Source organism: Pseudomonas sp. FME51, from assembly GCF_014897305.1.
In genome coordinates, this window is record NZ_JABUYN010000002.1 from 287,542 (window position 1) to 464,520 (window position 176,979).

Genomic DNA, 176,979 nt, shown 5'->3' on the forward strand with positions numbered 1-176,979 from the left:
GCTTGATGAACAAGGGCGTGCCGCCAACGCTGCGAAATGCGCGAACTGGGGAGTTCACACCACCGGGGATATGTTTCTGGGCACTGGCAAAAAGGGTTTCCGAGCGGGACATGGGCAGTTCTCTCAAGGTGTCAAAGCGGTGAAATCAAGTGCGCGACGGCGAACGGCGGCGGCGGATTCGACGCCAAACAGTCCGTGCACGACGGCAAGCAGGTCGGCGCCTGCATCATAGAGTGGTTGTGCGTTATCCAGCGTGATACCGCCGATGGCAACCACGGGTACAGCAAAGCGCGAGCGGGCTTCCTGGAGCAGGCTGGTGCTCGCTGTTGGTGTACCGGGCTTGGTGGCGGACTGGAAGAAACGACCAAAGGCAATATAGCTGGCCCCGGCGACAACTGCCTGTTCGGCATATTCCAGGCTGGCGTGGCAGGTAGCGCCAACCAGTGCATGCGGGCCGAGTTGCTGGCGCGCCTCACGCAGGCTGCCGTCATCGCGACCCAGATGTACGCCAACCTTCAAGCGGCTGGCCAACTCCAGATCGTCATTGATCAGCAGCTGGGCGGCATACTGCTCGCACAGGGTTTTCAGCTGGCTGGCTTCTTCCAGGCGGCGCTCGGGATCGGCGCTCTTGTCACGATACTGCACCAGGCGCGCACCACCCGCCAGAGCGGCCTCGACATAGGGCAGCAACTTGCCATCGGCCAGCAGCGTGCTGTCGGTAATGGCGTACAGGCCGCGCAAATTCACTGGCAGAAATCCAGCGGCAGGCGGCGCGGCACATACTGGCCGTGGCCGGGCTGCTCCGCATCACGCAGAGTGCGCCAGGTGTAATCCAGAGCAGTCTTGACGGCGCTGACCAGCTCTTCGCCGAGGGCCAATCGTCCGGCCAGGGTGCTGGCCAGCGTGCAACCGGAGCCGTGATAGCTGCCGGGCAAGCGTGCACAGGTGAAAGTGTGCTGGCTGCCGTCACGGCAATAGAGGCGGTTGTGGATGTCCTGTTCATCACCATGGCCGCCGGTGATCAGCAGGTTCTGGCAGCGTTCAAGCAGCTTGTCCGCGCATTCGTCAGCGCTGCCGTTGGGCAATTCAGCGAGGATGCGTGCTTCGGGCAGATTCGGCGTGACGATGCGGGCGATCGGAAGCAGCTTCTCGCGCATGGCGTAGCCCACCTCATCCTTGCCGAGGGAGCCACCGCCACCCGCGCGCAATACCGGGTCGCAGACCAGCGGTAGATGCGGATGGGCTTGCATGATCTCCACCACGGTATCGACCATGTCGAGATTACCCAGCATGCCGAGCTTGACTGCCGACACCGGCATATCATTGAGTACGGCATTGGCTTGGGCCAGCACCCACTCGCGGTCGAGCACACGGAAGTCGAGAACATCAACGGTGTTCTGCACCGTCAGCGCAGTGATGGCCGGTGCAGCATGGCAGCCCTGGGCGATCAGTGCTTCGATATCAGCCTGCAGGCCGGCGCCGCCACTGGGGTCATGGCCGGACAGGCAAAGTACTACGGGGCGAAAGGACGTTGGCATATTCATGGGCTAAGCTTACCATCAGCAGGCAGGTATCGGTATGGCGGCGACTTTGCTCCAAGCGCTTTTCGGGCATAAGGAGTCGCCTTTCAAGAACTGCAAACTATAACAATAACTGGCGAGGGACGCTGCCGATGAAGACGGTCGATCAATGGTTCGATGAGTACGGTGAAAGCCACCGCAACCGGACCAATAAATTGTTGCACTGGATCTGTGTGCCGCTGATCACATTCAGTGTGCTCGGCATTCTGTGGGCGCTGCATCCGCTGGTCGCCGTTGGGCTGGCCGGCTTGGCGTTGATGTTCTATCTATTGTTGTCATGGCAACTGGCGGCGGTGATGCTGGTTCAGAGTGTGCTCATGCTGTGGATACTCAGTATGATGCCGCAGGTGTTCTGGCCCAGCGTGATCATTTTCGTGCTGGCCTGGATCGGCCAGTTCATCGGTCACCAGATAGAAGGCAAGAAGCCGTCCTTTTTCAAAGATGTGCAATTTCTGCTGATCGGGCCGGCGTGGCTGATGGGCTTCGTGTTCCGGCGGCTGGGCTGGCGGTACTGAGGCCGGCTTGGACGTACCGACACCGTTACTCCGATTCGCGCAGCATATAGATGAAACCGAAGAACAGATCGATCAACCAGCGGCGGCTGACTTTCCAGCCCGGCATCATCTGACCAAGGAAACGCACCAATGCCCACTCCACGGCATCTTTTCCGCAACACCATCCTCGCTCTGTTGGGCGCACTCGCACTGGCGCTGGCCGGCTGCCAGCAGGACCAGAGCGACTCCGCGCAGAACCAACCGCCACCTCAAGCCCCGGTTCAGGTTATCGAGCCGGCGGCGCACATGCTGACCGGCGACCTGCCGGGCCGCATCGAGCCGGCGCGCACTGCCGAGGTGCGTGCGCGGGTACCGGGGATTGTGCTGGAGCGGCTGTTCGAAGAAGGGGCTGATGTGAAGGCGGGCGATATCCTGTTCCGAATCGATCCGGCGCCACTGGAGGCCGCGGTGGCGCAGGCGCGCGGTGCGCTGGCTCGTGCCGAAGCGAGCATCTATCAGGCAGACAGCCTGGTGCGGCGTTACAAGCCGCTGGCCGAGGCGCGCGCGATCAGTCAGCAGGAATACGACAATGCCATCGCTGCGCAGAAAAGCGCCCAGGCCGAGAAGCTGTCGGCCCAGGCAGTGCTGGAAACGGCTCGGCTGAATCTGGAATATGCCACCGTGCGGGCGCCGATCGATGGACGTATCGGTCGGGCACTGGTCACTGAGGGAGCCCTGGTTGGCCAGGGTGAGGCCACACCCATGGCGCATATTCAGCAGCTGGACCCCATCTACGCCGACTTCAATCAATCGGTAGATGACCTGCTGCGCCTGCGCGCGGCGGCAGCTGAGGGGCGCATCGAAGTGCAGGAAGATGGCGCGGCCCGGGTGCGTATCACCCTGGGACAAGATGGTTTCAGTCAGGAAGGGCGGCTGCTGTTCTCCGATGTTTCGGTGGACCCCAGTACCGGTCAGGTAACCCTGCGAGCCGAGCTGCCCAACCCGGATGCGGTACTGCTGCCGGGCATGTATGTGCGGGTGGAGACCGAGCTGGGTATGGAGCCGTCTGCAGTATTTGTGCCCCAACGCGCGGTACGGCGGGGTACCGACAGCATTCCACGGGTCCTGGCTGTGGACGAGGAAAACAAGGTGCAGGAGCGTACGGTGACACTGGGCATCATGCGCGGCAGTGAGTGGCAAGTGGTGTCGGGCCTGGAGCAGGGCGAGCGGGTCATCGTCGATGGTGTGGCCAAGTTCCAGCCCGGTAGCATTGTCGAGCCGGTGACCGCCAACCAGCCCGCGGGCGAGGCGAGCGAGTGAGCGTACGCCGGGGCCTTGAGCTCCGGCCGCCATTCAACTGATTGCCAAACAGAGGAAAGAGCATGCCGCAGTTCTTCATCGATCGCCCCAACTTCGCCTTTGTGGTGGCGATTTTCATCTGCCTGGCCGGTCTGCTGGCGATTCCATCGTTGCCGGTGGCCCAGTATCCCAATGTGGCGCCGCCACAGATCATGATCTACGCGACCTATCCCGGCGCGTCGGCGACCATCCTCAATGAAACGGTGACCAGTCTCATCGAGGAAGAGCTCAACGGAGCCAAGGGCCTGCTCTACTACGAGTCCTCCAGCAGCTCCAACGGCATGGCCGAGATCAACGTCACCTTCGAGCCGGGTACCGATCCGGATCTGGCGCAGGTGGACGTGCAGAACCGCATCAAGCGCGCCGAGCCCCGCCTGCCGCAACCGGTGCTGCAGCAGGGCCTGCAGGTGGAACAGGCCAGCAGCAACTTCCTGATGATCTACGCGCTGAGCTACAAGGAGGGGGATAAAGACCCCGTCGGGCTGGCCGACTATGCCGCGCGCAACATCAACAACGAGATTCGCCGGATTCCCGGCGTCGGTCGGGTGCAGATGTTCGCTTCCGAACGGGCTCTGCGCGTCTGGGTCGATCCGTCGCGGCTGGTCGGCTACGACCTGTCGATCGAGGATGTGAATCGGGCCATCGCTGCGCAGAACGTGCAGGTGCCGGCGGGTAGCTTCGGTGAGCAACCGAGCACCAGTGAGCAGGAACTGACCGCAACCCTGATGGTGCAGGGCACCCTGGAAACCGCCGAAGAGTTCAGCGACATCGTGCTGCGCGCCAATCCGAACGGCTCCGTGGTGCGGCTGGGTGACGTCGCCCGGGTGGAAATGGGCCGTGAGGAATATCGCTTCAGCTCCCGTCTCAATGGCCAGCCGGCGGCTGCGGCGGCTGTACAGCTGACCTCCGATGCCAACGCCATCGCCACCGCTACCGCGGTCAAGCAGCGGCTTGAGGAGCTGTCGGCGTTGTTCCCCCAGGACATGGAGTACTCCACCCCCTACGACACCTCGATCTTCGTCGACGTGGCGATCAAGAAAGTGGTGATGACCCTGGCCGAAGCCGTGGTGCTGGTATTTCTGGTGATGTTCCTGTTCCTGCAGAACTTCCGCTACACCCTGATTCCGACCATTGTGGTGCCGATCTGTCTGCTGGGTACCTTTGCGGTGATGTCGGTGATCGGCTTCTCGGTCAACATGATGACCATGTTCGGCATGGTGCTGGCTATCGGGATTCTGGTGGACGATGCCATCGTGGTGGTGGAGAACGTCGAGCGGATCATGGCTGAAGAGGGGCTTTCGCCCAAGGAAGCCACGCGCAAGGCAATGAAGCAGATCACTGGTGCCATCGTCGGTATCACCATGGTCCTGTCAGCGGTATTCTTCCCGCTGGCGTTCATGGGGGGCTCGGTCGGGGTGATCTATCAACAGTTCTCCCTGTCGCTGGCGGTGTCTATCCTGTTCTCCGGCTTCCTGGCCCTGAGCCTGACGCCGGCATTGTGTGTCACCCTGCTCAAGCCGATCCCCAAGGGGCAGCATGCGGAAAAGAAAGGATTCTTCGGTTGGTTCAACCGCCGCTTCAATGGCCTGACTCGCGGCTATCAGCGCACCACCGGCGGGCTGGTCAGGCGCTCCGGTATCTTCATGCTGGTGTACCTGCTCATCGTCGCAGCACTGATCTTCTCCTTCCTGCGTCTTCCCGAAGCCTTTCTGCCGGCTGAGGATCAGGGTTATCTGATCGTCGATGTACAACTGCCGCCGGGCGCCACCACGCCCCGGACGGAGCAGACCGTCGCGGCGATGGAGGAGCACTTCCTGTCCCGCCCCAGCGTGGCCGGTATCGTCTCGGTGATGGGCTTCAGCTTCTCCGGCATGGGGCAGAACGCGGCGCTGGCATTCCCGACCCTGGTCGACTGGTCCGAACGGGGCGCGGAAGAATCCGTGCAGGCCGAAAGCCGGCGGGCCAACCAGAGCCTGGCCAGCGTTGCCGACGGCACCATCTTTGCCGTGCAGCCACCCTCCATTGAGGGACTGGGCACCTCCGGCGGCTTCGCCCTGCGTCTGCAGGACCGTGGCGGCCTGGGTCGTGAGGCGCTGCTGGCGGCGCGCAACGAGCTGCTGCAGAAAGCCAACAGTTCGCCGGTCATCGCCTATGCCATGGTGGAAGGACTGGAAGATGCGCCGCAGTTGCGCCTGCATATCGACCGGCAAAAAGCCGAGACCCTCGGTGTCAGCTTCAGTGCCATCAGCACCACCCTGTCCACCGCCTTCGGCTCGGCGCTGATCAACGAGTTCACCAACTTCGGGCGGATGCAGAAGGTGGTGGTCCAGGCCGATGTGAACAGCCGCATGACACCGGAAGACGTCAGCAAGCTGTACGTACCCAACCATCAGGGCGAACAGGTGCCGTTATCCGCCTTCGTCGAGATGGAATGGGAAAACGGCCCGGTGCAGTTCGTGCGGTATAACGGCTATCCCGCCTTCAAGGTCTCCGGCGATGCCGCGCCAGGCTACAGCAGCGGCGCCGCCATGGCGGAAATCGAGCGGATCGTCAGTGAGTTGCCGAGCGGGGTGGGTTACGAGTGGACTGGCCTGTCCTTCCAGGAGAAGGTCGCGGGGGCGCAGGCGCCGGTATTGCTGGGGCTGGCGCTGGCGGTGGTATTCCTGCTGCTGGTGGCGTTGTACGAGAGTTGGGCGATTCCGTTGTCGGTCATTCTGATCGTTCCCATTGGTGCGCTTGGTGCGGTGCTGGCGGTAACCCTGGTGGGCTTGCCTAATGACGTCTACTTCAAGGTCGGTCTGGTGACCATCATCGGCCTGGCAGCGAAAAACGCCATCCTGATCGTCGAATTCGCCAAGGATCTGTACGGCGAAGGGCGGACCTTGAAGGACGCGGCGGTCGAAGCGGCGCGGCTGCGCTTCCGCCCGATCATCATGACCTCCCTGGCCTTTATGCTCGGGGTGTTGCCGCTGGCGATCGCTACCGGTGCCGGTGCCGCCAGTCAGCGTGCCATCGGTACCGGCGTGATCGGCGGTATGGTCACGGCGACAGCGCTGGGCGTGTTGTTCGTGCCGGTCTTCTTCGTCTGGGTACTGTCGCGGCGGAAGCAGGAACGGCAGGCGGGTGCGGCGCAGATCAGTGATGGCTGAGTAAAAACTCTAATTCTACTTGGTAGCAGGAGGGTTATGGGCTAGACTCCGTTTCCAGAGAGACAAATTCCTTTTATTCAAAGCCTTCTCCAGCATTGGTCATCGATGCTGAAAATAACAAGAGCCATTGTTGAGCCATGATAAAAAGAAGTCTGTGGCTGCTGGTAACTATTATTGCGTCTGGCGCTGCGTGGCAATCGCTGGCAGGTGATGAGCCGCCGCCGTCTGCCGCATCCTCGTCCACCATGGACTGGGTGGATGAAACCAGCTGCCAGGGTTGCCATGCCGAGCAATATGCCGATTGGCTGGGCTCCCATCATCAACTGGCCATGCAACCGGCCACCGACAGCACAGTGCTGGGCAACTTCGACCAGCAATCCCTGACCACCGATACCGAAACCAGCCGCTTCTTTCACCGTGATGAAGGCTTCTGGATCAACACCCCCAACGCCGAAGGCAAACCCACCGACTATAAAGTCGCCTACACCTTTGGTGTCGAACCGCTGCAGCAATACTTCCTGCAACTGAACGATGGCCGCCTGCAATCCCACGGAGCCGCCTGGGATGTGCCCGAGCAGCGCTGGTTTCATCTGTACGATGGTGAGGGCGTGGATCATCACCATCGCTTGCACTGGAGCGGGGCGCAGCAGAATGCCGATTATATGTGCATCGAATGTCACACCACCGGTTTTCAGCGCGATTACGACCCGGTAGCCGATACCTACGCCAGCCGCTGGGAAGCCTTGGGTGTGGGTTGTCAGAGCTGTCATGGCCCGGCAGCAGGACACGTGCAATGGGCGGAAAAGGGAGCTGATAACGAGGTCGGTGACAGCAAAGGCTTTGAGCACAATCCGGTAGCCTCGGCCAGCGGCAATCAGCCAGAAAGCTGCGCCCGCTGCCACAGCCGCCGCATGCCGTTGGGCAATGGTCATACCCACGGTAATCAGCTACTGGATGATTACCTGCCAGTGCTGCTCACTGCCGATCTCTATGAAGTGGACGGCAAGATCAAGGATGAAGTCTTCGAATACGGCTCCTTCCAGCAAAGCCGCATGCACGCCGCCGGCGTGGTCTGCTCCGATTGTCACAATCCCCATAGCGCGCAACTGCGGGCACCGGCCAACGCGGTCTGCACCCAGTGCCATAACCCGAGCGGCAAGGCGACTAGACCGGGTATCGATGCCAGCGGCTTGCAGGCAAAGAATTACGACCACCCGTCCCACCATCACCACCCCGCAGGCTCGGCGGGCAGCCAGTGCGTCAGTTGCCACATGCCGGGCAAGCTGTACATGGTCAATGACCTGCGCCACGACCACAGCTTCACCTCACCCAACCCCATGCAGGCGCGCCAGCTGGAGCATTCCGACGCCTGCCTGGGTTGTCATCAGCAGACGGAAGACCAGGTCGTGAGTCTGTTTCAGCAGTGGTACCCCGATGCCCAGCCGCGTGACGGTGGTTATGCCCGGGATCTGCATGCGGCGCGGCAAGGCCTGCCGGGTGCGGCTGACGCGTTGGCAAGACAACTCGCGCGTACCGACCTGGCGGATATCCGCCGGGCGACATTGCTGAGCGAGTTGCCCAGTTATCCCTCCATCGCAGCCCAGAGGGCGGTGGTTGAGGCGTTGGACTCTTCCTCTGCGCAGGTTCGCCATACCGCCGCTGGGCTGCTGGGTGCATTGGTCGCGCCGCAGCAGCAGGTCCAGTTATTGACCCGCCTGTTGGAGGACTCGGTGCGAGCGGTCCGGCTGGAGGCGGCCTGGCAATTATTGCAATTAGCGGCTGACGCCAATGTACAGCCGCAGGTTCTGCGGCAATTGATCGCCGAGTATGAACAAAGCCAGAACAGCATGCTGGAGCGAGCCGAGTCTCAGCTCAACCTGGCCGGTATCTACCAGCTGACCGGGCGTGAGGCTGAGGTCGAACCGGCCCTGCGCAAGGCGTTGCAACAGGATCCGACATTCCACCCCGCACGGATCATGCTGGCGCAGCTGCGTGAACAGGCGGCGAGTGACCCCGAGGCAGCATTGAGCCTGCTGCGAGAAGGCATCGAACAATACCCCCAAGACCCCTCCCTGCAACATGCCCTGGGCCTGGCGCTGGTGCGCCAGCGTCAATATACCGAGGCACTGACCGCGCTACGCCAGGCCCACGAACTGGCGCCGGAGCAGCCCGATTACGCCTATGTACTGGCGGTAGCGCTGCACGGCAATGGGCAAGTACAAACTGCGCTTGAGCTATTGCGCAGCCAGCTGGAGGCGCACCCGACCGACCGCAGGACTCGACAGGCTTTGATTAGCTATCTGCGCTCCGCAGATGGCCAGGTGGAGGCAGACTCCCTGTTAGTGGAGCTGGCTGCACAAAACCCCGATGACCCGCTGCTACGACAGCTGGGCCACTGATAAAAAAAGCAAGAGAGGGCTATGCCATGCAGTTCAGACTCTTACGTCAAGGTGCGTTGCTGGTTGTTTCAATGTCGCTGGCATCCTGTTGGCTCGATAGCGGCAGCAGTTCTTCATCATCCAATGACCCACCGGCAGGCGACCAGCCGCCGAACATTCTGTTCGTCATCATGGACGACGTCGGTATCGATCAGATGGAATCCTTCGGTTACGGCGGCACCGATATAGCCGGGCCGCCCGCGGTACCCTCCATCGATGCCCTCGCCGATAGCGGTATCCGTTTTCGCAATACCTGGGCCATGCCCGAGTGCTCGCCGAGCCGGGCAACCTTCATGACCGGACTCTATCCGATGCGGACCAACGTTCTGCAGGCGATCGGGCCAGACGACCTGGCTAACTCCCACGTGTCGCCCTATGCGATGACCATTCCCAAAGTGCTGGCCACCGCCGGTTATGAGAACGGCATGTTTGGTAAGTTCCACCTCGGCGGGCCGGAGAATAGCCCAGCCGGTTTCGCTGCGCCCGCTTCCCTGGGCTGGGAGTATTTCTATGGGTGGGGTGGCTTGCCGGCATCGATTGATACCACTGCGGGTGGGGTTGGCGACATAGGCCAGTATTCCTGTGGCTTTGTGCCTGGCGTAGGTCATCCTGACGGGGTGCATGCCGGAGCCTGTTATATTCCTCAAGCGGACGGCACCGCCAGCTGTACCGAGATAGCTGGGGAACAGCATGGCGATCCGGCAGGCTTGCAGTGCCTGACTCAGGGCGGTGTATTGGTGCCTGGACAGGCTTGTGAGGAGACGCCTCCGAGCTACGTGGACTTCGACATAGAGAATGCTCACTATGTTTCCAAGCTACTCGTCAACTGGGATGGTGAGGTAGAGGATGTCAGTCTGGCTGACCCTCGTTCGCGCGGCTACCGAGCGACGATCGAGGTGGATTCCGCCATTGACTGGATCAATACCCGCAGTGATGACACGCCGTGGATGGCTACCGTCAGCTTCAGCTCGGCCCATACGCCATTACAACATCCGCCAAGGGATCTGGTGCCTTCCGGTGCGGCCAACACTCTTGTGCCCAACTGTACCGTTGATGCGCCGCTCAATCAGAGAAGCATTACCGATGCGCTGATCGAGTCCCTGGACACCGAGCTGGGACGGCTGCTGGTGGAAACCGGCGTCGCCAGCCGGGCTGACGATGGCGGTCTGAGCTACGATCCGCAAGCCAGCAATACTGTAGTGGTCGTGATCGGTGATAACGGCTCCTTTGCCCCCACGGTCAAGGCTGGCTTTGATCTAAGCCGTTCCAAGGGGTCGGCCTATCAGACCGGCGTCTGGGTACCGCTGGTGGTGTCGGGCCCGCTGGTCGAGCAACCCGACCGCAATGTCGAGCATATGATCAATGCGGTTGACCTCTACCAGTTCTTCGCCGATGTCGCCGGTATTGATCTGGACGAGGTGGTGCCGCGCGGTACTGACGCCGAGGAAATGCTGTCCTATCTGACCAACCCCGAGCGCGACAGTGTTCGTGACGTCAACTTCACCCACGGCGCGCTGAATATCCTGGCCAACGACGGCGTGAATGGACCTTGCGTGTTCGCTGGCACCGATGGCTACTTCTGCTCCCATACGCCCATGTCCGCCAAGATCTGCGCAGACAACAACGGTGTTTGGTGGGGGCCAGGGGCTGTGCTCGGTACCGAAGAGGGAGACCCTATCAAGGCGGTAGATCATTGCTGGCAAGTCAATCAGGCTATCTATGAAGATGACCCCGGTGCCTATGCCCAGAACAAGGTCACCATGGGCGCCCTGGACTACATGGCCATACGTGACGATGACTACAAACTGGTGCGTAACGAAGCACTGCATTACGACCCGGCAACCGACAGCGGCATCCTGATCAAGACTGAAGAGTTCTACCGTGTCGATCAGGCCGTACCCGAACCTGACCTGGATCGTGAGGGAGACGAATTGCCATTGGATGGGCTCAGTGCCGTTGAACAGGAGCATTTCGACGAGCTGGAGTCTCAACTTGGCTTGCTGTTGAGCTCGCACCAGGTCTGCCCCGGTGACGGCAATGATGATGGTGTTGTCGATCAGGAAGATATCGACAATTACACCCAGCTCAGTGCGGAATGGGGAGAGTCCAGCCACTATGACTTCAACCATGACGGCCTGACTGATGGGCAGGACCTGGCGATTATTCAGGCCAACCTGGGCGCCTGTCCGCAGTAGCAATGCAGTAATGCAGCGTCCCGGCATGGAATGGCCGGGACGCTGGCTGGTTTCCGCATTTCCCGAAAAAGGGGCAGTTCAATCCGACCCCATCGATCCACGCTCGACGACAGCCGCACTCTCCAACCCTCGCCATTTCGGACCTGCTCAGGCATCCTCTGAGCTATCCATCACCCCTTCTGGAGATCCGTAAATGGCCAACATCGTTATTACCGGTGCCAACCGCGGCATCGGCTTCGCTCTGGTAAAAAGCTACATAGCCGCCGGAGAACGCGTCTACGCATTCTGCCGCTCCCCTGAACAGGCCACCGAACTCGCAGAGCTCGCTGCTAATTCCGCAGGCAACCTCACCCTGCACAGCATCGACATGGCCGACGGCAAATCCATAGCCGAAGCAGCCAGCATTCTGGGCGACACCCCGGTTGACGTACTGCTGAACGTTGCTGGCATTGTCGGCGGCAAGACCAAAAGCCTGCTGGACAGCCCTTTTACCGAAGAAGATTTCGCAGCGTGGCGCACCGCCTTCGAAGTCCTGACCATAGGCCCCTTCCGCCTGGCTCAAGCTTTATTGCCCAACCTGATCGCAGCCAAGGGCAAGGTCATGACCGTCAGCAGTCAGATTGCCTCGTCAGCCTGGCCCTATGGCGGCATGTACGCCTACGGCGCAACCAAGGCCGGGAGCAACCGAGTGATGCTGAGCCTGGCGATCGACCTGAAGGAAAAGGGCGTCAGCGTCGCCTCCATCCACCCAGGCTACGTCCAGACCGACATGGGCGGCCCCAATGCCGAAATCACCCCACAAGAAAGCGCCGCCGGTATCAAGTCGGTGATTGACAGTATGACACTCGAAAATAGTGGCAGCTTCTTCAAATGGAACGGGGAACTGCATGCCTGGTGAGGGTTGCGCTGAACTGGCCCCTGCTTGCACTCAGAGCAGGACCAGACCCAACAACACCAGTCCGGCTAGGTAGAATGCCAACTGCAAGCCGACAAGACTGATAGCACAGACCTTCCAGAAGTGGGGCGAGGCTCATACACCAGTCGTATCTCTACGCGCTGCACAAAGTACATACGCCATCCGGTACCGAAATGCTCACGCATTTCACTGACACCTTTTTCCCGACCCTTTTTCGATCTCAGGTTCGCTTTCGGAGAGATGAGTAAACCTTGCCCTTTTCTCGTTTGCCAACGGCAAGCACATAAACAAACAGCTCGTCATCCACGACCTCGTACGCTAGCCGGTATCCTGCAGAGCGAAGTTTAATTTTGTACACCGAGTCGTAACCGCTTAACTTATCCGCAGGCACTCTGGGATTTTCCAATCGTTCTGCCAGCTTTTTTTTGAATTGGCTCCTGATTGGAGCGCCAAGCTTTTCCCATTCCTTCAGGGCGGCAGGAAGAAACCGCAGCTTATAAGTCATCCAACGACACCGTTACTGCTCGATCTTTGTCACCACGACGTTCCTCGACAAGCTGTGCAAGCTCATAGTCATCGATCATGTCCATCAGGGCTTCATAGGTCTCTGCTGGAATCAGGTAAGCCGCTGGCTTGTTATGATTCAGCACGGCTATAGGTGAACCCTTAGCCTGAGAAAGCAAGGCAGAGGGGTTTTTCTTTAACTCTGAAATACTTACAGAAAAATCTGCTAACACCTGGTGCATAACGACCTCTATTTAGAGCTGTATTTGGGTCATAGATTAGCTCATATACAGGGAGGGCGCTACGCGTATGTAGGCATAACATCTAAGCATTTGAACGGTGTGCGCAGTATGCCGATCAAAAGTCTGTTGGACTAAGGGGGAAATGTACCTGACCCCTTTCCCGTTCTTTCTGCTTGTGTGTATGGTGTGTATAGTTGACTCAAGCAAGCAAGGAGACGCTGATGCGCAGTAGACAGGTGATTAGTCTGCTGATTGAACATGGATGGTATGAGGTAGCCGTGAAGGGCAGCCATCATCAGTTTAAACACCCAGAGCGACCGGGGAGGGTGACGGTTCCCCACCCAAAGTCAGACCTGCCAAAGGGTACGGTCAATAGTATTTTGAAGCAGGCTGGTATCAAGTGATGCTGGTGATGCAGGAGGGGTTTGCAATGAAATATCCTGTAGTGCTACACAAAGACGCTGATAGCGAGTACGGCGTGACCGTGCCTGATGTGCCCGGCTGCTTTTCTGCAGGCGAGACCATGGCCGAAGCGCTGGATAATGTGCGTGAAGCGTTGGCACTGCATTTCGAAGGCTTGGTGGCAGATGGTGATCCATTGCCGCAGGCGAGCGAAGTGGATGTACATGTGGTTAACCCGGAGTACGCTGGTGGCGTCTGGGCGCTGGTGGACTTTGATGTTACCCCTTACCTGGGCAAAGCGGTGCGCTTCAATGCAACCTTGCCGGAACATCTGTTGGCACGGATTGATGAATATGTGAAAAACCATCCGGAACATAGAAGCCGCTCGGGCTTTCTCGCAGATGCGTCACTTCGGGTATTACAGTCGGTTTAGCGCTGAACGGACGGAAAAGGGGTCAGGTTGAACTGGCCCCTTTTTCCCTCTCGTTTGTATTTGTTCTCCGGTTGTAGCAATCTGCATCAATTGGTGCGGAGTGCATCTTTTCTGAGGAAGTGGTTATGAGCACAACCAGCGTACGCCTTGATGATGAGCTTATCGAAAAAGCGACGATCATTGGCCGGGCATTAAGCCGAAGCACCCCCAAACAGATAGAGCACTGGGCTAAAATTGGCGAGATGATGGAAGACAATCCCGATCTGCCCTATGAATTGGTGCGGCAAGCTATTATCGCCAAGGCCGAGCGGGAAGCAGGCAAGTTGGAGAGCTATTCGTTTGGCTGAAATAACGGAGGTCATCCAAACGCGGATATTTGGTAAAGCTGTCAAACGTCTTCATGCTAACCAGAAACGGGATCTGGATGCCGCCATTCGCGAACTGCTATCCGATCCCAATCTAGGCGAGCAGAAGAAAGGCGATCTTGCCTTTTTGCGTGTTTATAAATTCAAGATGGTCAAACAATTGACTTTACTTGGCTATAGCTATGAAGAGGGCGCAGTGGTTCTGTATCTTCTTGCTCTTGGCTCGCTGAAAACTTCTACCGCGATGTAAAGAGAGATAGCTAGCTGCAGTCAGTGCGGAAAATGTACCTGACCCCTTTTTCTCTTTTTCCGTGACCCTTTTTTCCCTCGGTCATCTTGTAGGGCAGCAGCAGCTTGCTCAGTACGGCTTCTTTACGCTTCGAGGAATAACGAGCCACGATGGTTTCCTTGCCGCCTATCTGGTTGAAGTCAGAGAGTGACAACTGTCCTGCCAGAGGGGGAGAACCAGCCAGCAATGACCTGGTAGAGCCCACCATCACCTATTCAGCTTGCGCGCCAGCCGCGCCAACCAGACAGAGCTGCGACTGCACATCGACACCACCAACGGCTTATGACCACACCACTTGCACTCCAGCTTGAACTCATTCAGGAATATCGCGTCGCTCTTCGGCGCAAAAACATCACTTCTGCCGCAAGCCGTACAGGTCAGCTTCATTGGCGCAGGAGGAATAGGCATGCTGCCTCCTTTATTAGTATCAGGTAACTGAACTCATTGACCAGCAGACTCATCAGGCCTCGCGCTCCGCTCTTGTCTCGCGGCGCTGCTGCTCACGCTTGAGTACGCTGTACTCCTGATACCAGACAAAAACCTTCTTACCGACCACATAAACACCAACAACCGCCAGGATATTTTTCAGCATGCTGCTACTCCTTGATGCCAATACAATGAGGGGTTATAGAGCGCCAGCAAACCGCTTTACCCAGAGCCCTGAAAGCATTTTGCATGCCCCATACGACCATCCGTGTCGCATGGCTTTTTATTGCTGAAGATTGCCAACAGGCCTGATAGCGTAGCCCACAGCCACTATCAGGAAAGAACCGTGCAATACAACAAACTCAAGCAACGCCACCGCCAAGAACGTAACAACCAACATGTGAATTTACGCCTACATCGTTCCCTGAGCTGGCTGGACCGTGCCGAACAAGCTGAAGATGATGACGGTCGTTTTATCTTCCTGTGGATCGCCTTCAACGCTGCCTATGCCGGCGACATTGATGAGCGTTACCGCCTATCCGAACAGGAAACCTTCAATAACTTCCTGCAGAAACTGGCCGAGCTGGATGAGAGAAAACGCATTGACGCGCTGATCTGGCAGGAGTTTTCCGGCAGTATTCGCGTATTACTGGACAACCCGTACGTATTTCAGAGTTTCTGGGATCACCAGAGCGGCAAGATCAGCGAAGGAACCTGGAGAAAACGCTTCACCGGCGGCAAAACAGCAGCGCAGCAGGCCCTTGCCAGCAGTAACACTCCGGCGTCGCTCGGGGTGCTGTTCAATCGTCTCTACACCCTGCGCAACCAACTGATCCACGGCAGCGCCACTTGGGAAACCGCGAGGAGATGCGCGACTGCACCAAGCTGCTGGGCAAGTTGGTGCCATTGATTCTGGAACTGATGATGGATAGCCCGAATACGCTTTGGGCGATGCCTGTTATCCGGTGGTGGAGTGATTACTTTGCCACCTCTATCGACTAGAAGATGTACGTCACCTGTACTAGCATGACATCTCTCGTACAAACACCAGAGGCCGTCATGTCCACTACTTCTAACCCTCTGCGGTCCGCCCGGCTCGGTCTGCGTGCCACGCCCGAACAGGAAGCGTTACTGCGCCGCGCCGCCGAAGTAACACACAAGTCTCTGACGGATTTCATTCTTGACTGACCACTCGGGTAAGCCACTGACCCACAACGTGGGTAGCCTCGTGGCGTCGACGTTGCAACTCATCCCGAATAGTCAGCAGCGTCGTACGCATTTGCTTCTTGGCCGCCAGTCGCAGTATTTGAAAACCACCGCTCCTGTTGGTACTACAAAAGTGCGTAAATGTAATGGCCCAGTGAAACCCAGGGCAGGATTATGAAATGCATACCCAAAAATGGGTTTGCATTTTTCTACTGTAGCCCATTCATGAGTCATCATGATTGGGCTACTTTCTACAGAACGCTATATTCTGCTTCAATAACTCGACCTTCTTGTCTCCACTGATCGAACGCCTGCTTTCGACTGGATGTTTGCTCCTTGGCAGCCAGGATCTGCTCAAATTTCACGCATAACTCCCCATAGGATGGGAAGTGCTGCGCAACAAAGCCATCACCACTCAAATACTCCAGTAAACCTTTTCTCTGGTCCTCAAGTGTCGAGATAGTTTTTATTTTCATCTCCTGAAATCTTTTTTCCTCTTCAGCTTTTTTGTAACTGTCCCACATCTCCAGCAGTATACCTGCGGCTGCCAATGCAACATTAGCTTTAGCCGCCGCGTTCACCGCTCCCCAAGGCTTAAACTTCAGGTATTTTGCAAGGTCAAGCCCGACCATTTTACCAGTGGCAACCAAGCCATCCCGGGCTGCAAGAACCTGAGTATTATTAATTTTTGTTTTGGATATCATACCCAGACCTTTATTAAACAAATCTGAGCCAACTGAAGATTCAAAACGGATCATTTCATTATCAAAGTCACAGTTGATACGCTGCAGCGAACTTGACACGGACTGGCTTTGACGAAAAAATTCCTGTTCTATTTTGGAGCTGAGAATATCACCGTCTTCGCCAATTTCATTTTCATAAACATCAGAGAATGTGGTCAAATCTGAGCCTTTTACCTGTCGCAAAACCAAAGAAAAATGTTCCCTTACAAACTCAATAAGCCCAACACGCACATTGGCAATCCGCGTTTCCAGCGGAGCGATATCATCATTCAAGTACTCTGTTGTATCCGCCAGTTTTATCAGCTCATTATCAAGGGTTTCCTGAGCTTCCCGCACAACAGGAATCTGCTTTATCAGGACATCCTGGATCATGCTCTTTTGAGCCTGTAATACAATCGGGTTCAAACCACCATTTTTGTCAATCGTTTCACGGGTCGCCTGTTGCAAAGTACCGATCCGGGAAACAGCCTTGAACTCTTCCAGGTTTTTGAGCCAGTAGTCTGTGCCTTCACCAAACGGATTTGCCGCAACGCCAACGATATTGATTTGTGCCGCTTCATCGTCCGTCAAAGAAATCATGTCCCGCAAGCGCCCTATCACGTTTTCCTGCTTTATCTTGAGGGCTTCGCGATAACTCCAATCATCCTCGACATCTGCAACCTCATCAAAGCGGCTCAAAACAAAAACGGTTCGCGGTAGCAGGTCGAGCTCGCGGAAAAGCCACTTCAAGTCATCTGCATGACTATCCTTAATAGGGTTAGTAGAGTTCATCACATACAGCACCAGGTGTGCCTCACTGACGTATCTCCTGGTGCTCTCCTTATACTTCTCTATTTCTCCAGTGCTGGTTTCTTGCTCTTTAAATCCAAAAAGACCAGGGGTATCGATCAACTCGATATCGTCCCCCAGCTGATAGACAACAACTTCATTGGACGATTCCTGCTGGCTGATATTCATACTTCCATCAAGTCGTTCCAACCAAGCAGACGCGATAGAGGTTTTTCCTTCTGAAAACCCGCCAATCAATGCCACCTTAAGAACACTGCTATTGCTTGCTTTCAGGGCAGTATCCAGCTTGTGCATCAACCCGCTATCCGGTTTTAAACCAAACTCGCGTCCCTTCTCAATAAACTCTACCAATTTTTGCAAAAGCTGCTCGGCTTCTTGCTGCTTGACCTTAAATACGCTTATTGTATCTGACATGATAAACCAATTATTCTCTTAACTTAGTTTTTAACACGTTGAGCGATGGAGGACAGCTCGGATTCAGCCCGCTTCATTGTAGAGGTAATAGCTGTATACTGATTAACGGGAGCCTGTAATTCTTTATATACTACCTTCATCTGCTTAGTCATTTCCTGAGATACCGCCTCGACAACTTCCCCAATTTCTTTTCCAATAGAGGCCTTCGCTTTTATCAGTACTTTGTCAGTTTCTTTTCTTTGCTGTGATTTTTTATAGTTTGAGTTGAAGAGCATGATGCCTGATTTCGCTAACCCGATTAACGAACCAACCACAGCCAAAACACCACCAACAACAGCAACAGTCCACCCCACCGGGTTACTAGCCAACAAAAAAACCCCGGTCACAAGGCCTACGCCACTTGCAACCAAGCTGGTCAGCTGCAGGCCGTTATCAACATCTACCGTCATATCAAATTTATCCATAGCAATACCCTCATTTTGCATGGCTATGATATTCCTCAAGTGATGATTGGAGCGCTGGACGACTTTATTTATATTCACCCCAACATCTTCTGCCTCTTTTTTTATAGCATCACGCAAACCAAATTCCAGATTCGCAGACGCTTCCTCCACTGACTCTTTCAAGAGGCGCTTGAACTCATCATTACTGATATCGTCATCAATCCGTTCGTAAAGCTGCTCTTGAACCTGACTTTCAAAATTTCGTATCACCTTGCTGCGCACTGCCCCCAATCGACCGGAAAACTGTTCCAGCAACACATCAATCTGCGACTTAGCATGGCGAACCTCACTTCGAACCTTCTTTTCGCCATCCTCAAAAACATTATGGGCCTTCTTCAACTCCACCAAAGACGCTTCCAATACCTTGTAAGCCTTGTTAAGGTTGGATCGTCGAATTTTGGATCGATAATCACCAACAATGTCAGACTTGAGAGTATCAACAAATTCTGACAAGCCACTCAACGTCAAGATTTCATCACGACTATCAAACCGTGTCATGAGTTTTTTCTGTTCAACAGTTTCTTTGCTACCTGGCACAGTACAGTCGGTTAACGACAGATAGGCCGGCCACGCACTGACAATCAGGCTTTTACAGTATTGATCTGGTAACGCTTTTTTTAACTTCTCGTCCATTGCCACCAGACCGGCAACATCATTCTCATCAAGCAACGGTTTTTTCAGTTGTCGCGGGTTATTTACAGGGTGGTTATAAATAGACCAAACCTCAGTTTGCGCCCCCAAATGCTCTTTTATCTTTTCCAGTGTGCCCTTCCTGCTCCCGGCATCACCGTCATGCGTTTGCGGCGGTCGAGGTGCTCTGGTCACATAGAACACAGCATGCGCTTTGCGCACAGCCTGTGCGATCGGCTCCCGGACCAAGTCTTCAGCCCCCTCGATACCAGGAACATCAATCAAGGTAAACTCTTGCCCCCCGGCATTGAACTTAAAAGCAGTATTATGTCGCGTGAAGTCAGATCTTCCGTTCCCGATAATCTGGCCATCCGCAAACTCTTTCAGCTTTTCGGCCTTTGCATCAAGTCGCCGCTGCTCTTTTTCTGCATTTTTCTTTTGAGTAAAGACAGCTTCAAGCTGAAGATCAATGGTCTTTTTTTCACTATTCTCTTCTTTCAACAGCTTCGCCAGCTTGTTTTTCTCATCTTTCAGCTGCAAGGACTCGGGCGTTTTGTAAAAAATCGTGGCGATTTTTTTCCACCAGCTGAGACCTGTTTTTATTTCTTGAATCAGCTCACTTAACCGGAGTATCTCCAGTTCTACCTTTTTTATAGCACCTGAGTATTTTTGATCCAGCTTACCCAGCTCTTTCTTAACACTTTCTATCTTATCTTCACTGGACATGATGGAATGACGAACTTTGTCAAAAGCTTCCTGCGTCAACCCACTCCGGCGCTGAGCTTCTTTGAACTGGCTTTGGCTTTTCAGCTTGCTCGGCTCTTTAAGCAACAAACGCAACGCCTCGATCAAAGTGGACTTTCCAGCATTAGTCTCACCATAAAATGCGATTGTGAAGTGCGTCCACTCACTTAACTCTTTCAGCTTATCGTATTCGTCCTGAATGGTTTTATTGAGTGCACCCAGGCCTTCAACGGCAGCTGAAATATCTTCTCCAACTCTACCTTCACTTCCCTGCTGCTCAGCTAGTTTATTAAAAACAAAAACGACCTGGCGCTGAATTTCGTCATAAATTAAAGATGGATCAGTCATAAAATCCCAAAAATAAATTATAAAAAACAAGCTCTTCACTGCTTGTCTATTGCCACCAGCCGCCACCTGCTTAATATAACAAGGTCAACACGACCGTCTTGACAAGCACATAAAAAACAAAACAATTCTACCTACCATACAGACCTATCAGGATGAACCAATTCAACTCTATCCTTTTGATCCAGACAACCAGCCCCTCATGATTCAAAGTTCTCATTCATTCTGACTACCCTGTCCCTGATTGTTCTACTCCACCCCTCCGGCTCCCAAACCCGCATATTCTCCCCCAACCCAAACACCCACCACAGCGTCTCCTTATCATCCGGCACCCAGGCCCGCAGCCGCTGCCAGTCTGTCCCTTCCAGCGGCTCCAGGCTCTGCTCGATACTGAGCGGTGTTTCACTGAGCAGCCAGGCAATCTGCGGTGATACATCCGCAACCAGTTCGACCATTTCAGAAGGCGCGGGGTTGTTGAGGCTGCCCTGGACGTAGTGGTCGATATCGAAGTCGTTCGGTACGAGCGCAGGAGTTTCCAGTTCGTCGGCCTGCTGGATTCGGTGCAGGGCGAACTGGCGGACGTCGTCGTAACCTTCGACCCGCGCAAGTAAGTAACTTTGCGAGTGGCGGGCCACCAATCCCGCCGGGTGCAGGTGCAGTTCTCTTGGTTCTTCTCTGCCGCGACTCAGATAGCTGACTCGCAGGCATTGATCTTTCAGCAATGCAGTGGATACGGTTGTCCATATCTCACCATCCACCTTGGCGGGCAGCAGACTCTTGCCGTTGGGCAGGGTGCGTACACGTTGGGCCCAGCGGGCGGTGGAAAGCTGCGTTTGGGTTTCCAGCTGCTTGCGGGCCTGATCAAAGTGGGGTGTCAGCAGTTGCAGGGTGCTGTGGGGTAGTAACTTTTCCAAGTAGCTTTCAGCCATCAGAAATGCCAACGCAACCGGCATATCCAGGCTGGGAAAGTTCGATTGCGGGGTGTCGGCCCGGAAGCTCCAGTAGTTGGTGTTGCCTTCCTCTTGGCACAGGAGCGGGAACTCTATACTCAGCTTGCCGCTGAGATCCCGCTGCAAGGTACGGGGCTGCACCTCAAAGCCCTGCGCCGCCAGCTTGCTGCGCAGTTCAGAGGTTGAGATGCTGTTGGGCTCTCGCGGGATCAGGCGTAGTAAAGCTATCAATCTGAATAGACGATCCTTCTGATCCGATACTCCGGTCATGCAACTTCCTTATCTACATCCAACCTGACCCCCTCAGCAAACGCTGGACCGTCGCATAGTCAGAAGATATCAAAACAGTGGCGTTTTGGCATCCTACCAACTACACCAGCGGATGCCAACATTCCATGTGTCGGTACGCTGATGTTTTATTATGACTCCAGCCAACCTTGATCGGATGATCCAACAGCGATACGTCATTCCGTGTCGCATGGGTGACACAGCACGAGATTATTTACTGCGATAACGGGGAGCTATCACTCCTCGGAATGACGTAAGGCTGTGTTTTTGGTGGTTTGAGTGCTGGTTGCGCGCTGGCTGTGGTCGGTGGTGCTGGTGAAGTGGTTTCATCGAGCTGGTGCTCAACGTTCCCAGCGATTGCTTGATGCTAACGGAGAACCGAGGCTCCCAGCGGTGCGTGGTGGTGCCAGCGGGTTGCAGGCGTAGCGCAGTGAGACTGTGAAAGTATTTCCTCTCCTTCGCTCTCGAGCCCAACAGGCTGAAAAGGAGGCTGTTGTCTGTTATTGAGTCACCTGTGGGTGCCAGGCGCTTCTCAGAGGCAACCCATACGCCAACAGCACCGACAAATGGGCCACAATACATGCCGACAGCTCCGCCAGCCGTCGGCAGATCTCACGGAACCGCTTCGGTATCGGCTTCGTATTGGTTACGCCATATCTCCCGGACCTGCCCCTTGGAATGCCTCGACGCCCAGTACGGCCTTGGCCAGAGCGCTCATGGGGTGGAGCAGGTGCAGGTCATTCGGTTCGTACGTCACCGCATCGGCAATGATCAGCTTGTGCTGGGCATCGGTGACAATCTGGACATTGAAGCCCGCCACCTTCTGCCCCCGCTTGCTCAACAAACGGGCATCCTCGTCGACCGGCGCGTGCTGGCTCTTGCCTCGGTGCTCGAGGTCAGCTCGTGCATCGGTCTTCTCCTACAGAGCGTGCGTGCAGCTTCGTAAGATGAGCTGTCAGTCCTTTGTGTGTCCGAAAGCTCCCCTGGCTGACATTGCCCTTGAAAAAGGCTATGTCCCAGTTACGTGTTGTAAGACTAAACTGCAAGTAGGTACCCCTTGAGGAGGTCTACTTATGGATGCCCAATCATTCCAGCACTGGCTGGCTCTGCTAAGTCAGCTCAGCGCCTAGCAGAAATCCACTCTCCAGCGCGCCCCGCAAGCGCGGTGGTCGGGGTACCGGGCCAGATCAGATCCCTGTCATGGTCGTCCGTGATCGCGAGGGACACACCGCTGACTTTCAGCTGGAGAAACTCGACGCGGTTCATGTCAGTGCCGCGCTAAAGCCATTGGTGGATCAAGCATCGGTTCTTTGTACGGATGGCGCAGCAGTCTATGCCGCATTTGCACGTCGCAACGGGATCACCCACAAAGTGGTGCATGCGAGGTCCGGGTTACGTGTCCAGGAAGCGGCCTTCCATATCCAGAACGTCAACGCTTATCACAGTCGTCTGAAGGGGTGGATGGTACGTTTCCATGGGGTAGCGACCAAATACCTGGTCAATTACCTGGGCTGGCGCCGCAAGCTTGAACGCTACTGACAGGTAATCCAGCCCAGTGAGCGGAGCGAACGGTTTGAACCATTTGTTAGGGTTTGTCTGAAAAGTCGGTTTGGCTAAAATACTGCCGTCTGTTGCTTCGAGTGTAGTCATGTCAGGTCGTTACGAGATATCCGCCCAGCGCTTGGCACTGATTGAAGCTATCGTTTCCCCACCCCAGCATATGGGCCGTCTCGGGCGTGATGACCGTCAGATGCTCAACGGCATCTTCTGGATTCTATGCTCAGGCGCCAAATGGCGCGATCTTCCTGAGCGCTATGGCCCTTGGAAGACGGTGTGCCAGCGTTTCAGGCGATGGCGTGATGACGGTACCTTTGAGCAAGTTCTGCGGCATTTGCATCTGCACTTACGTGAAGGTGGTCTGATTGGCCTGGACACTTGGATGGTCGATTCAACGTCGATTCGTGCAACCAGAGCCGCTAGTGGTACTGGAAAAAAGGGGTTTGCAAGAAGCTGCGCACCAATGTCTCGGCCGCAGTCGCGGGGGACTGACCACCAAAATCCATTTAGCCTGCGATAGCCATGGTTATCCGCTGGCTGTGATGCTGGCACCTGGGCAGGACGCTGGCTCACGCCCTTGCTTGAGCAGATCAGCCTTCCAGGCAGTAAAGGTCGCCCACGAAAGCGCTGTCGGTATGTGCTGGCCGACAAGGGTTATGACAGATAGGTCTTGCGCCAATACTGCGACCGGTACGGCATGAAGCCGATCATTCCTTTGCGCCAGATGCACCGCAAGCCCAGGCCGGGCTTGCCTCGACTGTTTGACAGGCCTCAGTAAAAAAAGCGTAATGTCATTGAGCAACTATTCAGTTGGTTGAAGGAGAAGCGCCGTCTTTGCAGTCGCTATGACAAGCTGGCCAGCAGCTTCAAGGCGATGGTCACACTGGCCTGCATCGAGAAATGCTTGAGGGCGGACTGTTCAGACACACCCTAGCACTCATTTACATACAGGAAGTTCGGCAATTCGAAAAGATTTGCAGCGAGGACAAAATAAGCCAATGCGAACTTTTCGGGTGAAGCCATAGCCACATTTTTTGCATTTAAAAAAATATGGAGCACCTGGCTTGAATGCGAACATGATTTATTTCCGACTCAGTTTCAATTTGTTTTCTTGACTGCTGACTACCTTGTACTTTCGGAGAGAGTTCAAAGCACTAATGCTGCCAGCAGATATTGCAATTGCTACTGCAGATGTTGCTGCAGAAAAACCAAGTACAGAAACTGCTCCGATACCAACTGCGCCGGCCACTGGAGCGCCAGTTCCGCCGGATCCAAGTGTAATAGCGACGGCGATTCCGATTGCACCAATTGCTACAGCCCAAGCAACTTTTCCTGTTGCTTTAATCTTGAGAACTTTTGTCGTTAGATCTCCTTCGATTTCTATAGTGTCTTGATCAATTTTGAGGGCTTCCCCAAGTTCTTTCTCTGTTGTGATCGCCATTGATATTTCCTATGAGTGATAACGCTTGGTTAAGGGGGCGGGCTTTAGCCTGGCCCTAGTGAACGTAGAGAACGGCTTGAACCATTTTGTTAGGCCGTTTCGGGCTACTTATTTTTCATGGGGCAGTTTCTGGCGTCGTGGTTTCTGCCATTACAGATACTGCATCTTCTTGCTTCTGGGCACGTTTGAGCGTTATGCCCGGATTTGTTACATACAGAGCAGCGTGAAACATTGGGGCAGTTTCTGAGAGTGTGGTTTCCTGCACCACAAGCACTACATGACATGGACTGATATCCTTTAAATTGCTTTTGTAGGTGAGTGACTTTTAAGTAGTAAGTGTTTTATATTCCGGGTCGTAATCTCTGTTTTCAAGTTGTTTGTAGGCTGCAGATGACTTAAGTGGTGAGCTGGCCTTTGCTTTTTTATGATACGCATAAGCTCGCCATCATTCTTTCCTGGCATTTCTTCGTTGTATTGCGCTGAGCGCTTACTTCGTTTAAAGCATAGCTGCCTGTCCTTAATTCCAGTTCTCCTGCTTTTTTCCAAAAACTCATATGTGACTCTTTTGGATGGTTGTGGATATGCTTAAGGTGATCGTTGGGCATGCTCATAGCTTCCTGTGGTGCTTCAGGCCACCGTGATGTCCGTATGATTCCAAAATAATATGACGAAAGCCATAGCGGAATAGCTTTTGGTGCAAGGGAGGCTTTTGCGGGTGGTGGGTAGTCTTTCATCGAGCTGGTGCTCGACGTTCCCAGGGGGGGCGCAGCAGGCAAGGGGGGCTAAAGATTTTTCTGGGGCTACCGATAACCTTGCATCGGCGGCAGGTGCTTTCTGGCCTGTCAACCCACCAGGAAAGTTTTCTGAAAAAAGATTAAAGCTCCTGGCCAGTACGCCGATAAAGAGATCGAACGCGAACATTATGGGTGTCTGGGCAAAGCCTGACCCATGAGTCGCTTGCTCAGACAAATATTGATTTTTGGTCTAACGGAGAATTACCCATGGCCCTTACAGTAAACACTAACGTTGCTTCTCTGAACGCCCAGCGTAACCTGGGTGGTTCTACCAATGCTCTGTCCACTTCGCTGGAGCGTCTGTCTTCCGGTTCGCAGATCAACAGCGCGAAAGACGACGCTGCTGGCCTGCAAATTTCCAACCGTCTGACCAGCCAGATCAATGGTCTGAACGTGGCGGTGAAGAACGCCAATGACGGTGTCTCCATCGCGCAGACTGCTGAAGGTGCGATGCAGGAAACCACCAACCTGATGCAGCGTATGCGTGACCTGGCTCTGCAATCGGCTAACGGTTCCAACAGTGACACCGAGCGCTCTGCGCTGCAGCAGGAGTTCTCTGCTCTGTCCGGTGAGCTGACCCGTATTGCTGAAACCACCGCTTTCGGTGGTAAGAAACTGCTGGATGGCTCGATGGGCAATACCAGCTTCCAGATCGGTTCCAATGCTAACGAAACTGTGTCCTTTGGTCTGAGCGATACCAGTGCTGCCGCGCTGCGTGGTTCGCACAGTAGTGCGACTGTGGCAGGTAGTGATGCCGCCGGCATGAAGGGGGAAGTCGTTGGTAATGTGATTCGCTTTGGTGTAACAACTGGTACCTTCGGAGCCCCGGCTGCTGATGAAACAGCAGACCTGTCTGTTAATGGCACCAAGATTTCGTTTGACGAAGATGCGGACCTCGCCGCTGTCATTGATGCAGTTAACGAAGGAACTTCAGCCCACGGTGTTACAGCAGTAGAAAGTACTGGTCAAATATCCTTCACTAGTGCGACTAGCGCTACAATCAGTGGCCTAGGTGGCCTTGGTTTCGACGTTGATTCGATTGCTCTAGCCGCTCCAGAAGATGGCACCGCAATACCTGGGCTGGCAGGTAATATCCTTGTCAACGGGAATCAGGTTGAGATCGCAGATGATGATACGCTGACTGCTATTGCAACGAGCATTACCGAGGCTTTGGCTGGTGAGGGCAAGGCCGAAGTTAAAGATGGGCGATTGATCTTGACCTCGGCTGTTGGTGAGGCGATTGCTCTGGCGGATGAAAACGACAACGAAGGTCTGCTTGGTAAGCTTGGCCTGACCGCCGGTACTACCCAGGCCAAGCTGGAGGCGAATACTTCCATCACCCTGAATGGCACCGAAATCAAGCTGGACAAAGGCAGTGATATGGAAGCCATTGTGACCGCGATCAACACCGCCAGCACCGGGGTAACCGCGACCAACAATGGTGGTGAGCTGGGTCTGTTCTCGCAGAATAATTTCAGCATCGCTGATGGTGCTGCCGGCACTGGCTTGGAGGCACTGGGTCTGGAGGCTGGTAGTCATACTGCGGTCACTCAGGAGTCCACTGTGGCCAACCTGGACATCACCACCGCTGAAGGTGCTCAGCAGGCGATCCAGGTGCTGGACGGCTCCATTGCCCAGATCGACAGCGAACGTGCCAAGCTCGGTGCGGTGCAGAACCGCTTCGAGTCGACCATCAGCAACTTGCAGAACATCAGCGAGAACGCTTCTGCCGCACGCGGTCGGATCGTTGACACTGACTACGCTGCCGAGTCGGCCAACCTGGCTAAGCAGCAGATCATGCAGCAGGCAGGTACGGCGATGCTGGCTCAGGCTAACCAGTTGCCGCAGGCAGTCCTCAGCCTGCTTGGCTAAGGTAGGCTAGCGGTATGACGGGCGGGGGAAGGGGCGACTCTTCTCCCGCTTTGTCCTGTGTGGAGGAAAGACCATGGATATGGGATCACTTGCCAGCAGGGTGGGCGTAGGCACGACAGTACCTGCTGCCAAAACGAATGAAATAAAAGCCGCGACCGCAACCATGGAGGTTGCCGAGACGCGCAAGAATGACAGCATAACCGAACCGGATCGCGAGCAGGTGCTGGCGGCGGTGACGGAGATGCAGGATTATGTAGATGCGGCCGGACGTAATATCCAGTTTCAGCTGGATGATGACAGCGGGCGCATGGTAGTGAAGGTGACCGAGGCCAGTACCGGTGATGTGATTCGTCAGATGCCCTCGGAGGAAGCGCTGCGGTTGGCGGAGAATATGGCCGAGATTCGCAGTGTTCTGTTCAGTGGTGAGGCGTGATGGGTTTGGAGGGTCGAGTTCCATCTCGACCAGCGGAGTTACCAGCTACCCTGAATGGTCGAGATGGAACTCGACCCTCCATGTGGCACGATTTCTGCTTTGGGTAGTGTGAGGTTTCTTTTTCAGCAGCGAAGCGTCAATAAACGGGCGCGGAGGGTAGGGTTATGGCAATTTCCGGAATTCCTGGTCTGGGTTCAGGTATGGACGTCGGGGGTATGGTCCAAGCGTTGGTGAATGCCGAGGCAGCACCCAAGACGGCGCAGCTTGATAACCTGGAAAAAGCCACGACTTCCAAGGTCTCGGCGTTGGGCCAGTTTCGCAGTGCCCTGTCGACCTTCCAGACTGCCCTCGGCAAACTCAACGATGCTTCCCTGTTCGAGAAGCGCAGCGCCACTTCCAGTGCTGCGGATACCGTCAGTATCACGGCGGACTCCAAGGCGATTGCCGGTAACTACAATGTGCAGGTATTCAACCTGGCGCAGACCAGCAAGGTGGCTCTGGCCGGTTTCGAGAATGCCAGTGATGCCATCGGCAGCGGTACCCTGACTATTAATATCGGCGACGAGTCGCTGGATATCGATGTGACTGACGCCAGCCTTACCGATATCCGCGATGCGATCAACGCAGCCGGGAAAGACCAGGGGCTGAGTGCGACCATCGTCAATGACCCGAGCGGCAAGGGTGGGGCGCGGCTGGTGTTGAGTTCGGACAAGTCGGGTACCGGCAACGATATCAGCGTGGCGGTGTCGGCGGACGCCACGGGTGATCTGGGCAGGCTGACATTCCAGCCGACGTCGGGCGCCGACGAGGACTTCCAGCCTACCCCGGTGGATGCGGACAACCCCCGCGCCGCTCGGGTCATCAGCTACTCCCGCGACGCCAATCTGGCCATTGACGGGATCAATCTGAGCAGTGCCAGCAATACCGTCGAAGACGCTATCGAGGGCGTGACCCTGACGCTCAAGGCGGCCCAGACAGAGGACGCGCTGACAAACGCGGAAACCATTAATCTGCGCGTGGCCGAAGACAAGGCCGGTGTCAGAACCTCGATCACCGAATTTGTCGACGCCTATAACAAGATGCTCGAGTCCATCAACAGCTTGACCAGTGTGGTATCGGTTGGTGGTGATGATGGTGAGCCGCTGGCGGCTGCGCTGGTAGGCGACTCGTCGGTGCGCTCGTTCATGAGTGCGATGCGCAGTGAGCTGGGTTCAGTGGCTGGTGGTGATGGCATCCGTATTCTGGCGGATATCGGTATTACCACCCAGCGCGACGGTACGCTGGGGGTGGACAACACCAAGCTGAACAAGGCGCTGGATAACAACTTCGAGCAGGTGAACGGCTTCTTCACCGGCGACCAGGGGCTGACGGCCCGCCTGGAATCCAAGGTGAAGCCCTACACCGAGTCCGGTGGCATTCTGGAGAACCGTACCACGGCGTTGCAGAACACCTTGTCCAGCGTGGATGACCAGCGCGAGACCCTGGCCACTCGCTTGACCAAGCTGGAATCGCGCCTGTTCGCCCAGTTCAATGCCATGGACATGCTGATATCGCAGATGAGCAGCACCGGCAACTTCCTGACTGCCCAGCTCGACAGCCTGCCCGGCGTCGTGAAAAAGGACACATAATGAAAAGCCCCATCGATACCTACAAGCAGGTCAACCTGGCGCAGGAAGTCTCTCAGTACCGCGCCGTGCAGTTGCTGCTGGCCGGCGCCATTGAGCGTATCAAGCTGGCGCGGCATGCCCAGGCTACCGGTAACCCGGAGCGGCGGGGTGTGGCGGTGAGCAGCACCATCAGTATCCTGGGTGCGCTGCAGGCGTCGCTGGATAAGGATCTGGGGGGTGAGATTGCCGAGAACCTGGATGGGCTGTACGACTATATGACCCGCAAACTGGCGGGTGTGGCGTTGGATGAGACGCCGCGGTCGCTGGATGAGGTGCAGACCTTGCTTGAGGAGATCAAGGAAGGTTGGGATGCGATTGAGCCCAAATAAAGGCGCGATGCGTTTTTGGTGATTGATGAACCCTGGCTTTGGCCGGGGTTTTTTGTTTTTGGTGCCAGCTTATCGTGGAGCGGGTTCTCTATAATATTGTTTCTCAATATTTACAAATAGGCTAAAAAGGCCATAATGAGAAACAGTTTGTTGAGGATTGATATATGCCCACTGATACCTTCCCTTCTGATATCGCGGCTATGGCTGCTCGTCTAGGTAGTAGAATACGCGCTCAGCGCAAGGCGCTGAGGGTCAGTGCCACTGCGACGGCGGAGACTTCCAATATTTCCAGGGTTACGCTCCATCGAATAGAGCGGGGAGAGGCCTCGGTGAACATGGCGGCTTATCTCAGAGTCCTGGCAGCTTTGGGGCTGGCGTTTGAGGTGGTGGATGCCTCGAATGATAGAAAGCCGCATCTGTCTGCACCGGAAAGTATCCCGGTTCGGATACCCCTGACGGCGTATCCTGTGCTGAAGAGTCTCGCTTGGCAGATTCACGGAACTGATAACCTGACACCCCAGGAAGCCTGGGATATCTACGATCGCAATTGGCGGCATGCTGATCTAGGCAAAGCGCAGCCGGATGAACTGGCTCTTATTGAGGCTCTGCGCCAGGTATTCGGTGGGGGAGGCCGGAATGTTTAAGCGAGCGCACCATCAGCGTATTGCCTTGGTGCTTGAGAGCATGGATTCGGATTTGCTGCGTGAGCACCATTGTTTTTTTGGCGGGGGCACTGCCATTGCGCTGCGCTATCAGGAGTATCGCGAATCCGTCGATATCGACTTTCTCGTATCTGATCTTCCTTCCTACCGTCATCTTCGCCAACTGATAACGGGCCGCGAGGGGGTGTTAGGGTTATGGTGCCAGACTCCAGGTGATTTCCAGGTATCGCAGCGTGGTGTTCGTGCTGATCAGTATGGGATTCGTTGCATGCTGGAGGTGATGGGGGGAAGCATCAAGTTCGAGATCGTGCTGGAGGGAAGAATTGCATTTGAGGATCCTGCTCCGAGCGATGTTGTATGCGGTGTTTCAACCTTGACGGTTAAAGACCTCGCCACCAGCAAACTTCTCGCGAACTCTGACCGCTGGGCTGATGATGGCGTGTTCAGCAGAGATCTGATCGACCTGGCGATGATGGATTTGCCCTTGAAAACACTGCGTAGCGCGGTATTCAAAGCCGAACAGGCTTATGGGACATCCATTACCCGGGATCTTGGCAAGGCCATTGAACATATGAGAGTGCGGCAGGATTGGTTGGATCGTTGTCTTCGTGCGATGGCTATGGATATCCCCAGGGCGGTGGTGTGGAGCAGGGTGCGTAAGTTGCAGCGGCTAGTTACTTAAGGTCATGTTGGGCCGGGTAGATTGGTGTTATCAGCAGCCCGGCTGTTGGCGAGCGGGTGCTCGCCAACCTGTGGTAGAACCCGGCCCCCGAAGGGGGTACTTCTATATCCGACAATCCTGGCCCATATTGGCTTCGATGATGGCTTTATCCGCTTCGTCGGTCAGTCCATCATGGTTGAAGTCGTACCAGCTGGAGTAGCCGCCGCCTTGTGCCGGGTCGGCCCAGTAGGCCCATTGTTCCAGGTCGGTCTGGGTGACCTGCAGGTCGCCGTTGCCGTCGCCGGGGCAGTCGATGCCGCTGGCCAGCAGGGTGGTCAGTTCGTCGCTCAGGCTGGTGTAGTTGGCCTGTTGTTCGGCGTCTAGCTGGGCCGGCGTGGCGCCTGCCAGCAGGTCCTGGTCTTGGCGGTCGAGTTTGAGCAGGGCCGGGTTGGTGCTTTCGTTTACCTCGTAGAGTTCCTCGGTGCTTATCAGGGTGTCGGTGGCGCAGTCCAGGCGGCTGATGCGTACCAGTTTGAAGTCCTCGTTGCGCAGCGCGCTCTGGTGCTGGGGAAAGAGTACGGTGGCGGGTTGGCCCTGGCTTTCCAGGTAGCTGTTGACCGCGCAGCAGGAGCTGAAGCCGGCGGGGTCGATATCGCTGCCGGGGCCGTACCAGACACCGCTCTGGTCTTCGCACACGCCCTGCTGCGGGAAAATCTGCACGCAGGTATTGGCGGCGGGTATGACGCAGGGTGCTGGGGTGCTGGCGCTGATATTGGTGCCCTGTTCGGTGAAGTTGCTGGTGCGGATGCCGCTCTGCTCCGGTTCGGTCAGGTAGGGCATGACCGGCTGGGCATCGAGTTGCAGTGCGTTGGGCAGGTTGCCGGCGTCGATGCCGGCGATTTCATGGAACAGGCTGTACAGGTCGGTGCTGTTGATCATGTGTGGCACGTCGCGGTCGCTCTGGTTGACCATGGGGCCGGCGACGATCAGTGGTACCCAGACCCCGGTCTGATATAGCGAACCCTTGGCTCGCATCGGGTCGAAGGGCAGTTTGACGGTGGGCATGTAGGTGCCGTTGTCGCTGGTGATCACCACCACGGTGTTGCTTTCGGGGTTGTATTCCAGGCTACCGTCCTCGCGCTGCAGGGCGATGCCGGTAGTGACCAGCAGGCGGCCGATTTCATGGTCGACGGCTTCCAGCATGTGCTGGGCCACGGCTCGTTGCTGGGCGAAGTCGGCCAGATCAACCGGCTCCACCGGCTGGATGCCAAGGTCCGTCAGGGAGTCGGCCACGGGGGTGCCGCAGCCGATCAGGCTGAGAGTGGCATCGGGATGGGGTAGCAGGCTGGCTGGCGGTGGTTGCAGCGGGGCGTGCAGGGTGGAATAGCCGAGGCTGAGCATCCAGGGGGCATCGGGTTGTTGCTCGCTGGTCTGCTCGATCCAGTCGATGGCCAGGTCGGTTTCCAGGGTGGTGCGGTAGCCGCGGGCACCTGGCTGGTCGACGGTCAGCTGCTGGTTGCTGCCATCGGCGTGATTGATCTTCCAGTCACCGGTGTAATGGCCGTTCTGCACGTTGAAGTTCAGCTCGGCGTGCCGCGCTGGATTGTAGGTGCTGCTGCGTGGGTCGAGAATACCGCCCAGTTCCAGGCAGGTACGGCCGGGTGTGGGGTAGCTGTCCGGATCGGTCATCAACAGATGGCTGCCGCCGGTATGCCCGTCGGGCAGGTAGCAGACACCGTAATCGGCGCCGATGGCGGCGTCGGCGGTGGTATTGGGTACGAAACCGCACTGGTAGGTGCCTTCGGGGGCGACCCCGCCGGCGGTGGTGTCGATCGGGTAGGGCGCGCCATCCAGGTAACCGGCAAAGTAATCCCAACCCAGGTCACGCATGGCGTCGTCACCCAGCGGGTGGTTGGCCGGGTTCAGGTCGGAGCCGGTCAGGTGCATCTTGCCGATCAGTGCGCTGACGTAGCCGGCCTGCTCGCGAAGCAGTCTGGGGGTGGTCAAGGTGTAGGGTGATACCTGGGAGTTGGCCAGGTCGTTGGAGACGATGGCGTTGCGTACGCCGCTGCGGAACGGATAGCGGCCGTCGAAGAAGGTGGAACGGGTCGGCGAGCAGGTGGGCATCGACCAGGTGTTGCGAAAGCGCACGCCAGCCTGGGCGATGGTATCGATACTGGTGGTCTGCGCCGGCGCGGCGCCGCCATAGCCGAAGCTCTCGAACTGATCCACTCCGGCGTCATCGATGACGATGAAGAGAATGTTCGGCGGGGCATCCGGAGCTGGGGTGGCATCGGAGCTGGAGCTTGAACCGAATTTGCAGCCGGAGAAGGCCAGCAGGCACAGGCCGGCCAGGAGGGTGTGGCGCGTACTCATTATCGATTCCCTGTTATCAGTACCGCGATCGCTGTTCCACCCCAGATTCTGCAGATGGACATAGGTGAAAAATAGTAGCGGTTTGCCATCGGGTCAAATGCGCGCTGGGAGAAATTTTCTCCCTCAAGTTTCCCGCTCGCTGCCGATAACTGAGGTATGTGAAACACTTCTTCAGGAATCCTGCCCCATGAATGCCTATGCCATGAAGCAATACCAGACCGTCAACGTTAACGCTCAGGTGACCGAGGCTGACCCGCATCGGTTGATCCAGATGCTGTTGGAAGGTGGTTTGCAGCGGATTGCGCAGGCGAAGGGGGCGATGGAGTATGGCAATGTTGCGCTCAAGGGCGAGCTGATTGGCAAGGCGATGGGGATTGTTGGTGGTCTGCGTGAAGCGGTCGATACCGAGAAAGGTGGCGAAATAGCAGCAAATCTGGATAATCTCTACGCTTTCATGCAGCAGCGGTTAAGTCAGGCTAATCTGAAGAATGACCCGAGCATGCTGGATGATGTCGCCAAATTGTTGCGTGAAATCAAAGAGGGCTGGGACGGCATTCGCCAGTCCTGAGCTCTGTAGGAGACTATCCATGGCCGTTGCCGTTGAACAATTGCAGGAAACCCACAAGGCGCTGATCACCGCTGTGCAGGCAGGTGACTGGCAGCAGGTGGGCGAACTGGACCGGTTATGCCGCGAGCTGGTGCAGCAGGCCATGGCGCAACCCGACCGGGACGAGGCGCTGTTGGCCGAGCTGCTGGGTTCGCTGTCAGAAACCTACCGTGAGGTCATCGGTCTGTGTCAGGCGGTACAGGGCAAGTTGGCTGAGGAGCTGCAGGGCGTTCAGCGTGGCAAGCAGGGCGCCAGGGTTTATCAGATGTTTACTTGACGTTGGCACCAGGGTGAGCTTTTCTGGCACGCTGACATCAAAATGTAGTATTGGTTCCTGCCGTTAATCAGTTATCCGACCGATAGCACCAGAAAGTGCGCCAAGTATTTGACTGGTGAGTCAGTTCGCTCTACCTTGTGTCCTGTACCCGCAATTATGGCGCTGTGCCAGCGCTATTGCCTTGTGCGTGTAAACCAAAAGGACTTCCTGCCTCTCATGCAGCTCAATAGCCATATCCTCCTGATTGACGATTGTTCTCAAAGCCGCCACGACCTCAACCTGGTTCTTGAATTTCTCGGTGAAGATACGCTGTTTACCTCCTCTGCGGTGTGGCAGCAGGACGTGGATGCACATTTGCCTTCTGCGGCGGCGATCAAATGCGTGGTGCTGGGCCAGTGTGAGCATCCGGTTGGCGCAGCTGGGCTGCTGGAGCAGATCGACAAGTGGGACGCACACCTGCCAGTGGTGATGCTGGGTCGTGAGCAGATGGCAAGTTGGCCTGAGCATTTGCGCCAGCGTTTGCTGAGCGTTCTCGAGCCGCCGTTGAGTTACAACCAGTTGCTGGATACCTTGCACAGGGCGCAGGTCTACCGTGAGGTGTTTGCCGAAGGTAGCCAACGCAAGCGCCAGCGCGAGCCGAATCTGTTCCGCAGTCTGGTGGGCACCAGCCGCCCGATCCAGTTGGTACGACAGATGATGAAGCAGGTGGCCGATACCGAGGCCACGGTGCTGATTCTGGGCGACTCGGGTACCGGCAAGGAAGTGGTGGCGCGCAATCTGCATTACCACTCACAGCGTAAAGATGCGCCTTTCGTACCGATCAACTGCGGGGCGATTCCGGCGGAGCTGCTGGAGAGCGAGCTGTTTGGCCACGAGAAAGGTGCCTTCACCGGGGCGATCACCAGCCGGGCGGGGCGCTTTGAGCTGGCGGGCGGCGGTACGCTGTTCCTCGATGAAATCGGCGACATGCCGATGAGCATGCAGGTCAAACTGCTGCGCGTATTGCAGGAGCGCACCTTTGAGCGGGTCGGCAGCAATAAGCTGCAAAAGGCAGACGTTCGCGTCATCGCCGCTACGCACAAGAACCTGGAACAGATGATTATCGACGGGACCTTCCGCGAGGATCTGTACTATCGTCTGCATGTCTTTCCGATCGAGATGCCGCCCCTGCACGAACGCATCGAAGACCTGCCATTGCTGCTCAACGAGCTGATCACCCGGTTGGAAAACGAGAAACGTGGCTCGATCCGCTTCAGCAGCGCGGCGATCATGTCCCTGTGTCAGCACCCCTGGCCGGGTAACGTGCGCGAGTTGGCCAACCTGGTTGAACGCATGGCGATCATGCACCCCCATGGGGTGATTGGGGTCGGCGAGCTGCCGCGCAAATTCCGTTATGTCGAAGACGATCAGGAAGATCTGCGCCAGCAGCGTGGCAATGACAAGGATGGCGACGAGAACCCCTGGAGTCCGAGTGTGTCGGGACTCGACAGTCCGACAGGGTTGCCGCCGGAAGGGCTGGACCTCAAGGAATATCTGGGCGGTCTGGAACAGACGCTGATTCAGCAGGCATTGGATGAGGCAAACTACGTGGTGGCGCGTGCGGCGGAGCGGTTGCGTATTCGCCGGACCACCCTGGTGGAAAAGATGCGCAAATATGGCATTCAGCGTGATACCGATGGCGCGGCCGGTCGGGAACCGTCAGAAGACTGACATTGATTGTCGTTGATTTTATTTATCTTGTTGATTTATAAGGTTTTTATTTTTTTGGCATAAGCCTTGCTTGTCTCCCCTGCAGTAGTGTGTGTAAATCAGGGGAGTCCCGATGGCTGTTACCGCTAGGAATCTGCCGCAGAATGCGCAGGACAGGGAGAAACTGGAGCAGGCCCATGACCTGTTCAGTCGGATGTCCGACCAGCTGCGTGAGTCGCACGGGCTGCTCGAACAGCAGGTTGATCAGTTGCAGGCGCAGCTGGCTGAGGTCAATGCCCAGCGTACCCGTGAGCTGGCGGAAAAGGCCTGCCTGGCCGGCCGTCTGCAGAATCTGCTGGACCTGCTGCCCGGTGGCGTGATCGTGTTGGATGGGCGCGGTGTGGTGCGCGAGGCCAATCCGGCTGCCCGCGAACTGCTCGGCGAACCCCTCGAAGGCCAGCTCTGGCGCGAACTGATCCGTGACCGTTTTGCTCCCCGTGATGATGATTACCACGAAGTCTCCCTGCGCAGCGGCCGTCGTGTGTCGCTGGCGACCCGCTCCCTGCGTGGCGAGCCGGGTCAGATCATTCTGCTGACCGACCTGACCGAAACCCGCCAGCTGCAAACGCAATTGGCGCGTAATGAGCGGTTGTCCGCACTGGGGCGTATGGTCGCTTCACTGGCACATCAGATCCGTACACCGCTGTCGACCGCTTTGCTGTATGCCAGTCATCTGCACCAGCCGGACCTGTCGGTGACGCACCGTCAGCGCTTCAGCCAGCGGCTCAAGGACCGTTTGCAGACCATAGAGCAGCAGGTGCGTGACATGCTGCTGTTTGCCAAGGGCGATCTGCCGCTGACGGATCGGTTATCCGCAGATGAATTCTTTGTCGACCTGCAGCAGCAGGCCGAAATGCTGATCGGTGAGTCGGGGGCAGATTGCCGCTGGGAAGATCGCTGCCCGCCCGGTGTGCAATTGCATTGCAATCGGGAAACCCTGATCGGCGCGGCACTCAATCTGATCGACAATGCCATTCAGGCGGGTACGCCGGTAGCGCGGCTGAAGGTCTGCCAGCGCCTGCAGGAAGGGCGGCTGAGCCTGAGCGTGGTGGATGTCGGGCGGGGCATGACGCCGGCTGAATTGGCCAAGATCGGTGAACCTTTTTATACCACTCGTGCCCAGGGAACCGGGTTGGGTGTGTCTGTGGTTAAGTCGGTTGCCCATGCCCATGGTGGCGCGTTTCTGCTGCGCAGCCGGGCGGGGCAGGGTACCTGGGCTGAACTGGTCTTGCCGGTGCAGCCTCCGGCGATCGCTGGAGGAGCTTTGGCATGAAAGGCCCGCGCATTCTATTGGTGGAAGACGACAAGGCGCTACGTGAGGCGCTGGCCGATACCCTCATGCTGGGCGGTTACGATTATCTGGAAGCGGCGGATGGCGAGCAGGCGCTGGCGGTGCTGCAACGGCACAACGTGGCGATGGTCATCAGTGACGTGAACATGCCGGGGATGGACGGGCATGCGCTGCTGCGCGTGTTGCGCGAGCGGCACCCGCAGTTGCCGGTGCTGCTGATGACTGCTTATGGCACGGTACAGAATGCTGTGGAAGCCATGCGTGATGGTGCGGTGGATTATCTGGTCAAGCCGTTCGAGCCATCGGCGTTGCTGGATCTGGTGGCCCTGCATGCCCAGGGCCGGCTGCGGGCTGGGACGGACAATGGGCCGGTGGCGGTCGATCCATCCAGTCAGCAGTTGTTGCAGTTGGCGCAGCGGGTGGCGGCCAGCGATTCGACGGTGTTGATCTCCGGGGAATCGGGTACGGGCAAGGAGGTGCTGGCGCGCTACATCCACCAGCAATCGCCCCGCGCCAGTCAGCCGTACATCGCCATCAACTGCGCGGCGATTCCGGAGAACATGCTTGAGGCAACACTGTTCGGGCATGAGAAAGGCGCTTTTACCGGGGCGGTGGCCGCAGCGCCGGGCAAGTTCGAGCAGGCCAATGGCGGTACGCTGCTGCTGGATGAAATCTCGGAAATGCCGCTGGCGTTGCAGGCCAAGCTGTTGCGGGTGATTCAGGAGCGCGAGGTTGAGCGGGTGGGCGGGCGCAAGCTGATCCAGCTGGACATCCGCATCATCGCCACCACCAACCGCGATATGCCCGGCGAAGTGGCTGCCGGGCGTTTCCGTGAGGATCTGTATTACCGTCTGGGTGTATTCCCGCTGCAGTGGCAGCCATTGCGCGAGCGTCCGGCGGATATCCTGCCGATTGCCGAGCGGCTGCTGGCCAAGCATATCGGCAAGATGAACCAGAGCCCGGTACGCTTCGCGCCGGATGCCTGCCAGGCGCTGCAGCAGCATGCCTGGCCGGGTAACGTGCGTGAGCTGGATAATGCCGTACAGCGGGCGCTGATATTGCAGCAGGGTGGCGTGATTCGGGCGTTGGATCTGTGTCTGGCCACTGCGCCTGGTACTTCCATCATGCCGAGTGATATCTGGACACCGCCTATTGCGCCTTTCGCGACCAGTGAGCCGGCTGTGGCATCGGCTATGCCGGCGGTCGGCAGTGGGCTGGGGCATGATGTGAAGCAGCGCGAGTATCAACTCATCATCGACACCCTGCGGAGCGAACGCGGCCGCCGCAAGGAAACCGCTGAAAGACTCGGGATCAGCCCGCGGACGCTGCGTTACAAACTGGCACAGATGCGGGATGCCGGGCTGGATGTGGAAGGGAAGTTGTTTGCGGGGTAATACTCTCGAATCCTGTATCTGATGGTTCCCACGCGGAGCATGGGAACCATCGTTTGAGGTAAGCTCCGCGTCTACCTGCCACTCCGATCGTTCCCCTCGACCCCTACCAGACAGTTGGCACTTGCGCGATTGCGGCCTGTCCAAATGCATGGACCCATTACATGTGGAGAATTTCATGCGACTTACTTATCTGACTATTCCCCTGTTTGCCCTGGTACTGGCAGGCTGTGGTGACGATGATGCTGATACGGCTTTGCCTATGGACAATGAGGTGCCAGCGGAAGAAGCCTATGGCACGCCGGCTGATCCTGCCGACCTGCCGATGAATGACACCCCAGCGCCTACCAATGAGCCCATGCCACCTGCTGAAGATCCCATGACGCCGGAAGACGATACCCTGCGCGACGAGTTGGACAGGGAGCCGGGGCTGGGTACCGAGCCGGGCGGGTCGCCCAATGAGTAGGTTGATCCGGGTGTCGACAGTGATACTCCTCAGAACCCAGAGGTGATGGGCTCTGAGGAGTACTGGCGGAAATAGCGCGCCTGACCTCAATCAGAGAGTGATGGCTCAGCCAACCATCGCCAGGCGCACATCGTCAGCATCCGCTGCCAATAGAAACCGCTCTACCGCCTCACGCATATCGTCCCAGGCCGTTTTGTGCTCGGTTTCCAGAAAGTGCCCGGCGTTGCGGATGGTGATGTACTCCGAGCGCCGCGCCAGATCGGCAAAATACAGCGCATCGGTCGGTGTGGTGTATTCATCCAGCTCGCCATTGAGAAACAGCAGAGGCACATCTATGTTGCCCACGCATTGCATATAGCGGTCGGCATCCAGGCTCAGAACCTGGCGGATATGAAAGAGCATCTGCGCGTATTCGTGTTCTTCCAGTGTGGATACATGCCGGAAGTTGCAACGCTTGAACAGCGGCGGCAGGTGCTTGCCGATGGTGTCATTGACCAGGGTGGCGATCTTGTGGCGATCACCGGCTGCCAGGCACTCCTGGCCGCTTACCAGGTAATCGATCATGGGGCGGTTCAGTACCGGGGAAAAAGAGCTGATCACCGCCCGCTTGATGCGCGCTGGCCGTTGCGCCAGGGCCAGCAGCGTCGATACCGCACCCCAGGAGAAGGACATCACCTGGTCGGCACGGAAGTGTTCGATCAGATCCAGCAGAATCAGCGCCTCATCTTCCTTGCCGAGCATGGGCAGGGACGGGTTGTGCGGTCGTGACGTGCCGGAGTAGGGCTGGTCGAACAGCACCACGTTGAACAATGGCTGCAGAAAGCGCAGGGCCTGATGAAAAGAGGCGCTGGTCGCCAGCGAGCCATTGACCAGGATAATGGTGCTGTTGCTCCGCGGATTGGGGTAGAAGCGTGTCTGCACCTTCAGATCACCCTGCACCTGCACCACTGCCTTTTCTGCATACATGTCCAACACCTCGCAAAGCTGAATGTCACTGGGGTGTAGTTAAACCCATGGAGATGACAGCCGGGTTGCAGCAGATGACCGTTCGGCGGAGAGGCGAGGCGGGGTGCCATTGCGCCCGGCGGTCTCCTCGGCAATATCTTGTGTCGAGAAGAGTTGACATGAATCATGCCCAAAGTGCGGCAAGATGGCGTAGTCTGGTCATACTGCAATAAGAACTGCAGGTTTCCGAATCAAGATGAAGAGGGAAAGCTTATGCAAATTCAGGTTCATGGCGACAATCACGTTGAAGGCAGTGCGCGTCTGTCAGAGTGGGTAAGTGCCAGCATCAGCAGCAAGCTGGAGCGCTTTGATGATCAGGTGACCCGAGTCGTTGTGCATATCGCCGATGAGAACGGCGATAAGGCTGGCGCCAAGGACAAGCGTTGTCAGATCGAAGCTCGGCCCAAGGGGCAGCAGCCGGTCTCCGTTACGCATAAGGCCGAGTCGGTCAATCTGGCTGTCGATGGGGCTATTGAAAAGCTCAACACTTCCCTGACCAGCCTGTACGGTAAATTACGCAGCAAACGCGCGCTCTCGCAGCACGCTCCCGAAGCGGTAGCCCCTGCGGGTCAGGACGCCTTGCTGGAAGAGGACTTTCTGGCTGAAGAGCAATCGCGCAGCGCTGGAGAGTAGGTTCCCCACCGGGGCAGCAGGGGCTTACCTGCTGCCCGCATCGTTGTACCTCAGCTTTTTTACCGTAGCGATTGCCATAACGGTAAAACCTGTCTAGAATGCGCTCCACTTCGAGAGTATATGGGTGATTAGCTCAGCTGGGAGAGCATCTGCTTTACACGCAGAGGGTCGGCGGTTCGATCCCGTCATCACCCACCACTCGAGGTAACGCGCAGTGGTAGTTCAGTTGGTTAGAATACCGGCCTGTCACGCCGGGGGTCGCGGGTTCGAGTCCCGTCCACTGCGCCATATCCGAAACCCTCGCATCGAAAGATGCGAGGGTTTTTTCGTTGTGCGCTCCTGATAGACTCGGTGGCTGATCTGTCACCGGGAGCTGGAATGAATCTGTCACTGTTCAATCGCTACACCTTCTTCGCCTTGTGCGTCCTGTTCACCTTGCTGAGTCTGCCGTTTCTGTTCACGGTGAGCTGGCTGTGGCCATTTACCGTGATTACCGGGGCGCTCAGCCTGCTCGGCATATTTGATCTGCTCCAACAGAAGCATGCCGTGCGCCGCAATTATCCGATTCTTGGCAATGTCCGTTATCTGGTGGAAAGCATCCGCCCGGAAATCCGCCAGTATCTGATCGAGAGCGATAATGAGCAGCTGCCGTTTTCCCGGGCGCAGCGTTCGCTGGTGTATGCCCGGGCCAAGAACCAGACGGCCGATACGCCCTTCGGCACGCTGAAGGATGTCAATCAGGTCGGTTATGAATTCATCAGCCATTCAATGTTGCCGGTGGTGCATGGCAACCCGGATGAGTTTCGCGTGGAGATCGGCGGGCCGCAGTGTCTCCAGCCGTATTCGGCATCGGTATTCAATATTTCCGCCATGAGCTTCGGCTCGCTGAGTGCCAATGCCATCGAGGCACTGAACAAGGGCGCGCGGTTGGGCAACTTTGCGCATGACACCGGGGAGGGCAGCATCAGCCCTTATCACCTTGAACACGGCGGCGATCTGATCTGGGAGCTGGGCAGCGGCTATTTCGGCTGTCGTGACGACAACGGTGCCTTTGATCCGGAGCGTTTCGCCACCCAGGCCCGCCGGCCCCAGGTGAAGATGATCGAAATCAAGCTGAGTCAGGGCGCCAAGCCCGGGCATGGCGGAATTCTGCCCAAGCACAAGATCAGCGCGGAAATTGCCGCTACACGCGGTATCCCTCAGGACCGAGACTGTGTTTCGCCGGCCAGGCACACTACCTTTTCCACGCCGGTCGAACTGCTGCAGTTCATCCAGCGCCTGCGCGACCTGGCCGAAGGTAAGCCGGTGGGCTTCAAGCTCTGCCTGGGGCACCCGTGGGAATTCATGGCCATTGCCAAGGCCATGCTGGAGACGGGCATAGTGCCGGACTTTATTGTCGTTGACGGCAAGGAGGGCGGGACCGGGGCGGCGCCGCTGGAATTCACCAATCATATTGGTGCGCCGCTGCGTGAGGCGGTGATGTTCGTGCACAACACCTTGGTGGGCGTCGGGCTGCGGGATCAGATCCGTATCGGTGCCAGTGGCAAGATCATCAGCGCGTTCGATATTGCCTCGGTGCTGGCGATAGGTGCCGACTGGGTGAATTCTGCGCGGGGCTTCATGTTTGCCATCGGGTGCATCCAGTCACGCAGCTGTCATACCAACACTTGCCCGACCGGCGTCGCCACCCAGGACCCTCTGCGCCAGCGGGCGCTGGTGGTACCGGACAAGGCGCAGCGGGTGTACCACTTCCACCGCAACACCATGATTGCGTTATCGGAGATGCTGGCGGCGGCGGGTTTGTCCCACCCAAATCAGCTGGAGCCACGTTTTCTGGTACACAGATTGTCCGCCACCGAGATCAAGCTGTACTCGCAGATGCACGTCTACCTGAAGCCCGGTGCGTTGCTCAGCGGGGAGGTGGAGGGGGAGTTTTATCAGCGGATGTGGTCGATGGCGCGGGCGGACAGTTTCGAGGCGGCTGCACCGGCGGCGGCCAGTTGAGCCCTCCCATAAAGGTCAATCCCAAAGCGCTGTATTCTCGGCATGAATAAAAAAAGGCCCGGAATAGTCCGGGCCTCAAACAACACCGAAGGAGCATTCGATGTCAGTCTTCGGGGGTGGCCTCGACCAGCGCCTGGGCCTGTTTCAGGTGATCCTTGAGCTTCGGCAGAGTCTCCTTGGCGAAGGCTGCCACTTCGGCATCATCTGAGCGCGCAGCTTTTTCAAACAGCTCAATGGTCTGCTCATGGGCGACGACCTGGTTGTTGGCATAGGCCGCATCAAAGGATTCGCCATCGCGGGCCTGAAGGATCATGGTCTTGGCCTTGTCCATCAGTGTGGCTTCATCGGAAATCTCCAGATTCTTGGAGGCTGCCAGTTCGGCCATCTTCTCATTGGCTGCTGCGTGATCCTTGATCATCATCTCGGCGAATTTCTTCACCTCAGCTGACTGAGACTCTTCCAGGGCTTTCTGTCCGGTTTCGATTTCCGCTACCCCCTTGGCTGAGGCTTCCTCAAGAAAGTCCTCCGCATCAATGGTGTCGTTATCGGTGTTCATACCCGCCATGCCACCATCGACATCATCATGGCTGCGAATGGCGCCGGTGGTATCAGCGCTGCCGCCATCACCGGTGGTGGCTGGCGTCCCAGTCGGGCCGGAAGTCTGGGTGGATCTGTCTATCCCATATGTCGGTTCGTTGCTGGTCGTCTGGGCAACTGCGGTTCCGCAACCCAGAGCCACTGACATCACGGCGCAGGCCAAGAGCTTCAAGTGTGTCGGTTTCGCGTTATGCATATCTCACCTCTACTTTCGGATATGTATTTAGTAGAGAAAAAAGTGGCCACCAAGGTTCAACCTAAATCATCATGACAAGTGGCCAACCCGGTCGCCAATGATCATTTCGCTGATCCAGTTGGTCAGGATGGTGGTATAGGCGTGCTGGCAACGTTCGCTGGACAGACCGTGGTCGGCGCCATCAATGATGCGGTGGGTCATGGAATGCGCTTTGCGGCAGGAGGAGCGGTAATTCATGATGGTGTCGTGCGGCACGTGTTCATCATGTTCTGACTCGACGATCAAGACATCGCCCTCGAAGGTGGCACAAGCGCTCAGCGCCCGATTGTCCAGCGGGCCGAGGATGCTTTGCCGATATTGCATCAGCTGCTGACGGTCCAGCTGCTGCTTGGGCGTACTCCATTGCTCATCCCAGTACAGCGCCGGCACCCGCATGGCCAGCCAGCGCACCGGCCGCAAGGTGGTGAGGATAGTTGCCAGGTAACCACCGTAGCTGGTACCGATAACAGCAATGCGGTCCGGGTCTGTGGAGGGGTGTTCGGCGAGGCGGTCATAGGCGACCAGAATATCTTCAAGATTGTGCCCACGGGTTACCGTCTGTTTCTGCAGCAGGGTCTTCTCGTGACCGCGCAGGTCGAAGGTCAGGCAGACGCAGCCGAGACCGGCAATGTTCTTGGCGCGCATCATATCGCGGGTCTGGCTGCCACCCCAGCCGTGTACGAAGAGAATGCCGGGCATCTGGTGATGTGGGGCGAGAAGGGTGCCGGCAATCTGTTCATGATCAACCGTCAGTTCTATACTTTCGCTGGTTGCTGCCATGGGCTGATCCTTACTCCGATGGTGATGGGGCCTGTCGCCGGCGCATCGCCCTGATGCAGCACGGCAACCCCCTGCGGAACGACTGGCGCGTAGCCATAGACCTCCCAGCTGGATGCCTGCAGGCGCTGCAGTGTCGGGTCGGCGGCAAAGGCTTCCATGGCATGGATCTCTGCACTGCTGGCACCGCCGATGCGCCATGACTGTTCCAGTACACCGCTGCATTGCCGTCCGGCTGGGTTGATACCCACCGCCACGTCGCAATTGCGTCGGGAGGCAATGAAACCGGGAAAAACTGCTTCCGCGGCCTGCTCGTACCGCTGTGCCTGAAGAATGGCTTCGCGTGCCACAGGCTGGTTCATCTGCTGCAATAGCGCGCTGTAATCGCCGCGCACCACCCACAGGTCGGAGCCGCCGTAGACATCTTCGCCGTCGTTGGCTCGAGTCAGATTCTGAGTTCCGAAGTAGCTGGCAGTGATGCCGGCGATGCGGACCTGGCCGACGCTGTAGGTCTTCACTGACAGCAGGTTCTGTTCCAGCACCACACCATGTCGTCGTATCAGGGCGGCATCCTGCTGTCCGAGCCAAGCCTCCAGTTCGGCCAGGGATTGAATGACCTGCTGTCCGCGCCCGGCGCGTCCCAGTACGGCCTTGGTACGCAACGGGCCCTGCTCAAGCAATATGCGTCCGGCGCGTAGGGCATCATCTGCGTCGAAGGCGCTGAAACCAGGGAGGACTACATTCGCAGCCAGCTCCATGAAAGCATCAGTCCAGCCGATGGGTGCCGTGGCGTTGTTGCTGACCAGAGGGTGGGAGATGGCCTTGGTCGCCATGAAGGGCTGGGCAACCACACCGCCGAACAGGTCGTTGTCAGTACTGATCATCGGTTGCGGCGCGACCAGGGTGGTATCGGGAATGACGTACAGGTCCGGCTGGGTTACCTGACTTCCTTCGCGCACTCCGGCAAACTCGATGCCGAGCAAGGCTGCAATCTTGTCTCCCAGCAGCTGATGGACATGGCGTTCATGTGCCGATGCCTGCTTTTCGGTGGCGAGCAGGACGACTGTGGATTTGCCAGGCGAGTTGAATGTGTCCAACGAGCGCTCTCCCGAATATCAACGTGGTATCTGGCACACGCATTACTTGGGCCGACTGGCAGGTGGCGTGACGCGTTGTGCACGCACGTTGCGCAGTCGTTGCTTAGTCGGGCTATAACCCCGTGCGCCGCGATAAACCGCTGCCGCGCCGAGGGCGAGGTTGATCAGGCGCATCGGCCCTGGCCGCGCCAGACCTCTGCCAATCAGCAACAAACCACCACCGATCGATACCCACTTCTCGGTGCTGCTTACATTCTTCGCCGCTGGTTTTCTGGTCAGTTCGCGTAGTATCCGGTACATGCTTTTCTCCTTCAGTCAGCCTTGCGCAACGCGTTCACCAGCTCTTGTTTGCGCATGGTGGAGCGGCCTTTGATGTCCTTCGCACGCGCTTTGCTCATCAATTGGTCTTTGGTCTGACCCTGCAGAGAGGCCGAGCGAGACCCTGCCTTGCGTGTGGCAGCAGCCTGTTTGGCTGAATCACTGCGCGACTCCTCCTTGCTGCTGGCGGATTTTTTCTGGCCGGAACCACCTGTACGGTTGCCGCCGCCGGATTGCTTGTTGACGGTGGCCCAGGCGCGGGACTCGGCTTCCTTCTTCGAGACGCCTTTGCGCTCGTAGCTTTTCTCTATGTGTTCGGCCTTGCGTTCCTGTTTGTCTGTGTACTTGTCTTTATCACCTTGTGGCATGTTGATTCTCCCGTTCAGACTCGACCCGAGTCTCGGCTGGCCCGTATGAGTGGCCCATATGAAAATACAGACCTCCTGCGCCGGGGGGATGGTTCATTGTTTTTTCCGGCGAGCGGCTACCTGAACTTTTGCATTGGCTGCCGGGTCATCCGTAGACAATGGCCGGGAGTAGCAAAGTTATGGCACGGGCAATCTGGAAAGGCGCAATCAGTTTCGGGCTGGTTCATATTCCGGTGTCGCTGGTCTCTGCCACCCGCTCAGGCGGGATCGACTTCGACTGGCTGGACGAAAGAACCATGGACCCGGTCGGGTACAAGCGGATCAACAAGGTGACCGGCAAGGAAGTGGCGTCCGAGCATATCGTCAAGGGCGTGGAGTTCGAGAAAGACCGTTACGTCATCATCAGCGAGGACGAGATCAAGGCGGCACTCCCCGAGGCCACGCGGACCATTGATATTTTTTCCTTTATCGACAGCGCGGCAATCCCACTACTGAATATTTCCAAGCCCTATTTCCTCAGCCCCGACCGCCGTGGCGAGAAGGTGTATGCCTTGCTGCGCGAAACCCTGCTCAGCACCGGCAAGGTGGCACTGGCCAACGTGGTGGTGCGCACCAAACAGAGCCTGGCGGCGCTGATGCCGCTGGACTCGGCGTTGGTGTTGATCATGCTGCGCTGGCCTTCCGAAGTGCGCGCTGTATCGCATCTCGATCTGAAAGCAGATGTGACGGACGCCAAGCTAACCAAGAAAGAGCTGGATATGGCCAAGCGGCTGGTGGAAGACATGGAAGCCGAATGGGAGCCGGACGAATACCGCAATACCTTCGAGGACGAGATCATGGCGCTGGTTGAGGAAAAGGCCAATGCCGGCGAGATTCAGGCGGTGGAAGCCGAGGAGGAGGATGAGGAACGTCAGACGGCCGATGTGGTAGACCTGACCGAATTGTTGAAGCGCAGCCTCGGCGGCGGCAAGGCTACCAAAGGGGGCAAGAGCGGCTCGCGCAAGTCCGATGACGTGGACTCTGCCCCAGCCCGCAAAAAGAAATCCGGCTGAGTGCTGGATAAATACCGCGTGGAGCATTGGCAGTGCCCAGACCTCTCACTGAATACAACCGAAAACGGGATTTCCAGAAGACCCGCGAACCGCCCGGCAAGACAGCGCGAGATAAGCGCGCGGATGCCGGTTCACTGAGCTTCGTCATCCAGAAGCATGCTGCTCGGCATCTGCATTACGATTTCCGCCTGGAGCTGGATGGCACCCTGGTGAGTTGGGCGGTGCCCAAAGGCCCGAGTCTGGACCCGAAGAACAAGCGGTTGGCGGTGCACGTGGAAGACCATCCGCTGAGCTACGGCAGTTTCGAGGGCAGCATTCCCAAGGGGCAGTACGGCGGAGGCGATGTCATTGTCTGGGATCAGGGTATCTGGCAGCCCGAGGGCGACGCCACCAAGGCCTACCGTGACGGTAAACTGAAATTCACTCTTGTCGGTGAAAAACTGACCGGTAACTGGACCCTGGTGCGCACCCGCCTGCCGGGGAGCGGTGACAAAGAACAGTGGCTGCTGATCAAGGAGAAGGACCATGCCGCCCGCGATGCCGATGAATACGATGTGTTGCGCGAACGTCCTGAAAGTGTGGTATCCGGTTCGGTAATCGATGAGAAAACCGGACGCACCATGGCCGCTGATCTGACCGCCAAACCCAAGGCAAGCAAGGCCGCAGCCAAGCCTGCGGCGAAAGGGAAAAAAGGCAGAGCCAGCGCCAGATCTGGTAGTGAAATATTCCCCGAGATGCTCGGCCCACAACTTGCCACGCTGGCAAGCCAACCGCCGGCAGGCGACTGGCGTTACGAAATCAAGTTTGACGGTTACCGCCTGATGGTGCGTATTGATGCCAAAGGCAAGGTCAACATCTTTACCCGCAATGGCCATGACTGGAGCCGCCAGCTACCTGAGCAATGTCGGGAGCTGGCCGCGCTGGGGCTGAAGAGCAGCTGGCTGGATGGCGAAGTGGTGGTGCTCAATGAGGACGGCATGCCGGACTTTCAGGCGTTGCAGAATGCCTTTGATACCGAACGCAGCCAGCGGATGATGTTCTACCTGTTTGATGCCCCTTTTCTGAATGGTGAGGATCTGCGCCAGCAGCCGCTGGAAGCACGACGCGGTGCTCTGGAACAGATGTTATCCGGGCAGGCGGGTGAGTTGCTGCGGTTTTCCGATACCTTTGAGGCGGATTACGCTTCGATCTTCAAGAGCGCCTGCGCTATGTCTCTGGAAGGCGTTATCGGCAAACGGGCCGGCAGCTCATATGTGTCACGGCGTAGCGCCGACTGGATCAAGCTCAAGTGCAAGCAGCGCCAGGAATTCGTGATCATCGGCTTTACCGCACCCAAGGGTAGCCGTACTGGCTTCGGTTCGTTGTTGCTGGGTGTGAATACCAAGGATAACGATGAGTTGATCTACGCCGGCCGCGTCGGTACCGGCTTCAATCAGGCGCGCATCAGTGCCATCCATAAACAGCTCAAGGCAATCCGGCAGGATCGGCAGCCGGTCAAGGGGACCGTTCCCGACGCGCGCACCGTCACCTGGGTCAAGCCGCAACGGGTATGCGAAGTGGAGTTTGCCGAATGGACTGGCGCGGGAGTTATCCGCCAACCGGTGTTCGTTTCTCTGCGCACTGACAAACCGGCTCAGGAGATTGTGCGGGAAGAACCCATGGCACCTGAACAGGTGGAGAAGGTCATGGGGCGCAAACGGATATCCGGCAAGGTGGCCGGGGTCAAGATCAGCAATGCGCAGCGGGTGATTGACCCACTCAGTGGTGCTACCAAGGGGGATCTTGCGACCTTCTACGAGAGCATTTCTGACTGGACGATGCCACATCTGGCTGGTCGGCCGGTATCGCTATTGCGTGCGCCGGAAGGAGTGGAGGGCGAGCAGTTCTTCCAGAAACATGCAGAGCGCCTGGCCATACCGAATATCCGCCATCTCGACCCGGCACTGGACCCAGAGCATGGCAGCTACATGGAAGTGAATAATGTTCGCGCCCTGATCGGGGCGGTGCAGATGGGCACTATCGAATTTCATACCTGGGGATCGAGCAGCAGCAATATCGACAAGCCCGACCGCATCACTCTGGATCTGGACCCGGGTGATGGTCTGCCTTGGAGAAGCATGATTGAAGCCACCGAGCTGGTGCTCGCGGTGCTGGATGAGCTGGGCTTGGAAAGCTGGTTGAAAACCAGTGGCGGCAAGGGCATGCATATTGTCATTCCGCTTGCCCGGCATGCCGATTGGGAAACGGCCAAGGCGTTCAGCAAGGCGATCTCCAGCTTTGTCACCCGGCAGCTGCCGGACCGCTTCACCGACAAGATGGGGCCGCGCAACCGGGTCGGCAAGATATTTATCGATTACCTGCGTAACCAGCACGGCGCCAGTACTGTGGCAGCCTATTCGGTCAGGGCGCGTCCGGGGCTTGCGGTCTCGGTACCTATTGCACGGGACGAACTGAAGGAACTGCGCAGCGCAGCGCAATGGCATATTGGTAATATGCACGAGCGCCTTGCGCAATTGGCAGAGGATCCCTGGGCCGGATACCGCAATCGTCAACGTATCAAGCAGAGTTACTGGGAGCGGTTGAACGCAAAAGCCCCCTGAAAAAGGGGGCTTGAAAAATGGCTATTTAGCGGGGCTGTGTGGGTGAGATCAGTTCATTGAGGCTTTTATCGCCAGGCGGCGTCTGTCCCATAAACTGGCAGCCCGCGTCTTGTACAGCTGGCCATTGTTGTAGGTGGGGAGAGTGGAGACGTCGATAGTGCCTATGACTTCACGGGTAGGGGCTTGACCCTTGTTCAGCATCAGATCCAGTCGCACCCGGCGAATGACGTGATCAGCATTCTTCATGTCGCTGGGCAGGACACGTCTGAGTTCCTTTCCATCTGCCGACTTCACTATCAGAACAAAACTGCCGTCAGGTCTTTCATCTGCAGAGATATCGCAATCCGGTAATGCCGCACGCCATATGGGCAAATTGGTAAGCATTGTATCCTCCAGGGTGATGAGTGGTTGATTAAACTTAGACGAGGCGACCGGGATTGCAAATTGAGAGGTCGCTTATCCGATGGAAGGAGTTCGGAGTCCTTGGATACTTGCCATTTGATATGCTTTGCCAGAGTTTTCCTGGTATACATCATTAGCCATCAATATGATGTTGCAGTGATCTCGGAACCTACCAAATGAGACATTGAATATAACCTTTCCATATGTAACTTCGGTGCATGAGTTACTTCTATATCTTGATGATATTCATGTTAACGCAACCGGAGGATGAGTCATGGCTCAGACCCTGACTGTGCCATCCCCGGCGCCGGCTGGAACCTCTTGTCGGAGCGAAACCCGAAGCGAAACGGGGTTTTGCAGAGAAGTTATATCTGGTAATGACATGATGATTATTGGATATAAGAAAAGATATGAACGACTTTGTATCGATCCTGCCTATTCATAGTGAGCGCTATTGTGGAGGCTCATTTCTAATTTCTAAATGAAACGAAACGGGAGAACTGACATGACTGAACATCGTGGTGGCAAAGGTAACTTCGCCGAAGATCCCAAACGTGCATCGGAAGCCGGAAAGAAGGGCGGGCAGCAAAGCGGCGGTAATTTCAAGAATGATCCACAGCGTGCGTCGGAGGCCGGCCAAAAAGGCGGCGAGAGAAGTCGGCGCAGTTGATGCGAATAGCGGCGGGAGTTGATTCTTCCGCCGCTATTTTGTCCTGCACCGGAATCTCTTAATTAGCATTCTTCGGTCCTCGAAGAGTTTTTGTTCAGAGTTTCTTTACTGCGCTACTCTCCCGCGACAGGAGGCACTATGCACGGTCTTTCCGGAATCCTCGACAATCAGCCCGGCGACGTTTCAGCATTGGCAGCACCTTCACCAATGCGCTGACCGAAGAACAACGTCATCTGAATACCATACGTTCGCTGCTGGCCCGTGAGCTGGGGGTGAGCGGTAGCTGAGGAGATTCTCATGAGCGACAAGCAGACACCACCCCCGCAGCATCAGGACGAACCCGGTTCCGAAGAGCAGATGCACCCGCAACCCGAGTTCATCTCCGAACACTATCGATCAGGCGGCAAGCTGCAAGGCAAAGTCGCCGTAGTCACCGGCGCGGACAGCGGGATAGGCCGGGCGGTCGTGGTGCACTATGCCCGAGAGGGCGCCAAGGTGGCGCTGCTCTATCTTGATTCCCATGAAGACGCGCGCAAGACCGAGGAGGAAATCCGCAAGGCCGGTGGTGACGTGCTTACTCTGGCTGGTGATGTGGCGGATGCCGAATTCTGTCGCCGGGTGGTCGATGAGGTGACAGGTAAATGGGGGCGTATCGATGTGCTGGTGAACAACGCCGGCGAACAGCACCCCCAGGAAAAACTCGAAGATATCAGCGACGAGCAGTGGCAGCAGACCTTCCGCACCAATATCTTCGGCATGTTCCTGCTGACCAAGGCCGCGTTGCCGCATATTCCCGAAGGGGGCTCGATCATCAATACCACTTCGATCACCGCCTACAAGGGCAACCCGGTACTGATTGATTATTCTGCCACCAAAGGGGCGATTGTCAGTTTCACCCGTTCGCTGGCGATAAACCTCAGCAGCCGAGGTATCCGGGTCAATGGCGTGGCGCCAGGGCCGATCTGGACACCCCTGATACCCTCGACCTTCTCGGAGGAACAGGTTGCCGAGTTCGGCGGCAGTACGCCCATGAAGCGGCCCGGTCAACCATCGGAGCTCGCACCGGCCTATGTCTATCTGGCCTGCTCCGACTCGTCCTATGTCAGTGGCCAGGTAATCCATATCAATGGAGGCACGGTCGTCAATGGCTGAGCTGCTGTCAGCCGAGCAGGCTATCAGCCTGCCGAGGATCGCCATAGAATCGATAACACCCGAAGTGGATCAGGGTCGCTGCGCGGCCAAGGCTCTGGTGGGCAGGCAGTTGGCCCTGTCGGCAGTACTGGTGTGCGACGGTCACGGCAAACTGGCGGCGGACATTATCTGGCGCCGTTCCGACCAGGAGGTCTGGCAGCGAGTCGCCATGTTGCCGCTGGGTAACGATCTGTGGCAGGCCGAACTGACGCCCCGTCAGGCCGGCAAGCTGTATTTTGCGGTGGAGGCCTGGGTGGATGTCTGGGCCAGTTATTGTGATGAATTGAGCAAGAAGTATCAGGCCGGCGTGTCTGTCGATCTGGAGCTGCAGGAGGGTGAGCGGCTGCTGCAGAAGACCCTGGAACAGGCTGCACCCGAACATATCGATATGCTCCAGGAGCTGCTGGTGGAGCTGGCACAGCCCGGCGGCGTGGATGCGCAGGTCGCGTTACTGCTCAGCAGTCATACGCAGCACATCATGGGACTGGCAGCGCAGCGCCGGCACCGGGTATGCAGCGCTGAGTACCCATTGGATGTGGAGCGACAGCTGGCAGAGTTCGCCAGTTGGTATGAGCTGTTTCCCCGTTCGCAGACCGAAGATGCGAACCGTCACGGTACCTTCGATGACGTCATTCGGCGGCTGCCGGACATTGCCCGCATGGGCTTTGATGTACTGTATTTTCCGCCGATCCATCCCATCGGCCTGACTCATCGCAAAGGGCCGAACAACAGTCTGCAGGCAGGCCCGAATGACCCCGGCAGTCCCTATGCCATCGGCAGCGCCGAGGGTGGGCACGATGCGCTGCATCCGCTATTGGGCAATCTTGATGACTTTCACCGCTTGGTCACTGCGGCCCGGAGCCATGAGCTGGAAATCGCGCTGGACTTCGCCATTCAATGCTCGCCGGATCATCCCTGGCTAGGTGAACACCCTGGCTGGTTCAACTGGCGCCCAGATGGCAGCATCCGCTACGCGGAGAACCCACCGAAAAAGTACGAAGACATCGTCAATGTAGAGTTCTACGCCGAAGGCGCCATGCCCGATCTATGGCTGGCGCTGCGCGACGTGGTGCTGTTCTGGGTCGAGCAGGGCGTGACCCTGTTTCGGGTCGACAATCCACATACCAAGCCGCTGCCGTTCTGGGAGTGGCTGATCGCCGATATCCGTCAGCAGCATCCTGACGTGATCTTTCTCGCCGAAGCATTCACTCGTCCGGCGATGATGGCGCGCCTGGGGAAGATCGGCTTCAGCCAGAGCTACACCTACTTCACCTGGCGCGATACCAAACCGGAACTGGAAAGTTATTTCAGCGAGCTGAATCAGCCGCCGTGGCGTGATTGCTACCGCCCGAACTTCTTCGTCAATACACCGGATATCAATCCGTACTTTCTGCAGCGCTCCGGGCGCGCCGGGTTCCTGATCCGCGCTGTGTTGGCGACCATGGGGTCGGGGCTATGGGGCATGTATTCGGGGTTCGAGCTGTGCGAGGCAGAGCCGCTGCCTGGGCGAGAGGAGTATCTGGATTCGGAGAAGTACCAGTTGCGGCCGCGCGACTGGCACGCTCCAGGCAATATCGTCGCCGAGATCACCCGGCTCAATCGCATCCGCCGGCACAATCCGGCGTTGCAAACGCATCTCGGATTTCAGTCTTACACTGTGTGGAACGACAATATTCTGTACTTCGGAAAACGAACGACAGATCTTTCCAACTTCATTCTGGTGGCCGTCTGTCTGGACCCCTTCAATGCTCAGGAAGCCCACTTCGAATTGCCGCTATGGGAGATGGGCCTGGATGATGGCGCCATCACCCACGGCGAAGACCTGATGAACGGCCATACCTGGACATGGCACGGAAAAACCCAATGGATGCGCATCGAACCCTGGCATCTGCCGTTCGGTATCTGGCGTATCCGCTCCATGGCCTGAGGTGATTATGGCAAGGCGAACACGAGCACCGGCATTTATCAATGACCCGTGCTGGTACAAGGACGCAATCATCTATCAGGTTCACGTGAAGTCCTTCTTCGATGCCAACAATGATGGCATCGGTGACTTCCCTGGGCTGATCGAGAAGTTGGACTACATCGTTGACCTGGGGGTGAACACGGTCTGGTTGCTGCCGTTCTACCCGTCGCCACGGCGTGACGATGGCTACGATATTGCCGATTACCGTGGCGTGCATCCGGACTACGGCAGTATGGCGGATGTGCGACGGTTCATCCGCGAGGCGCACAAGCGCGGGTTGCGGGTGATTACCGAGCTGGTCATCAACCATACTTCCGACCAGCACCCCTGGTTCCAGCGGGCGCGGCTGGCGCCCAAGGGATCGAAGGAGCGCAACTTCTACGTGTGGTCCGACACCGACCAGAAGTATCAGGGCACACGCATCATCTTTCTCGATACCGAAAAGTCCAACTGGACCTGGGACCCGGTTGCCGGGCAGTTCTTCTGGCATCGCTTCTATTCCCATCAGCCGGACCTGAACTTTGATAACCCGCAGGTATTGCGCGCTGTGCTGTCGGTCATGCGCTTCTGGCTGGATATGGGCGTGGACGGTATGCGCCTGGATGCGATTCCCTATCTGATCGAGCGTGACGGCACCAACAACGAGAACCTGCCCGAAACCCATGTAGTGCTGAAGAAGATCCGCGCGGAACTGGATGCCACCTATCCCGACCGCATGTTGCTGGCCGAAGCCAACCAATGGCCCGAGGATACCCAGTTGTATTTCGGCGGCGAGGATGGCGGCCCCGGTGACGAGTGTCACATGGCTTTCCACTTTCCGCTGATGCCGCGCATGTACATGGCCATCGCCCAGGAAGACCGCTTCCCGATCACCGATATTCTGCGCCAGACGCCGGAGATTCCGGACAACTGCCAGTGGGCGATCTTCCTGCGCAACCACGATGAATTGACCCTGGAAATGGTGACAGACCAGGAGCGTGATTATCTGTGGAATTACTATGCTGCGGATCGTCGCGCACGGATCAATCTGGGCATTCGCCGACGGCTGGCGCCGCTGGTGGAGCGTGACCGCCGGCGTATTGAGCTGCTCAACAGCCTGCTGCTGTCCATGCCCGGCACGCCGACGCTGTATTACGGCGACGAGATCGGCATGGGCGACAACATCTTTCTCGGCGACCGGGACGGGGTACGCACACCGATGCAGTGGTCGACCGACCGTAATGGCGGCTTTTCCCGCGCCGATCCGGCGAGCATGGTGCTGCCGCCGATCATGGACCCGCTGTATGGTTATCAGACCATCAATATCGAAGCTCAGGCGCGTGACCCGCATTCGCTGCTGAACTGGACCCGGCGCATGCTGGCGGTGCGTAAACAGCAACAGGCCTTCGGTCGCGGTACGTTGAAAATGCTCGCGCCGGCCAACCGCAAGACCATCGCCTATCTGCGTGAATTCACCACCGGGGACGGTCGCCACGAGATCATCCTCTGTGTCGCCAACCTCTCCCGCGCCGCCCAGGCGACCGAGCTGGAGCTATCGGCCTGGGCGGGCAAGGTGCCGGTGGAAATGCTCGGCGGCAGCAGTTTTCCACCTATCGGCCAATTGCATTATCTGCTGACCTTGCCGCCCTACGGCTTCTACTGGTTTGTGCTGGCGGACGAGACTCAGATGCCCAGCTGGCACATCGAACCGGTACAGGCATTGCCGGAGCTGGCGACCCTGGTCATCAAGCACGACATGTCCGAGCTGCTGAAGCCGGCCTGTCGCCGGGTGCTGGAGCAGGAAACCCTGCCGCAATGGCTGGCCAAGCGCCGCTGGTTCTCGGGGTCGATCGATGGCGGCGCGCCGATCCAGTTGCTGTATGCGATTCCCTTCTGTGAGCAGAGCGAGCCATGCGTGCTTTGCGAGGTGGCCGTAGGTGACGAGCATTATCAGCTGCCGCTGGGTTATCTGCAGGATACCGACGCGCCCGAGCTGTCCGGCCATACAGCCACCGCCTTCGCCCTGGCGCGCCTGCGCCGTGGCCCGCGGCTGGGGCTGTTGACCGATGCCTCTACCCTGCCCGGATTCACTCGCAAGGTATTGAGCAGCCTGCGCCAGAGCGAGGTGCTGTCTGCATGGGGAGGCGATATCCAATTTCTGCCGGGGTCGAAATTGCTGTCGTTGGAAGAGCAGCCTGAGGAAGAAATTCAGGCGTTGGCGGTGGAGCAGTCCAACACCTCGATCCTCATCGGTGAACGGATGATGTTGAAAATCATCCGGCGAGTGATGCCCGGTATTCATCCGGAAATCGAGGTAGGCGGGTTTCTCACCGAACGTGAGTTTCCTGCCATTGCGCCCCTGCTGGGCGAAGTGCGGCGCGTCGACGATGCTGGTGTGGCGCATACCCTGATGATCCTGCAGGGCTATGTCGACAGTCAGGGCGATGCCTGGCAATGGACGCGGGATACGCTGGAGCGTGCTATCCGCGACCAGCTGGTAGGTGGCTTCTCGGAGCAGGAGAACCAGTACACCGCCTTGGCCGAGCTGGAAAGTTTTGCCGGAACTCTTGGCCAGCGACTGGGCCAAATGCATCTGTTGCTGGCCGATTCGCAGGGCGGCGAGGGGTTTGGTTTTGCTGTCTCCACGCAGGCCGATTGCGAACGCTGGGCCGAGCAGATAGGCGGGCAGTTGATGGCGGCGCTGGATGCCATTGACGGCCACCGCGATCAGCTCGATGCCGACAACGCCGATTGGCTGTTGGCGCGGCGCGAGGATTTGAGTGATGCAGTGGCGGCGCTGGCGCGGCGCTGCGAAGGCGGTGTGCGCATTCGGGTGCACGGGGATCTGCATCTGGGGCAGGTATTGGTAGTGCAGGGCGATGCCTGCTTCATCGACTTTGAAGGCGAGCCGACCCGGAGTCTGGAAGAACGCCGCAGGCGGTTGAGTCCCATGAAAGATGTCACCGGCCTGTTGCGCTCTTTCGACTATGCCGCTGCCATGGCATTGCGCAGCGTGCATGGCACCGACCATTCCGAGGAGGCGCAACAGGCACGGCAGCATATCTGCACGACTTATCGAGAACAGGCTGCTCAGACGTTTCTGGCAGCCTACATGGAGGCCAGCGCCGACCTGCCGCACGACTGGCGAGCGGAGCAGGGTGAACAGGCGGCGCTGATCCTGTTCAGCATCGAAAAGGCTGCCTACGAAATACGCTATGAGGCCAGTTATCGCCCGGAATGGCTGGATGTGCCTCTTGAAGGATTGATGATGTTATGCAAACCGCTGATGGAGAACGGCACTGATGAACGGGACGACCGGTACTGATAATGCGCATGATCCGAACTCGGATATTCAGGCGCTGATTCGCGCCGAGCACGGCAATCCCTTTGCCTTCCTCGGCCCGCACGAGCAGCACGGCTCCATCATCATCCGCACCTGGCAGCCGGGTGCGCTGGACGTGGAGCTGCTGGATGCAAACGGTCAATCCATGGGCCCCATGGACGAACACACGCCAGGGTTGTTCACCCGCACCCTCGAGCAGCCTAAGCCTTACCGTCTGCGGATTAACTGGAGCGGCGGCGTACAGGAAACCGAAGATCCTTACGCCTTCGGCCCGCAGCTGGGCGACATGGATATCTATCTGTTCGGTGAAGGTAATCACCGTCACCTCGGTCGCTGCTTCGGTGCCCAGCCGTGGCAGGCGGACGGCATTTCCGGTGTGCGCTTTGTGGTTTGGGCGCCGAATGCGCGTCGGGTTTCCGTGGTGGGGCATTTCAACAGTTGGGATGGCCGACGCCACCCTATGCGCTTGCATCCGAGCGGCGGTATCTGGGAGCTGTTCATTCCCCGGCTCGGGCCGGGCGAGGTCTACAAATACGAGATTCTCGGGCGCGAAGGGCTGCTGCCGCTCAAGGCCGACCCGGTGGCCCAGGCTACCGAAAAACCGCCCGCAACGGGTTCGGTAGTGTCTGCAGGAGTAAATTTTCAGTGGGATGATCAACAGTGGATGGCGCAGCGCAACGACGCGCAATCGCGCACCAGGCCACTGTCAATCTATGAAGTTCACGCCGGGTCCTGGCGGCACCGCAACGATGTCGATGGTGAACCGCTGAGCTGGGCAGAGTTGAGCGAGCAGCTGATTCCTTACGTGCAGGAGATGGGTTTTACCCACATCGAATTGCTACCGGTGATGGAGCACCCCTTCGGCGGTTCGTGGGGCTACCAACCGCTATCACAGTTCGCACCCACGGCGCGCTACGGCACTCCGGAGGATTTCGCCGGTTTCATCAATGCCTGTCATCAGGCTGGCATTGGCGTCATCCTCGATTGGGTGCCGGCGCATTTTCCCGGTGATGCGCACGGCCTGGGCCGGTTCGACGGCACGGCACTCTATGAGTATGCGCATCCTTTCGAGGGCTGGCACCCGGATTGGGATACGCATATCTACAACCTCGGGCGCACTGAAGTGCATGGCTTCATGCTGGCGTCGGCATTGCACTGGCTGCGTGAATACCATGTTGATGGTTTGCGCGTCGATGCGGTGGCTTCCATGCTGTATCGGGATTACTCACGCAAGAGTGGGGAGTGGATTCCCAACCGGCATGGTGGGCGGGAAAATCTGGAAGCCATCGATTTTCTACGTCACCTGAATGATGTGGTCGCCACCGAGGTTCCGGGCGCACTGGTGATTGCCGAGGAGTCCACCGCCTGGCCGGGCGTCAGTCAGCCGACTCGGGAGGGCGGTCTGGGCTTTTCCGGTAAATGGAATATGGGTTGGATGCATGACACTCTCAGCTATATCGGCGAAGACCCGCTGAACCGGCGCTATCACCATCAGCAGATTACCTTTGGCCTGCTGTATGCCTTCACCGAGCATTTCATCCTGCCGGTGTCGCATGATGAGGTAGTGCATGGCAAGGGCTCGCTACTGGGCAAGATGCCCGGCGACCGTTGGCAACAATTTGCCAACCTGCGTCTGTATCTGTCGTTCATGTGGAGTCATCCGGGCAAGAAGCTGCTGTTCATGGGTGGCGAATTCGGCCAGTGGTGCGAATGGAACCATGATCGGCAGCTGGACTGGTATCTGCTCAACTATGATGAGCACCGCGGTACCCATGATTTGCTGCGCGAACTCAACAGGCTCTACCGCGAGCACCCGGCGCTGCATCAGCGTGATGACAGTGCGGATGGCTTTCAGTGGCTGATCGGTGATGACAGCAGCAACAGTGTATACGCTTGGCTGCGGCGGGGTGACGACGGGGTCATGGTGCTGGTGGTACACAACTTCACGCCGGTGGTGCGCAGTGATTATCGGGTCGGAGTGCCCCAGCCTGGCCAGTGGCGCGTGTTGCTAAATAGCGACGCCCATGCTTTTTCCGGGTCGGGCGCCGGCAGCCATGGCGAGCTAGAGACGGAAGAACAGGACAGCCACGGCCAACCCTGCTCCCTACGCCTGGACCTGCCGCCACTGGCGACGCTGATCTTTGAACCGGTAGGGGCTGATTGAAGCACAACAAGCCCGCATGCAGGTATAAGAGCCAGCACTCTATTTCCGATGGTTCCCATGCTCCAGCGTGGGAACCGCACCGTGGACGCTCCAGCGTCCGGCTTGGCAGTCTGCACGGCGCTGGGATCGGGACGCAGCGCCCCATCAACCTTCCGGCACCGTATTGGCACTGCGCATGGTCTTGGCACGTTTTTCCAGCACCAGGTACACAGCCAGGGCTATGCCCAGCGGCAGCAGGAAGTAGATGGCTCGGTAGCCGATCAGAGCGGCGAGCAGGCTGCTTTTCGGCATCTGGTTCTGCAGCAGGGTGAGGAAGATCATTTCCAATACGCCGAGACCGGCAGGGATGTGGGTGATGACGCCGGCGATGCTGCTGATCAAGAGTACGCCGAGCACGCTGGGATAGAAGGCTTCAGCAGGTAGCAGCAGCCAGATGATCATGGCCATCAGCGACCAGTTGAGTGCTCCGGCAGCAGCCTGTACCAGTGCCAGCTTCCAGGACGGCAACTCGATGAGCTGATCGCGTATCTGCCAACTGCGGCGAGTGAAAAAGGCGCAGGCAAGCACATATATGACAGCGACGATGACCATGGCCACGCCGATCAGGCGCAGCGCGCCGTTGCCAATGGCCCAGCTTTCCGGCAACTGGACCATGCCCAGCGCGAACACAGTACCAGCCAGCCACAGATAGCCCAGCCAGTTGGTGATGATGCTCAGGCTGAATACCCGGGCGATGGTCGGTACATCCAACCCCAGGCGGGAGTACAGTCGAAAGCGCAGCGCGACGCCGCCAACCAGCGCATTCAGGTTGAGGTTGAATGCGTAGCAGACGAACACCAGCGGGATCACCTGGCGTACCGGCAACTTATGCCCTGTGTAATAGCGGCCGAGCAGGTCATAGCAGCAGTAGGTCAGATAACTGAGCAAGGCCACACCGAAAGCCACGGCCAACAACCAGATCGGGTAATCGCGCAGTGCCCCCGACACTTCCTGCCAGTCGGTATTGCGTAGCTGCAGATACAGCAACACCGGAATGGCAATGAAAAAGAACAGCGTCAGCGCACCCTTGGCCCAGCGCATGCGGGGGTTGGGCGGCTTGTACTCCTTACCGTCGCTCATAGCAGCTTCTCCTGCTCCAGCGGTGCGAGCTCTTCATCTGCAGGTTCTTCCTCCACCGGCAGCAGTGGTTCCAGGCGCGGGGTATGGGCTGGCAGGTTACCGGCTATGGCCGGGAAGTGCCGTAGAAAGTGGAAGCACAGAAAGGTCATCGGTGCTCGCCACCAGAACCCGCGCGTGGCCTTGGCTTCGGTGATCTCGCTGCAATGTTGGCTTGCCAGCGAATGCAGATGGTCATACAACTGCTGGTTGAGCTTCGGGTCACGAATGAACAGGTTGCCTTCCAGGTTCAACGACAGGCTCAGCGGGTCAAGGTTGCTGGAGCCGACGGTTACCCACTCGCGGTCCATCAGTGCCACCTTGCCGTGCAGTGGCCGCTCGCAGTATTCATGGATGACCACCCCGCTGCGCAGCAGATAGCTGTACAGGAAGGTCGAGCAATTGCGCGCCCAGGGCATATCCGGTTCGCCCTGCAGAATCAGGGTGACATGCACTCCGCGGCGCGCCGCATTGCGGAGTTCCCGCAACATGCGATAACCGGGGAAGAAATAGGCATTGGCGATCACCAGACGGTAGTTGGCCGAGCGGATCGCCCGCAGGTAATGGTCTTCGATATCAGAGGTATGGTGGTTGTTATCGCGGATCGCCAACATGATCCGTGCGCTGCCGGCATGTCGGGATTGGTAATGACGCCCTAGGTTCAGCGGCAGAGGCAGTTCGCGGCGAGCATGGCGGAACAGGTTGAGACTGGCATGGCGAATATCGTGGACCACCGGCCCGCGTACTTCCACGGCATAATCCTGTTTGGCGCCCGGGCCGTAATCACCCAGGTGCACTGCGGTGAAGTTGATGCCGCCGACATAGGCCACTTCGCTATCCACCACGACGATCTTGCGGTGCAGTCGACGGAACAGGTTGGTGCGCATGCCGAGCAGCTTCGGCTGAGGGTCGAAGACATGCAGGTGGATACCCGCCGCCAGCATGTCCCCGAGATACTCGTCGCTCAGGTCCACGGTGCCGTAGCCGTCGACAATGACTTCCACATGGGCACCATTATTCGCCGCGCAGATCAATGCGCGCTGCAACTCCTTGCCGACCTTGTCTTCCAGCACGATGAAGGTTTCCAGTAGGACTTCCTGCCGCGCCTGACGGATCTTTTCAAATACCCGTGGAAAGAACTCCTCGCCGTTGATCAGTAATTCCGCTTCATTGCCTTCACGCCAGATGGGTCTCATCAGAAACGTACCTCGACAGACAGTGGCGCGTGGTCGGACAAGTGCGACCAGGGGCGCCGAATCAGGGTTTCCGGTCCATGGGTGGTCAGATTGCGGACGTAGATCCGGTCCAGACACAGCAGTGGCCATTGCGCCGGGAAACTTTTCGCCGGCGAGCCGTTGGCCGTGACAAATGCCTCCGTGAGTCCGCAGCGACTCAGCCGTGGCCCGGCACGCTGGAGCCAGTCATTGAAGTCGCCGGCAACAATCACCGGGTCGTCCGGTGGCAAGCGGTCGAGCAGGCGGCATAACAGGCGCAGCTGGCGCCGACGATGACGCTCACGCAAGCCCAGATGGACGCAGATAGCATGCAGGTCAGCCTGGCCAGGCACGTCGAGAATGGTGTGCAGCAGGCCGCGTTCCTCGGTGCCGCTGATCGATACGTCCAGATTCTCGTAATGCAGTATCGGAAATTTTGACAGCAGGGCGTTGCCATGGTGCCCATCGGGGTAGACCGCATTGCGGCCATAGGCGAACTCCGGCCACATGGTGTCGGCGAGGAACTCATAATGGGGTGCCTCTGGCCAGTTATCGATCGCCTGCCCATGGCTTTCATGCACGCCGAGCACTTCCTGCAGAAATACCAGATCCGACGACTGAGTACGCACTGCTTCGCGCAGCTCCGGCAGAATGAAACGTCGGTTGAGCCAGCTGAAACCCTTGTGGGTATTGACCGTGAGCACTCTGATCGAGTGAACCGGTGGGGCCTGATTGGTCAGGTGCTCCTGGGTGGAGCTGAGTGGTGTCACAAAAAACTCTCCGGCAATTGGCCCGGCTTGATCTCGAGGGAGCCGGCCTTGTTCAGCTTTTCCAGTAGCCGGCGGGCGTCGTAGGGCGCGCGGACCTTGATGTCGTTATCGAAATAGCAATAAATGTCGCGAGGAGCGGTTGAGCTGTCCCCATGGTCGGATAGACGCCGGGCATCTTTCGGCTGTTGCCCCTTGCTCCAGGCGCGGATGCGGCGCGCCCAATCGCTCAGGGCAGCTTCTTCATAGCCGCTGCTGTACAGCTCCTTGTCTCCGTGCAGACGCAGGTACATGAACTCGGTGGTCAGCTCCTCCACCAAGGGCCATTTGCCGGCGGTGTCTGCCACCACCAGCGCAATACGATGTTTGCGCAGCAGCTCGATAAAGTCCTCCTGCAGGAAGCTTGGGTGACGGATCTCCACCGCATGGCGCAGATCGGTGTCCGCTGCGGTGTTCAGGTTTGGCTGTTCGGTCAAACGGGGACTGCCGGATGCACACTTCTCGGCCTCGCTGAAGGTGCGGGGCAGCTGCTCGAACAGCTCGGTAAACAAGGCAGGGTCATACTTGAAACTGGGCGGAAACTGCCAGAGAAACGCGCCGAGTTTATGCTCCAGTTGCAGAGGACCGGAGGCAAAGAAATCAGCCAATGGTTCGGTCAGCTCGCGCAGACGTTTGACATGGGTGATATAGCGCGGTGCCTTGACGCTGAAAACGAAGTCATCCGGTGTCGCGTCACGCCAGTTGATGAAGCGTTCTGGTGTCTGCAGCGCATAGAAGGTGCCATTGATTTCGATGCTGCTGACCGTACGCGAGGCATATTCCAGTTCCCGGCGCTGAACCAACCCGTCGGGATAGAAATCGCCGCGCCAGGGTTCATAACGCCAGCCGGAAATGCCGATACGGATATTATTGCTCATTGAGGGCTCATTCAGGGTTTCGGAGACGCCATGGAGGGCGGATCACTGGCCGGGAATGATTCATCCAGCGCTTCGTCCAGTTGCTCTTCCGCATGGCTGCCCTCCGGTTGCAGCGCTACCTTGACCCAGCCACAGGCGCGACGGTCGAAGGCCTTGAAGGCTTCGATGCTGTCTGTCATTGGCTCGACCTTGGTGAGGATCTGCGCGGGGTCGACCCGACCGCTGAGTACCAGTTCGAGCAACAGCGGGATATAGCGCCGATGATGGCAGTTGCCCATATTGATGGTCAGGTTACGGCTGGCGGCCAGACCAATGGGGAAAGTGCGTGATTGTGGTGCGTACAGACCGATAATCGATAGGGTTCCGGCCTTGGCCAGCGCGGATACGGCCCACTGCAGTGCCTGACTCGGCGCATCGCCGGGATGCCAGTTATCACCGTCCGGATTGGTTCGCGGCGCGTTATCGGCCATTTCCTGGCGAAACCGGCCCTTTTCCAGCAGGTCATCATCCAGGCACGAATGTTCAGCATCCACGCCGACAGCATCAATGGCCCGATCCACACCGATACCGCCGGTCAGGCGTTGCAGAGTGGCCACCGGATCCTCTTTATCGAAATCGATGACTTCCGCACCCTGACAGCGGGCCATGTCCAGCCTGTCCGGCAGATGGTCGATGGCGAACACCCGCGCCGCACCCAGTAGGAGGGCGCTGGCAATAGCGAATTGACCGACCGGGCCGCAACCGAATACCGCAACCGTGTCGCCAGGGGTTATTTCCGCCATTTCCGCGCCGAAATAGCCGGTGGGAAAAACGTCGGACAGCAGAATCGCCTGATCATCGGATATCGTATCGGGAATCTTGATCAGGCCGATGTTGGCGTGGGGAATACGCGCTTTTTCCGCCTGCAACCCATCGAAGCTGCCGTTGGCTTCCGGACCGCCGAAGAACGCGGTGCCGGCTTGAGGGCCTTGAGGATTGGCTGTGTCGCACTGCGCATAATAGCCGGCGCGGCAATATGAACAGTTGCCGCAGGCGATGGTTGAGGCAACGATTACCCGATCGCCGACCTTCAGGTTGCGTACATCGGTCCCCAGGGTTTCGACCACGCCGACCCCTTCGTGCCCCACGATAGTGCCCTTGCGCATACCGCTGATGCTGCCGCGCACGAAATGCAGGTCGGTGCCGCAGATGGCGGAGGTGGTCAGGCGGATGATGGCGTCCGTGGGCTCATGCAACACCGGGTCGGCGACTTCTTCCAGGCGAATATCACCGACATCATGAAATACGACGGCCTTCATACTCTGTCCTCCCGTGGGTCTGGAAAACGGCTGCGCTGCGTTTTCAGGTCTTAACTGTTCCGACTGACCGGTAGTGGCTTGGTTCAGCCTTTTTGCGAAGCGGCAGGAGCGACGGAGTCGTCAGGTGTCATCCTCCAACTCCAGTACGAATAACAGCAGGGAGTTGCCGGTCATCAGAAATTCGCTGTTGAATTCATGGGTTTCCCGCTTGCGCAGTTCGGGGCGGTGAGTGTCGATCAGACAGTGCCAACAGCTTCCCTGAGCGACCTCGGGCAGACAGAAATTGACTGCGTCATGGTGGGCATTGAACAACAGCAGCAGGGTGGCATCATCCCCGCTGCGGCGTATTCCAGTGGGCTGGGCGCGGCCGTCCAGCAGCATGCCGAGGCAGCGGGCATGGGGATCGTCCCATTGCTCTGCGGTCATTTCTTCGGCGGTGGGGCAGAGCCAGGTCACATCCTTGACGCCCAGCTCCTCGTTGTATTCACCAACCAGAAAACGCCCGCGCCGCAGGGTCGGATAGCTGCGGCGCAGCGCTATCAAACGGCGGGTAAACTTGAGCAGCTCGCGGCCGTCCTGGTCGAGGTTCCAATCGATCCAACCCAGCTCGTTATCCTGGCAATAGACGTTATTGTTGCCCTGCTGGGTGCGGCTGAATTCGTCGCCAGCCAGCAGCATGGGCGTGCCCTGAGAGAAAACCAGAGTGCCAAGCAGGTTGCGCATCTGGCGCGTGCGCAGACCGTTGATCTCGGAGTCTTCAGTCGGCCCCTCACAACCGTGATTGCGCGAGATGTTGTGATCGCTGCCGTCCTGATTGTCCTCGCCGTTGGCCTCGTTATGTTTCTGCTCGTAGCTGACTACATCGCGCAGGGTGAATCCGTCATGCGCGGTAACGAAGTTGACCGAGGCATAGGGGCGGCGTCCGCGTTGGTTGTAATGGTCGCCGGATGCCGTGAGACGGTTTGCCAGATCGGCTATCTGGCCTTCCTCACCCATCCAGAATGCGCGCGCGGTGTCGCGGAAGCGGTCATTCCATTCCACCCAGCCGGGTGGGAAGCCGCCGACCTGATAACCGCCGGGGCCGCAATCCCAGGGCTCGGCAATCAATTTGCACTGACTCAACACCGGGTCCTGCCGGCAGGCGACCAGAAATCCGTGGCGCTCATCGAAACCATGGGCGTGGCGCGCAAGGATGGTGGCCAGATCGAAACGGAAGCCGTCGACCTGCATTTCGGTAGCCCAGTAGCGCAGCGAGTCGGTGACCATCTGCAACACGCAGGGGTGACTCAGATCCAATGTGTTACCGGTGCCCGAGTCGTTGATGTAGTAGCGCTTCTCATCGGGCATCAGCCGGTAATAGGTGGCGTTGTCGATGCCGCGCATGGACAGCGTTGGGCCCAGCTCATTGCCTTCGGCGGTGTGGTTGTAGACCACATCCATGATCAGTTCCAGGCCGGCAGCATGAAGATGAGCGACCATCTCCTTGAATTCATTGATGTTTCCGGTGGACAGATAGGACGGGTGCGGGGCGAAGAAGGCGATGCTGTTGTAGCCCCAGTAGTTGCTCAGTTGCTTGTCGAGCAGGTGCTGATCATTGACGAAGGCATGCACCGGCAGCAGCTCGACACTGGTGACACCGAGCGAGCGGATGTGCTTGAGCAGTTCCGGATGTTTGAGTCCGGCAAAGGTACCACGCACCGCCTCAGGCACGGCCGGATGGGTCATGCTCAGGCCGCGCACGTGGGCTTCATAGATGATGGTTTCATCCCAGGGCGTGTGGCGATGAGTCTGCCGGCCCCAGGTGAATGCCGGGTCGATGACCTTGGCCTTGGGGATATGGGCGGCGCTGTCACGGTCATCAAAACTGAGGTCGGCATCGGGTGACCCGAGGGTGTAACCGAACAGCCGGTCCGACCATTTTATGTCGCCAACCAGCTGTCTGGCGTAGGGGTCGATCAACAGTTTGTTGGGGTTGAAGCGGTGCCCGGCATCCGGTTCGTAGGGTCCATGCACGCGATAGCCATAGACCATCCCGGGGTGAGCGTCGGGCAGATAGCCGTGCCAGATCTCATTGGTGTACTCGGGCAGTTCGATACGCTCCAGCTCCTGCTTTCCCTCGCTATCGAACAGACAGAGCTCCACTCGGGTGGCATGCGCGGAAAACAGCGCAAAGTTCACGCCCAGACCATCCCAGGTGGCGCCCAGCGGGAAAGGCTTGCCCTCGGAAACCCGGGAGGTTTGCATGATCTGTGCTGATTGCTCCGCCTGTTTCTTGGCATTCATGGTGGTTTACTCTTTGCTCCGCGGCTTGCGGATCTTTGCGGGGCTGGGTTGCAGGTCTCCCTGCTGTTTGCTTTGCAGCAACTTGCAGGCCATCTGCCAGTGGCGTTCACTCTGGCCTTCGGGTTTGCCTTCGCTTTCCCAGATCTGATGGGCGAGTTCACGGATACGTTGTTCGTCGTTGGTCATGGTGTGGATTCCTGAGGCCGGGTGCTCACAAGAAGATTCACGGGGACGGCGGACAGCAACTCACTCACCGGTACAGCAGGCCCGCTGGCTACGGCTTCTCCGGTCAGAGCGCTGGTCAGATGGGTTGCGGGAAGGTCGATCAGGGTGTCATCCCAGTGCTGAGCCGGAATCAGCGGCACGTCGCTGTCGCCGAGCAGTGGCGCGGCGAGGCGCGGGGCGATGCAGATGGCCAGCTGATCGCCATGGCGCCGGCAGAAGGCAATCAGCCGATCGGCATGGCGGCCATGCACGGTGAGAGGCTGGTAGCTGCCCTGGCGGAACAGCTCGGGTTGGTGGCGCCGAGCGTTCAGTACCCTGGCGATCAACCATTGTTTGATATGCCCGTCGCGCCACTGGCGCAGCAAGTCAGTGAAGGTATCGCTGTGCTCCAGGCTCTGCTGGCGCAGGGCGTAATCAACCGGCTGGCGGTTGTCGGGATCGACCATACTGAAATCCCAGTACTCGCAACCCTGATACAGGTCGGGTACACCGGGTGCCGTCATGCGCAGCAGGCATTGACTCAGACTGTTCAGCGCCCCATTGCAGGCGGCCAGCTCCACGGCATGCACCAGCGCGCGACGCAGTTCAACTGCCTCGCGGCCGGTCATCAATCGCTGCAGGAAGCTATGGCACGCCTCTTCATAGGCGTTGTCCGGTGCCGCCCAACTGCTGCGCAGCTTGGCTTCGCGCAATGCCTTGGCCTGCCAGGCCAGGACACGTTCGGCGAAGGCGGCGCAGCCAGGGCTGTCGTCGGCACTCAGGCCCAGCGGCCAACTGCTGAACAAGGTCTGATAAAGCATCAGTTCATCGGCTGGCGCGGGTGCCGGCTGATCGTGGACCACCGACCGCAATGGCTCCGCCAGATTGCGCCAGAAGCGTACCTGAATACCGAACCAGGGTGCATGCTCGCTGATCACGGCAAGCCGGGTGCGGGCATCTTCACCGCGCTTGTGGTCATGGGTAGCGGTGGTCAGCAGACCCAAAGGAAAACGTTGAGCCTGTTCAATGCATTGACTGTGAAACCAGTCCAGGCTAGCGCTGAAACGCTGCGGATCGAAGCCGACATCATTGCGTGACAGTAGAATGGCCGAGCGGTAGCAGGCGGTATCTTCGACCGCCTTGGCGGCCACCGGCGAGGTCAGTTGGTGGAAGCGGGCTAGCAGGCGCTGCTGGAAACGGCGTTTCGGTCCCGGCGGGCTGGCATGCAGTGGCTCGCCCCCCAGCCAGTGGTCGATCTGCTCCAGCGCGGGCCAGTCATTGCTGCCCAGTTCGGTACGTGCTCCGGCAAGGGCGCGGTCGAAGAAATACCGGTCGGTGGCGGAGCGCGCGCACACATTGGTGTAGGTGCGGTAGACCGGGTAATGCACGATCAGTGCCCGCAAGGCGCGGCGTATCGCGCCCAGCGTCAGATCCCGGGTGCGCAGGCTGCAGCGCGCCAGACGCAGTAGCGCCTGACAGAGAGTCTCGAAGTCGGCGGCCAGCGAATTGCTCAATACCAGGCCGCGAGCTTCGCGAACTTCCTCAGTGAAATCGGTGCCGCGGCCGCTGAGGCTGCCCCAGAGTTCCGCCAGGTCGGCCTGGCCGTTGGGGTCATGCTGGAGCAGGGAAATCCGGTTCATGAACTCGTAGCCGGTAGTGCCGTCGACCATCCAGTCGAGTGGCAGACGTTCGTCGGCGGCGAGGATCTTCTCCACATGAATGGGGAAGTGCGGCCGCTCGCTGCCCAGCAGTCGATCGATACGGCGGCGTAGCCGGCGGCAATAGGCGCGGGGATTGGCCAGGCCATCGATGTGGTCGATGCGCAGTCCGTCAATGATGCCCGCTTCGACCAGTTCGAATATCTTGCTGTGGGTGGCCTCGAAGACCTTGGGCTGCTCGGTGCGCAGGCTGACCAGTTCGTTGACGTCGAAGAAACGCCGCCAGTTGATGTCATCATTGGCCGTGCGCCAGCTGGCCAGTCGGTAATGCTGGGATTCCAAGAGGCCATGCAGGCGCTGGCAGCCTTCGGTTGTGCTGGGGTCAAAGTGTTGCAGCGCCTGTTCAATTGGCGCTGCGGATTCATCCCGGGCGTTGGCCGCCAGATCCTGGCGGATCCGCACCGCCAGCGCGTGGGCGCCGAACTCCTCGGTTAACGCCGCGCAGCGGTCGGCGATCCGGGTCAGCGCATCAGTGTCGGTCCGCTGGAGGATCTCGGCATAACAGGCCATGGCCAGCGGCATGCGGTGATCGAAATGGGTGAAGAAGAAGCTGCCGGACGGCGCGTCGAATATCAGCTGTATTTCGCCAGTCTTGAGCACCTCCAGATAGTCGGTGCGCAGGATCGGCAACAGCAGGCGGTCGCGCATGAACTCATCCTGGGAGCGCCAGGTGATATCGAAGAACTCGGCATAGGGACTTGCCGCGCCCCACAACAGAACGTCCTGCCACCAGGGGTTGGCGTTATCCACAGCCATGTGGTTGGGGACGATATCCATGATCAGGCCCATGTTCCGCTGATGCAGCGCGGTGGCCAGGCGGCGCAAGGCGGGCTCGCCACCCAGCTCTGGATTGACGCAGCTCGGATCAACCACATCGTAGCCATGCACGGAGCCGGGGCGCGCCTTGAGCAGCGGAGAGGCATAGATATGGCTGATGCCCAGCCGGGCGAAATAATCCACCAGTGGCACAGCATCGTTGAGGCTGAAGCCGGCATGAAATTGCAGGCGTACGGTGGCACGCAGTTCAACCATGGTGGGTGTTCCTTTCACAGGTCAGGCGCGCTTCGTGCAGGTCGTCCAGGCGGCGAGCGGCGGTGGGCGCGTCGAGCATCTGCGTCGCAGGCTGCGGCCAGCGTCGGCGCCAGTTGGGGTGCATGTCGCCGGAGCCGGGCAGGCTGGGTTGCTCGGTCGCGCCGAGAATGTCTTCTAGGGGTATCAACACCAGCGGCGCCGGCGTGCAGCCGAGAAATCGGATGCTGGCGTCCAGTTGCGCCTGCGGGTTCTTTTCTTCACCGAGCAGGCCTTCACGCTGCAGCGCCTCACGCAATATCTGAACTTCCTTGCTACGCTGCCGGCGGTCCAGATCCGCCTGCTCGGCGCTGCTCTGGCCAACATGCTCGCGCCAGGCAATGTCGCGCCCTGACTGCCAGCCGGCCAGCGGCGGCAGGTCATGGGTGGTGCTGGTGGCCAGGGCGCGATCGGACCATTGCGTCGGCGGCGGCAGTTCACCGTCCTGCTGTTCGAACAGCAGCACGCGCATGCCGAGAATATTGCGCTCGGCCAGAGCCTCCTGCAGCCCTTCGGGAACGGTGCCCAGATCCTCGCCGATGATCAGTGCGCGGTGCCGCCAGGATTCCAGCGCCAACAGGCGTAGAAAATCATCCGGCGGGTAATTGAGGTAGGCGCCATCTTGCGCATTGGCGCCTTCGGGGATTATCCATAAGCGCTGCAGGCCCATGATGTGATCGATGCGTATGCCGCCGGCATGTGCCAGGTTGGCGCGCAGCATCTCGATGAAAGCGCGATAGCCGCTGCGTTTCAGACCGATGGGTGAAAACGCTGCCACGCCCCAGTTCTGGCCATCGCGGTTGAGCATGTCCGGCGGTGCGCCGATACTGACCTGGCTCAACAGCTCCTGCTGGTGGGACCAGCCGAAACTGCCGCTGGGGTCTGCACCGACAGCCATGTCGGCGATCAGGCCGATCGCCATGCCGGCGTTGCGACATTGGGATTGCACCCGGCTCAGACAACGGGCGATCAGCCATTGGCAGAAAGCGTGGAAATCCAGCTCAGAGGTATACTGGCGTGCGAACTCAGCCACCTCTGGCGAATTCGGATCTCGCAGCGGAGCTGGCCACTCTCGCCAATCGCCGCTCAGGTTCTGGTTGAGCTGGTGCTGTTGCAGGGCTTCGTGGCAGCAGTGCTGCTCAAGGCGGATGCCTCCGGCAGCACGAAACCGTCGAAAATCATCTTGCAGTGTGTCGGGTGCCTGGGAGAAATCGGCATGCAACTGCCGTAGCAGACGCAGACGCAGCGCCGAGACGGCGGGCCAGTCGATCAGCACCGACTCTTCCAATGCCTGCAGATCGCACTGCAGGTCGCACTCATGGGTAGCGCGTTCCACGATCTCCGCGCCGAGCACCTGCGCTGGCGCCGCATGCAGAATATTGAACAGCGAGCGACTGGACGGTGAATAGGGGCTGTATTGCTCAGGCCGAGAGGTGAACATGGCATGCAGCGGGCTTATTGCCAACGCATCGGCGCCCTTGTGTGCCGCATTGAGGGCCAGAGATTCCAGCGCTGCGGTGTCGCCAAGACCGCCGTCGCCGGTGCGCCGCAGAGAATAGACCTGGGCAGACAGACCCCAGATATGTCGTCTGCCGCCGGTCAGCTCGGCCACCGACAGCGCGGCATGGGGTGCGCAGGCGAGCAGCAGCTGTTGCTCGCCACTCTGCACCTGGTGATAGCCGCAGGGCAGGGGAGGCAGATAGCCGTTCGCATCGACCTCAAGGCTGTGCTGATGGCCATCTTCCAGCGTGATATGACAGCGGCTGCCGGCGGCGAGACGGCCGCGCAGATCTATCGGTTGTTGGGCATGGCAGATCAGGAACGGGCCATCATCCGCGTCCTGTCTGAACTGGCGCGCTTGCGCCAGACTGTCGCGGATCTGACTATCTGTTCCGGCGGGCAGGTCGAGCGCCGCCAGCACGGCGCGCAGGGCGGACTCGTCAAGGCTGGCGGGGTTGCCGTGGGCATCTGTCCATTCGCAGCTGATACCGACTTCCCGGGCCAGACTGCGCAACGGCTCGGTGATCATGTAGCTTGATCCAGAATCGCCCTCGAACTGTAGCCTGGCAGTATGGTCAGGTCTTTGGACAGATTGGCGCGATAGTCGTGGATTATCGTGGTGCCGGGGTCCGGAGCCGTGACCACGACAGGGTTCTCCGCCAGGTTCAGATCAATCCGCAGCTGGCTGCCATCGCCGAGTCGCCAGCAGGCGGATACGGCCTTTTCGCCGGGAATACTGGTGCCATCGGACAGGGTGCCGGGTAGGCGCGGCACGATATGCGCATGGCGTAGACGCAGCAGGCTGCGGTAATAGGCCAGCCAGTCATTCTGCACGGTGGAGTTACCGTCAGTGCGGTCAGGCACCGAGGTGACATAGGTGCTGTTGGAATTCGGATCGGGAATGCGCTGGCGGATCACTTCATCGGCGAAGGCGGCAAAGTCCGTGAACTCGTTGCGCCGCCCCTCGCGTACAGCCTGGCCCAGCTCATCGTGATGATCGGTGAAAAACAGGAACGGCTGCTCGCAACCCCACTCTTCACCCATGAACAGCAGCGGGATCATCGGGCACAACAGCACCAGACCCAGCGCCGCCTTGACGGCGCGATGGTCGGCAAGCGTGATCAGCCGCTCGCCGAAGGCGCGATTGCCTACCTGGTCATGGTTCTGCAGGAACAGAATGAAGGCGGTCGGTGGCAGATGGCCGCTCGGCTCGCCGCGGCTGTTGCCCTTGCGGGTGGTTTCACCCTGATAGATGAAGCCTTCCTTGAGGCAGCGCGCCAGTTTGACGGTGGTGTCGTCGGCGAAGTCCTGGTAGTAGCTTTCGTTTTCGCCGGTGAGCAAGACATGCAGGGCATGATGGCCGTCGTCATTCCACTGGGCATCGTAGCCCTCGGCCAGCAAACTGGCCTGGTTGTGTTCGTTCTCCAGCATCAGGTGAACGTGGCGTTCTGCGGGTATGGCACTGCGTACCCGACGCTCGAAGTTGATTAGAAAGTCCACCTCACTGATGGCATGCACAGCGTCCAGGCGCAGGCCATCGATGCGGTAGTCGAGAATCCACATCAGGGCGTTTTCGCAGAAGAAATCGCAGACCTGGGAATTGCGAAAATCGATGGCCGGGCCCCAGGGCGTGGACAGGTCCTGCCGGAAAAAGCCACTGGCATAGTCGCCGAGGTAATTTCCGTGCGGGCCGAAGTGATTGTAGACCACATCCATGAAGACCATCAGACCGTTGGCATGTGCCGCATCGATCAGCTGTTTCAGTTCGTCAGGCGTGCCGCAGCTGGATTGTGGCGCGAAGGGGAAGACGCCGTCATAGCCCCAGTTCTGCTTGCCTGGGCATTCATTCACCGGCATCAATTCGATTGCTGTTACGCCGAGCTCAACCAGCTCCGGCAGTCTGGCCTGGATACCGGCAAAGCCGCCGAAGGCGCCGGGGTGCAGTTCATAGATGACAGTCTCGTGCCAGGGCCGGCCCTGCCATTCATTGATCTGCCAGGCAAAAGCCTCAGGGTCTATCACGCAGCTGGGACCATCCACGCCCTGAGGCTGATGCCGGGAAGCGGGGTCCGGCACCGACAGCTGGCCATCGATCAGGAACCGATAGGCGGTCCCGGCGCCGCAGCCGACACGGGCGCTATACCAGCCGTTGGCCTGGTGGTGCAGCGTGTGCACGCTGCCATCCCCCAGTCGAACGGCCACCGTATCGGCATCCGGTGCCCAGAGTGAAAAGCAGGTGGCGCCATCGCTTTGCAGAGTTGCTCCATGCAGTCGGGTTATTTCGAACATGTGCGTGATCTCCTGCCGGTCGCGGCAAAAGAGTCATAGGTACGCTCGATCAATCTGCGATACAGACGATCATAGGGCTGGACCGACTGATGCCAGTACAGCGGTGCGGCCATGGCCTTGCAGCGCATGGCATTGAGCAAAAGCGGGCGCCGGTGCACATTCAGCGCACGGCGAATCGCCTGCAGATAGCTGTCCAGGGTCGGCTCACGAAACAGGAAGCCGGATACGCCATCCTCGATGGTATCGGCCAGTCCGCCGGTGCGCCGGGCAATCGGTAGCGAGCCGTAGCACTGGGCATAGATCTGACTGAGCCCGCAGGGCTCGTAACGTGACGGCATCAACAGGAAGTCGCTGCCGGCAATGATGCGGCGTGCTTCGGTCTCATCGAATTTGAGATTCACCCCGACCCGGCCGGGGTAGCGCCTGGTCAACTCCATGATCCGCTGTTCCAGTTCCCGTTCGCCCTGGCCGATGACCACTATCCGGCCACCGTTGGCAACTATGCTGTCTGCCGCGGCGATGGTCAGGTCGATACCTTTCTGATGTGCCATGCGCGACACCACGGCAAACAGCGGGCCATCTTCCCGGGCAAAACCGAAGCTTCGTTCAACGTGGCGGGTATTGGCGGTTTTGCCTGCCCAGTCGTTGGGTGCAAAGCCCTGAATCAATCGCGGGTCGGTCTTCGGCTGCCAGCTGTCATCGATACCATTGATGATCCCGCTGAGCAGGCCTTCGTCAGCTTTGCGCCTGAGCAGTCCCTCAAGTCCGCAACCAAAGGCCGGTGAGGTGATTTCATGGGCATAGGTACGACTGACGGTGGTGATCTGCGTGGCGTAATTGATACCCGCCTTGAGAAAGGACAATTTGCCGTAGTATTCCATGCCTTCGGGGTGCAGAGCCTCTTCCGGCAAGCCGAGTTCGATGCTGCACTCGGGCGGGCACAAGCCCTGATAGGCGAGGTTATGAATAGTGAAGACGCAGGGTGTTGATTGGCCGCGCCAGGCCATGTAAGCGGGTGTCAGGCCTGCCGGCCAATCGTTGGCGTGCACCAGATCAGGCCGCCAGTTGCGCACGCCCAGACCATCGGCAATCTTGGCCGCTGCCAGGGCGAGGCGGGCGAAGCGGATATGGTTGTCCGGCCAGTCGATGCCGTCAACGTCGCCATAGGGATTGCCCTCACGATCGTACAGCTCCTGACAGAGCACGACATAGACAATCAGGCCGTCATCAAGGCTCATCTGTCCGATCAGGCAGGGTGGGATGGCAGCGTGGCCAGGCAGCTTACCCACCACCCGTATCGGGCGGCCGCTTTGAATCACCTCTCGATAGCCGGGAATCAGTACCCGCACTGAATGATGTGGTTGCAGAGCGCGAGGCAGGGCGGCCGAGACGTCGCCAAGCCCGCCAACCTTGAGCAGATCGGTCAGTTCGGAGGTAACGAAAAGTACACTGTGAGCCGCCTCAGGTAGTGTGGGGCGTAAATTCGACCCCGTCACAGCGCGCTCGAACAATTCCTCTGACACAACCGCCGCCGCAGCATTTCCCATAGCATCCTCCTCATCGTTCACTGATTCTCAGGGGGAGCGCTGGTTTGAGAGGAACCTCTGAAAACCGCTACGATCAGGTCCTCTGCACAGACGCCTTTGCCGGCACCCCCGCCGTAACAGATCAGAAGACTTGTTATCCATCCCTCAAAATAGTGACCGGCTGGTTTTGCAGAAGTTTCGACTTTTTTTGCCGTTGGCCGGCCACTGAGTTGATGCTGGAAGACAGGCAGTGGAGCGCTCTATTGTCTATTCTGAACAGCTATGGAACAGGCAGAAACACACCGGGGGCGAGCATGCAGGACCTGCAGGAGACAGTCGATTTTCTCAAACGCAACAACCTGATTCTGGCAACAGCCGAATCCTGCACCGCTGGGCTTATGGCCTCTCTGGTAGCGGATGTCTCCGGCAGTGGCGCGGTGATGGAATGCGGGTATGTGGTGTATGCGGTACGGGCCAAGCGCGACATGCTCGGCGTCAATCTGCAGACCATCGATACCTATGGACTGACCAGCGAAGAGGTCGCGCGGGAAATGGCGCTGGGTGCGTTGCAGCGGTGCGGTGCCGGCGTGACGCTGGCCAATACCGGATTGGCTGAAGCCGAAGGTCCAATGGATGGTGTGGTCTGCTTCGCCTGCGCGATGACCATCAATGGGGAGCAGCGGGTGCTCAGTGAAACTCGCAAGTTCCATGGCGAGCGCAATGCGGTGCGCGAGCAGGCTGCCCGGCACGCGCTGTTTTCACTGGACAGATACATCAACGATCTGCGTAATCCTGCCTTGCAGCATTGATCTGCTTCACCAGAAGCCGGCCGGATGCCGAGCTGCAACCGTTGGCAGGGTGAGGGCGAAGCCTTCCCGAAACAGACTGGCCAGCTGCGTATCGATCACCATGGCGTTGATTGAATCCAGACCGCCTTCCAGCGTTCGAGTGGTGCCGTCGGCAACAAAATACAGTACATGGCGCACGCATTGGCGCGCGGTATCCGTCTCGATACGGTAGTGGCTGGCATAGCTCTGCTCCGATTCCTTTACCTCCAGGCACAGTTCGGACGGGCTGCCTGAGGTATGCACCGTAGCATTCAGTCCGGCCTGACGGGCATTCAATGCCGCCTGTTCAAACAGCGGCGCTGCCTTGGCCAGCAGGGTTTCGCCGTAGCGGCGCAGAAATACATCGGGCATGCCATACCTCCATAGCGGTCTGACGGGTGATATCCAATTGGACAGGGAAATGTCTGGGGAGTTGTGAGTTTCGGGGGATGAGATACCGTTTGGCCGGTTGCTCGAAAATAAGACGAACCTCCAGACTGAGGAGTCATCCAACAAAGTAGGTGCCGTGCACCTGTATGTTTACAACCTGATTGGAGGCCTGTGACATGACTCAACGTAAAGGTGGTAAAGGCAACTTCGCCGAGAATCCGCAACGTGCATCGGAAGCCGGCAGAAAGGGCGGTCAAGCCAGCGGTGGCAACTTCAAGAACAACCCTCAGCGTGCAGCGGAAGCCGGGCGCAAGGGTGGTCAACAAAGTAGACGCACCTGAGCGAGGTTATAAACGGGGGCTACGGCCCCCGCTTTCTTTTTATCAAGAGATGATGCCTGTCCGGTTGAGCGGTAGCCTGACCTTTCCTGCGCTGTTATGCTTCGTGCTTTATTTTCGCCCCGAGCGGGCTAGTCCATAGAGGTAAGCATGAAGCGGAATCTGCTGGCAGCCAGTATTGCACTCAGCGTTATCACTTTGGTGGGTTGCAGTGAAAAGGAACCCGAACTCACCACTCCCATCCAGCAGGCCTCTTATGGCATCGGTCTGAACATGGGTCAGAGTCTGTTGCAGGACGGCTTGGATGACATCGACACCCAGGCCTTGGCGCTGGGTATGCAAGATGCCCTGTCTGGTACTGAAGCGCGGGTCGATGAAGCCGATCTGATGACTGCGTTTGCCGAACTGCAAACCCGTGCCGAAGAGCGTGCGACCACTCTCAACACCGAAACTCTGGAAGCCAATACCGCATTCCTGGCTGAGAACGCCGAGCGTGAAGGCGTGATCACCACCGAATCCGGTCTGCAGTATGAAGTGATTGAGTCCGGTGCAGCCGACGGCGCTCAGCCGAAGGCCAGCGACGTGGTTTCTGTCCACTACGAAGGCAAGCTCACCGATGGCACGGTGTTCGACAGCTCCCTCAGCCGCGGCGAGCCAGTTGACCTGCCGGTCGGCGGTGTGATTCCGGGCTGGGTTGAGGCATTGCAAATGATGCGTGTCGGCGACAAGTGGAAAGTCACTGTGCCCAGCGACATGGCCTATGGTGCCGGTAGCCCGAGCCCGATCATCCCGCCGAACTCCATTCTGGTTTTCGAAATGGAGTTGCTGGGTATCCAGCAAGACGACGAATAACCCGTCGGGTAACACTTGCCGAGGCCCGGAACAGAGGTTGCCGGCCTCGGAGTGTTACCGTTATGCACATTCAGTTGGTAACACGCAAGCGAAAAACTCCCCCTTCACACCCGCCCGTCCAAAATCGTAAGTGACTGTTTTTCAAGATTTTTGTGATTGGTTAAAAAATGTTCAGGCTGGCCTGAACCGCATCCAACCGGGCCTTTGCCCACTTTCCCCAAGTCTTGTTCACAGACTTATCCACAGTAACTGTGGGTAACCTTCAGTTGACTTTCCATAACCGAAACGGCTCCCTGCGAGGGGATCACTAGCGCGCCGGCATGGCTACGGAAAGTCTCGCGCAGTGCGGCAACCTGTTGGGAATAGAGTCATGAGGGGGAATATCCCTGCCCGGGAGTCCGGGCAGGGTTGCCAGCTGTGATCAGCGAGCCGAGGTTTGGTGACCTGGTCAGCAGGCGTTCAGCCGGCTTGGGCGACCTGGCGTCGGAGTTCCAGCAGGTCGATAAGGATATGGCCGGTTTCCGCCAGGAAGGGATCATCCTGGTCCTCGGTTTCCTCTTCGGCCATGGGGGAGGGGACGCCCGTACCATCCATCAGTGGATCATCCTTGTCCAGCGCCGTCAGCAGCTCCTCACCCAGCGCCTTGCGTCGGGTGTTTTCCATCGCCAGCAGCTTGTCTTCAAATTCTTTCTGTTCAGCGCGACGACGGGCTTCGTTGAGTGGCAGGTATTTGCGTTCCTGCATGCTGCGGTTCAGCTCGATGCGCGCCAGAGTATAGGCAAACTCGGGATCAGCGGCGGCGCGTGCCTTGTGCTTGTCGGTCAGCAGCGGAATGTACTTGTCGAGCTTGTTCTCCGGCTGATAGCGGGCCGCGGGGATGGTATCCCAGGGCAGTGCGCGAGGCAGGCTGCTTTCGCCGATCTCGACCGTATCCAGCAGGGACGGATAGGTGATATCCGGCACGACACCGCGGTTTTGGGTACTTTGACCGGAGACCCGATAGAACTTCGCCAGAGTAAATTTCAGCTCGCCATGGTTCAGTGGCTGAATCGACTGTACGGTGCCCTTGCCGAAGGTCGGCTCGCCGATGACCAAGGCGCGGCCATAATCCTGCATGGCGCCGGCAAAGATCTCCGAGGCCGAGGCGGACAGCCGGTTGACGATGACCGCCATGGGACCGCTGTAGGTGACGCCGGCTTCCGGGTCGTCCAATACCTGCACATCGCCTTTGCTGTCGCGAACCAGTACCGTCGGTCCCTTGTCGATGAACAGTCCGGTCAGCTCGGTGGCTTCCTGCAGAGAGCCGCCGCCGTTGTTGCGCAGATCCAGCACTATGCCATCGACTTCCTGCTCCTGCAGATCACTGAGCAGACGACGCACATCACGGGTAGTGCTGCGGTAGTCGGGATCGCCCCGGCGGTAGGCCTTGAAGTCGATATAGAAACCGGGTACTTCGATGACGCCGATGCGGAAGTCATTGCCCTGTTCGTTGAATTCCAGAACCGACGACTTGGCGGCCTGATCTTCCAGCTTCACTGCCTCACGGACCAAGGCGACTTCGCGGCTGGTCATGTCACTCGGCGGATTGCTGGCCGGAATGACTTCCAGGCGTACTGATGAGCCTTTGGGACCACGGATCAGTTTGACGACTTCATCCAGACGCCAGCCGACCACATCGATCATTTCGCCCTCGGCCTGGGCCACGCCGATGATGCGGTCCGCTGGTGCCAGCTGCTTGCTTTTCTCCGCCGGCCCGGCAGGAACCAGACGGACGATCTTGGTGTGATCGTTGTCGCTCTGCAGTACCGCGCCAATGCCTTCCAGCGACAGGCTCATGTTGATGTCGAAGTTCTCCGCATTGTCCGGTGACAGATATTGGGTGTGCGGGTCATAAACCTGGGCCAGGGCATTGATATAGTTCTGGAAAATATCTTCGCTGCGGGTCTGGTACAGACGTTTTTGCGCGTTGTGATAACGCTTCTCCAACAGGTCCTGAATCGCCTCCTGTTCGCGGCCGGCGAGTTTCAGACGCAATACTTCGTCCTTGATCTGCTGGCGCCACAGGGTAGTCAAAGCCTGGTCGTCGGTAGGCCAATCAGCCTCCTCCCGATCAATCAGAATGTTCTGATCGCTGTCGAAATCGAGGGTGTCGATACCTTCGCGCAGCAATTGCTGGGCATAGACCATGCGCTGATCGGCGCGCTGAATCTGCCGGGTATGCATGGCAAAACCGATACTCAGATCACCTTTCAGCAACAGATCATCAAGCTGATGACGGTACTCTTCGAACGTGCTGATATCGGCGGCTGTGAACAGGCTGCGCTGAGGATCGAGCTGGCGCAGATAGGTGTCGAATATCTCACTGGACAGGGCATCATCCAGGCGGATGCGGTTGTAGTGATGACGGCGCAGCAGCTCAACGGTATTGAGGCTGGCAATCATCTGTTCACGGGTTGGTTGCAGACTCTCCAGATCGAATATCGGCATTGTGCTGTTGGCTGTTTCTGCAGCGAAGGCGCTCGCGCCAAAGCTCAGTAGGGCGATTACACAGGACTTGCGCAGGATGTTGGAAACTGTCATCAAAGGTATCGTGTCCGGAGAGGTGAGGGTATTCTTTAGTGCTCGACAGGGGCCCAAGGGTTCCCTTTTCAAACTGATTTGACTGATAACTATGGGGGCACCGTGAGAGGATTGCAAGCTGAAGCCGGGGTACTTAGCTGGCGTACGGAGGCTGCTGTGGCACTGGCGCCGGGGCAGGTAAGAGTGCGTATTCATGCCGCAGGAATCAACCGTGCAGACCTGTTGCAGAAGGCCGGCAACTACCCGCCGCCGCCGGGTGCTACCGACATTCTGGGACTGGAATGTGCGGGTGAAGTCATTGAGGTTTGCGGTGAGACCCGATGGGCGGTAGGTGATCGAGTCTGTGCTCTGTTGGCAGGCGGCGGCATGGCTGATGAGGTGGTGGTCGATGCGCGTCATCTATTGCCGGTACCTCAGGGCATGGGCTGGGCGGACGCCGCGGCTATTCTCGAGGTGTTCACCACCGCCTGGTTGAACGTATTCGAGTTGGGACGCGCGCAGCCGGGCGAGAAGGTTCTTATTCATGCCGGTGCCAGTGGTGTTGGTACCGCTGCGATCCAGCTGTGCAAGGTGTTCGGCAATCCCTGTTGGGTGACCTTGGGCAGCCAGGAGAAGCTGGATACCTGCAAAGCGCTGGGCGCCAAGAGCGGGGTTCTCCGTCATGAAGGCATCAGTGCGCTGAAGGCTGATGGTCCCTTTGATGTGGCACTCGACCCGGTAGGGGCAAATTACGCACCGGACCATCTCGACCTGCTGGCGCTGGATGGCCGTTGGGTGATGATCGGTCTGATGGGCGGGCGCAAGGCCGAACTGGACCTGGCCAAGGTGCTGGTCAAGCGCTTGCAGCTGACAGGCTCGACCCTGCGCACCCGCAGTGCCGACTATAAGGCTGAGCTGCTGTCGCGCATGGAAGGGCAACTCTGGCCGCTGTTTGCATCAGGAAAGTTGAAGCCGCTGGTGGCGAAGACTTACACCTTTGATCAAGCGGAAGAGGCCTTTGCCGAGCTGGCCAAGGATCAGATCGTCGGCAAGATCGTATTGGTGGCCAGCGAGGCGGATGCCTGAGGCCTGGCCCGGCATGCATTCCCACGCGGAGCGTGGTAACGATCAGCTCGGAGCCAGCTCTCAGTTTTCGATGGCTCCCATGCTCTGCGTGGGAGCCCGCGCCGTGGACGCTCCAGCGTCCGATCTGGCAGCTGCACTGAGTGGGAATGATCAGGTTTTTTGTGGGAGTGGCCTTGGCCGCGAGGGTTTCCTGCCAGTCCGTTCGTGGTCAAGACCACTCCCACAAATTTGCAGCCGTCACCCTATAAGCCCGGCGGTCGCTTCTGTTACACCTCCGAACAGTTGCAGAACGCCGTCAGCACCTTGATCAGATACTCCACATCCCGACATCCTGCCAGCTCCCGAATCGAGTGCATGGCGAAGGTGGGAGCGCCGATATCCACGGTGCGCACGCCCAGTCGGCTGGAGGTGATCGGGCCTATGGTGCTGCCGCAGCCCATGTCGCTGCGCACGACAAAACTCTGTACAGGTACATCCACCTGCTGACACAGGTGGCGGAACAGTGCAGCGGTTTCGCTGGTGGTGGCATAGCGTTGGTTGCTGTTGATCTTGATGACCGGGCCGGCATTGAGTTGCGGGCCGTGGTTGCCATCGTGGCGGTCGGCATAGTTGGGATGGATGGCATGGGCGTTATCCGCCGAGACCAGTACTGAGCGCTGAATGGCACGGATACGCTCTATTTCATCCGGCAACAGACGCTTGAGGACATCCTCAAGGAAGGGGCCATCGGCGCCACAGGCAGAGCTGGAGCCGACTTCTTCATGGTCGGTACAGACCAGCAGACAGGCCTGATCGGCATCGCTGTTCAACAGCGCCGTCAGTCCGGCGTGGCAAGACAGCAGGTTGTCCAGCCTTGCAGCCGCGAGAAAGTCATTATCCAGCCCCAGGATGGCCGGCGGCTGAGTGTCATAGAAGCTCAACTCGTAATCCAGTACCTGCAGCGGCTCGCGTTCGGGATACTGCGTGGCCACCTCGCTGGCGAGCAGCGCGCGCAGGTCGCGATTGGGCTCAATACTGTGTGCCAGCACCGGCGGCAGGTCGGTCTGGGCATTCACTGCAAAACCGTTATTGACGTCACGATTCAGGTGAATGGCCAGGCTGGGAATGATGGCGATCGGACGTTTTAAATCGATCAGCAGGTTATGCAACTGGCCGCTGGCGTCACGGCAGGTGACTCGGCCGGCGAGTGACAGGTCACGGTCAAACCAGGGGGCCAGCAGGGCGCCGCCATAGACTTCCACGCCCAGTTGCCACAGGCCGTGGCGATTCAGTTCCGGCTGCGGCTTGACCCGCAGGCACGGGCTATCAGTGTGTGCTCCGATCATCCGCAGGCCGGCGCTTTGGAGTGTTTCCAGCTGGCCGAGACTGAAGGCGATCAGCGACGACTGATTACGCAGCACGAAATAGCGCCCGTCGTCATCCAGTACCCACTCATCGCGCTCATCCAGTTGCTGATAGCCAGCGGCACGTAGGCGTTCAGCCAGGCTCTGGGCAGCATGGAAAGGGGTAGGCGAGGCCTGGATGAAATCGGCAAGATCCTGGCTGGCGTTGTTGAATGACATGGGAACTCCTGTATGTCAGAAAGGGGCAGGGCAATCGAAGGCCATGCGCTCGCCACTCTGCGGATGATTGATTTCCAGTCGGGCGGCATGCAGGGCCAGGCGCGGGCAGGCATCCAGGGCGGCGCCTTCGGCATACAGGCGATCACCCAGCAGTGGATGACCAATACTCAGCATGTGCACGCGCAACTGATGCGAACGACCGGTGATGGGCGTCAGTTCGACCCGGCAATGGTCACCGTTGCGTTCCAGCACGCGCCAGAAGGTCTGCGCCGATTTGCCCAGCTCATGATCGACGATATGCCGTGGTTTGTTGGGGGGATCATAACGCAATGGCAGATCGATATGTCCGGCGTCCGCCTGGGGCTGACCCCAGCACAGCGCAATATAGGTCTTGCCTGTCTCGCGATCCTGAAATTGGCGCGACAGTTCGCGATGACTGTCCGGGTCGCGGGCGATGATCAGAATGCCGGAGGTTTCCCAGTCCAGCCGGTGCACGATGCGCGCTTCCGGGTAACCGTTTTCCTGCAGGCGGGTGATCAGGCAGTCCTTGTTGTCTTCAGCGCGGCCGGGGACGGACAGCAGTAGTGTGGGTTTGTTGACGATCAGAAAAGCCGGATCCTCATGGAGGATACCGATATGGGTCAGGGGCATGGGGTTACCGCGGCGCCGTCAATGGACGGCGCCTGTCTGTCAGCGTTCGGGCAGGGTGATGTTCAGTTCCAGAATCGAGCAGTCATCCTGGTTATCCAGGGCGACATGTACCTGATCTCGGTCGATCGGCACGTATTTACTGATCACATCGATGATTTCCTGCTGCAGTTGCGGCAGGTAGTCAGGCTGGCTGCGCTGCCCGCGTTCGTGGGCAACAATGATCTGCAGGCGTTCCTTGGCCACGGAGGCCGCGGAATCCTGCTTCTTCTTGCGGCTGAAGTAATCAAAAAGACTCATCGTCATCCTCCGAACAGGCGCTTGAGCAGCCCTTTCTTCTGAGCTTCGAGGAAGCGATGGGGCACTTCTTTGCCAAGCAGGCGTTCGACGGCATCACTGTAGGCCTGACCGGCATCACTCTTGTCATCCATGATCACCGGGATACCCTGGTTGGACGCCTTGAGCACAGCCTGGGACTCGGGGATGACGCCCAGCAGCGGAATCGACAAGATGTCTTCGACGTCGCTGACCGACAGCATTTCACCGTTTTCGACGCGCTCCGGGCTGTAGCGGGTCAGCAGCAGGTGCTCCTTGATCTTCTCGCCCTGTTCGGAGTGCCGCGACTTGCTCGAGAGCAGGCCGAGCATGCGGTCGGAGTCACGTACCGAGGACACTTCGGGGTTGGTCACGACAATGGCTTCATCGGCGAAGTACATCGCCAGGTGCGCGCCTTTCTCGATGCCGGCCGGGGAGTCGCAGATGATGAAGTCGAAGGTTTCCTTGAGCTGATCGAGCACGCCCTGTACGCCTTCCAGCGTGAGTGCATCCTTGTCCCGTGTCTGGGAGGCGGGAAGGATGTACAGGTTGTCCGAGCGCTTGTCCTTGATGAGTGTCTGATTGAGGTTGGAATCGCCGTTGATCAGGTTGACGAAATCATAGACGACGCGACGTTCGCAACCCATGATCAGGTCAAGGTTACGCAAACCGACGTCGAAATCGACGATGACTGTCTTGTAGCCACGCAGAGCGAGCCCGGTACCGATGGCAGCGCTGGTGGTGGTTTTACCAACGCCGCCTTTGCCTGAGGTGATGACTAGGATCTTTGCCAAAATGACCTTCCTGAGTGATCTTAAATTGAATTGTGAGAGGCACCAAACAACCTGCAATAGGCGCTGTTTTTACTGACTCGTCTGGGGCGCAGGCAATCGGCGCTGGGCCACGGCTCACGGGCACCCCCGGATGGTGAAACAGTATCTGTCAAAGGGCTGCTATCTTCAAGATGTCCCCGTCAAGCGAGACCTGCACCGCTTCCTTCCATTGTTGCCGTCGCAAGTCTTCCGCCACTTTGTACTGTCCTGCTATCGAGACCAGTTCAGCTTCCAGTGACTGACAGAAAATGCGTGCCTGTGTATCCCCCCGTACTCCTGCCAGCGCTCTGCCGCGCAGCGGGCCATAAACATGGATGTGGCCATCGGCCAACAGCTCCGAGCCGGCGCTGACCGGGGCCAGCACTATCAGGTCGCCGCCACGGGCATAGACTTGCTGGCCGGAACGTACCGGTTCGGTAATCACTCTGCTCGGTGTGCTTTCTGCTGTCTTGGGTGCTGCCGCTGCAGGCGCCTGAGCCACCTCCGCTTGTTGGGCAACAGGTTGCGGCGCAGGTTCCGGAGTCTCGATGATTTTGTCCCGCCCGCGACCCGGAGGCAGCAGCACCAGGCTGGCCTGTTGTGCCAGCGGGCGGAACTGTTCTGCGCCGCGCAGCGCCACAGGTTGCAGTCCATGATCCCGGCAGATCCGCAACAGCGTGATCAGTCCGGCGATGTCCATGTTGTCATCCAGTTTTTCCAGACTGATCAGCACCGGCGTGTCCTGGAAGAAATTCGGTGCCTGTTCGACCTTTTCGGCCAGTTGCATGGCGAAGCGTTCCGGAGCCTGATGCACCAACTCCACCACGGTCATGGTCAGCATGCCGCCCTTCAGATGAAAAACGGGGTCGTTGTTGAGCAGGTCCAGATTTGTTTCAGAAGTCATGGCAGATCCATAGAGCGTTTGGTGGGCACACTTATATAGCCTGAAAAGGCCGACGGCAAGCCGAAACCGGGAACAGCGGCGGCGGCTTGCTTTTGGCCATGACGGTTTCCCATCTGGCCGGCGGCTTGGGTAGAATGGGTTTTTTCCAGCAAATTGGTCGTCTGATGACTCGTCCCGGTTTCAAATCTGCACTGCTGCATCCACGCTACTGGCCCATGTGGCTCGGGCTTGGCCTGTTATGGCTGACGATCCGTTTGCCCTATCGGGTATTGCTGGGGCTGGGTCGGCTGGTCGGCTGGGGTATGTATCATCTGATGGGTGAGCGTCGCGAGATTGCCCGGATCAACCTCGAGCTGTGTTTTCCGCAGTGGAGCCAGGCGCAGCGTGAACGGGTACTGCGGGAGAATTTTGCTTCCAATGGCATTGCCCTGTTTGAAATGGCCATGGCCTGGTGGTGGCCGCCGCAACGGTTGGCGAAACTGGCCCGGATTGAAGGGTTGGAGCACCTGCAACAGGCTGCCGCTGAGGGGCAGGGCGTGGTGTTGATGTCGCTGCACTTCACGACCCTGGAGATCGGGGCGGCGCTGCTTGGCCAGCAGGCGACTATTGATGGCATGTACCGCGAGCACAAGAATGCAGCTTTTGATTATGTTCAGCGTCGCGGTCGCGAGCGACACAACGCCGATGCCATTGCCGTGGAGCGCGAAGACGTCCGTAGTATGCTCAAGTCGCTGCGCAAGGGGCGAGGTATCTGGTACGCGCCGGACCAGGACTACGGTCGCAAGGCCAGTGTATTCGTTCCGTTATTCGGCGTCACCGCGGCTACCGTCACCGCCACGGCGACTTTTGCTCGGCTGGGCAAGGCGCGGGTAGTGCCCTTCACCCAAACGCGCCTGCCCGATGCCCAGGGATATCTGCTCAAGGTGCACCCGCCATTGGAAGACTTTCCAGCGGGTGATGAAGCAGCTGATGCACTGCGTATCAACCAGTGGGTCGAGCAGCAGATCGAGCAGCAGCCGGAGCAGTACATGTGGGTGCACCGGCGCTTCAAGACCCGCCCCGAGGGCGAGGCGCGTCCCTATCCCGAACGCCAGCGCAAGCGCCGCAAGCGGAGAGCTGACTGACCATGAAAGCCGGGCCGTACAAGGACGATTGTCTGGCATTGATTCTCTCCGGCGGTGGTGCGCGCGCGGCCTATCAGGTCGGGGTCATGGCGGGGATCGCCGAACTGACGCCGCAAGATACGCCGAATTTGTTTCCGATCATCTGCGGTACCTCGGCCGGCGCAATCAACGCGCTGGCCCTGGCAACCCACGCTGGCAATCTACATGCAGCAGTGGACAGCATGCTGGAGGTCTGGTCTGAGTTTCGTAGTCATCATGTGATGCGTACCGACTGGCCGGGGCTGATGGCGCAAGCCTGGCGCTGGAGCCGTACCAATCTGCTGGGTGGTTCCGGGGAGATGACAACAGCGCTGCTGGACAACCGCCCGCTGCGCGACCTGCTGGAAAAGCGCATGCGCTTTGGTTGTATCGAAGAGGCATTGCAGGCGGGGCAGCTGCGCGCAATATCGGTCAGCGCTTTCGATTACAAGGCATCGCAGTCGGTGTATTTCTATCAGGGCCGCGATCGCATCACGCCCTGGCAGCGCCACCGACGGGTCGGCGTGCAGACGCGGCTAGGGCTGGATCATCTGATGGCCTCGACGGCCATACCCTTGTTGTTCCCCCCGGTGCTGCTCAACCGCAGCTGGTTTGGCGATGGTGCAGTGCGCCAGCAATCACCGCTGAGTCCCGCTCTGCATCTGGGGGCCAGCAAGGTGTTGGTGATCGGGGTGACGCATCACGGCTCGCAACTGCCGGCGGGTGGGCAGCCCGGTCCGATATTGAAAACGCCTGCGCCGCCAAGCCTGGCGCAGCTGGGCGGGCATATGTTGCACAGCGTATTCATCGACAACCTGGAAACTGACCTGGAACAGCTGGAGCGGATGAACCGACTGGCGGCTTACCAACCCTTTGCCATGCGCAGTGGTACCAAGGGCGTGCGCCATGTGGATGTGCTGGTCATTTCGCCCAGCGAGCCGGTGGACCTGATTGCGGCCCGCCATCGGGCGGCGTTGCCGGCTGGATTGCGGTTGTTTTTACGTGGCAGCGGCGCTACCCGATTTTCGGGCAGCGACCTGATGAGTTATCTGTTGTTCGAGGCCGAATACTGCAACGAACTGATCGCCCTGGGCCGGCGTGATGCGCTGGCCCGAGCAGATGACCTGCGACGTTTTCTGGATATTGCTGCTCCGGCTTGAGCCTTAACCCACCACCAGAATACGCAGAGCATCCAGGCGGATCTTGGCCTGGTGCAGCACCTCGACGCCACGCTGACGCTGTTGCTCCAGAGCGTCAATCTCACTCTGACGCACCAGCGGGTTGACCTGCTGCAGAGCTTTGAGGCGGTTGATTTCCTCATCCAGCTCGGTGGTGAAACGGCTTGAGGCCTGTTCCACCAGTGCGGCATGCTGGATATCGGCGAACGCTTCGGCCCGATCCAGCAGGCGTTCGACTTCCTCGCGCTGGGTCTTGGCGATCTTGCTGGCCAGGTGTTTCGGCAAGCCGTCGATCTGCGCTTCCAGCGTCTCGAAGGCGACTTTGGAGGCCAGGTCGTTGCCGTTGATATCCAGCAGGCAGCGGACCGGGGTCGGCGGCAGGTAGCGTTGCAGCTGCAGCGCTCGCGGCGCGATGGCCTCGCTGACAAACAGGCATTCTAGCAACATGGTGCCGGGCTTCAATGCCTTGTTCTTCAGCAGCGCCACCGAGCTGTTGCCCATGCTGCCGGACAACACCAGGTCCATGCCGCCCTGCAGCATGGGGTGTTCCCAGGTGATGAACTGCATGTCCTCACGGGATAGCGCGGTATCGCGGTCATAGGTGATGGTCACACCTTCATCGTCACCGAGCGGGAAACCCGCATCCAGCATGCGCTCTCCGGGGCGCAATACCAGCGCGTTGTCCGAGTGGTCCTCGCTGTCGACACCGAATACATCGAACAGACGCTCCATATAGATCGGCAGCTGGAAGTCCTGGTCCTGTTTTTCAATGGTCTCGATCAGCTGCTGGGCCTGGCCGGTGTGGCCGCGTGAATGCAGTTCCAGCAGGCGGTCACGGCCATTGTGCAATTCCGCTTCCAGCGCTGCGCGGGTTTGTTGCGCCTGGCTGATCAGCTCTTGCCACTGCTCATCCTGTGGCTGCTCCAGTTGTTGCTGCAAAGCATCGCCATACTGCTGCTGGATGGCATTACCGGTGGGACAGGTGGCGCGGAACGCGTTCAGCGCCTGGTCATACCAATCGAACAGCCGCTGCTGGGCGGTATCTTCCAGATAGGGTACGTGCAGTTGAATGATGTTCTTCTGGCCGATACGGTCGAGACGACCGATGCGTTGCTCCAGCAGATCCGGGTGTGCCGGCAGGTCGAACATGACCAGGTGGTGCGCAAACTGGAAGTTGCGCCCCTCGCTGCCGATTTCCGAGCAGATCATTACCTGGGCGCCGAACTCCTCATCGGCAAAGAACGCCGCCGCGCGATCACGCTCGATGATGCTCATGCCCTGGTGGAATACGGTGGCAGGGATGCCGCTGCGTACGCGCAGGGCGTCGTTCAGATCCAGCGCGGTTTCGGCATTGGCGCAGATCACCAATACCTTGTTGTGCTTCTGTGCCTTGAGGGTGTCGATCAGCCAGTCGACGCGTGGGTCGTCCTGCCACCAGGCAGTTTCCACTGGCTCGAACTCGTCCTGCAGGCCAACTTCCGGATACAGGGAGGCGCGGTCTTCGATGTCCTGATACAGCGCAGGGCAGGGCAGCGGATAAGCATGCAGTTCGCGCTCGGGAAACCCGCTGATCACCGCACGGGTGTTACGGTACAGGACGCGTCCGGTGCCATGGCGATCAAGTAGCTGGCGGACCAGGCTGCGGCGGGCTTCTTCTGCGTCTTCGCCATCTGTCTGCAGAGTGTCGAGCAAGCTTTCTGCGCTATCGCCAAGCCAGTGACTGATCGCCTGACGATGTTCGGCTGCCAGTGTCTCGGTATCCAGCAATTGCTGCACGGCCTCGGCCACCGGCTGATAACGTGCCGCTTCGTCACGAAACGTCTGCAGATCATGGAAACGGTCAGGATCGAGCAGGCGCAGGCGAGCGAAGTGGCTGGCCTGGCCCAGTTGTTCGGGCGTGGCGGTCAACAGCAGTACGGCAGGGATCTGTCCGGCCAACTGCTCCACCAGTGTGTATTCGGGGCTGGCCGCTTCTTCATGCCAGACCAGGTGATGCGCCTCGTCGACGACCAGCAGATCCCAGTCGCTGGCCAGCAACCATTGCTCGGCCTTTTCATTGTCGAGAAGAAACTCCAGTGACACCAATGCCAGTTGTTCTTCCTCGAAAGGGTTCTGCTCGGCACCGTCACAACGATCACTGTTGAACAGGGCAAAACGCAGGTTGAAGCGCCGCAGCATTTCCACCAGCCACTGGTGTTGCAGGTTCTCCGGCACCACGATCAGGATCCGGCGTACTCGGCCAGTCTGGATCTGGCGATGGATGATCAGTCCAGCCTCGATGGTCTTGCCCAGGCCTACTTCGTCGGCCAGCAGGACGCGCGGTGCTACTCGGTCGGCGACGTCTTTGGCAATGTGCAGCTGGTGTGCGATCGGCTGGGTGCGGACACCGGCCAGGCCCAGCAAGGGTGAGCGCTGAATACGGCAGTAGTGGCGCAGGCTTTCATAGCGCAGGCCGAACCAGGGCAGGGGGTCGATCTGGCTGGCAAACAGACGGTCGCTGGCCAGACGGAACTGGATGAAGTTGTCCAGCATGGTCTCGCTGAACTCATCGTGACTGCCATCTTCGCGCAACCCCTGATACTGCAGCAGGCCATTGACTTCAGATACGTCACTGACCGTCAGACTCCACCCTTCATGATGGGTAATGCTGTCGCCCGGGCTGAACCGCACGCGGGTCAGCGGGGCGTTGCGCATGGCATAGTGGCGAGTTTCACCGCTGGCCGGGAACAATATGACCAGCAATCGGCCATCCTGTGATAACACCGTACCCAATCCCAGTTCTGATTCGCTGTCGCTGACCCAGCGTTGTCCCGGGGTAAATACTGTCATGCTTCACTCCTGCCCATGCGTAAAGGGCGCATATGGTACCCGATAGGCCTGTGCTCACAAACCATTGATGCGCTGGTTTTCCATGCAGGCAGATCAGTGGTGGGCTGACAGGCAAAATGCTGTTCTGTGACAGGTGCCGCAGCGAAGGAGTAAAAGTCCTCATTTGACGGTCGATAACATGAGTATCATCCTGTAGATAACGATCAACGGTAGACAGACCCATGCTTATTCCCGGCCTCCCAGTAGCAGGTGTGCAACAGGACGCTTTCAAACCCGAGCGCAAGATCAGGCCCGGCGCGACCGAAGGTGTGCCCGGCGACCCGCTGTCGGAGTTGCCGGTAGAAGAGTACGTTTCGCAGCAGCAAGGCCAGCGACAGCAGCGACAAGAACCTGCGCCGCAGGCTATAGAAGAAGCGCAGTCAACCGAGGCTGCTGCGGAAGGCTCTCCTGACCTGCCACGCAAGGGGTTGCTGGTTGACATCAGGGCTTAAGTGGTAGGCTTATCCTCTTCCCAAGGAGTCTGCATGTCCGACCAACCCGAATCTGCCCCGGTTATCGATCTTGCCGAAGCTCGGCACAGTCGCCTGCACGATATCCATGAGGCGCGCCTGCTCAAGGTGCGTGCCGCTTTTGAAAAAGCCTTCCCCCTGCCTTCTCCGTCTGCAGCAAAAAAGCAGTCAAAGAAGAGCTCGAAAAAGAAAAAGCCGAAAAAACGCTGAAACCGGCGGTTAATTGATCCGGATCAAGAACCCGGATGAAATTCATGGGTACTCTTCAACCATACACAGACATACATGGATGCGGAGAAGCCCTCATGTTTATTGATGACGCAGTGATTGCCGGTTTGCTGACAGTTGCCCTCATGGTTGTTTTTCTGGCTGGGGTTGGTGTGTTCATCTACAAGGACGCACGCAAGACAGCCAAAAAGACGTCCTGAGTTTCCATTGATTTCCAGGGTGTCTTGAATGCCACCCTCAACGTGCATGGCTCGCAAGGCCTTTGGCGGTCACCTTCGGGTGACCGTTTTTTTATTCCGGCTGCCAAGGCGGTCGTTGCACGGCTGACCCCCAGCCCCTAGACTGCCCAGCTCACTGACCGTTCGAGTGGGTTCATGTCCGACTCATCCAGCACTTCTTCATCTCATACTGTGCGGCCCCGGTGTGCGCAATGTTGTCGGCCGATGGAGCTTTGCCTCTGCCATCTGCTACCGAGCCTCACGCCGCGCACTGAAATCCTGGTAATCCAGCATCCGGATGAGCGTAAGCATGCGCTCAACACGGCGCGCTTGCTGGTAGCTGGTCTGACTAATGCGCAGCTGCTGATCGTTGAACAACTGCCGCTGCACTGGGTGGAGCGGATTACCGATCTCGAATGGCGAACGGAGCTGCTGTTTCCGGGGCTCGATGTGCCGGTACTGATGCCTGCGAAGGCTGATACCCGGCCGCGCCGATTGATTCTGCTCGATGGTACCTGGCGCAAGGCACGCAAATTGTTGTATCTGAACCCGTTGCTGCAGCAACTACCCCAGGTGGCCCTCCCTGAGGGGCTGACCAGTCGTTACCGGCTGCGCAAGGCGGCGGCAGCCGATGCCTTGTCGACGATCGAGGCAGGAACCATGGCCTTGCAGATGCTCGAGCCCGAGACCGACTTTACCGATCTGCTCCGGCCCTTTGATGCCTTGATCGAAGGGCAGATCAGTGCCATGGGCGAAGACACCTATCGGCGCAACCACGTTCGCGACCACGCAAAACCCCGTTCCTGAAGCCGTTGGTGAGTTACCGCCATTCGTGACACTTATATTGCTCATTTTCCCTCCTGCCGGTGAGTCAGCCCGGCTAGACTGGCGGAAATACGCGGGTGATACAAAAACAATAAGTGGCTCAGTGATGGCGGCGATGAACGGAGGCAATATGCACAAGACAGGTTTGCGGGTGGTGGTGACGGGTGCCGGCAGCGGGCTGGGGCGTGAACTGGCGTTGCGTTATGCGCAAGAGGGCGCGCGACTGGCATTGGCTGACATCCAGGAAGAGGGGCTTGGCGAAACGCTGCGGCTGGTAGAGGCCGTAGGCGGCAGCGGGTTTACCCGGCGCTGTGATGTGCGTGATTACAGTCAATTGGCCGCGCTGGCTCAGAGTTGTGATGAGTTGATGCAAGGCATTGATGTGCTGGTCAATAATGCCGGCGTGGCATCGGGCGGTTGGTTCGAGGATCTCACGCTGGAAGACTGGGAGTGGCAGATCAGTATCAATCTCATGGGGGTGGTCAAGGGCTGTAAGGCTTTCGTGCCCATGCTGGTATCCCAGGGCAGCGGGCGGATCATCAATATCGCTTCCATGGCTGCGCTGATGCAGGCGCCGGGTATGAGCAACTACAACGTGGCCAAGGCCGGTGTTGTGGCGTTGTCGGAAAGCCTGCTGTGTGAGCTGCAGCCCAAGGGTGTGCAGGTCAATGTGGTTTGTCCATCGTTCTTTCAGACCAATCTGCTGAGTTCCTTCCGTGGGCCGAGCAGTGAGTCGAAAGAGGATATTGCCAAGCTGCTGGAAAGCTCGCCCATTTCCGCGACGGATATCGCTGATCTGATTTACCGGGAAAGCACTGCCGGCACCTTCATGATTCTGCCCCACGAAAAAGGCCGCGAAGCCTGGGCGATCAAGCAGGCACAGCCGCAGCTTATCTATGACGAAATGGCGCGTCTGGCAGTGAAGAAGATGTCCGCCCCCGGTAGTTGATTGGCGCCTTGCTGCGCAGCTGTGAGAGTGGAAGTTTGATGAGAGGGAGACATTATCGCGATGTCTCCCTTTTTTTATTTCCGTCGTCTGCGCTCCGGTGTCACAGGTCGCGGCATGTGGCACAATGCAGCACTGAATTTGAATCACGGGATCAGACGGGAACATGGGCGCGTTTACTGCCACAGGCGGATCGTCGGATGACAGCTGAGTCGCGTCGCGTGGCATTTCTGCTGTGGCCTGGCTGCCATCCAGCAATCATGATGCCGGCACTGGCGGTGCTGCGTTCGGCCAATCGCATGGCCGAGACTGATCATTATCTAGTGGACTGCTACACCATCGACGACCAGCCGATACTGTCACCGGAAGGCTGGCAGTTGCCGGCGAGACGTTGGGGTGATGCCCCGGAGGCTCTGTCACATTTGTGGCTGGTGGCCGATGCGGATCGGTTGCCCGGTTCGCTCAGTCCCGCTCTGGTGTTGCAACTGCGTTCTCTGGCGCGTGATGGGGTGACCCTCGGTGGTCTTGAAGAAGGGGTTTTTCCACTGGCCATGGCCGGCCTGCTGGATGGTCGCAAATGCGCGGTGCATTGGCGCATGCTGGCAGAGTTTCAAGAACGGTTTCCCATGGTGCAGGCCGGCACGCGACTGTTTGAACAGGATGAGGGGCGGCTGAGCAGCAGCGGTTGCGCCATCACTGACCTGTTTCTGACCTTGGTCGGTGAACATCACGGTGCGGATCTGGCAGCCTTGATTGCCGAAGATCTCAACGTTGAACGCGTTCGCGACGGTGGCGAGCAGCAGCGGGTGCCCTTGCGCAACCGTTTGGGCAGCACGCATCCCAAGCTCACCCAGGCGGTGATCCTGATGGAGTCGAATATCGAGGAGCCGCTGACGACCGATGAGATCGCCCGGCATGTATGTGTTTCCCGGCGGCAGCTGGAACGGATCTTCAAACAGTATCTGAACAGTGTGCCGTCGCAGTATTATCTGGAGCTGCGCCTGAACCGGGCGCGGCAGATGCTGCAGCAGACCAGCAAATCGATCATCCAGATCGGTCTGTCCTGCGGTTTTTCATCAGGACCGCACTTTTCCAGTGCCTATCGCAATGGTTTCGGAATCACTCCCCGCGAGGAGCGAAACCAGTATCGTGCTCTGCAGGCGCAGGATCGTCGGGCCACCCTATAAAGCCGGCATGCCAGGTGTGCCGCATTCATTATCCGCCCCAGGGCGAACACAGGAGAGTTGCAGGAATGTCGCAGTCAATGCAGGTCAATCGTGCCGATTTCGATCGGTTGATGATGCCCAATTACGCCCCCGTGGAGATGGTGCCGGTGCGCGGTGATGGTTCGCGCCTGTGGGATCAGCAGGGCCGCGAATACATTGACCTGGCTGGTGGCATTGCAGTGAACTCTCTGGGGCACGCGCATCCTCAATTGGTAGAAGCACTGACCGAACAGGCGCAGAAGCTCTGGCACGTCTCCAATATCATGACCAATGAGCCGGCGCTGCGTCTGGCTGGCAAGCTGGTGGCGGCGACATTTGCCGACAAGGTGCTGTTCGTCAACTCCGGCGCCGAGGCTAACGAGGCGGCGTTCAAACTGGCTCGGCGCTGGGCGCATGACAATACCGGCGCGGACAAGCACGAGATCATCGCCTGCAGCAACAGCTTTCACGGTCGGACGCTGTTCACTGTCAGTGTCGGTGGCCAGCCAAAGTATTCGCAAGGTTTTGGGCCGGCGATTACCGGTATCAGCCATGTGCCCTATAACGATATCGCTGCTCTTGAAGCGCAGATGTCCGAGCGCACCTGTGCTGTTGTGGTTGAGCCGGTACAGGGTGAGGGCGGGGTTATCCCGGCCTCCGTCGAGTACCTGAAGGCCGTGCGGGCGCTGTGTGACAAGCACAATGCCTTGTTGATCTTCGACGAAGTCCAGAGCGGAATGGGGCGTACCGGCAAGCTGTACGCTTATATGCACAGCGGCGTGGCTCCGGATATTCTGACCAGTGCCAAGGGCATCGGTGGCGGCTTCCCGATAGCGGCCATGCTGACCACCGACCGGGTTGCGCCTGCGCTCAGTGTCGGCACCCACGGCAGTACCTATGGCGGCAACCCTCTGGGTTGTGCGGTTGCAGAGCGGGTGCTGGATATCATCAACACGCCGCAGGTACTGGATGGTGTCGGCGAGCGTCAGGCTCAGTTGACCGCCGGCCTGCGTATATTGGCAGACGAATTCGGCGTGTTCTCGGAAATTCGCGGTCAGGGGTTGCTGATTGGTGCTGTTCTCTCTGAACGCTGGCATGGTCAGGCCGGCCAGGTAATGAAGCTGGCGCAGGAAGAGGGGCTGCTGGTGCTGCAGGCCGGTGCCGATGTGGTGCGGCTGGCGCCCAGTCTGATCATCCCCGAGGCGGATATTCGTGAAGCGCTCGGACGGTTACGTGCAGCTCTGCTGCGTCTGACCAAGTAAGCTCAGGAGGTTTGTCATGCTCATCCAGCGGCTGTGTACCCTCGCCGATCTGCCTGAAATAGAGCGTCTGGCGATTGCCAGTCCGGTGGGGATCACCTCCCTGCCGGCAGACGTTGAGCAGCTCTCGACGATCATTGAGGGTACTGAAGCCGCAATGGATGAGACGGTCACCTTTACCGGGGAAGAGCGTTATTTCTTTGTGTTGGAAGACCTGGAAACCGGTCGTCTGGCCGGATGCAGCAGCATCATGTCAGCCGCCGGTTTCAGTCAGCCGTTCCACACCTTTCGCAACGATATCTTTGTTCATGCTTCCCATGAGCTTGGACTGCATAACCGGACGCACGTCTTGTCGCTGTGCCATGACCTGACCGGTCACAGTCTGTTGACCGGTTTCTATCTGGACTCAGCCTGGAAGGGGGACTATTCCACCCTCAAGCTCAACGCCTGCGGTCGCTTGTTGTTCATGGCGTCGCACCCGCAGCGCTTTGCCGAATCCACGGCGGTGGAAATGTCCGGAATCAGTGATGAGCAGGGCAATGCACCGTTCTGGGACGGTCTGGGCCGCCACTTCTTCGATGTTGACTATCTTGAGGCTGAACGCCTGGGCAGCAATCATGGGCGCGGCAGGCTGGCCGAGCTGATGCCGGGTTATCCGATCTATGTGGCCATGTTGCCGGATGCGGCGCAAGAGGCGATTGGTCAGGTGCGGCCGGCGTCGCAGATGGTGTATGAGATTCTCATGCAGGAAGGCTTCGAGACCGAAAACTACGTGGATATCTTCGATGGTGGTCCTGTAGTTCAAGCCAAGACCGCCGAGCTGACCTCGGTACGTGGCAGTGAGGTAGCGACGGTGCGCATCGGTCAGCCGGGCCCGGTTACCCGCAACTGGTTGGTGGCCAACGAACGCATACGGGATTTTCGTGCCTGTCTGTGCGATCTGGCCTGGCAGCCGGGCGAGCCGCTGACGCTGGATGCTCGGATGGCTGACCTGCTGAAAGTAACCGAAGGTGACACGCTCAGACTGATTGGAGGTGCCTGATGCTGGTACGCGCGGCACGGATGGGTGATTTGCCGGCCTTGCTCGAACTGGCGTCGGACGCCGGCTCGGGATTGACCAGCCTGCCAGCCAGCGAAGAGCGGCTGAGCCGGCGACTGCAGGCCGTAGCGGCCAGTTTTGCCGGTGGTCTGCCTGCGGAAGATGCTGACTACCTGTTCGTATTGGAAGATGCCGACGGTGAGGTGGTGGGTACCAGTGGCATGGTTGCCGCGGCCGGCATGCGCGAGCCATGGTACAGCTATCGGGTTGGACTGACGGTGACTGCCAGTCGGGAGCTGAATGTCTATCGACAGCAGCCGACCTTATTTCTGAATAATGATCTTACCGGTGCGACGGCGCTATGCTCCCTGTATCTGAATATGCCTCATCGGCACAGCCTGAACGGGCGCTTGTTGTCCAAGGCACGGTTCATTCACATGGCGGAATTCGCCAGTGATTTTTCACCGCGGGTGATGGCGGAAATACGTGGTCTGTCGGATCGGCAGGGCCGCTCGCCATTCTGGGATAGTCTCGGTCGCCATTTTTTCCGCATGGATTTTGCCCGTGCCGATTACCTCTCCGGCATCGGTAGCAAGGCGTTCATCGCCGAGATGATGCCGAAATTCCCGCTTTATACCTGTTTTCTCAGTCCGGAAGCGCGCGATGCCATTGCACGTGTGCACCCCGATTCGGAGCCGGCACTGGCCATGCTGACTGAGGAAGGTCTGCATTATCAGGGCTATATCGACATATTCGATGGTGGTATCACCATCGAGGCGCCACGCAACCAGATTCGCAGCATCAACGAAAGTCAGCTGCTGATATTGGCAACCGGCACCCCCGGTGACGACGCGCAGACCTGGCTGATACACAACCGTGAGCGTGAGAACTGCCGCATTACCGCAGCTGCCGGACGCGTCGCTGCAGGTACGCTGGTCGTGGCGCCGGAAACGGCCGAGCTGCTGCGCCTGCGCGCCGGTACGCCAGTGCGCGCGGTGGCGTTGGTAGGCGGGCCGGGGAGCGTTGTCGATCCCTATGCGCCGCGCTGAACCTGACTGCTATTGCAGCGATAGACAGAATCGAACCTGTAGCATGATGCACGCTGTCTTGCTATGCCTATATAATGATGATCTTTGCCTGGCGTGAGCCTGGCCGACCTGATCCGTGATAAGGGACCTATGAAAAGCGCTGAGATCCGAGAAGCCTTCCTTCGCTTCTTTGAAGAGAAGGGGCATACCCGAGTTGCCTCCAGTTCGCTGGTGCCGGCAAACGACCCGACGCTGCTGTTTACCAATGCCGGGATGAACCAGTTCAAAGACTGCTTCCTGGGACTGGAAAAACGAGCCTATACCCGCGCCACTACCAGCCAGAAATGCGTGCGGGCCGGTGGCAAGCATAATGACCTGGAAAACGTCGGCTACACGGCGCGTCATCACACCTTCTTTGAAATGCTGGGCAACTTCAGTTTCGGCGATTATTTCAAACGTGATGCGATCTTCTATGCCTGGGAATTTCTGACCTCGGACAAGTGGCTGAACCTGCCCGGTGAGAAACTCTGGGTAACTGTCTACGCCAGTGACGATGAAGCCTACGATATCTGGACTCGCGAGGTCGGCGTGCCGGCAGAGCGCATGGTGCGTATCGGTGACAACAAGGGCGCGCCCTATGCCTCCGATAACTTCTGGGCCATGGGTGATACCGGCCCATGTGGTCCGTGCAGTGAAATCTTCTTCGACCATGGCGATCACATCTGGGGCGGCCCGCCGGGCAGTCCGGATGAAGACGGTGATCGTTACATCGAAATCTGGAATAACGTGTTCATGCAGTTCAACCGCACGGCTGATGGCGTGATGCACCCGCTGCCGGCTCCGAGTGTGGATACCGGCATGGGGCTGGAGCGCATCAGCGCGGTGTTGCAGCACGTCAACTCCAACTATGAGATCGATCTTTTCCAGAGCCTGCTGAACGCGGCTGCCGGTGCCATTGGTTGCGCCAATGAAGGGCAGGCTTCGCTGAAGGTTGTGGCCGACCATATCCGCTCCTGCAGCTTCCTGATTGCCGATGGCGTACTGCCATCCAACGAGGGTCGTGGTTACGTATTGCGCCGGATCATTCGTCGTGCCTGCCGGCATGGCAACAAGTTGGGCGCGACCGGCACCTTCTTTCACAGGATCGTTCCGGCTCTGGCTGCCGAGATGGGTGATGCCTTCCCTGAACTGAAGGCGCAGCAGGCGCAGATCGAGCGCGTGCTGAAAACCGAAGAAGAGCAGTTTGCCAAGACGCTCGAGCAAGGCCTGAAGATCCTCGAACAGGATCTGGCAGTGCTCAAGGGCAGCGAGATTCCCGGTGATGTCGTATTCAAGTTGTACGACACTTACGGCTTCCCCATGGATCTGACTGGTGATATTGCCCGGGAGCGTGATCTGACCATCGACGAGGCCGGCTTTGAAGTGGCCATGCAGGCCCAGCGTGAGCGTGCTCGGTCGGCCAGCCAGTTCGGTCTTGACTACAATCAGGTAGTCAAGATTGACGGTGAGACCCGTTTCGACGGTTACACAGCAACCGTTGGCTCTGCGCAGATTGTGGCTCTTTATCGTGATGGCCAGGCGGTCGACAGTCTGGATGAGGGCCAGTCGGGTGTCGTGGTACTGGATCAGACCCCTTTCTATGCCGAGTCTGGTGGGCAAATAGGTGACACCGGGTATCTGGACAGCGCCGGAGTGCGTTTTGATGTACGTGACACCACCAAGGCCGGTGGTGCCCACCTGCACCATGGTGTGGTGAGCAAGGGTAGCCTGCACAGTGGAGCCGCTATCCGCGCAGTAGTGGATGACAGCGTACGCGAGGCGATCAAGGGTAATCACTCGGCGACACACCTGCTGCATGCAGCGTTGCGTCAGGTGCTGGGTGAACATGTGCAGCAGAAAGGCTCGCTGGTCGACAGTCAGCGACTGCGTTTTGACTTCAGCCACTTCGAGGCCATTCGCCCCGAGCAACTGCGTGAGCTGGAGCAGATCGTCAATCAGCAGATTCGTCACAACTCTGCCGTCGAGATTGAAGTCACCAACATTGAAACGGCCAAGGCCAAGGGCGCCATGGCGCTGTTTGGCGAGAAATATGGGGACGAAGTGCGCGTGCTGACCATGGGCGGCGGCTTCTCCGTCGAGCTGTGTGGTGGTACGCACGTTGCTCGTACCGGTGATATAGGCTTGTTCAGGATTATCAGCGAAGGCGGTATCGCTTCCGGAGTGCGTCGTATCGAGGCGATTACCGGTCAGGCCGCGCTGGACTGGGTGAATCAGTCCGAAGATCAGCTGCGCCAGGCGGCACAACTGGTCAAGGGTTCGCGTGACAATCTGCTGGATAAACTGGCTGCGGTTGTCGATCGCAACCGTCAGTTGGAGAAGGATCTGGAACAGCTCAAGGCCAAGGCGGCCAGTGCCGCGGGCAATGATCTGGCGGGTGAGGCGCAGCAGCTGGGCGGTATGAAAGTGCTGATCAAGCGTCTCGACGGTCTGGATGGCAAAGCACTGCTGGCATTGGCCGACCAGTTGAAGAACAAATTGGGCTCGGCAGTGATTCTGCTCGGTGGCGAGCTGGACGGCAAGGTAGTGCTGGTAGCCGGCGTTACCAAGGATCTGACGACCCGGGTCAAGGCTGGCGACCTGATTCGCACCACGGCGCAGGCAGTGGGCGGGAAGGGCGGTGGTCGTCCGGATATGGCGCAGGGTGGCGGGACTGAGGTTGCGCTGCTGGACGCTGCACTGACCAGCGCAGCCGAGTGGGTTGCGCAGCAGTGACAACAAAGAGGGTCGGCCGCCGGTGGCGGTCTGACACAAGGTCGGGATAACCGATTACGGCATTGGGAGTTGGTGCAACACATGGCACTTATTGTCCAGAAGTTTGGTGGTACCTCGGTCGGCAGCGTAGAGCGCATTGCCCAGGTGGCCGAGAAAATCAAGGCGTGCAAAGCTGAGGGTCATGATCTGGTCATCGTGGTTTCCGCCATGAGCGGTGAAACCAACCGCTTGATCGGTCTGGCGCGGGAAATCAGCGCCGAACCCGATCCGCGGGAAATGGACGTGATCTTGTCCACCGGTGAACAGGTGACCATCGGCTTGCTGGCAATGAAGCTGAACGCTATCGGTGTACCTGCCGTCTCCTATACCGGTGCTCAGGTTCGCATTCAAACCGACAACGTTTTTGGCAAGGCGCGCATTCAGCATATAGATGAAGGCAGACTGCGCGCTGAGCTGGGCGCCGGCAAGGTGGTGATCGTCGCCGGGTTTCAGGGTATGGATGAGCAAGGCAATATCACCACACTCGGTCGTGGCGGCTCGGATACCACAGGGGTGGCCCTGGCGGCGGCGCTGAAGGCTGACGAGTGCCAGATCTATACCGATGTCGATGGTGTCTATACGACCGACCCGCGGGTGGTTGAAGGGGCCCGTCGCCTGGAGAAGATCACTTTCGAGGAAATGCTCGAAATGGCCAGTCTTGGCTCCAAGGTATTGCAGATCCGGGCGGTCGAGTTCGCCGGCAAATACAACGTGCCACTGCGTGTGTTGCACAGTTTCAAAGAGGGTCCCGGGACCCTGATTACCCTTGAGGAAGACCTTTCAATGGAACAGCCCGTCATCTCCGGCATAGCGTTCAATCGTGATGAAGCCAAACTGACCATCCGCGGCGTGCCGGATACCCCCGGCGTGGCTTACAAAATTCTGGGGCCGGTCAGTGCGGCAAACATCGAAATCGACATGATCGTGCAGAACGTGTCCAAGGATCAGACCACCGACTTCACCTTTACCGTCAATCGCACTGATCAACGACGCACGGAAGAAATACTGAACAAGGTCGCCGCTGAGATCGGTGCGCGTGAAGTGGCCGGTGACAGTGCCATTGCCAAGGTGTCTATCGTTGGCGTTGGTATGCGCTCCCATGCGGGCGTGGCCAGCAAGATGTTCGAGGCGCTGGCGCTTCACGGTATCAATATCCTCATGATCTCCACGTCGGAGATCAAGATTTCCGTGGTTATTGACGAAAAGTACCTTGAGCTGGCCGTGCGCACCTTGCACTCGGCCTTCGAATTGGATGCGCCCGAGCAGGATGCCGATCACATTTGATGGAAAACTTTACGGGGTGGCCGTATGGTCACTCCGGTGGGTACGGTTTCTGGCTGTCGTGCCCGCGTGTTGCTTCAGGCCAGCATGAATTGCCCTTTCGACATCGAACGCACGGTGTTGGTTGTGGTCACATTCATGCAAGCTTGACGGCTGACAGGCAATAAGCCGGTTTTATCGCAGAGCTGTGTCCTGATTATTGAGCAAGGAGAAATGGAATGCTTATTTTGACTCGACGGGTTGGTGAGACCCTGATGGTAGGTGATGAAGTAACGGTAACTGTGCTGGGTGTGAAGGGGAATCAGGTGCGTATTGGGGTCAATGCCCCGAAAGAAGTGGCCGTTCACCGTGAAGAAATCTACCAACGCATCCAGAAGGAAAAAGAAGATGCACCAAATGATTAATTTTCTTAAATTTTTCATTGCATTAGCGAAGCCGCGCGGTTAATATTCTGCGCGTGTTACGGAGAGGTGGCCGAGTGGCCGAAGGCGCTCCCCTGCTAAGGGAGTACATCTCAAAAGGGTGTCGAGGGTTCGAATCCCTCCCTCTCCGCCACTTTTTGTGTATAGGTTGTCAAGTGTTAAGTTCTTGAAATTTAAAGAAAAAAACATTTGACAAGAAGTTGAAAGCCTATATACTACGCAGCAAGAAACGCACTCGTAGCTCAGCTGGATAGAGTACTCGGCTACGAACCGAGCGGTCGGAGGTTCGAATCCTCCCGAGTGCACCAAACGGAAAAACCCACTGCTAACCCAGTGGGTTTTTTTTCGTCTCCTGAAAAGCAGTCATCATGTCTGCGCAAAGCCTGCCAGACTGAACCTGGGTTCGTTGTAGCTTGGTGTGGCTGCGCCTCACCCTCTGTCTTGCTGGAGGACGCCCCAATGTCAGAGCTGAATAGAAAGTCTCCAGAGCGCTTGCAGGACCGTGTCGAGCAGGTACTGCAGCTGTTGGCGCAGCACAGGCCGGCAGATGCGTTGACGCAGCGGAGCGATGGCACTACGAGCCAGGTTGAGCTGCAAGGCCTGCTGGCTGAATTGCATCCGGCAGATGTCGCCTATATCCTCGAATCCCTGCCGCTCGATGAGCGCCTGGCTGTCTGGCAGCTGGTCCGGTTTGATCGCGACGGCGATATTCTGCTGGAAGTGTCTGACGCGGTACGCGAAACCCTGATTGCAGATATGGATAATCAGGAAATCATTGCTGCCGCCAATATGCTCGATGCTGACGAGTTGGCAGATCTGGCGCCGGACCTGCCGCGTGATGTGGTCCGGGATCTGATGGACATGCTGGATGCTCAGCAGCGTGAGCGGGTCAGATCCGCATTGTCCTACGATGAAGACCAGGTTGGCGCACTGATGGACTTCGATATGGTGACCATTCGTGATGATGTCACCCTGGAAGTTGTCAGTCGTTATCTGCGGCGCTTCGATATGCTGCCCGACCATACCGACAAATTGTTTGTCGTCGATAACGACGGACGATTGCAGGGCGTGCTGCCCATCAAGAAGCTGTTGGTGAGCTCGTCGGACGCGATGGTCGCGGAGGTGATGGCAGCCGATCCGGTAATCTTTGATCCGCAGACCCACGCCAGCGAAGCGGCTCAGGCATTTGAGCGTTATGACCTGGTAACGGCGCCGGTAGTGGACGTTGACGGAATATTATGTGGCCGTCTGACGGTTGACGACGTGCTTGACTACATACGCCAGGAAAGCGAAACCGAAGTGCTCAACTCGGCGGGCCTGCGTGAGGAAGAGGATATTTTCGCCTCGGTCTGGAAGTCCGTACGCAACCGTTGGGCCTGGCTGGCGGTAAATCTGTGTACTGCCTTGATTGCCTCCCGGGTCATCGGTCTCTTTGAAGGCGCGATCGAGCAGCTGGTGGCGTTGGCCGCGCTGATGCCGATTGTTGCGGGGATCGGAGGCAACTCCGGTAACCAGACCATCACCATGATCGTTCGAGGCATCGCCACTGGCCAGGTGCAGGTGTCACATGGTCGCCGTCTGCTGCGCAAGGAAGCAGGGGTCGCGATGATAAACGGCGTGTGTTGGGGGGCGGTACTGGCCGTTATCGCATTCCTTCTATATGGCAGCATTGCACTGTCAGTCGTGCTGATGGTGGCCATGTTCCTGAATATGCTGCTGGCTGCGCTGATGGGTGTGATCATTCCATTGGCCAGGTTGCGCACCGGCGGAGATCCTGCGCTGGGCTCCAGCGTATTGATTACCGCGATCACCGACAGCGGCGGTTTCTTCATCTTTCTTGGGTTGGCGACCTTGTTCCTGCTCTAGTCCGGTCGGCGCATCGTCCGTCCCGTTGATTGCCATGCATGTCACATCAGGATACATTAGACCGGTTTTGACACGGCGGAGTGGAGTCTCGTTCCGTCAATATTCCGAAGGCGCGTCCACTTGAGTGGTGCGCTTTTTTGATACTGGAGATACAAGAATAATGACTTCTTCCGAGTTGCTGATGGAAGGCGTTGAGCTGATGGTACTGGGTGTGGGCACGGTGTTCGTCTTTCTGATCCTGTTGGTTGGTTTCATCAATCTGATGTCCTTCGCTGTCAATCGCTGCTTTCCCGAGGCTGCGCCTGTTGTCAGCACGCCAAAACGCATGGCCGCCACCGCTCAACCAGTCGATTCCGAATTGCTCGCTGCCATAGGTGCGGCTGTCAGCCAGCATCGTGCGCGCCGAACCTGACAAAAAGCTCTTATAAAAAACTACAGAGAAAAGGCCATATATTTATGACCGACCTGAAGAATCAACCATTAGGTATCACTGATGTAATCCTGCGCGACGCGCACCAATCCATCCTCGCTACCCGCATGCGTCTCGACGATATGCTGCCGATTGCCGGCAAGCTGGATCAAGTCGGCTTCTGGTCGGTCGAGTCCTGGGGCGGTGCGACCTTCGATTCCTGTATTCGTTATCTCGGTGAAGATCCCTGGGAGCGTATTCGAGCATTGAAGAAGGCCATGCCCAACACCCGCCAGCAGATGCTGCTGCGTGGTCAGAACCTGTTGGGTTATCGTCACTATGCAGATGATGTTGTTGAGAAGTTCGTCGAGCGCGCTGCGGACAATGGTGTGGATGTGTTCCGTGTATTCGATGCGATGAACGATCCGCGCAACCTGGAGACCGCGCTCAAGGCCGTCAAGCAGGTTGGCAAGCATGCGCAGGGTACGATTTCCTACACCACCAGCCCGGTGCATACGCTGGAAATGTGGGTTGATCTGGCCAAGCAGATTGAAGACATGGGCGCCGAGTCTCTGGCCATAAAAGATATGGCCGGCATTCTCAACCCCTATGTTGCATTTGATCTGGTAACGCGCCTCAAGCAGACCCTGAGCATTCCGGTGCATATGCAGTGCCACGCGACCGCCGGGCTGTCCACTGCAGCCATCCTCAAGGCGGCTGAAGCGGGTATCGATAACGTTGATACCGCCATTTCCTCCATGTCGATGACCTATGGCCATTCGCCGACTGAATCCGTCGTGGCCATTTTCCAGGATACGGCACGTGATACGGGGCTCAATCTGGAATTGCTGGAAGAGGTCGCCGCCTATTTCCGCGAAGTGCGGAAGAAGTACGCCAAATTCGAAGGCAACCTCAAGGGTGTGGATTCGCGCATCCTCGTGGCTCAGGTGCCGGGTGGCATGCTGACCAACATGGAAAGCCAGCTCAAGGAGCAGGGTGCCGGTGAGAAGTTCGACGAGGTGCTGGCGGAAATCCCGCGCGTGCGTGAAGACCTGGGCTTCATCCCGCTGGTCACACCTACCTCACAGATTGTCGGCACACAAGCGGTCATCAACATCCTGACCGGTGAGCGTTACAAATCCATCACCAAGGAAACTGCAGGCATACTCAAAGGCGAGTACGGCGCCGCTCCGGCGCCCTTCAACGCTGAGCTGCAGGCACGTGTGCTGGATGGCGCAGAAGCGATTACCTGCCGTCCGGCGGACCTGTTGGAGCCGGAAATGGACAAGCTGACCCTGGAGCTGCGCAACCTGGCAGCGGAGAAGGGCATCAAGCTTGCCGAGAATGATATTGATGATGTTCTGACCTACGCCTTGTTTCCACAAATCGGTCTGAAGTTCCTGGAGAATCGAGGTAATCCGTCCGCTTTCGAGCCGGTACCAACCGGCTTGGAACAGGCGCCGGCCAGCGGTCAGCCAGGCGAGCCGGGTGTTTACACTGTGACGATCAACGGCAAGGACTTCGTGGTTCAGGTAGCCGATGGCGGCGATATTACCGGTATCAAGCAGTTGGGTGACGTGACTCCGACGGCAGCCAGTGCTGCTCCGGTTGCAGTTGGAGGTGGTGATCCGCAGGTGGCCCCGCTGGCCGGGAATATCTTCAAGGTGCTGGTGCAGCCGGGTGAGCAGGTGGATGAGGGCGATCTCGTCATGATTCTCGAAGCCATGAAGATGGAGACCGAGATTCGCGCCATCAAGTCCGGAGTAATCGGTTCGGTCAATATCAAGGTCGGCGACGCTGTATCGGTCGGTGATACCTTGCTGACCATCGGTTAAGGAGAGCCAAATGGACAAGCTTTCCCAGCTATGGCACACCACCGGGCTGTATCATATGGCGCCCGGCCAGCTGCTCATGATCATTGTGTGTCTGTTTCTGATCTACTTGGCGATTCGCAAAGGCTTCGAGCCGCTTCTGCTTATTCCCATCGGTTTTGGTGGCGTTCTGGCCAACCTGCCGGTGGCGGGTATGGCGGAAGTCGGTGGTCTGCTGAGAATCATCTATGACGTCGGCATCCCAACCAGTGTGTTCCCGCTGCTCATCTTCATGGGTGTGGGTGCAATGACCGACTTCGGTCCCATGCTGGCCAATCCGCGTACTCTGCTGCTGGGGGCAGCAGCCCAGGTCGGTATCTTCGGCACTCTTCTGGGTGCATTGGCATTGACTGCATGGGGGATTCCCGGGTTTGAGTTCACGCTGCGCGAAGCTGCTTCCATCGCCATCATTGGTGGTGCGGATGGGCCCACGTCGATCTTCGTGACATCAAAACTGGCTCCGGATTTGCTGGGACCGATTGCGGTTGCGGCCTATTCCTATATGGCGCTGGTGCCTCTGATTCAGCCACCGATAATGCGCGCGCTGACGACGGAGAAGGAGCGGGCCATCGTGATGACCCAGCTGCGGCCTGTCAGCAAGATCGAGAAGATCGTTTTCCCGTTGGTGCTGTTACTGCTCATCTCGCTGTTGCTGCCTGATGCTGCTCCGCTGGTCGGGATGCTCTGCTTCGGCAACCTGATGCGCGAAAGTGGTGTGGTCGAGCGTCTGGCTGATACCAGCCGCAATGCTCTGATCAATATCGTGACCATCGGTCTGGGTCTGGCGGTAGGCTCCAAGCTGTCTTCGGAGTCCTTTCTGCAGCTCAAGACGCTCGGCATCCTGGTGCTGGGTATGGTTGCCTTCTGTGTGGGGACGGCCGGCGGTGTATTGATGGCCAAGCTGATGAACCGGTTCAGCAAGCACTCCATCAATCCCTTGATCGGTTCTGCTGGCGTATCGGCGGTGCCGATGGCCGCCCGCGTCTCCAATAAGGTGGGTCTGGAGGCGAACCCGCAGAACTTCCTGCTGATGCATGCCATGGGGCCCAACGTGGCGGGTGTTATTGGTTCGGCGGTGGCGGCGGGGATTCTGCTCACCTTCGTCAGCTGACCTTATATTCAGCCGAAAAAAACCCCGCCCAGGTAACTGAGCGGGGTTTTTGTTATTACAGTCGGGGCGGGAGATACCGGCAGGGGCTTTCGGCGCCTGCCGGGTGATCAGCCCTGCTCGTTTGCCAGCAGAGCAATCAATGCATTTTGCTGGCGGCGGCTCATTTCTCTGAAGCGCAGGAGCAGTTCCCGTTCTGGATGATTCAGGTCTTCCAAGCGCTGCTCATTGAGAGTCTGGCGCGTTGGTTGTTCGGGCAGACTTGGAAGATCCAGCATGCTGTGTTCCAGTCGTGCGATGATCTCCGAGTTCATGCTGCGGTGGTGTTGCTTGGCAACTTCGGCAATGCGATCGCGCATGCCTTCGGGAAGACGAACAACGAACTTGTCAGCTGTCCGGCTGGTGTAGTGCTGAAGTGCTGTTTTCATGGGCAACAATTATCGCTTTGGCTAATGAATCGATCCCGGCCAGTTGGAATCCGCATGGCTTCCTGCCATCCAAACCGCCATCTCGTCAGGACTTGGAAAAATCCCTGACACATTGACAATGGATAAGAGCATTTTGCTCAACTTTTATACCCATTTTTTTCAATGGCTGACAAAGTGCCGGAATTACGTCTTATTTTCGTGATGGGTTTCCGGCGCTGGCCATTTGAGATCGAACTTTGGCAGCATTTGTCAAGGTGGTCAAGTCCCGTTGGGTTCGGGTATTATGCGCAGCACAAAACTGATGCCTTTCGGTCATCTGCGCTTGTAGCTCAGCTGGATAGAGCAACCGCCTCCTAAGCGGTAGGTCCCCGGTTCGAATCCGGGCTCGCGCACCACTTCCCTCAGTACCTGTTCCTGACTTCGCTCGTTTCCGGGCGTCGTGGATGCGTCTGCAGCTGCTATCCTGTGTAACGAATGAGTCTTGTCGGACAGCGCCATCATTGTCATGTTTGCCGCATTGTCGGTGCCCAGCTTAACGGGAGTTTCCATTGCCCAGCACTTTCGCCTCCTTTTCGTCGTTGTATTTCTCCACGCTATTGATGCTGCTGGGCAGTGGCCTGCTCAGTACCTATCTTGGTCTGCGTCTGTCAGCTGCAGGCGTAAGTGAGATATGGATGGGCGTATTGATGACGGGGTATTACGTCGGCCTGGTCATGGGGGCGTCTGTAGGTCACCGGCTGATCGCTCAGGTAGGGCATATTCGAGCCTTCGTGGCCTGTGCGGGGGTGGTGACAGCGTCGGTGCTGGGGCACGCATTGACCTCCAGTGTCGAGATCTGGCTGGTGTTGCGCTGGTTGGTGGGCGTGGCGATGATGTGTCAATACATGGTGCTGGAAAGCTGGCTGAACGAGCAGGCGGAATCGCATCAGCGGGGCAGGGTGTTTGCTGGTTACATGCTGGTGACCTTCCTCGGTCTGGGGCTTGGGCAGCTGGTGTTGACGATAATGCCGGAACTCAGCGTGCGCCATATCATCCTGGTGGCCATGTGTTCTTCCTTGTGTCTGGTGCCGGTGGCGGTAACCAAGCGTCTGCACCCCGCGCCCCTGCATCCGGCGCCGCTGGAAATACGCCTGTTCGTCAAGCGTATTCCCCAGGCGCTGGCAACCATAGGTGTGGCTGGCCTGCTGCTCGGGTCTTTCTATGGTCTGGCGCCGGCCTACGCCAGTTCAATGGGGCTGGATACCGAGCATGTCGGGGTGTATATGGCGGTGACTATCGGTGCCGGGTTGTTGGCGCAGTGGCCAGCGGGGTGGTTGTCCGATCGTCTGGACCGCAGCCGGATGATTCAGGTGAATGCGGTTATCCTGACCACGGTTGCTCTGCTTATTGCACTGGTTGCCTGGCCACAGATGTTGCTGCTGTTGACTGCCCTGTTCGGTCTGCTGGCATTCACCCTGTATCCGCTCGCAGTGGCGCTGGCCAATGACCACGTCGAGCAGGAAGAGAGGGTGATGTTATCGGCGATGCTGCTGGTCACTTTTGGGCTGGGCGCCAGTGCCGGGCCGTTACTCGGTTCGGTGCTGATGAAGGTCGGTGGTGCGTCCATGCTGTACGTCTTCATGGCCTGTAGCAGCCTGTTGCTGGTGGTCATTGTCCGGCCCGAGCGGGTCACCGGTAAGCATCTGGTCGATGAAGCGCCGATTCAGTTCATGCCGGCTGCCGGTAACCTGGCCAGCTCACCACTGGCAGCGGCAATTGACCCGCGGGTCGATGAGCAGGTGGTGATCGATCAGATGCAGGAGGAGGTCGATGTACAGATGCAGCCGGTGGATGAGGAAGATGACGACCATCGGCCGGCCTGACGGGGAGTAGGTGCCTGGATAGTCTCTAAAACAGATCTTCTTTGGCCAGGCGACGCGCTTCGCGCTGGAGATAATGCACGAAGCGGTCGATATGCCGCTGCGCCTGTGTGCCGGGTTGGTGAAAGCGCAGGCCTACCTGCGTTGTATCCGTGCCTTCATGGTATTCGCTGTGCCGTATCTCCATGTTGATGTCGAGGCGGACAGTATCGGGCAGCAGCATCCGGCTCAACTCATAGCATTCACCGGCATGCAGGGATTTGGCGTGGTCACCTGATAGCCGGGCCTTGCAGCCGGTTGCGGAAATATCCAACAGTTCGCCTTCGAAACGTCGTTCGTGCTTGGCGTGAATCAGCTCCAGCCGGGTATCGATGCTGCGCTGCACAATGGCGCGATAGGCGCCTCGGCGCTGGTGGTAGGTCATGCGGGCGGGCAGCGGTACATTGAATGCGGGCGTCTCGTCCACCAGCACCTTCTGTGCACCGGCACTGTGCCAGCGCATATGTACGCCTTCCAGCCAGGCATCTATTCGAAACGCTTCGCCTTGATCGGCCCATTTGTCGCCGATATGCGGGATCATTTCATCAAGGAGCAGTGCGCCGTTCAGTGCATCCACTTCAACAATATGGCTTTGAACGATCTGGCTGCGGCCATCAAAGGTGATGTGTAAGGGGGTTCTGGACTGCTGCAGCGTTTTCAGCAGGGACTGGATCTCGATGTTGGCGGTGACGTCTCTGGGCGGCTGTGGGCCGACTTCTTGTTCAAATAACATTGACACGACAGGTTCTCGTTTTTGGAGTCAATGGGCTGGCCTCGGGGCCAGCAACGTCCATATCAGGCGCGACTGATCGGGCGTTGGGATGCCGTGCGCCTGGCGTTTCCCTGGCGATCATACACGTTCTGGCTGGCTTCGCCCTGATTGCGCAGCAGGTCAAGCAAAGAGGAGTTCATATGCTGGCTGTGCCGGATCAGGCGCGCATTGCGCACATTGGCACTCTGGCAGCGCTCGGCGGCAGCCAGGAAGTTGGCGTGGTGCTGAGCCAGAACCGGGGCCTTGAGGGAGTCGATGAAGTCCGTCAGGCTGGTAGTCTCGGGTTTGCCGAGCTGTTCACAGTGTGCGGCAAGTGCTTGCCCATCGGCAGCCAGGGATTCTATCAGCGGGGCCTTGGCCTTGGTCAAAGCGTCAAGGGCGGACATATCCTGGTCGAGCAAGGCCTGTTTCTCCTGATCAAGCAGTCCGCAAAACTGCTCGCAGTGTTGCGTGGCCCGAGCAAAAAGCTCGCTGAAATCCTGCATCCTTCATTCTCCGCTGATTTGCACGGCCACCATCAGTTCACTGTTCGAGAGCGATCAGTTTGTCGGCGATCCGGGTGCTGTCTATCTGGTAGCTGCCATCGGCAATGGCCTGCTTGATCTTTTCGACGCGGGCAGTGTCCACTTCCGGCAATTCACGCAAGCGTTCTTCGATTGCCTGCAGCTGCTGAGCCTGATTGCTCAGGCTGACCTGTGAATCAGCTACGGGGGCACTGGTGTTTTGTGTGTCGGCAGCCGGGCGTTCTGACACCTCGCGTTTGCCGCCAGCTGCGCCAGCCTGGTTGCTGCGTGCGGCGCTATTGGTGCCGCCTGTGTTGAAATCTATGGCCATAGGTTTTTCCTCAGAACCTGTATGTCTACTGCTGTAACGGCCGCAGTCAGCGAAACTTTAGGAATCTGGGCTATAAAATGTGTGATCTGGCGCGCGCTTTGTGCACTTGGGTGGATGACGGCAAGTATAGTCGATTCGATGGGTTGCATCACATAGCCACCTCAACCTGACCGGGGCCGATGATGCGGGCCCGAACCACGCGATCGGAGCGGAGATTGCGTACCCGGATCTGACTGCCGGTACTGCCGCTTTCCAATGCTTCCCCAGGCATGCGCACCGATACCCGGCTGTTGGCGGCACTGATTACCACCTTGTCGCCACGTTTGACCGTTTCGTCCTGCTCCAGCTGATTGGGGCTGAGCACGGTGTCGGCCGCAACGGGTCGGCGCACACGCATGCCGATCGCGCGTTCCGGCCGCATCAGATAACCGCCGCTGATATTCCCCACGTTGCGCTCGCGCAAGGTGATATCCTGCGCCGCAATGACCGCGTGTCGCGGCAGTGGGCGAGTCGTCACCAGTACCTGATGATACAGCTCCACCGTGGCTGGCACGAACAGCCGCCACTGCACATCGCTGTCACAAGTGACGCGCACAGTCACACGCCCGACCGGAATGTCGGGACTTTCCAGGCTCGCCTGAATCGCCTCGGGTGGACACAAAGGCAGCCGCAGACGCGGATCGAGCCTGCTCACTTTTATTTCGAAGCGTGCGTCCCGGGTGCTGCCAGCCAGATGCGTGGCAACTTTATCTTCAAGATAAGTGGTGGTGGTGCCGATAAGCTGATCAATAAGCGGACTGGCACTCAGGCTGCCGGCACTCAGCAGCGCAGCGAGCGCGATCAGTCTGGTTGTAAGTGCCGATAACTGCATGGAATTCGAACCTTGACCTTGGGGTTACGCACGTCAAAATGCCGGCGTCTCTCTATATTGAAGGTATACGCAAGCAAGGACCATGCCGCTCAAACAGTATCCAGAGGAGTTGACGATGGCGGGCATAATGGACTCGGTGGACAAACGCACTCAGCTGGTCGGGCAGAACCGGCTTGAGCTGTTATTGTTCAGGCTGGGCGGCCGGCAGCTGTATGGCATCAACGTGTTCAAGGTAAAGGAAGTGTTGCAATGCCCCCGGCTGACAACGCTGCCCAGGCTGAATCCCGTGGTGCGCGGTGTGGCGCATATTCGCGGCGGCACCTTGCCGATCATAGATCTGAAGCAGGCGACCGGCGGGCGCGCGCTGGAGGATCTGTCCAGCGCCTTTGTCATCATCACCGAATACAACAATCGGGTGCAGGGTTTTCTGGTGCGGGCGGTAGAGCGCATCGTCAACCTGAACTGGTCCGATGTACACCCACCGCCACGTGGTACCGGCCGTGATCATTATCTGACCGCAGTGACGCGGGTGGATGAGCAGATGGTGGAAATCATTGATGTTGAGAAAGTGTTGGCCGAGGTCATCGCCGGAGAAGAGGCCGTACCTCAGCGCGCCGCTGATGCACGGGTGCTTACGGAGGCCGCCAGCCACAAGGTGCTGGTGGTCGATGATTCATCGGTGGCGCGCAAGCAGGTTATCCGTTGTCTGGAAGCACTGGGTATCGAGGTGGTCTCGCTCAACGACGGTAGTGAGGCGCTGAATTGGCTTCAGGCGCAGGCTGATGCCGGGGTGCAAGTGGCCGATTCGCTGCTGATGATGATCTCGGATATCGAAATGCCGGAGATGGACGGCTACACTCTCACTGCTGAGGTGAGAGCCGACCCGCGAATGAAAGACCTGCATGTCATGTTGCATACATCACTCTCCGGCGTATTCAACCAGGCGATGGTGCGCAAGGTCGGAGCGGATGATTTTCTGGCAAAGTTCTCACCAGACGATCTCGCCGAACGGGTTATTCAGCGATTGCAGACGGTAGGCGAGGCATAATGCAATGAGGATGTTCCTCATGCATCTGGACTGGAGCATTGTGTGTGACGGCAGTTGATCAGAGCTTCAACCTGTTCCGGGACTTTCTTGAAAGGACCTGCGGCATCGTGCTCGGTGATAATAAACAGTATCTGGTGGCCAGCCGGCTCAACCGATTGCTGGAGCAGCGAGGTATTCGCGATCTTGGCGAGTTGATGCGACACATGCAGAAACAGCCACATTCAGGGCTGCGCGAGATCGTGGTGGACGCCATGACGACCAACGAAACTCTATGGTTTCGTGATGCTTATCCATTCGAAATCCTGAAGAATCGACTGATACCTGAATTCGTCAGCAACCAGCCGGGGCAGCGCCTGCGCATCTGGTCGGCGGCCTGCTCATCGGGGCAGGAGCCCTATTCGTTGAGCATGACCATCGATGAGTACGAGCGGGCCAACCCAGGTCAGTTGCGTGGGGGTGGGCAGATTGTTGCCACCGAAATTTCCCCGAGCATGCTGACGGCCGCCAAAGCGGCGCAATATGACAGTCTGGCCATTGCCCGCGGCTTGTCCCAGGAGCGTTTGACCCGCTATTTCGATGAGCTTGCACCCGGCCGCTGGTCGGTAAAAATGCCGGCACGCAGCCGTGTGGAGTTCCGTCAGCTCAACCTGCTCGACAGTTACAGCATTCTCGGCAAGTTCGATATCGTATTCTGCCGCAACGTGCTCATCTATTTTTCCGCAGAAGTCAAAAAGGACATCCTGCGCCGCATCCACGCCACACTCAAACCGGGTGGCTACCTCATGCTCGGCGCCTCTGAGGCGTTGAATGGTCTGCCGGAGTTGTACCGCATGGTGCAATGCAGCCCGGGAATCATCTATCAGGCCCGCTGAGTCTCTGTGGGCCCCGCTGATTGCCGGTTGCCCTTGCAGGCTTGCCGTTGGGCGGAAATCCCTTGCCGCTTCGTCGATTCTTGATTGAATAACTTATTGATTTATAAGGTTAAATTTGTAATGGCATAACTATTGCTAAAGCTGATGGCAGCGGCAATAGAACTCTGGCCGTCGGGCCACAGTGAGGAATGTCATTATGAGTTTGAGTTTCGATCGCGCTCTGGGAGTGCATGAAAAGGCACTGGCCTTTCGTGCCGACCGTGCCGGGGTGTTGGCCAACAATATCGCCAACGCCGATACGCCCAATTACCAAGCCCGTGACCTGGACTTTGCCGCCGTGCTGGAAGCCCAGCAGACGGGTGGAGATCAGGGCTTCCAGGCGGCGCGCACACATGCCCGACACCTGGATGTCGAGGGCTTCATCGATCAGGCCGCCGGCCTGCGCTATCGCATTCCTTACCAACCGTCGGTCGACGGCAATACCGTGGAAACGCAGGCTGAGCAGGCCCGCTATGCGGAAAACGCCGTCGATTTTCAGGCCAGCTTCACTTTCCTCAACAGCAAATTCAAAGGGTTGATGACAGCCCTGCGCGGAGACTGATCATGTCGCTCAATCAGGTATTTGATATTGCCGGTTCCGGCATGAATGCACAGTCTCTGCGGCTTAATACCGTAGCCAGCAATATGGCCAACGCCGAGACCGTTTCCAGCAGCATCGACCAGACTTACCGCGCCCGCCAGGCTGTGTTTGCCACTGTATTCAATGAGCAGCAGGCCATGGGCGGATCCTTGTTCGCGCCGGCGGACCAGGCAGGACAGGGTGTGCAGGTGCTGGGTGTGGTGGAGTCGGATGCCGAGCTGCAAACGCGCTACGAGCCTGATCACCCCATGGCGAACGAAGAGGGCTATGTGTTCTACCCGAACGTGAACGTGGTGGAAGAGATGGCCAACATGATGGCCGCCTCGCGGGCCTATCAGACCAATGTGGAAATCATGAATACCGCAAAAACCATGCTGCAGCGCGTGCTGACGCTGGGCCAATAAGGGAGTGGGCGAATGAGCAATATAAGCGTCGGCAACAGCCTGCTGGATCAATATCAGGTTGATCAGGGCCGTTTTGCCAAGGGTGATGAGCTGGGCAAGAACGAATTTCTCGAGCTGCTGGTCGCGCAGCTGAATAACCAGGATCCGATGTCGCCCCAGGAAAACGGCGAATTCATCGCCCAGCTGGCGCAGTTCAGTACCGTCGAAGGTATCGAGAAAATGAATAGCTCGATCGATGCCATGGCCAGCAGCTTCCAGTCTTCCCAAGCGCTGCAGGCCTCCTCGTTGGTGGGCCGGACCGTGATAATTCCAACGGATCAGGCGATGGTCGATCCTCAGGCCGGCTTTACCGGCCAGCTGGCATTGCCGCAGGCCAGCGGTGCGGTAACGGTGAGTGTCTATGACGACGCGGGCAGCGTGGTCTCCACCATCAATCTGGGCGCGCAGGAAGCGGGTATCAACGAGTTTGCCTGGGACGGAAAAGATGCCAGCGGCAATGTCTTGCCGGCCGGCAAATACCGTTTCGAGGGGCAGGCCAGCATCAACGGTGAAACCATCCAGCTGGCTACCTTGCTGCCGGCGAATGTGGACAGCGTCTCGCTGGGGGTCGGCCACGGCGGTGAAATGGTTCTCAACCTGGCGGGGCTGGGCAGTATCGGCCTGTCAGAAGTCTTCACAATCGGTAAGTAAGCGTCGTCCGACACGTATCAACAGGAGTCAATCATGTCTTTCAATATCGGTCTCAGTGGTATCCGGGCGGCATCTTCCGATCTGAATATCACCGGTAACAACATCGCCAACGCCAGTACCGTGGGCTTCAAGAGCTCGCGTGCGGAGTTTGGCGATGTCTACGCGGCATCCATTCTGGGTACCGGCAGTAATGCCCAGGGCAGTGGCGTAGTGTTGAACAACGTCGCGCAGATCTTTACCCAGGGCAATATCAATTACACCGAGAACAGCCTGGATCTGGCGATCAACGGCAATGGCTTCTTCGTTACCAGCAACAACGGTGCGCTGAGCTACACCCGCGCCGGCTATTTTGGCACCAATCAGGAAGGTTTCATCGTCAACAATAATGGCGAGCGCCTGCAGGGTTACGGCGTTGATCTGCTGACTGGTAAGGTCAACGAAGGGGTGCCGACTGATCTTAGGGTTGATACTAGGGCGGCCAACCCGAATCCTACCAGCAAGGTAGCCTCGACCTTGAACCTGAACTCCGCCAGTGTCAGATTGCCGGCATGGGAGAGCGCATATGATCAGGCACGTGACGCGGCGTTGGCGCCTTCGGACGAAGAGCTTGCCCCAATCAAAGCGGAAAGCGAGGCTGCCCGTGCTGCTTTCGACAGTGTGATTTCTGATCCGAGCTCGTCGCCGGAGGATATTGCCACGGCTAAGGCGGAAGCACAGAAAGCCTATCAGGATACTTACGATGCAGGTGTCGCGACACTGCTGTCGACACGAACGCCTGAGCAGCATGCAGCTGCTGAAGTTGCTGGTCAGGCAGCTGCCAGAGCAAGCTTCGATCCTGCCGACTCGTCGACCTTTAACAGCTCTACATCAGTGAACGTATTCGATAGTCAGGGCAACGCCCATGTCATGACCAAGTACTTTGTCAAAAATGACAGTAACAGTTGGGATATGCATGTGATGATCGGCGGTAAGCCGGTGGATTTGAACGGCGAGGCAGGACCGGCTCAGCTCAGCTTTTCAAGCACTGGGCAGTTGCAGACCGAGCAGCCGATCGCAATAACCGGCTGGACGCCGCGGGACATGGCTGGACAGCCTACGGGCGCCATTTCGCCAGCGAGCTTCGATCTGAGTCTCAATGGTTCCACGCAGTACGCCGCCGCCTTCGCAGTGACTGCAGTATCTCAGGACGGTTATACCACTGGTGACCTTGCCGGTCTGGAGATTGACGATCAAGGTATGTTGATTGCGCGCTACACCAACGGCCAGACCAAGACCCAGGGCCAATTGGTGCTGGCGACCTTCGCCAACCAGCAGGGGCTGACACCACTGGGTGATACCGCATGGGCTCAGTCGAGCAGCTCCGGCGGGCCGGTGATCGGTGCGCCAGGTACCGGCACTCAAGGCCTGATTCAGTCCGGCGCGCTGGAACAATCCAACGTTGATCTGTCGGAGATGCTGATCAACCTGATTGTTGCCCAGCGCAACTATCAGGCCAATGCCAAAACCATCCAGACCGAAGATGCTGTAACGCAGACCATCATCAATCTGCGTTAAGCATTACTCGCGCTGATAAAGCGGCAACAGCGGCAACCCGACTTGCCTCTGTTGCCGCTTTTTTATTTTTAATTTTTTTAACTTATTGATTTTATTTAGTTAAGTGGCTTCTTTCGCAGTTGGCACGATACCTGCTTTGTTCTATGCCGAGATCATTCAAAGCGGCAATTTCCCGTCAGATTGCCGAAGCGGAGTAGAGCGTGGATAAATCCCTCTTTCTTTCCATGAGCGGCGCCAGTCAGAACATGCTGGCCCAGCGCGCCCATGCCAATAATCTGGCCAACGTCAGCACCACCGGTTTTCGTCGGGATTTCGAGCAGGCCCGCTCCATGCCGGTGTTTGGTGAAGGTTTGCCAACCCGCGCGTACGCCATGACAGAGCGCCCCGGAACCGATATGTCGTCCGGCACGCTGCAGGAAACCGGGCGCGATCTGGATGTCGCCGTTGAAGGTGAAGGCTGGATTGCGGTGCAGGCGCCCGATGGGGGCGAGGCCTACACCCGCGCCGGCAACCTCAAAATCGACGTGTTTGGCATCCTGCGCACCAGCGGCGGTTTGCCGGTACTCGGCAATGCCGGTCCGGTTGCCTTGCCGCCGGCAGACAAGGTGGAAATCGGCACCGACGGCACCATCAGCTTCCGTGCCCAGGGTGAAGCCCCTAACGTGCTGGCCGAGGTGGATCGCATCAAGCTGGTAAGGCCCGATCAGGCCACTATGCACAAGGGTGAAGATGGCCTGATGCGGATGAATGACGGCCAGGAACAGCCGGCTGACGGTGCCGTGACCCTGGTCACCGGTTTTCTCGAAGGCAGCAACGTCAATGCGGTGGAAGAGATGACCGCCATGCTGTCCCTGGCTCGGCAGTTCGAGCTGCACATCAAGATGATGCGCACCGCTGAAGAGAACGCCCAGGCCACCAACAAACTTCTGCAGATCAGCTGATCATTTCTGACCAGCTAGGAGACACGACATGCACGCAGCACTGTGGGTAAGCAAGACCGGTCTGTCCGCCCAGGACACCATGCTCAGCACCATTTCCAACAACCTGGCCAACGTTTCGACTACCGGCTTCAAGCGTGATCGCCCGGAGTTCGAGGATCTGTTGTATCAGATCAAGCGCCAGCCAGGAGCTCAAAGCACCCAAGATACGCAGCTCCCGTCGGGTCTGCAGCTGGGTTCCGGGGTGCGCGTGGCCGGTACCCAGAAAATCTTCACCACCGGCACCTTGCAGACCACCGAGCAACCGCTGGATATGGCCATCAATGGTCGTGGTTTCTTCCAGATCCTGATGCCCGACGGCAACATCGGCTACACCCGCGACGGCAGTTTCCACCTGGATTCCGACGGCCGCGTCGTCACCTCCAATGGCTACCCGCTGGAGCCGGGCATCACCCTGCCTGACGAAGTACAGACCTTCACCGTCGGTGAAGACGGCACTGTATCGATTTCCCAGTTTGGTGATGCCGCTGTTCAGGAGCTGGGCGTGCTGCAGACGGCCGACTTCATCAACCCGGCAGGACTGCAGGCCATTGGCGGAAACCTGTTCCTGGAAACCGCTTCCAGCGGCGCTCCGCAGGCCGGCAATCCCGGTGAGAACGGCCTTGGTACCGTGCTGCAGAATACCCTGGAAAATTCCAACGTCAGCGTGGTGGAAGAGCTGGTGAACATGATCACCACCCAGCGCGCCTACGAAATGAACTCCAAAGTCATTTCCACCGCAGACCAGATGCTGCAATACATCAGTCAGAACCTGTAATCGACCGGTTCCTGGAGTGCAATGACATGAAATCCCTGCGCGTAATTCTGTTGGCAATCTGTGTGGCGACCCTGGCGGCGTGCGTTCAGACACCGCCCAAGCCGAATGATCCGGCCTATGCGCCGGTGATGCCGCGTACGCCCATGCCCCAGGAACTCAACAATGGCGCCATCTACCAGCCGGGGTTTGAAATCAGCCTGTATGAAGACCGCAAGGCCAACCGTATCGGCGATGTCATCACCGTGATGCTCACCGAGCGCATGGCCGCGCAGAAGAAGGCGGAGAACGAAATCAGCAAAGACAGCAGCACCAGCATCGCCAACCCCATGCTGTTCGGGCGCAGCGGCATTGCCGGCATCAACACCGGCATTGAGCTCGGCGGCAGTCGCGACTTCAATGGCGAGGCCGATGCCAACCAGAGCAATAGTCTGAGTGGTTCGATCACGGTCACTGTTGCCGATGTATTGCCTAATGGCCTGCTGGCTGTGCGCGGTGAAAAGTGGATCACTCTGAACAACGGCGACGAACTTATACGCCTGTCCGGGCTCGTTCGTCCGGATGATGTCGGCTCCGATAACACGGTGGAGTCGACCCGGATCGCCGACGCCCGTATCACTTATTCCGGCACGGGTGCTTTTGCCAACGCCAGCAAACCCGGTTGGCTGAGCCAGTTCTTCATGAGCCCGGTGTGGCCTTTCTAGGAGCAGAGTCATGCGCACATTATTGATCTGTCTGTGTCTGGCGCTGATCAGCCCGCTGGCCCAGGCCGAACGCATCAAGGATATTGCCAGCGTTGCCGGTATCCGCAGCAACCAGTTGATCGGCTACGGTCTGGTGGTTGGATTGGATGGTTCCGGCGACCAGACCACGCAGACGCCGTTTACCGTGCAAACCTTCAACAACATGTTGACCGAGTTCGGCATCACCGTGCCCCAGGGCACGCGTATCCAGATGAAGAACGTCGCGGCGGTGGCCATTCATGCCGACCTGCCGCCGTTTGCCAGTCCAGGTCAGACTATCGATATCACCGTGTCGTCGATCGGTAATGCCAAGAGTCTGCGTGGCGGTAGTCTGTTGATGACGCCATTGAAGGGTCTTGATGGTCAGGTCTATGCCATTGCCCAGGGTAACCTGGTGGTGGGCGGCTTCGGCGCCGAAGGTGCCGATGGTTCGCGGATTACCGTGAATGTGCCCAGCGTTGGCCGTATCCCCAGCGGCGCTACTGTGGAGCGTGCCGTTGCCAGTCCCTTTGCCAGCAGCGACCATCTGATCTTCAACCTGAACCGTTACGACTTCACTACCGCCAAGCGCGTGGTTGACCAGATCAACGACACCTTCGGTCCGGGCGTGGCGCAGGCGCTCAATGGTGGCTCCATTCGCGTGCGCGCGCCGCTGGACCCGAACCAGCGGGTCGATTACATGGCCATGGTCGAGAATCTTGAAGTGAAGCAGGGCAACGCGGCGGCCAAGGTGGTCATCAATTCGCGGACCGGCACCATCGTTATTGGCCAGGACGTGCGCGTCCAGCCGGCAGCCGTGACCCACGGCGGTCTGACCGTGACCATCAGCGAGAACTATCAGGTCAGCCAGCCCGATGCGGCTTTCGGCGGCGGCCAGACAGTGGTGACGCCGAGCTCGCAGATCAGCATCGAAGAGGGCGACAGCCGCATGTTCGTGTTCAATCCGGGCGTGTCCCTGGATGAGATCGTACGTGCGGTGAACCAGGTTGGTGCTGCACCGGGTGACCTGATGGCGATTCTCGAAGCCTTGAAGCAAGCCGGCGCCCTGAACGCCGATCTGGTTGTCATCTGAGGACAGTCCCATGCAAAGCAACAGTCTCAGCTATACCGATCTCAATGCCATGGCGCAGTTCAAGGCCGGCAGCAAGGCTGACAGCCCGGAGAACCTGCAGCGTGTGGCCGAGCAGTTCGAATCGCTGTTTCTGAACGTCATGGTCAAGAGCATGCGTGACGCCAACCAGGCGTTTGCCGAAGGCAACCCGCTGAATACGCCACAGACGCGCTTCTATCAGGATATGTACGACAGCCAGCTGTCGGTACATCTGGCGGAAAAGCAGGGTATGGGATTGGCTGACGTGATGCTGCGGCAACTGTCGCCGGAAAAAGCCGCAGCGGCAACGCCGGCCGCCACTGTCAATACGGCCGCAGGCGAGCGTCCGGATCACTCGGCCTTGCTGGCGCGGCGGCGTCTGGGTATCAGCGTCGGGCATGGTGAGGTGGTGCTCGGAAATACGCCAGCGGCAGAAAAAACAGCCACCCCGGTCGAGTCGGCTGAGCCGTCCCGCCACTGGCAGCCGATGCGCGCTGTGCTGGCGGCCCAGAGCAGTCCGGAAACCATGGCGGCAACCAATACCAAGGCGCGTTTCGAGAGCCCAGCCGAGTTCGCCGCAGCCATGTTGCCCATGGCGGAGAAAGCCGCGGCGCGGTTGGGTGTGGATCCGCACTATCTGGTCGCCCAGGCTGCTCTTGAGACTGGCTGGGGCAAGTCGATCATTCGCGAGAAGGATGGCAGCAGTAGTCACAACCTGTTCGGCATCAAGACTCATGGCCAATGGCAGGGTGATTCAGCCAATGTGCTGACCACCGAATACCGCGGCGGGGTCAAACAGCAGGAGCGTGCGACCTTCCGCAGCTACGACTCCTACGAGCAGAGCTTCAATGATTATGTCGACTTCCTGCAGAGCAATGGTCGTTATGAGCAGGCGTTGACCCGCACCGGTAACGCCGATGCGTTCTTCCGCGAACTGCAGCAGGCTGGCTACGCCACCGACCCGCGTTACGCCAGCAAGGTATCGCAGATTGCACGCAAACTGATCGACGAAAATGCGACAGCAACCGTGAACACCAACGCCAGTGAAGGCAGGGCATAAAGCATGGCAGATCTGTTCAATATCGGCCTCAGCGGACTTCGCGCCGCGCAAACCAATCTCTCGGTTACCGGGCAGAACATCACCAACGTCAACACGCCCGGTTACAGTCGCCAGACGGCGATCCGGGCTGCCAACTCGCCCAGCCAGACCGGCGCAGGTTATATGGGCACTGGCACCAAAGTGGTCGATATTCAGCGCATCTACAATCAGTTTCTGACCAACCAGGTGCGCTCGACCACGTCAGCAGCATCCGAGGTCAATGCCTATAACGCGCAGATCGAGGAGCTGAACAGCACCTTGTCCAGCACCGCGTCCGGGATCACCACCGGCATGCAGAATTACTTCGATGCATTGCAAACCGCCATCGAAGATCCGGCCAGCCTGCCGGCGCGCCAGCTGTTTCTGTCCGAGGCCCAGGGGCTGGCCGGGCGTTTCAACTCGGTCCATCAGCAGCTGTCCACGCAGAACCAGTTCATCAGCCAGCAGATGACCGGCGTCACCCAGCAGGTCAGCCGGCTGGCGCAATCGGTGGCCGGTTACAACGATGCCATCGCCAAGGCCTCGGCCAATGGCTCCGTGCCGAACGACTTGCTGGATGCGCGCGATGAGGCTATCCGACAGCTCAGCGGGTATGTCGGCGTCACCGTAGTCAATCAGGATGACAACAGCGTCAACCTGTTCATTGGCTCCGGTCAGCCGTTGGTGGTCGGCAAGGAAGCCTCAGTGCTGCAGGCCACCCCTGGCCGCGCTGATCCTTCACGGGTGGACATTCAACTGGTCAGTGGTAATTCCGCGCAGGACGTTACCAAGCTGATCAGCGGCGGCGAGCTGGGCGGTCTGCTCAATTATCGCCAGGATGTGCTGGATTTGGCCTTCAATGCCCTGGGTCGCATGTCGTTGTCGATCGCCAGCGAGTTCAACCAGCAGTTGGGCAAGGGGCTCGACCTGAACGGCCAGGTGGGTAGCGACCTGTTTGGGGATATCAACAGCGATGCCTATATGGCCCTGCGCAGCCGCGGGCGTGAGGGTAATAGTTCGGAGTCCACGCTGGATGTGCGCATCGATGATACCTCGGCATTGAGTACGTCGGACTATGAGCTGACCTTCACCAGCGAAGCCGAATTCACGGTACGGCGGCTGGCTGACGACCGAGTGCTCGGTCCGTTCGATCTGAATGCCAGTGAAGGTGATCCTCGCTATGCCGCCTTCGATGGGCTCGATCTGGGCGATCAGCGTGGCAACTACCAGGCCGGGGATCGCTATCTGCTGACGCCTACACGCTCGGCGGCGCAGGGGCTTTCGGTGGTCATGACCGAACCACAGCAACTGGCCTTCGCCGCGCCGCTGGGAAGTGAAGCAGACTTGAACAACCGCGGGACAGGCAATGTCAATCAACCGCTGATGGTCAATGGGCCACAGCCGCTGGAGCTGGCGGCATTGAAGGGATTGGACACCGAGTTCACCTATACCGAAACCGGTACCGGTACGGGCGTGCTGACCAGTGAAGATCCGGTGCTGGAGATCGAGGTTACTCTTGGACAGCCCTTTGAGTGGGAAGTCGATGGACACAAGTTCAGCATGACGCTATCCGGCAAGCCGCTGGATGGTGACAGCTTCTCGGTCGGCTTTAATACCGGCGTGGCGGATAACCGCAACGCGCAGGCCATGTCTGATCTGCAGACGCGTCAAGTGCTGGGGCAGGGTGAGGGCGCTCGGGGTTTTTCGCTGCTCGATGGCTATGGCGACCTGGTGCAGAAGGTCGCGACCTTCACCGCCCAGTCGCGTACCGAGGCGGATGCCAATCATGCCATGCTGGTGCAAGCTACCAACAACCGCAACTCGGTGTCGGCGGTGAACCTCGATGAAGAGGCGGCCAATCTGATCCAGTTCGAGCAGTACTACAACGCCTCGGCGCAGATCATTCAAGTGGCGCGCACTGTATTCGACACATTGATCAGCAGCATGCGCTGACGGGGACTGACGAAAATGCGTATTTCCACCATTCAGGCATTCAATACCGGCGTTCGCGGGATTCAGGACAACTATTCTGCCGTCACCCGAACGCAGGAACAGATCACCTCCGGCAAGCGTATTCTCACGCCGGCGGATGACCCGGTTGCCTCGGTGCGTCTGCTGCAGCTGGACCAGCAAGCCAGCAAGCTGGCCCAGTACAAAGACAACCTGACGGCTGCAACCAACAGCCTGACTCAGGAAGAGGCCATTCTGAACTCGGTGAATAACGTGCTGCAGCGTGTTCGGGAGATCGCGCTGGAGGCGGGTAACGGTGCGTTGGATGCTGGCGGTCGGCAGGCTTTGGCCCAAGAACTGGCCGAGCGCGAAGACGAACTCCATGGTTTGCTCAACAGTCAGAATGCCCGTGGCGAGTATCTGTTCGGCGGCTATCAGAGTGATAGCCAGCCTTTCGTCAAGAACGCCGATGGCAGTTATACCTATGCCGGTGATGAGGGACAGCGCTCGATCCAGATCGGCAGCGCCAAGATGGTGGCGATCAATGACAACGGCAAGGAGCTGTTTGTTGATGTGCCCAATGCCACTCGGCTAACAACCGCCCCAGCGAATAATGCCAGCGGGGCTATTTCTCCCGGCAGGGTGGAGGATAACGAGACGCTCTCGAAGGATTTTCCCCGTGATGGTGTCAGCATCGTCATCAGCGCCGACCCGGCTGATCCTACCCAGTTCGCCTATGAGATCAGAGGTGCGGATGATGTTCAGCTCGCCAGTGGCGTGTTAGAGCCGAACGCTGATGGGAACTATGAGGTTGGCTACGCTGGCATGGCGGTGACATTAAGCGGCGACCTGGCTGCCGGGAACGAGTTCACTGTTAACAGCGAAGAAAAGCGCAGTGTGCTTGATACCGTTCGCCTGTTGCGCGATACGCTGGAAAACACTGACGACAGCACCGAGGGGAAACAGCAGCGCAGCGACATGCTATCGGTCAGCCTGCAGAACCTCGACAATGCGATGAACAAGGTTCTGGGCGTGCAAACCAGTCTCGGCGCCCGTCTCAACGTGATTGAATCCACTCAGCTGGAAAACGATGAAGCCAGCCTGATCAACACGACGGTGCAGTCGGGTCTGGAAGATCTGGACTACGCAGAAGCACTCAGCCGCTTGAGCATGGAGAGTATCGTGCTGCAGGCGGCGCAGCAGAGCTTCGTCAAGGTCAGCGGACTGAGTCTGTTCAACTTCCTGCGCTGAGCGTGGGTTTCATTGTCTGAGGCTGTTCTTCATCGGCCAGACGCTCGAGGATCGGGCAGTCCGGCCGTTCATCGCCCAGACAGCAGCTGGCCAGCTCTGACAGGCTGTCATGCATGGACTGGAGTCCGGCGATCTTCTCCTCCAATTCCCGCAGGTGTTGGCGTGCCAGGCCTTTGACGGTAGCGCTGCTGCGTTCGCGATCCTGCCAGAGCGCCAGCAGCTGGGCGATCTGCTCGATGGAAAAACCGAGGCTGCGAGCCCGCTGAATGAACCGCAGAGTATGCAGGTCCTGCTCATTGAAAATCCGATAGCCTGCGGCCGTGCGTGTGGTGCCGGGGAGCAGGCCGATACTTTCATAGTGGCGGATCATGCGCGGCGTCAAACCCGTGGTCCGTGCCGCCTGACTGATGTTCATGGCGCCTCCGATTTCAGTGTTTCAATGGCAGATGCTCTCGACCGGCTGGCGCGGGCGCATCAGGTTGTCGGTGGGGCAGCGGGTCCGCTCTTGCCATCGTTCAGTTTCAATCCGACTTTCTGGATCAGGTCATTCTCGATTTCGGCTACCATCAGGGTCATGCTCTGCCATTCGATTTTGTCACCCACCACCGGATAGTTGCCGAACTGTTTGACGAAAAACGCTGCCAGGGTCATTTCCATGGTTTCCGGTGAAACATCGAAGCCATAAAATTTCCCCACATCGCCCAGCAATGCCGAGCCTTCAAGGGTGAAATCGCCGAAGAACCGGCGACTGTCCAGCCGGGACGGGGCGCTGGTGGTACTGAACAGTTTGGATAGCGCCGGCAGATCCCGCGCGTGGCCGATGACGCAGAGTACATCATTCAGTTCCAACTGTGTGCTACCGGAAGGGTGCAGGAGTTTGCGGCCACGGAACAGCGCGGCGATGCGCGTATCCTTCGGCATGTTCAGATCGCGCAGATGCACGCCTACGCACCAGTTGGCATTACTCAGCTGATACACCATCAGTTCGTAATCGCTTTCGACCACCACATCCAGGCTGGTGCGATGCAGTGGCTCGGGGATGGGCGGAATTTCAACGCGGCACAATCGTGCGGCGATCGGCAGGCTGGCACCTTGCAATAGCAGAGACACCAATACCACTACAAATGCCATGTTGAACAGCAGTTGCGCCTGGTCCAGCCCCGCCACCAGTGGGAAGATTGCCAGCATAACCGGCACCGCACCGCGCAGTCCGACCCAGCTGATGAACAGGCGCTCCCGCCACGAGAATACAAAAGGTGCCAGGCAGATCATTACTGCAATCGGTCGCGCTACCAGGATGATGAAGAAAGCGATCGCCAGGGCGGGCAGGGCGATGGTCAGCATCTCCGACGGGGTAACCAGCAACCCGAGCATGAGAAACAAGCCGATCTGGCTCAGCCAGGCCATGCCGTCCTGCATGTGTAAAATGTTCTGCAGGCTGCGCAAACGGCTGTTGCCGAGCACCAGACCGGTGATGAAGATGGCCAGGAAGCCGCTGCCGCCGAGTATATTGGTAACCGCAAAGACCAGGATTGCACCGCTGGTGATCAGCAGGGGATACAACCCTGTATCCAGATTGACCCGGTTGACCAGCCAGGTCAGGAAGAAACCACCCGCCAAGCCGCAGATGCCGCCAATACCGAACTGCTGCAATAGCATGAGCAGAAACGACCAGCTGAAAGAGGTCTGACCATTGGCCAGCATCTCCACCAGCGTGATGGTTAGAAAGATCGCCATGGGGTCATTGGATGCGGACTCGATTTCCAGGGTGGCACCGACCCGTCGCTTCAGGTTCAGACCTTTGCCTTGCAGCAGCGAGAAGACAGCCGCGGCGTCGGTGGAGCCGACGATCGAGCCGAGCAATAGCCCCTGCAGCCAGTGCAGCTCCAGCAACCAGGCCGTCGCCAGGCCGGTGATCAGAGCGCTGATCAATACCCCGAAACTGGCCAGAGATAACGACGGCCAGAGCGCGACCTTGAAGTTCTCCGCCCGCGTGCGCATACCGCCATCCAGCAGAATGATTGCCAATGCCAGACTGCCGATGACATAGACAGTATCGATATTGTCGAAAGCGATACCGCCGGGACCTTCTTCGCCGGCGAGCATGCCGACGATAAGGAAAACCAGCAGTAAGGGAATACCCAGTCGGGAGGACATTGAACTGGCCAGAATGCTGATACACAGCAACCCGGCACAGATCACAAACAGAGTATTCATTACTTCCATTCGTCGATATTCCTGGAGGCGGAAGGGAAAAGGAGCTCCGATCTTATCATTTCTGGCCGCCGGCGAATGGATGTGCTGATTTTTCAAGAAGAATTTTACCGATAGTAGAGATGCCCCGGATGGATAGTTAAACTGGTATCTTTCTTCAGGCGGGACATCCCATGACCGCGGCGCTGGCCTTGTTGTACAAACTGATGCCGCTCTATGTCACGGTCGGGCTGGGCTGGTTGGCCGGTCGCTTTCTGCAGGCCAGCGGTAGCCATATCGCTGGGATCATGATGTATATCGTCACCCCGTCGGTGGTGTTTTCCGGGGTAATGAATACGCCGCTGTCGCCCGAAGTCATCCTCTTGCCTTTCCTCACGCTGGGATTGTGCACGCTGATTGGCTGTGCCCATCTGGTCGTGGCCCGGCGTTGGATCGGCGATGCCAGTGCCAGTCTCATTCCGCTGGCCGTCGGTACCGGCAACACCGGGTATCTCGGGGTGCCGGTGGCGCTGCTGCTATTCGGCGAACAAGGCCTGAGTATCTACATCCTGTGTATGCTTGGTACTACCCTGTACGAGAGTTCAGTCGGCTTCTATCTGGCGGCGCGGGGTCTTTACGGCGTGCGCGACTGTCTGGTCAAGATGGCACGTCTGCCTTCGCTGTATGCATTCTTTTTTGCGGTGATGCTCAACCTGGGTGGCATTGGCATACCGGATATCTTCGAACCGTTGTTCGACAATCTGCGAGGAGCCTACAGTATCTTCGGCATGATGCTCATTGGCATGAGTATCCTCAGTTTTCGCGGATTAGCCGGCAATCTGCGTTTCACGGCGCTGGCCTTTTTCGGCAAATTCGTGATCTGGCCGCTGGTTGCGCTGCTGTTCTGGTGGCTGGATAGCCATGGGCCGCAGATTTATGGCATCGAGGTCTATCAGGCGATATTCTTGATTTCCATCACGCCGATTGCCGCCAACACTGTCGTGATTGCCACTGTGCTCAATCTGGCCCCGGCTCAGGTCGCCGGCAGCGCGCTACTGAGCACGGTGGTAGCGCTGTTCTATATTCCGCTGATGATCGCGCTGTTCATTGGCGCCTGACCGGAGGTTTGCTGCGCAAGGGGTCGAGCAGTGCCGATAACCCGTTGTGGTCGATCTCCTGCATCAGTTCCAGCAAGCGTCCGACTTCACCCTTGGGAAAACCCTCGCGGGCGAACCAGTTGAGGTAATGACCCGGCAGGTCAGCGATAAGCCGCCCCTTGTATTTGCCGAAGGGCATTTCACGGATTACCAGCAGCTTCAGGTCTTCGGGTTGCATGATCAGGGCTCCGATATCGAATTGCGCCGAGTATAACCGCTGGCGACGTGCAGGGCGGAACAGGGATATCTCTGAAAAAGCTGTGGTTCTGAGCGCTTCACGGGTTGTAACTTGCGAACAACCCGCTACAATAGCGCGGCCCTCATCAGCAGGGCACGCTATGGTGACCCTGTCGGTCCCCTCGCAACGATTCACCGTGAACCCGGTCAGGCCTGGAAGGGAGCAGCCGCAGCGGTTATATCGTGTGCCGGGGTGTGGCTGGCAGGGTTGCCACCCATAGTGCTCCGTTTTACTTCTCCCCCTTTTTTCCTGTTTTCTCCCCAGCCTGGTTTCTGATTTCGGTCTATTCCGTCCGCTTGTTCGTTGGCAGTGCGTTATCAATATAAGTGGCAAGGTGAGCGAATTCTGGCTAATGTCTCATGTGTAATTTATCGATAACAATAAAAAGGTTTACAGCATGGATATGAAGCTCACCAAGGCCGGCGCTCCCGCGCGTGGTTTGTTTTGCCTGATCGTTTCTTCGGTACTGCTGGCCGGCTGTCTGGGCGGCTCCGGTTCGAATTCGGATAAGGTTGCTTCCCCTGGCCCGGGCAGTCCGAGCATGCCGGATCTGGATGAGGAGCGCATTCTGCCGATCATCTTCGTCCACGGAACAGCAGGTTCCGCCTCCCAGTATCAGACTCAGGCCATGCGTTTTGCCAGCAACGGCTATCCGGAAGATCATATTGTCGCGTTTGAATACAGTACTGCGTCCCAGGCTGAGGTGGGCAAGGCGTTGACGGGTGGCCTGAGCGGCGATCTGGACCTCTTTGTCGATCAGGTGCTGAGTGATTTCGACGCGGATCAAGTTTATCTGGCGTGTCACTCCCTGGGTACTGCTGTGTGCGGCTACTATCTGACCGCGCCGACCCGTGAAGCCAAGGTGGCGGGTTATGTGGCCATCGATGGAGCGACCGGCGAGAATTGTCCGGGTAACTCGAACTGCATGGGTTTGTTTGTCGATGAAGATGACACTCTTGGCGAGGTCAATGCCTACGTTTCTGATGAAACCCACGTGCAAGCGGCCACCTCGGAAGCTTCTTTTGCCGCGCAGTTTGAATTCTTTACCGGCGTCGAGCCGGCGCGGACCGAGATCCTGCCACAAGCCGATGACGTTGAAACTGCCGGCCGAGCGGTCTATTTCCCTGCCAATACCGGTGCGGCGGGCACGACCCTGCGGGTGTGGCAAGTGGACCCGGGCACCGGCGAACGCCTGCAGGCAACGCCCATGGAAACCTTTGGTATTGCCGCAGACGGAAACTGGGGGCCGGTGATGCTGGATCCGACAGCGCATTATGAATTCAGTCTGCTGCGGCCGGGGCGCGCAGAGCACCATTTCTACCGTCAGCCATTGATTCGCAACAGTACCCTGGTGCGACTGAATACCTCTCCTGAAGGCTCGGCCATCGAAACCAACACCCAGGTCAGTGTTGATCATGCCGCGCTGGTCATTACCCGGGACATGGAGTGGTGGGCTGATCGCGGTGCAGATAACGATGTACTGGAGATCGCCACCAGCAGTCTGCTCTGGCCCGATCAGCCTGCGGTGAATATCCTCGAGCCGGCCATCGGCAGCGGCAACATCGGTATTCACGTGCATGATGACCAGGCCACGCCGGCGCTGACGACCGGTGATCCGCTGCCGTACTTTCCGGAGCAGCCTTTCCAGTGGGGCGTGGATGTGTACATGCCAGCCAGCACGCCAGCCGATGGCACCATCTCGGTGACCAGCACGCCGCGGGGTGATACGAATCGCCGCCAGACGCTCAATGTGCCGAATCTTGCCTCCTCGGCACACCGTATTTCATTGATCTTCAACGACTACATTCAGGACTGATCCAGTCGCGCGGGCTTCGCTGGTCTGGAGCGCCTAACTGCGTCCCGGCCAGGGGAGTCCGCGCCGGCCGCGATGGGGAACGACCTCCGCGAGAGGCGTTTTCACGCGCCGATCCGATGGTTGGCAACCGGCGTGCATCTCGCATTCAACGGGTCCTTTGGGGTACAGTAGCGGCTTGCAAATGACACCGGACAGCAGCCCTCGATGAGTTACCAGGTATTAGCCCGCAAATGGCGTCCGCGCCTGTTCCGTGAAATGGTCGGCCAGACCCACGTGCTGCAGGCGCTGATCAATGCGCTGGATAATGATCGGCTGCACCATGCCTATCTGTTCACCGGGACGCGCGGGGTCGGCAAGACCACCATCGCGCGGATTCTCGCCAAATGTCTAAACTGCGAGGCTGGTGTCAGCTCGGAGCCTTGTGGTGTCTGTTCAGCCTGTAGGGAAATCGACGAAGGTCGCTTTGTCGATCTGATCGAGGTCGATGCGGCCAGCCGTACCAAGGTTGAAGACACCCGCGAGCTGCTGGACAACGTGCAGTACGCACCGTCCCGCGGACGCTACAAGGTCTACCTGATCGACGAAGTGCACATGCTTTCCAGTCACAGCTTCAATGCTTTGTTGAAGACGCTGGAAGAGCCGCCAGCCCACGTGAAGTTTCTGCTGGCGACCACCGATCCGCAGAAGCTGCCGGTTACCATCCTGTCCCGCTGTCTGCAGTTCTCCCTGAAGAACATGCTGCCGGAAAAGGTTGTCGAGCATCTGCGGCATGTGCTGGCAGAAGAACAGATCCCGTTTGATGATGAATCGCTGTGGTTGCTCGGCCGCGCGGCTGATGGCTCCATGCGTGATGGCCTGAGCCTGACCGACCAAGCCATCGCGTTCGGCAATGGCCAGCTGCAGGCAGGCGAAGTGCGCAGCATGCTCGGCACCATTGATCATGGTCAGGTATTCGGCTTGCTCAACGCACTGGCGACGGGGGATGCGCGTGGTCTGCTGGCCGCGGTTGCCGAGCTGGCCGAGCAGGGCGCCGATTTTGCCGGTGTGCTGGCCGAATTGATTTCCACATTGCAGCGGGTGGCTATTGCCCAGGTGCTGCCGGACGCTGCGGATAACAGTCTCGGTGATCAGGAGCGCGTGCTGGAGTTGGCGGGGCGTATCAGCGCCGAAGACGTGCAACTGTTCTATCAGCTGGCATTGCATGGGCGACGTGATCTGCCGCTGGCGCCTGATCCGCGCGGCGGCTTCGAGATGGCCCTGTTGCGCATGCTCGCGTTCCGCCCCGGCACCTTGCAGCACACTGGAACCGTAGCGCCGGCAGGGGTGGTGCCCAGTCCGCCGGTTGCCCAGCCTGCGCCGACGCCGGAACCGGAGTCGGGAAAGTCTTCAGGGATCAGCCAGGCCGAGGCTGATTCCAACGCCTCCAGGCCGACCGCGCCAGCAGCGCCGGCGGCTGCACACCCTGCTGTGGTTGCCACGCCGAAGACGGCGCCTCCAGTGGCCGCGCCCACATCGCCTGCTGCTGAGGTGGTCGCTCAAGCTGAAGTGATGGCTGAACCAGAGCCGCAGCCTGAATCTGTTTCTGCCCCCGCCGCTCCCGTGGCAGCGACTGTGCCGCAGTCACCGCGCTCCGATACGTCAGTGAAAACGGTTTCGGATGAACCGCCCGAGTGGCTGCAAGGCCCGCCGATGGACGACAGTTTTGATCCGGAGGGTGGTGATGATGATGATGTGGATGTCAGTCAGTATCTGGGCGATTGGCAGCCCGCGGAGGACAGCGTGGCAGCCGCGTCTGCGGCAGCGGATGATGATGTCAGCGATCTGCCGCCTGCCACCGGTATCGCCGCACGCTGGTTGGAGGTATATCCGCAGCTTGGCGTGGCTGGCCTGACTCAGAGCATTGCCGCCCACTGCCAGCTGATGGCTGTCGAGGATGCCGTCTGGCAGTTGCATCTGGACCCGGGCCACAGCGCGCTGTACAACGAAAACCATAGGTTGCGTCTGGAGAAGGCGATTGTCGCGCTGGAAGGGCAGCCGATCACGCTGACCGTCAGCGTGCAGGCGCCGACTCAGGAAACCCCTGCTGTGGCTGCAGCTCGGCGACGGGTGGCGCGACAGAAGGAAGCGGAACAGAGTATTCAGGGCGACCCGCTGGTGCAGGCGCTGATCAATGACTTTGCGGCGCAGATCTGTGATGACAGCATCCGCCCGCTTGATGCTTGAACAATCTTGTGAGGATACAACCATGATGAAAGGTGGCATGGCAGGCCTGATGAAGCAGGCTCAGCAGATGCAGGAGAAAATGCAGAAGATGCAGGAAGAGCTGGCCAACGCCGAGGTTACCGGGCAATCCGGTGCCGGGCTGGTGTCGGTGGTCATGACCGGCCGTCATGATGTGCGCCGCGTCGCTATCGATGACAGCCTGATGAGCGAAGACAAGGACGTGCTGGAAGACCTGATCGCCGCTGCATTCAATGATGCTGTGCGCAAGCTGGAACAACAGAACCAGGAAAAGATGGCTGGCATGACTGCCGGCATGAACCTGCCTGACGGTTTCAAGATGCCGTTCTGATCGGAGTAGTCCATACCGGTATGAGTTTCAGTCCCCTGATTCGCCAATTGATTGATGCGCTGCGCGGGTTGCCCGGTGTCGGGCCGAAGACCGCCCAGCGCATGGCTTTGAACCTGCTCGAGCGCGATCGTGACGTGGCCCGGCATCTGGCGCATGTGCTGGAATCGGCGATGGACGGTGTCGGCTATTGCAGCCGTTGCCGGACATTGAGCGAGACCGACATCTGTGAGCTGTGTGACGACCCGCGGCGTGATGACGGTCTGTTGTGTGTACTGCAGAGCCCGGCGGACGTCTGGGCGGTCGAAATGGCCGGCAGTTTCCGCGGCCGTTATTTCGTGCTCAAGGGGCACCTGTCGCCCATTGATGGGCTGGGGCCGGACGAGATCGGTATTCCTGCGTTGCTGGAGCGGGTGGAAGGGAGTGCGGTAAGTGAGGTGATTCTCGCGACCAACCCGACGGTGGAGGGTGAGGCGACGGCGCATTACATTGCCGGTCTGCTCAAGCCGCTGGGCATCAAGGTGTCACGGATTGCCCATGGCGTTCCGCTGGGCGGTGAGCTGGAGTTCATCGATGGCGGCACTCTGGCACATGCACTGGCAGGGCGGACGCTGATCGGCTGATTGAACTGCGCCTGTCGCGGCGCTAGGTGCCTCCACTTGTAGGAGGCGCGACTCGCGGCGAAGCGCCCTCCTACAGAAGACCGGATACCCCGTCCTGTTACATCCTCAGTTGCCGTTTGCGGCGTCCTGGCGATTGAGTTCGCTGATGATGCGCTCATAGGCTTCGCAGGCACCATGATGACTGCGAGTCGGGTCGCGCTCTTGAAGTGCCTTCAACTGCTCGTGCAGTCGGGCGGCCTTGTCCGGGTTGCCGGCGGCGATACGGTTGATGGTGACGGCTGTTTCTTCGGCCTTCTTCAAGGCTTCTTCCGGCGTGCATACAACGGTCTGGGCCGAAGCGGTGGCGGCGCAGCCCAGCAGGGCGGCAATAATCAGGGGGGAGCGCAGTTTCATCGTTTACCTCGTCAAACCCGCAAAGGGTATAAAGGCCTCTATCTTAGACCTTCGCCCGGCATCCTCCAAGCGTCTTGGCCTGGCTGCGTCACCCTGAAGCAGGCGTCGAGCGGTCAACCCTGATCGGCAGCCGCCTCACGCAACAGCTCTGGGGGTACATCCCGGCGATGCGTCAGACTGGTATCGCCGGTCTCGGGATGGAATACGATCAGCACTTCACCGCGCTCGATCAGCCGCCGCAGCCGCTCGACGCGCTGCGACAGGGTGTCGTCATAGCCATTATCGGTGCCGTCGCGGGTGACGAAGTCTTCCAGCATGCGCTGAAGAATCTCGGGGTCGAGCAGGGTATGGGGTATCAGCATGGTGTCTACTTCCCGGATGACTGTCTGATGGTCCTCAATGATACACTGCCGGCTTTGCTGATTCGCCACGGTTCCGATGATTACTGACCCTCTGTTCTATCTTTGTGCGATTCCTGCGGTGTTGCTGTATGGCATCGCCAAGGGCGGCTTTGGCGGCAATATTGCCATCCTGTCGGTGCCGCTGATGTCGCTGGTCATGCCGCCGCAACAGGCGGCCGCCATTCTACTGCCGATTCTGTGCACCATGGACCTGGTGGCGCTGCGCACCTTCCGTGGCCGCTGGAGCCTGCCCAACCTGCGCATCATCATTCCCGCTGCGCTCCTGGGGACGCTGCTGGCCTGGTGGAGCTTCCGCTGGATGAGTGATGGGCATATCCGCCTGATGGTCGGGGTGATTGCGGTGGTGTTCACCTTGAATATCTGGTTGCGCAAAGGGGAGCCGCCCGTGCGCGGGGTCAGCGCCTGGCGCGGGGGGGTCTGGGGTGCCGTTGCCGGCTTTACCAGTTTCGGCATTCATGCTGGTGGGCCGCCGATCAATATCTATCTGTTACCGCAGAAGATGGAAAAGACCATATTGATGGGCACCATCGCGGTGTTCTTTGCCGTCGTCAACCTGGCCAAGGTGCCGGCATACATCCAGCTTGGGCAGTTTGATAGCGGCAAGCTGCTGACCGCCCTGATATTGCTGCCGCTGGCGCCCATCGGCATCCGCATGGGTTTCTGGTTACTGCAGCGCAGCAACCAGGAGCTGATCTACCGGCTGTGCTACCTCTTCCTGTTTTTCACTGGTTGCAAGCTGCTGTATGACGGCATCCGCATGCTGTGGTTCTGAACGCGCGAAACCTCACTGCCCACGAATCAGCTGGCGTAGCAGAAAGCGGCTGGGGTGGACCGCTTCGGCAACATCACGGGGCAGCGGCAGTGGCTCGTTGCCGATCCAGGCGGCAATCAGTTCTCCGCTCAGGGGGCAACTGATCAGGCCGCGGGACCCGTGTGCAGCGTTGATATACAGCCCTGGGTACCAGGTAGCCGGAGCCTGCGGTTTTTTTGAAGCATCCTTGCCCAGCACGGCATAGTCAACAGCGAAGGCCTGCGCGTCGGTCAGCGGGCCGATCAGCGGCAGATAATCCGGTGAGGTACAGCGTAGCGACGCGCGTGCAGCCAAGGCTGCCGGGTCATGTATGTTCGGCTGCAGTGCGTCGTTCAGCGCTGGTGAAAGCTTGTTCAGCAACTGCAGGTTTTCGATGTTTTCCTCGGCGCTGGGCTGATTATCCAGACGATCAAAACGGAAACTCGCCCCCAGGTGATGCTCGCCATCACGGGCAGGCGAGATATAGCCTTCGGCGCAGAGGACTGTTTGCAGCTGCTGGCTTTGAGCGGTGGCTGGTAAATGAGTGATCTGTCCGCGGATGGACTTGAGCGGCAGGTGGTTGCTCTGATGGAATCGTCGACTGTCTGCCGCGCTGCAAATGACCGCCACGGCGGCATTTGCCAGTGACTGACCCTGGTCATCCAGGGCATGCCACTGATCATCACGCTGCTCAAGCTGCAGGGCTTCGCGGTTGGTCTGCAGGCGGATATTCGGGTGTTGCAACAGTGCCTGGCACAGGCTTGGCGGATTGACCCAGCCTGCTGAAGGGAAGAACAGCCCAGGCCGCAGTATATCCAGCCCGGCAATCTCACTGGCCTGCTCGGCGCTGACGCTATGCAGGAAGCTGTGTGGGTAGGGGTGTTCGGCCAGCGCCTGCTGCCGTTGGTGCTCTTTCTGATCTGTGCTCAGTTGCAGGACGCCACAGGCGGCCCAGGTACTGTCGGATTGAGCCAGGATCTCATGCAGAAGACGCAGACAATAGGCATAGCTGGTTTGCACGAAGCGTGACAGCAGTGTCTGATGCGGGGACAGCTTGCAGTAGATAATGCCCTGGGCGTTGCCGGATGCCTCCGCTGCCGGGGTAGCGTGGCGCTCTATCACGGTAACCTGCCAACCGCGCCGTGCCAGCGCGAAGGCGGTGCTGCAGCCGGCCAACCCGGAGCCAATGACCAGGGCAGTGCGCTCGTTGTTGGCCGGCGCGGCAGGACGCCGATACCAGGGTGCGCTCCACTCCCTATCCGGAATTGCCTCCATCAGCCCGGCCAGCATCTCACGCTTGCGGCCAAACCCTTTTACCTTGCTCATGGTGAAACCGGCGGCCTGCAATCCACGGCGCACATCGCCAACGCTGGTAAAGGTTGCCACCGTGGCGTTCGAGGATGACAGGCGGGCCATCTGTTGGTAAAGCGCCGGTTGCCACATGTCGGGGTTTTTCGATGGGGCGAAGCCGTCGAGGAACCAGGCGTCGACACTGGCATCCAGTTGCGGCAGGGTGTCCAGCAGGTCGCCGATTAACAGCGTCAGAGTAATGCGCCCATTCGCCAGGGAAAACTGCTGCCAACCCGGGGCCAGATCGCCATATTGGGCCAACAACTGATCGGCCCAGGGCTGCAGTTCGGGCCATAGCGCGAGAGAACGCTGCATGTCATCGGGGGTAAGCGGGTATTTTTCGCTGCTGACAAAATGCATATGCGCGTGAGCGGGGGCCAGCTCATCCCATAATTGCCAGGCACAGAGAAAGTTCAGGGCGGTGCCGAAACCGGTTTCGCCGATGCAGAAGCGGGCGTTTTCGGGAAGAGCGGGCCAGCGCTGGGGAAGTTTGTTGTGATGCAGAAACACATGACGGGTTTCTTCCAGCCCTGATTCCCGGGAGAAATACACATCGCCGAAATGGGTGGAAAAAGGTTGACCATCATCGGACCAGCTCAACTCTGCAAAGGATGGTGAGGATTTCACGATAGCTCCGGCACAAACAGAAGCCGGGGATTGTATCGCGAAACAGTCTTCACCCCATATTGGGCAGAATCAGCAGCAGCCAGGTGGCGAGAAAAACCAGAGCAACACTGGGCAATTTGCCCCGAATATCGAATTTCATAACAATTACCTTTTATTTTTGTGTGCGCGGGCTGCCTTGTAAGCAGCTCCGCTGTTCGCGTCGGGTAAGACGCCCAACCAGTGTATGTGCGCGATCGGGTGAACCGCAATGATCTGAGCAAAAGGATTCTGACTTCCTTCCTTCATGGTAGATCAGCTGAGACGCACTGTTAGACCAATTGGCTACATGTAACTTGCCGCTAGTTGCGGTGGGTCTGGCCAGTAATGTACCTGCGCGGCGCTGTTCAGCATTGCTGCCGAGCCCTACAATAAAGGCTTCCTGTCTCCTTCCTCTTTCCGAGAACTACTTATGCACGTGGCATCCGGTCGCTGGTTGTACGGATTTCTGTTGGCTTTGACGACAACGACTCTATGGGGTGTTCTGCCCATCATGCTCAAGGAAGTACTGAATGGCATGGATGCCTTCACTGTGTCCTGGTATCGCATGCTGTCATCCGGCTTGGTGCTGCTCCTGTGGCTGGCACTACGTCGGCGCTTGCCGTCGATAAGAGCGTTGTCCCCGCGTAACCGTTGGCTGGTAGTGGTCTCGGTGCTCGGCTTAGCGTTCAACTACGTGCTCTATGTGCTGGCACTGGACAGGCTGACGCCTGGCACCATGCAGTTGATGATCCAGATAGCGCCGATCATGCTGATGTTGGGCAGTATGCTGGTGTTCAAGGAGCGCTTCGGTATTGGCCAGCTACTCGGGCTGGCGGTTCTGATACTTGGCTTCGGATTATTCTTCAATCAGCGGTTGGTGGAACTGTTCACCCAGCTGAGCGACTACACCGTGGGCATTCTGATCACCCTGGCTGCGGCCTTCGCCTGGGCCTTGTATGGTCTGGCACAGAAGCAACTGCTGACCATCTGGTCGTCGGTCACCATCATGATGGTGATCTACCTGTCGTGCGCCGTACTGTTGACGCCATTGGCCACGCCCATGCAGATACTGCAGTTGAGTGAGCTGCAGCGTTGGTTGCTATTGGGCTGCTGCCTGAACACGCTGGTGGCCTACGGCGCATTCGCCGAGGCGTTGGTGCACTGGGAGGCCTCTCGGGTCAGTGCCACTGTCGCAGCAACGCCGCTGTTCACCTTTGCCATGGTTGCGCTGGGTTCGATGCTGTGGCCGGCGTTCATCAAGCCCGAGCTGCTGAATAATCTCGCTTATCTCGGGGCGCTGCTGGTGGTCTCGGGCTCGGCATTGATTGCTCTGGCGCCCAGCGTTCTGCAGCAACTGAAGAATCGTCGACTGCGGCGGTTGACCGTCAGTCCGCCGCTGGAATAAGGAGAGCGGGATATACGCCTTATGGTTTGGGTGCCTGGTTGCCGAGCATGGTTTCTGGTCGTACAGCCTGATCGAACGCCTGCTCATCAAGGTAACCCAGTGCCAGTGTTGCCTGGCGCAGCGAAGTGCCGTCGGCATAGGCCTTCTTGGCAATCTCGGCGGCTTTGTCATAGCCAATGACCGGATTCAGCGCAGTGACCAGCATCAGGCTGTTGTCCAGATGTTCGCGCATACGCTGGGTATCCGGTTGCATTCCGTCCACGCAATGAGTACGGAAACTGTCGCAGCCATCGGTCAACAGGCGTATTGATTGCAGCAGGGTGTGAATGATCACCGGTTTGAACACGTTCAGCTGCAGTTGCCCGTAACTGGCAGCCATGCTCAAAGTCACATCGTTGCCGAGAACCTGGCAGGCAATCATCGACAACGCCTCGCACTGGGTTGGATTGACCTTGCCGGGCATGATCGAGCTGCCCGGCTCATTCGCCGGCAGGCGTACTTCGGCAAAGCCGGCGCGCGGACCGCTGCCCAGCAGGCGCAGGTCGTTGGCCAGCTTCATCAGTGTGACGGCCAGCTGCTTGCAGGCGCCATGCAGTTGCACCAGAGGTTCGTGACCGCTCAGGGCGGCGAATTTATTGGCAGCACTGGTGAAGGGCAGCCCGCTGAGCTGCGCGACTTCTGCTGCCAGCACCTCGGCAAAGCGGGGCGGGGCATTCAAGCCAGTGCCGACCGCGGTGCCGCCCTGAGCCAAGGCCAGCACCTCGGGCAGCGCCTGTTTCACGGCGTGGATGCCCATATCCAGTTGAGCCACAAAGGCCGACAGCTCCTGGCCGAAAGTCACTGGGGTCGCATCCATCAGATGGGTGCGGCCAATCTTGATCAGGTCGGCATGACGGCGTGCCTGTTCATCCAGACTGCCGCGCAAGGCACACACCGCTGGTAACAGCTGCTGGCGAACCTGCGTCGCAGCAGCCACATGCATGGCGCTGGGAAAGGTGTCGTTGGAGCTTTGCGAGCGATTGACGTGATCATTGGGATGCACCGGCTCTTTGCTTCCGCGTGGCTTGCCGGCCAGCTCATTGGCGCGATTGGCGATCACCTCGTTGATATTCATATTGCTCTGGGTGCCGCTGCCGGTCTGCCATACGGAGAGCGGGAAGTGCTCGTCCAGTTGGCCGGAAATCACTTCATCTGCGGCCCGGCTGATCAGCTCTGCCACTGACTTATCCAGATTGCCCAGCTGCTGATTGGTGTGTGCTGCGGCTTTCTTGATCAGCGCGAGGGCCTGTACCACCGCGAGTGGGATGCGCTCCTCGCCGATGGCGAAATTCTGCAACGAGCGTTGGGTCTGGGCACCCCAGTAACGGTCTTCTGCCACTTCGATATCGCCCATGCTGTCCGACTCAGTACGTGTGTTCATGATTGCTCCTATTATCTGGAGAATAGCTATCTGACCTGCCAGTATAGGTTCTCGTTCAACCATCGGAGTCGCCCCGCCCATGCGCTTACTACCGGGCCTTATACTGTGTTGTCTTTTCATGGTGCCGCTGGCCAATGCCGACGAGGCTTCACACCGAGCCAGTGCCGAGCGTTTTCTCAAGCTGGCCAATGCCGAAGGCATGACCGCGCCTATTTATACGCAGGTCGAACAACTGCTGACGGCTCGCTTCTCGCAGATGGGTGGCTCGATGCAGCACGAGTCGATTCTGCGTAACTATCATCAGCAGGCACGGACGTTGTTGGATGCGCAGCTCAGCTGGGAGGCGATGCGCGGCGAGCTGGCGGATCTGTATCTGCCGGTATTCAGTGAAGAAGAATTCGAGCAGCTGGCGGCGTTCTATAGTTCACCGGCGGGTAGCAAGCTGATGCAGCATCTGCCGGAGCTTACCCGTAACTCCATGGCTATCACTCAGGAGCGTGTCGAGCAGCATATCTCGCCGAAACTGGAGCAGTTACTGGAGGCAATGGCGACTGAAGTCGAGGAGCGGCAGACGAAGGCGCGTTGAGCATCATTGCCGCTCCTGAAAACGAGTGCGGCTGACCTGCACCTGTCGAGCCGGATACAATGTGCCCATCAAACAAGGAGATAAACCCATGACCACTACCCAGGCCGCCCTTGAGCAGGCACTGCAAAGTCTTGCCCCAACCCATCTGGATCTGCTCAACGAAAGTCATATGCACAACGTACCACCGGGCTCTGAATCGCACTTCAAGCTGGTCATCGTCAGTGATGAGTTCCAGGGTCTGAATGCGGTCAAGCGTCATCAGGCGGTCTATCGTACGCTGGGTGACCTGATGCAGCAGATTCATGCTCTGGCCTTGCACACCTATTCGCCTGCCGAATGGCAGGCCAGCGGCCTGGCGCCGAGTTCACCCGACTGCATGGGTGGCAGCAAAGCCGATCAATAATATTGATTCGGCATGCCGATAATCTGCATGCCCGAATCCTGTCATCTTTGTTAAACTTGCGCTCCCCAAAGTGCGCCCTTTACGTGGGCGATTACCGAAAAGAGAGGCTGCATGTCCAATATTGTCGTGGTGGCGCTGTACAAGTTCGTCACCCTGGAAGATTTCGAAGCCCTGCGGCAGCCGCTGCATGACACTATGATGGAACATGGCGTCAAGGGCACCTTGCTGCTGGCGTTGGAAGGTATCAACGGCACGGTCGCCGGGTCTCGCGTCGGCACAGCAGCACTGCTCGAATGGCTGCGCAGTGACCCGCGGCTGAGCGATCTGGACTGGAAGGAGTCGCGCTGTGACGAGATGCCCTTCTACCGCACCAAGGTCAAGCTGAAGAAGGAAATCGTCACCATCGGCGTACCCGGTATCAGCCCCAACGAGAAGGTGGGCACCTACGTCGAGCCGAAGGACTGGAATGATCTGATCAGCGACCCGGAAGTGTTGTTGATCGATACGCGCAACGATTACGAAGTGTCGATCGGCACCTTCGATGGCGCGATCGACCCGCAGACCAAATCCTTCCGCGAGTTTCCCGACTACGTGCGTGAGCAGTTCGATCCGCAGAAGCACAAGAAGGTCGCCATGTTCTGTACCGGCGGCATTCGTTGTGAAAAAGCTTCGAGTTTCATGCTCAAGGAAGGTTTTGATGAGGTCTATCATCTCAAGGGCGGCATTCTGAAGTATTTCGAGGAAGTGCCAGCTGAGCAGAGCAAGTGGGACGGTGAGTGCTTCGTGTTTGATAACCGGGTAACCGTGCGGCATGACCTGGCCCCAGGCTCCTTCGACCAGTGCCACGCCTGCCGTCATCCGGTATCTGCCGAGGATATGGCGTCACCGGAATATGCAGAAGGCATCAGTTGTCCGCATTGTTACGCCAGTCTGCCGGAAAAAACCCGCCGCCGAGCTGAAGAGCGTCAGCGTCAGGTGCAGTTGGCCAAATTGCGAAATCAGCCGCATCCGATCGGTCTGCCGCAAGAGCTGGCAACACCTAACGCAAAATAGCCCCAACTCCAAAAGGCCCCCCCATGCGCCAGCGCCTGATCTATGTGATGGACCCGATGTGTTCATGGTGCTGGGGGTTTTCCCCGGTCATCGATTCAATCCAGCTTGCGTTCCCGCAACTGCCATTGCACCTGGTTGCCGGCGGGCTGCGTCCGGGCGTTATCGACCCGATGCAGGACGCTGCGCGGCGTGCACTGGCAGAGCATTGGCAAGCAGTGCGCGAAGCCAGCGGTCAGCCGCTATTGACGCCGGAGGCTTTGCCCGCCAACTTCATCTACAACACTGAACCGGCCTGCCGCGCGATTGTGGTGGCGCGGGAGTTGAACGCTGAGCGGGTGTGGTTATTGGTCAAGGCCATACAGCATGCTTTCTATGCTCAGGCGACCGATGTCACACAAGGTTCGGCACTGCTCGAACTGGCAGAGCAGGCAGGATACAACCGACAGGAATTCCATCAGGCCTTCGTCGCCGAAGCTGCTCACTCAGCGGTCAAGGCTGATTTTGCATGGGCTGGTGATTTGGGTATCAGAGGCTTTCCGACCTTGCTCGCCGAGCGTGACGGTATGCTGGCTTTGCTGTCCAACGGGTATCAATCCGCAGACGATATTCTGCCGTTGTTGACGCGTTGGGTGAAGGCGGGGGAGGCGGTCACGGACAAGGTGACACGGGACAGCTGAATTGCCGATCACCGGCCTTGCCCTAGGGGCGAGGACCGGCGATCGGCAGGCGTAGTCGCGCCGAGCTCAGATCAATGGCGCGGATCAAGCAGAGCAGGGCGGGCCTTTTCTTCCGGGGCCTGGAACAGCAGATACAGCTGGGTCAGTACATCGGGGATATGGTCGAGCATGTCCTGGACCATCTCTTCGTCTTTGGCGATGTCGGCGAATTCGGGCTGGTCTTCAAACAGACCGGAGCCGACCATGATCGGCAGTAACAGCTCGCTGACGGTTTCCTCATCCTGGGAAAACCAGTCATCTTCACGCATGAACACGCCTTCGAGAAAGCCGACACACCAGCTGCGCAGGTCGGACAGGTCCGGCTCGTCGCCCAGGGTCAGTTCGCACGGTGGTTCAAGCTCTTCATCACTGGCCAGAATACGCTCGATCAACGCCTTGAGTTCACGCAGGGTGTTCTCGATATCGGCTTTCTGAGCGTCGTCGGTGTATTTAGGATCTTCGGCGAAGAGTTCGAACATCCACTCCTGTTCCGGGACCTCGGCAGGGCTGATGGACAGGGCCGTCAGGAACCCATGCCCGGCAAGATAATCGAGAGCTTCATCATGCAGATCATCAGCATCGAGAAATTGCTGCAAGCGCTCGAGTTGGTCGGCGAAGGACATGGCACACCTCATCATGGATAATGGTCAGCATTGTACGCACCTGGCCGGGTTTATGCCAAAGCATTGGTCTTTGTGGCACGGCTCACAGCGGATTTCAAGGCTTCCACGGCTTGCGCTGATATAATCAGTCTTTTTCTGCAGGTCGATATCGGCCGCCCGAATGCAATAATGCAAGGAGAATCATGCGCGAGCAAGCCTTACAGCGGCTACGGGACATATTCGGTTACGGCGAATTTCGCGGGCACCAGGCGGACATTATCGACCAGGTAGCCCGTGGTGGTGACGCCCTGGTGTTGATGCCGACCGGTGGTGGCAAGTCGCTGTGCTATCAGATTCCGGGATTGTTGCGCGATGGGCTCACCGTGGTGGTGTCGCCGCTGATTGCCTTGATGGATGATCAGGTCGCCACGCTCAACGAACTGGGATTGCGAGCGGCGGCGCTGAACTCCACGCTGGACGAGGCAAACCGGCGTGATATTGCCCATCGGTTGAGCCGCGGTGAGCTGGATTTCCTCTATCTTGCACCGGAGCGCCTGCTCAAACCGCGCACCCTGCACTTTCTGCAAAGCCTGAACATTGCCCTGTTTGCGATCGACGAGGCGCATTGCGTATCCCAGTGGGGGCATGACTTCCGCCCCGAATACCTGCAGATGGGGCAACTCGCCGAGCTTTTCCCCGGTGTGCCGCGTATGGCGTTGACCGCCACGGCAGACGAGCGTACCCGCGAGGAAATCGCCCAGCGCCTCAGATTGGAAGAGGCGGCGCGTTTCGTCTCCGGATTCGATCGACCGAACATTTTCTATCGCATCGTTCCCAAGGACCGGCCACGCCAACAGTTGCAGGCATTTCTCAAGGGGCAGCGCGGCAACGCCGGGATCGTCTACTGCCTGTCGCGAAAAAAGGTCGAGGATACCGCGCAGTGGCTCAGTGAGCAGGGCTGGCCGGCGCTGCCTTATCACGCGGGCCTGTCCGCCGAACTACGGGCCAGCAACCAGCGGCGCTTTCTCAACGAGGAAGGCCTGATCATGGTGGCGACCATTGCCTTCGGGATGGGCATCGACAAATCCAATGTGCGTTTTGTCGCGCACCTGGATCTGCCGAAAAGCATTGAGGCCTACTATCAGGAAACTGGTCGCGCCGGCCGCGATGGACTTCCCGCGGATGCTTGGATGGCCTATGGGCTTCAAGATCTGTTGATGCTCAATCAGTTTTTGGCCAACTCCGATGGCGATGAGCGGCACAAGCGCATCGAGCGGCATAAGCTCGATGCCATGCTGGCGCTCTGTGAAATAACGACCTGCCGACGACAATCGTTGCTGGGCTATTTTGGCGATATCCTTGATGACCCCTGCGGCAACTGTGACAACTGTCAGGAGCCCGTTGCTACCTGGGATGGCAGCGAGGCGGCGCGGATGGCTTTGTCCACCGTTTACCGCAGCGGCCAGCGGTACGGGGTGGGGCATCTGGTGGACATCCTACTGGGTCGTGATAACGAGAAGATCCGTACTGCGGGTCATCAGCACCTGTCGACCTATGGCATCGGTAAGAAACTGAGCGAACAGGACTGGCGCTCGGTGTTCCGCCAGCTGATTGCCCGTGGTCTGGTGGAAATCGACCTGGACGGCTTTGGCAGTCTGCGGCTGTCTGCCAGCTGCCGTCCGCTACTGCGCGGTGAGGAATCCCTGGCACTGCGTAAGGATGTGTCGCGCTCGACCAGTGCGCCAGCCAGATCCGGCGACAAGCCCGTGATTCCCGACGCCGACAAACCACTGTGGGAAAACCTGCGTGCGTTGCGCAAGCGCTTGGCTGAGGCCCATGGCGTGCCGCCCTATGTGGTGTTCGCCGATTCGACACTGGTCGATATGTTGCGTCAGCGACCGACCACATTGCAGGACATGTCATTGGTCAGTGGTATCGGCGCTCACAAATTGGAGCGTTACGGGGCGGACTTCCTCCAGGTGATGCTGGAAGAGAGTGGTGCTGCGGCAGCGGCGCCGGTGCATCAGGCACATGAGGTCCAGGCCTTGGCCCTGGCCGGTATGGAAGCACAGCAGATTGCCCAGCAGACCGGCCTGCCGATCAGGCAGGTCTATCAGAAGCTGGCTCAGGCGATCAGTACCGGACAGTTGGAACTGCATCAGGCGATCGATCTGCCGCCGGGTCATCTGAATCGTATCCAGGATCTCTTTCTCAACGAAGCAGAGGAAGACCTGCCCGGCGTGCGTGCGGTTGCAAAGGAATTGGACGAGCCGGTGGAGGAAGGCGTGTTGCACTGCATCCGCGCGGCGTTGGTGCTGGAGATCAGCGGCTGAGATCGGAGCGCCATTCGCGGGCAAGCCCGCTCCCACAAGATCGACGAGCTAGTGTGCTACTTGTCGACTCTTGTGGAAGCGCAGTGTATCTGGCCTCGCATCAGAACGTCTGCCCCAGATTCATGTACAGCGCGCGCTCGCCTTCCTGATTGGCGCCGATGCCGAGAAACACCGGGCCAAGGAAGGTATCCATGCCCAACAGAATACTGCTGGCGCCCATATAACCGGTATCCAGCGCGTCCTCACCCTTGTTATAAACCCGGCCGTACTCCAGCGTGCCACCCAGATAGATCGGCATGGTCAGAGGCGTGCTGCCAGGGTTCAGCTGCCGGTAATAAATCACTCGCGCCAGATTGTAGTTCTGGCCGGCCAGACCATTCTGCCGGAAACCGGAAAACTCGCCCGGGCCGCCGAGGATGAAGCTGCTCTGGGCCACGCTCACCTCGCTGTCGGTGCGTCCGATGAGCGTGCCCAGCTGGAAGCTGTGTGGTCCGGTGGCAAACGCCCAGTTGGCTCTGAGTTCCAGCTGTTGATAGCGCTCGTCCGCCCCCAGATCCGGCTCGGACTGACGCCAGAGTATGCGCGCAGCATCGCCGGAGCGAGGGAAGTTGACGTTATCCAGGGTGTCGCGATCGATCTGCAACGAATAGAAGGCCTCGTCGAATTTGAGGGTGGGCTGTTCTGGGTCACCCACGCGGATTTCGGATTCACCCCAATAACGCGACAGGCCGAAACGCACCTCACCGTTATTGGCAATCTGACGACCGATATTCAGGCCCGCGCCGTAGCGCTGCTGGCGGTAATCGGCCACTGGATCGTTATCCAGAATCACCTCGACATTGCGCGCTTCGGCATCGACAAAGGGCGCGACGAAATAACGTGAGCCGTAATCCAGCGGTTGATAGAACTCGCTGTACAGCTGCTGATGCTCGCCCAGCTGCAGGCGCGTGAGCCATTCGGCGCCCAACGGGTTGACGCCGTTGACGCGGAAGCTGGCGCCGATGGTGAACTGGCTGCCGCCCTCGAAATCATCCACCAGATTCAATCCCAGGCGCAGATAGTCGGTGCCGGTCTCCCGTCCGCTGGTGCGAATCAGCAGCGTGTTCTGATCTTCCTCATGCAGGATTTCATAATTGACCTGGCTGAAATAATCGGTGCCGTAGATGGTGCCCATGTCCTTGGCCAGATGCTCGGTATTCAGCGGCTCACCGAGCTGCTGGCGTACCATGCTGCGCACTACCTGGTCGTCCACCTTGCCGCTGTTGATAACGCGGATTTCATGAATGATCGGTTGGCGGTGTGGGCGATTGCTCGCCAGGTTGCCGCCCGGTTGCTGCAGGCTGGTCGGGCGCGCAAAGGCATTCAGTGCGGTCGATTGCAGCAGACTCTGCTCACCGGCGGCAATGGCCTGATCGGCTTCGGAAAAACTGTTGAAAGCAATACTGCCCAATTCGGGGTGCAACAGCATGTCCTGCTCGGTCAGGGTGGCCAGTTGTTCCTGGGTGTTGTTGCGGGTCAGCAGCGTGGTGGTCTGGTCCATGATGTCGAGAATGCTGTGCATGTCGCTGGCCGGTTTCAGCGGGGTGGCGATATCCACCACAATGACTCTGTCCACGCCCATTTTCCGGGCCACATCCACCGGCAGGTTCTTCGACAACACGCCATCTACCAGCATGCGCCCATCGACCATCACCGGAGCGAAGAAGCCAGGCAGGCCGATGCTGGCACGAATCGCCTGGGGCAAGTGACCGCTCTTGAATACTATGGCATCGCCAGTGGCAATATCGGTCGCCACGGCGCGGAAGGGAATCGGCAGGCGGTCGAAGTCATCGATGTCATTGGTATGCACCAGCAGGCTTTCCAGTATCAGTCCGAGATTCTGGCCCTGCAGTATGCCCAGTGGAAAGTTGAGCTTGCCTTCCTTGAATGACAATCGCTGCTTGACCAGAAAATCCCGGTCATCCTGCTTGCGGCGGTAGGGGATATCTTCGCGCAGCGGTGAGTCGCTCATCGCCGCCGGCCAGTCCGTCTCCAGGGCAATCTTTTCCAGTTCGTCAGCGCTGTAACCGGCGGCATACAGGCCGCCGATGACCGCGCCCATGCTGGTGCCCGCAATCGCATGGATGGGGATGTTCATTGCCTCGATCTGTTTTAGTACCCCGATGTGGGCCAGGCCTCGGGCGCCGCCACCGGACAATACCAGCCCGGTACGCGGTTCGGCGGAGGCGTTGGTCTGTGCGGCAGCCAGCGGCGTGAGTAGCGTAAGCAGGAGGAGGAAAAGACATCTGAGCATGGCAAAAGCCTGACTATTGAGCAAAGGGACCGATCGGCTGAACATTGTATACGAGGCCGAAGTGCAAGCGGCAGTGTTCCTTGGATCGACGACCTGTCATCTGCCGGTAACACAACGGTCATCAGGTATTCACTTCGTGGGGCTAGGTTGGCAGCAGTTACTGCGAGGGGAGAGGCGAATGAGCCAGGCAGAGGACTTTTCGGCGGTCGGGAAGCAGCGGGTACGCACTATCTGGATTTCCGATGTGCATCTGGGAACACGCGATTGTCAGGCTGAGAAGCTGGCAGGCTTTCTCAAAGAGTACGAATGCGATCAGCTGTATCTGGTTGGCGATATCATCGACGGCTGGCGGCTGCGCAAAAGCATGTACTGGCCTCAGTCGCACACCAACGTGGTGCGCCGCATCCTGACCATGAGCAAGCGCGGCACGCGGGTGATCTATGTCACCGGTAATCACGACGAGTTCCTGCGCCGTTACGCCACGCTGAATATCGGCAACATTCTGCTGGTGGACGAAGCTGAGCATACAACGGCTGATGGCAGAAAGCTGTTGGTCATTCACGGCGACCAGTTTGATGTGATCACCCGCTGCCACCGCTGGTTGGCTTTTCTGGGTGACCACGCCTATGGATTCAGCCTGCGACTCAACCGTTGGCTCAACTATTGGCGCAGTCGCTGCGGTTATGGCTACTGGTCGTTATCCGCCTACCTGAAACAGCGAGTGAAGAAAGCCGTCAACTTCATCAGCGAATTTGAGGGAGCATTGGCCCACGAGTGTCACAAACGTGGCTTTCAGGGCGTAGTATGCGGGCATATCCACCATGCGGAAATTCGTGAGGTTGACGGCATCAGCTATCACAACTGTGGTGACTGGGTGGAGTCCTGCACAGCGCTGATCGAGCATTGGGACGGCAGCATTGAACAGTACTCCTGGGCCGAGCCCCTTGCCGCCGACGAGCCGGCGCAGGAGGCGGTGCTGCTGCCGACCAGTTCAGCGGCACCTTAGATGATCACCTTGTCGCGCAGCTTGCGGGCCGCCAGCTCCAGTGAGCGGACAATCTCTTCCTTGTCGTAGTTGCGAATGCCGCTGGTATCCAGATACATGGAGAAGCCAGGCATTTCGTGCTCGACAAAGGTCGGCGCGGCACCCAGATCACGGCGCAACCCCACTACCTGATAGATCTGTACCGGTCGACCGAAGCCCTTGACCTCGATGCGGCCTTTGTCATGGCACATGATCAGGTCCTTGATCAGCGACCAGGTTTCATGGGGGATCAGGATTTCACCGGCTTCGGCAGCACTTTCCAGGCGGCTGGCGAGGTTCACTTCGCGGCCGATGATGGTGTAGTCCATACGCATGTCGGCGCCGAAGTTGCCTACTGTGCAATAGCCGGTACTCAAGCCCATGCGAATTTCCAGCGGCCGGGTAATGCCTTGACTGCGCCATTGCTGCCGTAAGACCTTCATGTGTTTACGCATGGCAATAGCCATGGAGACTGCTGCCTCGGCGTCCTGTTTGGCTCCCCGGCTGACCGGGTCACCGAAGAACACCATGACGCTGTCACCAATGAATTTGTCGATGGTACCGCCGTATTGCAGGGCGATACGGGACATTTCGTTGAGATAATTGTTCAGCAGGTCGGTGAGCGCTTCCGCTTCCATTTCCTCGGCCAGCTCGGTAAAGCCGCGGATATCCGAGAAGAACACCGTCAGCTTCTTGCGGCGGGTCTCCAGTGTAACTCGCTGATTGCCGGAGAAAATCGACTCCCATACCTGTGGTGAAAGATATTTGGCCAGATCGCTGGCCAACTCGGCGGTCTTGGACTGTTCGGCGCTGATCAGTTGTTGCGCATGCTCAAGATGCCGACCCTGACGATAGACGAAGGCGGCGATGATGACAGTGAAGGTGCCGCCGCTGGCCAGACTACAGAAGGCCAGCAACTGACTGCTGACGAACTGTGGGTCGGGTGAGAGGATAGCTGCCGAGAGCATGCACCCAGCCAGCGTCAGCAGGCCCGCAGCGGCCAGGTACAGCGGTCCGCCGATGATGATGCTGGCGAAGCTGATCAGCATCAGAAAGACCAGGCTCGGAATCATGCTGAACTGACACAGGGTGATGAAGACACCGGTGTGTATTGCATCCAGTGCGAGCAGGCTCAGCCGCACCGTGCGCGCACCGGTCTTGCGTAGACACTCGGATACCAGGCGGATCAGATGAGGATAGAGCAGGGTATAGGCAATGACGCCAGCGGTCAGGGTGGTCAGCCCCTGTTCATAGGCGATGGCGGAAAAGACGATGCTGACGCAGAGGTAGGTGATGACCCTGGAGTAGTAACCCTCCAATGGAGGTCGTACGGGTTGTATGCGGGCTTGCAGCGTCATGATCAGTCTTTCCCTGTCCTGATGGTCCGGTATGCCAGACCGATCATAGTATGCAAGACCGCCGCTGGAAAGCTCAGGCGTACATGGACTGGCGTGGGCGGGCAAAAATCCGCCTCAGCATGGGCTCGAAGAAGCTCAGGGGTTCGGTTGGGTAATCCGGATCGAAGGCTGGCGCATCGTACAGCGAGCAAAACTCGGCGGTGCGCTGGTACAAGGGATGATCCTTGAACTGCTCGCGCAGATGCCGATCCATTCCCAGGTGATGGAAAAAGTAATAACCCTGGAAGACGCCGTGCTTTTCCACCATCCACAGGTTCTCTTCCGAGACGAAGGGTTTGAGCATGGCTGCAGCGATATCCGGATGGTTGTAACTGCCCAGCGTGTCGCCGATATCGTGGAGCAGGGCGCAGATGACGTACTCTTCGTCACGCCCATCGCGGTGCGCGCGGGTCGCCGTCTGCAGGGAATGTTGCAGGCGATCAATGGGAAAGCCGCCGAAGTCACCGTCGAGCAGCTTGAGGTGGGTCAGGATACGATCAGGCAATTGCTTGGCAAAAGGTCGAAAGTGACCGGCGATGAGACTCCAGTCCTCGGCAGTGCCTTCCTGTATGGCGCGGAAGGTGGCGCGTTGTTCGCTCATGGCAAATCTCCTGTAATTATCGTTATACGCCGGATGCTACACCGCGTATGGCGGCGCAACTGTCGGCGGTTCGACAATCTGCCTACAGGTCAGAAGCGAATTCGCCCGGTAAGCATATCCCTGAACATTACCCAGTCGCCGAGGAAGCTGTAGAGCGGGTATTTGAAGGTGGCAGGCCGGTTCTTCTCGAAGAAGAAATGCCCGATCCAGGCGAAGCCGTAGCCCGCCACCGGTATGGCTAATAACCACCAGGCGTTGCCACTGATAATCGCCCAGAGCAGGATCAGCAGCACCAGGCTACTGCCGACGTAATGCAGGCGTCGACTGGTGTCATTGCTGTGCTCGCTGAGATAGAACGGATAGAACTCGGCAAACGAGCGGAATTCGCGAATCTGATGGGAGGTTTCGGGGGTGGCCATGACGCTCTCCTTGTTGTTTTCGCTGACTGCTACCCTGGGGTGCCGGCAGCGGCCGAATGCTGGGCCGGTTTTGTTATGATCTGGCACTCACCTATTTTTGGAGTCTGATGATAATGGACGCACTGACCGCATTGCACAACCGGGTTTCCATGCCCCGATTGGCCGGGCCGGCCCCCACCAGGGAGCAACAGGAGGCGCTGTTCCAGGCTGCACTGCGTGCTCCGGACCATGCTCGGTTGCGGCCATGGCGTTTTCTGGTGCTTGAAGGTCAGGGGCTGGAACGCCTGGGCGAGCTGTTTGCCGCTGCCGCCCTGGCCAGGACCGGCGATCCGAACGCGGTCGATGTATTGCGCGCCCCCAGCCTGCCGCAGCGGGCGCCGATGATCATCATCGCCATCAGCAGCCCCGTTGCGCATCCCAAGGTTCCGGAAATCGAGCAGGATATGTCTTGCGCTGTTGCCGTCGGCAACATGTTGGTCGCCGCTCATGCGCTGGGATTGGGTGCGGTATGGCGCACCGGTGAGCCGGCCTACGACCCATTGATCAGGGACGGGCTGGGACTGCAGGCGCACGAAAAGATCGTTGCCTACCTGTATGTCGGTCAGTCAATGACACCCGACAGGGTGGCGCCGGAACTGGTGTCACGTGACTTCTTCCGGCGCTGGCCGGAGAGTTGATCGGGGCTGGGAAGGTGAATGTGGGCGCTCAGACCGCCTGAGTCATTCAGGCTGAAAGCGAGTGTGCCGCCATGCCGTGCGACCGCGCGGCGAGCGATGGCCAGCCCCAGGCCGTGACCGCTGTCCGCGGGCTGGCCGGGCACACGAGCAAAAGGCTCGCCGAGTCGTGGGAGCCATTCTACAGGTACGCCGGGGCCTTCGTCGGTCACCCGAATGTCGCAGCCCTGTGCAGTAGCTGACAGTTCGATGCTGATCAGCCCATCGCCGGGTGAAAAACGCAGGGCATTGCGCAGCAGATTATCGATGGCGCTGGCCAACTGATCCGGCCAGCCGTTAAGGGTGCAACCGGTCGCGCCCTGTATCTCCAGGCGTTGCTGGCCGGCGGCGAAGCGCGCATCTTCGACGATGTCATCGATCAATCGGTCCAGATCAACCACTTCCGACGGGACGCTCTGGGCATCCAGGCGGCTGAGCGTGAGAATATCGTCGATCAGGCTGTCCAGCCGGCTGCATTCGCGGTCCAGTCGTGTCCACAAGGGATCATCCGACGCCAACCCCTGTTTGCTGCCCAGCGCCAACCCGATGCGCAGTCGCGCCAGCGGGGAGCGCAGTTCATGGGAAATATCGCGCATCAACTGGTTCTGACTGTCGAGCAGGCTCTGCACACGGTTACCCATACTGCGAAAACGTCGTGACAGGTCGCCGATCTCATCGCGGCGTGAGCCAATATCTGCCAGGGTCTGGTCATCAAACCGTCCCTGGGCCAGGTCCTGGGCTGCTACGCCGAGCTTTCTCAGCGGCCCGGTCAGATAGCGGCTGAGCAGTAGGCTCACCAGTGCCAGCAGCAGCATGGCGATGCTGATATTGGTGATCATCGCGAAGGGTGTGTGCCGCCAGCGAAACAACTCGGTGGAAGGGACATGCAGCAACAGTTGATATTGCGCCTGTTCGGAGCTCCAGGCCAGCTGGAACAGCCGCCCGTGACGGGTGCGTTCCGGCCCGCTCTGGTCCGGTGTGTCAAAACGGGGAAGGGTGGGCAGGGTGCCGTCAATCAGGCGTTGACCCTGTGCGTCAAACAATTGCGCGCGCAAGCGGTGCTGTTTGCGCTGATCTTCCAGCCACAGCTGAGCCGCATCAGGGCTTTGCTGTTCATACACAGTGACCAGCTGTTCGCTGAAATCACGTAATTTGGGATGAAACTGCAGGAGCATCCAGTCCTGTTGCAAAGCGCGGCTGATCAGAAAGCCCGAGCCACCCACCAGCAGGGTGGCGAGCCAGAGAACGGCAAAGACCTTCCAGAACAGCCGCATGCGTATCAGTTGGCGTCAGACGAGCGGGAGTCGTCGCGTTTGTCGCCTCTGCGGTCTTTGCGATCCTGCATGTGCTGTTTCATCTTCTCGCGTTTCTCTTCGCGCATTTCCTGCATTTTCTCGCGCTGTTCATCGTTGAGAATGGCATCTACCTTCTCCTTCTTCTCTTCATGCAGCGCTTTCATCTTTTCGAACTGTTCTTCATGCACGCTGCGCATCTGCTCTTTCTGCTCAGCGGTCAGCTCCAGCTCGGTGGCCATCCGGTCCATATGCTTGTCATGGTACTTTTCCATGTCCTGGTCATTGCCGGGCATGGCGAGTGCCGCGCAGGATACAGCGCTGGTGAAGGCGAACAGGCCTGCAATCAATGTCTTTTTCATGGGGTATCTCCTGGTTTACATATGACCGGGTGTCCGGCCACTGGTACCCAGTCTAGCTGCCGGGTTGTCAGCCAGGGAGGTTGGTTGGTAAAGGCAATGTAAAGCCAGTAAGGCTTTCTCAGCTGTACAGATAGCCGCGCCCGCGGACCGACTGGATGCGCGGGCGCCCATCAGCATGGGGACCCAGCTTGCGTCGAAGATTGCTCATATGCATGTCCAGACTGCGGTCATGGGGGCCGAGCGGTTTGCCCAGGGCCTGACGCGACAGGTTCTGGCGGTCGATCAACTGGCCGGGGCGTTCCAGCAGTTCGCGCAGGATCAGCGCTTCGGTCTGGGTCAGCGTCATGAGCTCGTCGTTCTGCCAGACCATCAGACTGCCGGTGTCCATACGCAGGTCGCCCAGTTCCAGGGACTGACTGTCGGTTGCCGGCGCAGCGCGGCGTAGCAGTGCGCGCAGTCGGGCTACCAGTTCACGTGGGTCGCAGGGCTTGGCGAGATAGTCATCCGCACCCAGCTCCAGGCCGAGAATGCGGTCTACCGGCTCGCCGCGCGCACTGAGCATAAGCAGCGGGGTGTTGCAGGTATGACGCAGGGCCCGCAGCACTTCCAGGCCATTCATGCCGGGTAGCATCATGTCCAGCACTATGGCCTCGTAACTGCCTTCACGGGCGGCTTCGAGCCCGGCGGCGCCGTCATGCACGCTGGTCAGGAGGAAACCTTCGGCCGCCAGCCAGGAGCCCAGCAGTTCGCAGAGCTCCTGGTCGTCGTCGATCATCAAGATGGTCTGATTCAATTGGTCCACTCGTTGCGTTTGCGACGACCACCGAGCTGAGCCAGCAACCAGCCCAGTATCAGGCTGCCGGCAACTGTCGCCCCGCCGACGATGAACCATTTGCGTTGCTCTTCCGCCTGGTTGGTGTCGGCAACCTTTTCCATGACTGACAAGCGATCACGCAAGGCAAGGTTCTGTCTGCTCAGTTGCTCGACTTCGGCATGATCGGCGGTATTCGCCAGCTCGTCGGCCAGACGCTGCCGCTCGGCTTCCACCTTGGCCAGCTCGGCTTGCAGGGTGCCGACGTCCTGTTCGACAACAGCGGCCTCCTGTTCAGGTGGGGTGTCCGCTTGTTGGGCCTGGGATGACAGCGGCAGCAGCAGAAGGGCGAGCGGCAATATGAGGGTGCGGAAAGGCATTCGGGGCTCTCCTCGTCAGGCGGGCAGGACGCGTTTGAATGGTTTTACCAGAACCTGACTGTACACCCCGGCGGCAATATAAGGGTCGCTGTCGGCCCAGGCACGGGCATCTTCCAGAGAGGCAAATTCAGCGACCACCAGGCTGCCGGTGAAGCCGGCGCTACCGGGATCATTCGAATCAATGGCCGGATGTGGACCTGCCAGCACCAACCGCCCGGCATCCTGCAATTGATGAAGGCGGGCGAGGTGTTCGGGACGAGCTGCCAGCCGAGCGTCGAGTGTGCCCGGAGCGTCGCTGGCAATGATGGCGTATAACATGTCGGTTCCTTAGATAGGATGGCTTTGGGTGGTAAACAATGCAGTAAGTTATGTCATCGGTTAGGCATTGTCAGCGTCCAGACGGCATAATAGCCAAATTCTTTCAGTCGATGGGCCAGGAGTCACCTTGTTAGCGGATCTGCACATGCACAGTACAGCCTCGGACGGCGCCCTTGGGCCTGCGGAGCTGATGGCGCGTGCAGCAGCGGCTGGGATCGATCTGGTGGCGTTGACCGACCACGATTGTGTCGATGGGCTGGCTGAAGCGCAACAGGCTGCGCTGGCCCATGGTATGCAGTGGGTCAGCGGCATAGAGCTGTCCGCGCAGTGGCAGGGCCACACCATTCATATCCTCGGTTACGGTTTCGACATGCAGTCTCCGGCTTTTCTTGAAGCATTGGCCGCAGTGCGTGATGGGCGCTGGCAGCGTGCCGAACAGATCGCCACCCGGCTGGCCGCCAAGCGCATGCCCGGCGCGCTGGAAGGTGCGCTGGCAGTGCAGCAGGCGACCGGCAGTGATCCGAGCAGTCCCCCAGCGCGTCCGCATTTTGCCGACTGGATGGTGCAGGCCGGGCATGTTCGCGACCGCGCTGAAGCCTTCCGCAAATGGCTGGGGGCGGGCAAGCTGGGCGATATCAAACAACATTGGCCGGAATTGGAGCAGGCAGTGGAGCAGCTGCGTGCTGCCGGCGGTATGGCGGTGATAGCGCATCCCTGGCATTACGGTTTTACCCGATCTCGCATCCGCCGCCTGCTACGCGATTTTGCCCAGGCCGGTGGACGCGGTATCGAGGTATCCAACGGCAAGCAGGCACCTGAACAGGTAGCAGTGCTGGCGCGGATGAGTGTTGAATTTGGTTTTCTGGCCAGTTGTGGCAGCGATTTCCATCATCCGGATTCGCCGTGGATGGCGCTGGGTAAAATGACGCCCTTGCCCGCTGCTTGCACGCCGGTATGGCATGATGCGGGGTTCACTGGCAGCGGCGACGCTGCTTGCGATATAGCGGCAACAGATTCTAGACTGCCGGAAAGCCGAACGAGAATGCAGCCGTGAGCCAATATTTCGAGATTCACCCGGACAATCCGCAATCGCGCCTGATCAGTCAGGCGGCGGAAATTGTGCGCGCCGGTGGAGTGATCGCCTATCCGACCGACTCGGCCTACGCGCTGGGCTGTCATCTCGGCGACAAGGGCGCGCTGGAACGTATTCGTCGTCTGCGTCAGCTGGACGACAAACACAATTTCACGCTGGTCTGTCGTGATCTGTCGGAGCTGGGCGTCTACGCCAAGGTCGACAACGCGACCTTCCGGCTGTTGAAGGGCAATACGCCGGGGCCCTATACCTTCATTCTGCATGCCACCAGTGAAGTGCCCAGACGCTTGCTGCATCCCAAGCGTCGCACCATCGGCCTGCGTATTCCCGATCACCAGATCACCCTGGCGCTGCTTGAAGAGTTGGGCGAACCGTTGATGAGTGTGACGCTGCAGATGCCTGGCGACAGTCTGCCACTGACTGATCCTGAGGATATTCGCGAACGCTTGGATAAACACGTCGATCTGATCATCGACAGCGGCGCCTGTACCATCGAACCGACTACCGTGGTCGCGCTGCTCAACGGCGAAACCGAAGTACGCCGCATCGGCCGGGGCGACCCGGAGCCTTTCGGCGTCAGCCGTGAATGACATAATAACTATCCCACTGCCAACATGACGTATCACCAGACAATCAGGAGTTACCTTTGAGTTCCGTTGAATCCCAGCGCCGGGTCGTATCGGGCATGCGCCCCACCGGCCGCCTGCATCTAGGTCATTATCATGGCGTGCTCAAGAACTGGGTAAAGCTGCAGCACGAGTATGAGTGCTTCTTCTTTGCAGCCGACTGGCACGCTTTGACCACCCTGTACGAGACGCCGCAGGATATCGAACAGAACGTCTGGGATATGATGATCGACTGGTTGGCGGCTGGTGTCAGTGGTACCTCCGCGACCCTGTTCATCCAGTCGCAGGTGCCCGAACACGCCGAGCTGAATCTGCTGCTGTCCATGTCCACGCCGCTGAGCTGGCTGGAGCGGGTGCCGACCTATAAGGATCAGCAGGAAAAACTGCGCGATCTGGATCTGGCCACCTACGGCTTCCTGGGCTATCCGCTGCTGATGAGTGCGGACATTCTCATCTACCGTGCCGGCCTGGTACCGGTGGGCGCAGATCAGTTGTCCCATGTGGAAATCACCCGTGAGCTGGCGCGCCGCTTCAACCATCTGTATGGCAAGGAGGCCGGCTTTGAAGACAAGGCGCGCTCCGCTATCCAGAAGATGGGCAAGAAAGCCGCGAAGCTGTACAGCAACCTGCGTACCGCCTATCAGGAAAAAGGCGATGCCGAGGCGCTGGACACCGCCCGTGCATTGCTGCAAGAGCAGCAGAACATCACGCTGGGTGACAAGGAACGGTTATTCGGTTACCTCGAAGGCGGCGGCAAGGTGATTCTGCCCGAGCCCCAGGCATTGCTGACACCCGCTTCGAAAATGCCCGGCCTGGATGGACAGAAGATGTCCAAGTCCTACGGCAACACTATCACCCTGCGCGATACCAGTGATGAAGTCAGCGAGAAGGTCCGTCGCATGCCGACTGATCCGGCGCGTGTGCGTCGCACCGATCCAGGCGACCCGGATAAGTGTCCGGTATACCAGCTGCATCTGATCTACACCGACAAGGCGACCCATGACTGGGTGAATGAAGGATGCCGCAGCGCCGGTATCGGCTGCCTGGACTGTAAGAAGCCGGTTATCGACGCCATTTGCACCGAGTTGGCACCGATGCAGGCACGGGCTGTGGAGTATGAAAACAACCCGGATGCCGTGCGCCTGATCCTCACTGAAGGCGCCGAGCGGGCCCGTGATGCAGCGCGCGATACCCTGGCTGAAGTACGCCAGGCCATCGGCCTGAACTACCGTCGCGGCTGATGAGCGCCCGGGAACCAGAGCAGCTGGCGCAAAGCGAGCCGGTTGCTGAGTTGCCGGGCCCTTTGCAGCATGAATTGCCGCTGGCCATGGTCAATGGTCAGCCGGTTACCGAGATGCCTCAGGATCTGTACATTCCTCCCGAGGCGCTCGAAGTTTTTCTCGATACCTTCGAAGGCCCCCTCGATCTGCTGCTTTATCTGATCCGCCGGCAGAATCTCGATGTGCTCGATATTCCCGTTGCCGAAATCACCCGGCAGTACATGGGCTATGTCGAACTGATGAAGGTGGTGCGGCTGGAGCTCGCAGCGGAATACCTGGTCATGGCTGCCATGCTGGCGGAGATCAAGTCGCGCATGCTGCTGCCCCGTCAGGAGCACCAAGGTGATGATGAGGACGATCCGCGCGCTGAGCTGATTCGCCGGCTGCAGGAATATGAGCGCTTTCGCCAGGCGGCGGAGAATCTCGATGGTCTGCCACGGGTCGGGCGCGATATAGCCCTCGCGGCGGCAGCACCTCCGGCATTGGAAGCACGTGCAGCGCATCCGGATGTGAGCATGGATGAGTTGCTGCTGGCGCTTACCGACGTGCTGCGCCGCGCCGACATGTTTGAAAGTCATCAGGTCAGCCGGGAGGTGCTCTCTACCCGTGAGCGTATGGCCGATGTGCTGGAGCGTCTGAAGGGTGGGCAGTTCGTTCCCTTTATCAGCCTGTATCAGGTCAGTGAAGGCCGACTCGGTGTGGTGGTGACCTTCATGGCGGTTCTTGAACTGGTCAAGGAACAACTGATTGATCTGGTGCAGAGCGAGCCTCTTGCACCCATTCACGTCAAGGTGAAAAGCGATGTCACGACCACCGCTTGAACGGGTTCTCGAGGCGCTGTTGCAGGCCTCCGCCAAGCCATTGTCATTGGAGCGCATGCGTGAGTTGCTTGATGATGCTGCCCCCTCGCTGGATGAACTGCGCAAGGCGCTGTCGCGGTTGGCAGAAAACTGTGCGGATCGTTCGGTGGAGCTGCAGGAGGTAGCCAGCGGCTGGCGATTGCAGGTGCGCGGTGAATACGCGCCCTGGGTCAGTCGCCTTTGGGAGGAGCGCCCGGCGCGCTATTCCCGCGCACTGCTGGAAACCCTGTCGCTGATTGCCTACCGGCAACCCATCACCCGTGGCGAAATCGAGGATGTGCGTGGTGTGGCGGTCAGCAGTCAGATCGTCCGCACTCTGCTGGAGCGCGAATGGGTGCGGGTCGTGGGGCATCGAGAGGTGCCGGGGCGTCCGGCGATGTATGCCACTACCCGTCAATTTCTCGACTACTTCAATCTGCGTGGTCTGGCAGACCTGCCACCCTTGGCTGAACTGCGCGAGATAGGTGATGACTCGCCTGCGGTTGGGGCTGGTGAAGGTGATGGCGAAGCTGCTCCAGCCTGGCTGCCGGTGGCGCCGTTGACCCCCGATAAGGTCGGTGCGGGTGACTTCGGCGCCTTGCTGGACGAGCTCAATGCCATGGAAACTGACTTGAAGACCGACTTCGATGACCTCTTGCCGCCGTCTGTCGGTGATCTGGAGTCGGACGAAGATACTTGATGTTTTGTCTTTGTTGTTGACTGGCTGATATTCCAGGTCGGTGCTATTCTGCGCGACCAGATTCTCAAGAAATCATTTTCACCACACCGGGAGGTGCCACGCATGACTGATCAACCTACAAACCCAGATTCCCAATCTACAAACCCAGGTGACAGGGAAACTCCGGTCTCCGGGGAAAAACTGCAGAAAGTACTGGCCCGCATGGGGCTCGGCTCACGCCGCGAAGTCGAAGGCTGGATCGGCGCTGGGCGCGTCACCGTCAACGGTAAGGCGGCGCAGCTGGGTTGTCGGGTCGACAGCCTGGATCAGATCACAGTCGATGGCCGTCCGCTCAAGCGCGATCTGGCTACCGAAGTGGTGCGTCGCGTGCTGATCTACAACAAGCCCGAAGGCGAAGTCTGCACCCGTGACGATCCGGAAGGGCGGCCGACGGTGTTCGAGCAGTTGCCGCGCCTGAAACAGGGTCGCTGGGTCAACATCGGGCGTCTGGACATCAACACATCCGGTCTGCTGCTGTTCACCACCGATGGTGAACTGGCCAACCGACTGATGCATCCGTCCTGGCAGATGGACCGCGAATACGCGGTGCGGGTCATGGGTGAAGTCGATGAAAACATGATCGAGCGCCTGAAGACCGGTGTCATGCTCGATGATGGTCCCGCCAGGTTCACCGACGTGGTCAGTTCTGGTGGTGAGGGTATCAACCGCTGGTATCACGTCTGCCTGATGGAAGGCCGCAACCGCGAAGTGCGACGTCTGTGGGAATCCCAGGGCGTGCGTGTGAACCGCCTCAAGCGGGTTCGCTTCGGGCCGGTGTTTCTTGGTGCCGAGCTGCCGGTTGGCCGCTGGCGCGACATGAAACAGAACGAACTGGATATTCTCAGCGAAGAAGTGGGCCTGAAGCCGATACGCTTGCCGGAAGCCACGGTTGCCCAGAAGGAAAAGCAGAAGCGCCAGGCGCGCAAGCCCTCCATGCACCAGGCTCGCGTAGTACGCCAGAACAAGTTCAAGGGCAGCGACCGCACCCGCAAATAACGCCCCTGTCGCACGCACCTTGGTGGATCCCGGTTTCCTGGAGCCACTGAGGTGAATACTCCCGCGCCCGGTTTTTCCCGGTGCGCAGGGAGTTGGCGCAAGCTGCGCTGCCGCCACGAGTGGGTTCCTTGCTACAATCGTCGTCTTGTTTTCCATCGCCGATGATTTGACCAACCATGACCTCGATTTCCGACCCTTCGATTCAGGCTCAGCAACTGCGTGAGCAGATCGACCAGCACAACTACAACTACTACGTCCTCGACGAGCCTGCAGTGCCCGACGTGGAATATGATCGGTTGTTCAATCAGCTGAAGGTGCTCGAAGAGGCCAATCCCGACATCATCACGCCAGATTCGCCAACTCAGCGGGTCGGGGGCATGGCCTCGTCGGCGTTCGGTCAGGTACGTCATGACGTCCCCATGTTGAGCCTGGGCAATGCCTTCCAGGAAAGTGACATGCGCGACTTCGATAGCCGGGTACGCCGTGGGCTGGACCTGCCCCAGCCGGACCTGCTGGGTGGTGGCGCACAGATCGAATACTGCTGCGAACCGAAGCTGGATGGGTTGGCCATCAGTCTGCTGTATGAAAATGGCCTGCTGGTCCGTGGCGCGACTCGGGGCGATGGCACCACCGGTGAGGACATTACCGTCAACGTGCGCACCGTACGCAATATTCCACTGAAGCTGCGCGGGACCGACTGGCCCGCGGTGCTGGAAGTACGTGGCGAGGTCTACATGACCAAAGCCGGTTTCGAGCGGTTGAACGAAAGCGCCCGCGAGGCGGGCAGCAAGACTTTTGCCAACCCGCGAAACGCCGCCGCCGGCTCGCTACGCCAGCTCGATTCGAACATTACCGCTCAGCGCCCGCTGGAATTCTGCTGTTACGGTATCGGCCGTTTTGAAGGTGAGCTGCCCGATACGCAGGTTGGCATCCTGCATTGCCTGCGTGATTGGGGGCTGTTGATCAGTCGTGAGCTCAGGTTGGTAGAGGGTATCGATGGCTGCCTCGACTACTACCGCGACATCGGCGAGCGACGCAATAGCCTGCCTTACGAAATCGACGGGGTAGTCTTCAAGGTCAATAATCTTGGCTGGCAGCGTGAACTGGGTTTCCGTTCCCGTGAGCCGCGCTGGGCGATCGCGCACAAATTTCCGGCCAGTGAGGAAATGACCGAGCTGCTGGACGTCGAATTTCAGGTCGGACGCACAGGTGCAGTTACCCCGGTAGCACGGCTGAAACCGGTACAGGTTGCTGGCGTCACCGTGTCCAATGCGACTTTGCACAACATGGATGAAGTCCAGCGTCTGGGAGTGATGATCGGTGACACCGTGATCATTCGCCGGGCCGGTGACGTCATCCCGCAAGTGATGCAGGTGGTCATGGATTTGCGTCCGGCTGATGCTCGCGCGGTGCATATTCCAGAACAATGTCCGGTGTGCGGCTCGGCGGTGGAGCGTATTCAGCTGGTCAAGCGTGGGCGTGGCAAGCAGACCGTGACCGAAGGCGCAGCTTATCGCTGTGTCGGGCGACTGGCGTGCAAGGCGCAGTTGAAACAGGCGATCATGCATTTTGTATCTCGGCGGGCGCTGGATATCGATGGTCTCGGAGAGAAGATCATCGAGCAGCTGATCGATCGGGACATGATCGCCTCGCCAGCCGATCTGTACGCGCTGACCTACGAGCAGGTCATTACCCTGGAAGGTTTTGCGGAGGTGTCGACCAACAACCTGCTGCTGGCGATCCAGCACAGCAAGCCGGTGACGCTGGCGCGTTTCATTTATGCGCTCGGTATTCCTGATGTCGGAGAAGAAACTGCCAAGCTGCTGGCCCGCGCCTTGGGTCGGCTGGAGCGCATCAGTCAGGCGAAGGAAGAAATTCTGCAGTTCCTGCCGGAGATCGGTGCCGAAGTGGCCCATGAAATTACTGCGTTTTTTGCAGATGAACACAACCAGACGGTGATTCAGCAATTACTCGAACGGGGCGTGCAGCTGCAGGAGGAGGGCGGTCTGGCCCCGGAGTTTGCCGCAAGTGTCAGCTTGGGCGAGTTTCTCGCACGTCTGGAGATCCCCTCGGTTGCCGGCACAAGTGCTCAGCGGTTGGCCGACCGTTTCGGCAATCTGACTGCCATCATCGAGGCGGACTGGCTGGATCTCAAGCAGGTGGAAAGGCTGAATGAAAAGGCCATCAAGAGCTTGCGCGAGTATTTTCAGGATTCGGCACAGCGTCAGCGGGTACTGGCGATCGAGCAGCAGCTGCGGGACTTCGGCATGCATTGGGAGAGTCCCAGGGCGCAGGGTGCTGAGCTGCCGCTGAGCGGTGAGACCTGGGTACTGACCGGTACTCTGGAGCGCTTCTCGCGCGATGTGGCCAAGGACTATCTGGAAGGTCTCGGTGCCAAGGTGGCAGGCAGCGTCTCCGCCAAGACCCATTGTGTGGTGGCCGGGCCGGGCGCCGGCAGCAAGCTGGCAAAAGCGGAACAGTTGGGAGTGCAGGTGATGGACGAAGCCGCGCTGCTCGAGCTGCTTGCCAGTCACGGCATTGATCCATGAAACACGCCATTATTCTGGCCCCCATGGAGGGGCTGGTGGATGCCCCATTGCGCGATATCCTCACCCGTATCGGTGGTATAGATCGCTGCGTCAGCGAATTCATTCGGGTGACCGATGGCCCGCTGAATACCGGGACCATCCGACGTATCGTTCCGGAAAGTCTGCATGGCTGGAAAACTGCTGTAGGCGTGCCGGTCCATCCGCAGCTGCTGGGCTCAGACCCTGACTGGTTAGGGCATAACGCCGCGCTGCTGGCAGAGTTGGGTGCGCCGGCGGTGGACTTGAATTTCGGCTGTCCGGCCAAAACCGTCAACCGCCACCGCGGCGGTGCCACCCTGTTGCGGGAGCCGGACACCCTGTACCAGATCGTTGCTGCCGTGCGGGCGGCAACGCCTGCAGCGATTCCTGTCACAGCCAAGATGCGCTTGGGCTACAGCGATACCAGTCTGACGCTGGAATGCGCCAGTGCCCTGGCTGATGCAGGGGCGGCAGAGATTGCCGTGCACGCGCGCACCAAGGTGGAAGGCTACAAGCCGCCGGCGCACTGGGAATGGCTGGCCAGAGTGCGTGAGTCGGTGGCGGTACCGGTAGTTGCCAATGGGGATGTGGCCAGTCTGGATGACTATCAGGAGATTCGTCGGGTCAGTGGTTGTGAACAGGTCATGGTCGGTCGTGGCCTGGTTGCGCGCCCCGGCCTTGCGCGCTGTATCCAGGCTGCCGAGGAGGGGATAACTGCAGCTGACCTGAGCTGGGAAGAGCTGCAGCCCTGGTTGCTGGACTTCTATCAGCAGGTGCGTGAGCGAGTCGCTGATCGCCATGCTCCGGGTCGCTGCAAACAGTGGCTGGGGTTTCTAGCCCGGCATTATCCCCAGGCCCAGGCATTATTCGACGTAGTGCGCCGCCAGACCTGTGCTGAGACGCTGCAGGAAATGCTGGCGCAAGACTGGCAACCCTTGCCTGTGCAGCGGGCTGAACCCCGCCTGCAATTCAACGCAGTCGTTGAAGCCCTGTGATTGAGGGTTGATGCAAACGGGTATCCGCAGCGGGTTTGTGATCAGCTCCTCCGGTAAGCCCGGTTGAGCTTCTTCATGCCGCCGATCCAGCGATCGTAATTTTCCGCCTTGTTGCGGAAGTAGTTGAGCACCTCGGGATGCGGCAGGACCAGAAAGGTTTCTGCCTCGATGGCCTGCAGACATGCCTCGGCGACCGGTTCCGGTTCCAGCATGCCGTCGATGCTGGCAACGCCATCTTCGCGACCTTTGGTCATGGCCGAACGCACCGCCTGCGGGCAGAGCACCGATACCTTGATGCCGTTATCGCCATAGGTCAGTGCCAGCCATTCGGCCAGAGCCACCGCCGCGTGTTTGGTCACGGCATAGGGAGCAGAGCCCACCTGAGACAGCAGGCCCGCAGCGGAAGCGGTGTTGAGGAAGTAGCCCTCACCACGCTCGATCATCCGGGGAGCCAGATGTCTGGCTGCATACACATGGGCCATCACGTTGATATCCCATATCCGTTGCCAGTCATCGTTGGCGACTTCCGGGCCGCCCGGCAGCAGGATGCCGGCGTTGGAGCAGAACAGATCAATGGGGCCTTCCTGGGCTTCCACATCCTCAATCATGCTCTTGATGTCCTCTTCCAAGGCCACGTTGACCTTGCGGGCTATACCGCCAATGTGTTCCGCGGTCTCCCGTGCGCCCTGTTCATCCAGGTCTGCACAGATCACCCGTTTGGCGCCGGCTTGGGCAAACCGGATCGCCAGCGCTCGGCCGATGCCACCGGCTGCGCCGGTGACCACTACAATACGATTGTTGATATCCATCGTCAGTTTCCTTCCAGTGTTGTATGCAGGGCCTTAGCGGCCCTGTTTCTGGTTGTAGGATTTGACTTCGGCACGAGCCACCACGTTGTGATGAACTTCATCAGGGCCGTCTGCCAGGCGCAGCGTCCGCTGCTTGGTATACATGTCCGGCAGCGGGGACCATTGGCTGATGCCGGTGGCACCATGAATCTGGATAGCCTGATCGATGATGTTGCAGCACTTCTCGGGAACCATTGCCTTGGCCATGGAGACCCAGATGCGCGCTTCCTTGTTGCCCAGAACGTCCATGGCCTTGGCGGCTTTCAAGACGATCATGCGCATGGCTTCGATCTCGATACGGGCACGGGAAATGGTTTCCATGTTCTTGCCCAGATCAACAATGGAACGGCCGAAGGCTTCGCGGTTCTGGCCCCGTTCGATCATCAGGCTCAGCGCCTTTTCTGCGGCGCCGATGGAGCGCATGCAATGGTGGATACGGCCTGGCCCAAGGCGCAGCTGAGAAATCTCGAAACCGCGCCCTTCACCCCACAGGATGTTGTCCTTGGGGACACGGACGTTGTCCAGCCTGATGTGCATGTGGCCGTGTGGCGCATCGTCATGACCAAACACATTCATGGGGCCCAATATGGTCAGGCCGGGCGCGTCCATTGGCACCAGGATTTGCGACTGCTGGCGAAAGGGTTCTGCATCCGGGCTGGTTTTCACCATGCAGATCATGATCTTGCAGCGTGGGTCGCCGGCACCGGAAATATAATATTTTTCGCCGTTGATGACCCACTCATCACCTTCGAGCACAGCGCTGGTTGCGATATTGCGGGCATCGGAGGAGGCGACGTGCGGCTCGGTCATGCCGAAGCATGAGCGGATCTCACCATTCAGCAAGGGTTTGAGCCACTGCTCTTTCTGTTCTGGCGTGCCGACACGCTCGAGAACCTCCATATTGCCCGTATCCGGGGCGGAGCAGTTGAGGGTTTCGGAGGCCAGGGGGTTCTTGCCCAGCTCAACCGCGATATAGGCGTAATCCAGGTTGGACAGGCCTTCCCCGGTTTCGGCGTTAGGCAAAAAGAAATTCCAAAGCCCCGCTTCCTTGGCCTTTTTCTTGGCGCCTTCCAGCAGCTCCAACTGGCCCGGCGCGTAACTGAAACGTTCTGCACGGCCCTCACCCAGGCGGTTATATTCTTCCAGGATGGGATCAACATTGTCCCGGATATGCTGCTTGACGGCGTCCAGCAGGGGGCGGACTTTTTCCGACATGGTCAGATCATTGAGTTGATGAGCGTTGTTTGTGCTATCCACGGTTATCTCCTGAAAGTATGGGGGTTGGGATATTCGTACATTCATTTCGTATGCTTTGCCGATCGATTTTTCCGGTTCCGCCGCGGGGCAGGGGAGCAGACCAGAACCAGATACATTTCGGAATCTTGAAAGCAGCAAGGTGGTTGGCGAGTCCATGTCGCAACTCGGTTTCTGTTACATCCGCGTCGGGCAGAAGGTAGACCGCCGCACCGACGACTTCGCCCAGGCGTTCGTCCGGTATCGGAAAAACGCAGGCTTCGGCTATGCCTGGTTGGTGATGCAGTGCACCTTCCACCTCCAGACACGAAATGTTCTCGCCGCCCCGGATGATGATAGTTTTCTTCCGGTCAACGATATAAAAGAAGCCTTCATCGTCCATGCGGGCAAGATCGCCGGTGTAAAGCCAGCCATCCCGCAGGGTCGTGTCTGTGGCCTCTGGCTGGTTCAAATAGCAGCGCATGTTCGCCGGACTTTTGATGAGCAATTCGCCGACCTGGCCGGTGGGAACCTCGAGGCCCTGTTCATCGACGATCAGGGCTTCCTGCAGGGGCGGCGTCAGCTTGCCCGCGGTGTCCGGACGATCCAGATAGTCGGCGCCCGAGGCCACGATTCCCAGGCCGTTGGTTTCCGTCATGCCCCAACCGGAGGCGATCATGGCATGGGGGAAAGCTTGCGCCAGCAGGTTGACCTGGGCAGCGGGCCGCTTTGCGCCCCCGGCGACAATACCCGCCAGGGATGGTAGCTCCTGCCCCAGTCGTCGAGCGGCATCCATCAACTCGGCGGACTGGGTGGGCACACCGAGGAATCGGGTGATCTGTTCCGCATTGATCAGCTCCACTGCCAGCTCCGGGTCCCATTTGTACATCAGGACGATCTTGGCGCCGGTAGCCAGGCCTTGCAGAAATATCGAGTTGAGGGCCGTGACATGAAATAGGGGAGTAACAACCAGGGACGCTGTTTGTGGTGGCGGTGGCCCATCATCGACAGGGGTGATCAGTGGCTGCATTTCCTTGGCCATCATCAAGGAATAGATTGCTGAAATGGCGCCCCGATGAGTCAGAACGACGCCCTTTGGCGTGCCTGATGATCCAGACGAATAGAGCACCACAACGTCGTCGTCGGGGGCAAGATCAACCGTCGACCAGGTGACAGGCTCGGCTCGATCCTTGATCTGTTCATAATGCAGGGGACCTTGTGCATCCCGTACAGCCACCAGGGTGAGATTGTGAGTTTCCGCATGAGAAGCAACGGCTTCGTAGCGAGGTCCATCGGCAAATACCACCCTGGCCCCGCAATCCTTCAGGGCGAATCTCAGCTCGTCTGCGGACCACCAGGCATTCATGGGGACCGCAACGGCCCCCATGGAGGCGGCGGCCATGATCAGAACCAGCATCTCGGGGTAGTTGCGCATGGCAATCGCAACGCGATCTCCTGGAGCTACCTCAAGCTGTCCGGCCATGCCCTGCGCCAGCCGCTTCACCTCGTCGCAAAACTGGTCGTGGTTCCAGCGCTGATCCTCATAAACCAGCATATCCCGATCACCGTAGGCATCCGAGGATGTCTGTAGGAGCGCCCTCAGATTGGTCGGCGCGTTAGCAAAAACGGTATAGGTCGCGCCGTGGATACAGGCCTGTGTCAGAGCAAAGCGCGGGTCGGTGCCAGTGATATGTTCGACGGCAGCTTCAAGAGACATGCCGGAGCTGTCGGGCTCGTGATCGTTGTGATCCATTCTTATTATCCAGGTCATTGACAGAGAAACGTGCCTTCCTGACGCCCGTCAAGATCAACTTTGATGGCATCGCTGGAGTGGTCAAGCTACTGGGGCGTAGCCGTTATGTCTCCTGTTATTCACCCAATGAATAGCGCGTCAATGAGTACTTGACGCTGCGATGCATTCCGCTAGCCTGACAAGCGTCAGCTTTTCCTGAATGTCGCCATCAGGTATGGGGGGAGCTGCCAGGGCCGGCGGTTTTGGCGGCCTGAAGGCAGCCTCAGATGGAAGAGTTGATCGACAATAATAAAATGCGGAGAGCGCTTCATGAGTATCAAGTTGCTGAAGAATGCATTACGTACCGGCCTTTATGTTGCGGTCGTTCTGGCGATTGGGGGAGGTGGAGTGGCGCATGGCGCTGACTACAAAATGCCCAGGATGCTGGTTATCGGAACGGCAGGCACATCCAGTGGCAGTTTTGCCTCGACCAATGGGTGGGCTCCGACCTTCCAGAAAGACATGGGGTCCATGACTCGCATTGTGCCGGAGGACAGTGACCCCCAACGTTACCTTCGTCTCACCGACCGCCGTGATCTGACGATCAGTTCCGTTTCTACGGCGGACATGCGATTTCAGATCGAGGGTATTGGCGCCTACGCCAGCAGCAAGCCCGTAGCGCAGCGCATCATTTGGCACCACAACGATACGCCGTGGGGATTTGTAACCCGGGGAGACTCCGAGCTGCAAACCATTGAAGACCTCAAGAAAGGCGGCGTTCGAGTTGCTCGGGGCGAGTTCTCTCCACCCATGACCGCCGCTGCCGCCAAGGCGCTGCCTGCCTATCTGGGCATGACTGATGACGAGGCTGCGGAGAAGTTGTCCTTCGTTCCCGCCAGCAGTTATGCCGAGAATTGCCGTTCAGTGGTGGAAGGCAAATCAGATGTGGCTTATTGCGCCAGTACCAGTGCGGTTCTGGCGGAAATGGAAGGTGCACCGGGTGGTATCCGCTGGCTGTCGATGGACGCTGACAATGCCGAAGGCTGGGAAGGTTTCCTGACATACCGTCCGATGGTGGTACCGAGCGAAATCACCCTGGGTGTGTCGACTGCCCGGGGAGTGGCTGGCCTGACATCGAACTTCGTTTATGCAGTGCCCGCCGACGCAGAGGAGGCGTTTGCCTACAACATGGCAAAGTGGTTCCACGAGTCGTTCGACAAATACAAGGGCAGCCACCCCCTGGCGGCCCGGATGGATATCGAAGTGTTCCGCAATTACCTGGACCGGGCACCCTTGCCGATTCATGAGGGAACGATCCGATACCTCAAGGAAGTAGGCGTCTGGACGGAGGCGGACGACGTCTGGAATCAGCAGGCCGTTGAGAAGATGGATCGCTGGCTCGGAGCGCGTCAGGCCGCGTTGGACGAAGCCCGGGAAAACCGTATCTCAGCGAGCCACAATAATGAGGATTTCATGAAGATCCTGAGCAAACATACTGAAGGTCTGGAAGGCTTCCGCTCCCGCCTGTAAGCCCGGAGCCGGGTCGCGACTGCTCGCTGGCCCGGCTCGATGCTCCGAGATGATTCGCTTCTTAACCTGCCAACGGTAGATGATTATGAAAACTGAGCCTTCCAGCCATGAGCTGGAAACGCCTGAATCTGAAGCAACCCGCCTGGGTGATTCTTTTTCCTGGCAAAGCATCCTGTTTGTTGCCCTCAGCGTATGCGGCTTGCTCGCCGGGCTGACCTATATCTTCGGCTTTACCTGGAATGGCCAGAGGTTACTTGAGGGTGAGTATTACTGGGCATTCATTGGTTTCTTCGCCGCCGCGGCCTTTATTGCCCTGCCGGGCAGGGTAGGCCAGACGTCGGTACCTTTCTATGACGTGATTGCGGCTGTTGCTGTTCTTGGGGTCAGCTTCTATTTTGCCGCGAATGCCTGGGATATGGTTCAGGCCGGTTGGAGCAACCTCTACATGGGCATTGTAGTGTGGTTGCTGATGATGGAGCTGTCCCGCCGCAGCGGTGGTACTCCTTTCCTGCTGGTCGTGGTACTGATCGGCTTGTATCCGCTGGTTGCTGATTACTTCCCGGGATTACTGATGGGGATTCCCTATCAGTTTGAGCACATGATCGAAGCCCACGTGTTCCGAGCCGAGGGCATGATGGGTATTACCACCAAGATCGTCGCGGAAATCATTCTTGGCTTTCTGGTATTTGCCGGCATGCTGCTCGCGACTGGCGCTGGAACCTTCTTCATTGACCTGGCTAACGCCAGTTTCGGGCGTTACCGTGGTGGGCCGGCCAAGGTGGCGGTGGTGGCCAGCGCTTTTATGGGAAGTCTTTCAGGGTCCATCTTTTCAAACATTGCGGGAACCGGTTCGATTACCATCCCCACCATGAAGAAGGTCGGATATCCGGCCCACTACGCGGGTGCCATTGAAGCCTGTGCTTCCACCGGGGGCGTGGTCATGCCGCCAGTAATGGGTGCTATTGCCTTTGTCATGGCCATTACCATCGGCGTGGATTATGTAACGGTGATGATAGCGGCAATAGTGCCATCGCTGCTTTTCTACTTTGGACTGATACTCCAGGTGGATGCTTACGCCGCCCGTACTGGCATGAAAGGTATGCCCAGAGATCAGCTTCCGTCCACCCGTAAGGTTCTGCTCCGGGGATGGCCATTCCTGTTCGTCATGGTGTTCCTGATCTGGGGTTTGCTGTACATGCGCTGGGAATATTACACGCCCTGGTACGCCTCCCTGTTGATGATAGGTCTGTCATTCCTGCGCAAGGAAACCCGCTTGACGCCGCGCCGGCTTTACGAGGCGATCCGGCAGATCGGTGTGCTGATCACTCAGACTGCAGCCATCATCCTGCCCATCGCCTTCGTGGTCAGTGCCTTGACCATTACCGGGGTGACCGGTGCTTTAACCTCCGGCCTGGTGGCGCTGGGCGGAGGTAATATTTTCCTGATCATCTGCTTCGGTGTGATGGCCTGCTTTATCATGGGCATGGCCGGGCTGGCCATAGTGGCGTACATATTCCTGGCCGTCACCTTGGCTCCTGCAATGGTGGAAGTAGGTGGTCTCAACACCATCGCAGTGCATTTCTTCATTGTGTATTACGCCATGCTCTCGGCTATTACGCCGCCGGTTGGCGCTGCGGCTTTTTTGGCAGCGACCATAGCCGGGGCCAAGCCCATGAAGACCTCCTTTACCGCTATGCGACTGGGCGTGGTGATCTACTTCGTACCGCTGTTCTTCCTGTTCCAACCGGCGCTGGTACTTCAGGGTGATCTGACGCCGCTGATCTATGTATTGCCGTCGATAATAATGGGCATCATGTTGATTTCCGGTGGTCTGGAAGGTTATCTGCTGGGGGTGGGACTGGTGCAGCGTTGGCAACGGTTGCCGCTGGTGGCTGCTGGGTTCGCTTTCAGCTTTCCGGGGCTTCTGACCACCATGCTAGGCGGGCTCGTATCCGCTGCTCTGGTGGCCCTTATCTGGCGTCAAAACAGAACGCTCAGAGCAGTGCAGGTCTGAGAGGGTTATAACTAGTCTGCAAGGGGCGGCGCTGGTGGTTGAGTATCACTGGCGATCGCCCTGATGGGCAGAGGGTTCTGCGACAGGTTATCGATCATGGCGGTAATGCCGGCGGCAAAGGTGCTGACAATGACCTCGTCCTCAACGCCCGGATGCAGCCAGTCTCGCATAGGGCCAAAGCCGGCGAGGTAGATGATCATGTTGGCGATGATGTCAGCCCTTGGGTCATCGTCCGGCAGCTGGGAGTGGTGCCGCAGCTTGTCGGACAGCTCACGAATGACAGTTTCATCCCTGGTCCTCATGGCCTTGCGGTCCTCCTTCAGCATGTGAGGGACCGACCGATACGCCAGCAATGTTCCTTTCCGCTTCTTGGTCCATGATTCCCGCAGGTAATGGCTGACGCATTCTTCAAAAGACTCGGTCGCCCCGTCATCCAGAAGGTCGGCCAGGTTTGGAGCACCGGAACGAAACCAGAGCTTATTCAGCAGGCGCCGGAGAATGTCATTCTTGTTGGCAATGTAATCATAGATGCTGGCCTGGTTGACCCTTGAACGGGCGCAGATGTCGCGGATGGTGGTCGACGCGAACCCTTTCTCCAGAAAGAGCTCCAACGCCGCGTCGCAGATCTGGTCACGGCGTTGCTCGGCCAGAGAGAGGTTCTGAATCCCTTTGATATGGGCTTCTGCCAGTTGCTCATGGTCGCTCGAGGAGGGAGTTGGGCCGTGGTTGTCGTTCCGCATGAGTAGACCGTCTTGTGAGTGATTGGGGTTCTATTGTGCTTCACAGGGGCAAACTGCCAAGTCGTCCTGATATTTGTCAGCCTAACATGTCCTGAAACGCCGGACATCTCAGCCAGACGGGATCGCCCGGAGTTGTGACAGCACATTGGCCAGGATGGGAGAGGGTGTTGACAGGCAGGTATGGCGGATCCTACAGAGAATATTCGCCATACCCAAAGGCGCTTCAGGTGACTCTGTTGGAGGAAGTGAGGTTTGTGAAAGAGGCAACCCACCGGGTGGTGGGCTGCATGGAAGGAATTCGATCCGGCTTAGAAATCAACCTTGGCTGACGCCATGAGCTGCTCATACTGGTAGGCCGACTTGGCCTGGTCCATGGCGCCAAACTCCCAGTAGGCGTATTCCAGCCCCAGAGTGATGCGATCGGTGGCGGCATACAGCAGGTTGAGGTGAGCGGAGGAAGAGCGATCAAAGTAACGCCCCAGTTCTGCCTCGTCGGTATTGGTCATCATTTCCAGCTGCGACAGGCTCAGGTTGGAGCGCCATTTCGGCGACCAGTGTTTTTGATAAGCGATGGTTGCCCCGTAGGAAACTGCGGGTGTCAGGTCGCCGTAGATAGGATCGCCATTGGTATCCGTGGTGTCGGTATTCAGGATGTCCTGGAAGGTTCTCAGACCTACATAGCGGCCCAGAGCGCCGTAGCTGTACTGCAGTCGCAGATTATCCTTGCCGAAGGTGGGAATGCGCGCCGAGAGAGATACTGCACCCTGCAGCGAGCGGTCGCCGGAATTGCTCTTTTCCAGAGTACGCGCCATGGCTGCCAGAGAGTAGACGCCGTAATCATTACGCGCCTGATAGCGCAGCACTGCATCAGGGTAAGCCTGATCGTGATCGCCATCTTCGGGGTTCTCAATGGCAGCAAAAAGGCGCCCACCTGGCACGTTCATGCTATAGCGCAGCAGAGGTTGGCGAGCATAAGTGAAAGCTGCCATCTTGCCCTGGTTGAGGATTTCCGGAATCGCTGCACCCTCAGAGAAGGTGGTTACGTCCTGACCTACAGTCCAGTCGCCCCAGGAGGCATAAGCCAGACGCACTCGTGGGTTATAGCTGTTGGAAACGAACTCGTTGGCGCCGTCCTCGGAGCCGTGGAAGTCGAACTCGAAATAGGTGGTCAGATCTCGGCCATTCACATCGGGCGTGACGGTACGAAAGCCGATACGGCTTTCCCGGATGCTGGAGCCGAAGCGCCAGCGGTCGGCATCAGGTGAGTTCGCAAAATTCGCAAAGTTGGGTGCCTGACCCAGGGTACGGTTATTCTTGCTACCGTCGCCGCCTGAAGCGTAAACCGCGTCCGCCTTGATATAGCCGTTCACGGTGACGGTAGTATCTCCAATCTTGATGCCCTTGCCATCGCGCACGATCAGGTCAGACTTGGTGATAGCCTCCCGAGTCTCGGCATTGGCTTTCTGTTGTGATGCCAGTTCAGTCCGCGCCTCCCGAGCGTCGGCGCGTGCGGCGGCTGCCTCGGCCTCAATGCGGGCGGTGCTTTCATTGAGCTTCTGCTCAAGCGCATGCAGCTGCCGGCGCAGTTCTTCAATCTCAGCGTTCTGGGCAACGGCTGGCCCAGCCCCCATCAGCAAGAAGGGCAGCCCCATGCAAACAATAGCGCCGGCAAGAGGGTGCTTTTTGAAAATGCTTGTTGTTTTATTCATTTAAATCTCTTTTTTATGATTGGACTGTCTTTTAGCGTCGGCGAGAGGGTTGTGAGGTTATATCGCTCCTGTGGTTGCGGTGAGTCGGTGTTCCTGCTCCTGGAGTTCACGCCACATGATTTTCCCCGAAGAGGATTTCGGTAATTCCTGCATAAACTCGAAAAGCTGAGGCGCCTTGTAGGCCGCCATATTGCTTTTGCACCAGGAGCTGATTTCCTGTTCCGCCGTCTGGGAGTTGGCTTCAGCCGAAAGCACGATGCAGGCCTTGACGGTCTCGCCACGCTTGGCATCAGGCGAGGAGATGACGCATACCTCCTGAATAAGCGGGTTTTGATACATCATGCTTTCCACTTCCGATGGCCAGACCTTGAAACCCGATGCGTTAATCATTCGCTTGATGCGATCGACCATGTAGAAGTAGCCATCCTCGTCATATCTGGCGAGATCTCCGGTACGGAAGAAGCGCTTGCCTTCCAGTTCTATGAAGGCTGCTGCTGTTTCCTCGGGGCGGTTCCAATAGCCCACGGTGACTTGCGGCCCGTGGCTGATGATTTCGCCCACTTCGCCCGGTCCCAGCAGTTCCAGGGTGTCGGGATTGATGGTCCGTGAATCGACGTCAAACATGGGGATGCCAAGACACTGAGGTTTGGGGGCATCAGGCGGATTGGTATGGGTGGCCGCCATCGTCTCGGAGAGGCCATAGCCTTCCAGGTAATGCAGGCCGGTGAGTCGATAGAGTTTGTCGGCAACAGCCTGGGGCATGGCTGCGCCGCCACCGCCAATATGCTTCAAGCTGGATATGTCGTATCGGTCGAGCTCGGGATTCAGCAGAAAGTCCACTGCCATGGTGACGATATTGGCCCACCCGGTAACCTGATAACGTTCGATCAGCTTGGCTGCGACGGTGCGGTTCCAGCGCGTCATGATCACACTGGTGGCGCCGATATAGATTGGCCCATTCATGGACGCTTGCATGCCGGTCACATGGAAGAAGGGCAGGGTTGCGAGCTGGACGGAATTGACCGTGGCACTGTTCCAGACCACCCGTTGTACGGTCGTCGCCATCACCGCGCGGTGGGTATGCATGCAGCCCTTGGGTGCGCCGGTGGTGCCGGAGCTGTAGGGGATGATTGCCAGATCATCAGGGCCTGAGGTATATGGCTCGGGCTGGAGCCCGGCTTGTATGACGTCATCCCAGTTGATACATGCTTTGTCGATGGGGCCAGCGGTTGCTGATACTTCATCCGGTAATTCAAGATCGGTAGGTGCGCGCAAGCGACTGCCGTAAGCTGATATGACGACGTGCTTAAGGCTGGACGTTCCAACCAAAGGAGAGACATAACTCATCAATTCGTAGCCGGCGAGGCAAAACTCCGAACCTGTATCTTTTGCGTAATATTCCAATTCGCTTTTACGATTCATCGGATTGACCGGAACCACAATGGCATCACAACGCAAAATAGCGTAATAGCCGATGACGTACTGCGGGGAGTTCTGCATATAGAGCAGTGCTCTATCACCCTTTTTCAGACCCTTCTTCTGTAGCCAGCCAGCAAGCGCCTCTACTTCGCTCAGCAGCTCTGCATAACTGATCGATGTGTCGTAGAAAATGATGGCAGGCCTGTCTGGATAGCGCTGGGTGGAGATTTCCAGGTTGGTGACTAAGCTGGTTTGTGGCAATGGCAGGCTCTTGGGTAAATGCTGGGGCCAGACACCGTAATGATGAGTAAACATTGGATAGCTTCCTGGAATGAGTCTTTTGTTTATTTTGTCTCTATTTGGTTTCAGTTGGTTCTTTTTTTGTCATTTATAACTTCGACCATTTGAAATGATTGGACCGTTGTTATAGTGGTAAGTCAATGCTAGCGAAACCATGTATCACTCAGCGAAATACGTCATATAAGCATCTTGAATGAAGGTTTTCTATGGGTTCAGAATTTTCACTCAATAGATTATTTGTAATGGATGCGCCTGTATCATCTGTTCTAGAGGGGTTCTGTTGCGTATTCCGCGCCATCGTGACCACCCATTCCGTTTCAACGTGACCGCCTGTTC

The 176,979-nt window shown here is 58.5% G+C and carries 161 protein-coding genes, 5 tRNA genes, 1 other RNA gene and 4 pseudogenes (1 of these 171 only partly in view); 101 read left to right on the forward strand and 70 right to left on the reverse strand.

Translation table 11 applies throughout. The annotated features are described in order from the left end of the window. The 3 genes in view from hemL to INT39_RS05770 are tightly spaced (at most 11 nt apart) and all read right to left on the reverse strand, a layout consistent with a single transcriptional unit that may run on beyond the window. Positions 1 to 112: the start of a glutamate-1-semialdehyde 2,1-aminomutase gene (gene hemL / locus INT39_RS05760; protein WP_193072727.1), read on the reverse strand. Its footprint begins 1,169 nt before the window's first position; 112 of the gene's 1,281 nt are visible here — the first part of the coding sequence; the start codon lies at positions 110 to 112; the stop codon falls past the left edge of the window. Positions 113 to 123: 11 nt separating this feature from the next. After that, positions 124 to 747 carry a thiamine phosphate synthase gene (gene thiE, locus INT39_RS05765; protein ID WP_193072728.1) on the reverse strand — a complete coding sequence of 208 codons (624 nt, stop codon included), beginning with the start codon at positions 745 to 747 and terminating at the stop codon, positions 124 to 126. Next, a complete protein-coding gene (locus INT39_RS05770) occupies positions 744 to 1,544 on the reverse strand; it encodes a hydroxymethylpyrimidine/phosphomethylpyrimidine kinase (RefSeq protein WP_193072730.1) in 801 nt (266 codons plus the stop codon). The genes thiE and INT39_RS05770 overlap by 4 nt, the downstream gene beginning before the upstream one ends. Positions 1,545 to 1,672: 128 nt before the next feature. Between INT39_RS05770 and INT39_RS05775 the strand changes: the two genes are divergently transcribed. The 6 genes from INT39_RS05775 to INT39_RS05800 all read left to right on the forward strand — a co-directional run bounded on the left by INT39_RS05775 (position 1,673) and on the right by INT39_RS05800 (position 12,113). Next, a complete protein-coding gene (locus INT39_RS05775) occupies positions 1,673 to 2,095 on the forward strand; it encodes a DUF962 domain-containing protein (RefSeq protein WP_193072731.1) in 423 nt (140 codons plus the stop codon). Between the two features lie 129 nt (positions 2,096 to 2,224). Next, positions 2,225 to 3,394 carry an efflux RND transporter periplasmic adaptor subunit gene (locus INT39_RS05780; protein ID WP_193072734.1) on the forward strand — a complete coding sequence of 390 codons (1,170 nt, stop codon included), beginning with the start codon at positions 2,225 to 2,227 and terminating at the stop codon, positions 3,392 to 3,394. Between the two features lie 62 nt (positions 3,395 to 3,456). After that, positions 3,457 to 6,582, forward strand: coding sequence for an efflux RND transporter permease subunit (locus INT39_RS05785; protein WP_193072736.1), 3,126 nt, complete (start codon positions 3,457 to 3,459; stop codon positions 6,580 to 6,582). A gap of 137 nt (positions 6,583 to 6,719) precedes the next feature. After that, entirely contained in the window at positions 6,720 to 8,981 is a 2,262-nt protein-coding gene (locus INT39_RS05790; RefSeq protein ID WP_193072738.1) for a tetratricopeptide repeat protein, read from the forward strand. A gap of 26 nt (positions 8,982 to 9,007) precedes the next feature. Then, positions 9,008 to 11,215 (forward strand): sulfatase-like hydrolase/transferase, encoded by a 2,208-nt coding sequence (locus INT39_RS05795; protein WP_193072740.1) that lies wholly within the window; start codon positions 9,008 to 9,010, stop codon positions 11,213 to 11,215. A gap of 193 nt (positions 11,216 to 11,408) precedes the next feature. Then, positions 11,409 to 12,113, forward strand: a complete 705-nt coding sequence (locus INT39_RS05800) for an SDR family oxidoreductase (protein ID WP_193072742.1) — start codon at positions 11,409 to 11,411, stop codon at positions 12,111 to 12,113. 238 nt (positions 12,114 to 12,351) lie between these two features. Here the strand turns inward: INT39_RS05800 and INT39_RS05805 are convergent, their stop codons facing one another. Together INT39_RS05805 and INT39_RS05810 are read right to left on the reverse strand one after the other, a co-directional pair. After that, on the reverse strand, positions 12,352 to 12,636 hold the full coding sequence (locus tag INT39_RS05805; RefSeq protein ID WP_193072743.1) for a type II toxin-antitoxin system RelE family toxin: 285 nt from the start codon (positions 12,634 to 12,636) through the stop codon (positions 12,352 to 12,354). Continuing rightward, positions 12,626 to 12,877, reverse strand: a complete 252-nt coding sequence (locus INT39_RS05810; RefSeq protein WP_193072745.1) for a type II toxin-antitoxin system Phd/YefM family antitoxin — start codon at positions 12,875 to 12,877, stop codon at positions 12,626 to 12,628. The genes INT39_RS05805 and INT39_RS05810 overlap by 11 nt, the downstream gene beginning before the upstream one ends. Positions 12,878 to 13,098: 221 nt before the next feature. Here INT39_RS05810 and INT39_RS05815 point away from each other — a divergent pair, with 221 nt between their 5' ends. The 4 genes from INT39_RS05815 to INT39_RS05830 all read left to right on the forward strand — a co-directional run bounded on the left by INT39_RS05815 (position 13,099) and on the right by INT39_RS05830 (position 14,327). Next, on the forward strand, positions 13,099 to 13,281 hold the full coding sequence (locus INT39_RS05815) for a type II toxin-antitoxin system HicA family toxin (protein WP_193072747.1): 183 nt from the start codon (positions 13,099 to 13,101) through the stop codon (positions 13,279 to 13,281). A 26-nt stretch (positions 13,282 to 13,307) separates the two neighbouring features. Beyond that, on the forward strand, positions 13,308 to 13,712 hold the full coding sequence (locus INT39_RS05820) for a type II toxin-antitoxin system HicB family antitoxin (RefSeq protein WP_193072749.1): 405 nt from the start codon (positions 13,308 to 13,310) through the stop codon (positions 13,710 to 13,712). A 125-nt stretch (positions 13,713 to 13,837) separates the two neighbouring features. Beyond that, the gene (locus tag INT39_RS05825; RefSeq protein WP_193072751.1) at positions 13,838 to 14,059 is read left to right on the forward strand and encodes a TA system antitoxin ParD family protein; all 222 of its coding nucleotides are present in this window, start codon (positions 13,838 to 13,840) and stop codon (positions 14,057 to 14,059) included. Next, a complete protein-coding gene (locus INT39_RS05830) occupies positions 14,052 to 14,327 on the forward strand; it encodes a type II toxin-antitoxin system RelE/ParE family toxin (RefSeq protein WP_226944574.1) in 276 nt (91 codons plus the stop codon). Before INT39_RS05825 ends, INT39_RS05830 begins: the two co-directional genes overlap by 8 nt. 246 nt (positions 14,328 to 14,573) lie before the next feature. On the opposite strand, the gene INT39_RS05835 is transcribed toward INT39_RS05830, so the two are convergent. Both INT39_RS05835 and INT39_RS22650 read right to left on the reverse strand, forming a co-directional pair. After that, entirely contained in the window at positions 14,574 to 14,774 is a 201-nt protein-coding gene (locus tag INT39_RS05835; protein ID WP_193072753.1) for a hypothetical protein, read from the reverse strand. A 52-nt stretch (positions 14,775 to 14,826) separates the two neighbouring features. Further along, a complete protein-coding gene (locus tag INT39_RS22650; protein ID WP_264299078.1) occupies positions 14,827 to 14,958 on the reverse strand; it encodes a hypothetical protein in 132 nt (43 codons plus the stop codon). Between the two features lie 180 nt (positions 14,959 to 15,138). Between INT39_RS22650 and INT39_RS05840 the strand changes: the two are divergent. Further along, a pseudogene (locus tag INT39_RS05840) lies at positions 15,139 to 15,769 on the forward strand (hypothetical protein). 82 nt (positions 15,770 to 15,851) lie between these two features. Next, positions 15,852 to 15,980 carry a DUF1778 domain-containing protein gene (locus INT39_RS05845; protein ID WP_226944576.1) on the forward strand — a complete coding sequence of 43 codons (129 nt, stop codon included), beginning with the start codon at positions 15,852 to 15,854 and terminating at the stop codon, positions 15,978 to 15,980. 269 nt (positions 15,981 to 16,249) lie between these two features. Here the strand turns inward: INT39_RS05845 and INT39_RS05850 are convergent, their stop codons facing one another. From INT39_RS05850 to INT39_RS05865, 4 genes are all read right to left on the reverse strand, one after another. Then, positions 16,250 to 17,944 (reverse strand): LeoA/HP0731 family dynamin-like GTPase, encoded by a 1,695-nt coding sequence (locus INT39_RS05850; RefSeq protein ID WP_193072755.1) that lies wholly within the window; start codon positions 17,942 to 17,944, stop codon positions 16,250 to 16,252. A 23-nt stretch (positions 17,945 to 17,967) separates the two neighbouring features. After that, positions 17,968 to 20,208: an AAA family ATPase gene (locus tag INT39_RS05855; protein WP_193072757.1), complete on the reverse strand. Its 2,241-nt coding sequence runs from the start codon at positions 20,206 to 20,208 to the stop codon at positions 17,968 to 17,970. Positions 20,209 to 20,366: 158 nt separating this feature from the next. Next, positions 20,367 to 21,386: a helix-turn-helix transcriptional regulator gene (locus tag INT39_RS05860; protein WP_193072759.1), complete on the reverse strand. Its 1,020-nt coding sequence runs from the start codon at positions 21,384 to 21,386 to the stop codon at positions 20,367 to 20,369. A gap of 664 nt (positions 21,387 to 22,050) precedes the next feature. Further along, positions 22,051 to 22,248 carry a hypothetical protein gene (locus INT39_RS05865; RefSeq protein WP_193072761.1) on the reverse strand — a complete coding sequence of 66 codons (198 nt, stop codon included), beginning with the start codon at positions 22,246 to 22,248 and terminating at the stop codon, positions 22,051 to 22,053. 302 nt (positions 22,249 to 22,550) lie between these two features. On the opposite strand from INT39_RS05865, the pseudogene INT39_RS05870 reads away from it, so the two are divergent. Further along, positions 22,551 to 22,943, forward strand: a pseudogene (locus INT39_RS05870) (IS1595 family transposase); the annotation flags it as partial. A gap of 109 nt (positions 22,944 to 23,052) precedes the next feature. Beyond that, positions 23,053 to 23,895 (forward strand): annotated as a pseudogene (locus tag INT39_RS05875) (IS5 family transposase). 147 nt (positions 23,896 to 24,042) lie between these two features. Here the strand turns inward: INT39_RS05875 and INT39_RS05880 are convergent. The 3 genes from INT39_RS05880 to INT39_RS05890 form a co-directional block, all read right to left on the reverse strand. After that, positions 24,043 to 24,402 carry a hypothetical protein gene (locus tag INT39_RS05880; protein WP_193072763.1) on the reverse strand — a complete coding sequence of 120 codons (360 nt, stop codon included), beginning with the start codon at positions 24,400 to 24,402 and terminating at the stop codon, positions 24,043 to 24,045. A gap of 422 nt (positions 24,403 to 24,824) precedes the next feature. Continuing rightward, positions 24,825 to 25,007 (reverse strand): hypothetical protein, encoded by a 183-nt coding sequence (locus INT39_RS05885; protein WP_193072765.1) that lies wholly within the window; start codon positions 25,005 to 25,007, stop codon positions 24,825 to 24,827. A gap of 22 nt (positions 25,008 to 25,029) precedes the next feature. Continuing rightward, positions 25,030 to 25,323 (reverse strand): hypothetical protein, encoded by a 294-nt coding sequence (locus INT39_RS05890; RefSeq protein ID WP_193072767.1) that lies wholly within the window; start codon positions 25,321 to 25,323, stop codon positions 25,030 to 25,032. Between the two features lie 80 nt (positions 25,324 to 25,403). On the opposite strand from INT39_RS05890, the gene INT39_RS05895 reads away from it, so the two are divergent. The 6 genes from INT39_RS05895 (at position 25,404) to INT39_RS05920 (ending at position 30,841) form a co-directional block, all read left to right on the forward strand. After that, on the forward strand, positions 25,404 to 27,068 hold the full coding sequence (locus INT39_RS05895) for a flagellin (protein WP_193072769.1): 1,665 nt from the start codon (positions 25,404 to 25,406) through the stop codon (positions 27,066 to 27,068). Between the two features lie 73 nt (positions 27,069 to 27,141). Further along, on the forward strand, positions 27,142 to 27,501 hold the full coding sequence (locus INT39_RS05900; RefSeq protein WP_193072771.1) for a flagellar protein FlaG: 360 nt from the start codon (positions 27,142 to 27,144) through the stop codon (positions 27,499 to 27,501). 164 nt (positions 27,502 to 27,665) lie between these two features. After that, the gene (gene fliD, locus INT39_RS05905; protein WP_226944577.1) at positions 27,666 to 29,129 is read left to right on the forward strand and encodes a flagellar filament capping protein FliD; all 1,464 of its coding nucleotides are present in this window, start codon (positions 27,666 to 27,668) and stop codon (positions 29,127 to 29,129) included. Further along, on the forward strand, positions 29,129 to 29,497 hold the full coding sequence (gene fliS / locus INT39_RS05910; RefSeq protein WP_193072773.1) for a flagellar export chaperone FliS: 369 nt from the start codon (positions 29,129 to 29,131) through the stop codon (positions 29,495 to 29,497). Before fliD ends, fliS (INT39_RS05910) begins: the two co-directional genes overlap by 1 nt. 164 nt (positions 29,498 to 29,661) lie before the next feature. Then, on the forward strand, positions 29,662 to 30,141 hold the full coding sequence (locus tag INT39_RS05915; RefSeq protein WP_193072775.1) for a helix-turn-helix domain-containing protein: 480 nt from the start codon (positions 29,662 to 29,664) through the stop codon (positions 30,139 to 30,141). After that, entirely contained in the window at positions 30,134 to 30,841 is a 708-nt protein-coding gene (locus INT39_RS05920; RefSeq protein ID WP_193072777.1) for a nucleotidyl transferase AbiEii/AbiGii toxin family protein, read from the forward strand. The genes INT39_RS05915 and INT39_RS05920 overlap by 8 nt, the downstream gene beginning before the upstream one ends. A gap of 102 nt (positions 30,842 to 30,943) precedes the next feature. Here the strand turns inward: INT39_RS05920 and INT39_RS05925 are convergent, their stop codons facing one another. Further along, positions 30,944 to 33,196, reverse strand: coding sequence for a sulfatase-like hydrolase/transferase (locus INT39_RS05925; RefSeq protein WP_193072779.1), 2,253 nt, complete (start codon positions 33,194 to 33,196; stop codon positions 30,944 to 30,946). Between the two features lie 187 nt (positions 33,197 to 33,383). On the opposite strand from INT39_RS05925, the gene fliS (INT39_RS05930) reads away from it, so the two are divergent. From fliS (INT39_RS05930) to INT39_RS05955, 6 genes are all read left to right on the forward strand, one after another. After that, positions 33,384 to 33,764 carry a flagellar export chaperone FliS gene (fliS, locus tag INT39_RS05930; RefSeq protein WP_193072781.1) on the forward strand — a complete coding sequence of 127 codons (381 nt, stop codon included), beginning with the start codon at positions 33,384 to 33,386 and terminating at the stop codon, positions 33,762 to 33,764. 19 nt (positions 33,765 to 33,783) lie between these two features. Beyond that, entirely contained in the window at positions 33,784 to 34,080 is a 297-nt protein-coding gene (locus INT39_RS05935) for a flagellar protein FliT (RefSeq protein ID WP_193072783.1), read from the forward strand. Positions 34,081 to 34,296: 216 nt separating this feature from the next. Further along, entirely contained in the window at positions 34,297 to 35,790 is a 1,494-nt protein-coding gene (locus tag INT39_RS05940) for a sigma-54 dependent transcriptional regulator (protein ID WP_193072786.1), read from the forward strand. Positions 35,791 to 35,902: 112 nt separating this feature from the next. After that, positions 35,903 to 37,102 (forward strand): sensor histidine kinase, encoded by a 1,200-nt coding sequence (locus tag INT39_RS05945; protein ID WP_193072787.1) that lies wholly within the window; start codon positions 35,903 to 35,905, stop codon positions 37,100 to 37,102. After that, positions 37,099 to 38,514, forward strand: coding sequence for a sigma-54-dependent transcriptional regulator (locus tag INT39_RS05950; RefSeq protein WP_193072788.1), 1,416 nt, complete (start codon positions 37,099 to 37,101; stop codon positions 38,512 to 38,514). Before INT39_RS05945 ends, INT39_RS05950 begins: the two co-directional genes overlap by 4 nt. 175 nt (positions 38,515 to 38,689) lie before the next feature. Then, positions 38,690 to 38,977: a hypothetical protein gene (locus INT39_RS05955; RefSeq protein WP_193072790.1), complete on the forward strand. Its 288-nt coding sequence runs from the start codon at positions 38,690 to 38,692 to the stop codon at positions 38,975 to 38,977. Between the two features lie 105 nt (positions 38,978 to 39,082). On the opposite strand, the gene INT39_RS05960 is transcribed toward INT39_RS05955, so the two are convergent. After that, entirely contained in the window at positions 39,083 to 39,943 is an 861-nt protein-coding gene (locus INT39_RS05960; RefSeq protein WP_193072791.1) for an alpha/beta fold hydrolase, read from the reverse strand. A 252-nt stretch (positions 39,944 to 40,195) separates the two neighbouring features. Between INT39_RS05960 and INT39_RS05965 the strand changes: the two genes are divergently transcribed. The 4 genes from INT39_RS05965 (at position 40,196) to INT39_RS05980 (ending at position 42,619) form a co-directional block, all read left to right on the forward strand. Continuing rightward, entirely contained in the window at positions 40,196 to 40,615 is a 420-nt protein-coding gene (locus INT39_RS05965) for an HPF/RaiA family ribosome-associated protein (protein WP_193072793.1), read from the forward strand. 122 nt (positions 40,616 to 40,737) lie between these two features. Beyond that, positions 40,738 to 40,813 (forward strand) — tRNA-Val (locus INT39_RS05970). Between the two features lie 13 nt (positions 40,814 to 40,826). Continuing rightward, a tRNA-Asp gene (locus tag INT39_RS05975) sits at positions 40,827 to 40,903 on the forward strand. Between the two features lie 90 nt (positions 40,904 to 40,993). Further along, positions 40,994 to 42,619: an FMN-binding glutamate synthase family protein gene (locus INT39_RS05980; RefSeq protein ID WP_193072794.1), complete on the forward strand. Its 1,626-nt coding sequence runs from the start codon at positions 40,994 to 40,996 to the stop codon at positions 42,617 to 42,619. 103 nt (positions 42,620 to 42,722) lie between these two features. Here the strand turns inward: INT39_RS05980 and INT39_RS05985 are convergent, their stop codons facing one another. The 5 genes from INT39_RS05985 to INT39_RS06005 form a co-directional block, all read right to left on the reverse strand. Further along, positions 42,723 to 43,412 carry a DUF4142 domain-containing protein gene (locus tag INT39_RS05985; protein WP_226944578.1) on the reverse strand — a complete coding sequence of 230 codons (690 nt, stop codon included), beginning with the start codon at positions 43,410 to 43,412 and terminating at the stop codon, positions 42,723 to 42,725. Positions 43,413 to 43,481: 69 nt separating this feature from the next. After that, complete coding sequence (locus tag INT39_RS05990; RefSeq protein ID WP_193072796.1) at positions 43,482 to 44,231, reverse strand: alpha/beta hydrolase family protein; 750 nt, start codon at positions 44,229 to 44,231, stop codon at positions 43,482 to 43,484. Next, a complete protein-coding gene (locus INT39_RS05995) occupies positions 44,207 to 45,325 on the reverse strand; it encodes a DUF3182 family protein (protein WP_193072798.1) in 1,119 nt (372 codons plus the stop codon). The genes INT39_RS05990 and INT39_RS05995 overlap by 25 nt, the downstream gene beginning before the upstream one ends. 42 nt (positions 45,326 to 45,367) lie before the next feature. Beyond that, positions 45,368 to 45,625, reverse strand: a complete 258-nt coding sequence (locus INT39_RS06000) for a YgaP-like transmembrane domain (protein WP_193072799.1) — start codon at positions 45,623 to 45,625, stop codon at positions 45,368 to 45,370. Between the two features lie 11 nt (positions 45,626 to 45,636). Then, positions 45,637 to 46,011, reverse strand: coding sequence for a Rho termination factor N-terminal domain-containing protein (locus INT39_RS06005; protein WP_193072801.1), 375 nt, complete (start codon positions 46,009 to 46,011; stop codon positions 45,637 to 45,639). Positions 46,012 to 46,190: 179 nt separating this feature from the next. Here INT39_RS06005 and INT39_RS06010 point away from each other — a divergent pair, with 179 nt between their 5' ends. Further along, on the forward strand, positions 46,191 to 47,063 hold the full coding sequence (locus INT39_RS06010) for a Ku protein (protein ID WP_193072802.1): 873 nt from the start codon (positions 46,191 to 46,193) through the stop codon (positions 47,061 to 47,063). 32 nt (positions 47,064 to 47,095) lie between these two features. After that, positions 47,096 to 49,663: a DNA ligase D gene (ligD, locus tag INT39_RS06015; RefSeq protein WP_193072804.1), complete on the forward strand. Its 2,568-nt coding sequence runs from the start codon at positions 47,096 to 47,098 to the stop codon at positions 49,661 to 49,663. A gap of 48 nt (positions 49,664 to 49,711) precedes the next feature. Here the strand turns inward: ligD and INT39_RS06020 are convergent, their stop codons facing one another. Next, complete coding sequence (locus INT39_RS06020; RefSeq protein ID WP_193072805.1) at positions 49,712 to 50,047, reverse strand: DUF3509 domain-containing protein; 336 nt, start codon at positions 50,045 to 50,047, stop codon at positions 49,712 to 49,714. 523 nt (positions 50,048 to 50,570) lie between these two features. On the opposite strand from INT39_RS06020, the gene INT39_RS06025 reads away from it, so the two are divergent. Continuing rightward, positions 50,571 to 50,735 carry a general stress protein gene (locus tag INT39_RS06025; protein ID WP_193072807.1) on the forward strand — a complete coding sequence of 55 codons (165 nt, stop codon included), beginning with the start codon at positions 50,571 to 50,573 and terminating at the stop codon, positions 50,733 to 50,735. 167 nt (positions 50,736 to 50,902) lie between these two features. On the opposite strand, the gene INT39_RS22655 is transcribed toward INT39_RS06025, so the two are convergent. Beyond that, positions 50,903 to 51,034 (reverse strand): hypothetical protein, encoded by a 132-nt coding sequence (locus INT39_RS22655; RefSeq protein ID WP_264299080.1) that lies wholly within the window; start codon positions 51,032 to 51,034, stop codon positions 50,903 to 50,905. Between INT39_RS22655 and INT39_RS06030 the strand changes: the two genes are divergently transcribed. Genes INT39_RS06030 through glgB form a run of 4 tightly spaced genes read left to right on the forward strand, consistent with a single transcriptional unit; the run spans position 51,033 to position 59,378 of the window. Next, on the forward strand, positions 51,033 to 51,887 hold the full coding sequence (locus INT39_RS06030) for an SDR family oxidoreductase (protein WP_193072809.1): 855 nt from the start codon (positions 51,033 to 51,035) through the stop codon (positions 51,885 to 51,887). The two genes, INT39_RS22655 and INT39_RS06030, sit on opposite strands and share 2 nt — an antisense overlap. Continuing rightward, entirely contained in the window at positions 51,880 to 53,853 is a 1,974-nt protein-coding gene (locus INT39_RS06035; protein WP_193072811.1) for an alpha-1,4-glucan--maltose-1-phosphate maltosyltransferase, read from the forward strand. The genes INT39_RS06030 and INT39_RS06035 overlap by 8 nt, the downstream gene beginning before the upstream one ends. Positions 53,854 to 53,860: 7 nt before the next feature. Further along, complete coding sequence (treS, locus tag INT39_RS06040; protein WP_193072814.1) at positions 53,861 to 57,196, forward strand: maltose alpha-D-glucosyltransferase; 3,336 nt, start codon at positions 53,861 to 53,863, stop codon at positions 57,194 to 57,196. Further along, entirely contained in the window at positions 57,174 to 59,378 is a 2,205-nt protein-coding gene (glgB, locus tag INT39_RS06045; RefSeq protein ID WP_193072816.1) for a 1,4-alpha-glucan branching protein GlgB, read from the forward strand. Before treS ends, glgB begins: the two co-directional genes overlap by 23 nt. Before the next feature lie 144 nt (positions 59,379 to 59,522). Here glgB and INT39_RS06050 read toward each other — a convergent pair whose 3' ends face one another. From INT39_RS06050 to glgA, 11 genes are all read right to left on the reverse strand, one after another. Continuing rightward, positions 59,523 to 60,497: a lysylphosphatidylglycerol synthase domain-containing protein gene (locus tag INT39_RS06050; RefSeq protein WP_193072818.1), complete on the reverse strand. Its 975-nt coding sequence runs from the start codon at positions 60,495 to 60,497 to the stop codon at positions 59,523 to 59,525. Then, positions 60,494 to 61,729 (reverse strand): cardiolipin synthase ClsB, encoded by a 1,236-nt coding sequence (gene clsB, locus INT39_RS06055; RefSeq protein WP_193072820.1) that lies wholly within the window; start codon positions 61,727 to 61,729, stop codon positions 60,494 to 60,496. Before clsB ends, INT39_RS06050 begins: the two co-directional genes overlap by 4 nt. Beyond that, positions 61,729 to 62,517, reverse strand: coding sequence for an endonuclease/exonuclease/phosphatase family protein (locus INT39_RS06060; protein WP_193072822.1), 789 nt, complete (start codon positions 62,515 to 62,517; stop codon positions 61,729 to 61,731). Before INT39_RS06060 ends, clsB begins: the two co-directional genes overlap by 1 nt. Further along, complete coding sequence (locus tag INT39_RS06065; RefSeq protein ID WP_193072824.1) at positions 62,514 to 63,431, reverse strand: DUF72 domain-containing protein; 918 nt, start codon at positions 63,429 to 63,431, stop codon at positions 62,514 to 62,516. Before INT39_RS06065 ends, INT39_RS06060 begins: the two co-directional genes overlap by 4 nt. An 11-nt stretch (positions 63,432 to 63,442) precedes the next feature. Further along, positions 63,443 to 64,729, reverse strand: coding sequence for a zinc-dependent alcohol dehydrogenase (locus INT39_RS06070; RefSeq protein ID WP_193072826.1), 1,287 nt, complete (start codon positions 64,727 to 64,729; stop codon positions 63,443 to 63,445). A gap of 120 nt (positions 64,730 to 64,849) precedes the next feature. Next, positions 64,850 to 66,973 (reverse strand): glycogen debranching protein GlgX, encoded by a 2,124-nt coding sequence (gene glgX, locus INT39_RS06075; RefSeq protein WP_193073049.1) that lies wholly within the window; start codon positions 66,971 to 66,973, stop codon positions 64,850 to 64,852. Positions 66,974 to 67,018: 45 nt separating this feature from the next. Further along, positions 67,019 to 67,198, reverse strand: a complete 180-nt coding sequence (locus tag INT39_RS06080; RefSeq protein WP_193072828.1) for a DUF2934 domain-containing protein — start codon at positions 67,196 to 67,198, stop codon at positions 67,019 to 67,021. Next, positions 67,195 to 69,966, reverse strand: coding sequence for a malto-oligosyltrehalose synthase (locus INT39_RS06085; RefSeq protein ID WP_193072830.1), 2,772 nt, complete (start codon positions 69,964 to 69,966; stop codon positions 67,195 to 67,197). Before INT39_RS06085 ends, INT39_RS06080 begins: the two co-directional genes overlap by 4 nt. Next, a complete protein-coding gene (malQ, locus tag INT39_RS06090; RefSeq protein WP_193072832.1) occupies positions 69,959 to 72,031 on the reverse strand; it encodes a 4-alpha-glucanotransferase in 2,073 nt (690 codons plus the stop codon). The genes INT39_RS06085 and malQ overlap by 8 nt, the downstream gene beginning before the upstream one ends. Then, positions 72,028 to 73,791 carry a malto-oligosyltrehalose trehalohydrolase gene (treZ, locus tag INT39_RS06095; protein ID WP_193072834.1) on the reverse strand — a complete coding sequence of 588 codons (1,764 nt, stop codon included), beginning with the start codon at positions 73,789 to 73,791 and terminating at the stop codon, positions 72,028 to 72,030. Before treZ ends, malQ begins: the two co-directional genes overlap by 4 nt. Then, positions 73,779 to 75,338, reverse strand: coding sequence for a glycogen synthase GlgA (glgA, locus tag INT39_RS06100; protein ID WP_193072836.1), 1,560 nt, complete (start codon positions 75,336 to 75,338; stop codon positions 73,779 to 73,781). Before glgA ends, treZ begins: the two co-directional genes overlap by 13 nt. 293 nt (positions 75,339 to 75,631) lie before the next feature. On the opposite strand from glgA, the gene INT39_RS06105 reads away from it, so the two are divergent. After that, a complete protein-coding gene (locus INT39_RS06105; RefSeq protein WP_193072838.1) occupies positions 75,632 to 76,126 on the forward strand; it encodes a CinA family protein in 495 nt (164 codons plus the stop codon). Between the two features lie 6 nt (positions 76,127 to 76,132). Here INT39_RS06105 and INT39_RS06110 read toward each other — a convergent pair whose 3' ends face one another. Continuing rightward, on the reverse strand, positions 76,133 to 76,516 hold the full coding sequence (locus tag INT39_RS06110) for a hypothetical protein (RefSeq protein ID WP_193072840.1): 384 nt from the start codon (positions 76,514 to 76,516) through the stop codon (positions 76,133 to 76,135). A gap of 194 nt (positions 76,517 to 76,710) precedes the next feature. Between INT39_RS06110 and INT39_RS06115 the strand changes: the two genes are divergently transcribed. Continuing rightward, complete coding sequence (locus INT39_RS06115; protein WP_036990560.1) at positions 76,711 to 76,875, forward strand: general stress protein; 165 nt, start codon at positions 76,711 to 76,713, stop codon at positions 76,873 to 76,875. A 147-nt stretch (positions 76,876 to 77,022) separates the two neighbouring features. Further along, positions 77,023 to 77,724, forward strand: coding sequence for an FKBP-type peptidyl-prolyl cis-trans isomerase (locus tag INT39_RS06120; protein WP_193072842.1), 702 nt, complete (start codon positions 77,023 to 77,025; stop codon positions 77,722 to 77,724). Between the two features lie 459 nt (positions 77,725 to 78,183). On the opposite strand, the gene INT39_RS06125 is transcribed toward INT39_RS06120, so the two are convergent. Continuing rightward, positions 78,184 to 80,304 carry a carboxy terminal-processing peptidase gene (locus INT39_RS06125; protein ID WP_193072844.1) on the reverse strand — a complete coding sequence of 707 codons (2,121 nt, stop codon included), beginning with the start codon at positions 80,302 to 80,304 and terminating at the stop codon, positions 78,184 to 78,186. Between the two features lie 102 nt (positions 80,305 to 80,406). On the opposite strand from INT39_RS06125, the gene INT39_RS06130 reads away from it, so the two are divergent. Next, the gene (locus INT39_RS06130; RefSeq protein WP_193072846.1) at positions 80,407 to 81,369 is read left to right on the forward strand and encodes an NAD(P)H-quinone oxidoreductase; all 963 of its coding nucleotides are present in this window, start codon (positions 80,407 to 80,409) and stop codon (positions 81,367 to 81,369) included. A gap of 266 nt (positions 81,370 to 81,635) precedes the next feature. On the opposite strand, the gene INT39_RS06135 is transcribed toward INT39_RS06130, so the two are convergent. The 5 genes from INT39_RS06135 to minC all read right to left on the reverse strand — a co-directional run bounded on the left by INT39_RS06135 (position 81,636) and on the right by minC (position 85,610). Further along, positions 81,636 to 82,931 (reverse strand): M18 family aminopeptidase, encoded by a 1,296-nt coding sequence (locus INT39_RS06135; protein ID WP_193072848.1) that lies wholly within the window; start codon positions 82,929 to 82,931, stop codon positions 81,636 to 81,638. Positions 82,932 to 82,946: 15 nt separating this feature from the next. After that, the gene (locus tag INT39_RS06140) at positions 82,947 to 83,582 is read right to left on the reverse strand and encodes an RluA family pseudouridine synthase (RefSeq protein WP_193072850.1); all 636 of its coding nucleotides are present in this window, start codon (positions 83,580 to 83,582) and stop codon (positions 82,947 to 82,949) included. A 39-nt stretch (positions 83,583 to 83,621) separates the two neighbouring features. Continuing rightward, positions 83,622 to 83,879, reverse strand: a complete 258-nt coding sequence (minE, locus tag INT39_RS06145; protein ID WP_090273353.1) for a cell division topological specificity factor MinE — start codon at positions 83,877 to 83,879, stop codon at positions 83,622 to 83,624. A gap of 2 nt (positions 83,880 to 83,881) precedes the next feature. Beyond that, positions 83,882 to 84,688: a septum site-determining protein MinD gene (gene minD, locus INT39_RS06150; protein ID WP_193072851.1), complete on the reverse strand. Its 807-nt coding sequence runs from the start codon at positions 84,686 to 84,688 to the stop codon at positions 83,882 to 83,884. A gap of 148 nt (positions 84,689 to 84,836) precedes the next feature. Continuing rightward, positions 84,837 to 85,610, reverse strand: coding sequence for a septum site-determining protein MinC (gene minC / locus INT39_RS06155; protein ID WP_193072853.1), 774 nt, complete (start codon positions 85,608 to 85,610; stop codon positions 84,837 to 84,839). A 164-nt stretch (positions 85,611 to 85,774) separates the two neighbouring features. Between minC and INT39_RS06160 the strand changes: the two genes are divergently transcribed. Then, positions 85,775 to 86,734 (forward strand): lipid A biosynthesis lauroyl acyltransferase, encoded by a 960-nt coding sequence (locus INT39_RS06160; RefSeq protein WP_193073051.1) that lies wholly within the window; start codon positions 85,775 to 85,777, stop codon positions 86,732 to 86,734. A gap of 2 nt (positions 86,735 to 86,736) precedes the next feature. Beyond that, a complete protein-coding gene (locus INT39_RS06165) occupies positions 86,737 to 87,912 on the forward strand; it encodes a patatin-like phospholipase family protein (protein WP_193072855.1) in 1,176 nt (391 codons plus the stop codon). Between the two features lie 3 nt (positions 87,913 to 87,915). On the opposite strand, the gene rapA is transcribed toward INT39_RS06165, so the two are convergent. Continuing rightward, entirely contained in the window at positions 87,916 to 90,759 is a 2,844-nt protein-coding gene (rapA, locus tag INT39_RS06170) for an RNA polymerase-associated protein RapA (RefSeq protein WP_193072858.1), read from the reverse strand. A 221-nt stretch (positions 90,760 to 90,980) separates the two neighbouring features. Here rapA and INT39_RS06175 point away from each other — a divergent pair, with 221 nt between their 5' ends. The 18 genes from INT39_RS06175 (at position 90,981) to INT39_RS06255 (ending at position 107,787) form a co-directional block, all read left to right on the forward strand. After that, positions 90,981 to 91,250 carry a hypothetical protein gene (locus INT39_RS06175; RefSeq protein ID WP_193072859.1) on the forward strand — a complete coding sequence of 90 codons (270 nt, stop codon included), beginning with the start codon at positions 90,981 to 90,983 and terminating at the stop codon, positions 91,248 to 91,250. Positions 91,251 to 91,283: 33 nt separating this feature from the next. Further along, positions 91,284 to 91,478, forward strand: a complete 195-nt coding sequence (locus INT39_RS06180; protein WP_193072860.1) for a hypothetical protein — start codon at positions 91,284 to 91,286, stop codon at positions 91,476 to 91,478. Positions 91,479 to 91,573: 95 nt separating this feature from the next. Further along, positions 91,574 to 91,696, forward strand: coding sequence for a cytochrome c oxidase subunit CcoM (gene ccoM / locus INT39_RS22660; protein ID WP_264299082.1), 123 nt, complete (start codon positions 91,574 to 91,576; stop codon positions 91,694 to 91,696). Between the two features lie 174 nt (positions 91,697 to 91,870). Further along, complete coding sequence (locus INT39_RS06185; protein WP_193072861.1) at positions 91,871 to 92,521, forward strand: tRNA-uridine aminocarboxypropyltransferase; 651 nt, start codon at positions 91,871 to 91,873, stop codon at positions 92,519 to 92,521. A gap of 148 nt (positions 92,522 to 92,669) precedes the next feature. After that, positions 92,670 to 93,488 carry an SDR family oxidoreductase gene (locus INT39_RS06190; protein ID WP_193072862.1) on the forward strand — a complete coding sequence of 273 codons (819 nt, stop codon included), beginning with the start codon at positions 92,670 to 92,672 and terminating at the stop codon, positions 93,486 to 93,488. Positions 93,489 to 93,685: 197 nt separating this feature from the next. Then, positions 93,686 to 94,672 (forward strand): GlxA family transcriptional regulator, encoded by a 987-nt coding sequence (locus INT39_RS06195; protein WP_193072863.1) that lies wholly within the window; start codon positions 93,686 to 93,688, stop codon positions 94,670 to 94,672. Positions 94,673 to 94,737: 65 nt separating this feature from the next. Further along, on the forward strand, positions 94,738 to 95,952 hold the full coding sequence (locus tag INT39_RS06200) for an aspartate aminotransferase family protein (protein WP_193072864.1): 1,215 nt from the start codon (positions 94,738 to 94,740) through the stop codon (positions 95,950 to 95,952). Between the two features lie 16 nt (positions 95,953 to 95,968). Continuing rightward, complete coding sequence (locus INT39_RS06205) at positions 95,969 to 96,991, forward strand: arginine N-succinyltransferase (protein WP_193072866.1); 1,023 nt, start codon at positions 95,969 to 95,971, stop codon at positions 96,989 to 96,991. After that, on the forward strand, positions 96,991 to 98,037 hold the full coding sequence (astA, locus tag INT39_RS06210) for an arginine N-succinyltransferase (protein ID WP_193072868.1): 1,047 nt from the start codon (positions 96,991 to 96,993) through the stop codon (positions 98,035 to 98,037). The genes INT39_RS06205 and astA overlap by 1 nt, the downstream gene beginning before the upstream one ends. A 129-nt stretch (positions 98,038 to 98,166) precedes the next feature. After that, positions 98,167 to 100,788: an alanine--tRNA ligase gene (alaS, locus tag INT39_RS06215; protein WP_193072870.1), complete on the forward strand. Its 2,622-nt coding sequence runs from the start codon at positions 98,167 to 98,169 to the stop codon at positions 100,786 to 100,788. A gap of 81 nt (positions 100,789 to 100,869) precedes the next feature. Beyond that, entirely contained in the window at positions 100,870 to 102,111 is a 1,242-nt protein-coding gene (locus INT39_RS06220; protein WP_193072871.1) for an aspartate kinase, read from the forward strand. Positions 102,112 to 102,326: 215 nt separating this feature from the next. Beyond that, entirely contained in the window at positions 102,327 to 102,512 is a 186-nt protein-coding gene (gene csrA / locus INT39_RS06225) for a carbon storage regulator CsrA (protein ID WP_193072873.1), read from the forward strand. A gap of 60 nt (positions 102,513 to 102,572) precedes the next feature. Next, a tRNA-Ser gene (locus INT39_RS06230) sits at positions 102,573 to 102,663 on the forward strand. Positions 102,664 to 102,761: 98 nt separating this feature from the next. Further along, positions 102,762 to 102,838 (forward strand) — tRNA-Arg (locus tag INT39_RS06235). A gap of 151 nt (positions 102,839 to 102,989) precedes the next feature. Further along, positions 102,990 to 104,396, forward strand: a complete 1,407-nt coding sequence (gene mgtE / locus INT39_RS06240) for a magnesium transporter (protein WP_193072875.1) — start codon at positions 102,990 to 102,992, stop codon at positions 104,394 to 104,396. Positions 104,397 to 104,556: 160 nt separating this feature from the next. Continuing rightward, positions 104,557 to 104,808 (forward strand): OadG family protein, encoded by a 252-nt coding sequence (locus INT39_RS06245; RefSeq protein ID WP_193072877.1) that lies wholly within the window; start codon positions 104,557 to 104,559, stop codon positions 104,806 to 104,808. A gap of 44 nt (positions 104,809 to 104,852) precedes the next feature. Then, positions 104,853 to 106,640, forward strand: coding sequence for a sodium-extruding oxaloacetate decarboxylase subunit alpha (gene oadA, locus INT39_RS06250; RefSeq protein ID WP_193072879.1), 1,788 nt, complete (start codon positions 104,853 to 104,855; stop codon positions 106,638 to 106,640). 10 nt (positions 106,641 to 106,650) lie between these two features. After that, entirely contained in the window at positions 106,651 to 107,787 is a 1,137-nt protein-coding gene (locus INT39_RS06255; protein WP_193072881.1) for a sodium ion-translocating decarboxylase subunit beta, read from the forward strand. A gap of 107 nt (positions 107,788 to 107,894) precedes the next feature. On the opposite strand, the gene INT39_RS06260 is transcribed toward INT39_RS06255, so the two are convergent. Then, positions 107,895 to 108,212: an Arc family DNA-binding protein gene (locus INT39_RS06260; protein WP_413468902.1), complete on the reverse strand. Its 318-nt coding sequence runs from the start codon at positions 108,210 to 108,212 to the stop codon at positions 107,895 to 107,897. A gap of 318 nt (positions 108,213 to 108,530) precedes the next feature. Here INT39_RS06260 and INT39_RS06265 point away from each other — a divergent pair. Both INT39_RS06265 and INT39_RS06270 read left to right on the forward strand, forming a co-directional pair. Beyond that, a tRNA-Arg gene (locus INT39_RS06265) sits at positions 108,531 to 108,607 on the forward strand. Positions 108,608 to 108,760: 153 nt separating this feature from the next. After that, positions 108,761 to 110,074, forward strand: a complete 1,314-nt coding sequence (locus INT39_RS06270) for an MFS transporter (RefSeq protein WP_193072885.1) — start codon at positions 108,761 to 108,763, stop codon at positions 110,072 to 110,074. A gap of 25 nt (positions 110,075 to 110,099) precedes the next feature. On the opposite strand, the gene INT39_RS06275 is transcribed toward INT39_RS06270, so the two are convergent. The 4 genes from INT39_RS06275 to flgA form a co-directional block, all read right to left on the reverse strand. Then, the gene (locus tag INT39_RS06275; RefSeq protein ID WP_193072887.1) at positions 110,100 to 110,843 is read right to left on the reverse strand and encodes a flagellar brake protein; all 744 of its coding nucleotides are present in this window, start codon (positions 110,841 to 110,843) and stop codon (positions 110,100 to 110,102) included. 62 nt (positions 110,844 to 110,905) lie between these two features. Next, positions 110,906 to 111,367: a flagella synthesis protein FlgN gene (locus INT39_RS06280; protein WP_193072889.1), complete on the reverse strand. Its 462-nt coding sequence runs from the start codon at positions 111,365 to 111,367 to the stop codon at positions 110,906 to 110,908. Between the two features lie 37 nt (positions 111,368 to 111,404). Continuing rightward, a complete protein-coding gene (gene flgM, locus INT39_RS06285; protein ID WP_193072890.1) occupies positions 111,405 to 111,716 on the reverse strand; it encodes a flagellar biosynthesis anti-sigma factor FlgM in 312 nt (103 codons plus the stop codon). Positions 111,717 to 111,864: 148 nt separating this feature from the next. Further along, on the reverse strand, positions 111,865 to 112,587 hold the full coding sequence (gene flgA, locus INT39_RS06290) for a flagellar basal body P-ring formation chaperone FlgA (protein ID WP_193072892.1): 723 nt from the start codon (positions 112,585 to 112,587) through the stop codon (positions 111,865 to 111,867). A gap of 115 nt (positions 112,588 to 112,702) precedes the next feature. Here flgA and INT39_RS06295 point away from each other — a divergent pair, with 115 nt between their 5' ends. The 13 genes from INT39_RS06295 (at position 112,703) to flgL (ending at position 125,659) form a co-directional block, all read left to right on the forward strand. Continuing rightward, positions 112,703 to 113,635, forward strand: a complete 933-nt coding sequence (locus INT39_RS06295; RefSeq protein ID WP_193072893.1) for a chemotaxis protein CheV — start codon at positions 112,703 to 112,705, stop codon at positions 113,633 to 113,635. A 44-nt stretch (positions 113,636 to 113,679) separates the two neighbouring features. Then, entirely contained in the window at positions 113,680 to 114,507 is an 828-nt protein-coding gene (locus INT39_RS06300; protein WP_193072895.1) for a CheR family methyltransferase, read from the forward strand. Between the two features lie 196 nt (positions 114,508 to 114,703). Continuing rightward, positions 114,704 to 115,108, forward strand: a complete 405-nt coding sequence (gene flgB, locus INT39_RS06305; RefSeq protein ID WP_193072896.1) for a flagellar basal body rod protein FlgB — start codon at positions 114,704 to 114,706, stop codon at positions 115,106 to 115,108. A 2-nt stretch (positions 115,109 to 115,110) separates the two neighbouring features. Beyond that, on the forward strand, positions 115,111 to 115,551 hold the full coding sequence (flgC, locus tag INT39_RS06310) for a flagellar basal body rod protein FlgC (protein WP_193072898.1): 441 nt from the start codon (positions 115,111 to 115,113) through the stop codon (positions 115,549 to 115,551). Positions 115,552 to 115,563: 12 nt separating this feature from the next. Further along, positions 115,564 to 116,241, forward strand: a complete 678-nt coding sequence (flgD, locus tag INT39_RS06315) for a flagellar hook assembly protein FlgD (protein WP_193072899.1) — start codon at positions 115,564 to 115,566, stop codon at positions 116,239 to 116,241. A gap of 33 nt (positions 116,242 to 116,274) precedes the next feature. Further along, the gene (locus tag INT39_RS06320; RefSeq protein ID WP_193072901.1) at positions 116,275 to 117,795 is read left to right on the forward strand and encodes a flagellar hook protein FlgE; all 1,521 of its coding nucleotides are present in this window, start codon (positions 116,275 to 116,277) and stop codon (positions 117,793 to 117,795) included. Between the two features lie 200 nt (positions 117,796 to 117,995). Continuing rightward, positions 117,996 to 118,736, forward strand: a complete 741-nt coding sequence (gene flgF / locus INT39_RS06325) for a flagellar basal-body rod protein FlgF (protein WP_193072902.1) — start codon at positions 117,996 to 117,998, stop codon at positions 118,734 to 118,736. A 28-nt stretch (positions 118,737 to 118,764) separates the two neighbouring features. Continuing rightward, positions 118,765 to 119,550: a flagellar basal-body rod protein FlgG gene (gene flgG / locus INT39_RS06330; protein ID WP_193072904.1), complete on the forward strand. Its 786-nt coding sequence runs from the start codon at positions 118,765 to 118,767 to the stop codon at positions 119,548 to 119,550. 26 nt (positions 119,551 to 119,576) lie between these two features. Beyond that, positions 119,577 to 120,251, forward strand: coding sequence for a flagellar basal body L-ring protein FlgH (gene flgH / locus INT39_RS06335; RefSeq protein WP_193072905.1), 675 nt, complete (start codon positions 119,577 to 119,579; stop codon positions 120,249 to 120,251). A gap of 10 nt (positions 120,252 to 120,261) precedes the next feature. After that, a complete protein-coding gene (locus INT39_RS06340) occupies positions 120,262 to 121,362 on the forward strand; it encodes a flagellar basal body P-ring protein FlgI (protein ID WP_193072907.1) in 1,101 nt (366 codons plus the stop codon). Positions 121,363 to 121,372: 10 nt separating this feature from the next. Continuing rightward, entirely contained in the window at positions 121,373 to 122,440 is a 1,068-nt protein-coding gene (gene flgJ, locus INT39_RS06345) for a flagellar assembly peptidoglycan hydrolase FlgJ (RefSeq protein WP_193072908.1), read from the forward strand. A gap of 3 nt (positions 122,441 to 122,443) precedes the next feature. Further along, complete coding sequence (gene flgK / locus INT39_RS06350) at positions 122,444 to 124,411, forward strand: flagellar hook-associated protein FlgK (RefSeq protein WP_193072910.1); 1,968 nt, start codon at positions 122,444 to 122,446, stop codon at positions 124,409 to 124,411. Positions 124,412 to 124,426: 15 nt separating this feature from the next. Further along, positions 124,427 to 125,659, forward strand: a complete 1,233-nt coding sequence (gene flgL / locus INT39_RS06355) for a flagellar hook-associated protein FlgL (RefSeq protein ID WP_193072912.1) — start codon at positions 124,427 to 124,429, stop codon at positions 125,657 to 125,659. Here flgL and cueR read toward each other — a convergent pair. Beyond that, on the reverse strand, positions 125,643 to 126,074 hold the full coding sequence (gene cueR, locus INT39_RS06360; protein WP_193072913.1) for a Cu(I)-responsive transcriptional regulator: 432 nt from the start codon (positions 126,072 to 126,074) through the stop codon (positions 125,643 to 125,645). The two genes, flgL and cueR, sit on opposite strands and share 17 nt — an antisense overlap. Before the next feature lie 59 nt (positions 126,075 to 126,133). Next, positions 126,134 to 127,885, reverse strand: a complete 1,752-nt coding sequence (locus INT39_RS06365) for a potassium/proton antiporter (protein WP_193072915.1) — start codon at positions 127,883 to 127,885, stop codon at positions 126,134 to 126,136. 161 nt (positions 127,886 to 128,046) lie between these two features. Between INT39_RS06365 and INT39_RS06370 the strand changes: the two genes are divergently transcribed. Next, positions 128,047 to 128,970, forward strand: a complete 924-nt coding sequence (locus tag INT39_RS06370; RefSeq protein ID WP_193072917.1) for an AEC family transporter — start codon at positions 128,047 to 128,049, stop codon at positions 128,968 to 128,970. On the opposite strand, the gene INT39_RS06375 is transcribed toward INT39_RS06370, so the two are convergent. Further along, positions 128,957 to 129,187: a DUF3820 family protein gene (locus INT39_RS06375; RefSeq protein ID WP_193072919.1), complete on the reverse strand. Its 231-nt coding sequence runs from the start codon at positions 129,185 to 129,187 to the stop codon at positions 128,957 to 128,959. The two genes, INT39_RS06370 and INT39_RS06375, sit on opposite strands and share 14 nt — an antisense overlap. A 170-nt stretch (positions 129,188 to 129,357) precedes the next feature. Here INT39_RS06375 and ffs point away from each other — a divergent pair. The 5 genes from ffs (at position 129,358) to recR (ending at position 134,255) form a co-directional block, all read left to right on the forward strand. After that, an RNA gene (gene ffs / locus INT39_RS06380) (signal recognition particle sRNA small type) lies at positions 129,358 to 129,454 on the forward strand. A gap of 190 nt (positions 129,455 to 129,644) precedes the next feature. Next, positions 129,645 to 131,063: a hypothetical protein gene (locus INT39_RS06385; protein ID WP_193072921.1), complete on the forward strand. Its 1,419-nt coding sequence runs from the start codon at positions 129,645 to 129,647 to the stop codon at positions 131,061 to 131,063. 204 nt (positions 131,064 to 131,267) lie between these two features. Next, entirely contained in the window at positions 131,268 to 133,286 is a 2,019-nt protein-coding gene (gene dnaX, locus INT39_RS06390) for a DNA polymerase III subunit gamma/tau (RefSeq protein ID WP_193072923.1), read from the forward strand. A 22-nt stretch (positions 133,287 to 133,308) separates the two neighbouring features. Next, positions 133,309 to 133,635 (forward strand): YbaB/EbfC family nucleoid-associated protein, encoded by a 327-nt coding sequence (locus tag INT39_RS06395; protein WP_090273308.1) that lies wholly within the window; start codon positions 133,309 to 133,311, stop codon positions 133,633 to 133,635. A gap of 20 nt (positions 133,636 to 133,655) precedes the next feature. Then, positions 133,656 to 134,255 (forward strand): recombination mediator RecR, encoded by a 600-nt coding sequence (recR, locus tag INT39_RS06400; protein ID WP_193072924.1) that lies wholly within the window; start codon positions 133,656 to 133,658, stop codon positions 134,253 to 134,255. Positions 134,256 to 134,360: 105 nt separating this feature from the next. Here the strand turns inward: recR and INT39_RS06405 are convergent, their stop codons facing one another. Beyond that, positions 134,361 to 134,648: a hypothetical protein gene (locus tag INT39_RS06405; RefSeq protein ID WP_193072926.1), complete on the reverse strand. Its 288-nt coding sequence runs from the start codon at positions 134,646 to 134,648 to the stop codon at positions 134,361 to 134,363. 113 nt (positions 134,649 to 134,761) lie between these two features. Next, complete coding sequence (locus INT39_RS06410; protein ID WP_193072927.1) at positions 134,762 to 135,010, reverse strand: YheU family protein; 249 nt, start codon at positions 135,008 to 135,010, stop codon at positions 134,762 to 134,764. Between the two features lie 76 nt (positions 135,011 to 135,086). Between INT39_RS06410 and INT39_RS06415 the strand changes: the two genes are divergently transcribed. Continuing rightward, entirely contained in the window at positions 135,087 to 135,842 is a 756-nt protein-coding gene (locus INT39_RS06415) for a sulfite exporter TauE/SafE family protein (protein ID WP_193072928.1), read from the forward strand. A gap of 12 nt (positions 135,843 to 135,854) precedes the next feature. Here INT39_RS06415 and mnmC read toward each other — a convergent pair whose 3' ends face one another. Beyond that, positions 135,855 to 137,837, reverse strand: a complete 1,983-nt coding sequence (gene mnmC / locus INT39_RS06420) for a bifunctional tRNA (5-methylaminomethyl-2-thiouridine)(34)-methyltransferase MnmD/FAD-dependent 5-carboxymethylaminomethyl-2-thiouridine(34) oxidoreductase MnmC (RefSeq protein WP_193072929.1) — start codon at positions 137,835 to 137,837, stop codon at positions 135,855 to 135,857. Positions 137,838 to 138,285: 448 nt separating this feature from the next. Here mnmC and INT39_RS06425 point away from each other — a divergent pair, with 448 nt between their 5' ends. Continuing rightward, entirely contained in the window at positions 138,286 to 139,260 is a 975-nt protein-coding gene (locus tag INT39_RS06425; protein WP_193072930.1) for a DMT family transporter, read from the forward strand. A 19-nt stretch (positions 139,261 to 139,279) separates the two neighbouring features. On the opposite strand, the gene fumC is transcribed toward INT39_RS06425, so the two are convergent. After that, entirely contained in the window at positions 139,280 to 140,680 is a 1,401-nt protein-coding gene (gene fumC / locus INT39_RS06430) for a class II fumarate hydratase (protein ID WP_193072931.1), read from the reverse strand. A gap of 79 nt (positions 140,681 to 140,759) precedes the next feature. On the opposite strand from fumC, the gene INT39_RS06435 reads away from it, so the two are divergent. The 4 genes from INT39_RS06435 (at position 140,760) to INT39_RS06450 (ending at position 143,399) form a co-directional block, all read left to right on the forward strand. Continuing rightward, the gene (locus tag INT39_RS06435) at positions 140,760 to 141,266 is read left to right on the forward strand and encodes a DUF2059 domain-containing protein (RefSeq protein ID WP_193072932.1); all 507 of its coding nucleotides are present in this window, start codon (positions 140,760 to 140,762) and stop codon (positions 141,264 to 141,266) included. Positions 141,267 to 141,354: 88 nt separating this feature from the next. Then, positions 141,355 to 141,669 carry a BolA family protein gene (locus INT39_RS06440; RefSeq protein ID WP_193072934.1) on the forward strand — a complete coding sequence of 105 codons (315 nt, stop codon included), beginning with the start codon at positions 141,355 to 141,357 and terminating at the stop codon, positions 141,667 to 141,669. Positions 141,670 to 141,780: 111 nt separating this feature from the next. Continuing rightward, entirely contained in the window at positions 141,781 to 142,722 is a 942-nt protein-coding gene (locus INT39_RS06445; RefSeq protein ID WP_193072936.1) for a rhodanese-related sulfurtransferase, read from the forward strand. Between the two features lie 23 nt (positions 142,723 to 142,745). After that, positions 142,746 to 143,399: a DsbA family protein gene (locus INT39_RS06450; RefSeq protein WP_193072938.1), complete on the forward strand. Its 654-nt coding sequence runs from the start codon at positions 142,746 to 142,748 to the stop codon at positions 143,397 to 143,399. A gap of 71 nt (positions 143,400 to 143,470) precedes the next feature. On the opposite strand, the gene INT39_RS06455 is transcribed toward INT39_RS06450, so the two are convergent. After that, a complete protein-coding gene (locus INT39_RS06455; RefSeq protein WP_193072941.1) occupies positions 143,471 to 144,061 on the reverse strand; it encodes a YecA family protein in 591 nt (196 codons plus the stop codon). A 182-nt stretch (positions 144,062 to 144,243) separates the two neighbouring features. On the opposite strand from INT39_RS06455, the gene recQ reads away from it, so the two are divergent. Then, the gene (recQ, locus tag INT39_RS06460; protein ID WP_193072943.1) at positions 144,244 to 146,373 is read left to right on the forward strand and encodes a DNA helicase RecQ; all 2,130 of its coding nucleotides are present in this window, start codon (positions 144,244 to 144,246) and stop codon (positions 146,371 to 146,373) included. Between the two features lie 100 nt (positions 146,374 to 146,473). Here the strand turns inward: recQ and INT39_RS06465 are convergent, their stop codons facing one another. Next, the gene (locus INT39_RS06465) at positions 146,474 to 148,666 is read right to left on the reverse strand and encodes a patatin-like phospholipase family protein (protein WP_193072945.1); all 2,193 of its coding nucleotides are present in this window, start codon (positions 148,664 to 148,666) and stop codon (positions 146,474 to 146,476) included. 178 nt (positions 148,667 to 148,844) lie between these two features. Here INT39_RS06465 and INT39_RS06470 point away from each other — a divergent pair, with 178 nt between their 5' ends. Continuing rightward, positions 148,845 to 149,672, forward strand: coding sequence for a UDP-2,3-diacylglucosamine diphosphatase (locus INT39_RS06470; protein ID WP_193072965.1), 828 nt, complete (start codon positions 148,845 to 148,847; stop codon positions 149,670 to 149,672). Here INT39_RS06470 and INT39_RS06475 read toward each other — a convergent pair. The 3 genes from INT39_RS06475 to INT39_RS06485 all read right to left on the reverse strand — a co-directional run bounded on the left by INT39_RS06475 (position 149,669) and on the right by INT39_RS06485 (position 152,107). Further along, positions 149,669 to 151,048 carry an adenylate/guanylate cyclase domain-containing protein gene (locus INT39_RS06475; RefSeq protein ID WP_193072967.1) on the reverse strand — a complete coding sequence of 460 codons (1,380 nt, stop codon included), beginning with the start codon at positions 151,046 to 151,048 and terminating at the stop codon, positions 149,669 to 149,671. The two genes, INT39_RS06470 and INT39_RS06475, sit on opposite strands and share 4 nt — an antisense overlap. 73 nt (positions 151,049 to 151,121) lie before the next feature. Then, complete coding sequence (locus INT39_RS06480; protein ID WP_193072969.1) at positions 151,122 to 151,688, reverse strand: HD domain-containing protein; 567 nt, start codon at positions 151,686 to 151,688, stop codon at positions 151,122 to 151,124. An 89-nt stretch (positions 151,689 to 151,777) separates the two neighbouring features. Beyond that, positions 151,778 to 152,107, reverse strand: a complete 330-nt coding sequence (locus INT39_RS06485; RefSeq protein ID WP_193072971.1) for a DUF962 domain-containing protein — start codon at positions 152,105 to 152,107, stop codon at positions 151,778 to 151,780. Between the two features lie 113 nt (positions 152,108 to 152,220). Here INT39_RS06485 and INT39_RS06490 point away from each other — a divergent pair, with 113 nt between their 5' ends. Continuing rightward, positions 152,221 to 152,784 (forward strand): nitroreductase, encoded by a 564-nt coding sequence (locus INT39_RS06490; protein ID WP_193072973.1) that lies wholly within the window; start codon positions 152,221 to 152,223, stop codon positions 152,782 to 152,784. Here INT39_RS06490 and INT39_RS06495 read toward each other — a convergent pair. The 5 genes from INT39_RS06495 to INT39_RS06515 form a co-directional block, all read right to left on the reverse strand. Then, on the reverse strand, positions 152,709 to 154,094 hold the full coding sequence (locus INT39_RS06495) for a sensor histidine kinase (protein WP_193072975.1): 1,386 nt from the start codon (positions 154,092 to 154,094) through the stop codon (positions 152,709 to 152,711). The genes INT39_RS06490 and INT39_RS06495 overlap by 76 nt on opposite strands. Positions 154,095 to 154,099: 5 nt before the next feature. After that, the gene (locus INT39_RS06500) at positions 154,100 to 154,474 is read right to left on the reverse strand and encodes a hypothetical protein (protein WP_193072977.1); all 375 of its coding nucleotides are present in this window, start codon (positions 154,472 to 154,474) and stop codon (positions 154,100 to 154,102) included. 118 nt (positions 154,475 to 154,592) lie between these two features. After that, positions 154,593 to 155,249 carry a response regulator transcription factor gene (locus INT39_RS06505; protein ID WP_193073053.1) on the reverse strand — a complete coding sequence of 219 codons (657 nt, stop codon included), beginning with the start codon at positions 155,247 to 155,249 and terminating at the stop codon, positions 154,593 to 154,595. Positions 155,250 to 155,263: 14 nt separating this feature from the next. After that, positions 155,264 to 155,665, reverse strand: coding sequence for a hypothetical protein (locus tag INT39_RS06510; RefSeq protein WP_193072979.1), 402 nt, complete (start codon positions 155,663 to 155,665; stop codon positions 155,264 to 155,266). 15 nt (positions 155,666 to 155,680) lie between these two features. Beyond that, the gene (locus INT39_RS06515; protein ID WP_193072981.1) at positions 155,681 to 155,983 is read right to left on the reverse strand and encodes a YciI family protein; all 303 of its coding nucleotides are present in this window, start codon (positions 155,981 to 155,983) and stop codon (positions 155,681 to 155,683) included. 127 nt (positions 155,984 to 156,110) lie between these two features. Here INT39_RS06515 and INT39_RS06520 point away from each other — a divergent pair, with 127 nt between their 5' ends. The 8 genes and pseudogenes from INT39_RS06520 (at position 156,111) to INT39_RS06555 (ending at position 165,118) form a co-directional block, all read left to right on the forward strand. After that, entirely contained in the window at positions 156,111 to 157,037 is a 927-nt protein-coding gene (locus INT39_RS06520) for a PHP domain-containing protein (protein WP_193072983.1), read from the forward strand. Continuing rightward, positions 157,034 to 157,666: an L-threonylcarbamoyladenylate synthase gene (locus INT39_RS06525; protein WP_193072985.1), complete on the forward strand. Its 633-nt coding sequence runs from the start codon at positions 157,034 to 157,036 to the stop codon at positions 157,664 to 157,666. The genes INT39_RS06520 and INT39_RS06525 overlap by 4 nt, the downstream gene beginning before the upstream one ends. 56 nt (positions 157,667 to 157,722) lie before the next feature. Further along, positions 157,723 to 158,943: a tryptophan--tRNA ligase gene (locus INT39_RS06530; RefSeq protein WP_193072987.1), complete on the forward strand. Its 1,221-nt coding sequence runs from the start codon at positions 157,723 to 157,725 to the stop codon at positions 158,941 to 158,943. A gap of 23 nt (positions 158,944 to 158,966) precedes the next feature. Further along, positions 158,967 to 159,803: a segregation and condensation protein A gene (locus INT39_RS06535; protein WP_413468906.1), complete on the forward strand. Its 837-nt coding sequence runs from the start codon at positions 158,967 to 158,969 to the stop codon at positions 159,801 to 159,803. Beyond that, positions 159,784 to 160,521 (forward strand): SMC-Scp complex subunit ScpB, encoded by a 738-nt coding sequence (gene scpB / locus INT39_RS06540; protein WP_193072992.1) that lies wholly within the window; start codon positions 159,784 to 159,786, stop codon positions 160,519 to 160,521. Before INT39_RS06535 ends, scpB begins: the two co-directional genes overlap by 20 nt. Positions 160,522 to 160,623: 102 nt before the next feature. Further along, positions 160,624 to 161,517 (forward strand): annotated as a pseudogene (rluB, locus tag INT39_RS06545) (23S rRNA pseudouridine(2605) synthase RluB); the annotation flags it as partial. 215 nt (positions 161,518 to 161,732) lie between these two features. Next, positions 161,733 to 164,105: an NAD-dependent DNA ligase LigA gene (gene ligA / locus INT39_RS06550; protein WP_193072996.1), complete on the forward strand. Its 2,373-nt coding sequence runs from the start codon at positions 161,733 to 161,735 to the stop codon at positions 164,103 to 164,105. Further along, positions 164,102 to 165,118 carry a tRNA dihydrouridine synthase gene (locus INT39_RS06555; protein WP_193072998.1) on the forward strand — a complete coding sequence of 339 codons (1,017 nt, stop codon included), beginning with the start codon at positions 164,102 to 164,104 and terminating at the stop codon, positions 165,116 to 165,118. The genes ligA and INT39_RS06555 overlap by 4 nt, the downstream gene beginning before the upstream one ends. A gap of 41 nt (positions 165,119 to 165,159) precedes the next feature. Here the strand turns inward: INT39_RS06555 and INT39_RS06560 are convergent, their stop codons facing one another. Genes INT39_RS06560 through INT39_RS06570 form a run of 3 tightly spaced genes read right to left on the reverse strand, consistent with a single transcriptional unit; the run spans position 165,160 to position 168,952 of the window. Next, positions 165,160 to 165,927 carry an SDR family oxidoreductase gene (locus INT39_RS06560; RefSeq protein ID WP_193073000.1) on the reverse strand — a complete coding sequence of 256 codons (768 nt, stop codon included), beginning with the start codon at positions 165,925 to 165,927 and terminating at the stop codon, positions 165,160 to 165,162. Between the two features lie 33 nt (positions 165,928 to 165,960). Next, a complete protein-coding gene (locus INT39_RS06565) occupies positions 165,961 to 167,181 on the reverse strand; it encodes an acyl-CoA dehydrogenase family protein (protein ID WP_193073055.1) in 1,221 nt (406 codons plus the stop codon). Positions 167,182 to 167,215: 34 nt separating this feature from the next. Beyond that, entirely contained in the window at positions 167,216 to 168,952 is a 1,737-nt protein-coding gene (locus INT39_RS06570; RefSeq protein ID WP_226944581.1) for a class I adenylate-forming enzyme family protein, read from the reverse strand. A gap of 309 nt (positions 168,953 to 169,261) precedes the next feature. Between INT39_RS06570 and INT39_RS06575 the strand changes: the two genes are divergently transcribed. Together INT39_RS06575 and INT39_RS06580 are read left to right on the forward strand one after the other, a co-directional pair. Then, the gene (locus tag INT39_RS06575; protein WP_193073002.1) at positions 169,262 to 170,461 is read left to right on the forward strand and encodes a TAXI family TRAP transporter solute-binding subunit; all 1,200 of its coding nucleotides are present in this window, start codon (positions 169,262 to 169,264) and stop codon (positions 170,459 to 170,461) included. Positions 170,462 to 170,546: 85 nt separating this feature from the next. Next, a complete protein-coding gene (locus INT39_RS06580) occupies positions 170,547 to 172,475 on the forward strand; it encodes a TRAP transporter permease (RefSeq protein WP_193073004.1) in 1,929 nt (642 codons plus the stop codon). Between the two features lie 11 nt (positions 172,476 to 172,486). On the opposite strand, the gene INT39_RS06585 is transcribed toward INT39_RS06580, so the two are convergent. The 3 genes from INT39_RS06585 to INT39_RS06595 all read right to left on the reverse strand — a co-directional run bounded on the left by INT39_RS06585 (position 172,487) and on the right by INT39_RS06595 (position 176,658). After that, positions 172,487 to 173,215, reverse strand: a complete 729-nt coding sequence (locus INT39_RS06585; RefSeq protein WP_193073006.1) for a TetR/AcrR family transcriptional regulator — start codon at positions 173,213 to 173,215, stop codon at positions 172,487 to 172,489. A 308-nt stretch (positions 173,216 to 173,523) separates the two neighbouring features. Further along, entirely contained in the window at positions 173,524 to 174,924 is a 1,401-nt protein-coding gene (locus INT39_RS06590; protein ID WP_226944582.1) for a DcaP family trimeric outer membrane transporter, read from the reverse strand. A 57-nt stretch (positions 174,925 to 174,981) separates the two neighbouring features. Beyond that, the gene (locus tag INT39_RS06595) at positions 174,982 to 176,658 is read right to left on the reverse strand and encodes a long-chain fatty acid--CoA ligase (RefSeq protein ID WP_193073007.1); all 1,677 of its coding nucleotides are present in this window, start codon (positions 176,656 to 176,658) and stop codon (positions 174,982 to 174,984) included. Between the last annotated feature and the right edge of the window lie 321 nt (positions 176,659 to 176,979).

Bases quoted from the DNA above. Each gene is read 5' to 3' on its own strand.
- INT39_RS05980 (WP_193072794.1), top strand. From the start codon at position 40,994: ATGAATCTGTCACTGTTCAATCGCTACACCTTCTTCGCCTTGTGCGTC.
- mgtE (WP_193072875.1), top strand. From the start codon at position 102,990: ATGTCAGAGCTGAATAGAAAGTCTCCAGAGCGCTTGCAGGACCGTGTC.
- oadA (WP_193072879.1), top strand. From the start codon at position 104,853: ATGACCGACCTGAAGAATCAACCATTAGGTATCACTGATGTAATCCTG.
- INT39_RS05985 (WP_226944578.1), bottom strand. From the start codon at position 43,412: ATGCATAACGCGAAACCGACACACTTGAAGCTCTTGGCCTGCGCCGTG.
- INT39_RS05850 (WP_193072755.1), bottom strand. From the start codon at position 17,944: ATGTCAGATACAATAAGCGTATTTAAGGTCAAGCAGCAAGAAGCCGAG.
- INT39_RS06375 (WP_193072919.1), bottom strand. From the start codon at position 129,187: ATGCAACCCGAAGACCTGAAGCTGCTGGTAATCCGTGAAATGCCCTTC.
- INT39_RS05845 (WP_226944576.1), top strand. From the start codon at position 15,852: ATGTCCACTACTTCTAACCCTCTGCGGTCCGCCCGGCTCGGTCTGCGT.
- flgB (WP_193072896.1), top strand. From the start codon at position 114,704: ATGAGTTTGAGTTTCGATCGCGCTCTGGGAGTGCATGAAAAGGCACTG.
- INT39_RS06565 (WP_193073055.1), bottom strand. From the start codon at position 167,181: ATGTCGGAAAAAGTCCGCCCCCTGCTGGACGCCGTCAAGCAGCATATC.
- flgG (WP_193072904.1), top strand. From the start codon at position 118,765: ATGCACGCAGCACTGTGGGTAAGCAAGACCGGTCTGTCCGCCCAGGAC.
- INT39_RS06500 (WP_193072977.1), bottom strand. From the start codon at position 154,474: ATGAAAAAGACATTGATTGCAGGCCTGTTCGCCTTCACCAGCGCTGTA.
- INT39_RS06115 (WP_036990560.1), top strand. From the start codon at position 76,711: ATGACTCAACGTAAAGGTGGTAAAGGCAACTTCGCCGAGAATCCGCAA.
- flgK (WP_193072910.1), top strand. From the start codon at position 122,444: ATGGCAGATCTGTTCAATATCGGCCTCAGCGGACTTCGCGCCGCGCAA.
- INT39_RS22650 (WP_264299078.1), bottom strand. From the start codon at position 14,958: ATGCTGAAAAATATCCTGGCGGTTGTTGGTGTTTATGTGGTCGGTAAG.
- INT39_RS06395 (WP_090273308.1), top strand. From the start codon at position 133,309: ATGATGAAAGGTGGCATGGCAGGCCTGATGAAGCAGGCTCAGCAGATG.
- fliD (WP_226944577.1), top strand. From the start codon at position 27,666: ATGGCAATTTCCGGAATTCCTGGTCTGGGTTCAGGTATGGACGTCGGG.
- treS (WP_193072814.1), top strand. From the start codon at position 53,861: ATGGCAAGGCGAACACGAGCACCGGCATTTATCAATGACCCGTGCTGG.
- INT39_RS05960 (WP_193072791.1), bottom strand. From the start codon at position 39,943: ATGTATGCAGAAAAGGCAGTGGTGCAGGTGCAGGGTGATCTGAAGGTG.
- INT39_RS05900 (WP_193072771.1), top strand. From the start codon at position 27,142: ATGGATATGGGATCACTTGCCAGCAGGGTGGGCGTAGGCACGACAGTA.
- INT39_RS05810 (WP_193072745.1), bottom strand. From the start codon at position 12,877: ATGCACCAGGTGTTAGCAGATTTTTCTGTAAGTATTTCAGAGTTAAAG.
- malQ (WP_193072832.1), bottom strand. From the start codon at position 72,031: ATGATCACCGAGCCGTTGCGCAGTCTGGCCCGGGAAGTCGGTATCAGC.
- INT39_RS06490 (WP_193072973.1), top strand. From the start codon at position 152,221: ATGGACGCACTGACCGCATTGCACAACCGGGTTTCCATGCCCCGATTG.
- INT39_RS05800 (WP_193072742.1), top strand. From the start codon at position 11,409: ATGGCCAACATCGTTATTACCGGTGCCAACCGCGGCATCGGCTTCGCT.
- INT39_RS06585 (WP_193073006.1), bottom strand. From the start codon at position 173,215: ATGCGGAACGACAACCACGGCCCAACTCCCTCCTCGAGCGACCATGAG.
- fliS (WP_193072781.1), top strand. From the start codon at position 33,384: ATGAATGCCTATGCCATGAAGCAATACCAGACCGTCAACGTTAACGCT.
- clsB (WP_193072820.1), bottom strand. From the start codon at position 61,729: ATGAGACCCATCTGGCGTGAAGGCAATGAAGCGGAATTACTGATCAAC.
- INT39_RS06435 (WP_193072932.1), top strand. From the start codon at position 140,760: ATGCGCTTACTACCGGGCCTTATACTGTGTTGTCTTTTCATGGTGCCG.
- INT39_RS06220 (WP_193072871.1), top strand. From the start codon at position 100,870: ATGGCACTTATTGTCCAGAAGTTTGGTGGTACCTCGGTCGGCAGCGTA.
- INT39_RS05925 (WP_193072779.1), bottom strand. From the start codon at position 33,196: ATGAGTACGCGCCACACCCTCCTGGCCGGCCTGTGCCTGCTGGCCTTC.
- flgM (WP_193072890.1), bottom strand. From the start codon at position 111,716: ATGGCCATAGATTTCAACACAGGCGGCACCAATAGCGCCGCACGCAGC.
- INT39_RS06120 (WP_193072842.1), top strand. From the start codon at position 77,023: ATGAAGCGGAATCTGCTGGCAGCCAGTATTGCACTCAGCGTTATCACT.
- INT39_RS05790 (WP_193072738.1), top strand. From the start codon at position 6,720: ATGATAAAAAGAAGTCTGTGGCTGCTGGTAACTATTATTGCGTCTGGC.
- INT39_RS06480 (WP_193072969.1), bottom strand. From the start codon at position 151,688: ATGAGCGAACAACGCGCCACCTTCCGCGCCATACAGGAAGGCACTGCC.
- INT39_RS06320 (WP_193072901.1), top strand. From the start codon at position 116,275: ATGTCTTTCAATATCGGTCTCAGTGGTATCCGGGCGGCATCTTCCGAT.
- fliS (WP_193072773.1), top strand. From the start codon at position 29,129: ATGAAAAGCCCCATCGATACCTACAAGCAGGTCAACCTGGCGCAGGAA.
- INT39_RS05945 (WP_193072787.1), top strand. From the start codon at position 35,903: ATGGCTGTTACCGCTAGGAATCTGCCGCAGAATGCGCAGGACAGGGAG.
- INT39_RS06085 (WP_193072830.1), bottom strand. From the start codon at position 69,966: ATGGTTGAACTGCGTGCCACCGTACGCCTGCAATTTCATGCCGGCTTC.
- INT39_RS06445 (WP_193072936.1), top strand. From the start codon at position 141,781: ATGTCCAATATTGTCGTGGTGGCGCTGTACAAGTTCGTCACCCTGGAA.
- INT39_RS22655 (WP_264299080.1), bottom strand. From the start codon at position 51,034: ATGAGAATCTCCTCAGCTACCGCTCACCCCCAGCTCACGGGCCAGCAG.
- INT39_RS06190 (WP_193072862.1), top strand. From the start codon at position 92,670: ATGCACAAGACAGGTTTGCGGGTGGTGGTGACGGGTGCCGGCAGCGGG.
- INT39_RS06295 (WP_193072893.1), top strand. From the start codon at position 112,703: ATGGCGGGCATAATGGACTCGGTGGACAAACGCACTCAGCTGGTCGGG.
- INT39_RS05805 (WP_193072743.1), bottom strand. From the start codon at position 12,636: ATGACTTATAAGCTGCGGTTTCTTCCTGCCGCCCTGAAGGAATGGGAA.
- INT39_RS06110 (WP_193072840.1), bottom strand. From the start codon at position 76,516: ATGCCCGATGTATTTCTGCGCCGCTACGGCGAAACCCTGCTGGCCAAG.
- INT39_RS06575 (WP_193073002.1), top strand. From the start codon at position 169,262: ATGAGTATCAAGTTGCTGAAGAATGCATTACGTACCGGCCTTTATGTT.
- ligA (WP_193072996.1), top strand. From the start codon at position 161,733: ATGACCTCGATTTCCGACCCTTCGATTCAGGCTCAGCAACTGCGTGAG.
- INT39_RS06440 (WP_193072934.1), top strand. From the start codon at position 141,355: ATGACCACTACCCAGGCCGCCCTTGAGCAGGCACTGCAAAGTCTTGCC.
- glgB (WP_193072816.1), top strand. From the start codon at position 57,174: ATGAACGGGACGACCGGTACTGATAATGCGCATGATCCGAACTCGGAT.
- INT39_RS06165 (WP_193072855.1), top strand. From the start codon at position 86,737: ATGAAAGCCGGGCCGTACAAGGACGATTGTCTGGCATTGATTCTCTCC.
- INT39_RS06035 (WP_193072811.1), top strand. From the start codon at position 51,880: ATGGCTGAGCTGCTGTCAGCCGAGCAGGCTATCAGCCTGCCGAGGATC.
- dnaX (WP_193072923.1), top strand. From the start codon at position 131,268: ATGAGTTACCAGGTATTAGCCCGCAAATGGCGTCCGCGCCTGTTCCGT.
- INT39_RS05860 (WP_193072759.1), bottom strand. From the start codon at position 21,386: ATGACCGGAGTATCGGATCAGAAGGATCGTCTATTCAGATTGATAGCT.
- INT39_RS06025 (WP_193072807.1), top strand. From the start codon at position 50,571: ATGACTGAACATCGTGGTGGCAAAGGTAACTTCGCCGAAGATCCCAAA.
- glgA (WP_193072836.1), bottom strand. From the start codon at position 75,338: ATGGGAAATGCTGCGGCGGCGGTTGTGTCAGAGGAATTGTTCGAGCGC.
- minE (WP_090273353.1), bottom strand. From the start codon at position 83,879: ATGAGTCTTTTTGATTACTTCAGCCGCAAGAAGAAGCAGGATTCCGCG.
- INT39_RS05820 (WP_193072749.1), top strand. From the start codon at position 13,308: ATGAAATATCCTGTAGTGCTACACAAAGACGCTGATAGCGAGTACGGC.
- INT39_RS05920 (WP_193072777.1), top strand. From the start codon at position 30,134: ATGTTTAAGCGAGCGCACCATCAGCGTATTGCCTTGGTGCTTGAGAGC.
- INT39_RS06515 (WP_193072981.1), bottom strand. From the start codon at position 155,983: ATGTTATACGCCATCATTGCCAGCGACGCTCCGGGCACACTCGACGCT.
- INT39_RS06160 (WP_193073051.1), top strand. From the start codon at position 85,775: ATGACTCGTCCCGGTTTCAAATCTGCACTGCTGCATCCACGCTACTGG.
- flgJ (WP_193072908.1), top strand. From the start codon at position 121,373: ATGCAAAGCAACAGTCTCAGCTATACCGATCTCAATGCCATGGCGCAG.
- INT39_RS06370 (WP_193072917.1), top strand. From the start codon at position 128,047: ATGACCGCGGCGCTGGCCTTGTTGTACAAACTGATGCCGCTCTATGTC.
- INT39_RS05950 (WP_193072788.1), top strand. From the start codon at position 37,099: ATGAAAGGCCCGCGCATTCTATTGGTGGAAGACGACAAGGCGCTACGT.
- INT39_RS06385 (WP_193072921.1), top strand. From the start codon at position 129,645: ATGGATATGAAGCTCACCAAGGCCGGCGCTCCCGCGCGTGGTTTGTTT.
- INT39_RS06135 (WP_193072848.1), bottom strand. From the start codon at position 82,931: ATGTCATTCAACAACGCCAGCCAGGATCTTGCCGATTTCATCCAGGCC.
- INT39_RS06020 (WP_193072805.1), bottom strand. From the start codon at position 50,047: ATGCTTACCAATTTGCCCATATGGCGTGCGGCATTACCGGATTGCGAT.
- flgL (WP_193072912.1), top strand. From the start codon at position 124,427: ATGCGTATTTCCACCATTCAGGCATTCAATACCGGCGTTCGCGGGATT.
- INT39_RS06510 (WP_193072979.1), bottom strand. From the start codon at position 155,665: ATGCCTTTCCGCACCCTCATATTGCCGCTCGCCCTTCTGCTGCTGCCG.
- rapA (WP_193072858.1), bottom strand. From the start codon at position 90,759: ATGACAGTATTTACCCCGGGACAACGCTGGGTCAGCGACAGCGAATCA.
- INT39_RS05915 (WP_193072775.1), top strand. From the start codon at position 29,662: ATGCCCACTGATACCTTCCCTTCTGATATCGCGGCTATGGCTGCTCGT.
- INT39_RS05780 (WP_193072734.1), top strand. From the start codon at position 2,225: ATGCCCACTCCACGGCATCTTTTCCGCAACACCATCCTCGCTCTGTTG.
- INT39_RS06070 (WP_193072826.1), bottom strand. From the start codon at position 64,729: ATGAAGGCCGTCGTATTTCATGATGTCGGTGATATTCGCCTGGAAGAA.
- fumC (WP_193072931.1), bottom strand. From the start codon at position 140,680: ATGAACACACGTACTGAGTCGGACAGCATGGGCGATATCGAAGTGGCA.
- INT39_RS05825 (WP_193072751.1), top strand. From the start codon at position 13,838: ATGAGCACAACCAGCGTACGCCTTGATGATGAGCTTATCGAAAAAGCG.
- INT39_RS06140 (WP_193072850.1), bottom strand. From the start codon at position 83,582: ATGCCCCTGACCCATATCGGTATCCTCCATGAGGATCCGGCTTTTCTG.
- INT39_RS06005 (WP_193072801.1), bottom strand. From the start codon at position 46,011: ATGCCACAAGGTGATAAAGACAAGTACACAGACAAACAGGAACGCAAG.
- INT39_RS06195 (WP_193072863.1), top strand. From the start codon at position 93,686: ATGACAGCTGAGTCGCGTCGCGTGGCATTTCTGCTGTGGCCTGGCTGC.
- flgD (WP_193072899.1), top strand. From the start codon at position 115,564: ATGAGCAATATAAGCGTCGGCAACAGCCTGCTGGATCAATATCAGGTT.
- INT39_RS05935 (WP_193072783.1), top strand. From the start codon at position 33,784: ATGGCCGTTGCCGTTGAACAATTGCAGGAAACCCACAAGGCGCTGATC.
- INT39_RS06245 (WP_193072877.1), top strand. From the start codon at position 104,557: ATGACTTCTTCCGAGTTGCTGATGGAAGGCGTTGAGCTGATGGTACTG.
- INT39_RS06275 (WP_193072887.1), bottom strand. From the start codon at position 110,843: ATGTTATTTGAACAAGAAGTCGGCCCACAGCCGCCCAGAGACGTCACC.
- INT39_RS06425 (WP_193072930.1), top strand. From the start codon at position 138,286: ATGCACGTGGCATCCGGTCGCTGGTTGTACGGATTTCTGTTGGCTTTG.
- INT39_RS06590 (WP_226944582.1), bottom strand. From the start codon at position 174,924: ATGAATAAAACAACAAGCATTTTCAAAAAGCACCCTCTTGCCGGCGCT.
- INT39_RS05990 (WP_193072796.1), bottom strand. From the start codon at position 44,231: ATGGCAGCAACCAGCGAAAGTATAGAACTGACGGTTGATCATGAACAG.
- INT39_RS06260 (WP_413468902.1), bottom strand. From the start codon at position 108,212: ATGAAAACAGCACTTCAGCACTACACCAGCCGGACAGCTGACAAGTTC.
- INT39_RS05785 (WP_193072736.1), top strand. From the start codon at position 3,457: ATGCCGCAGTTCTTCATCGATCGCCCCAACTTCGCCTTTGTGGTGGCG.
- INT39_RS06495 (WP_193072975.1), bottom strand. From the start codon at position 154,094: ATGCGGCTGTTCTGGAAGGTCTTTGCCGTTCTCTGGCTCGCCACCCTG.
- INT39_RS05795 (WP_193072740.1), top strand. From the start codon at position 9,008: ATGCAGTTCAGACTCTTACGTCAAGGTGCGTTGCTGGTTGTTTCAATG.
- INT39_RS06185 (WP_193072861.1), top strand. From the start codon at position 91,871: ATGTCCGACTCATCCAGCACTTCTTCATCTCATACTGTGCGGCCCCGG.
- INT39_RS05770 (WP_193072730.1), bottom strand. From the start codon at position 1,544: ATGAATATGCCAACGTCCTTTCGCCCCGTAGTACTTTGCCTGTCCGGC.
- INT39_RS06560 (WP_193073000.1), bottom strand. From the start codon at position 165,927: ATGGATATCAACAATCGTATTGTAGTGGTCACCGGCGCAGCCGGTGGC.
- INT39_RS06255 (WP_193072881.1), top strand. From the start codon at position 106,651: ATGGACAAGCTTTCCCAGCTATGGCACACCACCGGGCTGTATCATATG.
- INT39_RS05775 (WP_193072731.1), top strand. From the start codon at position 1,673: ATGAAGACGGTCGATCAATGGTTCGATGAGTACGGTGAAAGCCACCGC.
- INT39_RS06365 (WP_193072915.1), bottom strand. From the start codon at position 127,885: ATGGAAGTAATGAATACTCTGTTTGTGATCTGTGCCGGGTTGCTGTGT.
- INT39_RS05835 (WP_193072753.1), bottom strand. From the start codon at position 14,774: ATGCCTATTCCTCCTGCGCCAATGAAGCTGACCTGTACGGCTTGCGGC.
- INT39_RS06280 (WP_193072889.1), bottom strand. From the start codon at position 111,367: ATGCAGGATTTCAGCGAGCTTTTTGCTCGGGCCACGCAACACTGCGAG.
- INT39_RS05885 (WP_193072765.1), bottom strand. From the start codon at position 25,007: ATGCCCAACGATCACCTTAAGCATATCCACAACCATCCAAAAGAGTCA.
- INT39_RS06030 (WP_193072809.1), top strand. From the start codon at position 51,033: ATGAGCGACAAGCAGACACCACCCCCGCAGCATCAGGACGAACCCGGT.
- INT39_RS05940 (WP_193072786.1), top strand. From the start codon at position 34,297: ATGCAGCTCAATAGCCATATCCTCCTGATTGACGATTGTTCTCAAAGC.
- INT39_RS06570 (WP_226944581.1), bottom strand. From the start codon at position 168,952: ATGGATCACAACGATCACGAGCCCGACAGCTCCGGCATGTCTCTTGAA.
- recQ (WP_193072943.1), top strand. From the start codon at position 144,244: ATGCGCGAGCAAGCCTTACAGCGGCTACGGGACATATTCGGTTACGGC.
- INT39_RS06105 (WP_193072838.1), top strand. From the start codon at position 75,632: ATGCAGGACCTGCAGGAGACAGTCGATTTTCTCAAACGCAACAACCTG.
- INT39_RS06450 (WP_193072938.1), top strand. From the start codon at position 142,746: ATGCGCCAGCGCCTGATCTATGTGATGGACCCGATGTGTTCATGGTGC.
- INT39_RS06175 (WP_193072859.1), top strand. From the start codon at position 90,981: ATGCTTATTCCCGGCCTCCCAGTAGCAGGTGTGCAACAGGACGCTTTC.
- INT39_RS06340 (WP_193072907.1), top strand. From the start codon at position 120,262: ATGCGCACATTATTGATCTGTCTGTGTCTGGCGCTGATCAGCCCGCTG.
- INT39_RS06475 (WP_193072967.1), bottom strand. From the start codon at position 151,048: ATGACGCTGCAAGCCCGCATACAACCCGTACGACCTCCATTGGAGGGT.
- astA (WP_193072868.1), top strand. From the start codon at position 96,991: ATGCTGGTACGCGCGGCACGGATGGGTGATTTGCCGGCCTTGCTCGAA.
- scpB (WP_193072992.1), top strand. From the start codon at position 159,784: ATGTCACGACCACCGCTTGAACGGGTTCTCGAGGCGCTGTTGCAGGCC.
- INT39_RS06470 (WP_193072965.1), top strand. From the start codon at position 148,845: ATGAGCCAGGCAGAGGACTTTTCGGCGGTCGGGAAGCAGCGGGTACGC.
- INT39_RS06180 (WP_193072860.1), top strand. From the start codon at position 91,284: ATGTCCGACCAACCCGAATCTGCCCCGGTTATCGATCTTGCCGAAGCT.
- INT39_RS06595 (WP_193073007.1), bottom strand. From the start codon at position 176,658: ATGTTTACTCATCATTACGGTGTCTGGCCCCAGCATTTACCCAAGAGC.
- flgA (WP_193072892.1), bottom strand. From the start codon at position 112,587: ATGCAGTTATCGGCACTTACAACCAGACTGATCGCGCTCGCTGCGCTG.
- treZ (WP_193072834.1), bottom strand. From the start codon at position 73,791: ATGTTCGAAATAACCCGACTGCATGGAGCAACTCTGCAAAGCGATGGC.
- recR (WP_193072924.1), top strand. From the start codon at position 133,656: ATGAGTTTCAGTCCCCTGATTCGCCAATTGATTGATGCGCTGCGCGGG.
- INT39_RS06080 (WP_193072828.1), bottom strand. From the start codon at position 67,198: ATGACCAACGACGAACAACGTATCCGTGAACTCGCCCATCAGATCTGG.
- INT39_RS06415 (WP_193072928.1), top strand. From the start codon at position 135,087: ATGATTACTGACCCTCTGTTCTATCTTTGTGCGATTCCTGCGGTGTTG.
- INT39_RS06410 (WP_193072927.1), bottom strand. From the start codon at position 135,010: ATGCTGATACCCCATACCCTGCTCGACCCCGAGATTCTTCAGCGCATG.
- alaS (WP_193072870.1), top strand. From the start codon at position 98,167: ATGAAAAGCGCTGAGATCCGAGAAGCCTTCCTTCGCTTCTTTGAAGAG.
- glgX (WP_193073049.1), bottom strand. From the start codon at position 66,973: ATGCAAACCTCCCGGGTTTCCGAGGGCAAGCCTTTCCCGCTGGGCGCC.
- INT39_RS06125 (WP_193072844.1), bottom strand. From the start codon at position 80,304: ATGACAGTTTCCAACATCCTGCGCAAGTCCTGTGTAATCGCCCTACTG.
- INT39_RS05895 (WP_193072769.1), top strand. From the start codon at position 25,404: ATGGCCCTTACAGTAAACACTAACGTTGCTTCTCTGAACGCCCAGCGT.
- flgH (WP_193072905.1), top strand. From the start codon at position 119,577: ATGAAATCCCTGCGCGTAATTCTGTTGGCAATCTGTGTGGCGACCCTG.
- INT39_RS06555 (WP_193072998.1), top strand. From the start codon at position 164,102: ATGAAACACGCCATTATTCTGGCCCCCATGGAGGGGCTGGTGGATGCC.
- INT39_RS06050 (WP_193072818.1), bottom strand. From the start codon at position 60,497: ATGAGCGACGGTAAGGAGTACAAGCCGCCCAACCCCCGCATGCGCTGG.
- INT39_RS05965 (WP_193072793.1), top strand. From the start codon at position 40,196: ATGCAAATTCAGGTTCATGGCGACAATCACGTTGAAGGCAGTGCGCGT.
- INT39_RS06455 (WP_193072941.1), bottom strand. From the start codon at position 144,061: ATGTCCTTCGCCGACCAACTCGAGCGCTTGCAGCAATTTCTCGATGCT.
- INT39_RS06580 (WP_193073004.1), top strand. From the start codon at position 170,547: ATGAAAACTGAGCCTTCCAGCCATGAGCTGGAAACGCCTGAATCTGAA.
- csrA (WP_193072873.1), top strand. From the start codon at position 102,327: ATGCTTATTTTGACTCGACGGGTTGGTGAGACCCTGATGGTAGGTGAT.
- INT39_RS06465 (WP_193072945.1), bottom strand. From the start codon at position 148,666: ATGCTCAGATGTCTTTTCCTCCTCCTGCTTACGCTACTCACGCCGCTG.
- INT39_RS06200 (WP_193072864.1), top strand. From the start codon at position 94,738: ATGTCGCAGTCAATGCAGGTCAATCGTGCCGATTTCGATCGGTTGATG.
- cueR (WP_193072913.1), bottom strand. From the start codon at position 126,074: ATGAACATCAGTCAGGCGGCACGGACCACGGGTTTGACGCCGCGCATG.
- INT39_RS06505 (WP_193073053.1), bottom strand. From the start codon at position 155,249: ATGATCGACGACGACCAGGAGCTCTGCGAACTGCTGGGCTCCTGGCTG.
- INT39_RS06010 (WP_193072802.1), top strand. From the start codon at position 46,191: ATGGCACGGGCAATCTGGAAAGGCGCAATCAGTTTCGGGCTGGTTCAT.
- INT39_RS06485 (WP_193072971.1), bottom strand. From the start codon at position 152,107: ATGGCCACCCCCGAAACCTCCCATCAGATTCGCGAATTCCGCTCGTTT.
- minC (WP_193072853.1), bottom strand. From the start codon at position 85,610: ATGACTTCTGAAACAAATCTGGACCTGCTCAACAACGACCCCGTTTTT.
- INT39_RS05955 (WP_193072790.1), top strand. From the start codon at position 38,690: ATGCGACTTACTTATCTGACTATTCCCCTGTTTGCCCTGGTACTGGCA.
- INT39_RS06000 (WP_193072799.1), bottom strand. From the start codon at position 45,625: ATGTACCGGATACTACGCGAACTGACCAGAAAACCAGCGGCGAAGAAT.
- flgC (WP_193072898.1), top strand. From the start codon at position 115,111: ATGTCGCTCAATCAGGTATTTGATATTGCCGGTTCCGGCATGAATGCA.
- INT39_RS06065 (WP_193072824.1), bottom strand. From the start codon at position 63,431: ATGAGCAATAATATCCGTATCGGCATTTCCGGCTGGCGTTATGAACCC.
- ccoM (WP_264299082.1), top strand. From the start codon at position 91,574: ATGTTTATTGATGACGCAGTGATTGCCGGTTTGCTGACAGTTGCCCTC.
- INT39_RS05815 (WP_193072747.1), top strand. From the start codon at position 13,099: ATGCGCAGTAGACAGGTGATTAGTCTGCTGATTGAACATGGATGGTAT.
- INT39_RS06205 (WP_193072866.1), top strand. From the start codon at position 95,969: ATGCTCATCCAGCGGCTGTGTACCCTCGCCGATCTGCCTGAAATAGAG.
- INT39_RS06405 (WP_193072926.1), bottom strand. From the start codon at position 134,648: ATGAAACTGCGCTCCCCCCTGATTATTGCCGCCCTGCTGGGCTGCGCC.
- INT39_RS05890 (WP_193072767.1), bottom strand. From the start codon at position 25,323: ATGTTCGCGTTCGATCTCTTTATCGGCGTACTGGCCAGGAGCTTTAAT.
- INT39_RS05880 (WP_193072763.1), bottom strand. From the start codon at position 24,402: ATGGCGATCACAACAGAGAAAGAACTTGGGGAAGCCCTCAAAATTGAT.